We start from the raw sequence: 230686 nt of genomic DNA, 5'->3' as shown, positions 1-230686 counted from the left end.
AGGAAGAATGTAATATTAATTTTAGCATCGGTAGGAACATTTGTAGAGGCGTTGGATATTGCCATTATTAATTTAACCATTCCTTCTATTCAGCAGCAGTTTCAGATTGGAGCCGAGACCGTCCAATGGTTGCAGACCCTTTATGTATTATTTTTTGGAGGATTTCTGATCATTGGAGGAAAGCTTTCAGATCAGATCGGGAGAAAAAAAATGTTTTTACTGGGAGCTCTGATTTTTATGCTGACTTCATTAGGTGCAGGATTATCTCAAAACTTTGAGGTACTGGCCATCTTCCGTGCTTTACAGGGACTGGGAGCTGCGTTAGTGATGCCGTCAGCACTTTCTATTGTAACCAATACGTTCAGAGGAGAACAGGAGAGAAACCGGGCTATCGGAATCTTCAGTTCATTTGCTGCCATTGGTTCGGGAAGTGGTCTTTCCGTGGGAGGAATTATCAGTACTTACCTGAGCTGGCATTGGGTTTTCCTGATCAATGTTCCCGTTCTTTTAATAACCCTTGTGCTGTCTTATTATTATCTGCCTGCAGATGAGAAAAATGAAACCGCTCAGAAAACAGATGTGGTTTCAGGAATATTAATGGTACTTGGATTGTTAAGCCTTACATACGGAACCCATGAATTGGTTCATATTAAAGAACAGCCTTTTCTGGTAGCAGGATCTTTGGTTCTGTCATTAATACTGCTGGTGATGGTCTATTACCGATTAAAGTCCGTGGCAGAGCCGTTAGTGGATTTAAAACTGTTTAAACATCAGTCTTTAGTCGTTTCCAATGCTGTGTTTTTCACTTTGGGTGCGTTTTTTATCGGATTTTTATTCCTTATTTCACTGATGCTTCAGAAAGATATGGGATATAGCGCTGCCTCTGCAGGATTAATGCTTGTTCCATTCAGTATCATATCCGCTTTAACAGCTAAATTTATCCTGCCTCATGTATCAAAACGCCTGAATTCTTCTCAAATGGGTGTTTTAGGATGGTTGTTTATGCTGGCAGGAGGATTGTCACTGTTGATTTCTGTGTATGCAGGACACCCGTTAACATTGGTTTTGCTGGGAGCTGCATGTATTTCAGGAGTGGGAATGACGTTTTGCTTTACTGCGCTTTCTGTAATGGGAATTCAGGATGTGGAGCCGGAAAATTATGGATTGGCATCAAGTTTGAGCTCTACAAGTTACTTTCTGGGAGCAGGAATCGGACTGTCATTCATGACTTTAATGAGCCAGATTTTTCCCTCAGAATTTTCAGTAGGAAGCCTGAATCTGATGATATTGATCGGCTACGCTCTGCTGGCGCTCGGAATGTTATTCTATTTTATATTGAAAAGCTTAAAATTGAAACAGGCAGAAGTTGCTGTTTCGTAATAAGCAGTTTAAAAATACACAAACTATATGAGGAAAGAATCGGTGCTTAGGTGTCGGTTCTTTTTTTGTTCTTTTGCCATTCTGTTTCCCTTCACTACCTTTGTGCTTTACTATAACATCATGAAAATACAGGTCATCAGCGATCTTCATCAGGAATTTGGAAGTACGGAATTAGGTTTTGACCATTCGGATATTGTTGTGCTGGCAGGTGATGTCAATTTAGGAACCAAAGGGATTGAATGGATTAAAAAAGCAATTCCCAACAAACCAGTCATCTATGTTTTGGGCAATCATGAATACTATAAAGGTTCCTATCCGAAAACACTCCATAAAATCAGAGAAGCGGCTGTGAATTCCCATGTTCATGTGCTGGAAAATACATTTGTAGACATTGACGGAATTCGTTTTCATGGGGCCACCTTATGGACGGATTTTTCAATATTCGGAAATCCTGTTCAGTACGGAATGCTTTGTCAGTCTAAAATGAATGACTATAAAATGATCAGGAGAGATCCTTCCTATTCGAAAATGAGAACATTAGATACCTTTAAAATTCATCAGCTTTCACGACAATGGCTGCAGGAAAGTCTTGAAGATTCAAAAGGACTTAAAAATATAGTCGTTACCCATCATGCTCCCAGCCTCCAATCAGTGCCGGAGCATTATAAAGAAGATCCCGTTACCTCTGCTTATGCATCTGATCTGGAAGATGTAATCAAAGAATATCAACCTTTGTACTGGATTCATGGGCATATTCATACACCATGCAGATATAAAATTGAAAAAACAGAAGTTATCTGTAATCCTCATGGGTATATTGATGAAAAATATAACGGCTATGATAAAGAACTGATTATTATTGTTTAGCAAAAAAGCAATTTTGCCTACTGCCTACTGCCTACTGCCTACTGCCTATTGCTATTTTACCCTTTCTCCTTAATCACTATCTTCGTATTCTAATACCTTTTCAATGCCTAGAAAATCCCAGCCAAAACCTGATTTTGTTTCGCAGCTCGCTTTTGATGAAGTTCTTCAGCAGGTGGAATTTGATCTTAGAATCAAGGAATTTGTCGTGATGGAAATTGATAAGGTGAACTATATCATACAACCGAATATTCCTTACCGTGCAGATTATTTCTGCATTTTTATGATACAAAAGGGAGATGTCACGTTCAGGTTGGATGATAAGAGTTATGAAGTCTCTAAAGGGGATATTGTTTTTTGCCCCATGCTGGAAACCTTTTGGGTAGACGAAATTTCGGAAGATTACCATGCTAAATATATTTTCTTTTCATTGAATTTTATTTCTGACGCAGGCTTTAATTATAAGTCAAATAATGTCCTGAAAAGCCTTTCATCAGATCCTACCCACATCATCAGAAATGAACCCGATGTGTACAGAAAACTGAATTTTCATCTCGATGAACTTCAGGTTTTGAATGACAAGGAAAAAGACAATTATTATTTCAATGAAATGATCTGGCATCACTTTTCACTGGTGATCTACGAAATTGATAATTATTTCAAAAAAACGGAAAAACTACACGTTGTAACCAATAGGGAAGACGAGTTGACCACCAGCTTCTTTAAGCTTGTTCAGGAGCATTTCAAAGAAGAACATAATGTTCAGTTTTATGCCGATAAGCTTTTTATCAGCCGTAAATACCTTACAAAGGTGATTAATAAAACAGTGTTCAAATCCCCAAGAGATATTATTCATCAGGTTTTAGCGGTAGAAGCCAGGCTGTTATTGAGAAATCCCAACCTGAATGTCAATGAGGTAGCATCACAGCTAAGTTTTTCTGATCAGGCTTCATTTAGTAAGTTTTTCAAAAAACATACAGGAAGATCTCCTTTGGAATATAGGAAAGATGATTTGTATTGATAGTCAGTAGGTTGTGTTTTAAGATGTCTTTTTGCCAAAATTGAATACTATTTTGATTTAAAATATTGAATACTGTCATTTATATTGTCTATAAATGATATTTCTCATGTTTTTAAAAATAAGGAGTCTTTTTGACAAAACAAGGGGTTTTTCGAATAATCCTATTGAATTTTTTTCGTTCGATTTTTGTGCGGAAAATTTAAAAGGACTATTGTTATGCAAAGATTTTTTATTCAAAAATCGACTCTACTTTTTCTCTCGCTGATTGTATTGGCGGGTTGTAAGAAGAATAATCAAAACCAGGGCTATCAGCAGCAGGCACCGGAATTACCCGTGGCAAAAGTAACACAGGGAGACGCTTCTGTTTCCAGAGAATATGCAGCATCTATTGAAGGAGTTTCCAATGTGGAAATAAGACCTCAGGTAACAGGATATTTAAGCAAAATTTTTGTAGATGAAGGTGATTTTGTGAGAGCAGGCCAGCCATTATTCAAAATTGAAGATCAGGTTTTCCGTGAACAGCTGAAAAGTGCTCAGGCATCTTTGATTACGGCTCAGGCCAACCTTTCAACCTCTAAAATTGATCTGGACAGAAAAAAAGAACTCTTTAGAAACAAAATGGTTTCAGATATTCAGGTGAAAGAAGCTGAAGCGGCTTATAATGCGGCACGTGGAGCAGTAAGCCAATCCACTTCTACCATTGAATCGGCTAAAATCAATTTGAACTTCTCCACCATTAAAGCTCCGGTAAGCGGATTTATCGGAAGGTTCAACTATCGTCTGGGAAGTTTAATGACTCCGGGAAATCAGGAACCGATTACCTTATTATCAGATATTCACCAGGTATATACTTACTTCAGCCTGAGTGAAAATGATTTTAATAATTTCCAGAAACAATACACGGGAAGCAGTATTGATGAGGTCATTAAAAATACTCCGGCAGTATCATTATTGCTTTCGGGAGGTGAAAAATATGCTGAAACAGGAAAGATTGATGCTGTAGAAGGACAGTTCAATAAAACAACAGGATCCATTACTTTAAGAGCAAAATTCAACAATCCCAACAACCTTTTGAGAAGTGGGAATACAGGCAAAATTATACTAGATCAGTTCTACGGCAATGTTGTTTTACTTCCTATTGCCTCTACCAGAACCATTCAGGATAAAGTTTTTGTATTTACCATTCAGGGAGGAAAAGCCGCAATGCTTCCTATTGAAGTGAACGGAAAAGCAGGCGATAATTTTATTGTAGCGAAAGGGCTTAAAGCAGGAGATGAATATATCACCAGCGGTTTTGACCGATTGCAGCCGGGAACTCCTGTAGTGGCACAAAAGAAAAATGCTCAACAGAAAAAATCCTAAGAAGAAGTCATGTTAAAGAAAATTATAAAAAGACCCGTACTGGCAACGGTTATTTCCGTATTGCTTGTTATTCTGGGGATCGTCGGGATGGTAAGCCTTCCGATTACAAAATTTCCGGACATCGCACCTCCTACCGTTATGGTAACAGCTGCTTATCCGGGAGCTAATGCTGAAACAATTGCCAGGTCAGTAGCACCGCCATTGGAAAATGCCATCAATGGAGTGGAAAATATGGACTATATTACTTCTACAGCGAGTAATGACGGTACATTGAGTATTACTGTTATTTTTAAACTAGGAACAGATCCGGATCAGGCCGCCATTAACGTTCAGAACAGAGTGGCACAGGTGACCAATCAGCTTCCTGCAGAGGTAATCCAGGCGGGAATCACCACTGTGAAAAGACAGAACAGTATGATTGCCATGGTCTCTCTGACCAGTAAAGATGGTACGATGAGTGACCTTTTCCTTGAAAACTATGCGAAAATCAACATTGTTCCGGAACTGAAAAGAGTAAAAGGAGTAGGAGATGCCATGGTATATGGAAATAAAGATTACTCCATGCGTATCTGGCTGGATCCGAATAAACTGACTTCCTACAATCTTACACCCTCTGATGTTTCCCGTGCTATTCAGACCCAAAACCTTGAAGCAGCACCCGGAAGATTAGGAGAGAGAAGTAAAGAAGTGATGGAATATGTTCTTCGCTACAAAGGAAAATTTACAGAACCTGAGCAGTATGAAAACATTACCATCAAAGCATTGAATGATGGATCTGTATTAAAGTTAAAAGACATTGCCAAAGTAGAATTTGGAGCCTACAGTTATACGGTATCTTCTAATTATAATAAAAAAGCATCCGTAACGATGGCGATCTTCCAGATGGCAGGATCGAATGCGAATGAAGTACAAATTGCGCTTCAGGAAAGAATGAAAGAACTGGAAAAATCTTTTCCCGCCGGAATGGATTATGAAATTCCCTATGCTACAAAAGATGCACTGGATCAATCCATAGAGCAGGTTATTCATACTCTGATAGAAGCATTTATTCTGGTATTCATAGTGGTGTATATCTTCCTTCAGGATTTCCGCTCCACGTTGATTCCGGCTATTGCAGTTCCGGTATCTATTGTAGGAACATTCTTCTTTATGAAGGTTTTTGGGTTCTCTATTAATATTCTTACGTTGTTTGCTTTGGTGCTCGCCATTGGTATTGTAGTGGATGACGCTATTGTAGTGGTGGAAGCAGTTCATGCTAAAATGGAACATAAAAAGCTCAATCCGAGGGCTGCTACGATGTCAGCAATGAGTGAAATTACAGGAGCCATTGTTTCCATTACATTGATCATGTCTGCCGTATTCGTTCCGGTAGCCTTTATGAGTGGTTCCACGGGATTGTTCTACCAGCAGTTTGCTTTGACATTGGCTATCGCGATTGTGATTTCAGCGATCAATGCCTTGACATTGAGCCCGGCATTATGTGCTTTATTTTTAAAGCAACACCATCCGGGAACGCATGAAAAAATGAATTTCAAAGATCGTTTCTTTGCAGGTTTCAATGCCAGCTTTAATAAACTGACATTCCGCTATGGGAAAGCTGTGCTGTTCCTTTTGAAAAGAAAATGGGTGGCACTTGTTATGATTGTGGCTTTCGGAGGTTTGTTTGCATGGATGTCTATGACAACGCCTAAAGGATTTATTCCGGATGAAGACCAGAGTTTTATCATTGTAACTGCGAACCTTGCTCCGGGAGCATCAAAAGACAGAACCTCGAAAGTAGTCTCTGACACAGAAGATCTTCTGATGAAAAATCCTGCTGTGGATAAAGTGATTTCGGTAGACGGATTGAACTTATTCAGTGGTTCCATGTCATCTTCCGCTGCTTCTATTTTCGTTAAATTGAAAAAAGGAGGCGAGAGAGGACCTGTCAATAATATCAATGATATCATAGGACAAACTCAGGGAATGCTTTCTCAGGATAAAAGAGCCAATTTCCTTGTGATCAATACGCCTACGGTAGACGGTTTCGGAAATACGAGTGGAATGGAGCTTGTGCTTCAGGACCGTACCAACGGAGAACTTCAGAATTTAGGAAATATTTCTTACGGAATGATGGGCGCTTTGATGCAGCGACCTGAAGTAGCGGTAGCATTTACCACTTTCGATGTGACGTATCCGCAGTTTGAAGTGCTTGTAGATGAAGTGAAATCTGCTCAGTTGGGAGTTAATGTTTCTGACGTGTTAGGAGTAATGCAGGGCTATTACGGAAGTATTCAGGCGTCTGATTTCAATAGATTTGGAAAGTATTACAGAGTTTTGGTACAGTCTACACCAGAGACAAGACAAGATAAAGAATCCCTGAACGGAATTTTCGTTAAAAATAACTTAGGTCAGATGGTTCCTGTCAATACATTGGTAAGCCTGAAACAGGTAACAGGAGCTGAGGTGGTGGATCGTTTCAACCTGTTTAATTCATCCAATTTAACAGTAATGGCAGCTCCGGGATATAGTACCGGACAGGCTATGTCCGCCATTGAAGAAGTGAGTAAGCAGGTACTTCCTCCGGGATATACTTACGATTATAAAGGAATGAGCCGTGAAGAAGCAGGTTCAAGCTCACAATCTGTTATGATTTTCGGATTATGTATCGTGTTTGTATTCTTCCTTTTATCTGCTCAATATGAAAGTTATATTCTTCCATTGGCTGTATTGATTGCTATTCCGGTGGGACTTTCCGGAGTATTTGTGGGGATTACCTTCGCGGAATTATCCAATAATATTTATGTGCAGATTGCTTTGGTGATGCTGATTGGGTTGTTAGCAAAAAATGGGATTCTGATCGTGGAATTTGCGATTCAGAGACGTAGAGCAGGGAAAAGTCTTATCGCCTCTGCGGTGGAAGGAGCAAAAGCCCGTTTACGTCCTATTTTGATGACCTCTCTGGCATTTATTACCGGATTGATCCCATTGATCTTTGTGGTTGGACCTTCTGCAATGGGTAACCATTCTATTGGGTATGCCGCCATTTCAGGGATGCTTTTCGGAACGATCTTAGGAATTTTCGTAGTTCCTGTTCTTTTTGTGGTATTCCAGGCATTGCATGAGAGAATCAACGGAAAAGTAGTAACCGATGCAGATTGGGAATATTAATTCAAATGATTTTAACAATGAAAATTAAAAATATAGCATATATCGCATTCATTTCGGGAACCGCAATCTCCTGTAAAGTTCAGAAATATGAACAGCCTGAAGTAAAAATGCCTGAAGCTTTCCGAAGTGACAGCATTGCAGCGGATTCTCATGAAAATATTGCGAAGATCAGCTACAAAGACTTTTTTAAAGATCCTGTTCTTGTAGGATTGATAGATAAAGCGATGGTACAAAATAACGATCTTCAGGTCGCTTTAAAACAGATAGAATTTGCATCATTAGCTTACAATCAGAGTAAATGGGCAAATATTCCGACTGTTAGTGCTTCTGCCAATGCCAATATCAACCGTCCTTCAGACAACAGTATGAACGGAATGATGGCCGGACAGTTTATGGGAAAAAGGTATATGGAAGATTATACAACTTCCTTGAGTTTTTCCTGGGAAGCTGATATCTGGGGAAAGATTAAAGGAAGGAAGGAACAGGCTTTAGCAGAATATCTTAAAACACAGGAAGCGGCAAAAGCAGTGAAAACACAAGTTGTATCTGCTGTAGTACAAGGATATTATAACCTTTTGATGCTGGATACTCAGTTGGAAATTACAAAATCCAATCTTGCTTATGCGGATAATACGCTGAAGTTTCTGACCAAACAGCAGGAGCTTGGGCTTACTACAGCATTGGCTGTACAACAGCAGGAAATTGTGAAAGATCAGATTCTGAAATCAATTCCGGCTATTGAAAGTTCTGTAACAACCCAGGAAAATGCTTTGAGCCTGCTAACGGGTTCTATGCCGGGGAAAATTGAAAGAAGTGCAGGCCTGAATAATGTACAGTCTCCGGATCATATTGCTGCAGGAATTCCTTCAGAATTATTGAGTTACAGACCGGATATCAAAACAGCTGAACTTGAAGTAAGAAAAAGTGCAGCAGCCATTCATGTGGCGAAAATGAGCATGTATCCTTCACTGAATATTACGGCGCAGGGAGGCGTGAATGCCTTTCAGATCAGCAAATGGTTCAGTGTTCCGGGATCGCTTTTCGGAATGGTGGCAGGCGCTGTAGCACAGCCTATTTTGAATGGGAAACAGTTGAAAACACAGTATGAACAATCTAAAGTAGTTGCTGATCAGGCTGAACTCAATTTCAAGCAGTCAGTTTTAAAAGCAGTAGGAGAAGTTTCTGATGCGCTGATACAAATCCAAAAACTGGAAGAACAGCAGAAAATTGCAGAAGGACTGGCCGTGAAATCTGGAGAAGCAGTGAAGAAGGCTGATCTGTTATTTAAATATAATTCAGCAACTTATGTAGAAGTGATTATCGCACAAACGAATAAACTTCAGGCAGAATTGGAACTGGCTTCTCTGAAAACCCAGAGGCTGAATGCTATTACATCACTTTACCGTTCTGTAGGAGGCGGCTGGCAATAAAGTAAAATTGAATCTGCTTCGTCTGTAAGGATGAAGCAGGTTTTTAATCCATTATCATTATGAAGACAAATATACAAGAGGGGATCATTCTTATTCCGGATTTCAGCGGATTTACCGAATTTGTGTTCAATACAAAATTGTATACAGGCGAGTATATTGTAAGACAGTTATTGTCTACACTGATTGATGTGAACGATCAGTATTTTGAAATTTCCGAGATTGAGGGAGATGCCATTTTATTTTACCGTTATGATGAAAATCCGTCTTATCAGAGTATTTCAAAAATGCTGTGGAAGATGAGAAGTGCCTTCAACAGGAAAATAGAGGAGTTGAGTAAAAGTTTAAGCACTACCATTGATCTGGCTCTCAAATTTATTGTGCATTATGGATCCTTTTCACAATACAATATTGGAAATTTCAGAAAGCTATATGGAAAAACGATTGTGGAAGCCCATCAGCTTTTGAAAAATGGAATGGCAGAAAAGCCTTCTTATGCACTTTTCAGCAATTCTTTTCTGGAAAGCAGTAAAAACAGAGAGTCTGATTTTAATAAAGAACCCCTTCGTCTGCCTGAAGTGGGGGTTATCCATTATTTTGAAAATGTAAACTAGCCTATATTTTTTAATAGTATTCCTTGTAAATTTGCTATTGCTAGCGGCCCGGGTGAGATCCGGGCTTTTTTTATTGGTCAGCTTTTAGGAAATCTGCGGGTAAAAAATTTGTTTTTGTTATAGGGGTAGTAAAATATTTATGTAATATGCATTGGTTTTGCAATTTTTTTTAAGTGAAATTTAAATTACGTATAAAATATTTTTTTAAGATTATTTATTATGGAAGTGATTTGTATTTCGTTGGTTTATTGAAAAATGTGTATTGATTTTTAATTTATGTTTACATTAAATGTTGATATATTGCTGGGAATTAAATCTTTATTTAATTTTTTTTATTTTTTGATGTAACAAACTTGTGAAGATAGTGGTCTTATAGAAAAACTATAATTTCACATGAAGAGAATATTATTTCCTATAGCAATATTAACAGGCTCCTTAGTAATGGCCCAGCAGGCTCCAGCTCCGGCTGCCAACGATACTGTAAAAGGAAATGCAAAAGAAATAGAAGCGGTTACTCTGGTGGCCAGAAAACCAACCGTAGAATCTAAAGTAGACAGAACTGTATTCAATGTAGCAAATAGTGCAATTCTGGCAGGAAATACAACATGGGATGTTCTTAGAATGACTCCTTTGGTAAGTATTGATAACAATGATGAGGTAAAAGCCGAGGGACAAATGGTTACGGTATATATCAATGACAGGAAATCTGTTTTTACAGGGAAGGAACTAAAGGAATATCTTAAAACAATTCCTGCTGATAATCTTATGAAAATTGAAGTGATTACCAGTCCCTCTTCCCGTTATGAAACTTCCGGTTCGGTTATCAATATTGTCCTTAAAAAAAGGGATGATGAAGGACTAAAAGGAAGTATCTCTCTCAACAACAGACAAAGTACCAAAAACTCACAATACACGAATTTCAATCTGAACTATCATAAGAAAAAATTTACCCAAACCTTTATCGGAAGTTATAATAACGGAACTTATGTGCAGAAGAATCAAACATGGGATAACCGATATGCTGAAAATAAACTTACTCAGTTCAATCTGGAAAATGTAATGAGAAATGAAAGTCCATCTCTTTCTTCCACTTCAGAATTTGAAATCAATGATAAAAATAATTTCGGACTTGTATTGGAGTATTCCCAGAACAGGAATTTGCTTTCAGCAGAATCTGATGGGATGACTACAAAAGATGGAGATCCCGGTGAATCTTTTCATCAAATCCAAAATAACTGGGGATTCAGCCGTAATCTTGGTACTAATGCTTTCTATAAATATTATGATAAAGAAAAGAATAGGATTTTAGATATTAATTTAGGAACCAATTATTCCAGTAATGACAATGATAATTTGATTGACAAGCAAATTAATAAGCAGGGTTTGATAACCAATCAGCAGCTGGGGTCGATCAGTTCAAATCAGATGCGTAATTATTATCTGAAAATAGATTATACCCATCCTTTTGGTAAGACAGGCGGTACCATGGAAGCAGGAGGAAAAACCGAATTGAACAATCACGTTATTCCTAACAGTCTCTATGGGTTTAGTATTGATAATGGTACACCAGAATATGCTAATCTTTCCAAAAACGACAGATTCCATTACGAAGATCATCTGAGCTCTTTATATGCTAATTATAGCAAAACATTTTTTGAAAAACTGGAAACCAGAATCGGAATCCGATACGAATATATTGATTATAAAGTAAGACAGGATGTAGCAGGTACGGAAAGAAGAGATTCTTACGGTACTTTTCTTCCCAATTTATTGCTGAAATACAGCTTTTCAGAGAAGTTTGATCTGAGCCTTACCTATAACAGAAGTATCTGGAGGCCTTGGTATTCAGAGTTTAACCCTTTCGTGACGCCTGAAATTAACGGAACCTATTCCAGAGGAAACCTTTATTTGAATCCCAATCCGAATGACCGGCTTTATCTGAAATTGGGAATCCTGAAAAAATACTTTATCTCTGCAAGATATATGCACACGAATCAGGATTACTGGACTACCTATGTAACGGAAAATGGAAGAACAGTTTCATTACCAGGGAACTTCGATGGAAAGGTTGAAAAATATTACCTGTTTGCCAATACCAACCAGAACTTCCTGAAAAATAAACTGAATGTGAATGCAGGATTTGGATGGTATTACATTAATAATAAAGATTTTAATGAGAAAAATAAGCTGGGTGCCAAAGATTATATCAGTTATTGGGGAGCCTCTGCGAATGTTTCTTATACCAATCTGTTCAATAAAAATATTAACCTGAGTGCATGGATGGAGCTTGCCAATCAGAATAACGGAAATTCATATGCGAATAATACCAATGTCTTCCATAATATTTCAGTGACTAAAATATTCCCGAAAACCCAGATGGAACTAAGCATGCAGCTGATGAATATTTTTAAGAGACCTTATGGTGATAATACCACTTACAGCCCTGACGGAACTTTCAGAGAATATTCAAAATGGGACTGGTATGGTGTTTCTCTTACATTTGTAAAGCGTTTCGGAAACCAGAAGGTAAAAGAAAATACAAAAACCGACGTAGAGAAAAACGGTGGTGGCGGAAAGTAATTCAAGATTTGTTAGATAAAAATAAAAGCAGGTTTCAATTTGGAATCTGCTTTTTATTTTTGGCTAGAAGCTAGAAGCTAGAAGCTAGAAGCTAGAAGCTAGAAGCTAGAAGCTAGAAGCTAGAAGAGGGAAGTAGTGAGAGATGATCTTTATGTTTGTCTTAAAAATCTGTGCAATCACTGTAATCTGTGGGAGAAAAATAATTAGATTTTAACGCAAAGCTCTTATCTGAATTTCTTATTATTTTAAGACAGCAAAGTTTTGAAGTACATTGATTCTTTCTAAGCAAACGTACAATCATAATCCTTCTTAAGCAACAAAGTTGCTTTCTTAGCTTCCTTAAAAAATGTTACTTTTTTTATTTAAACTTTGCGTTAGAAAAACTCTGATAGGTTTAGCACGCATAAAAAAGGGAGGAATAAAAAAACAGATTCCAATCGGGAATCTGTTTGCATTCTATCAAATAATTATTAAATAGAGTTTAGTACTCTTAACTCTCGGTTTTATTTAAGGGTAAATTTCACTTTCGTCTTAATGGCATCGGAAGAATTTCCAATCAATGCTTCAAAGTCTCCCGGTTCAGCTAACCAGTCATGTTTTTGAGCATCAAAATAACTTAAAGCCGTTTTATCAATGGTGAAAGTAACTTCTTTCTGTTCTCCAGGATTCAAATATACTTTTTCAAAACCTTTCAGTTCTTTTGCAGGACGTGGAACGGATGATTTCAAATCACTGATATAAAGCTGGGCAACTTCAGCACCTGCTTTTTTACCTGTATTTTTAACCGTAACGGTAAAAGTAATGGTACCATCCTGTGATATCGTTGTCTGGTCAGCTTTTGCTTTTCCGAATTCAAACGTGGTATAGCTCAACCCATGCCCGAAACTGAACAGAGGCTTTATATTCTTAGTATCATGCCAACGGTAACCTACAAAAATACTCTCGTTGTAAGTAATATTGATAGGGTTTTTCTGATCTTTACCTTTTCCTGCTGCAAACTCATCCTTTTGCCCTGGATACTCTCCAAGCTGATGGGCTGAATTGTCATCAAGTTTTATTGGGAATGTAAACGGAAGCTTTCCTGATGGATTGGCATCTCCTGCTAAAACAGCTGCAATAGAGTTTCCTGCTTCAGAACCCAGATACCAGGACTGTAAAACTGTGGGAACTTCTTTAATCCATGGCATAGCTACGGCATTTCCGGAAACGAGAACCACAGCAAGATTTTTATTTGCTTTTGCAAGTGAAGAGATCACTTGATCCTGATTGTAAGGCAAGCCATAGCTTTTTCTGTCGTTCCCTTCACTGTCCTGAAAATCTGCTTTATTCAGTCCGCCAACGAAAATCACATAATCCGATTTTTTTGCCAATTCCACAGCTTCATTCAGTAATTCAGCGGCAGAACGGGTATCTTTTAAATCCTGTCCGGATTTTACTCCGTTGTATTCTCCTCCGATGTCACCTACATAACCTCTTGCATATTGTACATCTGCCTGTTTTCCAAATCTGGATTTGATTCCGTCTAAAGGAAGGGTTTCATATTTCACTTTTAAGGATGAAGAACCTCCGCCTACCGTCATTATTTTAATGGCATTTTCTCCGATAACGGCAATCTTTTTAGCCTTATTAATATCAATAGGAAGAACATTTCCCTGATTTTTTAATAAAACAATTCCTTCTTCTCCAATTTCTTTGGCAACCGCTTTATGCTCTTCAGAAGCAATATTTCCGAAAGGCTTGTTGCGGTTCATTGTAGTTTTATAGGCAAGACGGAGAAGTCTTGTTACCTTATCATCAAGTTCCTGGGTACCTACTTTTCCTGCTTTAATCAAATCAAGATAAGGCTTTGCCAGATAATAATTATCATAGGCATTTTTCGTTCCTGCGGAAAGTCCGTTGGTCCACGATCCGAATTCAAGATCAAGACCGTTATGAATAGCCTGTTCCGTATTGTTTACAGCACCCCAGTCAGAGACTACAACCCCTTTATAATTCCATTCTTTCTTTAAAATATCATTTAACAGATACTGATTCTGGCTGGCATACTGACCTTTGTACATGTCATAAGCACCCATAATTGTCCAGGAATCACCTTCTGTTACGGCTGCTTTGAAAGGTGGCAGATAAATTTCATAAAGAGCTCTGTCATCTACATTCACATTGCTTGTATGGCGGAACATTTCCTGGTTGTTCAGGGCGAAATGTTTCACAGAAGTTGCCACGCCGTTAGACTGTACTCCTTTAATGTAAGGCACTACCATCTTTGAAGTCAGATAAGGATCTTCACCCATATATTCAAAATTTCTTCCATTCAGCGGAGTTCTGTAAATATTAACTCCAGGTCCCAGAAGAATATCTTTTTTTCTGTAGCGGGCTTCTTCACCCAAAGCTTTACCATAATTCCATGACATTTTTTTATTCCATGTGGCGGATAAAGCAGTCAGGGCAGGGTAGGCGATAATAGAATCGTTCGTCCATCCGGCCTGATCCCATTCGTCCCACATTACCTCAGGACGTACTCCGTGAGGACCATCTGTTGTCCAGAATTCAGGAATTCCCAATCTTGGAACACCTGGTGAACTGAATTTCGACTGTGCATGCAGCATGGCCACTTTTTCTTCCAGTGTCATTCTCGATAATGCATCCTGAATACGCTGTTCTACAGGTTTGGATTCATCTAAATAAACGGGGATGGTAGTATTGGTCTGAGCCATATAAGAAGCAGAAATAAAGGTGAGTAAACTTATAATGACGGTTTTCTTTAACATAATGCCTTTCTATTTGATTAAAAACAAAAATAAAGAAAATTTTTTATTATCTCAAATTGAGAAAATAAAATTTTAGCAAATAAAAAAACTACCTGCTTAATGGCAGACAGCTTTTTATTAAATATTATATTGTTAAATGCGAAAAAATGAAGAGAAATTGATGGGGTGACATAAAAGTGAAAAGACTAAAGCGAAATTGCAAAATGGTAAAAGACGAATGAAGCTATTCTCGTATACTTTCATTCAACACCTCGAATCTTACAACGCTCTTAACACTGTGTATAGATTCCTACGGAATGACAAGGCGGACGTATAGGTATAGCGTGTAGTTTGTCCATTCCGAAGGAATCTACACTCAAACCCTCTTACTCTCCAACCCTCAAACTCATCAATCCCATCCTTTCACAGCTCCTCCTTTAAAAATTTCTTTGGCTTTCTTTTCTACTTCAGGAGACTGATAGGCTTTTACAAAGTTTTTTACTTTCTGGCTGTTTTTATTATCTGGTCTGGCAACTACCACATTCAAATACGGTGAGTCTTTATCTTCCACAAGAATTCCTTCTTTTTCCTGATTCAAACCTGCCTGAGCAGCAAAATTATTATTGATTATTCCAACCACAACATCTCTGTCCTCCAACACTCTTGGAATCTGTGCACCTTCAATCTCCATAATTTTCAGATTTTTAGGATTTTCTGTAATGTCAGTCACTTTAGGTAAAAGTCCGACACCCTCTTTTAATTTCAGCAGACCACTTTTCTGCAGAAGCAGTAAAGAGCGTCCTCCGTTGGTAGGATCGTTGGGAATTACAATGGTATTGCCTTCCTGTAACTGACTGATATTATTAATCTTTTTTGAATACGCTACAATAGGATAAACAAATGTATTGCCTACAGGTACAAGGTTGTAACCTCTCTGTTTTGACTGTTCTGTTAAATAAGGAATATGCTGAAAGGCATTGGCATCAATATCTCCGTTAGTCAATGCTTCATTGGGAACTACATAATCGTTGAAAGGGATAAGCTCCACTTCCAGGTTATACTTATCTTTAGCTACTTTTTTGGCAACTTCGGCAATTTCCTGTTCCGGGCCGTAAGTAATTCCTACGCGGATAAAGTTCGGATCATCTTTTCTTCCCGAACAAGCGTTGAACAGTAATATTCCAGCAGCCAATAAGCCAAAAATCTTTATTCTTTTCATTCTAATTAAATTTTATATATACTGATCACACATCACGCATCTAGTAACCCGAATCTCAACTCTCAAACCCTCCGACACTCTCACCCAATTACCTGTGATCAAATCTTTTTGACAATCTGTCGCCCATAAACTGGATGAAGAAAACCAAAAGTACAAGCAGAATCAATACCGTATTCATAATGACAATATCATATCCGATATATCCATACTGGTAGCCCACCTGTCCAAGTCCACCTGCACCTACGGCACCACCCATTGCTGAGTAACCTACAAGGGTAATCAAAGTGATGGTAGCATTATTGATTAATGAAGGAAGAGCTTCAGGAAGCAGTACTTTTCTGATAATCTGTAATGGAGAAGCTCCCAAGGCTCTTGCTGTTTCTATAAGACCATGAGGAACTTCAATAAGGCTGTTTTCTACAAGTCTTGCAATAAAAGGAGCTGCACCCACACTTAATGGAACCAAAGCAGCATTTACTCCAATGGAAGTTCCTGCCAGAATTCTGGTAAAAGGAATCATCCATACAATTAGAATAATGAAGGGAATTGCACGGAAAATATTAACCAAAATAGAAAGCCCTCTATGATAGGCTACATTTTCCAGCAGCTGGCCTTTTCTTGTTAAAAATAACAGAATTCCTACCGGAAGACCCAGTACAAATCCAAAAAATCCGGATAAAAATGTCATATAAACCGTTTCCCAGGTTCCTTTTGCCAAAAGGGCAATTACCGTATCACTAAGCATATCCTTTTACTGTATTTTGAATTTTATTTTGGTTGAAATAATAGATCGCCTGTTGGTTTTCTTCAGTTTCACCCTGAAGCTGCAGCAGCAATTTCCCGAAATTGGAATCTCCAAAATACTCTACATCTGCTTTTAACAATTTATAAGGGATTTTATATTGGTTGTACAGCGTTGAAAGAATTTGTTCAACACTGATGTTTTCGTTAAGTTCTATTTCGACCAGCGGAAATAAACCTTCTTTAGGTTCTTTCTGCAGTCTGCTAATGAATTCCTGTGGCAGGGTCATGATGTCTGAATTTATAAATTGGCGGATTATCGGGTTTTCTTTATCCGAAATAATCTCGCTTAATGTACCTTTTGTTAATAATTTTCCTTTGTCGATCACGGCTACATGGTTGCAGACCGCTTTGATCACTTCCATTTCGTGGGTAATTAAAAGGATGGTAATTCCCAGTCTCTGATTGATATCTCTTAAAAGCTGCAGAATAGACTGCGTGGTAGCAGGATCCAGTGCGCTGGTGGCTTCATCACAAAGCAGAAGGTGAGGATCATTGGCCAAAGCCCTTGCAATGGCAACTCTTTGTTTCTGCCCTCCGGAAAGGCTTTTAGGATAATCGTTGGCTTTATCTTCAAGTCCTACAATCTTCAGTAATTCATTAACTTTTCTGTTGATTTCGTCCTTGCTGGTATGGTCCAGTTCAAGAGGAAGCGCTACATTATCAAAAACAGTTCTCGAAGAAAGAAGATTGAAATGCTGGAAGATCATTCCGATTTTTTTACGCTCCTCAGCCAGTTGTTTAGAACTCAGTTGGGTAAAATCTTTTCCATTAATGATAATCTGTCCTTCATCCGGTCTTTCCAATAGATTTACCGTACGGATCAGGGTACTTTTTCCTGCACCCGAAAATCCTATAATTCCTACGATATCTCCTTTATCTATGGTAAGACTTACCTTATCCAGTGCTTTAAAAGACTGTTTTTTCTGATGAAATGTTTTTGATATGTTTCTGATTTCTATCATTCTGATTTTATATACTTTTTAAATAGGCTGATGGTCTGCCTGTTCTGTTAAAAAATCTCCTTACTCTTCTGATTTTGACCTTTGACCGTTTTGAAAGTCTGAAATACTTGGTGACATTCGTTAGAAGTACTCCCAGCAATATAACGAATAAACCGTACAGCTGACCTCCATTGATGCTTTGGTTGGCAATAATCCAACCTGCAATCACTGTTACAATAGGATTGATGTAGGTATGGGTGCTTACCAAGGCAGCGGGTTTTACGGACAGAAGCCAAATGTACGACAAATAAGCGACTATGGATCCAAAGAAGATCAAAAATAGAACCCCAAACCATGCCGATAACGGAACAGCAGAAACTGAAAAATCAGTCCATTCTTTTCTGAAAAAAGCAATGAGAAAGGAGGCTAATCCTGCTACGATAAGCTGTTGGGCAATATTCATAAATGTAGATTGAGAAGCCGGATTTTTCTTTGAATATAAAGAACCCAATACCCATGCGATGGAGCTTAATCCCAATACGACAAACGCAGTTATACGGAGATTTTCATTAGCAATAGCATGAGCAGCATTTGAGTTTACACTACCTTTTAAAAACATAATTAATCCTGCAAATCCAATGGCCAATCCTATAGGAATGAATTTATCCGAAAAATAATATTTCCAGTTTTTTCTGTCGATAGCAATAAACCAGAACGGGCCGGTGGCAATAGAAATAGCCGCCTCAGAAGCCGTTATATATTGTTCTCCCCAGGCTACAAGCCCGGTTCCTCCGGTAAGAATAAGAATACCGGTAATTGCATTTTTCTTCCAGTTGATCAAAGAATTTGCTTTTTCTCCTTTAGAAAGAAGATATCCTATCATCAGAATTCCGGCAACCAGAAATCTTAATCCTGAAAGAATGAATGGCGGAAAACCTTTTAGGCCAAATGAAATAGCTAAAAACGTAATTCCCCATATCACATAGATGTTTGTAAAAGCCAATGGAATCAACCATTTGTTTTTAGAATTGCTCATTTTTATTTTTTTGATGTTGTTGTGTTCAATAAAAAAGGCTCTACCACGTGGTAAAGCCTTTTTGAAAATATATCTATATAAAAGTAAGGTCAACCACAGTATTCTTGATGTATAGGCATACAGATATCCTTCATCATATTTTTGATGGTATGTTTCTTAATTGTATTATTGTTTGATTTTGTCTTCATTTTGTTTTATTTCCTGAATACGTTTGCAAATATATAATTTAATTTTTATTAGTCTACTAAAAAAGTAGGTATTTTAAATATTAATTTATTGTTAATGATTTAAATTGCTGTTTATTAGTATTTTATAATTTTAAATTCACTCATTTATTTTAATTTGAAAAATGTTTTTAATGCCTTTTATTTCAAAAAATAGAGAAAATATCATTTATTTCTAATTATTAAAAATGTAATATAAATTGAAATTTATAAGAATTAAATAATTTTTATATTGTCATGGATGAAATAGATAGAAATTTATTCTGGTGCATTTTTATTTTGTAGATTATTTATAAACCTTACTTTATGTATTGCTTGAATTTCCAACAAATCTGTGAATTTTAAATTAAATAATCATTGGACCTTTTTGATTTATTAAACTAGTTAAATGCACAGGATTTCTGTTCAGTGTAATTTAGCATCAAAATTAAAGACATGGACAATAGAATATTAGGTCTGCATCATATTACTGCAATAGCAGACAATGCCAAAAGAAATTTAGATTTTTATACAAAGGTTTTAGGAGTAAGACTTGTGAAAAAAACGGTGAATTTTGATGATCCGGGAACGTATCACTTCTATTTCGGAAATGAAGAAGGAACACCGGGAACCATTCTTACTTTCTTTCCGTGGGAAGGAATAGGAAAAGGAAATAATGGAAGCGGAATGGCTACTCATATTGGATATTCAGTACCTAAAGGAATTCTTGAATTCTGGAAAAATCATTTACAAAGCTTACATGTAGCTACAGAAGAGGGCGAAATCTTCGGAGAAAAAATGATTTCTTTTAAAGATCCGGACGGGCTTCAGTTACAGTTGATCGAACCGCTTAGTGAAGACAACAGAAAAGTATGGACAACAGATGATATCAAAGATGAAAATGCTTTGAAAGGTTTCCATAATGTTACTTTAACCTTAAAAAAAGCAGATCCTACCCTCAAAGTTCTGACGGATATTTTAGGATACGATTTGCAGAAACAAGAGGGAGAAAGATACAGATTGGCAACGGATGCAATTGATACTGCCAATCTTGTGGATATTATTGAAAATGATACCATTCCTGCCGGAAGAAATGCTGCCGGAACCAATCACCACATTGCATTCAGAGTGAAAGATGATACTGTTCTGATGGAATATCGTGAGAAAGCGTTATCAGCTGGTTTGAGCATTACTCCGAAGATCAACAGGGATTACTTCTATTCATTATATTTCCGTGAGCCTGGTGGTGTATTGTTTGAAATAGCAACCGATAATCCGGGATTCACCGTAGACGAACCTTTGAATGAATTGGGCACAAATCTGAAACTTCCCGTTCAATACGAAGGAATGCGTGACAAAATAGAAGGCGTACTTCCGAACTTATCATAGATCATCGGTCATTACTGATAAAGATGCTAATTTTGAATTAAGAAATTACACATACACAATTAAAGAAAGTAAGTTTATTATAGGTAATCATAACAGTACGCTTCATCGGATCAGTTTGCTGATTCTATTCTTAGCTCACTTAAAATATGCATTACTATTATTAAACCTTTGTGTTAAAATTTACTCACTATTGAATACAAAATAAAAATATAAAAAATGGAAAGAACAGAAATAGTTTTAGAAGGAAGAAAAGGAGAAATTCAACTTTTCTCAGACGACCATAAAGCAGGTAAAATGGATATATCAGTCATTGGAAAAAAGCTGACTGTTTACCATACCGAAGTAAATCAGGAATATGAAGGAAAAGGTTTCGCGAAAATTTTACTGGAAAGATTGGTTTCCTATGCAAGAGAAAATGATTTGAAAATTGTACCGTTGTGTCCGTATGTTCACGCACAGTTCAAACGCCACCCGGAAGAATATAACGATGTCTGGATGAAGGAAGAACTGTAGTGAGTTTGAGAGTCGGTGGGTAAGAGGGTTTGAGCGTCTTGAGCTAAAAAATAGAAGTGAAAGACAAACGATGCATAAAGCTACTCTCTAACTTATCAACCCGAATCCCGCATCCCGAAATCTCGCATCCTATCATCATAACCAATTAACAATTTCAACACAATGAAACTTATCACAGGACTGCACCATGTTACGGCAATTACCGGCAATGCACAGGAAAATATAGACTTTTACACGGGAGTTTTAGGACTTCGTTTAGTTAAAAAAACGGTTAATTTCGATTACTCAGATGTTTACCATTTTTATTTCGGTGATGAATACGGAACACCGGGAACGATCATGACTACTTTTCCGTATGGTAAGGATCTGATCAATGGCAGACATGGTAAAGGAATGCTCAATACAACAGCATTTTCAGTTTCTATAGATGCTCTGGATTATTGGATGAACCGTCTGGAACAGTTTAATATTCCTTTTAAACAGCCGCAGCAAAGGTTCTCTGATGAAGTTTTTATTTATCTTGAAGATTTTGACGGGTTGGGTCTGGAGTTGGTTTTTAATGATAAGGACGAAAGAAAAGGATATTACAATGGTTATATTCCTAAAGATTATGCTGTCAAAGGAATCCATCACGTAGAAATCTGGCAGGATGACTATCAAAGAACGGCGGCTCTTCTGACCACTCAGATGGATCATAAAATAATTAAGGAAACTCCTGACAGACTGAGATTGGGAACAGACAATATGCCGGGGAAATATGTAGATCTGCTTTCTACACCCAGCGCATTGAAAGGATTGGCAGGAAGAGGTACTGTTCATCATGTAGCTTTCGCCACTCCGGATGCAGCGTCTCAGCTTGAAATGGTGAAAAGATTAAATGCATACGGATTGGAACATACAGAAGTGAAGGACAGAAAATATTTTACATCCGTATATTTTAAAGAACCTGGCGGTTTGTTATTTGAAATTGCCACTTCCGGCCCTGGATTCGATGTAGATGAAGAAGCCGCATTTTTAGGAGAAGATCTGCAGTTGCCACAGCAGTTTGAAAAAAGAAGAGAACGTCTGGCAGAAGTTCTTCCCGTAATTAATTATCCAACAGAAAAATTCAGATAGAAATAATGAGTCATATTTTAAATATAAAAACAGCAGGAGTACCATTGAATCAGGCAGAAAAAGCTTTGATTATGATTCATGGGCGTGGAGGAAGTGCTCAGGATATTCTGAGTTTATCACAGCATTTAAATGTAAAAGATTATGCTCTGTTAGCGCCACAAGCTCTTAATCACACCTGGTATCCCTTCTCATTTATAGCACCCGTGGAACAAAATGAACCATGGTTGTCATCAGCCCTTGAAATGGTTGATGAAACAGTAAAAGCGGCAGTGAAAGCGGGAATTCAACCTGAAAATATATACTTTTTCGGATTTTCTCAGGGAGCCTGCCTTACCCTTGAATTTTTAGCCCGTAATGCGCAGAAATTCGGTGGAGCAGCAGCTATTATCGGTGGGGTGATAGGAGATAAAATTAATCGTGAAAACTATAAAGGCGACTTTGCCGGAACCCCAGTTTTTCTGGGAACCAGCAATCCGGATTTTCATGTACCTGTAGAAAGAGTATATGCTACAGCCAATATTTTACGAGAAATGAATGCGGAGGTAACAGAAAAAGTATATGCTAACTTTGGACATTCTATTAATGAGGAAGAAATTGAATTGTCCAACTCAATACTCTTTAAATAAGTATTTTAATTTTGAATATATTTATAATTTTTAATGATCCTTTAGGTGTTTAATTAAAGTGGAGATTCCTACGGAATGACAAAGTACACGGATAGATAAAACGTAATATTTGTCATTCCGTAGGAATCTATCCAATGCATAAATTAGCATTCAATAGCGGTGGGCTTTAGCCCGCCTTATAATAAATAATCAATCCACTGGCTTTAGCCAAAACCTAAATAACCAGAATCTAAAAACTAACCTCTAATTTCTAACTTCTAAAAAACATGCACGAACAACTCCTCTTAATATTAGGCCTTTTATTACTGGTCATGATGCTAGTCATGCTGGCGCAGCGGATTAAAATTGCCTATCCCATTTTTCTGGTTCTTGCCGGTTTGGGAATCAGCCTTATTCCCGGAGTTCCTGTTTTAAAACTGGATCCCGAAATTATATTTTTAATTTTTTTACCTCCTCTTTTATACGAAGCAGCCTGGTATACCTCATGGAATGATTTCTGGAAATGGAAACGCCCCATCAGCCTTTTGGCTTTTGGACTGGTATTTCTGACTTCTCTGGTCGTTGCTTATACTTCACAAATGCTGATCCCGGGTTTTACACTGGCATTAGGTTTTTTATTGGGAGGAATTGTTTCGCCGCCTGATGCAGTTGCCGCCACTACAGTTTTAAAGGGGTTAAAAGTTCCAAAACGTACAATCGCCATACTAGAAGGAGAAAGTTTGATTAATGATGCCTCTTCACTTATTGTTTTCAGATTTGCTCTGGCAGCAGTAATGACAGGTGCTTTTTCAATGCATGAAGCAACAGGACAATTTTTTCTGGTAGCAGGAATGGGCGTGGTCATAGGAATTGCAGGAGCTCATATTTTCTATGCCATTCACCGTTTTTTACCTACAACACCAGCCATTGATGCAGCCCTTACTGTAATGACTCCTTATATTTTGTTTCTCTCAGCAGAACATTTTCACTTTTCGGGAGTGATGGCGGTGGTAAGCGGAGGATTGTTTATGTCTTTCCGTGCTCATGAAATTTTTAAAACAGGAACCACAAGAATTAACATGACAGGAGTCTGGAACACCCTTATTTTTGTGATGAATGCTTTGGTTTTTGTATTAATAGGGCTCGAACTTCCGGATATCATCAATGGATTGGGGGAAATTTCTTTGATGGAAGGAATCAAATATGGTTTAATTATCAGTTTGATTGTCATTGTAGTACGTTTGTTGTGGATTTATCCTGTGGCTCATCTTCCAAGATGGTTCAGTGAAAAAGCCCGTCGTGATCCTAGTCCGGGATGGAAAAACCCTCTAATTATAGGCTGGGCAGGAATGAGAGGAGTTGTTTCTCTGGCAACAGCCCTTTCAATTCCGGTTATGATGAATACTCAGGCGGAATTCCCGATGAGAAACCTGATCATTTTTATCACATTCGTAGTCATTTTTGTGACACTGGTATTTCAGGGACTGACATTGCCTTTGGTAATTAAATTAACAAAGATTGGAGAGATTGATCCCATTCTTCCTTCCCACGAACAGCAGGCAGGAATTCAGATGAGGCTGGATAGGCTTGCCGTTCATAAACTTGACCATGAGTATAATGATGCAGTGAAAAGCAATAACCTGCTTGAAAATCTTAAAAAAGCATTGGAAAATGATATTAAACTCCATCAGAATCATTTAAGCTCTATTGAAATGTGTACGAACAGACAAAATGATATGGCAGAATATCACAAAGTAATGCTGGATATATTTGCCCTGCAGAGAAAGGAGCTGTTTAAAATGAAACGCGAAAAACTCTTCAGTGATGATGAAATCAGAAAAGCAGAATCCCAACTGGATCTTAATGAACTGAAAATTACGGGGAATAAGCACTTGTAGGAAGGATTCCGGATGGAAGATGTGAGTTTGAGGGTCGGAGGGTTTGAGAGGATCAGTAATTTCATCTATCTTTTACCCTTTATTCAAACAATATAAACACTCAACCTTAAACCCTAAACCTTGAACTTTAAACTTTAAACCTTGAACAAGATGAAAACATTACATTTTTTAGTTATTGGAAAGAATCAGGAAATTCTGGATACTTTAAAAAGAATTATAGAAAATAATGAAGGCTGGACGGCTGAAATACAAAGTGATGAAAATTTCTGCTATGAATATATAAAGGAAAGTACAGTGGATATTGTCCTTTTAAGCTCAGGTTTGGAGGATGATTTTGAGAAAAATATCAAAGCATTTTGCGCCGGATTAGATAAAGATGTTAAAGTGATCGATCATTATGGAGGAGGAAGTGGACTTTTAAAGAATGAAGTTTACAGTCTTTTTCCTAATTTGCAGGGGTAAATGTTACATCATGTTCGAAAATATCATCAAAAATATTACAAGATTTATCTCCATCACTCCCGAAGAAGAAAAAATATTTACAGATCTGCTTGCCTGCCAGTCGTTTCCCAAGAAAACGGTTTTACTCAGAGAAGGAGAAATCTGTCAGTTTGAAGGATATATTCACAAAGGATGTGTAAGAATGTACTGTTTGGATGATAACGGCTCCGAAGTTACGCTTCTGTTTGCCATTGAAGACTGGTGGATCAGTGATATTGCTTCATTTCAGGAGCAGAAGCCCTCTAAAGTTTATATTGAGACGCTGGAAGATTCGGAAATCTATATGCTGAATCCTGCAACCAAAGAAAAATTACTTCATGAGATCCCTAAATTTGAAAGAGTTTTCAGAATGCTGGTTCAAAGGAATCTCGCCACATTACAAAGCAGACTGGTCAATACGATCTCCAAAACTGCTTCAGACAGATACCTTGAATTTATCAAAGTATATCCTTCAATTCCACAAAGAGTAGCACAATATTACATCGCTTCTTATCTTGGCGTTTCAAAAGAATTTGTAAGTACCATCAGAAAACGCCTTGCCTCAAAAGAGAAATAAATCTTAGTTTTTTATACTTGCAGATTGCAGAGATTTGCATGGATTTTATAGGGGTGAATATTCCTGTGAAATTATAGTCACCCATTTTATCGGAGATAAAATCCTTGCGCCTTAAAAATATTTAGCTTAAAAAACAACTTGCGTCTTTGCGTTTTCCAACTATTTTTTTGCTTATCATTCATACAGAGATTCCTACGGAATGAAAAACTGTATGGATAAACTAAGTGTTGTATTTGTCATTCCGTAGGAATCTAAACAAATTTATCCTTTAGGTCTTAAGAGTAAAAAGACTTCTGTATTTTCTCAAAAAACAATCCAATATAATCATACTGCCGGATACAAAAGTATCCGGCATTTTTTTTTGCTGCAAAGTCATTTATTAAACTAGTTAAATGTGCAGGGTTTCCGGTCTCTCTAAATTTGTCCCATCAAACAAGAACAAATAACAACTGAGATATGGACAGAAAAGATTTTTTAAAAAAAGGATTACTAGGAACAGGAATGTTTGTCGCATCAGCTTCTCTGGCAAGCGCTATGAAAAATGATATCGATGAGATTGAACCATTAGAACCGATCGGATATAATCACCTTCCTAATACAGAATCAAAAATAAAGGAAAATTCTGTAATCCACAAAGCAGACTCAAGAGGCAAAGCAGACCACGGATGGCTGCTGAGCCAGCACACTTTCAGTTTTGCCAATTATCACAATCCTGAAAGAATGCATTTCGGAGTATTGAGAGTCCTGAACGACGACAAAGTGGAAGCAGGCAGAGGTTTCGGAACCCATCCTCACGACAATATGGAAATCATCAGTATTCCTTTAGAAGGTGATCTTGAACATAAAGACAGCATGGGAAATACGGCAGTGATCAGAAGTGGAGATATCCAGGTGATGAGCGCAGGAACGGGAATTATGCACAGTGAATTCAACAAAAACAGTGATAAGCTGGTAAAATTCCTTCAAATCTGGATTTATCCTAAAAAAAGAAATGTAACTCCAAGATATGATCAGATCACTTTAGATAAAACAAAAGGTCACAATACATTTCAACAGATTCTTTCTCCCAATGCAGACGATGAAGGAGTATGGATTCATCAGGATGCGTGGTTCCATCTGGGAATTTTTGATCAGAATAAAGAAACGCATTATAAGATCAGAAAAAATGGAAACGGCATTTATGTTTTCATTCTTAAAGGAAGTGCAGAAATCGGCGGAGAAATTTTGGAAGAACGCGATGGATTTGGAGTCTGGGATATTCAGGATATTAATATCAAAGCCATTAAAGAAGGTACCGAAATCCTTGTAATGGAGGTGCCAATGACCATGTAAAAGAAAATTAAACAGAAATAACAACCCTTAAATTTTAAATAATTATGAAAAAATTAATCCTATCATTTGCAGCTGGTTTATTATCATTCACAGCATCAGCTCAAAACCCTGGAAAATCATTATTAAACCCTACCAACCATGCCGTAGTATTGATTGATCATGAAGGTCAAATGGCTTTTGCAACAAAGAGCATCAGCATGGAAGAACTGAGAAATAATGTAGCACTGGTAGCCGGAGGATCAAAAATCTTTAATGTTCCTACAGTGGTAACAACGGTGGCTGAAAAATCATTCAGCGGACCTGTTTTCCCTGAAATTTCAGAAGTATATCCTGAAGCAACAAGCGGATATGTAGACAGAACCACAATGAATACCTGGGAAGATACTAACGCTCACAAAGCCATCACAGGAAAAAATAAAAAGAAACTGGTTTTTGCAGGATTATGGACAAGTGTATGTATCGTAGGCCCTGTATTATCAGCTATTGATGAAGGGTATGATGTATATGTGGTAACAGATGCTTCAGGGGATATTTCTAAAGAAGCTCATGATCAGTCAATCACCCGTATGGTTCAGGCAGGAGCTCACCCAATTACTTCTGTTCAGTATGTGTTGGAACTTCAGAGAGACTGGGCAAGAAAAGAAACGTACAAACCAGTCAATGATTTGATGAAAAAACACGGTGGAGCTTACGGTATTGGAATTCAGTATGCTCAGGAAATGTTAAAACATTAATGGTCTGTTTCGGCAGGCTGAAAGCCTGCCGAAACCTTCAAACTTAAATATTGAAATAATGAAATTACTGAATACACTTATCTTTTCTGCGGTTTTAGGAACAGGAATACTCCATGCTCAGAAAGCAGACATGATCATTACCAATGGGAAGATCACCACCATGGATGATAAAAATCCTGAAGTACAGGCTGTTGCCATCAAAGACCATGAAATCTTACAGGTGGGAACCAATGCCCAGATTTTAAAATTAAAAAACAGCAATACAAAAGTTATTGATGCCAAAGGAAACAGAGTGATTCCCGGTTTATTTGACAGCCATTTGCATGTGATCCGTGGAGGAAGATTTTACAATACAGAACTTCGGTGGGATGGGGTGAAATCTTTAAAAAGAGCACTGGAAATGTTGAAAGAACAGGCGCAGAGAACACCCAAAGGACAATGGGTAAGAGTGATTGGAGGCTGGAATGAATATCAGTTTGAAGAAAAACGACTTCCCACACTGGCTGAAATTAATGAGGCCACGGGAAATGTTCCCACATTCATCATGTATCTTTATGGAAAAGCATGGCTGAATAAAGCCGGATTACAAGAACTCAATATCAATGGAGAAACTCCTAATCCTGCACAAGGTTTAATCGAGAAAGACAACAATGGAGATCCCACAGGATTATTGGTTGCAGAGCCTAACGCATTCATCCTTTATTCAACATTGGCCAAATTACCGGAGTTGAAAGAAGAAGAAAAAATAAACTCAACCCTCCAGTATATGACGGAACTGAACAGATTAGGGGTAACGGCTGTAATGGATGCAGGAGGAGGATTCCAAAATTTTCCTGACGATTATGGAACAACAGATCAGCTGAACAAAGAAGGAAAAATTACCGTTCGCTTACCTTACTATTTATTTGCTCAAAAGAAAGGTTCTGAGCTTGCAGATTATACCAAATGGATAGGAATGGTAGAGATTGATGATCATGGCCACAATGATTTCAATGAAATAGATTACCATGTGAACGGAGGTGGGGAAAATCTGGTGTCTGATGGTGCCGATTTTGAAAATTTCCTTTTTCCAAGACCAGAACTTCCCGCTACCATGGAGAAAAATATGAAAGAGGTCGTAAGTCTTCTGGTAAAAAATAAATGGCCTTTCAGAATTCATGCTACCTATAATGAAAGTATCACAAGATTTTTAAATGTCATTGAGGAAGTCAACAAAGAAACTCCTTTGAACGGATTAGTCTGGTTTATTGATCACGCAGAAACCGTTACTGAAGACAATATGAAAAGAATAAAAGCTTTGGGTGGAGGAATTGCAGTACAGCACAGAATGGCGTATCAGGGAGAAAGTTTCATCCACAGATATGGTAAAAAGTCGGCTTTAGCTTCTCCTCCTGTGAAAAAAATGCTTGAAATGGGAATTCCCGTAGGATTGGGAACAGACGGAACAAGAGTCGCAAGCTACAATCCATGGGTTGCTTTATACTGGATCACAACAGGAAAAACCATCGGAGGAACTCAGGTGATGGGTAAAGGAAATACCCTGGACAGAAAAACAGCCTTATCCCTTTCTACTTATGGTGGCTATGAATTAATAAAAGACTATCAGAAAGGAAAAATACAAAAGGGATATTTTGCAGATCTTACCATTTTAGATAAAGACTATTTCGAGGTTAAGGATGAAGAAATTAAAAACATTACTTCAAAACTAACCATCGTAGACGGAAAAGTAGTGTACGGAGATGAAACCTACAAAACAGCTGCACCAGCACCGCTTCCAGTCATTCCGGAATGGTCACCCGTGAAATATTACGGAGGCTATCAAACAAAATAGTTTTTATACCACAAAATCCACAAACACTTCAACTGAAGGGGTAAAAATTCCCCTCCTCCGGAGGGGTGGCAAAAATTCAAAGAATTTTTGCCGGGGTGGTCTTACCCATAAAAGTCTTCAATAGTAAAACAGTTACAACAATCATGAAAAAGTTAATCCACATCATCACCAATACCAATCCGGGAGGAAAACTAATCAATATTGCACTTTTAGTTTTCAGAGTCTTACTTTCTATAGAATTAATCGTAGCCCACGGATTAAAAAAAATAGGAGTAGGTGTTTCAGAAGCAGAGCAGGTTCCGAACCCGTTGCACCTTCCGGAATCATTCAATAGCCTTTTTGCAGATGCTGCCAATCTCGTATTTCCGGTATTTGTAATCTTTGGATTTTTCACAAGAATTGCTGTATTGCCGATCTTGGCTGTAACCCTTACAGGATATTTTATTCTCCATTGGAATGATGCATTACTGGTAAAAGATACTCCATTTATGTACAGCTTGTGTTACCTGTTTTTATTATGTGTGGGTTCAGGAAAATATTCAGTGGATCATTATTTAACAAAGAAATAATTATGAAAAAACTGATTGCCATTGTACTGTTATTGCAGATTTTTATTCCAATTCAGCTCTCAGCTCAGTTTAAGCTGATGAGGTTTGATGAAGATTATGCGGCATACAAAGACTCTGCAAGAACTTTTTATAACTCCATAAAATACATCCCGATTACAGAAAACAATAACCAATATCTGTCATTGGGAGGAGAAGCAAGACTGGAATTTGTGGATTTTAATAATGAAGATTGGGGAAGAATGGGAATTGGAAGCAATCCTTTTCTGATTCAAAGATACACGATACATGGAGATCTGCATCTGGGCTCACGGGTAAGAATTTTCGGGCAGGTGAGAAGTGCATGGGAAAATGGAAGGAAAAATGGACCAAGACCAATTGATGAAGACCATCTGAATATTCAGAACCTCTTCATTGATGTCGATATTCTGAAAAATGATAAAGAAAAACTGACCGTACGTGCAGGAAGACAGGAATTGGACTATGGAAGCGGAAGACTGATCTCCGTAAGAGAAGGCCCGAATTTAAGACTCTATTTTGATGGATTAAAATTCATGTACAAAAGAGGAAATTTCAGATCAGATGCTTTTATGATGGCTGCCAGTGAAATCAACCCGGGAGCATTCGATAACAAATCTTCGAAATCAGTCAACCTTTGGGGAAGTTACAACACATGGATTATTCCCAGAAGTGGAAACCTGGAGCTGTATTATCTGGGGATTCACAGAAAAGATGTACGCTTTGAAGACGGACTTTCAGACGAAAACAGACATACTTTTGGAGGAAGATTCTGGAAATATGGCGGTGGCTTTATCTACAATTTTGAAGCAGCCTATCAGTTTGGCAACTTTAATAAAGGAAATATCAGCGCATGGACGGCTTCTGCAGACATCGGATATATGTTTGAAAATGTAAAAGGAAAACCAACCATCAATCTTAGAAATGATTATATCTCAGGCGACAGCAATAAAGGAGACGGAACATTAGGGACATTCAATCCTCTGTATCCGAAAGGTGGATATTTTGGATTTAATCCTCAGATCGGACCTGTAAACTTAATTGATATTCATCCCTATGCAACCATTGATTTAGGTAAAAAAATAACGGTGCAGGCAGATGTAGTTTTCAACTGGAGATATTCTACCCAGGACGGAATTTACAGACCCAGCGGAACATTAAACCTACCATCTTCAAACTCAAAAAAGAGATACATCGGAACGGCTTTCCTGGGAAGCTTTAATTATAAAATCAATTCATTTTTAACCTTTAATACAGGAATACAGTATTTTAATACAGGAGCTTTCATTAACGATGTCATCGATAACGACAAAGACGGACTCTTTATCAACTCCAGAATTGTATTTAAGTTTTAAAAAAATATAGGGAATTTGAAAATTTGAAAATGAGATAATTTGAAAATTAATTGAACAATTATCCCACATCAATGCACCTTTCCATCACAGAAACTACCTTTGAAAAAACAAAAATAGCCGGAGCGAAGCGACTTGCGCCTTAAAAATAAAACATCAACAAAAACCTCGCGCCTTTGCGTTATCCAATAAAACACTCGCAACCTGCACGTCTCAACAAATTATCCCACATCAATGCACCTTTGCATCACAGAAACTACCTTTGAAAAAACAAAAATAGCCGGAGCGAAGCGACTTGCGCCTAAAAAAATAAAACATCAGCAAAAACTTCGCGCCTTAGCGTTATCCAACAAAACACACACAACTAGCAACAAAAATAACCAGCAACTAACAACAAAAAATCTCATGAAAAATACACTAAAACAATCACTGGTAATTGCAACATTAGCATTCTCAATATTAAATTTTGCACAAACAACCACTGCAACCACTGCAAAAACAACAGCCATCGGAACCTCCAAAACCTGGGGAACCGTAGACGGTATCTCCATGGTAGGATTGGTACAAGGCCCATCTTCTGCCGATGCCCAGCTTCAGGTAGCCTGTGTTTTCGAATATACAGAAGGAGACATCTTCAATGCTCAGGCCTTACCTGCTAAATTGAACGGATTGGTTCACCTGGATGAAGCTTTAAAAGGAGAACTAACCAATATAAGAAAGGCTGGACAGTTCCAGGGACATTCTTTGGAAACGCTTTTAATTACACCTCCTGCAGGATCGATGTCTGCAAAGAAATTATTATTGATTGGCTTAGGTGACCGCAACAAGTTCACTGCTGATTTAATGACCTCCGTAGGTGAAGTAGCTGCCCGCGAAGCGATGAGATTAGGCGTTACCAATTTTGCCTTCGCCAGTGATCTGAAAGATGCAGGAATAGACTCTCCAACCGCTTTGGTAGCCGGAAACGTAGTAAGAGGAATCGTGCATGCCAACCGTTCAGAAAATTACCTGAAAGACCACAAATTATCCACTACAAAAAAATTAGAAAAAGTATATCTTCTGGCTGGCCCTGCCTTCTTTGAAACCGCAGGCGGAGGAATTGCTGATGCCATTTCAGAAGCTCAAAAGAAATAATGAACCTGGTTTCATTACATTGTTGATCCGGCCCTCTTTTTATAAGGGGGCTTTTTTATTGTGGAAACCCGTAATTTTTGTGTGTTAAATTTTATTATATTAGGCGATTAAAAACTAAAAAACAATTGAAAATTTATGAGTGATAAAGCCATTTTAGAAATTAATTTAAATGAAGAATACAAAATAAAAATTGAAAAAGGCAACAGTTTTAATGAGTCAATTTTTAAAAATGTTTATTTAGAAGCATTAAGAAATACTATTGGAATTGTACGACATTCTGAAGTTCATAAAGATTCCAAATATGATGACTTCAATAATATAATAGCATTTACAGGAGAGAGAGGAAAGGGTAAAACGTCATCGATGATTTCATTTAGAGATTCTTTAGTGAATAAAGAATGTAGGAATAATATAGAGTTTTTTAAGAATGATAACGAAAATTATTTAAAAGATAAAACTTTTGCAGAAATAGATGTTATAGATCCTTCTTTATTTAGAGGAGGTGAGAGTCTTTTTGAGATTATTTTAGCAAAAATGTTTCAAAAATTTCAAATTGAAATAAAAAAAGATAAATGTGAGTTAAATCAAGTATATAAAAGGGAGCTAATTGAGCATTTTCAAAAAACATTTCAGAATTTACAAATCATAATTTCTGATCGTAAGGATTTATATAAAAAAGAATCCATAGAAGCACTAAGTAAATTAGCAATTAGTAGTAATTTAAGAGAAGATTTTAACCATTTAGTTAAATATTATTTGGAGCATTTTGAGAAAAAAGAATTTCTAGTAATAGCAATAGATGATTTTGATGTCAATATTGAAGCTGCATATAAAATGCTTGAAGATATAAGACAATTCTTAATTCAACCTAAAGTAATATTACTGATATCATGTAAAATTGAACAATTGAATGAAGCAATTGCGATTCAATATAAAGATCTGAAGATTGAAAATCAGGTTAGCGATAAAGCTAAAAGATATATAGATAAATTAATTCCATTTAGCAGACGGATATTTTTACCTGACATTCAAAAGTTAGATAAAATAAGATTCAAAGTGCTTATTGATAAAGAAGTTATTTTCAATGGAGATGAAGGAAATTTTAATGAATTAATAATTAATCTAATTTTTGAAAAACTACATTTATTACAAACTAATAATCAACTAAATAGAAATTTTATTTTACCAAATACCATACGGGAAACTCAGAATTTCATTAATACTTTACTGAACTCTCAAAGTTTGGACAAATTAAGGAAATATACTATAAATGAAGTTTATAAGCTGGATGATAAATATAGAAATATTATAGATGAGTTAGAAAATGTTTCTGATGATCTCTTTTTAATTAGTGTTTTAAGAAAATTTTTAAGATTGAATTTTGAATACAGGCCAAGGGATAGAAAAACAGTAGCTTATACTAAATTATCTAATGCTAATATTAAAAGTAGTATTTCATTAGGTGATATATTTTTTTTAATAGAGGAATTTGAAAGTACAATTTCTATTGATGATTATGAAAGTTTTGAATTTTTAGATTTATTTAAATTATATTTTTCAATAAGATTATTAGACCTTGATAAAAATTTGGTTGAATTAGAATTTACTAGATATGGCTTTGTAAATAAATATATGTATATATTATCTAAGGAAAAAAATGGTAGATCTCGAGATTTTATTGAATTTGAGTATTCATTGGATTGGTGTTTTGAAGAATTGGAAGAAAATGAAGCTTTTATATTGGGATTGTTTGTTTTTTATTTGGGTGAGGGAAATGAAGATTATAGACATAAAATGGACAAAGATATTTTTGTTGAAAGATATACAAAGGGAGTTATTTCTCCATTCGCAATTTGGCATAATATGTATAATATTGAAATTTTATCTTCAATTTTAAACTTTGATATCAATAATGAATTTACTAAATTAAATAAAGAATGGTTTGAAAATTCCATTTTTATAAAACAACTATATAATCCATCTTTTACTTTAAAGTTGTTTGAATATATAAATGAATTTAGACTTAAGGAGGTTAAAGATTCTTTACCCAATAATTATTTTGATGATATTTGTTTACTATTTATATATGGTACAATTTACTCATTAAATAAACTTGAGAACCTATATAAGGTAAAAGGACTCGTTAATGACTACATTAAATATCCTGTTATAAATGAATTATTAAAGCATTTTAATAATTTAGATTATAGTAATAAGAAAGTTTCTGAATTGAATGAAATTTATGATATACATAAAATCTTTGAAGATGAAGACTTTGTTATGATTAATAACTTAAAAGATATAATAAATGATATATATGAATTATCTAGGGGAGTAGACCAATATAAATTGTCTTTAGTCACAAAAAATTACTTACTAACTTTTTTAAATGATTTAAATAAAGCAGAAAAGTTTACAAGTAGATTTATCACATATCGTATAGATAAATTGAGAGATTTTGATGATACAGAAGAGATCGTTAATTATCTTGAAGAAATAAAAAGTAAATTTAACGACCCAGATCCAGATTATTTTACAGAAAATAAAAATGATTTACAAAATTATTTAATAAACTTAATAAATGGATAATCTTCGCAAAGCAATTCGTTTATTATTTACAGATTATTGTTCAGATTTTATTTTATCAGTAAAAGATCAAGATAAATATATCAATGTAAATAGTTTCCTAGAGAAAGGCTTTAGAACTTTTTCAAGTTATTCCGTAGATGAAATTCAAAATGTTTACTATAAACTTGAGTCAGATTGGTTTCATGATGTTCATCAAGAAAAGAATAAGAACTATTTCCATATTCTAAATCACTTTACTTCTAAAGTTCTACTAGAACAAGATCTAGAACCATTTGTAGTGTATGAGCATCTTTTAAAATGGAGAGATTTATCTTATTATATTGGAGAGGATATACTTACCACGTCTTTTTATGCTTGTTTAGATAATCGATCTAGAAGGCAAAGAGACTTTTTTGCTTGGCGACCTACTGCATTTTCGGATAATAAAAGGCTTCATCAACTTCTAAAAAAGGGATTGGCAGAAAATCACTTTCATCTAAAAGGGTCAGGTCCTGTTTTTGATTTAAGTTGGATTAATATAATGAATCATCCAATCTCTTTTGAAAAAGCATTTGAAGATCTGAAAAAAGAAATAGGTCTATTAACAAAAACTACTAATGCATCTCAAAGTTCAAAAAAGGAATTAAAAATACTTGTTTATAAAGCAGCTTATATAAGATATGAGTTGTTTAGGCTGGTAAATAAAATAGATGAAAGTAAAGATTTTATTATCGATATTTCTAAAGAAAGTAATTCATCGGCATCTTTTGATCTGTTGATGAATATGTATGAGCTTTCAAAAAATATTGAAGTGTTAAGATATGATTTGGGGCATCAATTTGAATATAGAGGTAATATGGAAATAATAGATTATGCTATTCCTAAAAATATTCATATTCAAAATCTTGAGAAATCTTATGTGTTTTATGGAGAACGAAAACTATTATATGATTGCTTTAAGCTAATTTATTCAGGTGATAAACGGTTTCAATCATCTATTTATTTATTCCATGCCTATTTGTTAATTAAAGCTCAGTTTAGAGCAGAGCTTATTCAGGTGAATGATAAAGTTGGTTTTGGTAATTTCTCAATGTATCAGGATAGAAAAGAATTTTTTTTACCTGATGATTCTATTTATCATACAGCATTTATGAATTTGGCGGTACATGATACAAAATCACATAGTCAAATTAAATCTTTTGAATTAAGAGTTGCTCCAAAGGATAGTGTGTTAAAATTAAAATCAAGCTTAGAAGGATATAACAAAGCTTTAGATAATCAAGCAATATTATCAAAACAATTAAATCGATCATTATCTGATGATAATAGATTTGATTTAAAAAAACATAATATATTTTACACCATACATTATATAAAAAAAAGAGATAGTAGAAAATATTCTGATTTATCACAAGAAGTATTGTGCAGACATCATGATTTAAGGATAGAAATAAAGAATCAATCAATAGCCATAAGCCAGTTAAGAGAAGGATATTCTGAAATTTCAGATTTGATCAGAGGAATTGATGCTGCATCTAGTGAATTCAATGCAAGTCCGGAAGTTTTTGCGCAAGGGTTTCGTTATTTGAAGAATCACAAAATAAAAGGGTATTTTAACCATTTAAAAGATAAACTGGAAGAACCTAAAATATATGCAACTTATCATGCAGGAGAAGATTTTTATGATTTGGTAGATGGTTTACGTGCCATAGATGAAAGTATCAGATTTTTAAATCTTACACAAGGTGATAGAATTGGGCATGCATTAGCATTAGGAATTGATGTTAAAGAATATTATGATTTCAAGCAGTTTAAGTTGATGCTGCCAAAACAAATGGTTCTTGATAATATTGTTTGGTTATTAGCTAAAATTAGAAAATTTGGAATTGGAATTCATCGAAATGAAGTGAATCGACTTGAGAAACTGTATGAGAATTTATTTTATGAATTATATACAGCTAATTTTGATAAAGGAAGCTTGCTAGAACAAAAATACATTCATCATACTACTTATTTCGATGCCTGGAAACTTCGAGGCGATGATCCTTACTTGTATTTATCAGGTTTAGATGAAGATGTTTATTTAAAATCAAATTTGACTTATTGGGAAAGATGCCGAATCAATGAAGAATATCCCAAGAATAAAAATATTCGAAATAATATAGATATAAAATGTCTTTATCAACAGTATCATTTTAATACAAAAATTAAGAAAGCTGGCGCTCTGATTAAACAATTTGAAATATCTCATGCTTATATGGAATTGGTAGAAGCGGTTCAGTTTAAAATGATGCATGAATTGAAGAATAAAAATATTGCCATTGAAACTAATCCTACATCAAACTATCTTATTGGAACATTTAGAAGATATGCAAAACACCCAATTACTAAATTTTTTAATTTAGGACTAGAGCTAGATCATCAAAAAATAAGGAATTGTCCACAACTTTCAGTATCTATAAATACTGATGACCAAGGAATTTTTTCTACCTCTTTGGAAAATGAGTTTGCATTGATGGCAATTGCTTTAGAAAAAGAAAAAGATGAGAATGGAGATTTGAAATATAACTCTTCTATGATATATGAATGGTTGGAACGAGTGAGATTAATGGGTATAGGCCAGAGTTTCAATACTTAGAGCTAAATTAGCAAAATCCAAAAAAAATCCCGATTTTTGCACTCCTTCAATAAACCCGAGTTCATGAAATTATGTATTGCCGAGAAACCCAGTGTTGCCAGAGATATCGCCAAAGTATTGGGCGCTACCACGCCTAAACAAGGCTATATGGAAGGAAACGGCTATTGCGTGACATGGACGTTCGGACATCTTTGTACCCTGAAAGAACCTCACGACTACGGGCCACAATTCAAATCCTGGAACCTTTTTTCACTGCCGATTATTCCTAACAGTTTTGGAATCAAGCTGATCCCGAATAAAGGCGTTGAAAATCAGTTTAAAGTCATTGAAAAATTGGTCGAAGAATGTGATGAGGTCATCAACTGCGGGGATGCCGGGCAGGAGGGAGAACTCATCCAGCGTTGGGTATTGCAGAAAGCGAAATGCAACAAACCTATCCAGCGTTTATGGATTTCTTCATTGACGGAAGATGCTATTAAAGAAGGTTTTGCAAGCTTAAAACCTGCGGAAGATTATAAAAATCTGTATCTGGCCGGAAATGCCAGAGCTATCGGAGACTGGCTGTTGGGAATCAATGCGACCAGACTTTTTACCAAGAAATTCGGAGGAAACAAAGCCGTTCTTTCCATTGGAAGGGTACAAACTCCCACATTGGCCATGCTGGTGCAGCGTCAGAAAGAAATTGATGCCTTTACCACAGAAGAGTATTGGGAACTGAAAACCAAATATCGTGATGTTCTTTTCAATGCAGCAATTGACCGTTTAAAAACCTTGGAACGTGCAGAAAAAGGATTGGAATATCTTAAAGTCAATCCATTTGAGATTGTTTCTTTCGAAATTAAAGAAGGGAAAGAAAAAAATCCACGACTTTTCGACCTGACCGGACTTCAGGTAGAAGCCAATAAAAAATACGGTTATTCAGCAGAAAATACGTTGAATTATATCCAAAGTCTTTATGAAAAGAAGCACGTAACCTATCCGCGTGTTGATACCACTTATCTATCCGAGAGTTTATATCCGAAAATAACAGGTATTCTTCAGAAAATGTATCCTTATCAGGAGCTGATTGCTCCGTTACTGGAAGCTCCGATTCCAAAATCAAAGGCCGTTTTCGATGATACAAAAGTAACCGATCACCATGCGATCATTCCTACGGAAATTCCACCTTCTCAAAATCTGAGCAGGGAAGAAAAACTGATTTATGATCTGATTGCCAAACGTTTTATTGCCGTTTTCTATCCGGAATGTAAAATTTCAAATACATTGGTGGAAGGAAAAGTAGGAACAATTCCTTTCAAAACCAGCGGAAGACAGGTGCTTGAAGCAGGATGGAGAGCTGTTTATGCCAAAGAGCCTAAGGAAGAAACTACCGATAAGGAAAAAGAAAAAGAGGAAGAACAAACTATTCCTGAATTTATCGTAGGAGAAACCGGACCACACGATCCGATGATTCACCAGGGAAAAACAACACCTCCAAAGCCTTATACCGAAGCAACTCTGCTGAGAGCCATGGAAACTGCCGGAAAACAGGTAGAAGATGAAGAGTTGCGTGAAATGTTGAAGAACAACGGAATCGGAAGACCATCCACCCGTGCCAACATCATTGAAACCCTTTTCAAAAGAAAATACATCGAGAAAAAAAGAAAAAACCTCATCGCTACCCAAACCGGAATTCAGTTGATTGATACCATCGAAGATGAGCTGCTAAAAAGTCCGGAACTGACCGGTGAATGGGAATCCAAACTTCGTAAAATTGAAAAAGGAGAGTATGAAGCCAATCTTTTCAAAGAAGAACTGATTCAGATGGTTACCGAACTTACTGAAAAAGTGGTGTACGGAAAAGGAAAAGTGATTACCCTTCAGGAAGAAGAAAAAGAAGAAGTAAAGGAAAAGAAAAAAAGAGAACCTGCACAGAAAAAAGAACTTCAGTCCTGGGAAGAAACGAAATGTCCGAAATGCAAAGAACACAACCTAATCAAAGGAAAAACAGCTGTGGGATGTTCCGATTTTAAAAACTGCGGTTTCAAAATTACCTTTGAAATTTTCGGTAAAAAATTGTCTGATAAGCAGCTTTTAGACCTTGTGTTAAAGGGAAAAACCTCAAAATTGAAAGGCTTTACCACACATCCGGAAAATCTTGCAGAAGGTGTTTTAACTTTGAGTGATGACTTCCAGACACAGCTTAGCTAATTAAATATCATTATTGAGTGGAGAATACGGGATTCGAAACCGCAACCTGTTGACTGCCAGTCAAACGCGTTAAATTTTAATATACGCTATATGAGCATTGTCCTTGAAAGATAATAAAATAATGGCCAGCCAGAACTTCATAGATAGATGATACAATTTTGAACATTATCACATTTTATCGGAGATAAAATCTTTGCGCCTTAAAAACATACAGCTTAGGAAATAAGCTGCGTATTTGCGTTTTCCAACAATCTTCCTGCTTTTCATTTATACAGAGATTCCTACGGAATGGCAATTACAACGCTTAGTTTATCCATATAGTTTGTCATTCCGTAGGAATCCAGCCCTACCTGCTACAATTTCACCATCTTTAGCACAATACAAATGTCCTACTGAAGACGTGTAATCTCAACATTCTCTTTTTTCTGCTTCATAAACTGAAAGATTGATCCAATCACAAAAAGCAGGAAAATAACAAGAAGCGTCTGGCCAATTACCGGATCTTTGATATCCTTAGCCAAAGGATGCCCAATGGGAACCCTCGTAAAGGTCTCATTAATTGTGGGAACCAATGATAGGAAAAAACTGAATGACAGCAAAAAATTCTCAAAATATCTTGCTTTTCCGACATGCTTTTTATAGGAAAAAAGGAAATAAGCAATGGATATCAGAACAAAGATAAATAAGGAAAATACATGTCCTGCATTGAAACCTCCTGCCTTAGAAATTCCCAAAGCTGAAAGTGATGTAATGACGGTTGCATACAAGTATATTTTTCCGGACCGCTGAGCCAGATTGATTTTACCATATTTAATAAACCCTGTGATGGCCCCTGCAAGGGCTGCTATACCGATAATGGTATGAAAAATTCCTAAACCTGATAGATTCATATTGATCGTATTTTAAATTGATACATTTTCAGTTGTAATGACAGGTATATTTCTGTTCCCTGTAACTGATGGTACAAATTTGCGATAGATAGACAGAAATGATTTTGTGATTTAGTTCAAGAATTTGAGAGTTTGGTCCAGAAAGAAACATTCCTTATGGAAATAAGAAATAGCGGTGTCATTACCTAAAAATGCTCCTCAATTATTTCCCCTTTTGTTCCTGGCGGTAATTTGAAGGAGTGACACGATATTTATCACTGAAGTTTTTTGTAAAAGTAGCCAGATCATTGAATCCGCATTCAAATGCAATATCAGTAATCCGTTCATCTGATCGTAAAAGCAATTCGGCCGCTTTTTCCAGCTTTTTGTTTCTTATATAGTTGGCGGGCGTATCACTATATAATTTGGTGAATTCTCTTTTGAAGGATGACAGGCTCAGATTGCTTTGCGCTGCAAGTTGTTCAATGGTGAGCTGTGAAAATAAATTAGCCTCAATAATCTGCTTGAAAGAATAAGTTGTGGGAGAAAACAGTTGTGACAGGATCAGCTGAATAGTTTTAGCATTCTGGGATTGAGCCAGCAACAACATAATTTCTTTTAATTTAAGAATTAATATATCTTCATTAACGAGGGAAGGATTTTCAAAATAGAAGAGCAGTCCTTCAACATATTTTTGAATCAGAAAATCATTATTTATTTTCTCATTGGATTGGTTCGAGACCATTTTTGCCGGTTTTTGCAGCAATACAGGCAGTTCCCTGTCATAGATTCTTTTCAGAATATCCGGATAGAAAGTAACGATGACGATTTCACAATGCTCCTCCGATTCTGAGTTTTGAATATACTTTCCGGAGCTGATACAATTAAGAAACAGCGAATAATTAGCAGAAATAGTAAACTCCTGTTCTGCTGTTTTATATTGAAATTCTCCTTTAATAACATACAGAAAACAAGCCTGCTCAGAAACCGGGAAATCAGATCTGAATGGCGCTTTAAGATCAATCTTCTGTAATAAAGGTTTTCCAAACAGTTCGTGTTTTTTGTAATCATTCAGCATAATGAAGGAGTTTCTTTTTTGAATTCAATACTATGAAAAGGTAAACAATTTGCTCTGTAAAAAATGAGTCAACAACAAATATACACAGTCATTCTCTGAAAAGCTTAATTTATGCAGTTTAGATTCCTACGGAATGACAAACGATGTGGATAAACTAAGCGGTATACTTGTCATTCCGTAGGAATCCAGCCTTATGTTTTCACCATTTTTTTTATATAAATATTCCAGGAGAAGAAGTGAGAATTCATAGGTTACCGGAACAACCTCTCATACCAGCCCCCAACATCACTTTTAATCTCTTCATGATGCTTACATAAAATAACAGCCAGTTCCAGTTCTGATCTGTCAGATTTATAAGGATTCAAAGTAAGAAATCCAAAGAAATTTCCGTCCTGATCCAGAATTGCCGGAGGATAGGAAGCATAGGAATTCCATGGAGAATAGGCGCTGTAGGTACTCCCATAATTTCCATATGGATTCCATATGGATTTTGAACTGAAGACATTTCCGTAATCGCTGAACTTGTTCCAGATCGAATTTTTATCAAAATTATCACAGTTTAGGCATCCCAGATACTGATCCTGATCTGCACCGCCATACAAATGTAATGTTTGTGCCTGAAAACAGAATCCTGCCAATAAACCTAAAAATTGTAAAAACCTTTTTAAACCCATCATAAAGCTTTCCTGCAAATCTAACCTTTTGAACTGAAAAATTTTGATTATTGCTGAACAAAACGATACACAAAAAAACGTTACAGGTTTTCAATACCTATAAGATTTAAATATTCATATAGAGATCAAAGAGCAGCATAAGTTTATATCAGTTCCCTCAAAGCTTCCTGCCACTGGAAATTTTTAATCTTTAAATTCTTTAATCTTTAAATCAATTTCTACCTTTACATTCAAATTCAAAAGTAATGACACCAGAGAAAAGAAAACTCATCACAGACAGCTTCAACCGTTCGGAAACCTTGAAATTCTATAAAGCAGAACTGCTGGGAGTAGAAACCGATTTTATATCCATGAAGATTCCTAAAATGGAAATGATGACCAGAAAAGCAGGAATGTTTAACGGAGCGATGATCGCCTCTTTGGTTGATGTTTCTTCAGGATATGCCGCTGTGAGCCATTATCCGGAAGATTGCTATGTAGTGACCGTTGAGTTGAAAGTGAATTATCTTCGTCCTGCGATGGGTGATGCTTTGGTTTCAAAATCTTATGTTATCAAAGGTGGAGGTAAAATTGTTGTTGTGAGGACAGAAATTTATGTTCAGACTGAAGGTTCGGACTCAGAAAGTCATGTAGCGACCTCATTAGTCACCATGATGAAAATAAAATAAGACGTTACGGGAAATAAAAGACAAAATATTCCTTAAATAAAGGGTTTCACGGAATTCTTTTTTTTGAAATGGAATGGCTTTTGCTCCATATCCCCCATAAACATTAAAAAATATCACAATGAACTTAATTATCCGACTATTTATTACGGCAATTGTAGCTTATCTTTTAACAAAAATTTTACCGGGAGTACATTTTGAAGGATTTTCTTCAGCCATTATCTTTGCGATTGTGCTTGGGGTTCTTAACATATTTGTAAAGCCTATTTTAAGTCTGTTCGGCCTTCCGTTAACGATCCTTACCTTAGGATTCTTTGCCCTTGTGATTAATGCAGGGATTATCCTGATTGCAGATTATTTCATAGACAGTATGGTGGTAGATGGTTTCTGGTGGGCATTTATATTCAGTATATTATTGTCAATTGTAACCTCTTTGGCGAACTCAATGTTCTCAGATGGAGATTAATTAAAAACATTACAGATCAAAATATAAATCCGCTCATTGAGCGGATTTTTTTTATTTTTTAATGAACTTCAACAACACCAAATTTCCCTTTGAATCTTTCAGTTTTAGAAAGTAATTTCCTGCAATAAGTTGATGAATAGAAATTTCTTTTACAAACTGATTTTTTACCACCATTCTTCCATTTCCATCTATGATCTCATATTCCTGAAAGTTCCGGTCGGTATTTACTTTTAAAATATCTGAAACAGGATTCGGGTAAACTTTGATTAAAACATTGTTGTTTTTTTGCTGCGTTTCATGAGTCGCTAAAAATAAACATGAGGGTGGAGTTGTTATGATTCCGTCAGTAAAATCATAATACAAAGTACTTTCCATAGGAATCAAATTGGTACTGATGGTTGCAGGAATATTTTCAAAGAGAGTACAATTGTTAAATCGTACATTGGCACTTTCAAAATTTCTGGCAGCCTTATACCAGGATTCACATCCTGCCGGCTGCATTACAACCCCTGGCCAGAAGGTATCCATGGCAAATCCGTCAATGGAATTGGGACTCACCATATCAATCATTACACAGCTTCCGGTAGTCCATATAGAAGGAATTTTAAAGTAAATGTTGGCCGTAGGAATACTTCCTGTATAATATTTTTTACTGATGACAGCTGATGAACTTCCCTGTCCATCAACAAGAAATGCTTTGATTTCTTTATTCTGATCAATGGTAATCTGTACATTATTGACTGCTGAACTGGAACTCAATGTAGGGGTGCTCCCATCAGTAGTATAATAAATAGTTCCGTTTCCTGAAAGAGTTGCCTGATAAGCATTATAATAATGATTGGGAAAAGGGCTTATCATTAACTGTGAAAAAAAGAAAGAAGACACAAAGAGTGCAGAAAAAAGAAGAAATTTTTTCATGTAAAATGGATATTAGTTTAGTTTTTATAAAATTAATAAAAATTCAGCTGCATATTAACTATTTATTTTCAATATCGTAAAACTTAAATGTTAATTTTTTCGTCCATTTTTATTTTAAATATTAACTTTGGCAATCTTTGAATTTAATAAAAGGATATTATAAAATCACTGCGATTTCATAGATCCGTTAAAAAATGAATATCAACATATGAAACTTAAGTACAGTCTGCTGGCTTTGGCAGCTCCGCTTTTAATGAATGCACAACAAGTAATGACGCCTGAAATTCTTTGGACTTTGAAAAAAGTTGGGGTACAGGCAGTTTCACCAGATCAGGGTTCCCTTATCTATAAAGTAGGGCAGGTAGATCTGAAAACAGAGAAAACGAAAAACGAGAACTATTTTCTGAATGTTCTTAATCATCAGTCTTCTAAAATTGATTTCGGTAAAAAAGCCCTTATTCAATGGGATAAAAACGGAATTTATGCGCAGGAAGGTGATAAAATCTATCTTTCTAAAGATGCCGGAAAAACCTGGACAGAATTTTATACGATTGGTGAAGCTGATAACGTTGTAATTTCTCCGGACGGGAAGAAAATAGCTTTCAGCAAGCAGGTATTGGTAGAAAAAGTGATGGGGAAAGATAAATTCAGTGATACTCCTAAAACTACTGCTCAGGTTTACACAGATCTGAACCACAGACACTGGGATTATTTCAATGAAGGAAAATACAACCACGTATTTGTAGTGAATACTGCTGATAAAGTAGAAGGGGCAAAAGATCTTTTGGAAGGAAAAACCTGGGATTCTCCTCAGAGACCTTTTGGAGGTGCTGAAGATTTTATCTGGAGCCCGGATTCTGCACAGCTTTTATATGTTACAAAGCCTAAAAGCGGAAAAGAGTACGCTACAAGTACCAATACAGATATCTTTGCTTATGATTTAGCGTCAGGTACCACCAAAAACCTTACAGAATCAAACAAAGGATATGACATTAATCCAAAATTCAGCCCGGATGGAAAATCTTTGATCTGGCAGAGTATGGCCAGAGATGGATATGAAGCAGATAAAAATGATGTAAAAATCCTGGACTGGAAGTCGGGGAAAACCACTAATCTTACTTCTGGCTGGGACGAAAGTGTTTCCGGAGATGTACTTTGGGGAGCAGATTCAAAAACAATCTACTTTACGGCTGCATTCAGAGGAACAAAACAACTTTTCTCTCTGGATTCTAAATCAGCAAAAGTACAGCAGATTACCAAAGGAGATTTTGACGTTAATGAAATCTTTACAGATAATAAATCTTCACTTTTAGTAGGAAGAACAGATGTAAACCATGCCACGGAATTGTTCTCTGTAAACGTTAAAAACGGAGAAATGAAGCAGGTGACTGAAGCTAATAAAGATACTTATGCTAAGCTGGCTCAAGGGAAATCTGAACTTAAAATGGTGAAAACCTCAGACGGAAAGGAAATGGGAGTTTGGTTCCACTATCCACCGAACTTTGATCCTAATAAAAAATACCCAACATTGGTGTATTGCCAGGGAGGACCACAATCTGCATTGACGCAATATTTCAGCGTAAGATGGAACTTTGCCTTAATGACAGCCAATGATTATATCGTGGTAGCACCAAACAGAAGAGGAATGCCAGGATGGGGAACAAAATGGAATGAAGATATTTCAAAAGATTGGGGTGGACAGCCGATGAGAGATTATCTGGCAGCCACAGATTTTGCGAAAACGTTACCCTATGTAGACGGTGACAGAGTAGCGGCTGTAGGAGCAAGCTATGGAGGATACAGTGTATTTATGCTGGCAGGAATCCATGAAAACAGATTCAAAACCTTCATCGCTCATGACGGATTATTTGATATGAAGTCATGGTATCTGACGACGGAAGAACTTTGGTTTGCAAACTGGGATCTTGGTTCTCCATGGGAGAAACCGCTTCCAAAAGCGTATACAGAATTCAACCCAAGTAATTTTGTAGAAAAATGGAATAAGCCCATCATGATCGTTCAGGGAGGAATTGATTTCCGTGTTCCTTACGAGCAGGGTCAGGAAGCTTTCCAGGCAGCAAAATTAAGAGGATTAAAATCTAAACTGGTTTACTTCCCGAATGAAAACCACTGGGTACTTCATCCTCAAAACGGATTGGTATGGCAGAGAGAATTCTTTGATTGGCTGAAGGAAACTTTATAAGATCAATAAAAATAAATATCAATAGGAGCGGGCTTTAGCCCGCTTTTTTTATGAAAAATATCCAATGGCTTTAGCCAAAATCTAAATAATCTGAGTGGTTTAAGGGAGTTAAATTCAGGGTATTGGAAGCTGGGAGTAGCTGTTAATCTTAACATTGATAGAGGTTACCATACATTAATGATATCACTGTTTAGAAAGATGAAAATAGGGACAACCGTTTTTTGAAACCTCAATAACTTCCTTCTTCAAGCTTCCAGCTTCCAGCCAGATTAAAATAATTTAAATCTCTATATTTGAATATGCAAAACCGTATTTCTTCATTTCCACCAATCATTGATTATCAGTCTGACATTCTAATTTTAGGATCAATTCCCGGGGTGAAATCATTGGAAAAACAGCAATATTATGCTCATCCTCAAAACAAATTCTGGAAAATCATTTTTGAATTGCTGAACGAAGAATTTACTCATGATTATACTCAAAGAATTGAAACGATACAGAAACATCATATTGCCCTTTGGGATGTCATTGATTCCTGTGAGAGAAAAGGAAGTCTGGATTCCGAAATCAAAAATGAAGAAGCGAATCAGATTGCTGAGCTGTTGGAAGAACATCCAAATGTTAAAGCTATTTTTTGCAATGGAGGAAAATCCTACAAAAATTTACAGAAAGTGCTTGGGAAAAATTATAAGCGACCCATTTTTCTATTGCCTTCTACAAGTCCGCTCCACACTGTTTCCTTTGAAAAGAAACTGGAAGAATGGAAAAGAATTCTGGAGTTTTTGAGATGAGTTTAGTGATTCGGGGTTCGGGTTAGAGGGTTTGAGAGTGGGAGAGTTTGAGTTGTAAGAGCATAAATTCCTGTGGAATAACAAACGGAACGCTTTATCTAGCCGTACACTTTGTCACTCTGTAGGAGTCTCAGCGTTGTACGTGATTTTTTTGGTGACGAATCTTGGATTTTTAAGATAAGTTGCGGGATTCGGGATTCGGGTTTCGGGTTTGAGGGTTTGAGAGTGGGAGAGTTTGAGTTGTAAGAGCATAAATTCCTGTGGAATGACAAACGGAACGCTTTATCTATCCATGCACCTTGCCATTCCGTAGGAATCTCAGCATTGTACATATTTTTTCAGTGACGAATCTTGGATTTTAGGGTAAGTTTCGGGATCTGTGGTTCGGGTTTGAGAGTGGGAGAGTTTGAGTTGTGAGAGCATAGATTCCTACGGAATGACAAACGGAACGCTTTATCTAGCCGTACACTTTGTCATTCCGCAGGAACCTGTTTTTACTCTATTATTCTCAAACCCTCAAACTTTCTGACTCTCCCACTCTCAAACTCCCAAATATTCTCTCAATCCTTTCAACAGCTCCAGTTGGTTTTTAGTCCGGTCTAAATTATGCTCAGGGTATTTCGTAGAATAATAAACACTTCCATTCAGATAATCGGTTAAAAAACGAAGCTCCTGAATATAAATAGCGACTTGTGCAGCATAATCAAGATTGTCAGATTCTTTGGAAGTCAGTTTTTCCTTGAGATAGAATAAAAAGCCTTTTTTTACAGCCTCATACATTTCAGGATTGAAATTGTTTTGGGCACTTCCGTCATCTTCAGGTGTTGTATTGGTGTAGGACTGGATCATCGTTCCAAAATCATACAAAATAGTAGAAATCATCATGGTATCCAGATCAATTACTGCTAACGGACTGTGATTTTGATCAAAGAGAATGTTACTGATTTTTACATCTGCATGAATGATTCTTTTGGGGATCTGATTGTTTTTTTCCATCTCAATCCATTGATCAGGCAAGGACAGGAGCTGGTTGGTGATTTCTATTTCAGCCTTTGCTTTTTCTCTTAAATGAGGGGCCGCATTTTTTAGTGAGCTTTTATAATCTGCAACTCTCTTCTCAAAATTGAGGAAGTTAGGAAGAGTATCTTCAAGGGCGGGTAATTGTTCAGTATTAACGACGCTAAGGAAATAACTGAAGGTTTTAGCTGCTTCAAAAGCCGTTTGCAAAGAAGGAGCGATAAGAAAAGTAACACTGTTTTCTATGAAACTTAGCATGCGCCATGGCTGGCCATTTGCATCCTCTACCAGAAGTTTGTGGGTAAGAGAAGGGATAGGCTCAATAATTTGAAACTGATAATTATTCGATAGGAGAACCTCATTAACCATTAAATGATTATTGACGATCACATCAGGCTGTTTAAAGACATGATTGTTAATTTTTTGCAGGATAAACTTCTTCCCCTGATCCTTATCTTCCAGAAGGTAAGTTGTGTTGATCAATCCATCAGTAATAGGGAAGAGGTCATAATTATCCGTACCGATAAATTCAATAACAATATCATTTAGCTCCATAAATCTTCCGGGTATCTGTTGTTGTTGATCTCTGAAGTCAGAAAATTTATAATTTCCTTTTTATCATCAGCGTAGGTAACTCCCATCCATTGAGAAGGAGAGGCTTTTACCTTTACTTTTACTCTGTTTTCATCCATCATTTTCTGTACTGCAGAAGGAATATAAAACTCCTGATTCGGTAAGGGATCAGATTCTATGAAATCATAGAAATAAGCTTCCAGATAACAGAAAATATGAGGATGGAAAATAAAAAAGTTCATGGATACTAAGGTGTCAGGATCCAATTTTATATTTTCTCCGTTTTCAATGTAAACGATGGAGTTGTTTATTCTTTGAATAGATGTTTGCTCCACTACTTTGATCAGATTATTTTCTGAATCCAGCGTACATATTCCTCTGGCTACAGCTCCGTTTCCACTCAATGTAGTACCTACAGGATAAGCAATCATTCCCAACTGGGTATCTGAAATATGATGATGGTTAATTTCATGGGCAGCCAGCTGATAGGCTTCTTTCCCGTAAAAATCATCCGCATTGATCATCACGAAAGGCTCCTGTATCGAATATTTGGCACAAAGAACGGCATGAGCAGTTCCCCATGGTTTTTCTCGATCAGGATAATCAAAACCTTCCAATGAAATGGGAATACTGTCTATTTCCTGATATACCCAATGCAGTTCAAAATTTTTACTCTTTGAAATGGCATTGAGCCTTTCCATATAATTTTGAGGAATAAGCTTGTTGACGATAATGACTACTTTCTGGAAACCAGCTTCCAATGCGTCAAAGATAGAATACTCCAAAATCGGCGAACCGTTACCGAGTACTCCATCGATCTGTTTGAGACCTTTATATCTGCTGCCTAATCCGCCTGCTAATATGAGTAATGTTTTCTTAGAACTCATCGGTCATTCCAAATACAGGTTTACGGGTTTTCCATTTTCCATTGGTAAAATCAGGAATATCAACCACCTGACCACCTTTGGCAATAGACTCTTCACTCAATGGGGTAATTGAATACCATAAGGCAAGATCATACACATCCATCGGGAATTCAATATTTCGTTTGATACATTCAATAAACGTATTCATGACAAAAAAGTCCATTCCGCCATGTCCTGCTCCTGCAGCAACATTTTCAAACTTCTTCCACATCGGATGATCATATTCTTTCATCCATTTTTCCGTATTGTCCCAACGGTGGGTATGGTTCATTGTTTTTTCAAAATAGATATGTCCCTGGTTGAAATCTCCCCATCCGAAATCCTGCCACAATCCTTCGGTTCCCTGAACTCTGAAACCAAGATCATAAGGTCTCTGTAAGCTTGTATCATGCGTAAGAAGGATAGTTTCTCCGTTGGCACAGGCAATCTGTGTGGTTACCACATCTCCCTGATTGAATTTTACTTTCGCGCTAGGATGGTTTTCTCCACCTTTTGGATGTTCAACAACATATTTATGAAGTCCTACCGCTTTTGATGAGAATGATGACAGTCTTGTTAAACGGTTTCCTCTGTTGATATCCATCATCATGGCAACCGGACCTAATCCATGGGTAGGGTAGAGCTCGCCATTACGTTTTACATAATGTTCTGTTCTCCATTTGGCTTCACTGAATCCTTTTTCTCCAAATTCAGCACCGGAATTGTATGGATTAACTCCATCATTGAAAAGAACACCTCTCAGATCATGCTGATAGCCGCCTCTTCCGTGTACCAATTCCCCAAACATTCCTTTACGGACCATATTCAGAATGGCCATGATATCTCTGCGGTAACATACATTCTCCATCATGAAGATAGGAACTTTTGTTTCTTCATATACCTTTACAAACTCCCAGCAGTCCTGAAGTTTTATGGCTCCCGAAACTTCCATGCCCACAATTTTTTTAGCGCGCATAGCTTCCACACCTTGTGTAAGATGCCATTCCCAAGGGGTCGCAATAACCACAGCGTCTATTGATTTTAATTTTAAAAGATTTCGATAGTCATATTCCCCGTTGGAAAACTCCTGAGCAGCCGGTTTATTATTGTCTTTTAAGATTTTCTGAGAAGCAGCGAGCATCCTTTTTTCAGGATCTGCAAAGGCTACAATCTCTACATCGTTACGTTTTGCCAGTAATTTTACATGTTCCTGACCACGAAGACCGACACCGATAAACCCGACACGGACTTTTTTATCTGTTTTAAAATCATTTGAATAGGCAAATAAAGAATTGGGTAAAACCAGTGCCCCAAAGCTTGCTAAAGCTGCTGTCTTAAGAAAGTTCCTGCGGGAATTGCTATTGTCCATCTATTTTTTTCTTAAATATATTAAAACTTTTGTAAATCCCGATGGCGTGAGAGATATTAAGTGGGAGGGTTTATGAATTACGGGGTGCGGGGTGCGAGTTAGAAGGTTTTAGAGTAAGAGGGTTTTAGAGTAAAAGCGTTGAAATTGTAAGAGTATAGATTCCTACGGAATGGAGAACCTAAGCATTTTATGTATCCGCTCACTTTGTCATTCCGTAGGAAGCTAGATAGTATATATTTATTGCTTGGAAAAGAATTTTAGAGTTTTTGGGATGAAAAGGTTTGTGAGCAGGAGAGTATCTTCATTTACCTTTTGCCTCTTTGCCATTTTATCTAAAAATCTATTGATTGATCCAGGCTTTTCTTAGTGCCAGCTGCTTGGAATCCGGATTGGGGAAAGAGGTTACTTTTCCGGTGGTTTCATCATAATTAAAACCTGTTTTTTCCAGATATTCTTTCAACGGAATGGGTTGGGTGCCTTCTACAAAATCTCTGAAGAAAGTGCGTATTTCAGGATAAGTCATTTTGGTAATCTCATCAAAAAGATGGTCATCATCGAAATATTTACCTTCACCATATTTTTTCATAAGCATCTGCATCAGATCCTGAGTTCCCATTTTTCCATGAGAAAGTTCCCTTAGTCTTATATCCAGACACGCTCCGAGCAATGCTCCTTTCTGGTAGAAATTCATATACTGGTCTTGTCTTTCCATAGAGTTTTTACTCATTTCCGTAAAGGACAGTTTATTGTCAAACTCCTTCATGCCCTGTATTTTTTCTTCCAGACTTTTTTCAAAATCTTCCAGGCTGATCATTTTTTGTTTGATGGGCATGTGTATGGTAGCATATTCTGTCATCCCTTCATATAGCCACAAATGTTTAGACATGACAGGGTTCAGGAAATCATAATGCTGAATTTCCCCAGAATGAATATTGAGAGGAGTAACGATATGAAAAAACTCATGAGAGGCCACTCTGTTTAAAGCATGGGGAAGAAATTTCATACTTCCGGCACGGTACAGACACAGGGTAGAATGAGAATGCTCCAATCCGTCTCCTAAATATCCATTTTCATTTGAAGATTCATAATAGATCAGAAAAGCGTATTTATTGACCGGTAATGTTCCACCCAGATAGGCTTGCTGATTTTTCAAAATATTCTCAATTTCACGGGCTATTATTTTTGAATAATGGCGCTCTTTATCGTTATAAAATGATACGAGTACTTCGGTGTGGCCTATTTTGATCCATGTAGTATCGGGAACGCAGTATAAAACAGGGGAATCTACCAATTGGCGGTAATCTTTAGCCCAAACTATATCGGTGTTTTTATTTTTCTGTTGATAATTCAAAGCAGAAGAAGCATAGAAACCCTTGTTTTTTGTAACCTTAATCTGGTAGGGATTACCTTTCATTTCTTCAAAATATCCCACCAAAGAATTATAATTGATGACAAAGACACTGTCTTTTTTAAACATCGTGCCTGGAGACTTCGCTTCCTGATTATTCTTTTCCAAAGAATCCCATCCATCAGCGACCTGATATGATATTTTCTTTACATTCTTAAGATCATGAACCATCCAGCTGTTTTTATCCAAACGCTCGGTTAAGATTTTTTTTCCGTTTTTATCGGTGGCCGTAAAATCAGAAACATACTGTCCGAAATTCATAGCCTGGTAAAATCCGGGAACCAATTTGGGAATAATAAACTTACCTTGTTTAAGATTATTCTTTGGAGGTGAAAATGAAACCCGGACTTTATCATTAGACAGGTGAAGCAGATCTATATGGTATTCGTAATTTTTCTTTGTTTTTTGGGCAATCATTACATTAGGAAGTAGAATGATCACGAAAAATAGTTTTATAAGGGTATTCACTGGATGCAATTTTAATGATTACGAAAATTCTAAATCACTCCTTAAGGATTGTTTGTTTTATTTTTCCATATAATACACCTCTTCATAAGGCTGAATCAGTACCCATCCGTGTCCTGAAAACTTCATCTGGAATTCTTCTCCGCTTCCTCTGCCAATAAGACTTTTGAGAGAAACGTTGGTTTTCAGTTCCGGGCTTAGATTTCCGGACCATGCAACTGTAGCATTAGGATCTGTAAACACAGGAGTATCAGGAGTTACAAGTAAGGTTAAAGGATCTCCATAAGTGGTAATGGCAATATGTCCTGTACCTGAAAGCTTTACCTGGAAAAGACCTCCGGACATCATTCCTGCAATGCTTTTCAGCATGGTGATATCACTTTTTACGCTTTGTTCGTGGGCAAGAACGTCATTTCCGTTTACACAAACTGATTCATTATTCAGATAAAGAATACGGACTTTCTTTCCGGAATCGGCTACATATAATTTTCCGGTTCCTTCTGCTTTCATGAGTTTGCTTCCTTCACCACTGATTGCTTTTTTCAAAAGATTTCCAATTCCTCCAGCCAGCATTCCCTGTCTTTCAAAATTGATATTACCCACATAACTTACCATACTTCCTTTTTTTGTCCATACCGCCTGATTATTAAGGTTGATTTCAAGAAGGTGTTTTGTTTCCAGTTCAAAATAATCTCTTTGCTGCGGATTCTCTTTTGTCTCGTTGATAAATGCTTCTATTGAATATTTACTCATTATAATATTTTTAATGTGTTGTTTTACTATGTTATTATCTTAGTTTGTCGAGTTTATATTCCCGTTTGTTACTTTTAGGATTCAGATCTACAAATTCATAGTCTTCAAAACGGGCAAGCTTGGCATTAAATATTTCTGCCGCTTTTTCTAATGACCAGGTTTTGGGATAATGAAAACCTTCGAACTCAGCATTGAAGATTTGTGCTTTGAAATCATGAGAAAACTCCTCATCACCCGCGTAGGTCAATGCTATTTTACCTGTCCATGTGATATCATATTGATGGTCACCTGTTTTTAAGAACCGGATGTGATGACCTGCACAGCTGTCATGTCCCAGCAGATAAATATTGAAGGCAAGATTGTCGTCATCAAAATGTTTTTCAGACGGCAAATCATTGCTGAAAAGATCATTTTTAATAACAGTATCGAAATCCAGTTTTTCACCGGGTTTATCAATTCTGATTCCTTTCTCTTCACCCCAATAATTTGACGATAATATGCAGGCGTGATAATTTCCCCACACTATTTTGGAGTCCCAGTCAGACAAATCTTCATTTTCTTCCTCACTGTTTTCCTCATCATCGGCATAATAACTTTCAGTTTTTAGATGAAAATCAAACCAGATAGATCCATACTCATCAATCCTTCCGCTCCAGCTGAATGTTTCAATTTTATGACCATTAGGATACGGATTATCAATGAAGTATATTTTACTTACAGATTCCATATTGAATTTTAATTTTCTCAAAAATACTATTTTTAAGCCTTTAAAAACCCCGTAAAATCACGGTTTTATATTTGATTGTAAATAATACTTGACAAAGGGGTATTCAATGTCGTATATTTGCACTCCGAAAATTACACCTTGTAATTTCAATAATTTTTAAACCGTAATTTAAAAAATGAAAACATCAGATTTTAATTTTGATCTTCCTGCGGAATTATTAGCAGAACACCCATCAGAGCACAGAGACGAAGCTAGATTAATGGTACTTGATAGAAAAACACAAACTATCGAGCACAAATTATTCAAAGATGTAGTGGATTATTTTGATGAAGAAGATTTGTTCATCTTCAACAATACTAAAGTTTTCCCTGCACGTCTTTACGGAAATAAAGAAAAAACAGGTGCTAAAATTGAAGTTTTCTTATTAAGAGAACTTGATAAAGAAACCAGAGTTTGGGACGTTTTGGTAGATCCTGCGAGAAAAATCAGAATTGGTAACAAATTATTCTTCACAGAAGATGAGTCTTTGGTAGCTGAAGTTATTGATAACACGACTTCAAGAGGAAGAACATTAAGATTCTTATTCGACGGTTCTTACGACGAATTCAGAACGAAACTAAAAGAATTGGGAGAAACTCCGCTTCCAAAATATATCAAAAGAGCAGTAGAGCCGGAAGATGCAGAAAGATATCAGACGATCTATGCTAAAGTAGAAGGAGCGGTGGCTGCACCTACAGCTGGTCTTCACTTCTCTAAACATTTGATGAAGAGATTAGAGATCAAAGGAATCAATTTTGCTGAAGTTACCCTTCACGTAGGATTAGGAACATTCAACCCAATTGAGGTAGAAGATCTTTCTAAGCACAAAATGGAGTCTGAAGAGATCATCATTGATGAGAAAAATGCTGCGATTATCAACAAAGCAGTAGAAACTCACAGAAGAGTTTGTGCAGTAGGTACTACTACTATGAGAGCATTGGAAACTTCTGTTTCTTCAAACAAAAAAATCTCTGCTTTCAACGGATGGACTAATAAATTCATTTATCCACCTCACGATTTCGGAGTTGCGAACTCAATGATCACCAACTTCCACACACCGAAGTCTACTTTGATTATGATGATTGCTGCATTTGCAGGAAGAGATTTCATCATGCATGCTTATGAAGAAGCCGTAAAAGAAAAGTATAAATTCTATTCTTACGGTGATGCAATGTTAATTCTTTAAAAAAGATAATAGGTAAAAGGTGGCAGGTAGTAGTTATCTGCCACCTGCCACCTATAATCTACAACCTTACAATGAAAGATATCCGTATATTATCATTAGACCAGCTTAAAGACTATTTCGTATCTTTAGGAGAGAAACCGTTTCGTGCGAAACAGGTCTATGACTGGTTATGGAGTAAAAACCTCCATTCGATTGACGAAATGACGAATCTTTCCAAATCACTGCGTGAGAGAATTTCGGAAGAATATACCATTAATCCTGTTTCCGTAGACCTTCTTCAAAAAAGCTCTGACGGAACCATCAAAAACGGAGTGAAACTTCATGATGGGCTGATGGTGGAATCTGTTCTTATTCCTACAGAAACAAGAACAACAGCCTGTGTATCTTCTCAGGTAGGATGCTCATTAAACTGCGAATTCTGCGCTACAGCAAGACTGAAAAGGATGAGAAACCTTGAAGTAGCTGAGATTGTAGATCAGGTAGCCCTGATTGACAGCCAGAGCAGAATGTATTTCGACAGACCACTTTCCAATATCGTATTTATGGGTATGGGAGAGCCTATGATGAATTACAAAAACGTAGTGGAAGCTATCAAAAAAATTACCCAGCCGGAAGGATTGGGAATGTCTCCAAGAAGAATTACCGTTTCTACATCCGGTATTCCTAAAATGATCAAAATGCTTGCAGATGATGAATTACGTGTGAAGCTTGCTTTATCTCTTCACTCCGCTATTGAATCAAAGCGTAATGAGATCATGCCTTTCTCTGATAAATTCCCGTTAACGGATATTATAGAAGCGCTTCAGTACTGGTATCAAAAGACAGGTTCTGTCATTACTTTTGAATACTGTGTCTGGAAAGGAATCAATGATGGGGATGAAGATATCAAAGCTTTAATCAAATACTGCAAACAGGTACCTTCAAAAGTAAACCTTATTCAATACAATCCGATCGGGGATGGAAAATATGATCAGTGCAACAAACAGGCAGAAGAAAATTATATCCGACAGCTTGAAAATGCAGGGGTTACTGTAATGGTCAGAAGAAGCCGTGGAGGTGATATTGATGCAGCTTGCGGACAGTTGGCCAACAAAACAACAGATTAAAATTTCCTTAAAAAAAGCCTAAGGTTTTCTTAAAACATAGGCTAAAACCCTACCTTTGCACAAATTATTTTGTGATGATGGATTTTTTAATGAGCGAGGATGGGCTGGAAAATGTGTATGCATGGGCTATCCCGCTGCATGCTACTGTTATTTTAGCTGAAATGATTTACAGTCACGTTTCAGAAGCTAAGCTCTATAGTGGAAAAGATCTGGCTACCAATGTTTATCTGGCATTGATGAATTTTGGTCTTGACCTTATCATGAAGGCATTTGCCATGGGCGTAATGTTTTTCTTTTACAATCACAGACTTCTTTCATGGGATCTTAGTATATGGTATCTGCTGGCATGCTTTATCATCACAGATTTTGCCTATTATGTGCTGCATTATGTGGATCACCGTTCCAGAGCATTCTGGGCAGTTCATATTACGCACCACAGTTCAGAATATTTTAACCTTACCACAGGATTCAGAAGCCCTGTACTACAGCCGCTTTACAGATATTTGTATTTTTCACCACTCGCATTTTTAGGATTTAATCCATGGCATATTATGGTGGCATACGCTATTGGGCAGGTGTACGGGACGTGGGTGCATACACAGACCGTGAAGAAAATGGGATTTTTAGAATATATCCTGGTGACTCCTTCTCACCATCGTGTACATCATGCATGCAATGTAAAATACCTGGATAAAAATATGGGGATGTGTCTGATTATTTGGGATAAAATATTCGGAACCTTTCAGAAAGAAGATCCCAATATTCCTGTAAAATACGGAATATATCCTAAAATGCCCGATAACAGACCGGATACGGTTCTTTTTTATGAATGGAGAAAAATCTGGAAAGATCTGAAGCAGCCGGGATTAAAATTCACAGACAGAATTAATTATATTTTCAATTCACCGGGATGGAGACATGACGGAACCGGAAAAACAGTAAAGCAATACCAGAAAGAGTATTTTGCAAAACAGGCTAAAAAGAAAGAACAACAGCTAAATCAGAAAGAGCAGAAATCTGCTTAACTTTTGATTTAAAATCAATAGAAATCTAAGGGAAAAGCGGGCTATTTTAGTCCGCTTTTCTATTTTAGGAAGATGATGGCAATAGTTGAAAGTAACAGATAAAAGGTAAAAGAGCCAAGTAATTTGTAAATGAACCATTTCATCCTCAAAATCTCAAAATCACATCCCGAAATCTCTCATACTCACTCTCAAGCCCTCTAGCTCTCCAATTAACTAGCTCACAATAAAACCCTATTTTTGTCCTATGAAAAAATTTCTTCTGATTGTTGCTCTTTTTGTCTTCCAGTCTGCATTTTCACAGCGGACTGACTTTCTGAAAATAAAAAAATACAGAGTAGGTTATCTTGATGATAAAATTGAGGAAACCTCAGGACTGAATATTTTAAATGGAAAGCTGTACACATTCAATGATAGTGGAAATGCTGCTGAACTTTTTGAGATTGATAAAAAAAGTGGCGAAATTATCAGAACTCTGAAAACCAATGTAATCAATACAGACTGGGAGGCTTTGGCTAATGATGGGAGAAATTTTTATATCGGAGATTTCGGAAATAATGCGGGAACCAGGAAAGATCTGATGATCTATAAAGTTCCTTACGGACGTATTGATACAGCTAATACCATTAAAATTCCCGGTTCAGAAAGAGCTTTGGATGGAACAAGAATTCTTTTTTATTATCCGGAACAGACTGATTTTGCCTCTAAAAATACAAAAAATGACTTCGATGCAGAGGCCATGATCTATTTAAATGGAAAACTGCATGTATTTACCAAAGAATGGGCTTCAAAAGCAACCTCACACTATATCGTAGATCCTGAAATTTCAGAACTGCAAAAGGCAGAAAAAATAGAGGCCTATACTACAGGTTTTGTGGTTACAGATGTCTCTTATTTTGATAAAAAGCTTTATTTAATAGGATATACCAAGAAAACAGAAGTATTTTTAGATATCTTTACAGAGACAGAGCCCGGAATATTTTTTAAAGAAAAACCCAAACATTATTACCTTGGAACAGCACTTTCCCTGTCACAGATTGAAGGAATAAGTGTAGATGAAACAGGAATGTATATCTCCGGAGAAAAGTTCAGATCTCCGTTGGGAACTACAAAACCCTCTTTTTATTTTATTCCGAAAGATCAACTCAAAGATTAATTTTATCTTAAAATTGAGCGAAAAAAATTATCTTTGTGAGAATTAATAATTATTCACCCAGCATTCGCAGATTGTGGCAAATACAGTAGAAGAGATTAAACGACCGATCAATGATGAAATGAAACTTTTTGAACAGAAGTTTTATGAATCAATGCAGAGTAAAGTAGCTTTATTAGATAAAGTAACCCGTTTTATTGTTACCACCAAAGGAAAGCAGATGCGTCCTATGTTTGTGTTTCTTTGTGCCAAACTGGTGGGTGAAGTGACGGAAAAAACCTATCGTGGTGCTTCTATGATTGAGCTGATCCACACTGCTACTCTGGTACATGATGATGTGGTGGATGAAAGCTTTAAACGTCGTAATTTCTTTTCAATCAATGCACTGTGGAAAAATAAGATTGCGGTTTTGGTGGGAGATTATCTTTTATCAAAATCGGTTTTACTATCTACAGACCATAAAGATTATGACCTGCTTGGAGTAATTTCCAGAACGATCCGTGAAATGTCCGAAGGAGAACTTCTTCAGCTGGAAAAGGCCAGAAAGCTGGATATCACTGAAGATGTGTATTATGAAATTATCCGCCAGAAAACAGCGACTCTGATTGCAGCATGCTGTGAAATAGGTGTTCTTTCCAACAATGCAGATGAGGCTCTTGCCAAAAAAATGATGGATTTTGGAACCTTTACCGGGATGGCATTTCAGATCAAAGATGATCTTTTTGATTATTTAAGTTCAAACGTGATTGGTAAGCCGGTAGGAATTGATATTAAAGAACAGAAAATGACTCTTCCTTTAATTCATACCCTGAAGGCAGCCAGCGAAAAGGATAGAAAGTACTATTTCGATACCATAAAACGTTATAATAACAATCCCAAACGTGTAAAAGAGCTTATAGAATTTGTTAAAAGCTCCGGTGGGTTGGAATATGCCATTACGGTCATGAAAGATTTCCAGCAGAAAGCGAAAAACATTCTGAATGAATTTCCGGATTCTGAAGCAAGAAAGTCGTTACATATTATGCTGGATTATGTAATTGAGCGAAAATTTTAAATTAAATAATTTTTAGGGTTACAATAATAACAGCTAGAACTATACAAAATAAAGCGATTAAAAATAAATAATCCGCAATATTCTCAAACGTGTATTCCCGCTTTGTATTTCTTGTTCTGATCGCCAGAAAAGAAAAGAAGCAGCTGCATGCAAAAAGAATACAGGCAAATCCTGCAAATTCATCCAAATACGTACTCTGACTGATCTTAGAGATTTTCAATGAGGTAATAATAATCAACGAAAACCCTAAAAGATTGCTTGAAGCATTCAAAATGTGAGGTGACTTTTTCTCCATCATTTACAATTTTTTTCAAAATAAAGCACAATTTTTTTTATTATCAAATTTTTAAAAAAGATTATTAAAAATTAAAATTAATTTAAAAAGTGTATATTAGCAAAATACTTGAAGATTAAAAAACTTTTTTACTTAGCTATGCAAACAACCTATATTGAAACACAGCAAATATCCTTTCAAGATTTTAAAAATCAAATACTTGAAGACTACAGGTTAGGAAGGATCTCTCGTGAAATGTCTTATCTCGGAAGGAGAGAAGTTCTTACGGGAAAAGCTAAATTTGGAATTTTTGGGGATGGTAAAGAACTTCCTCAGCTTGCAATGGCGAAAGTTTTCAGAAATGGAGACTTCCGTTCAGGATATTACAGGGATCAGACTTTTGCATTGGCAATAGATGCCTTAACAGTAGAAAGTTTCTTTGCACAGATGTATGCAGATACAAGCGTGGAAAGAGAACCTGCTTCAGCTGGAAGACAGATGAACGGGCATTTTGCAACAAGAAGTTTAAATGAAGACGGTAGCTGGAAAGACTTAACAGCTCAGAAAAATATTTCTTCAGATATTTCTCCTACAGCCGGACAAATGCCAAGATTATTGGGATTGGCTCAGGCTTCTACAATTTATAAAAGCGTAAAATTTGAAGGTTCTGAAAAATTCTCAAGAGAAGGTAACGAAATTGCTTTCGGAACTATTGGGGATGCCTCTACGGCAGAAGGACATTTCTGGGAAACGCTGAATGCAGCGTGTGCTCTTCAGGTTCCTATGATTGTTTCAATCTGGGATGACGGATACGGAATTTCAGTACCTACTAAAAACCAGAGAGCAAAAGCTGATATCAGTGAAATGCTAAGCGGTTTCCAAAGAAAAGAAGGAGAAAATCAGGGATGTGAGATTATCCAGGTGAAAGCATGGGATTATCCTGCATTATTAGAGGCTTATGCTAAGGCAGAACATTTCGCAAGAACAGAAAGTGTACCGGTAGTAGTGCATGTAATTGATGTTACGCAGCCTCAGGGACACTCTACATCCGGATCTCATGAAAGATATAAAAACGAAGAGCGTCTGGCTTGGGAAGCTGAATATGACGGTCTGGCAAAATTCAAAGAGTGGATCCTGAACTATTCTATCGATATTGATGGAAAAGAAGAAGTGATTGCTACGGCTGAAGAATTAGACGCTATTGATGAGGAAGCGAAGAAGGCAGCAAAAACAGGACAGAAGGCAGCTTGGGAAAACTATCAGAAAGCAATTTCAGAGCTTATCCAGTCTATCTTACCTTTAGTAGAAAATCTTAAAGGTCAGAATGCTGAAGTGGAAACATATATTGCTAACTTCAATAAGTTAGTTTCAAAAGCTAAGAAAGATATCTTCCATTTGGTAAGAAAAGCATTACTGGCAACAAGAGGGACAGACTCTGCAGAAAGAAATCAACTGATGCAGAAGTACAATGAAGTTTCTGCTGTTGAAAAGGATAACTATTCTTCTCACTTATACTCTCAGTCTGAGTGGAAAGCAGAAAATATTCAGGAAATTAAGCCTGTCTATTCTGACAGTTCTGAAGATGTAGACGGAAGAGTCGTAATCAGAAACAACTTTGATAAAATATTTGAAAAATATCCTGAAACCTTAATCTTTGGAGAAGATACCGGAAATATCGGTGACGTAAACCAGGGATTGGAAGGAATGCAGGAGAAATACGGTGCTTTACGTATCGCTGATACAGGAATCCGTGAAGCAACGATCCTTGGACAGGGGATTGGTATGGCAATGAGAGGATTGAGACCTATCGCGGAAATCCAGTACTTAGACTATGTTCTTTACTGTCTGCAGGGAATGAGTGATGATCTTGCAACCGTACATTACAGAACAAAAGGTGGTCAGAAAGCTCCATTGATCATCAGAACAAGAGGTCACAGACTGGAAGGAATCTGGCATTCAGGTTCTCCAATGGCAGGTATTCTTAACCTTTCAAAAGGTATTTTGGTTCTTGTCCCTAGAAACCTTACGAAAGCTGCTGGATTCTACAATACAATGCTTCAGACGGACGAACCTGCAATCATCGTAGAATGTCTGAACGGATACAGATTAAAAGAAAAACAGCCTGATAACTTAGGAGAATTCACTGTGCCTGTAGGAAAGATTGAAGTAACAAAAGAAGGAAAAGATGTTACGTTGGTAACTTACGGTTCTACATGGAGAATTGTAACGGAAGCAGCTAACGAATTGGAAAAACTGGGAATTTCTGCAGAAGTGATTGATATCCAGTCATTGATTCCTTTCGATTTATCTCACGAAATTGCTGAAAGTGTTAAGAAAACCAACAGATTAGTAGTGATTGACGAAGATGTGGAAGGAGGTACTACAGGATTTATCTTACAGCAGATCCTTGAAAAACAAAAAGCATTCAGATACCTGGATTCAGATCCGTTGACGATTTCTGCCAATGATCACAGACCTGCCTATGCAAGTGATGGTGACTACTTCAGCAAGCCGTCTACAGATGATATGGTAGAAAAAATCTACGCAATGTTTAATGAAACAAATCCTCAGAAATATCCTGCGATATTCTAATTGGGATTTTAGATACATTTTAAAATCGCTTCCTTTTGGGAGCGGTTTTTTTGTTTATATTTACTTGAATCCTTCAGTGATAAACCATGAAAATTAGATTCTTATATTTGATCTTAATATTAATAATTATAGGTTGTAAGAAAGCGAATAAAAAAGAAGTTTTACTGGCAGACAGAGAAGCTCCTTTAGGCTGGATTTATTTGAAAATGTATGATGATAACAGTTTCGAATTCATTTCTCATGGAATGATGCGGGACAACGATGTGTACAGCGGAAGTTATAGCTTAAAAAATGATACCCTTTATTTTAAATACAAAGATTCAATTCCTACAGCAGGTTCAAAAGCTGTGATAGAGAAAGGATTTGTATATTATCTTAATGGCGATTACCATGAAAGTGTTCAAATAAAGCTTAATAAATTATCTATTCAAAAATAAAAACAGCCATAGATTTATAGCTCCTTCTTGATTAATCTCCCTCAGCCAAAGTAATCCTCAACTTATTCAACGTATTCATCAAGGTAATGCTTGCAGTAAGCTCTACAATTTCTCTTTCCGTAAATTGCTTCGTTAGTTTTGTTTTGATATGTTGCCAGCCATCTTTACTGTAAATAATAGCTTCAGCCCATTCTAAAACAAGCTTTTGTTCGTCAGTGAAGGCATTGGTATGTTTCCAGCCTGGAAGCCTGTTAATAACGTCTTGTTCAAAGCCGAAACTAGAAAGTTCTTTAGCATGATAACTGCAGCAATAGGCACAGCCATTGATTTGTGAGACACGTAACTCTACCAAAGCGATCAGTTTTTCATCAATACCGGATTTTCGGATGCTGTTGTGGGCTTTGTATAGGTTTCCAATGGTTTCTTTTGCAATTTCTTTGTAATTCATAGTGAAATATTTTCTGCAAATTTGCATCAGAAATGGCTTTGAACCTATATGCTTACCTTTTCGTTATATACTTACCTTTTTGAAAGTGCTTAATTATATTAAATAAAACATGAAAGAAATAACTTCATTTTTGAAGTCGAGAAAATGGGCGCTCATTATTTCGATATTATATGTAGGAACCGGAACATTGGCAGTATGTTCAGCTTATGGCAGTGATCTATTATATGGTGAATGGACTTTATATGCTTTAATAGTAACATTTCCTGTCTCAATTTTGAGTTTCGGATGTAGATATGCCGATCCAAGTATATGGCCTGTATTATTGATTCAGTTTATTATGTTTTTAATTACATTTTTTATTTTATCCTTATTTGTAAAAAGTAAGCCGGATAATTAATAAATAATGCTCAGAATTGTTTTAAAAAGCAAAAAGCTATCAAACATTGACAGCCTTTTTATTTTTTATATCTTCATTCAAAAAAGAACAATCTTTATCTTCATGCTGTCCTTTCACCTGATATTTTGCTTCCCACTCTTCCAGTAAATACAGAATAGGTAATAAAGCCAATCCTTTTTCTGTAAGAGAATATTCCACTCGTGGAGGCAGTTCTTTAAACTCTTCACGGATAACCAGTCCGTCCGTTTCCATCTCCCTCAATTGATCAGTCAAGACCTTTCTGGAAATGACATTAATGCGTACTGCCAGTTCCCCGAAACGTAACTTCCTGTCTTTAATAACAAGAACAATAATGGGCTTCCATTTGCTTCCCAAAGCGGCCATTGCCTTGCCCAGAGGGCAGCTGTATTGCATCAATTCATTCTTTTTCATAAGGAGATCTTTATTTTAAACAGCATATAAAACCAAAGTTTCATACGTTACTTTGATGTTACTAATGTAAGTTACTGCGAAGTTACCACTATTTTTTTAATAAAAGATACAAAAGTGAACTATTATTAGTTACTTTGTGTAACAATTATAAAATGTAAATTTAAATATGAGCACATCATCATTATTTAAACCGTTTCAATACAAGAATCTACAGCTTAAAAATAGAATAGTAATGGCTCCTATGACCAGAGCACAATCTGACAATGGAGTTCCTACTCAGAATATTGCAGACTATTACGGAAGGAGAGCTGCTTCAGAAGTAGGATTAATTCTTTCTGAAGGAACTGTGATTAACAGACCAGGATCAAAAAATCTGCAGAATATCCCGGATTTCTATGGAACAGAAGCTTTAAACGGCTGGAAAAATGTAATCGATACTGTACATCAGAATGGAGGTAAAATGGGTCCTCAGATCTGGCATGTAGGAGATACAAGAATGTCGGAAGACTATCCGTTAGTTCAAATGGAAAAAGCTTCAACAATGACGATTGAAGATATTCAGGATACCATTGCACAGTTTGCAGCTTCTGCAAAATCAGCAAAAGATCTTGGTTTCGATTGTATTGAAATCCATGGAGCACATGGTTATCTTATTGATCAGTTTTTCTGGGAAGTTACCAATACAAGGACTGACGAATACGGAGGTAAAACACTAAAGGAGAGAAGCAGATTTGCTGTAGAAGTTGTAAAAGCTATCAGAGCAGCAGTAGGAGAGGATTTCACCATTATTATCCGTCTTTCACAATGGAAACAACAGGATTATAAAACCAGACTGGCATTTACTCCTAATGAAATGGAAGACTGGTTATTACCCTTAAAAGAAGCTGGTGTAGATATTTTCCACTGTTCACAGCGTCGTTTCTGGGAACCGGAATTTGAAGGTTCTGATTTAAACTTTGCAGGATGGGCTAAAAAAATTACCGGACAGCCAACCATTACAGTAGGTTCTGTAGGCTTGAACGGAGATTTTCTTAATGCATTTGCTGGTGAGGGAACAGAAAAAACAGATCTTACAGAACTGATCAGAAGACTTGATAATGAAGAGTTTGATCTTGTTGCAGTAGGAAGAGCCATTTTACAGGATCACCAATGGGTACAGAAGATCAAAGAAGGAAACACTGAAGCTCTTCTGGATTTCTCAGCAGAAAGTATGGGCGTTTTATTTTAATATCAATAAGGAATGGTGAATTCACTTCCGCGGTCAATTTTTTAACAGCATAATTTATTGACTTGTGAAGCTGAATTGACAATTCTGTCTGGTATTAAATCAGCATAATTCACTTTATTTTATATTTAATTTTCACCTATTTATTAAAGAATCGGCTTTCAGGATTTCCTGAAAGCCGATTTTTATAAGTCTATGGACAGCCTATAGAATCCTGAACACATCTCCAGCGGGGAGGAATTCCGTTGCTGCCTGGAATATAGCAAGCTGTAGTTCCTTCCGGACATTCCGGAGCATTTCCTCCAATGATGCTCTTTAAATCTGACTTTAATAATTTTCTTAAATTTTTCATAGGTAATAATTTGTTGATTTATACAAATATAATATTTTTTGGAAGCCAGACAAGAGTTTATATTCCAATGTGAATTTATATAAATACCTCTCATGGAAAGAAATACTTCAGAATAAAAACAAACCCGCTCCGGAATTTCCGGGAGCGGGTTTTAACAGATTTAAATATCTAAAACTGCCCTTTAAAAATGGCAGAAATGATTTCTTTTCTTACAAACCAATGTTCTTCGTTGGTTTCAGTTGCTTTAAAATGTTTTTTGGGATGGCATTTTTGTGAACAAGAATTGCCGTTGATTTATATTCAACATAAGGTCTTGTTACATAAAGATATCCGGCAAAATCATTGGTTACACCCCATGAGTTTTTCACCATATAATATTCTTTACCCGTCTGGTCTTTTGCCAAACCTACAATGTGCATACCGTGGTCATCCGTTGTAGAAAGATTGTTAAGGGCTTTCTGACGCATGTCTTCAGTAATGGTTTTATCTTTTTTAGGCTCTGTGAACAAAGTCTGCTTATTCTCTGCTGTAATTTGATCAAGATCCATGTCCGGAACGTAAGCTACCCCATTTTTGTAAGAGAAATAAGGCTCGGAAACGTCAGTTGCCCAACCTACAGAATATCCTTTAGTTACCGCATTGTCGATGATCGCTGTAAGATCTTTCATCGGAATATTCCAGTCAGAATCGTGGCTCCAGTTATCAGGAATGGGAACTACAAATTTCTCATAATATGCATAATCTTTGTAAGAAGATAATTCTACATAATCTTCAGGGTTGATTCCTACTACTTCTTTAGCAAATGTTTTAGGAGTATAGTTTTTCCCTTCATACGTAAAGTTAGCAGGTATTTTTCCTAAATACTCATCAAGAATTGCATCTACAGAATCCATCCAGTTATCTGTAAGTTTCCCTTTTGAAGAAGCTTGAACAAGGCTGTCAAGAACCGGCTTCAGTTTCCCTTGCATTTCCTTGAAGTTGTTGGTAGTCTGTCCCGATTTTAATCCTGTATACGCATCCTGAGGAACTGCTCCGTACTTCTTGTACATATTAATAACATCGTGAAGCTCTCCTCCGTCACCCCAGCTGATTGCACCATTATTCAAAACATATAATTTTGCTTTATCATGGTAAGAATTTCTTGCTGTAAAGATTTCGGCAAGATCTACAGGTTTTTTGCCCATTCTCTGCATTTCAGATTCAAGGAAAGAATTTCCGGAGTAGCTCCAGCAAGTTCCTGATGAACCCTGGTTTTTTACAGAAGTTGCGCCAACGTCTTTTAACGTCGTGAACTGAAAATTAGCATTTTGAGATTGGTTGTTTTTCAACTTGTTAATCAAGTCATCTTGGGCAAACATCATACTTCCTGCAGACAAAACAAAAAGTAATGATGCAATTTTGGCATTTTTCATTACTATAAAAAGATTATTTGTATTAATAGTCGTTGATAATAGAGATTTGTTACAGATGGAAAAGTTAAATTTGAAATGAAAAAAATATCAAATGGCTGATCTGAAAATTGGCTTTTTCGATATTTTAATAAAAAAGTTGACCATGTTTCCAACCCCTGGAAAAGTTTATGCATCTATAATAGTATAACTCCTGACTATGGAACAAGAATTATTATTGGAATGCCAGCGTAGCGACCGCAATGCCCAGCGGAAGGTTTACGAAAAAATGGCGGGCAGGCTTTACGCAGTCTGCAGACGCTATTTGAAAAACGATGAAGATATAGAAGAAGTATTGGCTGATACGTTCTACAAAATTTTCACGAAAATTACTCAGCTTCAGAACCCCGAAACCTTTGAAGCCTGGGCTAGAAAAATAACAGTAAACGAATGCCTGCAGAAATTAAGAACCAATAAAGGACTCTTTATTTCCCTGGAAGAAAACTTCATTGATCATTCCGAGGGAACCACAGAAAATCTTTCTCTGGAAAAAGATATTCTCAGTTTACTGAATTTTCTCCCGGAAGGCTGCAGAGCCATCTTTAATCTTTTCGCTATTGAAGGATATCCCCATAAGGAAATTGCAACCATGCTTTCCATCAGCGAGGGTACATCAAAATCCCAGCTCAATTTTGCACGAAAAAAGCTGCAGGAACTTTTAGTGAATCAAAACATTTAAACTTTTACAACAATGGAAAATAATCATATAGATCAACAATTCAATGAAGCCTCTAAGCTTTCTGAAGAACCAACCGTTTTTCCTGGTTTTGAAAAAGTATGGGTTAAGATTGAAGAAAAATTAGATAAAAAAGAAGAAAAAAAGAGAATGATTCCTCTTTGGCTGCCGTATGGTATTGCTGCAAGCCTGGTGATTGGTTTAGGTGCCCTTTATTTTATGAATAAAAAAGAAACTGCAGAGCCTTTAAAACCTGTCATTGCAGAAAATACCACTTCAAGAGGTCCGATTACCCAAACGGATATTGCGAAAATAGATCGGAAAATAAAAGATAAAATCAGAAAAGAAGAGTTGTCTTTACCGAGTCCTATTGCTCACCAGCCTACACTTGTTGAACCCGTAGATCCCTATATATTAAGAGCTACTCATGGTATATCACAAGTAGAAGCTCCCGGTAAAATATTGATACCTTCACCATCGATATACAGTGATACTTTAAAAACAAAAGAAATTGAAGAAGTGGTGGTAATGGGATATTCAAAAAAAGTTAAAAGAAGTTCTGTGACAGCATCCAGTACAGTTACAAGCACCTCTGTCAGCAACTTACCCCAGGCTACGGTTTATCAATCGTTGCAGGGAAAAGTAGCAGGGATACAAATCAGTACATCTGGAGGAAATCTGGGGAGTAATATCACTCAGGGATATATTAATGACAATCAGCTGCGGATTAGAGGAACATCTTCTGTAACAGCAGGAAATAAAGCACTGGTTATTGTAAACGGAGTACTGACAAATGAGGAGATTTTCAGAAAATTAGATCCTAACAAAATTGAAAGCGTTATTCTTTTAAAAGAAAACACAGCTGCAGCACTTTATGGAAGCAGATCAGCAAATGGAGTTATTGTAGTAACTACCAAAGATCTTTCAAGAAGAGAAAGAAAAAAACTGAAAAAGCTGCAGGATGAAATTAATAGTCAACAGCAGATTACGCCGGTTACACAAAATAATGAAAGCTATGATGCTTTTATTGAAAATCCTTTTGAACTAACTCGCAGCCAGCCATTATCTACTTTCTCTATTGATGTTGATAATGCTTCTTATTCCAATGTAAGAAGAATGATTAATAATGGACAGGCAGTTGATAAAAATGCTGTAAGAATCGAAGAAATGGTTAATTACTTTAAATATGATTATCCTCAGCCTAAAAACGGAGAACCTTTCTCGATCAATACAGAATACAGCGACTCCCCATGGAATCCACTGCATAAATTGCTTAAAATAGGACTTCAGGGAAAAAATATCCCGATGGATCATCTGCCTGTATCCAATCTTGTTTTCCTTATCGATGTTTCAGGGTCAATGGATGAAGAAAACAAATTGCCATTGTTGAAGTCTTCCTTTAAAGTTTTGCTGAACCAGCTTAGACCTAAAGATAAAGTGGGAATTGTAGTATATGCAGGAAGCGCAGGGATGGTGCTGCCACCTACGTCAGCTGGAGAAAAAGATAAGATTATTGAAGCTTTGGATCACCTTCAGGCGGGAGGAAGTACTGCAGGAGGAGAAGGAATTGAGCTGGCCTATAAATTAGCACAGGAAAATTTTGTGAAAGAAGGTAACAACCGTGTTATTATTGCTACAGACGGAGATTTCAATGTTGGAATGTCTTCCACTTCAGATCTTCAAACGCTGATTGAAGATAAAAGAAAATCAGGAGTCTTTTTAACATGTTTAGGTTTTGGAATGGGAAATTATAAAGATAACACCTTGGAAACCCTTGCAGATAAAGGCAATGGAAATTATGCCTATATTGATAATATGCAGGAAGCCAATAAATTTTTAGGGAAAGAATTTGCAGGAAGTATGTATGCCATAGCCAAAGATGTAAAGATTCAGATTGAATTCAATCCTAAATTGGTAAAATCTTACCGTTTAATAGGATATGAAAACAGAAAACTGAGAAATGAAGACTTTATCAACGATAAAATTGATGCAGGAGAATTAGGAAGCGGGCATACAGTAACTGCTTTGTATGAGGTGATTCCAGCAGATGTAAAATCACACTTTATTCCCATGAACAATGATCTGAAATATACCCAGAACACCTCTTCGAAAGAATTTGGAGATGAACTGGCTACGATAAAATTCAGATATAAAAAGCCTGATGGAGATACCAGCCGTGAAATCAGTCAGGTTGTTAAAAATGCTGACAACAGATTATCTTCAGCAAGCCCTGATTTTAAATTTGCTTCTTCAGTAGCATGGTTCGGACTGGTACTAAGGAATTCTGAACTGATTACGAAAAAAGACCTTTCTGATATTGAAAACCTAGCCAAACAAGGCAAAAATAAAGATGAAGAAGGCTATCGAGCGGAATTTATAAGGTTGATAGAAAGTTATAAAACAGTTCAAAAGTGATTTTTAAGAAAAGAGATTTCTTTGGAAATTTCTTTTCTTACTGTAGAGAAATAAGCATGATAAAATATTTATTAACAGGTTTGAATTTATTTTAATAATTTCCTTCCGAAATTTGAACAAAATGAAAAAAACTCTAATAACCATGCTAGGGCTTGTATTATTGACAGGCTGTAAAACTCAAAAAAATACTGAAACAACCAACGAGCCAAAGGCTTACAGTGTCAGGAAAGATAAAGATCAGGATGGGATTCCTAATAAGTTAGATAAATGTCCTGATATTGCTGGTCCGATAGAAAATGAAGGATGTCCGTGGGTAGAATCAGATGGAGATGGGGTAATTGATAAAGATGATGCATGTCCTACAGTGGCGGGACCTCCTGAAAATAATGGCTGTCCATGGCCGGACACAGATGGAGATGGGATTTTGGATAAAGACGATGCCTGTCCTACAGTTCCGGGATTACCGGAATATAATGGCTGCCCAAAACCAAAGTCAGTTACTGCAATGGAAGTAGAAAGTTCCATAAGATTCCATGAACCAGGAAGAGTTTATGACCATCAGGTGGGTGACAAAAAAAATGTTAAAAAGACTACAACAAAAGCTGATCAGGATATTGATTATGACAATGAAGAATATGCAGCGTTAGTTGAAAATGCATTTGAATTAACCCGTAACCAACCTGTTTCTACATTCTCTATAGATGTAGACAATGCATCCTATTCCAATGTAAGAAGAATGATTAATTATGGAAATAAAGTTGATAAAAATTCAGTAAGGGTAGAGGAAATGATTAATTATTTTAAGTATGATTATCCTCAACCCGCCAATGGCGATCCTTTTTCAATTAATACAGAATACAGTGAATCTCCATGGAATCCAAAACATAAACTGCTCAAAATAGGACTTCAGGGAAAAAATATCCCGATGGATCATCTGCCTGCATCCAATATTGTTTTTCTTATTGATGTTTCAGGTTCTATGGATGCGGAAAACAAATTGCCATTGCTGAAGTCTTCTCTTAAAGTTTTACTGAACCAGCTCAGACCTAAGGATAAGGTTGGGATTGTAGTCTATGCGGGAAGTGCAGGAGTGGTTTTGTCCCCAACGTCAGCAGGTGAAAAAGAAAAAATTATTAAAGCGTTGGATAATCTTCAGGCAGGAGGAAGTACGGCAGGAGGAGCAGGAATTGAGCTTGCCTATAAACTGGCAAAGGAAAATTTTATCAAAGGAGGAAATAACAGAGTCGTTCTGGCGACAGATGGTGATTTTAATGTAGGCGCTTCTTCTACCACCGATATTGAAACGTTGATCACAGAAAAAAGGAAAACCGGAATCTTCCTTACCTGCCTTGGCTATGGAATGGGAAATTATAAAGATAATACCATGGAAACCCTTGCAGACAAAGGAAATGGAAATTACGCTTATATTGATAATATGCAGGAAGCCAATAAATTCTTGGGAAGAGAATTTGCAGGAAATATTTATACCATTGCCAAAGATGTAAAAGTGCAGATTGAATTTAATCCTAAATATGTAAAATCATACAGACTGATCGGGTATGAAAACAGAAAACTGAGAAATGAAGACTTTGTCAATGATAAGATTGATGCTGGAGAACTAGGAAGCGGACATACGGTAACTGCTTTATATGAAGTTATCCCGGCAAACGTAGATTCTAAATTTATTCCCAAAGAAACAAAACTGAAATATTCTGAAATTTCTAAGAAGAAGAATTTTGGAGATGAAATGGCAACGGTAAAGTTCAGATACAAAAAACCTGATGGAGACAAAAGCATTGAGATAACTAACGTGATTAAAAAAGAAAATAAATCTTCAGTAAGCCCGGATTTTAAATTTGCTTCTTCAGTGGCATGGTTCGGACTGGTACTAAGGAATTCTGAACTGATTACAAAGAAAGACCTTTCAGATATCGAAAACCTCGCCAAACAGGGCAAAAGTAAAGATGAAGAAGGCTATCGATCGGAATTTATAAGGTTGATAGAAAGTTATAAAACAGTTCAAAAATAATTTGTAAAAGAAATTTCCCCGGAAATTTCTTTTTTTATACTTTTAAACATACTAATTACCGATGAAAAAGAATTATTTGCTGTTATTACCGTTTACCATTAGCTTATTACAGGCACAAAACTCACAATTGTATTATTCCGGGAAATTTTTAACACCTAAAGATAAAGTACAGAACTTTTTAAAGATTCATAATAAAAACAGCGGCATTTATGAACTGACTGATGAGGAAGGATTTGCAATCATTGCTGCTAAACCTTATGATACTTTAGTGTGGAATCAGGGTAAAAACATTCACGTTATTTCTACCTATGAACTCAGAGAATTAAGAGCTATTCTGGAGAGTCAGACAGAAAAGAAAAATGTAGAAAATATTTACAGCAAAGCCTATGATACTTTGGTTTCAAAGGAAATTAGAGATGACTTTAGTATTGAAAAAACAAAGACCCGACTAAGTAAAAAATCACATTCTTATTTTAATCTGATAAGAAAATTAAAGCAAAAGAATGACAGTGTTTATACTGTTAAAAGACTTGATAGTAGGATGTTAATGTTTAACGGGAGCTTTACGACCTCTTTTGATATTAAAAACAGAAATGCGGTTCCGGCAACGCAGAGCAGATATGTTCAGGGAAGATCAGAAAACGGAAGCCTTGTCTGGAACGGACCTGAAACCCATGAGATGTTCAGTTTCGGACCCGATATTTCTACATTGGGATTTAATGGATTGCCTTACGAATATGATCAGAACGGAAAATTAATCCCCTGGGTTGATGGTCTTCAGCATGCACGGAAATATAAAAACGACATTTTTAAAACTACAGTAGGATACAACAATCAGTTGAACGTAAATGCTTTTATACAAGAAGGGAACAACGAAAAAATCCGGCTTTCCCTGAATCTGGGGCAGCAGAAAAATCAGATGTATTTTATCGATCAGTTTGATATCGCGAATAGTTTTAAAGCAAAACTGAATACAGAATTAGGAGGATATAACATCAATCTTGCTTTTAATTATGAAGAAGATAAAGCAACCAATACCAATAGAATTGGGCTGTTCAATAAGGCCTATCAGAATTCACTGCTAACACCGGTTTCCTTTTCCAATGAACAGAATACTTTTCTGAACAATGGCTCTCAGAGAAGCTACAGCCAATATGCAGACAACCCTTCATTTCTTTTTGAGCAGGACAGCAAATACCGTTATCAGAACCGTGAAAGATGGTTTAGTCTTAATGTAATAAAAAACTGGGATCATTTTAAAGTGAATATCAGCCAGTCCTACGAAAAAAATACCATCTGGAATCTTGATCAGTACAAACCTTCTGCGTATGGTTTTAGCAATGGAGTATTGAATGAAAGAACTCAGAACAGCAGTGCGTATCATTCCAATATATTAGGTTCCTATACATTGGGAGACTATGATTTTAAAAATATTTTCAGCCTGAATTTTATTTTAAATGATAGAAAATCTGATATTTATAACAGTTTTATCAACCAGCGATCTCTCTATCAGAGAACTTCACAGGACCATATTTTTAATTATAATATGGAGATTCGCAATTATGATTTTGAAGCAGGTGTTAATCTTGGGAATGCATTTTATATTTCCAATACCTCCCTTAAAAATAATTATTGGCTGCCAAAAGCGAATTTCTATTTAAAATTTAATGAGATTTTCGATTGGTATAATTATAATTTTAAGTTACTGGGAAGTTATACTCAATTGAGTTCAGAACCGGAAATTACAAGATCCTATGCTTCTTATGCCACAACTTTGCTGAATGCAGAAAACTATAATCAATACTTCCCGGTACAGGAAGTGGAAAGTTTCAAAGGATTATCCAACGTCAATTCCAAAGAATGGAAAGTAGGAGCCATGCTGAATATTGGTTATCATATAAATTTGGATGGAGAATATTTCAACAGAAAAAATACAGATGATCTGTTTCCTGTTTTTGAAAACAATCAGTTGAAGCTAAAGAATATTGCAGACCATACGTACAGCGGATATGAATTCAATTTTGCTTACAACCGATTGCGCCTTGGCTATCATATTTATACCAACCATAAAGTTTCATTTTTCAAATATAAAGACATTGTAGACCGCATCGCTCCCGGATATCAGAATCTGGCTGTTTCAGGATTTAAAGACATTTATAAAACATTGTCAGAAGGCCAGGCTTTGGGTGCAGTAATGGGAAGTTATTTTGAGAGAAATGCAGCTGGACAACTGATTATTGATGAGTTTGGATTCCCTAAAAAAGCCAATGGAATGAAAATTATTGCAGATCCTACACCAGATTTTGTAATGAAGTTCAATCATAGTTTTACCTATAAAAATCTATCCTTAGATATCAATTGGGAATGGAAAAAAGGCGGTCACCTCTGGAACGGAACACAGGCTGTTCTTGATTATTATGGACGTTCTTCCGATTCCGGAGACCAGAGAAATAGTAAAAATTATGTTTTCCAGGGTGTAGATGCCAATGGAAGCATCAACCAGATTCCTGTTGACTTCTATGATCCCAGCCGGAATGTTCAGGAAAACAGATGGTCGAGATATGGCTATCTGGGAGTAGCGGAAAACTATATTCAAAAGGCAGATTACATAAGAATCAACAATATTTCACTGTCTTCCAATTTTCCGATTAACTATGGAAATCAGAATCTTAAGCTGACTTTTTACGTGAATAATCTAATGCTTTGGCAAGCCAATAAAGGTGCAGATCCTAATCAGAATTTTTATGATATGGATAATGGGAGAGGATTGGATTTTTTCAACCTTCCGTCATTTAAAACATTTGGATGCATTGTTTCACTCAAATTTTAACCCATGAATTTCAAATTTATATCAAACTATATCATCTTGCTGAGCTTATTATTCTCAACTTTTTCTGTGAAAGCCCAGCAGTCATTTCAGGATTTTGAAAAAGAAAAAACTTACATTCAGACCAATCATGTTTTTTATAAACCTGGCGAGGAAATGTATTTTAAAATATATGTGGTAAAAGGAACTCATAATCTTCCGGTAGAACAAAGCAGAGTTGTCAATTTTGAAATTGTTGATCCGGCAGGAAGCATTTTGAAAAAAATGAAATATGAAATTACCAATGGCTATGCTCAGGGCTATTTCTATTTTGATGAAGATATGAAAGGCGGGATTTATAAAATCAGAGCTTTTACCAATTGGATGCAGAATGAAGTAGGGAAAAATACCTTTGAAAAAGAAATTACCCTCCAGAAAATAGTTTCTCCCAGGATTTTAATGAAACTCGATTTTCCTAAAAAAGGATATGGGCCGGGTGATGAGGTGACAGCCGATTTCTCAATGAGAAGTCTGAGTAACCTTCCCATTCCTTTTTATGAAGCAGATTATACCGTAATGCACAATGGGGAAACCGTTTCAGAAGGGAAACTGATTACTGATAAAGAAGGTAAGAAAATATTAACCTTTACACTTCCTGAAGTGTTGAAATCCTCTGATGCACTGTTGAATATTAAAGTGAATTTTGATGGATTTACAGAATCTATTTCCAGAAACATTCCGATTGTTCTGAATAATCTTGATGTGAAATTTTTACCTGAAGGAGGAACTTTTATCAATGGAATAGAACAAAATATAGCCTTTAAAATTCTCGATGAATTTGAAAAACCTGTAGATGCTGTCCTGGCTGTTTACAATCAGAATCATGAAAAGATAAAAGAAATTTCAGCCTACAATTTCGGGATGGGAAGCTTCCGTTTTACCCCTAAAAAGGGAGAATCTTACTATGCAAAAGTGAGTAAACCGGAAAATATAAACCAGACTTTTAATTTTCCTGAAGCAAAGAATGACGGATTGGTTTTAAATATTCAAAATGAAAATAAAAAGCTGAATTTTATCATCACTTCAACTCAGGAAAAAACGATTACTCTTCAGGGAAGTTTCCGCGGAAAAGAAATATATTCTAAAACTCTTACCTTAAAAAATGGGAGCAATTCATTTAAAATTGATGAGAAAAAATTTCCTGTGGGAATCTGCAGGTTTACGGTTCTTGACCATACTCTTCCTATTGCAGAACGTATTGTTTTTACCAATAAAGTGAACCAGCTGAATATAAAGGTTAACCCTGTAAAACAACATTATCTGCCCAGAGAAAAAGTGATCCTGAATATTGAAACAACCGATGAAAACAACAGCCCGATTCCGGCTAACCTTGGATTGAGTGTGGTGGATGATAAGTTATGGACCTATTCCGATGACAAACAGAATCACATTGTTTCCTGGCTTCTGATGGACTCTGAGTTGAGAGGGAAAATTGAAAAACCCCAGTTTTATTTTGATAAAAAAGAAGAAAAAGCCGATAAAAGCTTAGATCTGGTCATGCTTACAAATGGCTACAGATACTTTGAACTCATCCCGGAGGTTTTAAAAACCAATAAATACAAATTCCTTCCTGAAAAGAAAAACTCAATCTATGGAATTGTGGAAGATGAGAACAAAAAACCAGTAAAAGCAGAGGTTTTTCTGTTGGACACAAGTGGTAGAAAAATCCTTAAACAGACGGTCTCTGAAAATGGAAAGTTCTATTTTTCGGATCTTAATGCAGGTAATGAACATAAAATTATTGCCAAATCTTTTCAGCCTAAGCATCTGGTGAAAATCAGGATTTTGTCTTATAACTTGGATATTAACCCTTTAACAAAGCAAAATCTTTCCCATATAGATGTAGAAGAAATTGTAAAAGAAGCTGAAAAAAAAGAAAAAGCATTAAAAGAAAACAAGAACAACACCAGCCCGCTGAGTAATTCTGGTCATTCCAGAAAAGATACTGTTACGAATAAAAACATTGAAGAAGTTGTTGTATTAGGATATAGTTCAATGGCGAAGAAGAGTAATACCATGTCGTCCACTACAATAACATCTACTACGGAGATTCAAAATCCCAATGTAGCTTCTTTGTTGAATGGGAAAGTCGCAGGACTCGTCATCAGTACCGGACAGCCGGGAACGGGAGCACAGATCCATATCAGAGGATCAGTTTCTATGACCAATAAAAGTCCATTATTTATTATTGACGGTGCTCCTGTAGAAAATTTCAATACCACCATCAACCCGAATGACATCAATAGCATCACTGTTCTCAAAGATGCTGCAGCGACTGCTATTTATGGAAGCAGGGCTGCAAATGGAGTGGTGATTGTGAATTCATATAAAAACAGCAGCTCAAAAATCAGATTTGATATTACCCCGAAATCCTATCTTGCCATAAAAGCGCTGCCTTATGAACGACTTGTTTCGTATGCAGGATCAAGAGAATTTGTGTATCCTGAATATAAGACCACCAATACCTCTTACCGTTTTGATTATAGAGAAGCTCTTTACTGGAATCCTGTAGTAGAAACCGATAAAAACGGAAAGGCAAAAGTGGAATTTTATAATTCAGATGCCAATTCTACCTTTAGAATTATGACAGAAGGTATTGCTGCGTCAGGACTTGTAGGGAGAGATGAAACAACTTATGCTGCTCAGAGTCTCATTTCAATAGACAGCAAAATCCCACAATACCTGACGAGAACCGATCAGATGACCATTCCTGTTGTTATTAAAAATAATTCCTCTGAAATCAGGAAAATGACCATGGACGTGATTGTTCCCAATCATGTAAGGCTGCTGCAGTCTGACAGTTTGATTACCCTGAAACCACTGGAATCAGGAAGGTTATTTGTTAAAATACAGACCGATGAAATCATAGATTCCCATATTCAGTTTACCATAAGATCCGGACATTTCAGAGAAACAATGATCCTTCCGTTTAAAGTTGAAGAAAAAGGATTTCCCCATCAGTTTTCCATTATCAATAACAAAACAGAAGAGATAAAAATCAATATTCCGGAGTATATCAATGGAAGCTTATTTTCCTCATATTATGTATTTGAAAGCACTGCTTTGCAATTGTTTGATAACCTGGCACAATTGAAGAAAGAACCATACGGATGCTTTGAACAGCTTTCCTCAACGGTGTATCCTAATATTTTTATTCTGGATTATTTGAAATCAAGTAAAAAAATAAATACAGCAACAGAAAATGAAGTCATTAAAAATATGAAAAAAGGCTTCCAGAAAATGTTGAGCTATAAAAATAAAGACGGAGGATTCGGGTATTTCAACAGCGAAGAATCGGATGTGTCACTTTCAGCATTTGCATTATTGGAATTTACGGATTTAAAAAAGTATGTAAATCAAGATGCTAAACTTATTCATGGGCTTTCCTCATTTATCTTATCAAAGAAAAACGGAAATGGTCTGTTTGAGGTGAGAAGAGATTATGAATCCAAAAAAGAATTTTCCGAATATTCCTGGTCGAGAAATATGTACGTGGTCTATGCTTTATCCAAACTGGGTCTTAAAAATGAAATTGAAGATTCCTTTAAAGTGATGATGAAAAGAGCTTTAGTCACAAAAGACTCTTATCAGCTGGCGCTGCTTGCCAATGCAGCAGCTCATTTAGGTAAGCAGGCAGAATATGATGATTTGATGAAGATTCTTGATCAGCAATATGAATCAAAGAAAATAAAATCCCAAATCACTTTTACAGGCTCATGGGGAATATCAGCCGATGCCGAAACCCTTTCCCTGTATATCATGGCACTTCAGAAAGATGAAAACCTCAACCAGTTGAAAATAGCAGAAGCTGCAGATCAATTAATCAGTTTCAATGGATATTATGGATTCGGTTCTACTCAGGCAACAACATTAGCAGTACAGGCGCTGTCCGAATTTTTCTCTAAAAATGAGCAGTTATTTGGAGTTGAAAGACCGGTTATCACAATCAATAAGGCCAATACTTCACCCATAATAAGCCTTTCATCAGCATACAAAGCGGGTGAAAATAGAATCAATATTCATTATCCCACTAAAAATGGACTGCCTTATAAACTGGAATATCAATATTATACATTACAGGCACCTGAAAGTAAGGATATTCCTCTTATCATGGACACAAAGCTAAAACCCGGAGCGTCTAAAGTAGGAGAAACCAGGAGAATGACTGTTACCATTAAAAATAAAATAAATGGCCAGTTACCCATGACTATAGCAAAAATTGGCATTCCTGCAGGCTTGACTCTTCAAAATGCTTTATTGAAAGATCTGATAGATAAAAAGCAGGTTTCTTACTATGAAATCTTTGATAATTATCTGGTGCTGTACTGGGAACATTTCAATGCACAAGAAACGAAAACCATCAATCTTGATCTTAAAGTAGAGTTTGCAGGAACCTACACAGGAAAATCAAGCAATGTTTATCTCTATTACATGCCGGAAGCAAAATATTGGAATCAAGGAATTACAACGAGTATTGAACCATAATTTTTCTCCTTGTCAAGGTTTTAAACCTGGACAAGGAGAAAAAACTGGCTATAAGAAAGCAACATTTAAAAAGAGAAGTTAAGTTTAAAATGACTTCTGAAAGCTGGATACAACAGAATTCGATGACACCAAAACTGAAAAGAAGCAAACCTTTTAAAATTAATTTTCAAAAATTATTGAAAATTCGAAAAATATAATTACATTTGTTACAGAAATTAAAAGTGAAACACAATGCAACTTTCAGAAGCAAAAGAAAAATACATTCAGACCTGGGGAACCTTTGCTACCAATTGGGGAATCAACCGTACGATGGCGCAGGTGCATGCACTGCTTTTGGCTAGCGGCAAACCTCTTTCTACCGATGAAGTAATGGAGCAGCTGGAGATTTCAAGAGGAAATGCCAATATGAATCTTCGTGCCCTGATAGACTGGGGAATTGTGAAAAAGGAATTTGTGAAAGGAGACCGTAAAGAATATTTTGTTGCAGAAAAAGATGTCTGGTATCTTTTCAAACAGATAACCAAAGAACGCAGAAAGAGAGAAATTGAACCTGTAATTTCTTTTTTAGAAGAATTAAAAAATATTGAGGATAAAGACTCGGAAGAAGCTCAGGAATTTATCAAGCTGATGAATGACTTCAGTTCTGTAACCGGAAAAATCAACAATATTATGGATCTGGCAATAAAAAGTGATGACCACTGGCTGGTAGGGAAGATTACCAATCTGTTGAAATAGAAAACTGAAAGAGGATGAAAATCCTTTTTTATTTCAAACTAACTTTCAAAAATTACTGAAAATATAAAATTAACAATAAGTATGAAAAATTTAATCATTCATTTATTCCTGATTATTTATTTCAGAAGAAAAGGATCACTTTAAACAGTTATTACCATGAAAACATTTGCAAAATATGATTATTACATTCAGCTGTTTTTTATAATAATAGGACCTCAGGCTTTTTTATTTGGTGGTTTGTCGGGATTTGTTCTGTTTTATTTTATAGTAGGAATTCCGCAAATGTTAAGTTTCCTGATCAAACTGTTTTTTAAAACAAAAAAGTCAGCACTGTATATCGCGTATGGAATTGTAATAGCACCGGTCTGGATTATTGTAGCCATTTTGTTTACAGAGAAACATATCAATGACTTTTTTGGATATGTTTTAATGGCCGCTCTTTTATACAGCCCTGTGATGGCCGCGGCATATGTTTATGATTGCTACACTACTTATGAACCTTATAAATCACAATTATGAAAACGCTCAAAAATCACACATTAATCTACGACAATGAATGCCCAATGTGTAATCTCTATTCCAAAGGTTTTACAAAATGTGGAATGCTGGATGAAGATGGAAGAGAAGCATTTACAGAACTCTCAGGCAGAAATAAAAGCCTGATCGATTTCAATCGGGCGAAAAATGAAATTGCATTGGTAGACCATACCAAAAATGAAGTCGTGTATGGTTTAGACAGCCTGCTTCTCATCATTGGAAACTCTTTTCCATGGCTGGTAAAAATGGCTCGTATAAAACCTCTGTATTGGTTTTTTCAAAAACTGTACTCCTTTGTTTCTTATAACCGGAAACAGATTATTCCTTCCCCAAAAGATGATACAGAACAATCCTGCATTCCGGATTTTAACCTGAAATACAGAATAGCATACATCAGCTTTGTTGTTATTTTTTCAGCATATATCTTAAGCCTGTTTTCTGGTAAACTAAACTTGAATTTAGAAAGGAATTTCCTGAGAGAATTTGCAGTTTGCCTTGGCCAGATCGCTTGGCAGGCCTTCTTTTTAAAAACCTATCTCAAAGATAAAATCTGGGATTATATCGGAAATATGATGACTGTTTCCTTAATCGGGACTTTACTTTTAATTCCTGCTCTGATGACCAGTTTTACTCCTGTTTTTTACATAATATACTTTGGAATTGTAGTATTGATCATGTTTCTGGAACATATAAGAAGATGCAGAATACTTAAACTGAACTTTCTGCCTACGATCTCCTGGATATTGTTTAGAATAACGGCACTGGCCATCATTATTCTGACCACCATTGAATTTAAAATTTAAAAAAACTTAACACCTCTGAAAATGTCAACAATCTATTTAAATACAGTAATCAACGCAGATATTCACTATGTTTTTGATCTGGCAAGGAATATTGATCTACATCAGCAATCCACCTCAAAAACTCATGAAAAAGCAATCGCAGGACGTACTTCAGGACTGATTGAAGAAAATGAGACTGTTACCTGGCGGGCAAAACATCTGGGAGTGTATCAAAACCTTACCACAAAAATTACCAGCATGGAAAAACCCATTCAGTTCATAGATGTTATGCAGAAAGGAGCTTTCAAGTCTATGCGCCATCGGCATATTTTTAAATCTGTAAACGGAAAAACATTGATGACCGATATTTTTGAATTTGAATCTCCGCTCAGCATCATAGGAAAATTATTCAATGCCATTTTTCTCAGAGGATACCTTAAAAATTTCCTGCTCAAAAGAAATGAACTGATCAAAACCATTGCAGAATCTTCTACCTATGACGGAATAGCCATTTTTTAACCTAAAACATAGAATTATGAACTTTTTAAAAGCAGAATGGCGAAAACTGGCCATCATCAATTACGAAATTGATCCTGACCTCTTATTGCCATACCTTCCAAAAGGAACAGAACTCGATTTTTATAAAGGCAAATGTTACGTAAGTCTGGTCGGATTCATGTTTTTAAATACCAGACTCTTAGGATTTCCCATTCCTTTTCACCGGAATTTTGAAGAAGTGAACCTAAGATTTTATGTCAGAAAAAAAGAAAATGGAATCTGGAAAAGAGGAGTGGTATTCATCAAAGAAATTGTTCCCAAACCTGCATTGAGCCTGGTTGCAAATTCTATTTACAAAGAGAATTATCACACGATGCCCATGAAAAACCAGATCCATGAAAATAAAGATGAACTGCTGATCCGCTACTCGTGGAAAGATAAAAACTGGCATTCTATTCAGGTAATGGCGGAGAACACGGCAAAACCTATGGAAGAAAACTCTGAATTTGAATTTATCACAGAACATTATTTTGGATTTACCAAAAAAGAAAATACAACCTCCGAATACGAAGTATGCCATCCAAAATGGAAATGCTACACCATAAAAGAATACCAGTTGGAAGTTGATTTTCAAAAGATCTACGGAACTGATTTTGAATGCCTGAACCATCAACAGCCTGTTTCAGTAATGTTAGCCGAAGGCTCAGAAATCCAAGTCAAAACCAAAAAATATATCAGCTGAAAAAGCAAAAAATGCAAAACCTTCCTATCCACAAATATCCGTGAGAACATATTATATGGAACCACAAAAGTCACAAAAGATAAGCATTTAAGCGATATTAAGAACATATCTTACGCAGAAGAAGTACACATAAGTCTGTAAAAATTTTTGATTTTTTTCTTAAAAGTTTACAGCGTTTAAATAAGATATATCTCATCACAAGTATCTGTGAAAATCTGCGAAATCTGTGGGAAAACCTTAAACCTTGAACTTTAAACCTTGAACCTTAAACTTTAAAACAATGAAAATAATCATAGCCGGAGGCACCGGATTTCTTGGCGAAAACTTAGAAAAATTTTTTACAGAAAAGGGTGATCAGGTATACATTCTGACCCGTAATCCTCAACGTAAAAATGAAATCTATTGGGATGCACAAACAATAGGTGAATGGAAAAATAGCCTGGAAAAAGCAGATATTCTGATCAACCTTACAGGAAAATCTGTGGATTGCCGGTATCATGAGAAAAATAAACAGGAAATCTATTCCTCAAGAATTGACAGTACAAGGATATTACAGAAAGCTGTAGATCAATGTTCTGATCAACCGAAAATTTGGCTGAATGCCAGTTCTGCAACCATTTACGTTCATTCTGAAAAGCATCTCAATACAGAAGAAAACGGAATTATTGGGGATGACTTTTCCATGAATATCTGCAAAAGCTGGGAAAAAGAATTTTTTACAGTCAAAAATGGAGGAATACGAAAAGTAGCCCTTCGAACTTCTATTGTTCTTGGGAATGGCGGTGGTGCTTTTCCAAAACTGAAAATGATTACCAGGATGGGTTTAGGGGGAAAACAGGGAAGAGGATATCAAATGGTAAGCTGGATTCATATTGAGGATTTTTGCAAAGCTGTGGACTGGATTATTCAGCATGAGAATATTTCAGGAACTGTTAATATAACGGCTCCGGCTCCGGTTTCCAATGAAAATATGATGAGAAAACTGAGGAAAAAAATGAAAGTTCCTTTTGGGCTTAATGCTCCAGTCTGGCAATTGGAAATCGCGTCTGTATTTCTGAATACAGAAACCGAATTACTGTTGAAAAGCCGAAACGTTTACCCGGAGAGACTCCAAAAAAGTGGATTTCAGTTTTTATATCCGGAAATTGATGATGCTCTTCTTAATCTATTGGAATCCTAATGTTTGTAGGTTTCCCAAAGGATAATTAAATTAGCGGAAAACTATTCCATATGTTGGGTATATCCAAAATAAAACCTTTTTTCCTTTCATCCTTTTTTATCAGTTCAATCGTATTTTCGCAGGCCCACAATGTATCCGACGGCTATCAGAAACCTACAGACCCTTTGGTTGTTCAGAATCTGGACCAATGGCAGGATCTGAAATTTGGATTGTTTATGCATTGGGGAACCTACAGCCAGTGGGGAATTGTTGAAAGCTGGAGCTTATGTCCGGAAGACGAATCATGGACGCAGAGAAAACCTGAGCACGGAAAATCTTACTATGAATATGTAAAAAATTATGAAAATCTTCAAACGACTTTCAATCCCGCTCAGTTCAATCCTCAAAAATGGGCTGATGCAGTAAAAAAGGCCGGAATGAAATATGTGGTTTTTACCACCAAACATCACGATGGTTTTGCCATGTTTGATACCCAACAGTCGGAGTATAAGATCACTTCTTCCAAAACACTATTTTCAAAAAATCCAAAATCCGATGTAACGAAAGAGATTTTCAACACGTTCAGAAAAGAAGGATTTAAAATAGGGGCTTACTTTTCAAAACCGGACTGGCATTCCGATGATTACTGGTGGTCTTACTTTCCACCCAAAGACAGGAATGTCAACTATGATCCTAAGAAATATCCGGAAAGATGGGAAAGTTTTAAAAAGTTTACTTTCAATCAGCTCAATGAAATCACGTCCAATTATGGTAAAATTGATATTCTTTGGCTGGATGGCGGCTGGGTACGTCCTTTTCATACTATAGATCCAAAAGTAGAGTGGCAGCGTACCATCAAAGTAGAACAGGATATTGATATGGATAAAATAGGAACAATGGCAAGAAAAAATCAACCTGGGATTATCATTGTAGACCGTACTGTTCCCGGAAAATGGGAAAACTATATTACCCCTGAGCAGGCTGTTCCGGAACATGCTCTTTCCATTCCCTGGGAAAGCTGCATCACAATGGGAGATTCCTTTTCCTATGTTCCCAATGACAACTATAAAACCTCTCAAAAGATTATTGAAACTCTGGTGAAAATCATTTCAAGAGGTGGAAATTACCTCATGAATATTGCTCCGGGACCTAATGGTGATTATGATTCCATCGTTTATGAAAGATTACAGCAGATTTCCAGCTGGATGGAGAAAAACCAGACTGCTGTTTTTGCCACAAGAGCTATTGCTCCTTACCACGAAGGAAATTACTATTACACTCAAAGTAAAGATCATAAGACGGTAAATGTTTTCCATCTGGATGAACAATCAGAATATAAAGCTCCTTCAAAACTTACTTTTTCCCTTCCGGAAATTTTTAAACCAAAATCTTTGAAAATATTAGGTATTTCCTCAAAAATTCAATGGAAAAAAACACCTGAAAATACCATTGAAATTACATTACCCGAAGAAAGAAAAAATCTGAAATATGCAACTGTAGTTCAAATAATGCAATAGTTGAATTTGTGACTCATATTTATATTAGAGTTCCAAGTCTTGAACTTTTGGTTCTTTTGCTTCAAGGTAAAAGAACAGATTTTAAACTAAATTATTCTTGAGATGTATTTTAAACTTCGATGTAAAATTATAGGAATTTTCTTGTTGAGCTCAGTATTTATCTCTGCTCAAAAACCGTTATATAAAGATCCCAAACAATCCATTGAAACCAGAGTTCAGGATCTGCTGAAGAGAATGACCCCTGAGGAAAAATTCTGGCAGTGCTTTATGATTCCCGGAGATCTGGATCATGTTCCGAAAGGACAATATTTCCATGGGATTTTCGGATTACAGGTAAGCGCAGGAAATCAGGGCGGTGGTGCAGCGGGACAGCTATTGAAATATAATGCCAGTGAAGATGCAGAAAGATTGGTTAAAAAAATCAATGCCATTCAGAAATATTTCGTGGAAGAATCAAGATTGGGAATTCCCATTATTCCTTTTGACGAAGCTTTACATGGATTGGTTCGGGAAGGAGCTACAGCGTTTCCGCAGGCTATTGGATTAGCGGCCACTTTCAATCCGGAATTGATGACTCAGGTTTCATCAGCCATTGCAAAAGAATCAAAACTGAGAGGAATTCGTCAAATTCTGACACCGGTAGTCAACCTGGCCAATGATGTAAGATGGGGAAGAACAGAGGAAACCTATGGTGAAGATCCCTTTTTAACTTCTGTAATGGGAGTAAGCTTTGTCAGTTCATTTGAAAATCAGGGAATCATTACCACTCCCAAGCACTTTTTAGCGAATGTAGGAGAAGGAGGAAGAGATTCATACCCAATCCATTGGAGCAAAAGATATTTGGAAGAAACCCATTTGATCCCTTTTTACAATGCTTTTACACAAGGAAAAAGCCGTTCGGTGATGACTTCCTATAATCTGCTTGATGGAAGACCTTCAACGGCCAATCACTGGCTGCTAACAGAGAAATTGAAGAAGGACTGGAATTTTAAAGGTTTTGTGATCAGTGATGCCAGTGCGGTAGGAGGAGCGAATGTCTTACATTTTACAGCAAAAGATTATGATGATGCTTCTGCACAGGCAATAAATGCAGGGCTTGACGTGATTTTTCAGACAGAATATAAACACTACGAACTCTTTATACCTCCTTTTCTGGATGGAAGAATCTCAAAAGAAAGAATTGACGATGCTGTTTCAAGAGTATTGAGAGCCAAATTTGAACTTGGATTATTTGAAAATCCCTATGTTTCATCCAGGGATATTGAAGAATTAAAGAAACTTAATCACAAACCTTTGGCAGAAAAAACCGCTGCAGAATCCTTTGTTCTGCTTCAGAATAATAACCACACACTTCCAATTCCAGCAAATGTAAAAAAGCTTCTGATTGTGGGTACAGATGCTGTGGATGCAAGGTTAGGCGGTTACTCAGGGCCAGGGAACAAGAAAGTTAATATTCTGGATGGTCTTAAAAATTTTGCTAAAGCTAAGGATATTGAAATCATGTATTCAAAAGGGATTGACTGGAATGTAAAAGATTTTGCAACGGTTTCCCATGAATATTTATCTTTTGAAAACAAGAAGGGATTAAAAGGAATGTATTTCTCCAATACGGATGTAAAAGGAAATCCGGCATTTGAAAAACAGGATGAACAGGTTAATTTTAAATGGACCTTATACTCACCTGATCCTGAAAAACTCCAGCCTGATGAATATAGTGTTCGCTGGACAGGAAAACTGGAAGCTCCGGATTCGGGGAAATACCAATTGGGATTGCGTGGGAATGATGGTTTCAGGCTATATCTGGATGGGAAATTAGTTATTGATCAATGGGAAAAGTTGAGCTATTCTACAAAAACGGTTGATGTAGATTTTGTGAAAGGAAAAAAATATGATATTAAGATTGAATTTCATGAAAATCGTGGTGAAGCCAATCTGGAACTGATCTGGAATTACGGTTTGCATGATTATCAAAAAGATTGTAAAGAAGCTTTGAGCCTTGCCCAGAATGCAGATTACATTATTGTTACTGCCGGAATTCATGAAGGAGAATTTCAGGATCGTTCATCACTAAGTCTTCCCGGAAATCAGGAAACATTCATTCATGAAGTTTCAAAACTAAATAAACCCACCACAGTTGTTTTACTAGGTGGATCTGCCATCAAAACAACAGCCTGGAAGGATAAAGTAGGAGCTATCTTAGACATCTGGTATCCTGGGGAAGAAGGTGGAAATGCCGTTGCAAAAACACTTTTCGGAGCAGAGAACCCATCCGGGAAATTACCAATAACATTTCCTACTGAAGAAGGCCAGCTTCCTTTAACTTATAATCACCATCCTACAGGAAGAGGAAATGACTATTATGATCTGAGTGGTGAGCCATTGTATCCGTTTGGCTTTGGTTTAAGTTATACCACCTTTGAAATTTCCGGGTTACAGCTGGATAAAACCAAATATTCAGAAAATGAAACCATTATGGCTAAAGTCAATGTGAAAAATACAGGGTCAAAAGCGGGTAGCGAAGTCGTTCAGCTGTATGTGAAAGACGTATTGGCTTCTGTTTCCAGACCGGTTATTGAGCTCAAAGGATTTCAGAAAGTAGCATTGCAGCCCGGAGAATCCAAATCTGTTACCATTGAAGTTCCCATAAAACACTTACAGTTTCTGAATGAAAAAATGGAATGGACTGTAGAAAAAGGAACCTATAGGATTATGGTTGGAAACTCATCCAAAAGCCTTCCTTTAAAACAGAATATTGAAGTTTTATAAAGCAAAAAAGAGCAGAAATTTCTGCTCTTTTTATATATCTGTTATAGATGTTTAGTATTTTCTTGCCAGTAGAACGTTCAGCAAGAATGTTCCTGTCCAGTTACTGTTATTAGATCCGTTATTTCCGATAAAGTCTATACGGGCCACAGATACAGTAAGTCTTGTTCTTCCTGCAGTACCATTATTGGCAAGGCTTACAAAAGATGCTGTAAATACATCCGGGAAACTTGAATTATTTCCTGCAGTAAGGATGGGATACATATTGTTAACGTTGAACGGAGTGCCCTGATATTCATAAACCAAGGTCATTCTGCTGGCATTGGAATAGAGGGCAGTGTGAGCATTATCTACAGATGTTTTACTAATGATCCACCATCTGTCGTTTGCTGCTCCTGTATCATAACCTGCATTACCATGAGCGGTCCAGTCAGCAACAGGTGCGGTTCCAAGTCTATGAGGAGGAATGAGAACTTGTGTACCATAAATTTCTACGTTGCTCGGTTTTGGAAGAACGGTAAAAGATAAATCCCATGTTCCACCAGTTGTATTGCTGTTGTTTACCACCTCAGCATAGGCCCCTGTAGGAATCATAAAAGAAGCAACAGGAGTGTTGTCAATTCTTAAGGTATTTCCACTGGAAGCCTGTAGCGTAATCGCATTTGGCGAAATGTTTTTGATCTTATAAATTCTCCCTGTAAAACTTGTGGTTCCGGTTCCGATGACGGGAAGAGTAAATGTAGCATCGGCCGTTCCATTATAAGTAATATAATGATCGGTCGTCAGAATACTATAAGTAGTGGCTGTGACTTCGCTATATCCAGCCCTTAAGGAACCATTTACGGCAAGCGTACTGTTAGGGGTTGTGGTATTAATACCTACTTGTGCAGTTAAGGGAACAGCAGCGAATAAAAGAATCGAGATGTATTTTTTCATATTGTATAAAATTGGGTTTAAACAAAAATATAAAAAAAAATAGCTAAAAATCAACTGAAACTGAATATTTTAAATATTTTTATTTTAATTCCCTTTTAAGTGATAGGAGTTGTTTTATAAAAAAATCTAAATCAATCTGCAGGGAACCTCCAAATCTTCCGTGAGGTAATAGCTGGAGCAAAGGCGGTGATATCCATCCGCAATGATGAGTTCATTTTCCCCTCTCACCAATAATATCGGTGAAAGTTTTTTATTTTTTTCTACTTTTTTCAGGTTTTCCTTCACATGAATATTCGTTTCAGGAAGCAGAGAAAGTTTACTGGCTCTTAAGATGTCTTTCGATTTTTTAATGAGGGTAGGCGCAGCCTTTAATTTTTCAACCATTTTTTGTGCTTCACCGGGCAGGAAAAGAAGTTCAAGATAGTCCTGTGCTGCAGGAAAATCATGATCTTCCGGTTCCTTCATCCAGATATTGTCTTGGGTCAGATCATTTTTTTTCATAGTTTTTATAAGTACTTGTTTAAATTTAAAAGATAAATAAATGTATGAAAAATAGACCATTACCAGAGTCATTTATTTCAAATCAATCCTCAATTGGATATGCATTTTCTTTTCTTTGAAAAAAATATTGGTATGATATATGTAAGATTTATCATGAACCGGAATGAATTTAATTAATTGAAAATCATTCGAAAATAAGAATATTATGAAAAAGTTATTAATTTCAACAGTATTGTTACTAGGCTTATCAATGAATGTTTCAGCTCAAAAACATCCGCCAGTTCCTCCACATCCTTCAAAAAGTGAATTGGTGAATATTAAAATGCAGGAGCTTACCAAAAAATATAATACAGAGAAAAAACTCATTCTTAATCACCCTCTTGCTACCAAGCAGATGAAGAGAGATCAGATGAAAGCCTTAAACGAAAGATATGCGGCTGAAAAACGATTACTTAGACAGGCAAAATAATACAGAATTTTTGCGGTTATTAAAATAAGAAAATCCGTTTTTTATATTTTAAATTTTGAGAAGTTTTCAATGTAACAGAAAATTTATTGAAAGAGAATGCGTTTTGTGTTCTCTTTCTTTGTGTAAAATTGAATGAAAATAGCTTTATTGATGCATTTTAAGATCAGTTTACAGAAACATGAAACATCCAATATTTTTCCTTAAATTCGCATAAAAATTTTTAAAGTAATGAATTACGATATTATTGTCATTGGAAGTGGTCCTGGTGGATATGTTACTGCGATCAGAGCAGCGCAATTAGGTTTCAAAACCGCAATTATCGAGAAAGAAAATTTAGGAGGAATCTGCCTTAACTGGGGATGTATTCCCACTAAAGCTTTATTGAAATCTGCTCAGGTTTTTCATTATATCAACCATGCTGAAGATTATGGTTTAAATAAAGTGGAGGCAAGCTTTGAATTCCCGAATGTAATTCAGAGAAGCCGTGGTGTTGCCAGCAAAATGAGCAAAGGAATCGAATTCTTGATGAAAAAGAATAAGATTGACGTAATTCTTGGTACTGCAAAAGTACAGAAAGGTAAAAAAGTTTCTGTTACAGATAAAGAAGGAAAAGTAACTGAATATACAGGTACTCACATCATTATCGCTACAGGTGCTCGTTCAAGAGAATTACCAAACTTACCACAGGATGGTAAAAAAGTAATCGGATACAGACAGGCATTATCTCTTCCTGAGCAGCCGAAATCTATGATCGTTGTAGGTTCTGGAGCTATCGGGGTAGAATTTGCTGACTTCTATAACACAATGGGAACTAAAGTTACTGTTGTTGAATTTATGCCAAACATCGTACCTGTAGAAGATGAGGAAATCTCTAAACACTTAGAGAAATCTCTGAAAAAGACAGGAATTGAGATCATGACAAACGCTTCTGTAGAAAGTGTTGATACAACAGGGGAAGGTGTGAAAGCTACTGTGAAAACAGCTAACGGAACCATCACTCTTGAAGCTGATATCTTATTATCTGCTGTAGGTATTGCTGCTAATATCGAAAACATCGGATTAGAAGAAGTAGGAATCCAAACAGATAAAGGAAGAGTATTGGTAAACGAATGGTATGAAACTTCAGTACCTGGTTACTATGCCATCGGAGATATCATCCCAACTCAGGCATTGGCTCACGTTGCTTCTGCAGAAGGAATCACTTGTGTTGAGAAAATTAAAGGAATGCACGTTGAGAAAATCGACTATGGCAATATCCCTGGATGTACATACTGCCACCCTGAAGTAGCTTCTGTAGGTCTTACTGAAAAACAGGCTAAAGAAAAAGGATATGAAATCAAAGTAGGTAAATTCCCTCTTTCTGCAAGTGGTAAAGCTACTGCAAACGGAAACACAGATGGATTTATCAAAGTGATTTTCGATGCTAAATACGGTGAGTGGTTAGGATGCCACATGATTGGTGAAGGCGTAACTGATATGGTTGCTGAAGCTGTTGTTGCCAGAAAATTAGAAACTACAGGTCACGAGATCATCAAATCTATTCACCCGCACCCAACAGTTTCTGAAGCAATTATGGAAGCTGCTGCTGCTGCGTATGGTGAAGTGATTCACATTTAATTCTGAAATTAACAGAAATCTATAATATAAAAGCCCGGAGAAATCCGGGTTTTTTTGTTTAAATAAATCTATAAAACCATTGATTTTATTAAAATAATTTTAAAATTAGCATATTTATAAAAATTAACTTATTTATCTCAGGCTGTTTTCATACATTTATTCTATGAATTTTGAGAGAGTAGGACTTGTTTTATCAGGCGGCGGTACCAAAGGAATCGCTCATGCAGGAGTATTAAAATTCTTACAGGAAAAAGAAATTGAGGTTGACATCCTTTCCTGCTGTAGCGCAGGGTCTATTGTAGGCTGCCTTCATGCCATCGGAAAAACTCCGGAAGAAATTCTGGAATTCTTCAATTCCATATATTTTTTCAATTGGAAGCATTTTACATTCAATCAGCCGGGGCTTGTTTCTTCGGTGATCTTCAGAAACTATCTGAAACCGATCTTCCATGAAATGAAATTGGGAGATCTTGATATCGAAGTGAAAATTGTAGCAACCGAATTAGTAGCAGGAACCCAGAAAATTTTTGATAAAGATTTTGAAATTGTTGATGCAGTCATTGCTTCATGCTCTATTCCGGGAATTACGACCCCTTACATCATTGGTGAGGAAATGTACTGTGATGGAGGAGTTCTGAATAATTTTCCTGCAGATATCATCAGAGAAGATTGTGATAAACTGATTGGTGTATTCGTTTCTCCACCCAACGAAGCGAAGATTAAAGACCTGAACTCTATTAAAGCAATCGTTTCGCGTTCTTACGACCTTCTTTCCTACAGAATTGAAAAAGTGAAATTCGATTACTGTGACTGGTTCATTTCTTCTCAAAAATTATCTTCTTACGGAACTTTTGAACGCAGAAAAGACAGATTGGAGCAGATCTTCAATATCGGTTACCAGGCAGCAAAAGAAAGCTATGAAGAAAGTGCCTTTTTTACAGAATTGAGACAATCCGGAACATAAAAAAATCCTGTATCAATCAATACAGGATTTTTATTTTATAAGAGTGGAAAGTTCTTAAAGAGAAGTTATAGAAGGACGATAACAACTTCCAGCTTCTCACCTCCATCTTCCAGCTTTAATTTTTTACCACGTATCCGTCCTGACGTACAATCTCACGGTCGTTAGCATCATTTACAACCAAAGTATAAGGTGCTTTTTTCGCAGAATCTGTAAGATAATTTCTCCAAACCTGATAGCTGTGTCCCTCATTGTTGAAGTTGATATAATAATTTCCTCCAGTACCATCAGGGATCAGTTCGCCATCACTGATGATCATGCTTGGTTTAGCCGTAATCTTTGCATTGGCATTCCATGATTGATAAAGGTACTTGCCATTCGGCTGCTTGTCTATTCTGATTTTGAACTTTTTGGTTTTGATAATAACGGTCTTCGGTACCTGCTGAAGCACGGAAGAAGTTATAAAACGGTCTGTTTTCGGATTCGGAACCTCTTTAGCATACACAAATGAAAACTGAGCCAGGCAGAAAGTCCCTAATAAAATGTGCTTTATCATATTGAGTGGTTATTGGTTAACATTTCAGAGTCTATCAAATATAGCGCCATATTTCAATCAAAAAAAATAATACAGGATGTCGGAAAGAAATTTTTTAGATGGGCAGATGTCTGTTTATAGAAATAATTGTATTGATTTTCAATGTGTTATTATTTTGAATATGAAATATTGCCAATTTTTAAAACAACTGAATACTTTTCTTCTGTACATTTGTACCATCAAAGGATCTCGTTCCTTTATTATCAAAATGAAACTAATTAACTTTAAGTTTTTTTTATTAAAAGTATCAGAAATCATCTTCACGATTTTTAATACTTCCCCTCCAGTAATTTCTTAATTTTTTCGAAAGAATTATCATTTAATTCATACTCTGCTCATTCGTATTCTGAAGAGCCAGAGCACAATCCCTGTTTTAAAATTTAATCAAAAAACAAAAACAACAAACTATGGAATTAACTTTTCATGGCTGGATGATTCCGGCTGTAATTGCGCTTTTGTGTGTAATTTTTTACAAATTTATTTTAAGAATTTTCTTTGGATTAATCATTGTTCCTCAGGACAGAATTGGTTTGGTTACCAAAAAATTTGTGTTGATGGGCAAGCAGGAACTTCCTGAAGGAAGGATTATAGCAACCAACGGAGAGGCTGGCTTTCAGGCTCAGACATTGGCTCCCGGAGTGTATTTTAGAAAATGGATATGGCAATATTCTATCGATTTTCAACCCTTTACAGTGATTCCGACGGGTAAAATAGGATTATTACTGGCAAAAGATGGCGTAGAATTGGAAACCGGAAGGATTCTGGCCAGAAAAGTTGACTGTGATTCTTTTCAGGATGCTGAGGCCTTTTTAAAAAACGGTGGAAGAAAAGGCCGTCAGACTGCTATTGTTGCTCCAGGATCTTATAGAATCAATACGTTATTATTTGAAATAGAATTAACGGATATGACTCAGATTCCCGACAATGCAGTGGGAATTATCACAACAATGGAAGGAAGTCCTTTAGAAGAAGGTCAGATTGCAGGTAAAATTATCAATGACCATAATAAGTTTCAGGATGTTGATACTTTTTTAAATAGCGGAGGATATAAAGGTCTTCAGGAGCAGGTAATTCTGGCTGGGTCCTACTTTCTGAATCCCTGGTTTACAAAAGTGGAAATGGTGAAAATGACGGAAATTCCGATTGGCCATGTTGGGGTTATTATCAGTTATGTGGGAGAAGAAGGAAAAGATTTAAGCGGCGTTGATTTTAAACATGGAAATATCGTTGAAAAAGGTCATAAAGGAGTTTGGGCAGAGCCTATTGGTCCAGGAAAATATCCAATCAATCCTTATATCATGAAGGTTGAACTTGTTCCTACCACCAATTTGGTATTGAACTGGGCATATGAAAGAAGCGAATCTCACCAGCTGGATAAAAACCTTTCCACCATTACGGTGCGTAGTAAAGACGGTTTCCCTTTCAATCTGGATGTTTCCCAAATTATTCATATTCCGACCTATGAAGCCCCAAAAGTCATTGCCCGTTTTGGAAATATGATCAATCTTGTAAGTCAGGTTTTAGAGCCTACTATTGGAAATTATTTTAGAAATTCAGCGCAAGACAGTGATGTGATCGCATTTCTGGGAACGCGAAAAGAAAGACAGCAATCGGCCAAAGACCATATCAGCAGTGTTTTGGAACAATATAATGTAAATGCTGTTGATACTTTAATTGGTGCTATTGTTCCTCCGGAAAGTTTAATGAAAACATTAACAGACAGAAAACTGGCGGAAGAGCAGAAAATTACTTACGAAACCGAAATGTTGGCGCAGGAAACACGTCAGGCTCTGGAAAAAGAAACGGCCGTTGCCGATATGCAGAAGGAAATTGTAAAAGCAGATCAGGGGGTTGTAATTGCGGAAAGAATTGCTGATGCATCGGTGAAAAAGGCTACCGGAGATGCTAATTCTGTAAGACTGCAGGCAAATGCCGAAGGTGATCGATTGAAGCTTCTGGCAACCGGGGAAGCGGAAAAAACAAGACTTCTTGCAAAAGCCGAAGCAGAAAAGATAGAACTGCTGGCCAGAGCAAGTGCTGAACAGATTTCATTAACTGGTAATGCTGAAGCAGAAAAGATTCTGGCCATTGGTAAATCGAATGCGGAATCCTACAAATTATCTGTAGAAGCAATGGGCGGAAATAATTTTACCCAATTGAAAATCATGGAAAATATTGCCAGTCAGAATGTAAGAATTATGCCTGAAGTATTAATCGGAGGAAGCGGAGATTCAGCAAATGGAGGAATCAGCGGACTTTTAGGACTTCAGCTCCTGGAACAGGTGCAAAAGAAAAATGCTGAAACAGTTACTGTAATTGAAGAAAAAACGGATAACAATTCTTAACAGAAAGGCTTAAATGATTTTAAGGTAAGAGTTGCTTTGAAGACAAAAAGTAAAACAAAAAGCTCCAAAATATTTGGAGCTTTTTGTTATTTTTATGCGGTATAACTAGCAAAAGCCTCTTCCAGACTTTCAAATTTACCTTTAAATTCATCAATAGGGCAGTCCTGAAGAATATTTCCTTTATGAATCAGAATGACTCTGGAACAAAGCGCTTCCACTTCCTGCATGATGTGCGTAGAAAGTAAAACGGTTTTTTCCTGACCAATTTCTTTTACCACATTACGGATTTCAATAATCTGGTTGGGATCCAGACCATTGGTAGGTTCATCAAGAATCAGTAAATCAGGTTGATGAATAATAGCCTGAGCAAGGCCCACACGTTGTTTGTATCCTTTAGACAGCTGGCCAATCTTTTTAGATTTTTCAGGAGTAATTCCTACCAGTTCAATCACCTCATCTACCCGGGATTCCGGGATTCTGTGGATATTGGCAACAAACTGAAGGTATTCTTTTACATACATCTCCAGATAAAGCGGATTGTTTTCAGGAAGGAAACCTATTTTCTTTTTGCTTTCGATCTCACGGTCAGCAATATTCAAGCCGTTGAAAATGATTTCACCCTGATCAATTTTCAGTGCACCGACAATAGATTTCATCAGGGTAGATTTTCCGGCACCGTTTGGGCCAAGTAGACCGATGATTTCATTTTTATCAATAGAAATGTTGATGTTGTCAAGGGCAGTCTGTTCACCAAATTTTTTGGTTAAATTGATTATCTGAAGCGGCATAAGTTTTACGATCTTTCTGCAAAAATAAAATAAAAAAACTCATCCGATAGAATGAGTTTCGCAATATTTATAAAATATAATTATTTTCTTGATTTTTTCTTAGCACCACCTGAGGCAGGAGTTGCTGTAGAGGCTGTATTGGCAGCTCCTTTGGTTGCAGCAGGATTTATACTGGCAGGTTTGTCATACATGGTATATTTCCCATTGGTTCGTCCAAAGATTTTTTCCACCTGTTTTTGGTTTAAAAACTGAGATTTTCCAATGTATTTTCTGTTTTTGTTGATCACCTGGATAAACTGCATGGTTTGCTGACCATAGTTTTTTTCATAATGAAGTTCAATGATATCATTAGGAAGTTCCAATACAACATTCTCATCAGGAGTGGAGATGAAGCCATCCATAATAAGTTTATATAATCCGGCAACATCTCCATTAAGGTTTTGGAATGAAAAAGATCGGATTGTATTTAGGTTAGCAGTGTTCAGATCCTGGTAGTTGACTGTAAATTTATCTTCCTTTTTATATAGACCAACGGAATTATCTTTACCAATTTCCACCAAACTTTCATTTTTCAACACTTTGATCTGTGAGAAAACTGAAATACCGAACATACATGTAATAAGTAGAATTATTTTTCTCATGGAATGAATTTTAATGTTTTATAAACTTGGTGCACATAAATTTAATCATAAAAAAGCTAAAAAGCAATTTTATTCGTAAAGCAAAAGTAACATTTTTTTTTAATATTTATAAGGGATTATCTGCTGATGCTATGGATTTCATTGTTTATACAAAGAATTGTTAATCATGGGTTTGATCCTGTTTTCTGAAAATGTGGTGATTTCTATTTGTGACAGATTTATGCTCATTGATAGGATGTAATGCGTTGAAAAACAGATTGAAAATTACCCCAGTATGTTTGGGAGAAAAATTAATTTTAAATAATTATTAAAAAAGAGGTTTTGTGAATTAAAATTAAAGAAACTACAACAGTTTGTTTTTAGAAACGGCAGCTGTAAAGGCATCGAATTCTTGTTTATAGCTTCTGCCGACAGGGATTTGATATTTGTTGACAATCAATTCATTATTATTAAAAGCCGTAACAAAAGCAATATTAACGATAAAGGATCTGTGAATCCTTACAAAACCTTTACCCGATAAAGTTTTTTCCAGATCCGTAATTTTACTTTTTGAAATACAGCTTTCCTGGTTCGTTAGGACAATTTTAATATCGTTTCCCTGGCTTTCAAAATATACGATCTCAGATAGGAAAAGTTTGCGGTGCATTCCCTCTGTTTTAATGAGGATGAAATCTTCTTTATGGTCAACGGTATTTCTTAACAGGCGCTCTACAGCTTTGAAAAAACGTTCGAAGGTAATAGGTTTCAGGAGATAATCTACAGCTTCGAGTTCGAATCCTTCAATAGCAAAATCACGATAGGCTGTGGTGAAAATGGTTTTAGGCTTTTGAGGCAGTGATTTCAAAAAATCGATACCATTAAGATGAGGCATTTGTATGTCCAGAAACATAAGGTCAACAGATTGGTTTTGCAGTAATTTATAAGCCTGCATAGCATTTTCTGCTTTTCCCGTAAGTTTCAGATCGTCAATCTTGGAGATATGGTTTTCCAGTAATGATGCGGCTAAAGGCTCGTCATCTACAATAATGCAGTTAATCATAATGGGAAGGCGTTGTTATTTCAACTTTAAAAATATTATTTTCCTGTGAGATCTGAAAAGTAAAATGTTCCTGATAATGATAGTGAAGCTGTCTTTTTATATTTTGCAGTCCGATTCCTTTCTCATGAGATGTGGATGAATCTGAGAAGGTATTTTCAATTTTAAAAACAGAATGCTGAGGATTCGTTTCTATTTCAATCGTTATTTCCGTTGTTTCTGAACTTTTTCCTGCTCCATGTTTAAAAGCATTTTCTACCAGAGTGAGATAGAGGAGTGGCGGAATGGTATTCGCCGATTGTAAGACGGTGTTCAGGTTAATTTTTAATCTTTCATCATGATATCGAAGTTTTTCCAATGCAATGTAATGATTAATAATATCCAGTTCATCAGAAACCTGCACCCACTTTTTTTGTCCTTTGTATAAAATATAATCCAGAATATCCGAAAGCTGGCTGATGGATTGGGATGTTTTATCAGAATGGCTGATGGACAGAGAGTAGATATTATTCAAAGTATTAAAAAGAAAATGAGGGTTGAGCTGAGATTTGAGAGATTGCAGTTCCAGCTCTGTTTTTTCCTTCTGAAGTTTGATGGTACGTTCCTTTTCATCTTTATACCGTATGATAAACATGATTGAGATAAAGATAAATGCCCCGCTGATAATGGGAAAAGTGTAGTGAAGTAAAAGATAAGGAATATCTGTGAAAATATTGAAAATACTATCCTTAACTTCATTGGTGAAAAGAGGTTCTGCGAGATAAACAATAAAAAACCGGTTGATAACAGAAATAACATACAGACTAAGAAGAAGGGACAGTACAAATTCCAGGTACTTTTTCCGGTCAAAGAAATGACGGATCAGGATGAAATAAATAAAATTGGCTCCGGCAATCTGGAAAATCCAATGACAAAAATTGTAGATGATCACTTCTTTAAAAGCTCCTTCGTTATATTCTCCATACATTCTTGCGGTTCCAAACAAAAATAAGGCAGTCCAGAAAAACAGCTGGAAGTATAGGTTTTGTCTGATCAGATTTTCTGATGGGGTTTTCATCATCCTCAAAAATATAAAATCTTAAGTTACCTCAGAGAAATACGATGTTAATGGCTTTAAAATAATGACGGGTAACATCATTTACGGTGCAAAAGGAATATTTTACTGTTGATCCTGAATATTGTGCTGTCTGGATTCTATATAAAAAAGCAGTTTGAAATTTGTCAACATTTGTACAAAAAAATAATGACGGAACGTTCTGAAAGGCTTTATGGATTGGATCATCTGAGAGCTGCTGCTATTTTACTTGTATTCATGTACCATTACCGGGCATTTAAACATCCGGACTGGATTGACAGTATCGGAAGGTTTGGATGGACAGGAGTGGATCTCTTTTTTGTTTTGAGCGGTTTCCTGATCTCCGGCCAGCTGTTTCAAGAAATAAAAAATACGGGAGAAATCGGTTTGAAAACATTCTATATAAAACGGTTTTTCAGGATCTTTCCAGCCTATTTTTTTACCCTTTTTCTCTACTTTACTTTTCCTTTTTTCAGGGAACGGGAGGCTTTATCTCCTTTGTGGAAGTTTGTGAGTTTTACCCAAAATTACGGACTGGATGTTATCAATCGCGGAACATTTTCCCATGCGTGGTCCTTATGTATTGAAGAGCAGTTTTACCTCATTCTGCCTTTATTACTTTTAATCCTACTCCCAATAAAATGGTTCAAATATCTGCCTTATCTGATGATAGTCGTGATTGGATCATCTTGCATGGTAAGATGGATGGTGTGGAATCAATGGATTGCAGCAATGGATCCAAATTCTACAGACTTCTGGAAATTATGGTATATGAAAATATATTATCCTACTCATACAAGATTGGATGGACTTGGGGTAGGAGTCCTGATCGGGTATCTCATGCAGCATTCATCCCTGTTTAAAAGAATAGTGGAACACAATGGAAATAGACTTTTCTTTTTTGGAATCATACTGTTGGGAATTTCATTCTGGGTGTGTAACGAACAGGCTTCTCAAACAGCTTCTGTTTTTGGATTTACACTGGTGGCTGTAAGTTATGGATTGATTCTTATGGCAGCGGTTTCCCCATCCTCTTTTCTGTATCGCTCAAAGTCTTATCTTACTGCTCAGCTGGCTGCTTTATCCTATGCTGTTTATCTTTCACATAAAGGAATTATTCATATGGTACAGGAATGTTTTGATTATTTTAAACTTGAAATTTCAGATAATATAAGTCTTCTTGTGTGTCTTTTCGCTTGTCTTTTGGGTGGTTTGGTCTACAGGTTTATGATAGAAAAACCTTTCTCCATTATTAAATCCCGGGTTTTAAAAAGAACTATATAATAATTTGTAAAGAAAATTATTTTAACGCAAAGTTTATGTCCCTTTTTCATAATTTCTTAAGGAAGCAAAGTTAGAATCAATTGGATTGATTTTTCATTAAGCGGATGATTATTATTTAGCTTCATCGCGACTTTGTCGCTGCTTCTTTGCTTTCTTTAATTATGCTTTGAAGTGCTAAACTTTGCGTTTCAATTTTTATTAGATTAAAATATAAAAGCCAGTTCCTGTTTTGAAACTGGATCATCAATATTGAGTGAAATTATTACTTAGAGGTAATCCCTTTCAAAACGGCATTCTTTATTGCAGCTTCTTTGAAACTCCAGTATTGACTGTCCTTAGGCATCTGGTTTTCCAGAATGACCAATGTAGTATCTGTGGAAGGAAAATAGACATTAAGACAGGTAAACCCATCACCAAGCCCTGTTACTGCAAAATAATCCAGACCGGCTTCTTTGATAAACCTCACATTATAGCCAAATCCCATGCTTTCTTTTCCAAATACATTATGCTGAGAGGTCGTGGATGAGGTCATCATCTGTTTCTGGAATTCCGGAGAAAGCAGTTTTCCTTTAAATAGTGCCTGATCCCATTTTGCCAGATCCTGTACAGTGGAAATGATCCCTGCTGCAGAAGCATTATCATTGTTCAGAAATGACTGTTGTACTTTTTCAAACTGATTGTTCTCGTTTATATAACCAGGAACATGAGATTGAGTATTCTGGGCATTATACACAAAAGTTTGATCCATTTTTAGCTTTTTAAAGAGAGGATTTGCTAATTCGGCAAAGCTTTTTCCGGTTGTATTTTTAAGAATTTCTCCCAGCATTATGTAGGAAAGGTTGCCATATTTGAACTGGGAACCTGCCTTAAAAGCTGTGGGTTTCTCTGTATTTGTAATTCCATGAGTATGATTCAGGAGATGATGTATCGTAACTGTATCTGCCCAGGTCTGTGTAAGGGAAGGTAAGTATTTTTTAACAGGAGTATGAAGGTTCAGTTTTCCCTGTTCAGCAGACTGTAAAATCAACACAGCGGTGATTTGCTTTGAATTGGACATGATTTCAAACTGGTCATCCGTTTTCAACGAAATTTTTTTCTCAAAATCTTTATAACCATTGGATTTCAGATACTGTATTTTTCCTTTCTGAGCAACCAAGACAACGCCGTTGAATTGTATCGGACTGGATGCTGTGATAATACTGTCGATTTTATGAGCGTAGGTGTCTTTTTTCTGAGCTGTTGCGGTAATAGATAACAGGGTGGAAAACAAGCCTGTGAAGAATAGTTTTGCTGTGGTCATTATTGTTTTTTTGTTATTGGAAAAAAGTAAAGGGTAAAAAATAAATAGGATTCCAAATATATGTATTTCCTGTTTTTCTTTTATTCTAAATATTTTAATAATTTAGTTTCCATGAGAATTAAATCGATAAGCCTTTTTGTACTCTTTTTATCTTTTGTTTCCTGTAAAAAAGATAAGGAATATCCGAAATATGTTGAGCTGCAATCCGGAGGTGGAGTATATTCACTGTATATAAAAGACGGAACCTTCGAATTTTTAAAAACAGAATATATAAGCTATGATCAGATTTCAACAGCTCCATTTTCAGAAGGGAAATATGACATATCAGGAGATGAGCTTATTCTAAACAGCAATAAAGGAAAAAAGTATACTTTCAAAATAGGGAATGAAGCAGAACTGATTCCTGAAAAATTGGATTCTTTAAAAGATTTGAAAGGTTTGTTTCCCATCCAGATTCTTCACCATAACAAAATGCCGAAAGAAATGGGACGCCTGGATTCTTTAGGAAGAAAAAATGCTTTATGGCTTTATTTCAACGAAAAAGGAAAGATCATCAACCAGCGGTTGTATAAAAATGGTGAGCTTTTAAAAGATAATTATAAGTCTGATATTATTATAAAATAAATAATTTGCAAGAGACTTGGAAATAAGCAGTATTCAATTTTATCGAAGATAAAATCCTTGCGTCTTATAGTAACCTTCTTGATAGAATTTTGCGTCTTTGCGTTTTCCAATTATACCTTTCTTATTTATATTTTTTTGAAAACGCAAAGACGCAAAGCTTTTTTAATTCAATGTAAAATTTTAAGGCGCGAAAAAATCAAAGATTTTTAGCAAGTGAAAATGAACCTTACCTTAGTCAATAATAAAGGCGCCATTTACTTGTAAATGGCGCCTCGTCACTGAATATATTTGAATGTAAAATTGTTTCTTGTTTATCTACTCATTCTGCTTGATTTGTGGGTTATTATTAATCTCTTTATTAGGAATCTGGAATCTGAATTTATCCGGTGTCAGGTTAAATCTTCCAAAAGTGTGATTCGTTCCTGTGTAAACTCTTTCTAAAGGGGTGTTTAATCTTTTCATATCAAACCAGGCATAGCCTTCTCCCCAAAGTTCTATTCTCTTTTGCAGTACAATTTCATTAATCAGCGCACTACCTGATTTTACCGACAGCGTGTAGGCTTTATCTCTTTTTGAAGTTATTTCGAATAATACCTGTCTGGCTTCTGATTCTCTTCCCTGTCTGGCAAGGGCTTCGGCTTGTATATAATACAGTGAGGAAGCTCTGATATAAATATAATCTCCTTCAAAAAGGGTAGGATCTTTAAACTTCCAGCTTACATAAGGCGGATAATTTTTTGTTTTTCCATTAAAAGTATATGGTGCACTCTGGCTTCCATTAAATACTTTCTTACGATAATCCGTTGCGGGAATAGCTTCGTAAAGACGCTTGTCGATCAGCTTACGGATCTGTGCTGCTCCGGCATATCCTTCATTGGTATTATCAAACATTGAGAAGAAAGAGGCATAATAATTTCCGATACTCATCGTGGAAATCGTATTATGGAAACCCCATATTACCTCAGGATTATTGATGTTTGAAAATCCGGTCGTGGTATAATCGTCCTCCGTCATAAGAGCAACGCCCTGTTTACTTTCCTCAGCATATTGAGCGGCTTTTATGTAATCTCCTGTTTGTAAAAATACCTCAGCTGCAATTGCTTTCGCTGCTCTTTGATCTATCTGGGCTCTGGATGGGCGGGCATAGGTATCCAAAAGGCTAACAGATTCTTCTATATCTTTTTTGATTTGTACATACACCTCAGCAACTGTTGACCTCGGAAGCCCCTGGCTTGGATTATTGGCGGTAAGAACCAATGGAAGTCCTGCTTCAGACTGATGACCATTATAATCATTAGCATAAAAACGAACCAGATAAAAGTAAGAATAAGCTCTTAACGCCAGTAACTGCCCTGCAATTGCCCTGTTTTTTGCATTGGCATTTTTATCCAGGCTGTCAAGAAGTTTGTTGATCACAAATATTCTTGCATAAAAAGTGGTCCATACAATTTCTGAAGCGATGTTGCTGGCATTGGTGGCTTCATAATTATAAAACATTCCCAAATGCTGGTTGGTAGACTGGATGACATCATTGGACATCAGATCTGCACCTGCTTTGATCCCCATGATTCCGAAATCTGAGTGAACGGTAGTACCGCCGGCACCGCTGCTGCGAAGATCAAGATATACTCCGCCCAGGATTTTTTCCGGACTGTTAGAGTCATTATTCAGCTGTTCACCGGAAATATCTCCTTGCGGCAACGTATTGAGATCATTGGCACAGCTGGTCGCTATAAAACCTATGGTTACCGCTGATATAAAGTATTTTATTATTTTCATTCTGTTCTTTTAAAAATTGAGTTTAAAGCCTAAAGAAACACTTGACAGCAGAGAATATCTGTAGGAATCCGAAACTCCTGTTAGTGAAGCTCTTGGGTCATATCCTTTTCTCTTTGACCACAGATACAAATTGTTTCCTGTCAGATAGATTTTCAGACCTGACAACCCTGCCTGCTTTGCAAAATCCTCAGGAAGCTGATAAGAAAATGTTACATCCTGAAGGCTGATATAATCTGATTTGATCAGATAGAGTGTTGAATTTCCATTCTGGTTGGTAGCCGTAAGATCTACTCTTGGCAATGCCGCAGTTGGGTTTTCCGGTGTCCAGGTTTTATCCAGATCTGTTGAATAGTTAGACCCATAGCTGTCAGAATGGAATAAGCTTCTGTAAATATCATCATAGCCATATCCTCCGAACTGATACGCAAAATTCACTGCCAGATTGAATCTCTTAAAAGTAAAATCTGTTCCGAATCCACCATACACCTTTGGAATAGCGGATTTCCCTGTATTATAATCAGTAGCCTCTTTGTAATTATTGGTAACCGTTCTTTCTTCCTTTTGAGTGGTTGGGTTTATGGCAGTACGATACCATAAAGCGTCTCCATTTTCAGGATTTACTCCGGCAAATTCTTTAAGGAAATACGTATAACGGTCTCCACCTTCTGTAAGAATAAATAAACCGGTTACTAAACCTGTATTTCTCTGTTCGGCAGGCAATCGGGTAATCTTATTTTTATAATGGGTGGCATTGGCATAAAAGCTCCATTGGAATTCCTCACCGCGAAGAATATCCACACTAAGATTAGCCTGAACCCCTCTGTTGGTCATATCTCCGATATTTCCATACTTCACATAAGAACCTGCATTGGAAGGTGGGAGAGGAAGCGTGTAGATCATATCCGAAACTTTCCTTTCAAAATAATCAGCATTTAAATTTATTCTGTTTTTTAACAGGGAGATTTCAAAACCGGCATTCAGGTTTTTGGAAGTTTCCCATTTCAGATCTTTATTTCCTTGTTTTTTAAGGGAGAGAACAGGCTTGTCATCCCCGAAGTTATTAATTCCATAGATATCCTGGTAGGCATAATAATCTCTGTTGGAACCACTCAATAGAATGTTGTCATTTCCCTGCTGGCCGTAAGAAGCTTTTAATTTCAGGGAATTAATTACCCTGTTATCTTTAAGAAAATCTTCTTTTGCAATATTCCATGCCAGTCCTAGTCCATAGAAGTTTCCCCATCTGCTTTCAGGAGAAAAGACTGAAGAACCGTCTCTGCGTATATTGGCATTAAAGAAATATTTGCCGTCATAATTATACAATAACCTTGTAAAATAGCCTTCTACAGCATATTCATAACCGCTTCCTGACAAATCGGTAATTTTTACGGCATTGTCAAATGATTGTGAGTCAGGCAGTAGAAGCTGCTGTTTTGAACCGGAAAAACCATCATCTTTAATCTTGTTCAGCTCATGTCCTACAAGGAGATTGAAGCTGTGATTTCCCAGTTTTTTCTGATAAGTAAGCAATTGCTGATGGTTCAGCGTATATTTAAAATTAGAACCTTGTGAAATCGTTCCTCCTACAGAAGAAGAAGTTCCACCTTCCGTATTTCCGAACTGCAGGTTTCTTGTATTTTCAAGATAGGCCCCAAAGTTATAAGTAAAATCCAGTCCTTTGATGATTTCATAATTTAAACCAAGGTTGAGGTTAGTTATATTGCTGATGATCTGTGATTTATCTTTCTGAAGGTTTCCAACCGGGTTTTCAAAAACAGCATAAGATCTTGTTGCACCGTTGGGACCCTGGCCGTCGCCATAGTCGTATAAAGCATTTCCATAGCTGTCATAAAGTCTCTGGTAGTTGTTATCCCTAAGGAAAACCGGATAAAAAGGGGCAATATTTCTGGCAAACTGGAAAGGGTTGGAGAAACCACCAGTCTCCCCAAAATCCTGTTTACTATAAGTGTAAGACAAAGCACTGGTCAATTTCAGTTTTGAGGTGATAGCGTAGTCTACATTAGACCTGATTCCGAATCTTTCAAAACCTGAAGAAATCAAATATCCTTTATCATCCAGATAATTAAGGGATGTATATGATTTTACCTGGTCACTATTGGCATTGATGCCTACCGTAGCTTCTCTTCTTAACGAAGGTCTGAAGAGGAGTTTCTTCCAGTTATCCTGATACAATAATTTTGCCTCGGGATTGAAAGAACCATCCTTGGAAATCAGCTGACTGAAAGGGACACTGTATGCATTATATCCCAGTTTGCTTAGTGCAGCAAGTCCCACATCATGAGGAGAAGGGCCTGAAGGAACAGCTCCCGGTTGTTTCAGTCTTGCAATTTCACCAATTCTAGCTCTGTTATAATATGCGGTATAATAATCCTGCGGAGACGTATACACGGAATAATCTTCAATAGATCTGAAATTGACCCCTGTTTTTACATCAGCTTCAATACTCAATCCTTTGCTTTTCCCTCTTTTGGTATTCACAATAATCACTCCGTTGGCTCCTCGGGAACCATATAAGGCATTGGATGAAGCATCTTCAAGAAAAGAAATACTTTCAATATCCGATGCTGCAATACTGTTCAGGTTTCCGCTGTAAGGAATTCCATCCAGTACAATTAACGGATCACTGGAAGCATTGATAGAGCCTATTCCTCTCATTCTTATGGTAGGCTGGGAACCCGGCTGCCCTGAGGAAATTACCTGTACTCCCGCTACTTTTCCTCCAATTCCCTGAAGAATATTTCCGTTTTGAAGATTAGAGAGATCTTTAGCCTTCAGTGACTGTACAGATCCTGTAATTTCTTCTTTTTTCTGCTTTCCAAAAGCTACCACCACCACTTCTTTGATGGAGGTTTCCTTGGAAAGACTGTCTTTACTTTGTGCAAAACCATATTCCGCGAATAGGAGTAAGGCCAATACACCAAGTTTGCATTGTTTCTTTTTCATTATATTAATCTAGGTTTAAAACTGAATTGTGTATTACTGCTGATCTCTCTGTAAGAAATAATAATTCCCTGCCTCCTTTTTCAGGGAGGATATAAGAAGTAAAATGGTAAAATTTACAGGAGATGTACCCGGATGAAAGAAGCCTTAAACTCTTAGGCTTTAATTCCTACAGTAATGAATGTATCTCTTAGAAAGTTATGACATCATCATCTTGCACATCATCTCAAAGCACATGTCGTTAGAAATACAGTTGTGCTGTGAATAGGCAGGCTCTGCAGAACACTTTTGTGCAGAATCCGCTACCATAAGGGTGCATACGTAAGAATTAAAGGTATTCTTATTCATGAGAATAAAGTTTATTTTTTTTTAGCTGGGTCAAAATTATTTAATAATTCATGAACCTCGATAAAAAGGACGTATGAGATAAATCATATTAGTCTACTAATTTAGTAGATTAATAAAATAAAATCAGAATTATTTGATTTATTTGTTTGTTATTCAATTATTTATGTTATTGTTTGAAATGTTAAAAAATGATAAAAAAGTTAATTTCCAGAAAGTGAATTAAAATTAACATTATAAGTCTATCTGTTTTGTAGACTTATTGCTTATTTTATAGCATTGTTAATCATAAGATCAGGCATCAGGAGCTTGATCCTGCTATCCGCTCATACTCCTCGCTCCTGGTTGAAACCACTTCCTGCTGTGGGGTAACCGCTGCTATCAGAGCTAGAATAGAATTATGAATTATAAATTGTGAATTATGAATTGTGAATGTAAAAAATATACTCAAACATCTGTGTTGATCCGTGAAATCTGTGGGAAAAATGAAAATATTCAATAGGAACGGGCTTTAGCCCGTTTACCGAAGATTAAAAAATTCATCAGGCTTCAGCCAAAACCTAAAAAAAGAAGCCTGCCTCTCGGCAGACTCCTATAAAAACAAGATTGAAAAGAATTTATTGTTTACGAATGTCCGGGACTTCCAGAGAATTCTGATCCCAGCCACCACCAAGTGCTCTGTATACTGCAACGCTTGCTTTAAGTTGGTTCACTTTCTTTTCCACCAGCTCAAACCTTGATTCCAGCGCATCCCGCTGAGTCAGCAAAACTTCCATATAATCAGCTCTGGCATATTTGAACAGATCGTTAGAAATATCAATAGACTTTGTTAAAGCATTCACTTCCTTTGTTTTGATATTCACACTGCTTTCCAGATTATGAATTTTAGATAACTGATTGGCTACCTCAATATAAGCTCCCAAAACAGTCTGCTCATAATGATATACCGCCTGGATTTGCTTTGCGTTGGCATTATAATAAGCCGCCTTAATTGCTCTTCTGTTGATCAGTGGAGCCGTAAGCTCTCCGGCAAGAGAAAACAGAAACGACTGAGGCTTGATGACATACAGCGGATTAAAAGCCTGTAAACCGACTCCTGCAGAAAGATCAAGAGAAGGGTAGAATCTTGCTTTAGCCACTTTGATATCAAGTTTGGCTGCTGCCAGCTCATACTCAGCCTGTTTAATATCCGGGCGGTTTTCCAAAAGCTCAGAAGGTATTCCTCCGTAAACAGCTTGTGGAACAACAGAATCAAAAGAATTCTGACTTCTTTCCACAGATTGCGGAAACCTGCCCACCAGATAATTGATTTTATTTTCAGTTTCAACAATCTTTTGCTGGATGTCATACTGCATTCCCTGGGTTTTCAGAACCTGGGCTTCAAATCTCTGTACAGCCAGTTCGTTGGAACGGGCATTCTTCTTTAAATCTTTGATAATCTCCAGTGCATCATTCTGAATTTTGATATTCTGATTCAAAATGACCAGCTCGTTATCCAGTGCCAGCAACTCATAATAAGAATCTGCAATCTCTGAAATAAGATGAGTGGTCATAAAATTCTTTCCTTCAATGCTGGCAAGATACCGCTGTACCTGTGCTCTTGTAGCATTATGAAGTTTACCCCAGATATCCGTTTCCCACTGTGCCTGGGCACCTATTCCAAAATCAAACAAAGGCTCAGGCATTTCTCTGCCGGGTTCTATTTCTGTGTTGGCTTCCATCGCTCCGATATTGGTGTAGCGGCTTACTTTGTCTACACCTGCACCAGCTTTTAAACCTACAGATGGAAGATATTCACCTTTTCTGGCTTTGATTTCATTTTTAGATATTTCAATTTCCTGAAAGACAATATTCAGTTCCTGATTATTCTGAAGAGCCTGAGTAATCAGTTCCTGAAGATGCGGATCACTGAAATATTCATTCCACTTCATTTTTCCTGTATTGAGGGTATCATTTTCTGCTGAACCGTATTTTTCAGGGACGGTTTTATTTTCAGCACGCTGTTCTATTTCGATAGGTTTACAGGCAGTAAGACTTAATAAGACGACTGCCAGACCTGCATATTGATATATTTTTCTTTTATTCATAATGGATCATGTCTTCGCTTAATGGAGATTCATCTTCGTCTTTAATCATTTTTTTACCGTCAGACCACTTGGCAAATATGTAGTAGAGCCCCGGAATTACAATCACTCCGAATAGTGTTCCTATAAGCATTCCACCCAGTGAGGATGCTCCGATGGTGTGATTTCCAATGGCTCCGGCACCTCTTGCAAAAACAAGCGGAACCAATCCTGCAATAAAGGCGAAAGAAGTCATCAGAATCGGTCTGAAACGCGCTTTGGAACCTTCTACAGCGGCTTCAAGAATAGAATCTCCTGCCTGACGTCTTTTCACGGCAAATTCTACAATAAGTACCGCATTTTTACCCAGTAATCCGATAATCATAATCAATCCTACCTGTGCATAGATGTCATTTTCCAGTCCCATCGCTTTTAATAATAAGAAAGACCCGAAAACTCCCACCGGAAGTGAACAAAGTACTGCAAACGGAATCAGGAAACTTTCGTACTGAGCCGCCAGAACCAGATAAACGAATACCAAAACAACAAGGAAGACATAAATGGCTTCATTACCACGCTGTGCCTCATCATAAGACAATCCTTCCCATGCCACTTTGTATCCGTGAGGTAATGTTTTTGCTGCCGTTTCATTGATAGCCTGAATAGCATCTGCTGTTGTATAACCTGCTGCCGGAAGTCCACGGATTGCTGCTGAATTGTACATGTTATAACGGGTAATTTCGTTAGGTCCCTGAGTCTTTTTCATGGTCATAAATGCTGAATAAGGAACCATTTCATCACGGTCGTTTTTCACATACAGATTCATAATATCTGTAGGAAGTCTTCTGAATTCCGGAGATGATTGTACATATACTTTGAAGAACTGCCCAAAACGGATAAAACCCTGTTCATAGGTACTCCCGATCAGAATGTTGAGATTGTCCATCGCTTTCCCGATAGACACACCTTTCTGCATGGCTGCATTATTATCAAACACCAATTCATACTGGGGATAATTGGCTGCAAAGAAGGTGAACACTCCTGAAAGTTCCTTACGTTTTTTAAGCTGGGCGATGAAGTCTTTATTGGCTTTATCAAATTCCTGATAATCTGTAGTTCTGTTAAGGTCAAGAAGTCTCATAGAGAAACCTCCTGATGATCCGAATCCCGGAACAGCGGGTGGTTCGAAGAATTCAATGGTAGCTCCCAAATCTTTTGATTTTTTTTCCAGTTCTTCCATGATTTCCTTTACAGAATGCTCACGGTCGTTCCAGCTTTTAAGGTTAATCAGACAGGTTCCGGCATTGGAACCACGGCCTTCCGTCATGATTTCATATCCTGCCAGTGAGGATACAGATTCCACTCCGTCTACTCCCATACAGATTTTCTGTAATGTTCTGGAAACCTTATTGGTTTGTTCCAGGGTAGAACCCGGAGGAGTCTGGATAATGGCATAGATGGTTCCCTGGTCTTCATTCGGAATAAATCCACCCGGAAGTACTTTATTAATCATAACAATTCCGGCACAGAAAGCAATCAGGATTCCCCATGTTACCACCTTTCGGCTTACGATTTTTCTAAGGAATGAAGCGTATTTTCCTGTTACTTTATCAAATGCTCCGTTAAAAGAATCTAACGCTTTGGTGAAAATATTTACTTTTTTAGGCTTTCCATGATGGTTTTTCAATAACATTGCTGCCAAAACCGGAGTCAGTGTAAGCGCTACTACCGCTGAAATCACAATAGAACTTGCCATGGTAATAGAAAATTGACGGTAGAAAGTTCCCACAGGACCCGTCATAAAGGAAATAGGAATAAATACCGCAACCATTACGGCTGTAATCGCAATAATAGCACCTGCAATTTCACCCATCACTTCTTTTACGGCTTTATAAGGCGAGATATTACTGTCTTCCATCTTAGCGTGAACAGCTTCTATCACTACAATTGCGTTATCCACCACAATTCCGATTGCCAATACCAGTGCGAAAAGGGTAACAAGATTAATGGTTAATCCGAAGAACTGAATGACAAAGAAAGTTCCAATCAAAGAAACCGGTACGGCAATAATAGGAATCAACGTAGAACGCCAGTCGCCAAGGAAAATGAAAACCACAATAGCTACAAGGATAAATGCATCTCTCAAGGTATGCATTACCTGTTCAATAGAGGCATCCAGGAATTGCGACACGTCATAACTGATTTTATAATCAACACCCGGTGGGAAGTTTCCTTTCATTTCTGCAAGTTTGGCCTTTACATCTCTGATCACGTCATTGGCATTACTTCCGTAGTTTTGTTTTAAAACGATAGAAGCGGATGGATGTCCGTCAAGATTGGAATAAATATCAAAGAATTCACTTCCCAATTCTACTTTGGCAATATCTTTCAGTTTCACATTTTCTCCTTCTGCATTGGAACGTACAATGATATTTTCATACTCTTCCGGTTTGTTGTACTGCCCTTTATAGGTCAATACATATTCCAGGGATTGTGCTGCAATACCGGAACTCTGTCCGATTCTTCCCGGACGGCCAATGATACTTTGTTCACCAATAGCCTTCATCACCTCATCTACAGAAATAGAATACGCACGCATACGGTCAGGATTCAGCCAGATACGCATGGCATATCTTCGGCTACCCAGAATCTGAGACTTTGCAATCCCGTGGATACGGTTGATTTCCGGGATGATATTCACCATAGAGTAGTTGTACAGGAATTTTTCATCCATACTTTTATTCGTACTGTAGAGATTCACGTACATCAGCATACTTGGCTGAATAGGGTTTACAACCACTCCTTCTTTTTGTACAAGCTCCGGCAGTAGAGGCATTACCTGATCTACTCTCGTTTTTACCAGAACTACGGCCTCATTGGGATCGGTTCCCGGATCAAAGACAACATTTACAGTAGCTTCTCCGGCACTGGTAGCATCGGTGGTGATATAACGCATTCCCTGAACTCCGTTGATGGCATTTTCAATCGTAATCAGAGATGATTTTACCAATACATCTGCACTTGCACCTGGATAAGCAATGGAAACGGCTACTGTGGTAGGGGCAATTTTTGGAAACTGCTCTGTTGGAAGCTGCTTCATGGCGATACCTCCCATAAACAGGATAACAACCGATATTACGATAGCGAAAACCGGTCGGTGTATTACTTTTTTAAACATAATGCTGTTTTTGGGTTACTCGGCGTACAGATCCAGATTCGACATTACTTTTTCAGGTTTTTGGTATTTTGAACCAATCTTCTGGTTTTCCTGAACCATTCTAAGCCCTTCCAGCAAGATTCTGTCATCCTTTCCAAGCCCGGAAGAAACTACATAAATATGGGGCAGTTCAGCAGCTACTTTTATTTCTCTTGCATGTACTTTATCATCTTTACCAATTACATAGACATATTTCTTTTCCAGTTCTTCAAAAGTGGCTTTCTGAGGAATCATCATGGCATTGGCATAAGGTGAAGTAATGACAATATTCCCGGTTTCTCCGTATCTTAACAGCCCTTTAGGGTTGGGAAATGTAGCTCTGTAGGCAATATTCCCTGTTTCATTGTCAAAATCAGACTCTATGGTTTGTACCACACCGTCTTGAGTGAATTCTTTGCCATTGGCCATTCTCAGACGTACATGCATTGGGTTGTTATCCTTTTTAGCATCCATCTGGTTAAGATATTCTGCTTCCGGTACATTGAAATATACCCACATTTTGCTGTTGTCGGAAAGTTCCGTTACAAGTTCACCTTCGTCTACAAGGCTTCCTTTTCTTACATGTAATTTTCCTACAATTCCGGTAAAAGGAGCACGGATTTCGGTGAATCTCAAATGGGTATTCATTGAAGCAAGTTCAGCCTGGGCTTTTTCATATTTTGCTTTGGCCATTGCCATTTCCTGAGGAGCAACGATGTCTTTGTCAGAAAGGTTTTTGGTATTCTGATATTCTATCTGTGCATATTTAGACTCTGCTTTGGCGCGGTTTACATCCGATTCATATAGGTTAGGCATAATTTTGAACATCAGCTGCCCTTTTTGTACGAATTGCCCTTCATCTACATAAATAGACTGAATGTATCCTTTTTCCTGGGCACGAAGCTCAATATGATTAATAGAACGGATTTGTGCAACATAATCTTTGTTAACCAAAGTATCTTTTATAAGCGGGCTTGTAACGTTGAATGATGCTGCTTCTGCTTTTTCCTTTTTTTCAGATTGACAGCCTGCAAACAAGAAAATAAGGCACAAGTTGATATACATGAGACTTTTCTTGACCATGATAAATTTTGTTTTTATAATAATTTATAATTGAAAAAATAGAGTTACCTGCTCTCAAATAGGATTTGAAAGCATATAAGGTTTTCGAAAAAATTACTATAAAATCACAGTCTGATGACCCTGTACTGGATGTACAGATCATCATCTAAAGGCTTTAAGTGTTCGGATTGAGCGAGTGAAACAGCGATTTGTCTGTCGTGAAATGTAGTAACAAAACCTGAGATCAGATGCCAGAAACCATCTTTGAAAAGAGCGAGAAGCTCAGTAGAACCGGATGTTTCTACATTGTCGTCATTTTCGTTGTCGTTTTCAGAAAGATTAGCTCTGATTTTGTTGTAGCGGGGATGGCTGACATTGTAAGCATCATTGGCCTCATGATTTTTAAGAAAGGCAAAAGATGCTTTGAAGCTTTTATTCTGATGAACAAGAAGATCAGTGGTAAAATGAAGTTCGGAAGAAATATCTGTTGAAATATACTGCTGGATTTGCCCATAGTACCAACCTAAAACGGTAAGCAATGCAAATAACAAGCTGTACAAATATTGATGAAATCTTTTCCGCATCCCAGAGGCAAAGGTAGGTAAAGTTCAAAATAGGTGCAACCGTTATAGATTAAAAAAGTGTTAAAAAGTGTTCTGTTTACCGAAAAAATACATCTATTCATCAAGTTTCCTTTTTTGGCTAAGAAGAAGATAGATCCGGTGAAGTCATCTTTACAGGTATTTCAGAATTTTGCTCTAACAAAAAATTATAGAAATGAATATTGTTTTAACAGGTTCCATCGGGAACATCGGAAAACCCCTTACAGAAGAGCTTGTACAGAAAGGACACTCGGTAACAGTGATAAGCAGTACTGTAGAAAGAATGTCAGCTATAGAAGCATTGGGAGCAAAAGCGGCGATAGGCAGTATGTTTGATCCTGATTTTCTCACTGATGCATTTACAGGGGCAGATATTGTTTATTTAATGGAGACCATGGAAGCAGCAGGAGATTTTTTTGATAAAGATGTTGATTTTATTGGAAAGATCTGCGAAATTGGCCACCATTACAAAACAGCTGTGGAGCGCTCTGGAGTGAAGAAAATTATTCATCTCAGCAGTATTGGAGCTCACACGGATAAAGGGACGGGGATTATTGTGTTTCATCATCATGTAGAACAGATTCTGAAGCAGCTTCCGGATGAAGTTGCCATCAAATTTATTCGTCCGGTAGGTATTTATTTCAATATGTTTTCATTCATCAGTACGATTAAAAACAAAGGTGCTATTATTTCCAATTGGGGAGGAGATCAGAAAGAACCGTGGGTTTCTCCATTAGATATTGCGGCTGTTATTGCAGAAGAAACTGAAAAACCATTTGAAGGAAGAACAGTTCGTTACGTAGCAAGTGATGAAGTTTCTCCTAATGAAATTGCGAAAGCTTTGGGGAACTCAATCGGTAAGCCGGATCTTCAGTGGAAGGTGATCTCAGATCAGGAATTATTGAAAAGCTGGCTTGATATCGGCTTTAATGAGCAGGTGGCCAGAGGTTTTGTAGAAACTCAGGCCGCTCAGGGAAGCGGGATTCTGTATGAAGATTATGATCAGCATCAGCCTGTTTTGGGAAAAGTAAAACTGACCGACTTTGTAAAGGAATTTGCTGAGGTCTATCAAAATGATGAAGTGTAAATAGTGAACCACAAAAGTCACAAAAGTTTTTAAGCATTTTAGTAAGACGAAGAGCATATCTTACGCTGAAAAGTACACTTAAGAATAAAATAACGCACTGCTTTAACCACAACCATCTGTGAAAATCTGTGTCATCTGCGGGAAAAATAAACCACAAAAGTCACAAAAGAAGTAAATATTTAATTAAAAAAAAGAGAAAATTTTGACGTAGAGAAGTTCAAATAAGTTTTGAAAATAAAAGTATTAACGTAAATATTTGTGAAAATCTGTGCAATCTGCGGGAAAAATAAATCACAAAAGTCACAAAAGAAGTAAATATTTAATTAAAAAAAGAGAAAATTTGCCGTAGAGAAGTTCAAATAAGTTTTGAAAATAATAGTATTAACGTAAAAATTTGTGAAAATCTGTGCAATCTGCGGGAAAAATAAATCACAAAAGTCACAAAAGAAGTAAATATTTAATTAAAAAAAGAGAAAATTTTGCCGTAGAGAAGTTCAAATAAGTTTTGAAAATAATAGTATTAACGTAAATATTTGTGAAAATCTGTGTCATCTGTGCGAAAAACTCTACAACAAAAGTTTACTGCAAAAACAATTTGTAATTTTATAGATATGGAAAGACGGGCTATCAAAAGAATAAAAACCATTACGGAATTTCACCGTTCAAGAGGGCTGAATCCTCCTGAACATCCATTGATCAGTGTTATCGATTATAAGGATGTAAAGCGGCCTGCCGACATTGGTGAAGTTAATTGGATGCTGGGTTTTTACCAGATTTCTTTAAAAATAGGAATGAATGGCAAGCTGAAATATGGCCAGCAGGAATATGATTTTGATGAAGGAACCCTTTTCTTTATTTCTCCCAACCAGGTTTTCAGGATTGAAGCGGATTCCGGTCCGAAAGAAAAACAATCCGGCTGGATGCTGTTAATTCACCCTGATTTTCTGTGGCATACTTCACTTGCCAAAACCATAAAGCAGTATGATTTTTTTGATTATTCAGTGAATGAAGCTTTATTTCTTTCAAAAAAAGAAGAGCTTACCATCAATGGAATTATAGAAAATATTGAACAGGAGTATCATTCGGTGATCGATAAATTCAGTCAGAATATTATTATTTCACACATTGAAACATTGCTCAATTATTCAGAAAGGTTCTACGAACGGCAGTTTATCACCAGAAAAATAACCAACCATACTATTCTGAATCGTTTAGAAGTTATGCTGGATGATTATTTCAATGATAATGATCTTGTGTCAAAAAGATTACCTACCGTACAGTTTGTTGCAGATCATCTTGGAATTTCTCCCAATTATTTAAGTCGTATGTTAAGAACGCTTACCGGTCAGAGTACCCAGCAGTTTATTCATGATAAACTGATTGAAAAAGCAAAAGAAAAGCTTTCTACCACAGATTTGTCCGTAAGTGAGATTGCTTATGAGCTCGGTTTTGAACATCCACAGTCTTTTACCAAATTGTTTAAAAATAAAACCCGTCTTTCTCCATTGGAGTTCAGAACTTCTTTTCAGTAGAGAATTCGGAAATGGTTTCTTTATTTCTCATTATTGAATGTTGTCCTTAAAAATTCCGTCACAATTGGCGTACCTCACACCCTGTAAGTGAGACCGATCAGAAAACAATTAAAGCATAATAATTACCTGAGGATTTTAATAAAATTAATATTATTTTTGAAATAGCTTTATTTTGCACAATTTTTGCTGTAAAAAGCTACTTTTTAACGGTTAAAAATATAACCGATAGTACAAAAAACTCCTCCAATATTTATTATGATGAAAAAATACCTTATTTATATATCACTTTTAGGCTCACCTCTATTTTGGGGACAAACTAAAGTGGCGGAAAAATCTGTCTATCAACAGAAATGGGCATCGTCTGAGAAAGAAAATGAGGCGATGGCCTTTGATGCGGATATAAAATTATCGGATACGGAAATCGTTTTGGATAAGAAAATATTCCAGGTCCGCAAACAGTTTCTCAGTGATACGGAAAAGAAAAAAATATCTTTATATAACAGCTCTTTTAATGAAATTAAGCCGTTAATTGAAAGCAGCAAATTGTTTGAACTCCTTCAGACTATGCCGAAAGGAGGTTTGCTGCATACCCACAGTGGAGGAATAACAGATGTGAAATGGATCATTTCGGCCGCCAGAAAATATCAGGAATGTTATGTGTATGATCAGAAAGATAATGATCAGTTCATTTTCGGACAGCTGGCTTTTTTTGAAAAAGGAAAAGTTCCGAACGGATTTGTAAGTCTTGATAAAAAGTTGACCTCAACTCCTGATTTTGAAAAGGAACTCCAGGATCTTCTTACACTGAAACGTGACAATCTTTGCTCTTATACAGATTATTGGATTGAATTTGAAAAACGTTTTAAGAGGATCAGTCTGCTGCTTCCGTACCGTCCATTCTTTAAAGAATATTATCTGAAAGGATTTAAAGATCTGATAAAAGATAAAGTACAGCACGTAGAAATCAGGTATATCTTTGATGAACTTTATGATTTTCAGCATGGCAAATATCCTTTGAAAACTTCCATCACAGATCTGAAGGATATTCTTAAAGAAATACATCAGTCGGATCCGCAGTTCACCCTTAAACTGATCTATTCAAGCTTTAAATTCTTAGATAATGAAAGTATTGGAAAACAACTGGAAACAGCATTTGAACTGAAGAAAGAATTTCCGGATATGATCTCAGGATTTGATCTTGTGGCAGATGAAGCAGCAGGGCACAACATCAGTTTTTTTGAGAAAAGCTGGACAAAACTGGATGAACTTCATAAAAAGTATGGAGTAGAGCTTCCTCTCTACCTTCATGCCGGAGAAAGCAGCTCTATCCTGAATAAAAATGTTTTGGATGTAGCGCTGTTAAACAATAAAAGAATTGGGCACGGATTGAATCTGATTTATTTTCCCAAAACAATGGAACAAATCAGAAAACAGAATAAACTGGTTGAAGTAAGCCCGATCAGTAATCAGATCTTAGGATATGTAAGTGACCTGAGAAATCATCCTGCAAGGGTTTTACTGAGCAATGGAATACAATGCTCTATCAGCAGCGATGATCCTTCCGTCTATGGATATACAGGGCTCAGCTATGATTTCTGGGTAACGCAGGTATATTGGGATCTGGATTTAAAAGCCTTGAAGAAACTGGTTTTCAATTCCATTAATTATTCTTCTATGAATGACGGCGAGAAAAAGAAAGCACTCACTTACCTGAACCAGCAATGGGATGATTTTGTTCAGAAAACAAATCAGAAATTAAACTAATCGGGATTACCCTGATAAAAATAAAATCGCATTATTGAGCTCAATAATGCGATTTGTCTTTTAATAGAAACATTCAGATAAGCAGCTATTACTTTTTAAACTTTAATCCGGACAATTCTTTTTTCACGGGAGCATTCAGTTTTGATGGACTTACTTTTGTCAAAGTCAAAGATTCACAGCCATTAAAAACAGCAAAACGTTTTATAGTTTCTGCGAAAGGTTTTAGCCACAATTCAATATCCAAAGTATTGTTTTCAATATGTAAATGAATGAGCTCCAGTTTTTTTTCTTTTCTGTGAGCTTTGCAGTCAACTCTTCCTATGAATTGGTCACCATACAGAATGGGCAGACAGAAGTAACCGTATTGTCTTTTTTCTTTTGGCGTATAACATTCCAGCCGGAAATCAAAATCAAAAATCTGCCTGATTCTATCCCTATGGATAATAGAATTGTCAAACGGAGACAGCAGATGTATATTGGAATCTTTCAGGTCAAATGTCTTTTCAAAAACATCATTCTGAATAAAAGCAGAAGAGAGTCCTTCTATTTTGACCTGAGATATTTCCCCTTTATCCAGCATAGTTTTTAAAACGGTATTGACATTCTTTTTTAAGTCGTTTCCTTTCCGAAGGTGGGTAATCTGCTTTACCGTTGTCAATCCATAGGCACGCAGATTGGTTTTTACCAGATATTCTGCAAACTCAAGTGGAGTAGGTTCCGTGGTATCAATAAAAGAAGGCAGAACCCTTTCAGCGAGATCATATGTTTTCTGCATTCCGGAACGTCCGCTGATCATCAGATCTCCCTGCATGAAAAGTCTTTCCAGCGCTAATTTGGCAGGCTTCCAATTCCACCAGCTTCCGGCTTTATGGCTTTCATTTTCAAAATCTCTGGCTCTTTTAGGTCCTTCATTGCGGATAGTGTCCATGACATATTCCATCACTTTAGGATCTGCATTGTAGTAACGGGATTCTCCTCTTTTGATCGTCAGCATTTGGGGTAAAACATACCGGAAATCCTGCATGGGAAGATAGGAAGCAGCATGGAACCAATATTCAAATACTTTACGGTCTTCCACCAGTTCTTCCAGATAATCTGTCTGAAAATCGGGGATTCTTGTCCAAAGCGTATGATGATGGGCTCGTTCCACCATCGATAAAGTATCAATCTGAATATATCCAAGATGTTCCACTGCATTCAAAACTGCAGTTTTTCCAGTTCCGAACGGCGTACTATGTATTAATCCCTGACAGTCTAAAGTGGCAAGCTTTACATGTTCCGGAGTCAGCTTCTTTTCCATATTGTAATTCCAAGAAAACAGATTTTATGATGTTTCTTTCAAATATAATGATTTAGCAGAAAAGCAGTAAAGAGTATCTGTCTTAAGCATATTGGGGATGAAGTTCAAAAATCAGTTGTTTTGACGGTTATTTCTTTTCAATTCTCTTTCTACTTCATTTACATAAGGAAGGGGAGTAAGATAGCTGTCTTCAATGTATTTTCTGATACTTTCATCTGTTTTTTTGTTAACCTTTCTGATGAAAAGCTGATTGCCGGATTTTAATGATTGAATATAATTGAATGTATTCTGGGTATTTTGAAAAAAGGAGGTCTCAAGTACCGCTCTTTTATCATCATTGACAATAATATCATTGAATGATGTATTCATAAGAACAGTCTGGAAAAATGAATCTGCAGGTAAAAAAGTATGAAGATAATAGTCTTCAAAATCCATTACAGTTTTGTTGTTTGTTAAAAATAAGCAGGTTTCTCTTGTAAACATAAACCATTTGCCACCTATATAGGGTATTACATTTTTCATAAAAGATCTTTTGTAGATGAAAGATGAAATAACATAAGCCAATTCTGTAAAGTGATTTTGTATTCTTTGCAGCGTGTCTGGTCTGTAAAACTTCTGATCATAATAAAAAAGATAATTCCTGCCTTTATTGGTGGTAAGAAATTTACGGATAATATTTTGTGATTTCAGTGGATAATCTTCACCGCTCAGATTAATAAAATAATCCCATTCTTTGCTTACATTCAGGAGGAATTCCATAGCGTTCAATTCTGCCTGAACGATGTTGAAACCTCCCGAAACTATATTTATACTGTCCAGAATATAAACATTGGGAAAATGAACGATATAAAGCTGTATTTCTTCAATGAACTCTTGTTTTGCTTTTTTATCAATATGGATAAGATAAAACTGATCCCTGGTATAGATCTTCTGAAACATATTTTTAAATATTTCAGGTTTATGATGTATCATAATGAAATAAGCAATTCTTACATGAAGGCCTGTATGGGACTCTAATGTTCTGGGGGAAGGGCTGGGTAAGGGAAAAGAAGTTTGCATATTCCGGAGTTTAAAATCATCCGCGTCAGCAAACAATTCGTTTAATTTGCAGAAGGTACGAATAAATTTTTGATAATCAGTTAATTATATAAGGTGATGTTCGTTTTTTTTATTGTAGGTTTGCAGAACATTTATAAAAACAGGTCACTGCCTTTGCTATTCTGTCATAGTTTAAAATCACTTTTTTCTTTCAGTTTTGCTTTTTCAGCTACCAATTTATAGCCTTTGTTTTCATAATGGAAATAAGAGATTATAAAGTTCTATTGTAGATAAGAGCGACACGTTATTGCCGGGCCATCCGTAATATAGATAAAAATATTATTGTAGCTGAGGCAAGAGAAAGATGAACAGAAAAGAATACTCTTTTGTTTGTCATTATAATACACCGATTCAAATTCTGATCAACAGATTTGTTTTAAGATACCGGGAATGCCGGAATTTATAATGAATTTTAAAAATTTAAATCTAATTAATCCTATTATCCGTGCAGTGACAGAAGCCGGATATTCCAGACCTACTGAAATACAGTACTCTGCAATTCCGCATATTTTGGCAGGAAGGGATATTGTAGTGTCTGCACAGACAGGTGCTGGAAAAACAGCTGCATTTGCTATGCCTATTTTACAGTTGCTGAAAAGACAAACTCCGGATCATAAAGAAATACGAACTTTAATACTTACACCAACTCAGGAACTGGCCATACAGATAGAAGAGAATTTTAAAATCTATAGTAAATATTTACCATTGTCTCTGCTTTCTGTTTATGAAGGGGTTTCCATTGGTAGCCATCTTGCAGCACTAAGAAAAAGAGTAGATATTCTTGTGGCAACACCCGGAGGATTGCTTGATGTAGAAAATCAGAGACATATTGATCTTTCTAAAATTGAGCTGTTTGTTTTAGATGATACCGATAAAATGCTTGATATGGGACTCACTAATCATATAAAAAAAATATTGAATCTGGTTTCTCATAGAAGACAAAACCTGCTTTTTTCTGCTACAATGCCGGGAAGTTTAAAATATTTCGCCAAAACAATCCTGAACAATCCTGTAGAGATTATTGCAGGTCCTGCATCTTCAATACCACAAACGGTGAAGCTCCCGGATCTTAAAAATATTCAACCGCTGATAGGAAACACAATGCCTGTCAGTATATCATAAATAAAATCTGTAACGTTTACAGATTATAATACACAATTTTTAATAACAATTACAATGCAAGAAGGCACCGTAAAATTTTTTAATGAAGCAAAAGGCTTCGGTTTTATTACTCCGGCAGACGGAAGTAAAGACATATTTGTACATTCTTCAGGATTAAACACAAGAGTAATCCGCGAGAATGATAAAGTAGCTTTTGATGTACAAAAAAGTGATAAAGGTTTAAATGCTGTTAACGTAAAGTTAGCTTAATTTAAAATCTTAATTGCAGGTATATTAGAAAAATATTTTGCCATATCAAGTCTCATATTTTTATAAGTTCAAAATTTCATGGAACTTAGTATATCTGGATATATTGTTTGAAAGAACATTGATGTAATGTAAATTACTTTTTATTTTCATTATGTTCATTAGCCTCTTACTTTTACGTAAGAGGTTTTTAGAGATTTAAAAAAATAAGGAAGCAATTGGTCTGAATATTGACAGACTAAGGCCGGATGCCTGGAAAATAAATATGCAGAGTTGATATACACTCGGCTACGGTGATAATCATTGAGCTATACATATTGTAATCCCTCAAAAGGTTCAGAAAAAGATATGATTATTATTAATAATTTTAATGAATATAAGTCTCTTGAAGGGCAGGTATTGGGATATTCTGCCTGGCATTTGATAGATCAGGATCAGATCGATAGATTTGCAAATGCTACATTAGATAACCAGTGGATTCATACTGATCAGGAAAAAGCGGAAAGAGAAGGGCCATTTAAGTCAACAATTGCTCATGGTTATTTAACTTTATCATTGATCCCTTATCTCTGGAAACAGATTGCAGATGTAAGAAATGTAAAAATGGAGATCAACTACGGAATAGAAAATCTTAAATTCGGAGAAGCTGTGCTGGTAAATAGTGCTGTGAAGCTGAAGGCTACGGTAAAATCTGTGATTGATCTTAGGGGAACTATTAAAGTAATCGTAGAAGCTCAACTGCTAATTAAAGATCGTACAAAGCCCGCTTATATAGGTGATGTCATTTTCCTTTATCATTTTTTATAAAGATGAATCTCCTTTCAGAGAATATAAAAATTTGAAAGCATTATTGAATTCAATGATGCTTTCAAATTTTATGACCTTATTATAAATAATTACACGGTCAATACAATTTTTCCTAATAAAGGTCTGTCTCTTTTCGAATCCTCAATTCTTTGATGAGCTTTTTGGACATCTTCAAGTGAATATATGCTGTCTATAACAGGTTTTACATGTCCGGATTCAATTAATTCAGTGATATGGTGAAGTTCATCCCTGCTTTGTCGGGTAAAAACAAAATGATACGTCGCATTCTTTTCCCAGGCATTGATGAGGTTTTGAGGCTGTGGAATATCAACGAGTGTTACTACAGAACCGTAATCTGCTAATGCAAGCGGACTGTCTGAAAGGGTAGTTCCTCCCACAGTGTCGATGATTACATTAACACCCTTTCCATTCGTATGTGTTTTGATTTCCTCAATATAATTTTCCTTATGATGATCAATTACAACATCAGCTCCAAGATTTTTTAGTTTTTCATGTAAAATACTTTGCCCGGTGGTATAAACAAAAGCACCCAATGATTTAGCAACCTGTATGGCCAATGTTCCTACACCTCCGGCACCACCAAGGATAAGAATACGGTCGCCCTTTTTCAATTGAGCCCTTACCACAAGCATTTCCCAAACTGTCCCTCCAATAAGGGGAATAGAAGCGGCTTCCTCATAGCTGATAGTATCCGGCATTCTGGATAATGAAGACTCATCGGTAAGATGATACTCGGAATAGCTGCCCGAACTTCCAAAACGCGGGGAATAATACACCTTATCACCAGGTTTCCATTTTTTAACGGATTCACCTACAGCTATAATATCACCGGCAATATCATGCCCTGTTATTATAGGCAGATCGAAAAGTGATGCATAATCACCTCTTCTGATCTGATAATCCAGCGGGTTAATAGAGGTTGCTTTTACTTTTACCAGTACCTGAGACGGATCTTTTATAACAGGATCAGGCATTTCCGTAAGCTGCAGAACTTCCGGTCCGCCATAGTTTGTAATGAGAATTGTTTTCATAGTGAGATATTTCTCTTATTCTTTTTTTAAGGAAAATGATTTTCTGATTATAGATTTTATCGGGGTAATGTTCCCATAAATTCAAAGATTTCAGCACCTATTTCTGCTGCATTTGTTTCCAGGGCAAAATGTCCCGTATCATAAAACTTTAATTTCGCATCCGGTACATCTTTTTTATAGGTTTCAGCTCCGGCAGGAAGAAAATAAGGATCTTTGTTTCCCCACACCAATAATAATTTTGGCTGATATTTTCTGAAATATTCATGGAATTTGGGATATAAAGCCACATTGGTTTTGTAATCTTTTACCAAATCCAGCTGTATCTCTATATTGCCTGGTCTGTCAAGGAATTTCTGATCGAGGGTATACGCTTCCGGGGCAATTAATGAAGGATCAGAAACACCATGCTGATACTGAAACAGGGTAACTTCTTCAGACACAAAGTTTCTTAAGGCAAGACGGTTGGCCTGTGAAGGATCTTTCCAGTATTTCTGGATGGGATTCCATTGATCGCTTAAACCTTCTTCATACGCATTTCCGTTTTGTGAAACGATTCCCGTGATTTTCTCAGGATTATTCATCGCCAGACGTAACCCTACCGGAGCTCCGTAATCAAAGATATAAACGGCAAAACGTTTCATCTCCAGCTTGTCTACAAAGGCCTGTACCGTTCCAGCAAGATTGTCGAATGTATAAGAGAACCTATTATGATCCGGAGCATCAGAATAACCGAATCCCGGAAGATCCGGCGCAATTACATGGTATTTTTTGCTCAAAATCGGGATCAGATTTCTGAACATATGAGATGAGGTAGGATATCCGTGGAGAAGAAGGATCGTGGGAGCATCGGCTGGGCCGGCCTCTCTGTAAAACAGGTTAAGATCATTTACTTTGATGTTGCGATAATGAATAGGATAGTTTTCCATAATGTGATTGTTTGAATGTAATTTTTGATTGGACTGTGCCATGGTCATCGTACCTGTGAATAAGGCAACAGATAAACCTGCAATGAATTGTCTTGAAATTATTTTCATTTATTTTTTTTGATAGTTCAAAATTAATACGGATATTTGATTATTAAAAACGATTAATTATAATGATTTAAATCACTAATAATGATTAATTGAAATGAATATACACGATTTAAAAATATTTGAAGCCGTAGCAGAAACGGGAAGTTTTACAAAAGCAGCCTCTGTCATGTTTACCGTCCAGTCCAATGTTACAGCAAGAATAAAAAGTCTTGAAGATGAGTTTAATACCAAGCTTTTTTCACGTACCTCAAGAAAAGTAGAGCTTACATCTGAAGGCATGATCCTGATGCAGTATTCTAAACAGATTCAGCATTTGGTGGAAGAAGCAAAAAACAATATTCTGAGCGGTGACAACATCCGGGGATGCCTGAAAATAGGCTGTATAGAAACAACAATGGCATTAAAAGTTCCGGAAATCCTCAATACTTTTGATGAGAAATACCCTGGTATTGAGCTGGAGTTTAAGTCAGATACCAGAGATTCGGTACTGTCTGATGTTTTGGAATACAGGCTTGATGCAGCCTTTGTTTCTGCCCCTGTGAATGCCAAAGGACTGGAGAAAATCTGTATTAAGGAAGAACAGCTTGTGATTCTGGCTTCCTCAAAAGGCCCGAATCTGCAGACACTCATCGCCAATGAACCCCTGAAAATAGTGGTATTTGATGAAGGCTGTATTTTCAGGGAACGATTAGAATCCTGGCTGAGCCATAAAGGAATTCTTAATTATAAAAGTACGGTCCTGAATTCTATTGAAGGAGTCATTAACTTTGTGGAAGCAGGCCTGGGAGTCAGCATATTGCCGGAGGAAGTGGTTAATCAATATTATGCAGGAAGAGGCATTAAGACGTATGGACTGAACAAACAGCTGGGAACGATGAATACGATTCTTGTTTTCAGAAAAGACGGGCCACAGTCCAAGGCTCTGCAGTGTTTTATTGATATGCATTCTCAATTATTATAATTCTTCTCCAACTTGCTTTTTACCAAATGGTAAATATTCTACCCTAAGTATTGCTAACTTTGTCATAATGAAAGAGTTTATAGAATATATCCTGCAGTTCGGTCATTTAAACCAGCAACAAATAGACCTTATCACAAGCAAAGCCAAAGAAATTGAGCTGAGCAAAGATGAGTATTTTGCAGAAGCAGGGAAAGTCCTGAGACAGGTAGGTTTTCTTCTCGACGGAATTCTTCGTATCTGTTATTACAACAGCAAAGGAGAAGAAATTACCAAGATTTTTCTGGAAGAGAACCATCTACTTTTTAATCTGAAAAATGTGCCTTCCACAGAATATATACAGGCTGCAACCCATTGCCAGCTGCTTGTGTTTTCTAATCAGGACTGGAAAGATATTTCAGATACGATTATTGACTGGGAAAATATCATTCAGAAAATCACGAATAAAGCACTCGCTCAGAAATTAGAAAGAGTAAGCCCGTTAGTTGCTCAGGATGCTACCACCCGCTATCTGGAATTCATGGAAAAATATCCCACACTGGTTAACCGTATTCCTTTGTCATATATTGCTTCTTATCTTGGGATTACCCAGCAGTCACTCAGCAGAATCAGAAAAAATATCCGGTAAACTGCTTTTTACCAAATGGTAAACAGGTTCTTTTTTTATCGTTGCACATTTGTGATATCAATTTTAAAAAATAAAAAATGAACCCAACGATTTTTATTACAGGTACATCATCAGGATTAGGAAAGGCGGCTGCAAAGCTGTTTGCATCAAAAAACTGGACGGTAATTGCTGCTATGCGGTATCCGGAAAAAGAAACTGAGCTTACAGAGTTTCCCAATATCCATCTCCTGAAATTAGACATCAGCGATCCGAAACAGATTTCCGGAATTGCTTCAGAAGCAGAAAAGATAAGCCCTGTAGATATAGTGCTGAATAACGCCGCCTATGGACTTATGGGACCTTTTGAAGGAACTACCGACGAAGAATTGGCCCAACAGATCAATACTAATTTTTTAGGAACGATACTGGTTACAAAATCATTTCTTCCTTATTTAAGAGCCAGAAAAAAGGGAACAATAATTACGGTAACCTCATCCACAGCCAACATTCCATATCCTTTTGTTTCCGTATATGCTGCAACAAAATCAGCGCTTGAAAAATGGTCAGAAGGCATGAGTTATGAATTGAAAGAGTGGGGGATTAGTATCAAAACAGTGGTTCCTGCTTATATGCAGACTCATTTTGGAAGCAATGCCCAAATGGTTTCCCATCCGGATTACCAGAATGTTTTCAATCAATATATTAAATCGATGAGAGCAGATTCCACTGCGAAACGGGATACTCCTGAAACTATTGCCGATATCGTGTATGAAGCAGCAACAGACCACAAGCAGCAGGTTCATTATATCGCTGGTGATCTGGCAACCGCAGAATATGAATGGCTTAGAAAAGAGGGAATAGAAACTGTATTGGAAACAATGAGCCAGCGGTTTTTGGGCTGATGCATTATTTTCAAAACAATCTGTATTCTTAACGATCTTCATTTTACAACAGGCCTTTCAAACCTGAAAGGCCTGTTGATTTTAAATATGTTTTTTATTTCAACGCGTGAGTATGCTTAAGAGAAAAAGCGAAGATTTTTAAGAAGGTTATTTTTTATACGTAAAAATGCCTATGCGCTACAGTACAAATACTTGGCTTCAAAATCAGAGATTTATACCCTAAAATCCGGTCTTTTTTCATCGTTACTTTGGTATGTTCAAAAGAAGCTTCCAAACCCTGAACAACGGCAGTATCCGAAAAGCCAACAAAAGAGTAGGAACCATACCAAATATTATCATCATGAAAAATCCAGAAAATGTTGCTCCCTTTGTAGAAGCATCACAAATTATTACAGAACTGAAAGACAGAGCCAATGATATTCTTTCCAGTGTTTTAAGTACAGACCTGTCCGCAATCACCATCAATGGCAAAGGAAATTTCCCTTATTACTGGCAGGATCCGTCTAATCTGAAGTTTAATAAGAAAACTTACGATTGGATCTCTTCCAACCTTAGAGCCAATACGGAGCCGGTGCAGCTGGATCAGGTATTTACCAATTACTTTATTGATGCTTTCTCAAAAGTTAACTATTCTTTATCCGTAGAAGATACCGCTGTACTGAATGATGCCCATACAAGAGCTACAGATCAGCAAATGGCTTTACTTAATGCGTGGGTAGCTGCTTATAATACGCTTCCTCCTGCTACCGACACCATGCAGCCTATTGATATCATTATGGATAAAATTGCTACAGAATGGGCGAATCCTGCTACTACTTTGTATCAGATTCAGAAAAGTGATAACCTTGATGCTCTGCTGAACAAGACTCCGGCAAGCGGAAAACCGATTATTCCTGTGCTAGCTAATTATCTGGATGCGCTGGGTGCTACGATCTCTCTGCAGAACAATGTGACGATGAATAACGGCTACTTATCCAAAGCATTAAAGAATGTACAGAATCCTAAAAAAGAAAATGGCGGACTGCTGATGAATGACGACAGTATTTTACCAGCTTTTCAGGTGACAACACCGCTTAGCGATATTTTAAACGGTCTTAAAAATACCGCTCAGACCGCTCAGATTGATATGGAAGTCAGCCGTGAATCTGAAAGCAAGTTCCGGGTTTCCGTAGAGGGAAAAACGGGTTTTTCTATTCCTATCTTTGATTTCTTTACGTTGGGAATTGGTGGCAATGCCAATTATTTCAGTGAAGATATTGCGATAAGTAAAAACTCTATCAAAATATCAATGATGTTTACAGGAGTTACTCTTGTTAACTTTGGACCAACAGATTTTAATATAGCCAGTAATATGTACTGGGCATGGTTTGATCCGATCCGTAAAGCGCAGATCAACAGCAGAGACAAAGAGGAAGAAAAACATATCTCAGGATATAAATTTTCTCCGGATCCGGGTATGAAATTCAATGCCGAAGGACCTTTCGGTTTACTGAACGGGGTGGCGATTTCCAATTATCCTACGGTAGAGATCACTGTAACGGGTGAAGATTATAAGAGTATTCAGAAAACTTTTGAACAGTCTACTTCCGCTACGCTTTCTTTCTTAGGAATTCCTTTGGCGAGTGTTAAAGAATCTACCTATTCTTCTTCTTACTCTGTAGACCAATCAAAATCTACAATTAAGATCACACTCAGTCCTCCGCCAAGTCTGGTTGCGGGTAACAATAGAGATTCCATAGCATGGGTTCTGGGTGCTATTGTGGATTATCCGGCTGAGGTAGGTGATGATGTTGAACTTCTGGATAATGAAGAGTTAGTAGCGAAAGGTGCTTATCCTAACTACCAGCTGTATAAAGATAACTTCGGAACTACCTATTGTTCTATAAAAAAAGTGAAATCTCATGCTGTGGGTGCTACATGGGTAAGTGAATGTCTTGCTGCCCATCCGGGAACAAGCCCGGCAGGAAAACCATGGACAAGCCCTAAGCAATCCGGGGTAATCTGGCCATAAACCAACAAAAAATAATTCATAAAAATAGACTGTCTGAAAAGACAGTCTATTTTGTTAGGTACTATATCAAGATCTTCTTTTATCTGCCTGTGTTCAGTCTTTTTCTGGTCTGAAATAGAGAGACTTTGAAGAATAGTGAAGTTTAAAAAACTATTTGACAAGAAGATAGATTCCAACCCCAATGGCAGCATAAGCCGTAACAGTAAGAATATCAGCAATAGGCTGAGAAAAACGTTTTTCTGCAATTCTTTCGCTATTGATCTGGTTCTTATGGAATTTCAAACTTTTTTTAACATTACGAACAGGGTGTGCTACCAGACTGTCGCCTTCCCATCGGTCAACAATAACTTTATAACTCTTGTTATCCACTTCAATTTTAACATTTTTACCAGCAGCTAATTTCTCCTGAATATTAACCGGAGCAGGTGCCTGCTGGATGTCCAGGCTTTGAGGTGCAGCGGTAGTGTTCATTTGAGGAGCGGTATTATTGGCAATCGCTGTATTCTTTTTAGAGTCCTGCTTATTGCCGCCCGCCGGATCCACTGGCTTTTTTACCTGATAAGTATAGCAACTGGTAAGCGTACATAATATAATGATGAAATAAAGATTCTTTCGCATAAGCCAAATTTAAGAATTAAACGGAATATTTGAGAGTTTCTTTTAAAAGATGATGTTTTTTTGGAAAATTTCTGCTGTTTACAATAGAAAAAGTTTCCCGGTATCATTCTTTGAGGTTTTGGAAAGCTATTTGGGGGTTCTGAAATGCTCCTTTAAGGTCTTTATGTTCTGCCGATAGGTCCGTGATCCATAATTTCTGGTTGGTAAACCCCAAGGGAAGGGTTTTATATGTTTTCGGATGGGTTTAGAACCGCAAAAGAATATTCTGGAACCGTTACATAGGGCTAAAATAAAATAGCAGCGTACTGTTTTTGTCTTTAAAGTGTAAGTCTCATACAAAAGAACTTCGTTTGATATCCTTGTCAAGGTTTTAAACCTTGACAAGGATGAGTTTACCGTACAAAAGATTATTCGAATGAAAAGGATTTTTAGATCATATTATTTTTAGAATAGTGATGTGGCGATAAAATCATACGAAGGAATTTGGGCAATAGAAGGGAAGATCTTTTGAGGAAGAAAGGTTGTAACTACTGTAGTTTATATGTCATTATAAAACTTTTTTCTAAACCAAGTTTTTACATCTTTAAAAAGCTCTAAATGAATATTTTCTAATCTATATATATTTCTATCTAATTCACTGAGTAATTCAAATTGCTTGTTAATATACTCTTGGAAATTAATGTCTTTATGATCATAAAGTTTATTATTTTCCAGATGAGCTTTTCTAATTTCTTTATGTGTCATGCATTTTATAATGGGGTTATTTTTGTTTTTTTGTATAATCTCCTAAATACTTATAGTCGATTATTTTTCAATAGTTTTTATTAATATATATCAATTTAGTACAAGAAGCACGGTTTATATAAAAACAAAAATCCCAGTTTTGCTGGGAAAATTGATCATTTTGAATCTCCGGGTTTGTGCTTATGAGGTTTTAGTTCTGGATGTTTTGGTTTTGTTTCCGGTGTTACTCTTCTTCTTCTGTCTGGGGTTCCGTCAGACTTATCAGGTTTTGGACCAGGTTTAATTGCTTTAATTGTTTCCATAATAAATTTGTTTAACAGACTAAAGTTATCATAAGTTGAGAGTTTTACATTATGGTAATCCGTAATAAAGGTATTATTATCTCATGTATGTTTGTGATTAAAAAACGTATATGATACTAACCTTACTTAATATCTCATTTGGTGTTGGCGAATTTTTTTCAACAATATTTTTAATTTTAATTATTTTATCATTCTCCACATATCTCTACAGGATTTCTAAATATCAGAAGTATCACAAATCTAAATATGCTATTTCATGTCTTTCAATCATGTTAACATTGCATTTAGTTGTATTTCCTTTTTTGTATACCTTAATGCTCAAAAATAATCCGTCAAGTTTTGAATTTAAAACTGCTATTCATGATAATCGAAAACAAATAGTTTTGAATGAATGGACTGAAGACTCTAAGAATATTCCTTATGAGATTAAATATCTTGAAAATATTAAACTCTCAAATAATACAATCCTAAACAGACAATTAAATGAATTAAAGAAATTAACTTTTACAGAAGGTAGTATAATACATTCAGATATTAATTTAAATATTACTGGTAGAGATTTTATGGCGACTGTTTATGTATTTGACAAAAATGGTATTTTAAAAAAGAAGTTAGGTAGAAGTGGAAGCCATGTGGAATTAGACTCTATGAAATTTGGAAGTTTAATTAATAATGATATTAACTACCTTAAAAAGGAACTTAACTATTATAAAGTTAAAAAGACTGAATTAGACAGAAATAATTTTTGGACTTTTGCAACATTACTTCCGTACAGTATATCTTCAATATTTACAGGAAATATGTCTCCTTTAACACCAATCGCTAATATATTATACACTCTTCATTATATCATAATCTATTGTATTGGAATAGGAGTTTTCCTTCATTTTCTAATTGTAAATCTGGAATTAATTATAAGAAACCGAAAATCTTAATTTCGATCCTTTATATTGTGAGACTTCGGAGAGTTGGGGAGAAGTTACTTTAATTTACGATGATTAATACTCTCTATAAGCAAGGATTCAAAAGTATTATTGTCATATTTTGAAGAAGTAAAGATGAAACTAACGAAGTTGATTCTTTCATAAAAACAAACAAATATCTATTCTTTATAACCATCACCACTTCCTTCTTCCAGCTTCCAGCTTCAAAACTAAAAAGCCTTTCAGGAAAACTGAAAGGCTTTTTATTACTTCAAAATCTGCTGGTCATAAAGAATGTTGTCGTCTTCATCAAAGCTTATGATCAGTACTTTATATTGTTTGGCGCTGTCGTTGTTGAAGAATTTAATTCTTGGAGGGACGTAATCGCTGTCAAATAAATTCGGGTTCCAGTAAAGGGTTTCGCGGGTATCACTTTCAATTTTTTCCGGAGCATTATCATCGATCATTTCAATAGGAAATTCTGAAGGTTTATCATATCCTTTGATGATGGATGCATTGTTCTTTGGTGCTTCTTTTTCATTGCTTTTGGATTTCATATTTCCTTTCATGGTATAGACGGCTATGGCATCACCTACCAGTCCTGATCCTTTAATGATTTTTACCATCGCTATATTGCTGATAGGAAGGTTGGCAATCATGGTGGCATCTGTAGATATTTCATCCAAATACAATTTAGCCTGCTGGCCGCGGATAGAGGGAACATTGATTCCTGAACTGTTTCTTTGAAAGGTTAATCCGGCAGTAGCTCTTCCCTGCAGCCAGTCTAATACATTCATTGATCCTCCGGTATGCTGGTTTTCGTTCACAAAGTCAAATATGGTGGTATTGACAGAACTGAACATTCCGCTGGACAGTTGTTTATCCAGCTCTTCTGTGGGATCTTTCTTTTTTCCTACCAAAGCAACTTCCTGAATCTGTATTTCAGCACTTTCTTTCTTTTTAATATTTTTTTGGGTGTTGATGGCTCTGGAAATTTTGGGAGAAACCGTCTTATTTTTATCTGTCTTTACCAATGTGTATTTGGTAGCAGGGAAGTTACCTTTAAATGGTGTGGGCGTAACTAACGGCTCTATGGTGACAAACAAATCATCCTTCCCTGATTCTTTGTTTTCTGAATTTACAAAGAATGATACGTCTAAAGGTTCATCATTATTGAGATTATTTAAATAAATATATCCGTTTTGATCTGTTTTAAACTGATTAAAGCTAGGCGTATTTTTACCCAATCTCAATATTAAATTGACAGTGGTGTTCACCAGCATTGTATTGTTTTTAATAGGTTTTACCCTGTAGGAAAGATATTGCTCAGATTTGGTCTTAATAGAGGGTGCTGATCCACTGAGTGCAGAATTCCAGTCGAATCTTTTCCAGTTTTCAGAAATAAGCAGGGCATCAAGAGCCTCACTGTTGGCATTCCTGGAGAAATATTGTGCAGGGTTGTCTATTCTTGAGGTGAAATCTCCTGTCAACCAAAGTCCACTCAGGATATTTTCTTCTTCCGGAGTTTGAGTGCCATCATCTTCGCTTACGAGAACCGTATAATTTTTAAAATAAGACTCTGGAGAAAGGTCAATGCTGTTGAATGCTCTTGGCGTTGTTTTTAAGCTCTGGCCTATTATTTCCGCTTTCTCAATCTTTAAATTGCCGGGCTTGATAAAGCAAAGCCTTTTTGCTACAACGTTATCCTGTTCATCAAAAATAACCAACTGTAAAATACCGTTCGCTCCGTTACTTATTTTGGTAGGAATAAGACTGGATGCTTCATTGGTTAATTGATTGATATTCGCTCTGTAGGCAAGGTGGTTATTGATCATTCCGACAATTTTATAACCCTGAAGCTGTTGTTTCAGATTAACACCTTTAAGAGCATATTTTATCCCTTCTTTAGTACTGGAAACTTCAATATTAAGGCCGCTATCTGCAACCTGTGGCAGATCTATGGTTTGACTTTTCCCCGTATTGTCCTGAATAATGGCCTGGTATTTTTTTCCTGAGGCCGGAGTTATTTTAAAAGAGGCCACATTTTTATCAAAAGATTTAAATGTGGTGATTAGAGTATTGGGATTTTGAGAATCTATTATTTTTCCGGACCAGTTTTCCGGCAGTGATGAATTGGATGACAGCCTCACTGCAAATTTTGTAGGCATACCGCTAATGAAAGTTCCGCCTTCGGGAAATGCTTTTGCAGACCAATCGGAATTTTTTGCAATAACTAATGATTCCGCAGAGCCTGGATTATAAACCGGAATGGTTTTTACAATTTGGAAGTCTTCATTAAAATTAGTCATGTAAGGAGTATAAGCTCTTACAAAATAAACCTGTTCGGGAAGATCTTCTTTCAGCTGAAAATCTCCGCTGCCTTCCCCATTGGTCAACAGGATGGTTTTCCAGTCTATTAATTTTTTATCAGCATTGTACAGCTCAACAAATAGGGTAGTAGATAATGGAGAACGGTTATATCCGTCAAATACGAAACTTTTAAACCATATTTTGTCACCGGCAGCATATTGGGATTTGTCGGTAAGTACATATACTTTCTCCTGCTCGTAATTATCCTCAAGATTGGTAATTGCCTTTTCTAATTTGGTTTGTGCCAGTACAGGCTGTACCATTGAAATAAGCAATACACGGAATATATTTTTCATAAGAAATCTCAGCGCATTTTAATTCTTTGCTAATGTAGTCATTTAAAGACTTCGGTAATTGATATTTGACGGGTTATTTCACCAGAAAGAAGTAGGATTGATCCTATTTCAAGAGTGAAAATTTTGAGATACCATGCATGATTAACCATTTCAAGGATTCAGAATGGAATTGTGAATTAAGTAGCAACCTGCTGTAAATTAAAAATTTAGATGTGAATAATTAATCAATGTCAAGTGATAAAATAATTTTTGAACGGATATTTTTATTATTTTTATGAAATAAACTAAAACATGAAAACAAATGAAATTTATTCACATCCCAGTATTTACTTGAGTATAATATTCTAAGAACAATCCTTATTTATTCTCATTATATCATAAGCCTCATCCAATGACAGGCTTGTATTTCTATGTATATCACAATTAAAAATCGATACAAACAGAATTAAACTTACACACACTTTTAAACCCAATTATTCTTATGGAAAAATCACATTCACACACGCATGGCTGCACGCATTGCTCTTGCCACAATCCTGTTCTAGATGTTCTTAAAGAAGAACTCTTCAGTGCAGAAAATATGACCAAAATAAATCCGGGTTCCGGAAAAGCAACCCACGAAAAACCACAAACTCTGATGATCAGCGGAGGAACCATCCGTCCTATGATTGGAGGATCTACAGACACCGTTCCTTCTGTTGGGATTGCAGATGGAAAAGTTGTGGTAACCGGTACAAAAGATCAGGTAGAAGCATATATGAAAGAGAATTATCAGGAATTTCAAAGAAGAGAACTGACCGGTACCCAAACTTTACTTCCTGGTCTGATAGAACCCCATGTTCATATGGTTCCTACGGCAATGATGCATGGCTGGCTGGATCTGAGCCCTTTTGAAGGACAGAATTTAAAAGCTATATACGATTTGGCATCTGTGGGAACAATCATCAACAATCACATTCCTAAAATTCCCGGAGCTGTTATTTTAGGAAGAGGATTAGATCCTTCGCTAATGCCTTTTGAAGATAAAAATGGTAAAAAAGAGCTAATAACGATTGATAATGTAATACTCGATACGATTAATCATGATACCCCAATGATGCTGTTAAGTGCTTCTATGCATACTCTTTATCTGAATACCAAAGCACTGGAGTATGTGTTTAAACATAATTCTGATATCAGTGAAGAGTATAAAACTGTTGATAAATATATCAGTGAAACCAAAGGCCAATTGCAGGAAGGTTTACAGATGACTCCTGCATTGAAGACGGTAAAACTGCAGATCATTGCGATGAGCATAGAGATTAACAGGTATCTTACGAATCTTTTCAATACAGCCAATTCAAGAGGAGTTACTTTTATGTATGATGCGGGTCTGAATAAGGGTTCAGAAGTACTTTTAACCAAATATTTCGAGACTCACCCTGAATGGGTAAGAACAGGCGGGGCATATCTTTGTTCCAATCAGGCAGATGTAGATAATCTTGAGCCTTATCAAGAACCGGAATACTATAAACCTGTATACTACGGACATATTAAAGTGGTTTCAGATGGTTCCAACCAAGGACTCACAGGTTATCAGAGCGCTCCTTACCTGTGTGATCCCGCTAATAATACAGGGGTATTTAATTTTCCGCAGACAGGTATTCCTGCCCATACAATTCCGCCAAGCTATAATACATTAATCAATACGGTGGTGGCTGTAAAAGGCTGGCCGCTAATGGTTCACGCCAATGGAGATCAGGCCGTAACATTTGCTATCAATGCCTATCAGCGTAGTCTTGCTCAATATAAAGGTCGTGAGCTTCGTAACCGTATAGAACACTGTTCGCTGCTGACGGCCGATCAAATTACCAATATGCTTCAGATGGGAGTTTCTCCAAGCTTCCTTATCGGGCATGTAGGCTATTGGGGATATGCTTTTAAGGAAGTGATCTTTGGTGAGAAAGCGCAGATGCTTGACCTTTGCGGATCAACGCTTGCGGCTGGTATGAGAATTACCCTTCATAGCGATAATGAGGTAAGCCCGTTAGGTCCTTTAAGAATGATGGAACAGTCGATTACCAGAATCATGGAAAAGAATCCAACGGAGATTGAAGTGTTAAACAGCGCCGAGCGTCTTACTCCAGAACAGGCTTTGATTGCGGTTACTTATGATGCTGCCTGGCAGTGTTACGCGGATAAATGGGTAGGGTCGTTAAAGGAAGGATACTTTGCAGACTTCGTTATCCTGGATCAGGATCCTCTTTCATTAAATACCCCATCGTTACAATATATGAAAATGAGAGACATTCCGGTATTGGAAACTTGGGTAGGCGGTATCCCTGTGTATGTGAATGATAAGGCTGCAAAAACAGTAACTGAAAAAGATATGCTCTTTTCAGATAATTCATAATCTGTTCTGAAAAGAATTTAAATAATTGCTAATCAATACACGATCAGAGTAGATTATTTCTGCTCTGATTTTTTTGATAGGTCCTAATTTATCATGAAATATTTCGGAAATCATGGCCTGGGTTTTTTCAAAAAGAGGCTTAATATTTCGGTGCGGATCAAGAATATGAAGATAAGCTAAGATATCAATATATTAGTGAGGGCTTTAATCCTCCATTTATGATTAGAAAACCTTAATTTATGGCAATAGTATTTGAAAATATAACAAAATGTCCTTTGTGTAACGATATATTAAATAAAGAGAAGGAATATATTATGACTCCCAATTTAATAACTAATCAACTCGATGAATTTTCTTTGCTTAGTGATGTTGGAATTCATACAGAATGTCTGGATAGGTCTCCACTTAAGAGCAGGCTAATTAAATTTATTGATCAATATGAAAATTCATTAAAGGAGATGAGAAGATTGGCTGATAAATATAATCCGAGAGAGATCATCAATTTTAATTTATTAAGTTCAAATGAGTCTGAACCGCTATACAAATACAATTATTTTGTGATACCTAGACAAAATCTTACGGAATGGAATGAGTACGAAGATTTTATTGAGCATGCAAATGCCTTTTTAAGCGAAGGTAAGTGGAAGGGTGTCAATAGATTTAACTATTTAGAGTATTTTCTCAATACTGTTAAAAATATTTCCAATACATAATCTTTACCATAAAAAATCCGTTTCACCACTGAAACGGATTTTTTTAATCAGTAAGATTAAGACTGAGTAGGTTTTTCATTGTTAAAAGAAAACAGTAAAGTCAGATTCCAAATGATCATTATGGAACTAAAAAAATACAGATTTAATATAAATGCTATTCCCACATGCATCAAAATCGTTAAATATATCCAGTATTTTGAAATTTTTGGCTGCCATACAAAAAAAGGATAGGTAAGCTCTAAAATAACGGTTAACAGTCCAAAAACAGTTAATAAGATAGGAAAATGCCCTAGAAATGTAATGTCATATGTATTGGTAGCGAAAGGTAAATTAATGGCCTTCCATATGTTTTCTCCATTCCACCAGTTGGTGCCAATGATCTTATCAAAACCTGCAAAAAAGTATACGATTGATACATGAATTTGAAATAATCGTTTAAAAGGAGATAATGCGATTGATGACAAATCACGAGGAATGATGGCTAGATAAAAAAGAGACATGCTGGTGAAAAAATCCACGCCATAAGCATAATAAGAGTTACTCTTTACGAGAGCGATTTGTAAAAGAAGAACAACAAGTGCTGATAGGTTTTGTTTGTAGCCTAATAACAACGTACCTAAAGCAGCCAGGAAGAGTATTTTAAATGATAGAATTGTCGTATCAGGGGCAATCCCCATTGTATCAAAAAAAATAATGATTTTGGGTAAATTTATTAAGTAATCCGGAACAAAAATATCCGTTACATTATACCCGATTACCCCTTCATTTACTGAATATAGATTTTTGAAATCAGGTAATATGGATACAAAATGAATGATGATGAGTAAAGATACCGCAATTCTGAAAAAGGTAAGCCAAAAATTGTTATTTTGCTGGGTAAAGAAAAAAGTATAAATTCTGTCCATTATTTAGTATAGGTCATTTCATTAGTTAAAAATAATTCTGTCTTATTCTTGCCTTTTACATAGTCCTGTAATGTTGGGTAGTTGTAAAGATATACTTTGAGATGAACCCCATACTTACCATTATATTGATTATAAATATGCTTTGACATTTCTTTCAGTACGATGTCAATATATTTATTAAACATTTCATTTTTGTCTCCCGTCAGTTTATCAAGAAATAACCTGTTTAAAGAAGTAAAACGAACGCTGGCTTCTTTGGTATTCAATTTAAATTTCTTGCTGTCAACCTTGTTTCCTTGTTTATCCAGCAGGTCGTAAATGATCACAAAATCACTGGATACATTCGTCCCAAAAAAACCATAGCCGGTCTCAAAACCCGTGTAAGAATTAAAAACTCTTAAAGGCTTAATATTATAAACAGAGGTTAGAAAATTGTTTAAAGGAGTATTCTTATCATACTGATAATAATTGCACACACTGTCTACTGTTGTTTTTACAGACGATAACAGGATGATTGAAATTATGGTAAAGGTAATTGTTAAATAAATCTTTTTTCTAAAAGGAAATTCTTGTTTTTTCATAATTATATATAGAATATTCCCGAACAACAGTTTATTGGAAATTAATAAACTATTATTCGAGAATAGTAAAAAAAAACCTTATTGATAACTGATGAACAGCATAGGGTTCAAAAGCTTCAGGCTAACTACTATTTATAGTTATTAATTAAATTTTCAAGTTTTGTATTTTTTCCAGTCCCTAAACCTGTTCCAGTTCCGGTCCCAGGGCCTGATAGAATGATTCCTGTACTTGAATCTGCTGTAACCTGATTATCTAATGTTCCAGGAAAAGCTGTAGCGGATGAACCAATAACGATATTGTTTTTGTAGCCATTTAAATTCTGTATAGAAATTGAATGGTTCTTGTTTCCTGTTGTATTGTTTAGATCCTCAACTCTGCTGGAGTTTACCTGTGAAAATGAAGAGGCAACGATAACGACTAAAGCTGCTGAAAATAGGAATGTACTTTTTTTCATGTTTATTAAGTTTTAAAAATTATTTGTAATGATTAATTAAGTTTTCAAGTTTCGTGTTTTTTCCAGTCCCTAAACCAGTTCCTGTTCCTGTCCCAGGGCCTGATAGAAAATATCCTGTACTTAAATCTGTCGTAGCTAGATTATCTAATGTTCCAGGCATAGCTGTAGCAGATGTACCGGTTATTATATTGTTTTTGTAACCCCTTAGATCTTTTATTGAAATTGAATGGTTCTTGTTTCCTGTTGTATTGTTTAAATCCTCAACTCTGCTGGAGTTTACCTGTGAAAATGAAGAGGCAACGATTACGACTAAAGCTGCTGAAAACAGGAATGTACTTTTTTTCATGTTTATTAAATTTTAAAGGTTATTTATAATCATTGATCAGTTTAGCGAGTTTCGTGTTTTTTCCTGTACCGGTCCCAGTACCTGGTGAAGTGCCTACTACCGCATAATTTTGGGTAACGATAACATCTGTTGTATTAACCTGATTGGTTACAATAGATCCGTCTATGACAACATTTACAATTTGCTTATGGCCTCGTAAATCTTTAACATCAACGATATGTCCTTTTTTGATAGCATTTAAATCTAGATTTTGACCTTTACTAGAGTTAGCATGGGTAAATGAAGATCCCACAATTACTGCTAAAATTGCAGAAAAGAGAATGGTACTTTTTTTCATGTTAAATAGTTATTAGTTTTACTTACTTTCAAATTTTTTGTCGCTGTTTCAGTTTGTCCGACATGCTTGTTATTTTAGAATAAAATTTTTCAAATCCCTTAAAAATACCTCATCCACTTTCCCTTTTACGGTATAGTCTTTTGGAGAAGCGATGCCGGAACCTTTAATGTATAAATGACTTAATCCCGGATACCACTTAAATTCTGCAGAGGTATTATTTTTTAATGCAGTCTTCCAGAGCATAAAATCTTTTTCAGTTACCTGATAATCTCTGTCGCCCTGAGCAAAAAACATAGGCACTTTAATGTGCTTTACTTCTTCTAAAGGGTGGTAATTCTGCAGGTATTTCCAGTAAGCAGCCGGAATTCCCATTGGTAATTCTTCTTTAGGGGTATTTGCATTAAATGTACTGGAATTCAATAGTGAAATCCCTTTCTTCAGATTCTGAATGTTTTCATCTGACACCGCTGAAGCATCAATTTTATGAAGGTATTCAAACTGGTCTAATAATAAATCTTGCAGAGGTCTTGCATTTCCGGATAAGAAAATATATTTGGATACCTCTGCTTTAGAAGCTATTTTGGGCATCAGATAAGCTCCCAGGCTATGGCCTAAAATAATGATCTGGTATCCTTTAAAATCATTATTCTTCTTAAAATAGGCGGAAACATTGACTGCATCGTTGATGGTTTCCTGTTCAGCGGTTGACTGATCATCAAAGCTTGCAGGATAAGAATAGTTTCTTTTATCATATCGGTATGACGAAATTCCATTTTTTAACAGGTATTCCGCAATATCTTTAAAAGGACTGTTTTCTCCTACCGTTTCATTTCGGTCATTCGCTCCGGAACCATGAACAAAAATGACAAGTTTTTTCTTATTGTCTTCAGTCGGCTGCAATAATGTACCCTTTAGTTCTAATCCGTCACTCTTTATTTTTAACGTTGTTTTATCATCTTCCTTAATAAAATCTTTATGAGGCAATACATAAAAACCTATAATCTTATTATGATCAGTAAAAGTGATTTGAATATCAGGTTTTGATTTTTCAAATTCAGAATAATAGTAATAAGTATCTTGTTCATTATTGACTTCAATAACATTTTTAAATTTGCCAAACTGTCCTTCCAGTTGTCCCGGCAGAGATTTTAAAATGTCAATTGGAATTTGCTGGGCAACAGATTCATCAAAAAAATGATGCGTTTTTTCAGCATTTCCTTCAATAAATAAGGCTTGTATGAAATTACTTCCGATTTCCTTTCTACTTTGTGAATAAGTAAAAATAGAGAAGGTAAGAAGACATAAATTGAGATACTTTTTCATTCCTAAAAAATTAAAATACGGTATCTTTAAATAAGACACAAAATATTACCGTGATAATAACAGCGAGCACAACTAAAGATATCTGTATATTCTGGAAAACAGATTCTCTGTTATCATCATTAATCTCAATGGGCAGATTGAGATTTTGCGGAATCTTAATCAAAACCCAAATGAGTAATAATAACAGAACATTCAATCCAATCGTTAAAAATAAATAAATTTTATCTCCATATCCGTCCACATGATCACCATATCCATGAATGGGTATCATTTCGGGGATACGATCATACGTATAGAGCACATAGGCTGTATAAAGTAAAACCATAAGGCACGGAATGCAGAATAATAATTTTATTTTTTTTGAAACCATTTTAATGTGAAATTTTCGTTTGTTGGATACAAATACAGAATTAATGCTGCACTAATCGAGAAGAAGAACGAAAATATCCCATGGAAAATAATGATAAAGAAATGGAATACTAAAGCCACTACCAGAATAGATAATCTGTACTTTCTGCTAGCAAATAACGCTAAAAAAAGTAACAATTCTAAAATCAGTACACCATAGGTTAAACATGTAATAAATAAAGGGTTTCCTAAAAATGGATTTAAAAAATTAAAAGTATCAGGCATCCCAAAATTGGAATGATGAAGCCAATAATAAATAGCAGTTCCATTAGCCCATTCGGGATGTGCAAATTTTCCTACAGAGGCATGGAAGTAGATGATGGCCACCTGCAGACGGATCATATACAGAAAGCAAATCGAAATAAGATTTGTTGCACGATGCTCTTCTTTTTTAGCGTCCCAGTGATTTTTCCTATTATCCAATATACAAATAGGAATGAGAAGCAAAGTCAGAATGGTAGCAATCTGATCACCTCCGTCAATTACTGCTGCAGTATGCAAAAAGCTAAAAGAAATCCACCAATGTAATATGCAGGTTATCTTTTGGAAATAACCACTGATAACGAGGGCTAAAATAATAATTGCGCCCCATTTCATGAAGACCAGATCCTGATTGCCAAGCAAATAAAAAAAGTTGATTTTACTGGCAAACTCATTTTGCAAGGTGGGTATCATAAAGCTGCCAGAGACTTTACGTACAAAAATGGTATCAACCGGATTAATTAAAAGAGTTAATAGTGTTCCCAGTGCGATCAGGCTTCTTGATAAGCCCACAACATTGGTATAAGGTGCATGGGTGAAAGCGAATGCTCTCAGTTTATTTTCAATAGTGTTTAATTTTGACATGTTATTCTTACTTTAATAACTTTGGCGGGCATTCTTGTTTTATACGCTGAGTTACTCCATGCCCATGGAACGATACTATGGTAAACAATTAAATAATCTCCACACAAAATAGGTGATTTTATGAGATTCTTAATGGTAATAAACTGATCTGGAATTTTACCGTAAAGATTTTCATCATAATTCCATGTTGTTTTAGGGAATTTTTTTTTGTCCAGCATAGTGGCAATGATTTCCACTTCCATTGTCATTTTTGATACTTTACGGGATAACCCTATAAAGTTGCTTAGGTTCGCATGTTTCTGGCTAATTTTCTCAAGCTTATTATTTTCAATTTTATAAATATAAACCTGATCTTCTTTTGCCTCCCGGGTAAAAAATGCCCAACCTTGAGGAGCATAGGTGTAAACTTGACTTACATAGTTAAATTTATACTGAATAGGGTTAAAAGGAATACTTGAAATAAGAACAATAATAAATGAAATTATTGCAAATAAACCCAGACACACTGCTAAGGCAGTGTATCTAAGGTTTAAAAACAGGTTTTTAATTTTGTGAAGCATCAGCAATTTCTTGAACAAATAATTCAAATTTTAAATAATCCTCATTCATAACGCTTATTGATTTCCCTTTTCTAGGACTTGTTAGTTTAGGTCCCCACCAAGTAACCCCTAAGTAAATCGCAACAGCTCCCGCAACAGCAAGATTAGCTGTAACTGCAACTGTATTATGAATTGCTAAAGCTGCATAGTAAAAACATGCTACAGCCCACGAGCAAGGAATTGCTTCAACATCATAGTTCTGAGCTAAAAACTTCTGATATTTAACATTTAAATTTTTAAGATCTTCCGGACTGATTTCTCCGCCTTCTGCTACCATGTTCTGTAATTCCTCATCTTGCTCAAGCTTATCCATTATAGGCTGAAACTCAGGTAAGATAATAGCTACATTTTCATAAATATGGATAGATCCATTTTTAATCGCATTTTGGATATTTGAGTTATCACCACTCAATATCTCTTTTTTGAAGTTTTCAAAATAATCGGCATCCTTCGTTTTTACACTTTTAACGAAATTGCTGAATCTCTTGTTAAATAAATCTTTTTGATCAGCAGGCGCAGCATTTACTTTTTCAACGATCTCTTTGTGAGATTCAATGTTTTTGGCAAAATCCCCATACGCAAAGAATATTCCTTCAAATAATTCTTCCCCGGAATATTCTTGGGCCATTTTTGAAGAAAGACCGTTAAGGTTCTTTTCAGTTTTGGAGTTTTCGGGTGAATTCCCTAAAGCATCATCAATGCTGTTTGAGCATGAAGCTAAAAATACGTTTAGTGTAAGTAACACAGAAACCGTACGCAGATTTGTTCTGAATCTTTTCATGGTTAAATAAATTTATTAGTTTTTTGACTGAGCAAATATAAATATTTCAGTGAATATGCAAAAAGTTTATGGGAAAAATATAAGAATAGAGTATAAATTTATTTTTTGTGAACGAAATAAGTAAATGTTTTCAAGATAATAATTCCTATTTCGTATAGGATTTATTTTTGAAAGCAACGGGAATAATTTATTTTTTTGTGTTTTGATTATCAGTGAGATAATTGCTTGAATGAACAAAGGTTATATAATCTACAAATCCCAACTTTCGTCAGGATTTTATGTATTCTTCATTTCTTGTAATGTATCCACTGCATACAAAATTTCTGCTATCCTTTTTAGATATATTGGATATTAAAACCGATAGCCAATACTCAATCCAAGTTTTATAACCTGGTCATGATCTGTTTTATTGGCATTGAACATCAGTTTTCCATAAGCTGCATTGGCTTCAAAAACAAGTCCTTTTTTGGTAACCAGCTTCCAGCCAAGACCTGCACCCAGTGCAAGATCATAAACATCTTTATTTTCAGTGAATGTAATATTGTCTGCTGCGTATATTTTTTTTCCATCAATGGAGGTGAACATTCCAAATCCTTCGACAAAGAAACCGGAAGCATATTTTTTTCCAAAATAATATCTGTAATAGGGGGAGATGAAGTAATTCATGTCTTTCTCTTTTGTATTGTCATAGACGAAAAATGCAGAGATTCCCAGTGATGATTTTTTGTTGAGGTACCGTTCAAAACCTACTTCCGCAGCACCGGATAGCGGAGAGATAAGATTCAGTTTAATTTCATTTTTTTTCTGATAAGAATTTGGAGTGGTTTCACTTTCACTTTGAGCTTGGACAGTATAAAAAGCAAACAAAATGATGAGTAGTGAAAATTTTTTTTTCATAAAAAAGGTATTTGAATTATTTGAGTGCAAAACTCATATAATCAAAATTAAAGCAGGTTTCAAAAGCTTAAGACTGGATAAAATGGTACTTATTTGATGGTGTTTTTATATTCATTGGGAGTTTGACCGGTTACCTTTTTAAAGGAATTATAGAAAGTTGTTTTTGAAGTAAACCCGGCTTCTAATCCCATTGTCAGCAAAGTATAGTTTTCATATTCCGGGTCTGATATCATTTCCTTGACCGCTTCCACCCGATATTGGTTGATATAATGGGCAAAGTTATCTCCTGTTATGGTGTTTACAATTTGTGAAAGATACCCTGCGCTTATCCCTAGTTTTTCGGCAACTTTTTCTCTGTTTAATGTACTGTCGGTATAAATGTGCTCTTCTTTGCAAAGAAGTTCCAGTTTTTGAAAATACAGATTATCTGCTGTAATAGATTCCTTATACTCTTGCGGGATGCTATTATCTACCACTGGCAGATGGGTATACAAAACAGCGGTATCATTATTGAGTAAATTATAGATGGCATCTTTATTTTTGGCAAGTTTATATTTGTAAATACCTATATACGCTGTCCAATGAATGATGAATGTAGCAAATAAAGCTATGACACGCATTGTGGAAGAAATGTCATAGTCAAAAAATAAGCCGGATAGAGCGGTAATAAGCCAGATAAACAGCACAGAAGAAACAATTGTCAAAAAGGTAAGTATCCATTTTTTTTCCTGTGAATCTTTTAAATGTTTTATCATAAAATAAGAGTAAATGGGAAGGAATGGAATGAATGTAATGGCTAAAAAAATTTGAATCAGACTCAATATTTGGATGATAACCATGCCTGACTCAGACAAGGTATAAACTCCTGCAACATGATCAAGATCGTTGATAATATTAAGGACAGCGGAAAAGGCAAATGGGATAAAACACAAATATTTTTTTTGTTTGTATTTTCTGGTATGATCAATCCGGTTTATGATAAACAGGAATAAGAAAGCAGGCATTAGAAATACCCAATTGATATTGTCTGTAAAATGTAGAAGAGGATAGGAGGCAAATACATGATGAAGCTCAAAAACATAATTCAGTAAAATAATTGAAAGCGTAAATAGTAAATAGGCTAAATATTTATTGGAATTGCTATTGAACAGGGAAGACTTTAAAATAACTAAGCCTAAGATGAATCCCTGGAAAACTGCAATGTTTAAAAGTGTTGTATAAATCAATTTTTTATAAAAGGTGTTTTCAAGATTTGCTTTGGCATATCATGGTAATTATTTTTTAAATATAGCTCTTTCGTATGAATTGTTTGACTTTTTGTGAACTTGCTGGTTGGTGTATCGAACCAATTGTTAAGAGATTTTAAATCTATTTTTAATTATATGTGTTTCATAATTAATATTTTATCAATATCTGTTTTGTTTTGAATTCTGTTGAGCATTTTAGTTTGTATCTTTCCTTTTATAATCCAGGAAAAAAGATATTGGCTAATTGAGCTGGATTCCCATAAATTTAAAAGCCAAAAAGGATGACCATAAAAATCTATAGACCTGAAAACCCTGTACTCAAAAAATATATTGAATGCTTTTATATCCTTGAGCAAGCCTCTGAAGAACCCTCAGCTACTTATTTTACCTTTCCGAGCATCTATACCATTGTCACGGCTAGTGAGAACACGGAAACTCTGGTCACCAAAAACAAAATAACAACCAGATACTGCCAGTCCAACCCAATTGAAACCAATCTGGTAAGTGATTTTAATGAACCGGTATTGGTTAGCTATGAAGGCGTAATCAATGAAATTACGACCTATTTCAAGCCATTGGGGATCAATGCTTTTATACCGAATAATTTGAGAGATTATTCAGAGGGAAGTTTTCCGGATTTTAGTCCGTACGAGGATTATAAAGAAACCATGGCAAATATTCTTTCCTTAAAAGATCACACTGAAAAAATCAAGGCGATAGAATTGTACTGGCTTTCAAAATTTCGTCCGTTTAAAAATGTTTTGCTGGCTGAGGTACTGACTGAAATGTTCGATGCCAATAACATCAATCAATCTATGACGAAATTGTCTTATACAACGGGTCGGTCACGAACTACGATCAACAAGCATTTCGATCAGCATATTTGTAAAACACCTTCGCAGTTCAAAAAAATCATCAGATTCAGGGCAGCTATTCAAAGCCAGCTTGATGATAAAAATAGAGCAGGGTTGTCTTATAGTGTAGATTATTTTGATCAGTCACACATGATCAGGGATTTTAAAAAATTAACAGGTTTTACGCCAAAAGTTTTTTTTTCAAAAATAACAACACTTGAAAAAGATCTTATAAAATGGATGTTTATTTAGCAGGGTTTACAAAAATACAATGATGATGATTGATTATGTAGTAACATTGCAGCTTAATCATGTCATTCAATAGTTTATGAAGCCAATCCTAGTATTACTTTTATTCCCAATTCTTATTTTCGGACAGAAAAATGTATCAGAAAACCTTGCAAAATATATGCAGGCTCAGGTTGAAATAAATAATTTTAGCGGAACTGTTCTTGTGTCGAAAGATGGTCGTATTTTGCTAAAAAAAGCCTATGGTTTGGCTGATTACGAATGGAATATTAAAAACACGATAGATACTAAATTTCAGTTGGCCTCAGTAACAAAACAATTTACCGCCACCGCTATACTTCTATTGATTGAAAGAGGAAAACTGTCCCTTGATGATAAACTGAGTACATTTTTACCGGATTATCCCAAGGCCGATAGTGTTACGATCCATATGTTGTTATCACATACTTCAGGGCTGGCTATGGGTTTTAAAGAAATAGCCTTAAGCTCGATGGACAAGGATGCTGCCTATGCTGAAATAAAGAAAATCCCTTATGAGTTCTCTCCAGGAACTAAAAGCGGATACAGCAATATAGGCTATTATTTGTTGGCTAAGATCATTGAAAAAGTGTCAGGGGAGAAGTATGCTGTTTTCTTAAGGAAGAATATATTTGAAAAGGCAGGAATGAAGAATACGGGCGTTAGTAATAACGATTCGATCGTTGAAAAAAAAGCAAAGGCTTATTATCGTACAGAAAGCGGGCTTATTCATAATCCTCATATCAACTGGGAGATTAATGTAGGCCATGATGGTGTTTATTCTACTGTTGAAGATCTGGCATTGTGGGATAAGGCTTTATATGGAACTGAGATTCTTTCTGCTCAGATGAAAAAACTTATGTTTACGCCCTATGGTGATGAAAACTGGGGCTATGGCTTTATCATCAATCCGTTTTACAATCACGGGCATCAATTAATAGCTCATGATGGTGGCTTTTTCGGGACAATGACTTCCTTTAACCGCTTTACAGACGATAAGCTTTTTGTGACCGTACTTTCTAATAATGAATCATTTTCCTATATTATAAGTTATGGACTTTCCGCTATTGTATTGGGAAAAGAGGTTGAGCTTCCTTACAAACATCACCGGGTTGAAATAGATCCCAATTTATACGATCAATATATTGGTAAGTATGATAAAATAGACATATTGAAAATTGATGGTAAACTTTATTTTAACAATGCTGATATGGAACTCATCCCGGAATCTAAAACCAAATTTTTCAGAGCAGATAATAATGACAGAACCATTGAATTTATTCAGGACAACACAGGGCTTTACAATTCTATAATTCTGACAAAAGGTGGAGTGAAAGAAGTGGTAAGAAGGAGTAAATAGTCAAAATGGTCTTGATAAGTCAGGAATATAAGTAATCTGTGTTTTACAATAATCTCTGTTTTATGGGTATAAGAAGTAGAATTAACATTTTTATAAAATACAATCGGACCCATTCAGCTATATGATTTCATATTTTTTCTATATTTAGAGGAAGTATATTAAAGACAATGCCGATAAACCTAATACCTCCGGATGGAGGCATGTTATATAAAGAAACAGATATGACTCAGTTCTTCCCTGAGCCATTAAATGCAATAACTGCCCTATTATTTTTAGCCATAGCCATTTTCTGGACCCTTAAAATAAAGGATCATTTTAAAGAATATCCTTTTTTAACCTATTGTCTGGTTTTATTATATATTGGTGCTATTGGGGGAACTGTTTATCATTCATTCAGGCAATGGCCGGTATTTATCATGATGGATTGGCTGCCCATTATGGTATTATGTCTGTCAGCCGGATTTTATTTTGTAGCCCAGAGTACCCGATGGTATTATGCTGTTGTAATGGTTCTGGGATATGTAGCACTTATGTTTACTTTGAGAAACTGGATTTTGGTAGATAACCCTTCTCTCTTTATCAACGTCAATTATGCAATCATGGCCTCATTGGTAGTGTTCTCGGTCATAAGGTATTTGGTATATACCCATTGGAAAGCTGGTAAATGGGTAGGCTTTGCTGTACTATCATTTGTTTTTGCATTGACCTTCCGTATCGTTGATAAATGGGAATGGTTGAGTTTTGGAACGCACTTTTTATGGCATACTTTCGGGGCGATAGCAACGTTTTGCATGTTTAATTATATTTATCTTACGCGGAATGTAATTAGGAATGCGTAAGTTTTTTAGATCTTCATCAGATCATCACTGAAATTCTTTTTAACGCAAAGTTTATTGATAATTTCGTGGTATTGTAAGTGAGCTAAGGGCTTCGACTTCGTCGCTGATAAGCGATAAGCTTATCCATACGCTTCAGTGAATCAATAAAGTTGATTCTATACTTTGCTTTCTTAAAAATCATCAGTTTTAGAAATAAAAATCTTTGCGTCAAAATATCATCAGTATATTATCTTTTTATTCATTAAACTCCTTAAAATTAGGGATTTCCTATCCTAATTTATATTTGTAAGTTAGTGCCGCAAAAAATAGTACAGGATAAAAATATATAGAACGATTCTGATGAAGAAGGCTTCGTATTGTTTTATTCTTCACTGTTTTAAAAAAATTATACACCCAAAAACTAAATTTATTAAAATGAAGAAGACACTGATTATTCTATCAATGGGCGCTTTGCTTGCTGCCTGCAACAAAAAGGATGAACAGAAAACAGATGCAGCTAAGGACACTGTCGCCATAGGAAATACTACAGCCACAGAAAAATCTCCGGGAGAAGCTACTCAATTTGACATCAACTCAGTACCGGTTTCTACCACTGAAGTGGGTGATTTTCCCTTTTTCAGTTTTCCCAAAGGACTGGAATTCCAAAATAAACCGCTACAAAGAAGTTTTGACATGCTGTATTTTCCACTTAACGGCGTAATGACACCCATAGAAGGAAAAGTATGGAAAACATATGTAATCAATGGGAAAAGTAATAAGGAAGAATGGTCATTGCCCTATTTTTTGAAAAGCTATGATGATGCTATTGCAAAAGCGGGTGGTGTAAAAATATTTGATGGTAAAGTTTCTCAGCAAGAGCTGGACAGGATAAAAGAAGCTGCCAAATACTTTGGCGAAGAAGGTTCTATAGATTATTGGAATGAACCCGTAAAAGTATATGTCATCAGAAGAGCAAATGGCGATGATATTTATATTCAGCTCTATGGAAATACAGCTACCGGAGCCATACAGATTCTACAGAAAGCCCCGGTTGAGTAAGGCGCAAAATTGTAAAGTCAAGATGGTGAAAAAATAAGGTAGATCCTTTAAAAATTGAGACTTTCAGTTTGTTTTGTTTAAAAATCCCAACGAAAAGTTGGGATTTTTTTGTTTTAAATTCTGCAACGGAAAGCCTCCTGATTTTAAGATAATGAAATAAGGTTTTTTTTCTTTGAACTTGCCCCGAAGTCGGGAGACTTCGGAGAGCAGGGTAGATCATTTTCTACTCTGATCTTTTTGTTTTAATTAAGCGGTTTTCTGCCCGTAAAAATATTAATCAGAACGACAATAATGGCAACAACCAAAAGTGTGTGGATTAAACTGCCAGTGTCCATACCGGGAATTATACCAAGCATTCCCAGAAGCCAGACGGCGATGCAGATTACTGCTACAAGCCATAATAAATTTCTCATAATATTATTTTTGTGGTTAGTGTTGTGGTGTAGTGTGTATCCGGAGGCTTCGCTTTATTGATGCCTCAAACCTTTATGATGATATTGCGTGCTTTTATGATCGGTTTTATAGTTTGAATAAGCATTATCAGTGTGAGTACTGTAATTTTTATTGGAATACTGATCATTCTCTAACTGAGGCAGGGAATAATGAAACGCCTTGCCATTCTTATAAAGTTTATTATCGTAAGTACGGTAAATCTGATTCTCTTTATAAGTGTTTCCATCAGGAGAAAGATAAATGTTGTTTTTCTTGCTTTTTTTTCGCAGGCCCAGATAAAGCAAAGAACTTCCTGCTGCAAGAGCCAATGTAATTTTTACTATATTGTTCATACGATGGTGATTTGATGTTAATCATTACAATTTTTTTGCCATAGGATAGAAATGTGGTACTTTTTAAGCAGATGAGTACCTCTTATTTCTTTGATGAGAAGAAAAAAGTCTGGCAGGACCAGACTTTTTTGTTTTTACAGTGTTTGTTCTGTATGTTTTCCTTCCCTGATCTCTTCTACAAGTTTTGCATTAAAGGCAGGAAGATCTTTTGGAGTTCTGCTCGTAACGAGTCCGGCATCTACTACCACTTCGCTGTCTTCCCAGCGTGCACCAGCATTTTTTAAATCCTGGCTGATGGAGTTCACGGAAGTCAGATTTCTGCCTTCTACAACACCAGCGTTTATCAGTACCTGTGGTCCATGGCAAATAGCACCTACAGGTTTATGCTGAGCAAAGAAATCTTTCACAAAGGTGAGTGCTTTCTCATGGGTTCTCAGCTGATCCGGATTAATAACGCCTCCCGGCAATACCAAAGCATCATAATCTGAAGCAGCTGCATTTTCCAACGTTTGATCTACCGGATATTCCTTACCCCAGTCTTTTTCTGCCCATGCTTTAATACTTCCGGATTCAGGACTTACAATATGTGCGGTCCATCCCTGTTGTTCCAGATATTCTTTAGGCGAACTTAATTCACTTTCTTCAAAGCCATGTGTGGCCAGTATTGCGATTTTCTTTGACATAGTACTGTTTTTGTATTAAGTATCGGAGGTGATGACCTCCAATGACCCTGTTTGATTACTGTCTGATGATTAAATAAACTCTACCTCAGTAGAGAAAGGATGCTTACTTCTTTAAGTCTTCAAGAACTTCAAATTTATCATGAGAAGCTTTGATCTGATGAAGCTGATCCTGTACAACCCTGGAACTTTCCGGGCAGAGATCACCACTGTCTAAAGCATCCTGATAAGCATCAATAGCAGCATTTTCACCATACACTACATTTCCTAATGTAGAGCCGGCAGTATCTGTGGCAAAAGAATTTTTAACATCAATCCATGCTCTGTGAATGGCTCCTGCAGCTGATCCTGACTGATCCGGTGTGCCTCCTCTTTCTGTAATCAGATTGCTCAACTCGTTTTTCATGGTGTGAGATTGAGATACCATGATATCGTAATCTGTTCTCAGCTGTGGGTACTGATCCCATACTTTGTCTTCAACCTTTGAAAATCCCTGAATTCTGTCGTTGGTAATGTTCAGTAAATCATTCAATACTGAAACTGTTTTCTCGTTGTTCATATTTTTATATTTTTAAAATGGTATTATAAACTTTGCAAGCGGCGTGCCTTAAAGACGATATCTTCAAAGATGTGGTATTTAAAAAAAACTTAAAATTTTGAAAACAAATCTTAATTAAAATGCCTGCAGTGCTCCAAAAACAACACAATCAGAAGTAAATGGGTGTCTATGAAAATCTACCGCAAAGAAATATCGTGATGCCCTACATTCATACGGTTAAAATGCTGGATGCCGCACACCTTATTCTTCAGAGAAAAAGAGAAAAGAAGATCACTGAAACCAGTTAAGAATAAGAAGTTGGTTGTAAATAAAAGGTTGGAAATTTTTGATACAGTTGATTAATGTGCTGATGACCTATTTTTCTGACGCAAAGCTTTCATTTTTTAAACTGTTGATTGTAAGAGAGCAAAGGAAAGAATCAACTTCGTTGATTTGCTGAAGCATATGGATAAGCATGCCGCTTCATCAGCGACAAAGTCGCATCACTTTGCCCCACTTAAAATAAAACGGAATTATTAATGATCTTTGTGTTCATCTTTTTAATTCAGAAATAACTTCAAATATAATTCCCCTGAGCTAGTAAGGGTATAAGATTATTTCCTTTAAAATTGCTCCAAAGGTAGGAGGCTTCGGAGAGTAGGTGGTACGAATATCACTATCATTTTACATCGATATATACCGTAAACTTCGTACCTTAATAAGAAATGCCCCTTTATTCAGGGGCATTATATTATTGAGCTTTTACCTGCTCTATCTTTATGTAAATTTTAGTAAGGTTGGGTTGGGCACTGCCTGAAGTAGGGGCTCCAGCCATAATGGTTGCGGTATAAGCGGTTTTTGAAGAAGAATTACTGTCTATCCAGGTATATCTTCTATGCTCAGGTCCGCCGCTGGCTCCATCTATAATCCCTACGTTCCCCCAGTAAGCGTTTCCTATTGCTCCGGTGCCCTGAGGAAACCAGGTCGCAGATGAATCTGCCATACCGCCCCATACTCCTGAAGTAATATTGTTGGTGGTTACCGCTGAACCAATATAGCCGCCATATTCGGTATTATAATTCCAATATAGATTTACGGTAGCGCCTGTATTGTTATATAATTGTACGTTAGGAATTGCGGCGGTTGTACCACTGGTGGTATCAAATATTACCCTGATGGAATACTTACCATCCGGGGTAGCAAGAGGGAAGGTATACGCTTGTTTCCCGTTGGGATCGCTTGTTAGGGTAGGATATCCCATTGCAGCAACAGGTGCAATGTCTGCACGACTGGTATTTCCTACGGTAGCGGTACAGTTTTGTGCTGCTGTTAAGAAAGGAACAGCTGTACTGTTTAGGGAAAGAGTCATATCATTAGCAGTGGTAGGAGTTCCACTCACTGAGAATACCAATTCGCCATCCCCAAACTCCAGAGTGCCGGGTCTTAGCTGGAAGGTTAATCCGTTTACGGTAAAAGGAGCTCCTGAATTATACGAACCTCCGTTTCCTTGGCTGTAGGTAACTCTCAGATTCCCGCTGAAAGGAGTACCGGGAGTATAAGTAGAAGGATTTAAATAAGCTGTAGTACATTGTAATGCAGAAATTGCCGGAGCGACAGCATTGGTAGCTTGTGTAAGTCTTTGCCATACAGATCCATCAAAATAATAATAGCCCATCGCAGTAACGTTCACACGTTGTCCTGTAGCATCTCCGCCAGTAACATCTGTAATATAAATTAATGCTCCACTCTGATTGCTGCCATAGGTAGCCGTATTGGCTGTAAGCTCAGCTCTTGTAAGCCTCGGAGCCTGTAATCCGAATGTTTGTGTGTTATCCGTAATCAGTCCTGAAGTATCTCTTTTAGCAGATACATCCACTGTTGTTTTGGGTGATGTTGTATTAAACCCTACTTGGGCAAATGAGAATCCTGAAATAAGGATAGCACAGCATTGTGTAAATTTTGTTTTCATATTAAGGTGATTTATGTTGTATGTCAAATATAACTTTTTTTTATGGATAATAAAAAACATTGGCTTTATAATTAATGAAAATTAACTAATTGGTAATATTTTGTTTGATTTTGATATTTTATACTGGGTTAAAATTATTAATATCAAATTCTATTTTTATACAAATCATATTATTTAATTGGGGTTTAATCGAAAAAATAATATGTTGATGATGAGTTTCTGGTGCAAAACTTTCATTTTTGAAATTGTTGATTTTAGGAAAGCAAAGGATTGAATCTACTTCGTTGATTTTCCGAAGTGTAGGTATAAGCGTGCTGCTTCATCAGCGACAAAGTTGCATCATTTTGTTCACTTAAAATAAAGCAGAATTATTAATGAACTTTGCGTTTATCTTTTTAATCAAAAATAATTTTGAACATAATCTATTTTACAAAGCTTAATTTTTATCAGATCATTATCTTGTAGGTCAAGTGTATTGCAATTTAATTATAAGCATTAAAGACAATTAAAGTGACATCGTTGATTTTTAATTTTTTCAACTTTATGTAAATATTTTACGAAAAATATAATAGAATGTTTGGAATTTGCATGCGCTTTTTCTTTTAATGTTGAAAGAACGATGATTTACTTATATTTGCGTCGCAAAGCAAATTCACATGTTCAAAAAAGTAATTACTGTATGTATCCTTGGTTTTTATACGGTTTTTTGTTCGGCTCAGCAGGTTCGGCCTTCAAAATCATCTGAAATTTACCGTGAAATCAAAACGCTGAAACATCTTCCTAAAGTTTTATACCTTGCAGCTCATCCCGATGATGAGAATACAGGATTACTCTCCTGGTTAATCAATGACCAGAATGTAGAAACGGGTTATTTGTCTTTAACCAGAGGAGATGGTGGCCAGAATTTATTAGGAACGGAACAAGGTGCTGCATTGGGTTTAATCAGAACACATGAGCTTTTAGAGGCAAGAAAGTTAGACGGCGCCCAACAGTTTTTTACCCGTGCGATTGATTTCGGGTTCTCTAAAAATACGACCGATACTTTTAAACAATGGGATGCCGACAGTATTACAGCAGATGTAGTCTGGGTAATCCGTAAATTCCGTCCTGATGTTATCATCTGTCGTTTTCCTCCTACTGCTGCGGCAGGACACGGACAACACGCGGCTTCGGCTGTGGTTGCGGAAAAAGCTTTTAAGCTTGCAGGCGATAAGACGGCTTTCCCGGATCAACTGAAATATGTTAATGCATGGCAGCCAAAACGCGTATTGTGGAATACTTTTCGCTTTGGCGGGGTGAATACAACCGCAGAAAATCAACTGAAAGTTACCGTTGGGCAATATGATGCACAACTGGGAATGGGCTATGGTGAATTGGCCGGATTAAGCAGAAGTTTACATAAAAGCCAGGGGGCCGGAACACAGTCTGTAGCCGGAATCAGAACAGAATATTTTTCCCATGTTATCGGTGAACCGGCAAAAACAACACTTTTCGATGGAGTTGTTAAAACCTGGACTTCACAAGGAAATGCTGATATTGACCAATCATTAGATGCAATTATTTCCGCTTTCAATTTCAATAGTCCAGACCTCAGCTTACCTGCTTTGCTTGCTTTGCGAAAAAAGGTGATGGCATTAAAAGATGGAGACCTGAAAAAGGATAAAATGAAATCTCTCGACAATATTATTTTAAGCTGTGCCGGATTTATGGGTGAGGTGGTTACCAACCAGGCTGAAGCAGTTGCCGGAGATCATTACAACTTCAGGTTAAATTTGATCTCAAGAGCTACAAACCCTGTTGTTTTAGAAAATATTAAATGGTTAACTCAATCAGAAAGCTTCAACAGAAAACTATCAAAAGATTCTTTGATTACCATTCAGCATGATATTCAGATTCCTGCAGATGCAGCGCTCACAGAACCTTACTGGTTGGCAAAGCCAGCGGTGAATGCGGCAACGTTCTCTGTTCCCAATGATACTTTAGTCGGTTTGCCAGAGGCAGAATCACCACTGAATGTTTTGCTTGATGTAAAAATCGGTTCAGAAAAGTTTCAGGTCAAACTTCCTTTATCGTTCAAGAAATTAGATCCTGTGCTTGGTGATGTGGTTGAAGCCTTGCGCATTGTTCCCGCATTGGAACTGAAATTTACGCAACCTCTTTATTGGGTTAAAGAAAATGAAGATTTACCCTTGAGTTTAAATGTTAAAATTAATTCTAACAAACAGTACAGTAACGGTATTCTCAACCTGATGTATAACGGAGAGCGGTTAGGCAGTGCTGAGGTAAGTTCGCTCAATGGAAAAGATACTACCATCGATTATGTTATTCCAAAAGCTAAGCTTGCCGCAATACATTCGGCTCGTTTGCTATTGGATGCCAATTTTGTTGCAGATGGAGTAACATATAATAAAAAACAGGTATTAATTCAGTACCCGCATTTACCTTCCTTACAATATTTTGCGCCTGCCACTGTAACTGTAATGAAAAGTGATATTCAGGCGAATGTTAAAAAAGTGGGTTACATAGAAGGTGCGGGCGATTTCATTCCGGAGTTCCTACGCATTGCAGGGATTCAGGTAGATGTACTGAAGGATGAAGATTTTTATGGAAACATAGATGAATCCGGCAAAAACGGTAGTCAAAGCAAGCTGTCTCAATATGATGCCATCGTACTGGGTATTCGTGCCAATAACACTGAGAAAAAGCTGGGGCGATGGATGCCTTTTTTATGGTCTTATGTAAAAGGTGGAGGCAATTTGATGATGCAGTATAATACTAACCAGGATACCACCGTTGACAAATTGGGAATGTATAATTTCAGTATTGCCAATAAACGGGTTACTGAAGAAAATGCCAAGGTTACGTTGTTAAATCCCAATCATAAATTACTGAACTTTCCGAACAAAATTACGGTGGATGATTTTAAAGGCTGGGTACAGGAACGTGGCGCTTATTTCCCTGCTCAATGGGATGCCGCGTATGAACCGCTTTTTGAAATGCACGATACAGATGAAGAGCCTCTGCAGGGATCAACTTTATATGCCAAATATGGAAAGGGTAATTTTATTTATACCCCATTGGCATTTTTCAGACAGCTGCCTGCGGGAAATGTTGGAGCGGCACGTTTATTTTTAAACTTTTTATCTGCACAGAAAAACTGATGAACAAACAACTTAAAAACTGGAATATCTGGTACATACTATTAGCCGTTGCATTAGTAGTACAGATCGTATTTTATTATGGGTTTACTAAATTCTGGGCATGAGTAATATAGATTGGACAGTTCTTATTTTTACCCTTGTTGCAGTGGTAGTTTACGGCGTATTTATCGGTCGTGGGCAAAAAAGCAACGCATCCTACCTGAAAGCAGATAATAAAATGCCCTGGTACATTGTCCTTTTAGGGATTATGGCCACGCAGGCAAGTGCCATTACATTTCTTTCAGCACCGGGCCAGGCGTATACAGACGGTATGCGTTTCGTGCAGTATTACTTTGGTTTGCCTTTGGCGATGATTGTGATCTGCATTACTTTCATCCCGATTTTTCAACGCTTAAATGTTTACACCGCCTACGAATATTTAGAAAACCGTTTTGATAAAAAAACAAGGGTACTCACCTCCCTGCTTTTTCTCTTTTCCAGAGGCTTATCCACAGGAATCAGCATTTATGCTCCAAGTATCATCTTATCAAGTGTTTTAGACTGGAATATTTATTTAACCAATGTTCTGACAGGTGGTATTCTGTTGATTTATACCTATGTTGGCGGAGCAAAAGCAATTGCTCACACCCAAAAATTACAGTTTCTTATTATTCTGGGAACAATGGCCTTTGCAGGTTATTTGCTTATTCAAAATATGCCGAATGGAATTGGTTTTAAGGATGCACTTTATCTGGCAGGGAAATCCGGAAAGCTCAATGTCATCACTACAGAATTCGATTGGAAAGATAAATACAATATCTGGAGCGGGCTTATTGGTGGTTTCTTTCTGGCACTTTCTTATTTTGGTACAGACCAGAGCCAGGTTGGGAGGTATATTACTGCGAAAGACAATACCAACGCAAAAATGGGCTTGCTGTTGAACGGATTGGTTAAAATCCCTATGCAATTTGCTATTCTTCTGATTGGTGCTTTGCTTTTCGCATTCTTTTCTCTAAAACCGGCTCCGATTTATTTTAACGAACGCTCTTACCAATATTTAAAGGAAACAAAACCTGAACAGGCTGCCGTTTTTGAAAAAGAACATCAGGATTTACAAATAAAATTTAATGCAGAATCGAAAGAAATTCTAAAGCTGAAAGAAACTCAATCTCCCCAACTCAAAAAAACGATTCAGGATTTTAAAAATACTCAAACCCAGGTAAAAGAACTTCACGGCAGGGTAGAGGAAGCGATCAATCATTCAAACTATAATGCGGAGAAAACGGATACGAATTACATTTTCCTGTATTTCGTGAAAAATACCTTGCCTGTAGGAATGATCGGTTTACTGTTTGCTGTCATTTTTCTGGCCAGCTGGGGTTCCATTTCAGCTGCACTGAATTCCCTTGCTGCCTGCTCATTAAAAGATGTTCATTTGATATTTAGAAAAGATATTCCTGATGATGCCACCGAATTGAAGTACAGCCGACTGCATACTTTAGCCTGGGGTGTTTTTTCTATCGGTGTAGCCATGTTTGCCACGCAAATGGGTTCTCTTATTGAAGCGGTTAATGTATTGGGTTCCCTTTTTTACGGACCGATATTGGGGATTTTTCTGGTCGCATTTTACTATAAAAAAATTGACGGGCCGAATGTATTTATTGCTGCCATTTTATCAGAAATTACGGTCATCGCCATTTATCAGTTTGATATTGTTTCTTTCCTTTGGCTTAATGTAATCGGGGCAGCAGCGGTGATTATATTTTCAGCAATCGGATTGCTGTTTTATAAGCAGAAAACAGTAAATTCGTAAGCAAATAATAATAAAAACAAACAAATAAAATATTATGAAAACAATGATTAAATCTGCTACAGTACTTTTTGCAGCAGTGACGCTTTCAGTAAACGCTTTTGCACAGGAAACTAAAAAACCTGCCAGTCCTCCGGCTACTGCTACGGGAAAAATTAAAGATGCAAACATTACAATTGCCTATAGCAGTCCTTCTGTAAAAGGGCGTACCATCTGGGGCGGATTAGAAGCTTATGATAAAGTTTGGCGTGCGGGTGCCAATGAAGCTACTACTTTCGAAACAGATAAAGACATTACCGTTCAGGGTAAAAAACTGCCTGCAGGTAAATACAGCTTTTTCTTAATCCCTAAACAAAGCGGAACCTGGACTGCAATTTTTAACAAAGAGCCAAAACAATGGGGCGCTTATAAATACGAACAAGCTAAAGATGCTTTACGTGTGGATGTAAAAACAAAAGCTTTACCAGCAACACAGGAAGCTTTAGTGTATAAAGTAAACAATAATGGATTTACAATGGATTGGGATAAAATCTCAGTTCCTGTAGAGATTAAATAAATCATTTTGTCTTGTATAAAAAAAGGGAATCATTTTCGATTCCCTTTTTTTTTATATTATTTGTTTATTAAGCTTCAATAAACTCCAAAAGATCTTTATTAATGGTTTCGTGCTCCGTAGTAGGCATTCCGTGAGGGAAACCTGGGTACGTAATCAGTTTTCCGTTTTTCAATAGTTTTGCAGATTTAATGGCGGAGTTTTCAATGGGAACAATTTGGTCATCTTCTCCGTGAAGAACCAAAACAGGAATATCCACAGCTTTTAAATCTTCAGTAAAGTCAGTCTCGGAAAATGCTTTGATCCCGTCATAATGTGCCACAATTCCACCCATCATTCCTTGTCTCCACCAGTTTCTTTGTACTCCGTCTTTTACATTGGCGCCTTCTCGGTTGTATCCGTAGAAAGGGAAAGTCAAATCAAAATAAAACTGGTTTCTGTTATTCAAAGTCTGTTCTCTGATTCCATCAAAAACTTCCATAGGAACACCGTCAGGATTGTTTTCACTTTTTACCATTACCGGTGGAACGGCGCTGATTAAAACTGCTTTTTTTGCTCTTCCGTTAGAATATTTGTTAACGTAACGGATCACTTCACCACCTCCTGTAGAGTGACCAATGTGAACAACATCTTTCAAGTCAAGGAATTCAACCAATTCTGCAGCGTCAGAAGCATATTGCTCGATGGTGTGATTGTAAATATTCTGGCTGGAATGCCCATGGCCTCTTCTGTCGTGAGAAATCACTCTGTAACCTCTCTGAAGGAAGAAAATTACCTGTGCATCCCAATCGTCCGATGATAATGGCCATCCGTGGTGAAACATTAATACAGGTCCTTCTCCCTGATCTTTATAAAAAATTTCTGTTCCGTCTTTTAATTGTAATGTGCTCATTGTTTTGAATTTTTAATGTTTGGTTAATTTATTTGATAAGTTTTTGTTTTCTTATTTCTTCAGCAAATGTATGGTGGATAAAGCAGGTAGAAATTAATCTAGTTTAATTTCGTACATTTTGCTAAATTTTTTTTATTCTGATAGCTATTTCAATCTTACTTTCTCTTCCAAACTCACCCATCCGCCTAATTTTTTATGATTTATAAAAAAACATGAAATTATAAAAAAATCATCGAAAATAATGGAGGTTGGAAAGTGGAAATCCAGGATGATGAAAGAGTTTTCCTCGATATGTTAAAGAAAATGAAGCAGATATTATTTTATTGGGTTCAATATGGGATGAGAAATTTGAAAATGAGATTAAAAAAATGGTAAAAATCTAAATCAAAATTTAAAGATAATTGTTCATTACAGCTGTGGAAGCGGGCTTCCGGAGATTGAAGTTTACACACTTTTTTCTAATTTGCAGCGGTAAAATAAATTTATGTTTCAAAATATTATCAAAAACATCTCAAGATTTGTTACTTTAACACAGGAAGAGGAAAAGATTTATGAAGGTTTGTTAACACTTCAGAAGTACCCGAAGAAAACACACCTTCTGCGCGAAGGAGAAATTTGTCAGTTTGAAGGTTTTATAAAGCAGGGTTGTACACGAACTTATTATCTTGATGAAAACGGTTTTGAAGTGACCCTTCTGTTTGCTGTTGAAGATTGGTGGATTACGGATATTGATTCTTTTAATAGTAAAACCCCTTCGAAGATTTTTATAGAAGCCCTGGAAGATACCGAAATTTATATTTTGAATCCGGAAACCAAGGAAGAATTACTGCAAAAGGTTCCCAAGTTTGAAAGAGCATTCCGGCTGATGATGCAGCGTTATGTGGTAACCCTTCAAAACCGCCTTATTAATACAATTTCTCAACCTGCGACAGACCGTTATCTGGAATTTATCAGGGTTTATCCTACCATCCCGCAGCGTGTGGCGCAGTATTATATTGCATCATATCTTGGAGTTTCTAAAGAGTTTGTGAGTACAATCAGAAAACGTTTAGCTATTAAAGAAAAACAAAAATAATAAGCAGAAAATTTCCCTTTCTTGAAGTGAAAGCGAAAAATTCGAAGAGTTCTTAGGGTGGTTTATACAGAATGTGTAAATCACCTTTTTATTTAGAATGAAAAAAAAAGTCATTTATTAAACCAGTTCAATTTTTAAGGTTTTTATCAGTTCTATATTTGCTTTATTAATTTAAACAATAAGAAAATGTTACAGGAAAACAAAACAGCAGAAGGCTTTGGAATGCCTTGGGAAGATATCTACGGATACGCACAGGCGGTAAAAAAAGGAAATACGGTTTGGATTTCCGGTCAGTTGGGTCACAACAAGAAAGGCGAATTGGCAAAAGGAATGGAAGCACAAATGAAACAAACGTATGCAAATATCAAAGAACTATTGTCAAGATATGATATGACGATGGAAAATGTGGTGGAAGAAGTTATCTATGCAATGGATATGACGACGGCCTTTGAGGCGAGAAAAAATTTCAAAGCAGAATTTTACGATAACCCTAAAGCTGTTGCCAGCACAATGGTTGGAGTAAGCGGGCTTGCATTACCTGAACAGCTTGTCGAAATTAAAATTGTGGCGACTGTATGAGTTTGTAGTCTTGAAGAGAAAAGGAAGATGAAAACGGGCAGTAAAAATATCTACTCAATATAATCCAGAAAACGCAGCAAAGATAGGACGTAAATGTACCTTCAATTTCAAAAACATAAATTCAATAAGACAAAGGAAAGTGCAAATAGCAAGCTTTGGTGCGGATTGATAAAACTAATTTATTGTAATATTGATGGGGTTTTCAGATAAGAAATCAGAGCAGAAATAATCTGCTCTGATTGTATTTTTTGTTTAATGATAAATGCCTTCTAAAAATAGCATATACCTTCCGGGCTGAAATTCTCCATAGGAAAACAGGTAGATCACATCATTCTTTTTCAGATAATGAACTTCTAATCCCTCTTCAGATACATATTTTTCAATGAAAGTGTTTTTTACATTCAATTCACTTTCTCTGACGATGGTTTCAAAACTTTCACTATCTATTTCTTTTTTTAAGTCTCTTAAGGGACTGTTGTAAAAATCAATCAGTTTGATTTTCTGATTTTCAATTTCAAAAATTTCTTTTAAACATTCCTGTTCATCGCCATCAAATAATTTTTGCCTGGTTATTTCGTTTTTTTTAATCATATCCGATTAGTTATAAGTTTAATACATTCTTAATGATAAACTTTGTTTTAAAAAGCTTATCTAACATGTTTTGAGTTTTTTAGATCAATTTTTTACCCTTCAATCATAGTCGGATATAGTGATATTCCCCAGACGATATCTTTCAGCATATTGGCATAATCTGTATTGGCTTCTTCTGCAACAAAATTTCTTGCTATCATTACTGCCATTGGATATTTTTGATAAGCTTCGTCTTTTGTATAAACTTCATTATTGTCAATGACTGTTTTTTTTATATCCAGTAATTGATTATAAAAAGAAACATTCATTGGATTATCAGGAGATCTTTCGTATTCTTCTTTTGCCTGCAATAAGGCTTTTCCAACTATTTCACGATAATAATTTTTCGTTAACTTGTCTTCTAAATCTGTATACATTTATCTATTTTGTTTAATTAAATTGAGTTTTTGGTATATATAGCTGGCTTCCACCACCTTCTGTATGAACTGAGATAGGGTTGCCTTCTGAGTCAATTCTTGACCATGTGTCATCAATTTTAGCTGAAGTACTCCTTAGGCCTTCTGCATCTTTTGGTAATTTAGTTATTTCTTTATTAACATTTCTTAGCTCTTGCGTTTGTTTCCAGCCATTATTAGGATCTCTGACATTATATTTATCTGAAACTCCAAGTTCATTCGGTGTATTGAGCGGATTATCAGTATAATAGTCTCCTCTTAATACCGTTCCTTCCGTATTTACCTTTGTGTATTGTATTAATTCTGTTCCTTTTGACAGTTTAACGATTTCGATTGGGCTGCTAAAATCAATCCCTGCAATATGAGATTCAATATCTCTCATTTTCATATCAGGATTATGTTTAAGATAAAACTCAATAGCTTGTTTTTTTCTTAATTCAATAATGGCATCTATTTCATCTATTGCAGCTTTGCTTACGATGGTAGTTTTATCGTCTTTTACTAAATTTTCTTCCTCATTTTTATTATTTCTAATTTTTTTCCCTTTAATGGATCTTGCTTTAGCTAAATTAGTATTTTTTGATGTTTTACCGATAGGTTTTATATATCCTTCTTTTATTAAATCATTGATAGATGCCGGCAGTTCATACTGAATACCACCACCTTTTTCTCCAAACCAAGGGATGATTTCTCCTTCACTGACTTGGTTGATATCTTTCAATACTTTATACCTTGTATAAGTTTTACTATCTGTTCCTTTAGGTAAAGCTCTGTCTGTGTAAGGAGTGCCATCTTTTCCTGCAAAGGTTCCTCTGTCCTGGAAAACTCCGTTTTCATCGATCCATCCGCCATATCTGTCAAAAACGCTTCCTTCTTTTAAGGTAACCTCCAGGGTGCTTGTTGCTCCACGGTTTGGAGGCCAGTTTCCATTGAGATTTTTATCCGTAAACAATTTTTCTAATTGTTTCCAGTTTTTATTTTTAAATAAATCATAAGCCTGTTTTGCTATTTCATCAGATGGAAAACCAGTTTCAACGGATTTTAGGAACTTATTAAAATCGGGTTGTTTATAAGTATTCTCCAGAGCGTGTACTGCTGGTTTATTGCTGACTGTGTTTTTAGGTAGTTTTCCGCCCATTAAATTTTCTGGCGTATCAATAAATTCGCTATGCTGCTCCGGGTTGTAAGGTTTTTTTGAGGTTTGCTTCGATGTTTGTCTTTTTATCTTTGGCAGTTTCTCTAATTCTGCTCCTTTTAAGTTTTTACTGCTTAGCATCACCAATCCTGCAGTTAATGTCAATTGTCCTAAAATTTTAACGATAGCATCTATTTTTTCTGCTGTTGTTAAGTTTTTATTATCATGGATATCCTGTATACTTTCTAAACCATCAGCTGTAATCATCACAGCAGCAGTACCATTAAGGGCAAAATCAGTTAGAATGATATACTGCATCCCTGTTGATGATATTTTTATAATAGAGGATGCCTTAGCGATGCTGGATAATGAGCCTGCCATCCCTAAAAAGCTGGAAGCTATCATAATGACATCCAAAGTAAGGGTTTCGTTGGTCAATGTTCCTTTTTGTACTTTATCAATAATGCTGGAGGCTCCGGAAGTGACACCTGTGGCCCCTGCAGCTATAAATAAGTAAGGAGCAATAGGTGCTGCCGGTGTAAATGTGGCTACCAGTCCTGCAACTGCGAAACCTAAAGAAGCCCACCCGGCTCCGGTGGAAAGTGATTCCCAAAGCGATGCTCCATTAGTACTGAAATTACCTTTTAGGGTAGGATAACCGAATGTATTAGACGGAATTTCATAAGCCAGAATACCATTCGGATAGGTGTTTTTGCTGTCAAATTCTTCAAATAAATCTTTTAAATTATTCCCTTCATAAGTATGCTGATGTTGTACGCCTGGAGTAAGATCTGTGAGTACATAATTGGCTGGATTTTTTTTGCTTTTTCCTATAAATACATTGAGTGACAAGGTTTCTGTTGTTTCCTCGTTGATGGCTACGGCATTAATGGCTAATGCTGTTTTGGGAGCAATCGTATTAAAGCTTTTATCAATATTTTTCTTATATTCTTGTACGTTTTTTAGAGCCTGATAATCATCTTTTGGTAAGATAACCTGTCGGTAAGATGCTTCCTGGCCTGTTGGATTATTATTTTTGTCTAATACCAGACAATGGATTATAAAGACTCCTGTAAGTGAGCCCACAAAAGTAGCTGTTGCCTGCGCCGAATTCATATTCCAGCCATCCCGCCCAAAGTATTCTCCTCTTTTATAACCGAAGACATTGGCATTTTTAGCATATTCTACTCCCATTTCTTTTGGAGTATTGATTTCTGCAAACCAGAAATAATGATGATCTTTAGGAATGGGTTGCCCTTTAATTGAATAATACAAATGTGGAATATGGTTAGGATAAACATTTCCAGCTTCTTCAGGGTTTTTAGATTCGGATTTAATAAAGAAATTTGGATTGCTTTTTTGCTCTTCAGCTGCTCCTTTTGAAAGATTGAACTCAATAAAGGCTACCTGCTGTCTGAAATCTGAATAATTTTGGATTTTATTCTTTTTTAAATCACCAGCTGCCGCCTCTTCAAGGGTCTTAACCTGATATTCTTTGGTTAAAGCCCTGAATTCCTTTGTTATGGTATTTTCTATGATGAATATAAATGTATAGTTCCCTGATTTATGGGTGTTAATAGAAAATTGACTGATTGCAGTTCCATCCTGTCCGAATGTTTTAGTATCCTTTCTAAAAGGGTATTCAAACAAGTTGTATACTCTGCCGTCATTCTGGATCAATACTTTCCGGACAACTTCCGGCATTTTAGGGTTGCTTCCTTTGGCGCTAATAACAGGTGTTTCATATTGATAGATACAATCAAACTCTATAGGTTGTCCTTCTATGGCATACTTTGTCTTTGGCTTAATCCATGATCCTTTACCTGTGACAACAACTTCCTGCAACAGCTCACCTTCGGGGTGTGGTGGCTCTGGCTCCAGTGCTGGTTGTGGCTCTTCATAGTTTGCATATAATAGCCGTATCGCTTTAAATAAGTCTTTGTTGCCTAATTCTTCATATAAATCCTGTACTAACCCTACTTTTCTTTTAGGTTTGTATGTTGCGTCATAATATTGAATAAGCTCGTATCTTTCTTCATAGGAAAGTTTTTCTAAAGCCCTGAAGACTTTATCTTCATCAGTTCCTCCAAAAATCCCTAGTGTTCTGTGTTCAAAAGCTTCGTACAGCATTTTCGCACGTTCAGAAACAGGAAGCCCAACTTCTTTCCGACTGTTTAAGACATTCAATGCTTCATTCATTTTCAGCAAGGTTTCCCTATTAAGAGTGCCGGAAGTATTAATATTATTCTTACGTTGAAAATTGATGATCCCGGTCTTTGTTTCATTCCAGAAAAGATTCTTATTTTCAGAGGTTTTATGTCCTAATGTATTAAGGGCGTTATGAAGTGCTGAAACATGCTGCCCTTTGTCAAATAATTGAATAACAGATATATTTTTTTCTACTTTTCTAAATGCTCTGTTTTTAAAAGGGTCGTGTGTTATTTGGGTAGATTCTGTTTTTGCAAGGGATATTTTGCTGTCCTGATCGGTGATTTGCTCATGCTTATCTTTATCCTCTTTACTATGGGTATTTTGCTTATCGGACCTGCCGGCCCTGGGGGCAAATGTTTTTTTGTGTCTGCTCATGGTATTGGTTATTAGATGAGTTTTTATTATGCCGTGCTAAGGGTGTTATTCTGTTTTTTGTACAAATGGGCTGAGGCGGGATTGGTTTTTTCCGAAAGCCTTTTCGTTTTCTATCATTAAATAAGTGCTTATTAATGAATAGGTAATACGGGTTTCATTACGGTCATGTAATGCCATTGCTACATTTTTCATAATGTTTCTGATATTAGCACCGGTATAGGTATACTCTTTGGTTAAATGTTGTAAAAGATCATTACTCTCAAAAGCTATGTTTTTAGGCAAATAATGCTCCCAAAGAGCTTTTCTGATTGTTTCTGTGGGGCGTATTACATTGACAGATACATCAATACGGCGTTTGAAAGCATCATCCATATTGTTTTCAAAATTGGAAGCCAGAATTGTTAATCCGTCAAATTTTTCTATTCGCTGCAATAAATAGGAGACCTCCTGGTTGGCGTAGCGGTCATGAGCATCTTTTACATCAGAACGTTTCCCAAACAAAGCGTCAGCTTCATCAAAAAACAGCATACAGTTTTTCCCCTGCAGCCTGTTGAATAACACTTCAAGATTTTTCTCAGTTTCACCAATGTATTTGCTCACTACCTGTGAAAGATCTACATGGTACATATCAATACCATACGAATTAGCAAGAATTCCGGCAAGCATCGTTTTCCCTGTTCCCGGTGCACCGTAGAATAAAGCAATGAAGCCTGGTTTAAAGCTATGCTCATCGGTTTTGAAAAAGCCGTTTTCCAATGCTTTTATATAATGTCCAATAGGTTTTATCTGATCTCGCACATTATCTTCCAGAATAATATCTTCCATGGTGAGATCAGATTTGTAAAGCCTGCCCGGAAAGTAAGAACCATGATCCAGCTGTGGTTTCTGCCCTGATAAAAAATAATTGAGATAAGCGGTATCCAGTTCAATTTTTCCATGAATAAATTCTGTTGAAGAACGGTTGTAAATAAGATCATTTTTCAACAATACACTGCCATTGATGAGCTGGGCACCATACTTTGACCACAGTGATAAATCTTTACCTGCCAGCAAAAAAAGTGCAGTTTGAAAAGTCGGTTTAAAGCTGCGGCTGATTTTATCATATTCACCACCTGCTTCAATAGCAAATGCATTGCTGCTTTCTTCTATCTGGACAAAGGTTTTCAGGATAGACGGATAATGAGCCGAAGCAATGCCCAGCGCTAAGATGATTCTGTCCAGAACAGTAAGCTGGTGGGTGTTTATGGTAATGGAATAAGGAGATTGGTCATCTGATTTTGGAGGTTCAGGTATTTCATAATCCCCATTCAATTCTATACCCTCTTCCAGAAATAACTCTTTGCATCGCTTTTCAATAAGTGATTGCAGCCATTTCATTTCTTCATTTAAAGAGTTATGATTTACAGTATTGGAATGGAGTAAGGGATTGATTATTTCTGTTTTTTCATTAATAGGTGTTTTTATTAATGATGAGGGTTCATGGTTAATAGGAGATTTCATAATCTTATTTTGAATTAATAGGGTTGCAGTGAGGGTATTGCTGATGTAAAATCAGCAACTTCAGAGATTGGAAAGCTTCAGAGTATTTAGAAAATGTAACCTGTTATTACCAGTTTACGAATATGAATTTTTTCTGCCAGGGGAGTTTTACGAGACCAATTCCCCACGAGAGTTTTTCAAGGAGAATATCCTGTGTTTTTCGTTCTACGGTAAGGGTGTAATCAGAGTCGGTGATGACTAATTTCCCTGGTCGCTGGAAAAACTCGTTTTGCAATAAGGCAGCAGATGATTTTTTCATGGGAGCCCAGTTGTGCTGTACACTCTCTATTACATTTTTAGCCTGTTTTTTATGCTTACGTGAAAGTTTAATATGCCTGTTAATCGTTTGATGCATTGGGATATTACACAGGAATTTTTCAAAAATCATGTCGTATTCAGGAGCATTTATTTTTCCGGTGGCGATATAATGTAAGAGATGAGCGCACAATTCCGGATCAGTAAGCTGCTGGGTTTTTGGATCAAGAAGCTCACAGTGTTCAAATAGAGTTTTGATGAATGGATGGATCAAAATAAGCCCTGCATTTTGAATATATTGTCCCTCGTTCTGATTGGTATCTTCCTGAATTTCAGCATTTTTTTTCTGAATGGTTTCTTGTGAAGTTATTACATTTTCAGGTTGATCTGCTACATCTGTTTTGAAGCTTTCAGAAATTTCATTTTCTGTAATAAAAGGGAATATCTTAACTACTGTTTTCCTGTTCTGATGATTGCTTTTTGTTTGTGATAAGCCCATCTGTTCTATTGTTGAAATTTCCCGTAAAAGATACTCCCGGAGATGAGGATTGGATGTAGTCAAATACTCTGATATTACATTGAAGATCAAACGCCAGATGGCAATTCTATCCGTATGATTCAGTTTCGATAGATGATGTATTGTATCCGTTTCCAGGTTGATCTTCAACTCCTTATTTTTCAAAATTGCCAGGCATAATTGGGCAATTTGTTCATTGGAAAGCTGATTGATAAGCCGGTTTCGGACATTTTCTTTTGACAAAACAGATACTATGTTCTTTTGAAAATTATTGGCCGAAATTAGAAGGTTAAAAACCTTTGGTTCCAATATAGCCATAGTATTGCTCTCAGAATTCCACCAGGGCATAGCTCCTTTTTCTAAAAAATAGATCAATGCTTTGAGCATCTTTTCCTGATTGTCTACCAGATAGGCTTTAGTATTATTTTCTGTTTCCTGATGAGAAGTTTCAGTGGGTTGAGTAATTTCTGACAGTTCATCTTTAAAGAGTTCAGCTATCTGATCTTTTAACTCCATATTTAATGCGCTGCTTTTTACCTCCACATTTAATTCTAAACGGGGAATCTGCAACGTATGACCAGCCAACTTATATTCTAAAGCCCTGATATGCTTTTCTATTTCCGGAAAAACATCAATAGATAAAAAGCTGTTGATATCATCTTTTATACGCAATGCCTTTTCTTTGTTGTTGACAGTAATTTCAAGAAAAACTTTCTGAATGATATGATTTTGCTTCACATTAAAGAGGTTTAAATGATACAATATTGGGAATCGTCAGACCGTTACTTTTTGTCGAACTCTCCACCCCAGAAACTTGCAGGACAAAGGCTGAGTTTAGATCTCTGCTTGGCACTCAGTCTGCATCCACAGCCTCTGACAAATCCGTCTTTTGGACCATCTATCACTTCCAGGGTCTCTGGATTGAGCCATTTCATTGCGTTACAATTGTTGCCGTTTTTTAAAGGACATGCATTACAAATTTCTTCCCTTAAAGAGAAAATAGCTTCTTCATTTTGGTCTGCCACACCCAATTTTGACCGTAGCTCATTAAAATGGCCGCCAATGATTTCATTGCGCTTACTGAAAAGATTTTTAATGTTCATATGATTAATGTTTTTTAAATTATTGGGTCAAAATTAGAAAGAAGAGCTCCTATTTTTCGAATGATAAGGCCGCTCTATTCTGTCTTTGCAGTAAAAGACAAAATCATTTCCTAATGATGCAGATTCATATTTTCTGTAAACAGCCGGATGCAAAAAAGCTGATCTTTCTCATCAGGAAAGCATATGTTTTTTTGGGGAACTTTATACTTTGAGACACTCAATCAACCTATTCGATTATTTACCATCCAAAAAATGCTGAACTCATAAAAACAGCTATTTGATTTAGGGATAATCATCTGTTGAAATACAATATTTTTTTAAGCAGAATAAGGCTCAGTTAACAGACTGAAATTTGACCCCCATGAGAGCAATAAAATCTTCGGGTTAAAATTTGATTTTTCACTATCGTTTTTAACGTATTTATCCTCAGTATATTAATGGTGCTGTTTTTAGTTTTCTTCTATGAGAATTAAAATCCGATTTACTGCAAAGACTGTATTGAGCGCCCAAAATATTTGTCTTTTGAGGGGGCGTGATTGTATGTTTGCACCATAATAATTAAGAACAGAAATTATGATTAATAAAGTATTAACAGTTTTAAAAAATCAGCTAAATGCTCCGGATGGTTTATGGGATCCTAACGTTCCTAACGAAATTGAAATTGCTGTTGTTGATGACATCGCCAAACATGATGACAACACGGAAGGCCTTAGTAACAAAGTAGTAATTAGTCTGCTCAATATTGAGGAAGAATCAACATTGAAAAACAGATCAAGGTATCAACCGGTTGTGGTAGAAAACAATCCGGTACGATATGATAAAGAAAGTACTCCTGCTTACTTAAATCTATATGTAATGATCTCTGCCAACAGAAGTACATACAGCAAATCTTTACTAAGTATTTCAAAAGTTATCGAAGTATTTCAGGCCAAGAATGTATTGGAGTATGTTGACCTTGAGCCTCAAAACAATTTCAGTTTCAGAATAGAACTGCATTCCATTCCCTTTGAACAGCTAAGTTACGTCTGGGGTTTATTAGGCGGAAAAATAATGCCTTCTGCTTTATATAAAATCAGTGTGATCAAGATTTCAGCGAAGGAGGTAGTTCCTGTTAAATTAATTAATGACATTCATATACAAAGTATTAAAGTTGATTAATCATAAAAACTAAAAACTAAACTAAAAACTAATAACCCTTTAAACTTTTAAACATGTTAAATCCAGCAACACCAGGTGTTTCTGTTGAAGAAATTACAAGACTTCCATACTCGGTTGCCTACATAGAAACAGCTATGCCAGCATTTATTGGGTATACCGAACTACTCCCTGTTGGGTATAATGAGCCTTTCATTATCAGTTCTCTTTTAGAATATGAGCAATATTTTGGAAAAGCAAAAGAAGAAAATATTCAGCTACAGGATGTAGAAGGCAAAGGAGTAACTATTGTAGCTCCTCAGGTACAATTTTTAATGCATTATTCGCTGCAAATGTATTTTGCCAATGGCGGCGGACCTTGTTATATCATTTCTGTAGGGGATTATACATCAGCAGAAGTACAATTATCCTCATTGGAAGCAGGACTGGCTAAAATCGATCATAAAAACATTAAAGAACCGATTCTTATTATTTTCCCTGATGCTATTTCACTCACCAATGAATCCGAATTTTATAGCATTTATAATCAGGCTATTGATAAAGCTAAAGATGAGAAGAAAAACAGATTTGTTATACTGGATACCTATTACGGAAATTCTGTTATCCAATCAAACAATCTTACCACGATTGAATCTTTTAGAAATAAAGTAAACCCGACTAATCATGCGGCAGCTTACTTTCCTCACTTAAAAACTATTTTGAATTATACTTTTGATGAGACTAAGACTCCTATAGTACATACCGGTTTACAAAAAGCAGGACAAGGAAGTGCTCTTTTTTATGCGGGTGAGATTGCTGCTTTAGATGAATTAAAAAGTTTAGCGAATGCCGAAATCTCAACCGGTTCTGCGGATGCTTACGTTCTTGCCGACTTATTAGATCAGGCTATTGCAATAGCAGAAGAAGTGAATGAAACAGCTGATGCAGGCGATCAAAAAAGTACTTTAACAGAAGTAATTGATGAGGCAAAAGTTGTATTGGAAGCGATATATGACGGAATAATAGATGATTTTATGATTCCCGATGGTTTAGACGAAAATGCACCGGCTTTCAGTGAAGAGTTTGATGCATTAAAAACTGCAATTCTTGAAGTAAAAGACGAAAAAGGAGATGCTAACGGGATTACACTTAAAAATCTGGAATCATCCAATTCGGCACTATACAATCAGGTGAAAAAAGAAATGCAGTCATTAAAAGTTGTTTTACCGCCATCATCAGCAATAGCAGGAGCATATGGCAGAATAGACAGCACAAGAGGAGTATGGAAAGCTCCGGCCAATATCAATATTAACCATGTCATTACTCCGACAGAAAAAATTTCCGATCATGAACAGGCTGCATTACATATGGATGTTTTAGGGAAATCAATCAATGCGATCAGAACTTTTACAGGAAAAGGTACCTTAATCTGGGGAGCCAGAACCCTTGAAGGGAAAGATAAAAATAATGAGGGGAAAGATAACGAATGGAAGTATGTGCATGTACGCCGCTATTATAATATGATCCGGCAATCGATCAATGATGCGCTCAACAAGTTTATGAATGAGCCTAATATCCCTCACACATGGTTACGGGCAAAAACAATGCTGGAAAATTTTCTTCACCAGCAATGGATGGAGGGTGCATTAGCGGGAAGTACTCCGAAAGAGGCTTATGAAGTAACCGTAAAAGGAGTAGAAGGAACTACTATAATGAATGTAGACCTTAAAATAGCATTAGTGCGCCCGGCAGAGTTTATTGTACTCAATTTTTCGCACAAATTGCAACAGTTCTAAAAAGAGAAAATCAATCACGAATAAATATCCGAAGTTTTACTTCGATGAATAATTAATATTAACGTAAAATTTTTTAAAATGAATTACAAAACCCCTGGAGTTTACGTGGAGGAACAAGGAAAATTTCCCCCTTCCGTAGCGCAAGTTGAAACGGCTATCCCTGCTTTTATTGGGTATACAGCGGATGGACCGAAAAATAAACCAACGAGAATTGCTTCGATGTTGGAGTATGAAGAAATTTTTGGAAAAGCAAATCCGGAAATCTTCGCTGTGGCTTTCAAAGATGGTGTTGCAACAGCAATTCCAACCAAGGTAAGCGACTTTAAAATGTATTATGCCATGCAGATGTATTTTGCCAATGGTGGTGGCCCTTGTTATATTGTTTCTGCAGGAGATTATAAAAGCCAGGAGGCTGTAGGTGCTCCTACACCGGCGGAAGCTTTTTTATCCGGTCTTGAATTATTAAAAAAAGAAGACGAACCTACCTTGATCGTTTTTCCGGATCTTCAAAGTTTAGCTCCTTCTGCTGCTGATATTGCGGCTGCTTCTGCTGTTGTTACGTCTGCAGTATATGCTAAGAATGTTGCTTCTGCCGCTAAAAGTATTGCAGGCGTTGTTGCAGACGCTGTTGCAGGGGCTAATGTAGATGCTGCTGTTGCTGCTGCCGTTGCTAAGGCAGCTGAGTTTAATGTTGCTAATCCTAATGATTTACAGATTGCTGGTGCTAAGGGTGGTCAGGCTGTTGTAGTTGCGGTTAAGGAGGCTGCTGCGGTTGCTAATGCTACTGTGGCTACTGTTAAGGCTGCTGCTCAGGCTGTTGTTACTGCTCTTGAAACAGATTTTACTACAGCTTCTACGATGGAGACTGATGCTCTTGCTGCCAGCAGTCTTGTTACTTCCAGAGCAGGTGATCCTGTTGCTATTGGGAAAATCTATGCTTTGTACAATAAAGCTTTAGACCAGGCAGAATTATTAAAAGACAGGTTCGTCATTATGGATATTCTTCAAGACGTTGCTGCTTTTAGAGATAAAGTAACTTCTAAAGGTTTGAAATATGGTGCGGCTTATTATCCAAGATTGAAGACTGTTTTAAGCTATGATTTCAAAGATGCTGATGTTTTAGTTACCGGTGCATCTGGGATTACAACTTTAGCCGCATTGAAGATTGCTAATTCTGAAATGTATAATCAGGCTAAACAAGCAATCGGGTCTGCATCAGTAGTGCTGGCACCATCCTCTGCAATTGCCGGAGTTTATGCCAAAGTAGACAGTACTTCCGGAGTATGGAAAGCGCCTGCTAATGTAGGGCTTAGTTTAGTAGATGTTCCTGCCGTAAAAATTTCTACTAAAGAGCAGGATCTGCTTAATGTAGATGCTGCATCAGGAAAATCAATCAACGCGATCAGAACTTTTGCTGGAAAAGGAACATTAGTCTGGGGAGCCAGAACATTGGACGGAAACAATAACGAATGGAAATATGTACCTGTACGTAGATTTTTCAACATGGTAGAAGAATCTGTGAAGAAAGCTACAGAGCGTTTCGTATTTGAACCGAATACTGCCAATACATGGACCCGTGTACAGGCTATGATCGAGAATTTCCTTGATCAGCAATGGAGAGATGGAGCATTAGCAGGAAGCAAGCCGGAAGAAGCATATTACGTAAGCGTTGGTTTGTACAAAACAATGTCGGCTCAGGATATTTTAGAAGGAAGAATGAATATCGAGATCGGTATGGCTGCAGTTCGTCCGGCTGAATTTATCGTACTCAATTTTTCACACAAATTACAGGAAGCATAAAATCAATTAAATAACAATTAAAATTAAAAATAAATTATGAGTACATATCCATTAGTAAAGTTTGCCTTTGAAGTAGATTGGGGCGGAACAAAAGTAGGATTTCAGGAAGTCAGCGGTTTAAATGTTGAAGCAGCTTTAATTGAATACAGACATGGCGCAAGTCCTGATTTCAGTAAGATTAAAATGCCTGGAATGAAAAGTTTCAGTAACATCACCCTAAAAAGAGGAACTTTCAAAACTGATAACGAATATTTCGACTGGTTCCAAAGCATTCAGCTAAGTACAGTAGAACGCAGATCTATCACGATCTCCCTTTTAGATGAAACAGGAGCTCCTGCAGTAACATGGAAAGTGAAAAATGCATTCCCGCTTAAATTACAATCAACAGATCTGAAAGCTGAAGGTAACGAGGTGGCTATTGAAACCCTGGAAATTGCACACGAAGGATTAACTATTGAAAATAACTAATATTAACTTTAAATTTTTAACAAATGAATTACAAAACACCTGGAGTTTACGTAGAAGAAATTGCGAAATTCCCACCATCTGTAGCACAAGTAGAAACGGCGATCCCTGCTTTTATCGGACATACAGATAAAGGACCAAGAAATGAGCCGACAAGAATCTCTTCTATGTTGGAATACGAAACAATTTTCGGAGGAGCAAAAGATGAAAAAACAGCGTTCTCCGTTACGATTGAAGATACTGTTGTAACGGCAAAAGTAGACAACGCCAAACTAAGTCCTTATAAAATGCATTATGCTATGCAAATGTATTTTGCTAATGGTGGCGGACCATGCTATATTGTTTCAGTAGCAGACTATGAAAAAACTCCTGCCTTAGGAACAGAAACACTTGCCGGCGGTTTATGGTTCGGATTAAAATCATTAGAAAAAGAAGACGAACCTACACTTATTGTTTTCCCGGATGCTGAAGCTTTAGGAGCGGATGCTTACAAGTTATACAATAAAGCTTTAGATCAGGCAGAAGATTTGAAAGACAGGTTCGTTATTATGGATGTTTTTGCAGATGCTGCTGCTTTCAGAGCCGGAGTAGATGCTGCTGGTTTAAAATATGGAGCTGCCTATTATCCAAAATTGGAGACTGTTTTAAGCTATAGCTTTGATGATAAAGATGTTAAAATCGAGAGCTACAAAGAAGTAAATGATGCTGGAGTTCTTGTGGATGTTGTAATGCCTCAAAATGGAAATACTTTAGCATGGTTGAAATCAAGAAGTTCAGCGCTGTATAACCAGGCTAAAAAAGAAATTGAATCTAAAAGATTGGTACTGGCTCCATCTTCATCAATTGCCGGAATTTATGCTAAAGTAGACAGCACTTCCGGAGTATGGAAAGCACCAGCCAACGTGGCAATCAGCAATGTACTGGCACCTGTTGTAAAAATTTCTAATGAAACGCAAGACGGTCTTAACGTAGATGCAGTAGCAGGAAAATCAATCAACGCAATCAGAACTTTTACAGGAAAAGGAACATTAGTCTGGGGAGCAAGAACATTAGACGGAAACAGTAACGAATGGAAATATGTACCTGTACGTAGATTTTTCAACATGGTGGAAGAATCTGTGAAGAAAGCTACAGAGCGTTTCGTATTTGAACCGAATACTGCCAATACATGGGTTCGTGTACAGGCTATGATCGAGAATTTCCTTGATCAGCAATGGAGAGATGGAGCATTGGCAGGAAGCAAGCCGGAAGAAGCGTATTACGTAAGCGTTGGTCTGCACAAAACAATGTCGGCTCAGGATATTTTAGAAGGAAGAATGAACATCGAGATCGGTATGGCTGCAGTACGCCCGGCTGAATTTATCGTGTTACGTTTTTCACATAAATTACAGGAAGCATAAAATACAATTAAATAACAATTAAATATAAAAACATTATGAGTACATATCCATTAGTAAAGTTTGCCTTTGAAGTAGATTGGGGAGGAACAAAAGTAGGATTTCAGGAAGTCAGCGGTTTAAATGTCGAAGCAGCTTTAATTGAATACAGACATGGCGCAAGTCCTGACTTTAGTAAGATTAAAATGCCTGGAATGAAAAGTTTCAGTAACATCACCTTAAAAAGAGGAACTTTTAAAACTGATAACGAATATTTCGACTGGTTCCAAAGCATTCAGCTAAGTACAGTAGAACGCAGATCTATCACGATCTCTCTTTTAGATGAAACAGGAGCTCCTGCAGTAACATGGAAAGTGAAAAATGCATTCCCACTTAAATTACAATCCACAGATCTGAAAGCTGAAGGTAACGAGGTGGCTATTGAAACCCTGGAAATTGCACACGAAGGATTAACTATTGAAAATAACTAATCATGGCAGTTTTATATCCTCCAACCAGTTTCTCTTTTATTGTTAATGGGATTTCAACAACAGAGGGTATTGACTCCAGATTTCAATCTATATCTGGTTTATCAACAGAAATTGGAACTGAAGAATATGCCGAAGGAGGCGAAAACAGATTTACACACCAACTTCCTTTGAGACCCAAATATCCTAATTTAGTTCTTAAACGTGGGTTAATCGTAAGTTCCGGATTGATAAGCTGGTGTAGAAATGCGATGGAAAACTTCCAGTTTGAACCCAGAGACCTCATCATTTCTCTTTCAGGCGGGATTCAGTCTACAGCACCCCTAATGGTTTGGAATGTAGTAGGAGCATACCCCGTAAGATGGGAAGTATCCGAATTCAACGCAGAAGAAAGCAAACTTGCTATTGAAACAATAGAACTGAAATATAGATATTTCACAATACCCTCATCGTTAGCAAGCTTAGGCTTGTAATTTCTAAATCAAATCTAAGCACCTGAACGTGTGTTAGTTTAAAGATAAATTTTACCCAAATCTTTTTTCATAAAAAAACAACAGATTGGTCTATAACAGAGACTGAACACACCCTTCATGTGCTTGGATTTTTTTAAATAAACATGTTAAATCATTGGTTATTAGTGTTTTGAATATTAATGATCATTAAAAAACAAACGAAATGCCAATAGAAATAAAAGAGCTTCACATTAAAATAAATGTGGACGAAAAAGCAGCAGTAACAACCACTGCCACATCGGTAGATGAAGCACAGCTCATGCGCGCCATCAGCGAAAGTGTAGAACAGGCAGCAAAGATAGAACACCGTAAAAAAGAAAGATAATGAGAGGTGAAATAAAAAAAATAAAGATAGGAACGTACGAAGATTCTACATATGGGAGAATGATTAGTAGTACTGCTTTTGTGGCTCTTATTAATCCGACAGGTTTCTCTTTTACACGTAAAAATGAATATAATACGACACAGGAACCTGGAGCCAGTGCTACAGACCCAAAATACATCAATGCAGCTCCTCAATCCTTACAACTGGAATTTTTATTTGACGGTACAGGCGTAACAGAAGCCAATTCCGGTAATAAGCTTATCAATAAAATAAAGGAAGGCTTGGGAAAAAGAAATCCTTTCAGTAAAAAAGCAGTAGAAGATCAATTAGCTGAATTTTATGTAGCTACCGGAAATTATAATGGCTCGATTCATAAACCGTATAATGTTATAATTATTTGGGGAGAATTTGAATTTAAAGGGGTTTTGACCGAATTTACAATAGATTACAAATTATTTAATAATGATGGTACTCCTCTGAGAGCTGTAGGAAAAGCAACATTTGCAGGAGCGGTGAGTAAGGAACTTGCAGCAAGAACTGTAAAAACTTCTTCTCCGGATCTTACCCACAAAAGAACAGTACAAGCCGGCGATACACTGCCCTTAATGACCGAAAGAATTTACGGAGATTCCAAATACTATCTGGAAGTAGCTAAAGTAAATAATCTTGTCAATTTCAGACAGCTAAAACCAGGGCAGGAATTATTCTTTCCGCCGTTAGAAAAAGTTTCATAATATGAATAATAGCGGATACATACAAACAGCAAAAAATCCAGATTTAGTTACCTATAAGGTTATGTCTGGAGGCACAGAACTGCCGGGGAAGTACGGAGTGAAAAACATTATTGTGGAAAAAGAATTCAACAGAATTCCTTATGCCCGCATTGTTATTTTAGACGGAAGTGTACCGGAACAGGATTTCAAGCTCAGTAATGAAGATCTGTTAATTCCCGGAAAAGAAATTGAAATCACCGCTGGCTACCATTCTGAAGAAGAAACCATTTTTAAAGGAGTTGTCGTAAAGCACAATATCAAAATCAGAAACGGTTCTTCTTATCTGATTGTAGAATGCAGAGATAAGGCTGTAAAAATGACCTTGGGAAGAAAAAGCAAATATTTCTACGAAAGTACAGACAGTGATGTTATTGAAGAATTGGTGGGTAATAACGGACTTACTGCCGATGTTGAAACGACTTCAAATTCACATAAGGAATTGGTTCAATACCAGTCTTCTGATTGGGATTTTATGCTTACCAGAGCACAGGCGAACGGTAAACTTTGCTCCGTTGAAGACGGAACCATCAAAATTGCTAAACCCGATTTTAGTGGTGAAGCCGTAGAAACAGTAGTTTTCGGATCATCTGTACATGAATTTGACGGAGAAATTGACGCCAGAGACCAATTCAATAAAATTACAGCCAAAACATGGAGTTATACCGATCAGGAACTCACTGAAGTGGAAGCTCAGGATCCTGCCATTACCCTCAACGGGAATCTTTCATCAGGTGATTTGGCAGATGTTTTCGGAATTGAAGATCTGCAGCTTAAGCATGGGGGAAATCTTACTCAGGGGGAACTGCAGGAATGGGGAGATGCCAAAGCCACCTTCCAGCAATTAGCCAAAACAAGAGGAAGAGTAAAATTCCAGGGAATTCCATCGGTAAAGCCGGGAGTTTCATTGACGCTTCAAGGAGTTGGAAACCGATTCAATGGGAAAATATACGTAACCGGTGTCCGTCATGAAATTGATGAAGGAAATTGGCTGGTAGACGCTCAGTTCGGACTTTCTCCCACATGGTTCTCTGAAACCTATGATGTAAGTGAAATGCCGGGTTCAGGAATTATTCCTGCCATAAGCGGATTACATGTAGGAGTCGTATCACAATTGGAATCAGATCCGGACGGAGAAGATAGAATTTTAGTGCAGATCCCTATCATCAATAACGAGGAAGAAGGGATTTGGGCAAGAATAGCCACCCTTGATGCCGGAGAAAACAGAGGATCATTCTTCAGACCCGAAATCGGAGATGAAGTCATCATCGGATTTATTAATGATGATCCCAATGATGCTGTGGTACTTGGAATGCTGAACAGCAGTGCAAAACCGGCTCCTCTTGTAGCTTCTGACGATAACCATGAAAAAGGATTTGTGACCCGAAGTGAAATGAAAATGATCTTTAATGATGATAAAATCTCATATACGCTTGAAACTCCAAAAGGCAAAAAAGTAATCGTAGATGAAGATGCAGATGTTATTAAAATCGAAGACGAACACTCTAATATTCTTACCCTTAACAAAGATGGTATTAGTATGGAAAGCGGGAAAGACATCAAGATCAAAGCAAAGGGTGATATCAACATGGAGGGAACGAACATTAATGTAAAAGCGAGCGCTCAGTTCACAGCAGAAGGAAGTTCCGGTTCAGAGCTTAAATCAGGAGCAGTAACCGTAGTAAAAGGATCTCAAGTTAAAATTAATTAATAATCATGAAACCGGCAGCAAGAATTACAGATATGCATACCTGCCCTATGGTAACGGGAACAGTTCCCCATGTAGGAGGTCCTATCATTCCGGCAGGAGAACCCACGGTACTTATCGGCGGAATGCCTGCAGCAAGACAAGGAGATAAAGCAGTATGTACAGGGCCACCGGACACCATTGCGTCAGGATCCTCAAGTGTTTTGATAGGCGGAAAACCTGCCGCAAGAATGGGAGATTCTACCGCTCATGGAGGGGTAATAACCGCAGGTGACGCTACTGTTTTAATAGGCGGATAATAGGGAAGGCAGCTTTTAAGACCATCATAAGCTCCCGTATACATAGAATCTGACTAAACATAAAAATGTAAAACATCAATAATAAAAACGGTTAGAATAACAAAAAACTCTATGCTACAGATGCAGGATGTGAACATTCAATATAACAAATAACGTATGAAAATAAATACAGATTTTTTAGGAACAGGCTGGAGTTTTCCGCCTGAGTTTAATGAGACTGAAGGAAAACTGGCCATGACCACAGATGTAGAAGACATCAATAACAGCCTTAAGATTTTATTGTCAACACGCCCTGGTGAACGGGTCATGTTCCCAAACTATGGGTGTGACTTGCAGGAAATGCTCTTTAAACCTCTGGACTTAACGCTGATTACCCAAATGAAAGGAATCGTTGAGCGTGCTATTTTATATCATGAGCCCAGAATCAATATTCTAAGTATTGAAATTGATACTCAGGAAGAACTTCAGGGTGAAGTTTTAATACAAGTTGACTACGAAGTAAGAAATACTAATACAAGAAGCAATATGGTTTTCCCTTTTTACAAAGGAGAAGCTACCGAAATATAATGAATTACGGGATGTCTGTAGCCATTTTGAATACTACCAAACACTACAATAAGTATTGCATCTGACCATAGAAAGATAAATATAAACAAATGAAAAAAACAGATACATTTTCACATTATCGTGAAGGAAAATCACAAATGCAGCGCTTTTTAGCAGAACTAGATCCTGGGAATCTTGAGTTACACGATTTCGATTTGTTTGACTGGCTATTATTCGCAAACAATTTTGCTCAACATGTAAACTATTTTGACAAAGATGATAATACAAAACCAAAAGGAAAGTGGGGAAACTTCTTCCTGGGTGATGATGCCGACGCTATCCCTCGTAGAGAAAGCGTTGAGTATAAAAGTATGAAAAAACAGGTTACAGATCTTATGTCCCAGTTTGAACAGGATAGCAGCCTGACGCCTCACCTGACATTATTTGTTTGCTTTTTAAAATTATTGGATTTCTCAAAAAAAGCATTCAATAATCTGACGAAAAGGCACCTGGACTTCTATTATAACGAAATTCTTCAAATTGAGAAAAATGATGCCAAATCAGACAAAGTCTATGTGATTTTTGAACTCGCCAAAAAAGCGATTCAGGAAAGAATTCCAGTGGGTACATTGCTGGATGGGAATAAAGACGCTAATGGCAAAAAACGAATCTACAAAACAGGTGATGAACTTGTTGCCAATCAGGCCAAAGTAGTGGAGATCAAAAGCTTTTTAAACGATGTTGAAAAAAGAGAACTGAAAATGGCTCCGGTAGCCAACTCCGCAGACGGTTTGGGTGATAAATTGCCGGCAGACGGTAACTATTGGTGGCCGTTTGGATATAATTCTGATGAGACCAATTCAAATAAATCCATTTATAAAGAACTTCCAAAAGCTAAACTTGGCTTTTCAATTGCCTCCTCACTTTTTGATTTAAAAGAAGGAGACCGTACCATCACCCTTAAGATTGATTTTAATAAAAATTCAACCCAAAAATTACAAAATCTTTCAAAAACAGATATTAAAAATAATATCAAAGTGCTTTGCAGCGGAGAGAAAGAATGGTTGTCAGGTGCTGTTTTAACATGTATTAAAAACGAAGAAGAAAGATTAGAACTTTCTATAGCATTACAAAAAGAGTTCCCGGCCGTTGTAAAATACAATAAAGAAGTGCTGGCAGAAACATTTCAAACCAGTTTCCCTGTGGTAAGATTGATGATTGAAGGAGAAAAATACTATGATCTATATGAAGCTCTTTCAGAAAAATCAATAAAGAACATCGAAATAGCGGTTGATGTAAAAGGAGTAAAATCAATTCAGATAGAAAATGACAATGGGGTCTTAAATTCAGAAAAGCCTTATTATCCTTTCACCGCACAACCTGTTAAAGGATCTAATTTCTATATCAAATGTCCTGAAATGTTTTCCAAAAAATGGCAGAATGCAGACATTACGATCAACTGGAAGAATGCTCCGGATTCTATAAAAGATTTATACAGCGGATATGTTATTCAGCCTAATCAAAATATAAGTTTAACCGATTTTGAGGGCTTAAAAAATTCTTCAATCGTAGGTTCTGATGCTTACTTCAAAGCGGATGTTGCCTTACTGGATAAGGAAATCTGGTACGAAAAGGCCAATGATATTGATGTATTCACGAAAGGAAAGGACGCTTATAACATTCAGTTTTCTGTAAATAATGCAAGTAATAAGGCTGGAACAAGCGAGACCATCAGGGTAACACTGAATCAGTCGTCATTACAGGATGTGTATCCTAAACTGTATACATTGGCATTATCAAGTAATCCGACCTTTAAAAAGCTTATTCCCAACGAGCCGTATATTCCTTTTGCTGAAGATATAGAGCTGAATTACAGTGCGAAAGAAAATGTGTATTCGTACCTGGAAAGAGAATCTGCCGGAGAAGTTTCAAAAAATAAAGAAGTACAGCTGTATCATGAAGACGTATTCGGTCAATACGAAAAAGAAGTAGAAACCAACAGCATTGTACCGGTACACCAAAATGGAGGTGAATTGTACATTGGCCTGGAAGCAATGCCTCAGACTACAGTATCACTATTAATTCAAATGCTGGAAGGAAGTGAAAATCCTTTAGCAGATCCTTTCCTGGAAAAAGAATTTATAGAATGGCATATTCTTTCAAACAATTCATGGATGAGTTTGTCGGATTATATGCTGCAGAACGACACCAGAAAGTTCCTGGAATCAGGGATTGTCAAGTTTAAAGTGCCAAAAGATGTCGACAAAAGCCACACAAGATTTACCGACGGATTAGTCTGGATCAGAGCCAAATCACAAAGAAGCTATGATGCCGTATGCAAAATCCAGGGAATCTATACTCAGGCGGTTTTAGCAACATTCCAGAATCAGGATAATGACCTGTCTCATCTCAATAACGGATTGGAAGCAAAAACCATTGCTAAACTGATCTCCAGAGTTCCTCAGGTAAAATCTGTCAGCCAGCCTTATAACTCGTTTGATGGTAAATACAAAGAAACAGATACCGAGTTTTACAGACGTGTAAGTGAACGGTTAAGACATAAGCACAGAGCCATCACACAATGGGATTACGAACATTTGGTATTACAGGAATTCCCGGAAGTTTTTAAAGTAAAATGTTTAAATCATACTTCCGAAAAATCCTATATGGATCCTGGACACGTTACCCTGATGGTAGTTCCGAATATTAAAAATAAAAATGCTTTTGATGTCTATCAGCCGAGAGTAAGCAGAGCCTCTTTGAATAAAATTCAGAATTATGTAAATGAATTAAATACAATGCACGTGAAAGCTCAGGTAATCAATCCTAATTATAAAGAAGCAAAAGTAGAAACAAAAGTAAAGTTCTTTGAACAGTATGATGAAACATTTTATACCAAACAGCTGGACGAAGATATTAAAAAATATATATCGCCATGGGCTTTTACAGATTCTGAAAATATTGATTTTAATGTAGAGCTGAATGTGAATCAGTTGGTTAATTATCTGGAGCAGCTGTATTATGTGGATTACATTGATGAGATTAAAATACTGGTGAACAATATCCCGCAAAGGCAGTCTTTAATTGAAGTAGATCCAAAATCAATTCTGGTATCTGCCAAGCAGCACAATGTCACTATTACAGAACAGGTATGTATTTAATAATAAACAAGAAGAAACATAATCATGTCAGAAAATAAACATATTAGTATATCAAAAAATATAGAAACCGGAGATCAGACAGATTTTCATTTTCTACGCAAAACAGGGATTGAATACATAGAAAAGTTAGGAGGAAAACTCTGGACCGATTATAACTCTCATGATCCTGGGATCACCACGCTGGAAGTGTTAAGCTATGCTATCACGGATCTTGGGATGAGGATGAACCTGAATATGGAAGATATCTTAGCATCTGATGATGTAAAAAATGACATTCATACCCAGTTTTTAAAGGCTGCAGAAATTTTACCTTCAAGACCTTTAAATGAACTGGATTACAGAAAGTTGTTTATAGACATCAACACGACTGGAAGCCTTAAAAGACCGATCCGTAACTGTTGGTTAGTTCCTAAAAATGAAACATTATATGTCGATTGTAAAACCGGAGATATAGACTTTAAACCGATCGGAGAAAAGACAGAACATTTTAACGTAAAAGGATTGTACGACCTTTATGTAGATTATGCCGAAGATATTGATGGGGATGGTATCGGATGTGAAAGATCTAATGTCAATATCAAAATATTAGACAGTTACCATGCCAACAGAGGACTTTGCGAAGATCTGGCAGAAATTAAAGAAGTTGAAATTCAGAAAGTTGCAGTGTGTGCCCGTATCGGACTTGTCAGTAAAGCAGACGAAGAACTGGTGCATGCTAAAGTCATCAGAACAATCAATAATTATCTGTCTCCAGAGGTTCATTTTTATTCACTGAAACAAATGCTGGATAAAGGTCTTACTACAGATCAGATTTTTGAAGGTCCGCTTCTGGATAATGGCTTTATCGATACGGAAGAGCTTAAAAACAGCCAGTTAAGAACAGAAGTTCGTCTTTCTGATATCATCAGTGAAATCATGAAAGTTGAGGGTGTTAAAGAAATTCATGACGTGTCTATTGCAGGTTGTGATAGTGTGATCAAACAAAATAATGATTGGCTGATCTGCATTGAAAAAGGCAGAAAACCGGAACTGTGTGAACTGAGTTCATTCAGTTACAGTAAAGGATCTCTTCCGTTAAATATCAATAACAAAAAAGTTCAGGATTACCTAGAAACTCTTAAAAGGGAAGAAGAAGTACTTAGAGACGATGCAAGGCAGAATAAAGAGTTGGTATTGCCTCAGGGAACTTCATATGATATTGCAGACTATGCTACGATTCTTAATGAATTTCCGGACACCTATGGAGTAGGAGAATCTGGAATTATTGGGAATTCATCCCCGGAGAGAGAAGCATTGGCCAAACAAATGAAAGGGTATTTGTTATTTTTTGATCAAATCCTTGCCGGCTACTTCAAACACCTTGAAAAAGTAAAAGAAGTATTAAGCATTAATGGTAAGTTAAAAAGAACCTTTTTTACACAGGCTCTTAAGAATATTAAAGGCTTTGATGAATTGGTTTCTGACTATGATACCGAAAGTGATGATCAACTTACAGATTCGTTATATGAAGAGCTGGATAACAGTGTGGAACGACGAAACGAAGTATTGGACCATCTGATCTCCCGTTTTGCGGAAACATTTAGTGACTATACGTTCTTAATGAAATCATTGTATGGGAAATCTACCGATGAAATTGTCTTATACAACAAAGAAAATTTCTTAAAAGAATATTCATCACTAAGTAAAGACAGAGGGTTGGGATATAATTATACCTTAATCGGAGATTCAGATCTTTGGAATACCAGCAATATTTCCGGTGTTCAGAAAAGAATTGCCCGTTTGCTGGGGATTAAAGATTATACCCAGAGAAACTTATCTCAGTCGCCGGTATCCATTATTGAAACAACAGATAATACCGGTAAAAAAACGTATACCTGGAAAATAAAAGATGCCGGCGGCAATATTATTTTATCCTCTGTAAACAGCTATACGACTGAGCATATTGCAATCAAAAATCTGAATGAAGCCATTTATCAAACCATTCAGATTGATCAGGAAGATCTTGAAAATGCATTAGCCAAATTAGATGAGAAACACCCTGAAGTTACATTAGAAAAACTGAAAAATTGTGAAAAGGATTACTGTATAATTGGAAATATAAAAATCCGTGTTTCATTAGGAGGTAATTATTATTTTGAAATTCTGGATGACCAGAAAAATGTCATTGCTGTTCACAAAAAAACCAATCCTTATTCAGATTTGATAGAATTGAAAGACGGAATTAAGGCAACGGTGAAGTATTTCAAATATGAATTTACAGAAGAGGGTATTTTCCTTGTTGAGCATTTATTATTAAAGCCAACCACTAAAGATTATAAGCTTATGGGAGGTATTGGCTGTATGTCTATCGGAGGTACTTTCAAAATAATGTATGACCTGCAGGAAGAAAACCCTACAACAGATCCGATAGAATATTCGGAAGCCTTTATGTCTTCGTGTGAAGAAGGTTGCGAAGCGGATGTTTTTGACCCTTATTCTTATAGGGTGAGTGTTGTTCTTCCCGGCTTTGCTTATCGTTTTCAGGATCCGGATTTCAGGCGTTATGCGGAAACCGTGATCAGGCAGGAAATTCCTGCTCATATTTTAGCAAAAATTTGCTGGGTGGGAGATCGTTTGAGTGAAAAACAAACCGCTCAGAATGATTTGGCTGAGTTTGAAGTAGCATTTAAAAAATACCTCTCAGATAAATCGAGGAATAATATTATGAATCTTGGAAACAGCATTACGGATTTATTGACTGCTCTCAGCCATTTAAACAATATTTATCGACCGGGAAGGCTTTTAGACTGCGATGCCAATGATAACGACAGTCTGGACGGAAAAATCATATTAGGACAATCGAACTTATCAAAAAAAATGAAAAATAATGAACACTAAATTAGACAATGTAACAACCCAATATAGAAAGTTCAACGACAATCAGGCGTTAACAGAAGGGCAATTAAACGAATTTATAGACTATTTTGAAGATCAGGACAGACTATCAAGAACCCGTCTGAGTGGTGTGGGAGTAGTGTGTGGTTTTCAATCGGAATACATAGAGCTTGAAATCTTACCTACTTTAGCAGAAAAAACAGCCGGATCCGTAGATAGAGATCTTGAGATTCCTTTTGATACCATTGCCATTACACAAGGAGCCGGGGTAACTACGGATGGAGACTTAATAACACTGCGTCAGGTAGAAGACAAAAAATCAGAAGCTGTCATAGATTTTCAGGCTAAAAATTACAGATACTATAGAAATTATGTTGATGTCGTAGGATATGAGCATTTTCGTATCGGAGGACAGCAAATCCCTCTTTTAGAATTATTTACAACACAAGAGTATAAACAGTTATTGAGAGAAGGGGCTAATGCCGGAGATTTTAAAAAGGTAGTAGATATTCGTAGTTCATTAAGTGATAAAATTGTAATTCTGTATCTGGAAAGTTATTCTAATGACGAAACCCCATGTAAGGATGCAGATTGTGACAATAACGGTGCAGAGCAAGTGTCTGATCTTAAAGTGCTTCTGGCAGATTCAGCATCTGTTTCAGAGCTTATTGCCAGGGGAGATGCAAAAGATACCATCTATAAACAACATGATGTTTATGAAAAGCTTTTTGACAGTTTACCCAATATTGAAGCCAAAAGAGTTATTCTGGATACGCTTGTTAAAACAGCACCGCAGTTAAAAACAAAATTTAAAGGAGCCATCAGTACGGTTGCAGAATTAAGTGAAGGATTTACTTCTATTGCAGGAACTTTTAATATCAATATGAATCTGGGAGGTCAGACATTATTTGACAAATTGAACCCTTTACTGTCAGGCACTTCTTCAGGCTTAGAAGATTATCAATACCGATATGATTTACTAAAGGATCTGATGGATACCTACAATGAAATAAAAGGTTTGATCCTGCATCTGAATGTTGAATGCTGTCCGGATATTGCTTCATTCCCTAAACACCTTTTGTTAGGTCATGTGGGAGCAAAGCAGGAATTAGGAGCATATACTCCTTTCCGTCACGGTTTTTATAATTCACCGGTTACTACCCATGATGATGAGAATTATGAAAGAGTCATCATGCTTGCCAATCGTTTTGTGCAGAAAGTTAATGGATTTCAATCCTATATCGGACGTATTAAAATCACACCTTCCAATCTGAATGTAAGATTGGGTCATAAAGCAATCCCGTATTACTATAATGTAGATAAATCTTTATTGGCTCAATGGAACTTTGAAAAAACAAAAACCGATAGGTCAGCTTATAACCTAAGTTATCATACGGCCAATTTAGCAGGAGAAGACTTTATTCAGAATCCGCTGAATTATAACATTGACAACAATGACTTCTACAGAATTGAAGGTCACATCGGAATGCCTTATAAGACAGCATTACAAAATATCAATGACCTTAAAACACAATACGGCTTAGCCTTTGATGTCATTGCATTGGTCTTGGATAAAGGTGAAAAACCTGGCAGCGAGCCGCCAGTCAGAGAGAAAACAGTATCTATAGAAGAACTTAGAAAGCAGTTGGTATCCATTTCCACTGATGTCAGCAACAGAACCGGCAATTCACAGAATACTTTACTGAACATTTCTAAACTTGATGAACAGTTAAGATTACTGAACCAGGCTGAATTCTCAAAAGAAGGATCACCTGAAGGAATTACCGTTGTAAAACAAGATCCTAAAAAAGACGTTGTAAGCGAGCTTTTAAGCGAGTTCGTAGAGCGAAAACCAGGTCTTGAACATATGGCGGGTGTAGAACCGGGTGGAACCTTTGCTTTGATTTATAACTCAGAATCTGATAACCAGGTTCTTGCGGATTTTTCATTACCTTACTTGTGTTGCTCTAAAAAAGAGCCTGTATTTTTGGTATTGCCTGCGAACAAGCTATGTCAAAGAGATAATCCGGTTGCGCTTACACTCGTTCCGCTAGACGCTCAGGTAAAAGCATTTGTAAATGGTACTCAGATTCCTGTCGTTACACAGTCCGGAGGTCAGAAATTATTTGATCCAGGTTTGATTAGCCCCACTTATTTTGGGCAGACAATCACGTTTACCGTTAATGATGAACCTGTAGAATCTACGATGGTAGTGTATGCAGAACCTGTTATTAACGTTACTGTAGGAGAAGTTGTCTATGGTGAAGATGTTAATGATCCAAAAGCAACCGTTACATTTAATGTGAGCGGTCATCAGGCAGGATATTCTTATAACTGGAATTTTGGTGATAATTCATCAGGAAGCCAGGTGCCGGATACCAATGGGAATGTTACGCATACCTATTCATTAGGAGTAGCCAATCAGGAAGATATTTTCAGGCCTACTTTAACGGTCAAAAATCCGAATGGATGTAGCACAACATTTACCATTACTCCGGTTACGTTAAAACTGGTGATTAACAAAAATACCAGAATATTTATTTATTTCGATTCTTCAGGTTCTATGAACTCAACTTTAAGACCATTGGAAACGATGAAAGCAACCTTACTTAAAAACAGATTGTTGCCTTTATATGGAAATGATTCTGTAGCATACGATGAGAAAGTACAGGTGGTATCCAGAAGTTCAGAAAGAACATTCGACTTCCTGAATATGGAAGGTGGACAGGCAGCGGTAGGTAATGTAATTGTTATGGTCTTCCAGGATGAAGCAGACTCTATCTATCACAGCTATCAGTCTATTACTCCTAGAACAAATGGTTTCTCAAATGATATTCAGGCTTTAAAAACCAGAATTGCAAACAATTTTGGTACAAATAATCCTAATTATTATCGAGGAATAGTGTTCCAGGTAGATGGAGATGCCAGATTCCAGGAGCTTATGAAAGCAGTAGAAAATGGTTCTAATGCTTCTTATCCTTCACAATTCAACCTTCAATCCGAAGTGGCAGCAGGAAAAGTAAAATTCAAATATAATATTCCTGATGGAGATACTCCTGAAAACTACTTGAGTAAAGTTGTTGGTGCGCTTCAAGAGCTGGGTTATAACATTCCTTAATAATAACAATAACTTCTTAGGCGGGTTTCTGCCTGAGAAGTTATTTACCAGCTTAATACAATCATAAAAAATGAATTACAATGAAGAATCAATTAAGTAATATATCAGTTCAATATCGAAAATTCAGTAAAGGACAGTATATAGAAGATCCGGATCAGTTCAATGAGTTTCTGGATTTTTTTGAAGATCAGGACCGTTTGTCCAGAGTGCTGCTGCAGGGAGTAGGTATTGTATGCGGCCTCAAACCAACACTTATTTATAAAAACAGGCTGCTGAACAGCATACAGCTTTCACAGGGAGCGGCAATTACCACCGACGGAGATTTACTCACCCTGAATACTACCAGCAAGACGAGTGAAGATCTGTATATGAGTGATCTGAAAACGGTAGATCTGGAAAATAAAAAATTTACCCACTTTAAAGTATATGATAATTTTAAAGTAAAATATCCGTCCTTTTATGAAGGAAGCGAGCAGATTGAACTATGGGAATTGGCAACAGCTCAGGAAGCAAGAACTGATTTTCAGTCTATCAATAACCTTACAAATTTAGAAGACAAATACCTGCTGCTGTATTTGGAGGATTATGAAAAAGAAGTTAAACCTTGTAGAGGTGTTGACTGTGATAATCATGGAATACAACAAATCAGAAACCTTAAGGTATTAGTTACTACAGCAAGTGGTATTACTCATATTCTTGGAGAAGAAGGTTTTTCTCTGCCTGACCCCATAACAGGTGTCGTTACACCCAAAAGAAAAGATCGTCTTCAGCCTCATCCTTTGTTTATAGAAGATATCATGGAGCCTGTAAAACAAAACCGTATTATTTTAGAACGTTTTGTTTCAACAAACAAGGTGGAAGTCTCTGATTTAAAAAAGATGTATATCAAAGCCGTAGATAAAGCTGATTATGGGAAGAGTATTTTTGAAAAAATCTCAGCAATTGCTAAAATTTTAAGAATTCCAGGTGCCAGCTATGAATCTTTCAAAGTATCACTAGACAGAGTTATTAATCAGGAAACAGGCTTTCAGTATATTTATGATGTGATAAAGGATTTGATGGATACCTATTCTGAAATCATAGAATTACTTCCTAAAGCATTTACCAAATGTCTTCCCGATTTTGCCTCTTTTCCTAAACACATCATGCTTGGGAAACTAATAACAGATGTCCAGCTGGATTCCTCAAGACATCAGTTTTATAATTCGCCTGCTTTAGACGATGAAAAAGCGACCCAAAAAGTTAAAACTTTAATCAATCGTTTTAATCAACAAGCGGGAAATTTTGATCCTGATAATATTATTAAAAATAAAGTGCGGGTTAAAATTACCCCGTCGCAAAAATTAAATCCTCTGAGCAATAAGGCGGTTCCTTTTTACTACCAGGCTACAGAAGAATTTTTAAAAACATGGAATTTTGATAAGACCAGCAACCGGTCATCTGGAAATAATTTGACATTTGATACGGAGTGGGTGCCAGTAGGGCTGTTTGAAAAAGAAAACCCTTTAAATCTCAATATAGATAACTATTCGTTTTATAATATAGAAGGCCATCAGGGGATGGATCACCGAATTGCTTTTGAACAGATAAAAGAAATCAGGGATAAGCAGCAGCTGGGATTTGACATTATGCTTTTGTCTTTAGAAGAATTGGTAGGCAATAAAGATCTGTCAAAGGCTTATTTCAATGAATATATAGAAAAGAACTCAGGGTTAGAACACAAACGGGGCGTTGAAAGAAGAGGGACTTTTATAATGGTTTACGATTCCATGAAAAATCCAAAAGTTATCGCAGACTTTTCACTTCCATACATCTGTTGTACGCCAAAAGCAATCGTTAAATTAAGTTTGCCGACTGCTGTTATTTGTGCTGAAGCCAGTCCTATACCTTTTACAGTATTCCCTTTGAATGGAGTTGTAAAAGCAAGTGTTGGCGGTGGAGTAAAACAATCCGGCAATGGACAGTATATCTTTGATCCGAAGTCAGTAGGTGAAGAGTTCCATGGTCAGGAAATTACTTTTACAGTGAATGGGAAACCTACGAACTGCAGTATCAAAGTTATTTCACAGCCGGAAATAAATATAGCGGTTGGCGATGTCTTCTATCCGGAAGGTGAGTCTATCATAACGGAGGTAAACTTTAAAGTTTCAGGACCAGACTTTGCAGACTACACTTATAATTGGGATTTCCTGAATAATGGACATGTCATTAACAAGCAACCGGATGAAAACGGAAATGTACGCTATGAGTTCTATAATCTGGATCCTAAAAATATTCCATTGATAAAAGTGGAGGTGAGCGGTCACGGTTGTACTGAAAACATAGCGATAGGAGATTGGTATAATGGGCCGGTTTCGTTAAGTCTGCCAAGTACTGTTATTTGCTCTAGAGCCGATTCTATACCTTTTACAATGTTCCCTGAGAATGGTATTATTAGGGCTTATGTGGGTGCTGAGGAAGTTAAGTATGTTATTGTATCCTCGGGTAACGGGTATTCCTTCAATCCAGGTCAGGTGGGTTCAGCTTTGTATGGGCAATATATTACCTTTACTTTGGATGATAAAGCAACTAGTTGCCGTATTAAAGTTATTCCACCACCTTCAGTTAACGTTAATTATACTGTTGATTATCCAGCAAATGGTTCAACAGAAACCATAATAAACATTGACGTTTCCGGACCTTACTTTACAGACTATATGTACGAATGGGATTTCCTGGGGAATGGACAGTATACTCAACCACAACCTATAAATGGTAAGATAAGTTACAAATACACCAATCTGAATCCAAATAATATTCCGGTAATAGGGGTGAAAGTGACTGGCGGCGGATGTTTTCAAAGTATATCTGTAAGAGATTGGTATACCTCATTACGTTTGCTGCAAAATGTTATTTGCTCTGAAGCCAAACCTATAGATTTTGTTGATGTAATCCCTCAGAATGGATCTATAAAGGCGTATGTTGGTAGTGTTTCTGTTGGGGGTGTTGTATCTGGTTCCTTCAATCCGCAATTAGTGGATCCTGCATTCCATGGTCAGACCATTACTTTTACGATGAACGGAAAACAAACCAATTGCAGTATCAAGGTTATTAAGCAGCCGAATATTGCAATATCTGTTAAATCTGTTGATTATCCTGTAAGTGGTTCAAATGAGACAAAAGTATACCTTGAAGTTACCGGACCAAACTTTGGAGACTATACCTACAGTGCTGATGGTAGCCCGCTTCCTAAACCGGATATCAATGGAATTACGATTCATAGATTGTATAATCTGAATCCGGAAGGAAATCCGACCATAATGGTGACGGTGAGTAACGGAGAATGTACTCAGACCATGAGGTTAACCAATTGGTACAAGCCTGCATCTGTTGTAATAAACAATATCGACTTCTCAAAAGGAGAACATGTACAGTGCTGTGAAAGCATTAAGCCTATTGTTATCGTTGAACCACGCGATACAAAAGCCCTTGTGAAAGATAGATTTTTTATATTGGAAGGAGCCGCAAATGCTGGTGAATTATCAATGCTTCTTTATTCTTGGTTTCAGGTAAGTGGCCCATCCGTAGCTATACTTACCTATGATATTGAAAAACCATTCCTGAAGGTTACTAATTTAGTCGCTGGGGACTATAAATTCCGATTTATGGTTTTTGATGCAAACAGTAATGCATTTGATTTCAAAGACGTGAATGTAAATCTGGCGTAATAATCAGACTTCTGTATCTGATCATAAACGAAGAGTTCAAGATATAGATTTTATGTATTACACTATACTATAAGAGGGTGTTCATGCAGTTCTTTAGACTCAAACCACCCTCTTAAATATAAATGAAACATAATAATAACAATTAAAACATAAAATAATGGAAGCAGCAGAAGATTGCAAAATTTCATTTAATATCGATTATACATCTTCCTTGTCTGTAGATTATGCATTTGCATACTATAAAAAGCAGGGACCAGGGCAGCAAGATGTAAAGCAAGAGTTAAATCCAGTGCCTGCGAGTGGTGAATTGGTAAAACTTCCCATCATTCAGGCTCCTGGTACTTACGACTTGAGAATAGAATTATTATCAGGGAATGTCAGTGCCGAAAGTAAAAGTTTTTTTAAAATAGGCATGTGTGCTTCTTGTGAAAAACCCTCTATTAATAAAGTCGCAGCAGAGAATGATGGTCAGTTAGTAATGTCATATATACTGGATAATTATTCAAATTTTGTTGCAGTAGAATATCAAATAGCAACGGATGCTGAATTTACAGATATTATTTATTCACAAAGGGGTGTTAATTACTACTCTCCTGAATATATAGATATGAATAGGGCAAAGATTCTTAAAGGCATTTATTATATGAGAGTAAGAAAATATTGTTCAGCTGGGTCTGAAACCGGAGTCTCAGATTGGTCGGATGTATCTGTGTTTGAAGCTGGAGAATGGACTATTCAAAAAACAGTACAAGCCTTTTGTATACCAGATAACTATGGTAGAGATAATGAAATTATTTGTAAAAGAGAGGATGATTGGAAAAGGTATGTGATGTTGAATACCCCTGAACCCAAAATAGGAAGTTTAATTTATTTAAAGGATGGTATAACCTTGGCAGTTCCGGGAAATCTGGAAGAGTTTGATATGGATCCTTTTATTGGATTTAATAAGAATGGGATTAGGTGGATAAGATTTCCGGATTTTGATATGAGTGTGGTGTATGAAGTAAATTCCAACACAGCAAGGATAGAAGGTATTTCAGGCCTTACCTGTTAAAAAAAATCGCCAAAATACCCCAATAAAATCCTCAAGAAACTGAGGATTTTATTTCCCTGGGCAATTATCTTCTGTTGTTTTTACGTCTTGTACTTATAATATTGAAAAGTTTGGCAACATCCTTCAGATGGATCTCGAAATCCTCATAATATTCGTTCAGAGAATGAAGGGTGATAATGCCTTTCTCAACATCATGGTTAACAATTCGCTTTACTAAAATTCCTTTCTCTTTGTGAACGATTACAAAATCCCACTTATCATAATGCAGTTTACTCATCCAGTAATCCTGTCTGATGTTTCTGCATAAGATAATATCGCCTTCCAGATAGCTTTCGTATGATCCGTTATCCATACTGTCTCCTTTCACTTCAAAACACATATATTCGCCTCTGTGCTCTATATCGTCCGTAAAAGGAATAGTGGGTAAGCTTTCTATATATTCTTCATCAGCAAAATTACTCAGATATCCCGCTTGTGCATATTGATTCGCTAATGGAACGTGCATGATCTTTAAATCTGAAAAAACCACTGGAGACGCACTGTCATCATTGAGTTCCTGTTGTTTTAATAGTAAGTTGGTGACAAAGTAAGCTGTTGTTTCCGGTATTTTTCGTTCGCCTTTTTCCCAATATTGCACGGCTCTGGTGCCTACTCCTATAGATTTTGCTATATCAGCCTGCTTCATGTTTAGTTTCTTTCTAATTTCTTTGAATTCTAAATAGTTCATTTTGATATGTTTATAGTTATTTGTAAAAAAAAATGAACAAAATGTTCGTTTTTATTTTGAAAAACGAACAATGTTCGTATATTTGTTTCATCATTAAGATGGAACAGTACAAATGTACAAAATTATATTTAAAATTTAATATTTTTTTAATATTTTAAAATGTTACTTTTTGTTTGTAATTAAATGTAAATAAGTGAGTTGAAAATTTATTTTATAGATAATATATTTAAAATACAGATATTTTCTTTTTTTGTTTTGTCCGGAGCAAGTAGGAATTAGGAAAATTTTAAATCGTTTGTAAAATGTAAAAAGTGCGTTTTTTATATTTCTTTGTTTGAGTTTTGTTCGTTTTTGTATTGTTTTATTGATGATAAAAATGCGTTTATTTTTGATAAATTTCTGAATAAAGCAATCATTTTGCTCTTTGTTTTTCCTGAAAATAAAAAACAAACCCAAAATGTAGAATAACACTACTGTCCAACATATAAAATATCGATTAATTATAGTTGTCAGTAAAGTTGATAATACATCCTGAAAGGGCAAATGAAATGTAAAATAAAGAAGTCAGGGTAAGATTTTTATTGGAAATACCCGGTACCGGCTTCTAAAAAACAAAATTAATTGAATTAGACATCTTTTAGAAGGCGGAATATTCGTCTTTAGGGATTCTAATGACTTTATCAAACGGTCAACAGGTAAGAAGAGGAAGCCTGTCTGATTCGGAAAAAACTATTTAACCAAAAAAAACTTTTAACCATAGAATATGAAACGTAGTAAAGAATTAGTCGAAAAAAGAAAAGATTTTGTCATTGATTATGTAAAACGTAATCAGGATAAACAGATGAAAGTGATTGTCAACGAGCTGATGGAAATGTTGTTTTTGTCTGAAAGAACAATTTATAACATCATTCTTCAGCCATAGATATGGTCACGGAAGAAAGCTCAATCCTTACCATTTAATATAATGTTGTAATTTGAATATCAGTAAGATAGTGTTTGTAGATAGTGTGTATTCATAATTCATGTCTTGAAATTATTCATTCTAAAAAGATAAAAAAGGATTCAAAGTTATTGCTAAATCCTCAACAGCCCCAAACATGAGATTAAAAGGAGGCTCTGATATCTTTCTCAAATTTAAATTATAGGTAAAATATTAAGGTGAAAAACGGTTTTTGCTTGGTCGTTCTGTTGTTTTAATGAAACATGAATGGTAAAAAGAAACCGTTTGGCCTTAGTGTATTGGAAGAGAAATCAATTAAAAAAAACTAAAAAATCAATCATTCATTTAATAAAATTCTAGTAGCCATGAAAAAAAAAGAAAAGAAAAAAAAGAAAAAAGATAAGGAAAAACTGAAGAAACCAGGGAGAGATATCAGTGATATTATTGACGAGTTAGCGTATGCGGATGAGAGCGAAAATATCCGGAAAATCAGAAAGTTTTTAGATGATATGTACATCCTGTCTCAGGAATAATTAAACATCTGAAAGTGGTTTGAAAATTAAAATTTTTAATAAATAATAGAGAAGAAAAAGAATGAATTTGGATAGTATAAAAGCCCTGTTAATCGGAACTGCAATAGCATTTTCAGGAGGATTACTGAGGGTACTGGTCTCCATACAAAATAAAGAGAAAAAACAGCCATGGGAGCATTTTATCACATTGGTAATCGTAGTAATCGTAGGCTTTACGATGAGTTATTTAATGAACAGAGCCGAATTGCATGACAAATGGTATTCAACAGGAGTATTGTTTGTATTGGGATATGGTTATGATAAATTCCTGAAAATGATCACTAATAATCTGCCTAACTGGATTGATAAAGCAGTGAATCTTTTTATTGAAAACAGATGTGGTGTCAATACAAACAGACCATCTGATGAAGAAGAAGAAAAAAAAGATGATATGAAATCATAAAAAGATTCTGAAACAGTCTTTACTGTAATGACAGAATCAATCACTCCAAAGGAGATATTCTCCCGGAAAAGAGTGGATTTAAAACTTAAAAAACCTGAAAATTTAAAAGCAAGAGAACAAACAAGGAAATGGTTCAGTGTTGCCTGTTTCTCAAAGTCAAATACCATTTCTATTTACTTACATTCTTAAAGAATCTACCTCACCCGGTATGATTTTTCCAACCCGGCAGGCACCCTATAAGGCACAATATCTTAGTTGTGCCTATAGGTCTTTTAAAACAATATGAAATTAAAAAACTAAGTCAATGAAAGCAGCAAAACCTGTAGAAAAAGACAATAAGGCCCATAAAAACCAGAGCAAAAAGCAAAAGCCGAAAGATCCGGCAGTTGTGCCTATAGCTGAGGTAGATAGGGTCAGTATACAAACACAAAAATCCGGAAATCGGGGCATTACTGCGGGATCAGGAGGTCCCAATGATAGCCTGCTCAACCTCAATGGTACTATTGCGGGGGTTCATGATTCACAAGACATTTATGGCCAGGGATCAGAAAAAAATTATGGAAAACTCCAGGAGAGTCTGGCGAAAACCGGAGATATCAACCATCCCGACACCAGGAAAATGGAAAAAGGCTATATGTCTACTTTGAATGATAATCAAATACAAGATTATCATAAACTCAAATCCGGAACCTATCTGCCCAAAACAGTACAGGAACAAGCTGTAGTGTATCAGGAAAGTAAGAGCATTCAGGAAGCAAAACCGGATACAAAGACGGCAGGAAAAGCCGTTTCCAAGAAACAGGAAGTTGCTGCTGTAGAAAAACCACAGTCAGTCACTGCAGATAAAACGGTAGAGGCTGATGCGGAAACTAAAACCTCTGCAAATGCCACAGACAATCCTGGATTTATAGAATTGAGCGGAAGGATAAGTATCACAGCTAAGTTACAGAAACAGCACGAACCATCAGGCAAAGCGACCAATGATGCACAAGCTGCAGCACCATCGCCTGCCAACGAACGTCAGAGTATGGCGCAAGCAAGCCAAGTGAACACCATGGATGAACAAAAACCTGGGTTGTTCAAGAAAGAAGATTTTAAAGCTTTGCTAAGTGAAAAAATACATAATATCAAGCTTCCGAAAAATGAAGAGCAGGCAGATGAGTTTGAGAAACATAATAATATACAGGAAGTCAATCAAAAGGCAGTAGGTGATGTTAAAAAAGAGAAGAATGTAGCCTCTAATGATATTGCTTCTGCAACAGCTGCACAACCTAATACAGCTGCACAACCTGTTCGTGCCGTTGCAAAAATGCCAACACAAAATGTAGGGAATGCTCCGGGTACACCAAATGCAGCGAAAGCGATGCCGGTGAAAAGAAATGCAGCAAGCGTAGAACAGCCAATTAAGGAGCAAACAGCAAGTATCGACAGTGAAATGAAAGCCAATGGAGTCACCGATACGATGTTGGCAAAATCTAATGAGCCTACATTTACAGATGCTTTGGCCCAAAAGAACAAAGCCAAAACCCAAAGTGTTGCAGCAACTCAACAGTTCAGAACCAACGAAAATAAAGAGCTGTCTAAAACCCGTAACGAAGCCCAAGCCCAGGCGGAGCATCATATTAGTGGCATGCATGGTGCAAGAAAAGGCGGACTAGGCAATGTACATGGTGAACAAAAGCAAACCTCAGGCAAAGACAGCCAAAAACGAAAAGAAATTGCCGATCATATTAATGGTATTTACCTTACTTCCAAAACCGATGTGGATGGTATTTTAAATAACCTGGACAAATCGGTGGCCGAAAAATTTGATAATGGCAGCAAAGAAGCTAAAAAAGCATTTGAAGCCCATGTCGATAAAGAAATGAAGGCTTATAAAAAGAAACGTTATGGGGATGCCTATGCAAAATACGGAGCCTTGGTGGCAGCAGGGAAATGGTTATGGGACAAAGCTACAGGTCTACCTAAAGAGGTCAACAAATTTTTTGACAGTGGTAAGGACTTGTACATTAAAGTCATGGATAAATTTATTGACCAAATCGCAACCCATGTTACCACGCAGCTTAATGCAGCCAAAACCAGAATTGCTAAAGGCAAAAAAGAGGTACAGACTTATGTCAACAGTTTATCGCCAAGTTTAAGAAAAATAGGAAAAGATGCTATTGCAGAGATCCAAAGCAAATTCAATGCATTGGAAGACAGCGTAAATAGCAAAAAGGATGCATTAATTGATGTGTTGGCTAAAAAATACGCAGACAATATAACAAGCATTGATGCCAGAATTGCAGACTTAAAAACACAAAATAGCGGATGGGTGAATCAGGCTCTTGATGCTCTTAGAACCAGTGTTTTTGCCATTATTATTGAAATTAAAAATACGCTTACCAATTTATTGTCCGGTGTTATGAGTGCCATTCAGGCGATTATCATGGATCCGATAGGGTTTTTCAAAAATCTTATTGCCGGAGTTTCACAAGGATTTACCAATTTCGGGAATAACATCTGGACACACCTTAAAACCGGTTTCTTCGGATGGCTAACCGGAGCGATGAAAGGTATTTCTATTACGATGCCGGAAGATGTATTCTCATTAAAAGGAATTTTCTCCATCACAACACAGGTGCTTGGTTTAACATGGAGTGGTATCAGAGCTATCGGATCCAAAGTAATAGGAGAACCTGTAATGAAAGTTCTTGAAACAAGCTTTGAAATGGTACAAATTGTTCGTAAAGAAGGTGTTGCCGGACTTTGGGAGCATTTGAAAGATCAGTTTGCTGACCTCAAAGCTACGGTAATGGATGCTATTATGGACATTATCCAGACACAGGTCATCCAGGCAGGTATTAAATGGGTGATGGGATTGCTTACTCCGGTAGGAGCATTTATAAAAGCAGCAATGGCCATTATACATGTGGTGAAATTCTTCATCCAGCGGGCTGCACAAATCATGGAACTGGTAAAAGCCTTTACTGATAGTATAAAAGCAATTGCAAGTGGAAATGTAGGCGCAGTAGCCAAATCAATAGAAAATGCATTAGGTAAAGCTGTTCCTGTATTGATTGGTTTCTTAGCTTCATTATTGGGAATTGGAGGCTTAGCAGATAAAGTTGTTGGGGTAATACGTAAAATACGTGAGCGTATTGTGAAGGCAATTACTAAGTTCTGGACGTTTGTGAAGAGTAAAGCCAAAGGTTTGCTTGGAAAAATTGGAATTGGTGGCAAGAAAGATAAAGATAATAAAGGTAAAGCAAAAAATAAAGTAGATGATAAAGAGATTGATTTAACTACCTTAAGAATTCCAGTACCAACTAAAACTGATGGTACTCATACATTATATTTAAGAAAAGAGAAGAAAGGTTATAAGCTGATAATGGAAAGTACTCCTACTTTTTATTCTGACTTTATCAATCAAATTGAAACAACGGAAGAAAATAAATATGATAAAGATAAGGCCTTAATTATTGCAAAAAGATTGGATATATTATTGGATCCAACCAATGATGAAAAAGATGCACAAGAGATTAATGAAAAGCTAATAGAATTATCTAAATTTACAGTAAAGATTATTGATTTATTTAATCTTAAACCATTGAAACCTGAAGCTGCATATCTAAGAGGTCAAGAACATGGCATAAAATGGCAGAAAAGTGATGCAATTAGAAGAGGAAATAATCAAAAACCTCCAAAACCACAAGGTAAGTGGGGGAACAAAAAGGATTTGGAGTACGCAGGTAAAATTGCAGCAACATTTAAGGATTATAAAATGCATGATGCTCCTATCCATTCAGATCATTCCTGCGTTGTGTTTAACTTAGATGGCTCTGAATCAATACCTGATAGAATGAGAATAAGAAGAAATGATGATAATAAAACTTTCCATGGCTTTCCAATAGATAGCAAGACAGCAGAAGATCTATATTAAAAAAAACTATATAATATGTTTAAAATAGAATTTAATAAAACAAAAGAAATAGGAGTAATTGACACTGAAGATATGTCGGTAAGCGAAGCTATATGGTCTACATATCTTGCTTATGAAGAAGATATAATTATAACCTTTGGAAATTATTTAATTTATTTAAATAGAAAAGGGGATATAAGTGTTATGTATAATGATATAATTTCTATGCTTAAAAAAATGAAAGAAAATGAGGATGAGTTTGAGATAAGTTTTTTAAGTAGTGCTTTTACTTTATATTGGAATTTTAAAAAAGAAAATAAATCAGTCATAATTACCCCTAAATGGATTTCTGTTGGGCTGGAAAATAGAGAAACCGGTTTATTTGTAGAAAATCTTAGAGATGCTAATTTTCCCATAACTGTTAAGACGGAAGATTTTATATTTGAATGGAATAATCTTTTAAAAGATATAAAGGAAGATTTATTAAAAGTAGGATATACTGAAGATTTGGAAAACTTTGAATATTTGAAAACTTTAAAATAAAAAATTATCTAAGGCCACAGGATCTAATCGTGTGGCTTTTATTTTCAATCATTTATCTACAAGTTTTTATCTTTATAAAAGAATAATCAATACTTTTGAATACATCAAATAACCCAAATTAATAACTCATTAAAATATTGATTATGAAAAAAACACTATTCTTTTGCTCCCTTCTCTTCGGTCTTTCTGTAAGCGCCCAAACTATAGAATCCGGAAGCCATAGTACCACAGGATATATTAAAGATGACGGAACTATCGAAAACAGCAGTCATTCCACCGTGGGATATATTAAAAACGATGGGACTATTGAAAATAAAAGTCACGGCACAATTGGCTATATTAAAAGTGACGGAACTATTGAAAACAAAAGCCGTTCTACGGTCGGTTATGTAAAAAAAGACGGAACCGTAGAAAACAGCAGTCATTCCACTATGGGGTACATCAAAGATGATGGAACGGTTGAAAACAGCAGCCACAGTACTATCGGGTATGCCAGGGGAATCAAAAAAGAATGGGCAGCGGTAGTATATTTCTTCTTTAAATTGGATTGATAATCGGTTCATAAAAGGAGCTACACCTTTTAAGGATATACATTAAAAAGCAAGGCTTGGATTTTTATAATCCGAGCCTTTTTTATTATCAATACAGAACGGGTTTACTAAACAGAAATGCAGAAACTGTTATTTAATTATTCGGAAAAAAAGGATACTGCAACTACAGAACCGAAAGGGCAAAAAACTTTCACAGGAATAAAAAAAGGATGAATTTTGAGCTTTGAAATTTAAGAAGCAGGCCATTCAGTTTTACAAAAATAACAGTGCTGCAACTACAGAATCGGAAGGTCCAAAAGCTTTCACAATAATCAAAAAAAGATGAATTTTGGACTTGAAATCAATGATACTAACTGGTATCTCTAAAAACAATCATACAAATAATATAAATAGTAAAGAATAGTGAAATATTATGAAAAAAGATGAATTAACTCCAAGGCAAGAATTAAAAACCTATTTTGAAACCGGTAAACATCCAACGCAAGGCCAATTTTCGGAACTGATAGATTCTTTAAGACACAGAGAAGATACATTGACCAATAAAGAAAGGGCAATCCTTGCCAATAGTCTGGCACTTATTGAGAATGCATTTATTTACTATTCTACAAACATTATTGGAAATTTAAAATTCCGGGTTGTTGTTAGCTCACAGGATGAAGAAGATCAGGTGGTAACCGTAAGACAAACTGACAACGCTGTGGAAAAGCAATTCTTATTAGGCAGCGCACCTTATACCTTTAAAGTAAAGGAAATATTAGGAGAAACCTTAAAAGAAACTGAATATTATCTTTTGAGATATGAATTAAGCCCAAGCTATACCATTTTAAAAATGTTTGGAAATGAGCTGAATATTTCTGAAGGTTTTGATTTAGGGTTGCTGGAGGGCAAAAGGTTACCCATACAAATTTATAAACAGGATTACGGAAGAAAGGTAAATGTTATAAATACAAATATTAAGTTTGTTAATAAAACAGAAGTACCTATACAATACAGGGTAATTGGAAGTAACTGGAGTTCGAGATTCACAGCTGAAGACTCTGTTACTGATCATTATGATATAGCTGATAATTTAAGCTTTAATTATAAGGCAGACCTTACGGAATTGAATCGATCTATACAATGCACCATTTTTGACGAGGATACCAATAGTCTTTTAGCTACCAACTACTTATCTGCCGGACTCAACCAGGATATCTGGTATGGTGGTGACATAAGTGAAATCAGAAATGTAAGGATCGAATGTAATTATTCTATTAATGAAAAATAGTCAGATGGGAATCTGAGCAATTCATATTACAGAATATTTATACTCCTGAAATAATCATATTGGCATAATCAAATTTGCCAGAGTGATCTTTTAAAAACATAACAAAATAATCATTGTACCCAAAGGCAATTAAGCTGTAAAGAATAATAAAAAATCATGGAAGAAAATAAACCGATAACAAGAGCCCAGTTAAAAACCTATTTTGAAACAGGTAAACATCCTACACAAAATCAATTCTCGGATCTGATTGATTCTTTAAGACATAAAGAAGATGTTTTAAACAAAAAAGAAATGCTAATCTTTGCTAATAATCTGGCAACTATTGATAGTGCATTTATTTACTATTTCGCCAATAGTGTTGGAGATTTAGAAATCCAGGTTGCGGTAACCTCACCGGATGAAGAAGATCAGCTGATCACCCTAAGAGATTCTACAAAAGTAGGTGTAGTGAGACAATACTTATTGGGAAGCGCACCTTATACGATTAAAATAAAAAAAATATCAGAAGGTAATTTAGGAGAAACCGAATACTATAGTTTTGGCTATCAGTTAAGTGAAAGCTATTATATCCGTAGATTATTCGGAAACAATCTGAATACTATTCCTGATGGTTTTGATTTTGGAGAATTGAAGAATAGCAGACTACCCATTGAAATTTCTAAAATTGATAATTATGCAAGAATCAATATTGTAAATACAAGTATTAAGTTTACAAACAGAACTGAAGTGCCTATCCAATACAGAGCATACTCACAATACTGGGGTAATGAACATGGAGATAAAGATACCGTTACCGATCATTATGATGCATGGGACTTTTTGTACATTGCTTATAATGCCGACCTTCAGGCAGTCACTCAGAACGTACAGTGCGATTTGTATGATGCGGATACTGACACTCTTGTAGCCTCAGGATATTTGTATGCCGGGCAAAGTCAGGAAAATTGGTGGGGTGGCCAGGTAGATAAAGTCAGAAATATTAGGATCGAATGTAACTATGCTTCTAAATAATAATGAATGATTTTAAAACAAAGTTACTGCAGCTACAGACAAGCAGGGGCAAAAAACTTTGATAAGAACAGAAAAGTGATTAATTTTGAACTGTAAACAAAACATAGCAATTGCTATTATATAAAACAATAAGCCGTAATTCTATCAATATAAAAGACCTTGAGATCACAGGACGGCAGAGAAGTAATCCATTATATTCTCATTACTAAAAATACAATCTCAATCGGGTAAGATATCCTGTAAAAGGAAGCTTTTTCCATTGGAACATCATCCGGAAAACGGAATGAAGGGTTGTCACATCTATTTTTTGAAAGTAAATAATAAATTCTGTGAAAACGGAAGGTGGAAATGCATTGCATGAAATTAAGAAACAAGAGTCATTGATTTTAGGTGTAATAAATTGTTTATGAGTAAGATGTGAGTTGCTGCAGCTACAGGATGAAGAGAGCGAAAAACTTTTATAAGAACAAAAAAAGTATCAATTTTGAACTTTACATCACAACCGGGAATCAGCTCCAGAAAGCAGTTATAGTAAGAACATAAGCCAACAAAGAAAACTAAAATATCATGGAAGAAAACAATATATTAATCCCAAGAGAGGAGCTGAAAACCTACTTTGAAACCGGTAAATATCCTACAGAAAGCCAGTTTGGCCGATTCATAGATAACTACCTCCATTTAAATGAACTTAATTTCGGACTGGATGTAAAGGCATCAGCAGAATGGACCTCAAAATACTATCATTTCTATCAGGCCGGAAACGTTGAAAAATCGGGACGAGGACACATTAATCTGGAAGCAGAATCCGGAAGTGAGCCACAGAAAATAGATCATTATGTACATGCTTTCAGCAGAAGTGTAAGTTATAAATACTTAAAGGTAAAATTATCAAATGAATTAGATATTGATAAGTACAAGCCTAAGATTATTATAAAACGTTACAAACAGAAAAAAAAGGTCAGGAATGGATTCAAAGATGCAGGTTATTACAGGGAACAGCAATTAGATGCAATATCCCTGGGCAGAATGTCCGAATACCCTGTAACATCTAAAGAAATGATTCTGGATATCAATCCTATTAATTATTTCAGACCTGGATCACAGTTCAATGAGTTTTATCCATCAGGAACACTTACCAGACCTGGTTCATTCAGACATACGGTTCATCATAGAAAACCATTTTCTCTTATTCAGATGCTTTTGGAAATTGAGATCAATGGCAAAAAATATACATCGTATCCCGTTAATATAAAAATTATTTTGGGACGGGACTTTTACGATTTGGTTAATTATATTATTGATTAATCCCAAACATACCTCAATCGGAGAGATTCTCCTTGGCAGGACACCTTTTAGCGCATGAAATCCAGGAATTTTCTGATGTATAAACATGAGAATCTCCTCCTGGAAGCAGAATGGCTGGTCTTCGGATCTATTGTTCTCTTTCAAACGTAGATTAATTCTTTAAAAAGAAGGACTCCAATGAAGGAGCGACTTTCCAAAAACAGCTGCTGTACCGGCTGTGGAGAGACACTCAAATGCGAGCAACTTTCCGGTTGAGATTTCTAGAAATCAACTACGAAATACCATGTAATCATCCTTGAGATGCTGCATGATATTTAAAAAACATATACAACATACCTCAATCGGAGAGATTCTCTTTGGCAGGACACCTTTTAGCGTTTGAAATCCCGGAATTTTCTGATGTATAAACATGAGAATCTCCTCCTGGAAGCAGAATGGCTGGTCTTCAGATCTGTTGTTCTCTTTCAAACGCAGATTCATTCTTTAAAAAGAAGGACTCCAATGAAGGAGCTACTTTCCAAAAACAGCTGCTGTGCCGGCTGTGGAGAGATACTCGAATGTGAGCAACTTTCCGGTTGAGGTTTCTTGAAATCAACGACAAGATAAGGGGAAGCATCTTAAAAGTAAAAATGATGCTGTACACCGGATCTTAAAAAAGATAAAAACCCATGGAGTCAGAACAATTACAAAAATTATTTACTCATTTAGAAAAGGTTATTACATGGCGTATCAACAATCCTTCAGAGGATTTTAATGGAGGAGCCCCTGAATTTAATACCAGTAACCATGAAAATTTTCAATTAGGAGATTATATTTCAGGGAAAGAGCTTGCCCATCAGGAAGTTGTGATTCTTTTAATGGCTTTATTGCCCCGATTGGATACCGCATTGCTGAAACGCATTTACTTGGAGCTTCCGGGGAGTGCGCTGTTTGACTTTTGTTCAACCAACGATAGCGGCAGGCTCTTTTATCCTACCATTCAGGCTGTTCAATACGTTTTGGGAGGAGACAGTATTTCAGAACGATTGAAAGCTCTGGATTATTTCGGTCCGGATTCGGTTTTGAGTAAAGAAGAACTCATCGTTTTTGCAGGTTCAGCCCATGAAAACAGACAGATCAATGTTCATGAAGAAGCTTTTAACAAAATCATGTTTGGCTCGGAATTATTGCCGAAAATGAGCAATGATTTTCCGGCAGAACAGATACTCACCCGCCGATCATGGGAAGATTTAATACTTCCTCAAACTACGCTGCAGGAGCTTAAAAGTATTGAAGCCTGGTACAATAGCAGCCGGATTCTTATGGAAGATTGGAACATGCAGACCAAACTTAAACCAGGGTTCAGAGTGTTGTTTCATGGAGAACCGGGAACAGGAAAGACTCTTGCTGCCAGCCTTTTAGGGAAATATACCCAACGTCCTGTTTTCAGAGTAGATGTTTCTATGCTGGTCTCAAAGTATATCGGAGAAACAGAAAAGCAGTTAGCTAAACTGTTTAACAAAGCAGAAAATAAAAACTGGATTTTATTTTTTGATGAAGCGGATGCTATTTTCGGAAAACGAACCTCTGTAAAAGATGCCCATGACAAATATGCCAATCAGGAAGTTTCTTATTTGCTGCAACGTATTGAAACATTTTCAGGGCTTATTATTCTGGCATCCAACTTTAAAAATAATATGGATAAAGCCTTTACACGACGCTTTCACAGCTGCATACAATTCAATAATCCAAAGCATGAAGAGCGTCTGCGTATCTGGCAGCAAAATTTACCCGAACCATTACAACTTGAAGATATTGATCTGGAACAAATTGCCCAGCGATATGAATTAACCGGCTCTAATATTATGAATGTCATACAGGATGTAAGTTTAAAAACAATTGCATTAAAAGAACCTGGTTATAAAGTAAGTTTAGATATGTTGCTGGATAGCATCAAAAAAGAATATGTAAAAGAAGATAAAATCTTTATGTAAGGATTTGAATATCAATTGAATTTCCTGAGACTGAAAAATTCAAAATAGGCCTCAATTTTTAAAACTAAAACTCATGAAAACAAAGATTCTGTTATTGCTCATATTGAGCAGTCTCATGCTGGGCTGCCGGAGTAAACACAAAATTACAGCTACTTATAAAGAAAATACAAAAAATACAGAAAAAATAAAAGCTGATTCTTTAACCCTTCAAAGCTCACAATCAACTCAAAGTATATCAGATGAGGTGTTGCTGAAGGAAGAGAGAAATGAAGTATCGGGAGATCTGTTGATTAAAGGAAAATCTGATGCATCTAATCCCTTTGTTTTCCATAACGTGATAGGGCGTGATACCATTCAACGTATTTCCATTGTGGGGAATGCAGAATATTCCATCAGCAGCTATTATGCAAAAGTCAACCATGAAAAATCAGAGGTTAAAAAAGAAGAAATTACCCATGCTGCTCAGGATGTAACCCAGAAAACAATTTCAAAAGAAACAGTCAAAGAAGTGGCTTCAAATGTCTCTGAAGAAACAAAGGAAATTCAATCAGATGGATTGGAACTCCTGGCCTGGATTTTCATTACGATTATTGGAATCACTTTAGTACTCATCTTTTTCACCTACAAATATTTTAAGATATGAAAACATCACAAAAGGGAATCAATCTGATTGTGTCATTTGAAGGCTTCAGTTCAAAACCTTATCTGGATTCTGCCGGAATTCCCACAATAGGATATGGCAACACTTACTATCCGGGAGGAAAAAAAGTTACCATGAAAGATCCTGCCATCACTAAAGAAAAAGGAATAGAGCTGTTTTCATCTGTTTTACCAACTTATGAAAAAATCGTCAACAGTAAAATTAAACTGAATCTTACTCAAAATCAATTTGATGCTCTCGTATCGCACACTTACAATACCGGAGGATCAGATGGACTATTTTCTTTGATTAATAAAAAAGCAGAAGAGCAGGCCATCAGAAATTGGTTTACCACGAAATATATTACGGCCACCGGAAAAACCTTAAACGGGCTCATCCGCAGAAGAAAGGCTGAAGCTGATCTGTTCTTTTCTAAATAAACAATTTCTACCTAATAGTGGGAACTTTAAACCATCTATTATCATTGGTAAATCTCCAAAGTCAGGTGTGGCCTGCTTTGTTCCGGCTTCAAACTGCTCATACAGTTCAAATTTCAAACAAAGATGTTATAGCATCATTGTAATATTTTGAGATCACAAAAGTGGAATCAGCTTCATGGATTCTTTCTAAGTGAATGCATAGCCCTATAGCTTCATCTGCAAGTATATGGACTTCTTCGCTCCTTTAAAATGTAACGGATAGAAATAATCTTTAAGCCTTTCCCAATTATCAATTTTATCAAAACTAATTATCAATTATCAAATGAGTACACCATTACATACAATTTTCAGTTGGTTTGAAACGGGAGATTTTCCAACAGAAACCCAGTTTAAAGACACGTTTTTATCTTTTTATCACAAAGATGACTTAATCCCTATGAAAGGTATTGAAGGATTTGAAGAAATTTTTCAATTATTTGCCAGCGCAGAAGCATTTCAGGAACACTTAAAAGACCCAAAGGCTCATTCGGAATATCTGGCTTTATTGAATGCCGGTAACCTGACTGCAGCGCATGTGGACAGCTGGAAAAGCAAACTTGGAATCAGCAATATTGCTACGATCGACAGTTCTGATCAATTGGGGAATGCGTACACGAAAATACAGGTAAATAGTTTTGTGGATGCATTGAAAGGTGCTGATAAAGACTTGGCTCTTGAGATAGAAAATATTAGAAACATATTATTATCTAATGATTTGTCTTTAGATGAGCTTCAGGAAATAGTAGACTTCATCAAAAAAAACCGTGAAGATATTGAAGCTTTAAAAGCTCTTCCCATAGGAGAATCAAGTGAAGATAAAGTAAAGCTGTTATTGGACTACGGTTGGCTGGACAGCCCGAAAAATCAGCAGGAATTTAATAAGCAGATCTATGATAAGGTTTTGCTGATCTCACAAACAGCTGAAAGTACCGTAGTGCAGGTTACCGGAAGTGCAGTATTTCCCAATACCCTTGAAACGGAAAATGTGATCATTCAGGCCCGGGACAGTGTTACCGGAAAAAAAATAAATATTGACGATTATGCAACCAATCAAACCATCGAGATTAAGATGTTGGGCGACCTTGCTAATCCGATTAACATTCTCATTTTAAAAGTTAAACCATAAAAAAATAAAAACTATGAACAATAACGCAGTAATCAGTAATAACGCAAATCAGGATAATTTTTTCGGGGAATTACAACGTACCCGTTTTCAACAATTTACTTCATTTCCCAGTACGGATGGTGTTCCTGCAGGTTGGGTAATTGATTATAATGGACAATTGCATCAATGGAATGGAACCGAATGGATTAATTTGGCCGAAAATTATGTACATCCGGAATATCCGCTGACTAATAATCCATTTCAGACCAATCAGACAAGTGGACTTCTATTGCTAAGTCAGCTCCTGACCAATAGTTCAGGGCATGTTATTAAAGTAGCAGGCCGAAATCTTACCAATGCAGATATTGTTTCTATTGTTGTGAATGACGCTATTCAGTCAGGTACCTTTACATGGTCATCCTATAAGATTAAAACTTATGTTGAAAATTTCATAGGACAAAGCCTTACAGGAGCACTGATCTATCAGCCGGGAGGTTATACTCCTTCTACTGTTGAAGGTTCAATGACGATGCCATCACCTGCTACAGCAGCGGTAATTAAAACAGGAATGGTATGGGTGATTACAGCAAATGGATGGGTGGGCAATGAACCTGTATCTGTGGGGGACCATCTTATTGCCAATACCGATGATGCTTACAATATCCCTAAAAATTATCAGATTATAGAAAAAGGTATTCCTGATATTGTAGACGCTACAGATACGGTAAAAGGAGTGATCCAGATCGCTACAGATATTGAAGCTATTGAGGGAATCAATATTACTAAAGCAATGACTCCAAAATCTACGAAAGCTGTTTTGGATGCAAAAATTAAATCCCAAACATGGCATATCGGAGATGGAGCGTCCGTTTCTTTCCCCATCACCCATGGCTGGAATACCGTGAATGTTGATTATATCTGTTATCGTAATGCTGATAATAGAAAAATAAATGTAAGCTGTGTGGTTATATCAGAAAATGATGTACAAATAGATGTTTTAGCACCTCTTACCCCGAATGAATATAGAATTACTTTAACTGCAAGACTAGACTAATGATTGCTCCTGAATATTTTAACAATCATATCGCCGTAGAAGGTGAAATAATTGTGAAAAGTGTTCCAAACGATGCAGGTTCTGTAATGGTTTGGAATTCTGTAACGAAAAAAATTAGCACAAGAACCCATGCGGAAATAGTTTCTGATTTAAATTTAGTAACAACTAATACCTTTCAGGATATATCGGCAAGAAAAACATTCTCAGGAGCTACCGGGAATGCTTATAATGCAGTTGCTTTAGAAGTAAGAGGTAATGGTACATCTGATACAATTTATCCTGCAATTTCTTTCCATCAGCCAGGCCTTTATGCCGGTACATTGCAGTATAGGTCAAACGGTTACCATTTTATGAATATCAATGGCAATGCTTTTGATAACGTGAGATCTGCCGGGTATTATAAAGACGGGTCAGATAACGGAAGATTCCTTACGGGAGGTGGTGGGGATTATGATTCCCGAAGAAAAGAAGACTCCTGGTATCATTCCGGAAGAAACTTCCCGCAGGGTACATTCATTGAAACTGATGTAGATTATTCTGTAGACCATGGAGATCAGTTTCTTTTAGAGATTAAAGGGAATATGTACGGCACTGATCAGCCTTTAGATTGTAAGATTCAGGGCTATATCGATAACGGGACTATTATTTCTCATAGCGGCTATTCTACATTACATTACTGGAATTCGATTACTGCCTTAAACTTAAATGGTAAACTTTGTTTTTGGTTTACTCAATTATCTTACTGGCAGGGGTTTGATGTAAAGGTAACAGTTGGATATGGAGGTTTAGACCAAGGTAAAAACAGAGTTACTTCAGTGTCGGATCATCCGGATCCGGGAGGTACAAAAAGGGTTCAGATCAATCTTAAACATTTACTTACTAAAGAAGAATTAGTTGCTGGTAATACATTTTGGGAGAAGAAAGATACAGGCGGCTATTGGGCATTAGATTCAGATAGACCTATAGCGGGTTTAAACGGTAATAATTCTCAAGTTATTTTATCTGGTGGTTTATTGGCTTCTTCTGCTTATACGGACTCTCAGTTTATTCCTGCATATGGTATCCACTCAAAAGGTTTTGTGCAAACAGATGAAGGTTTTCAAAACAGGTTTTACAAAGTAGATGAAAGAAATAGAATCTGGTCATTTGCAAACGCAGATACTTACGGACTTTCTTATTATCAGGGAAGTGCCAATAGTTTGAATGAGGGTATAGGTTTCCATTTTGGAGATCCGGATCAGCCTACCCATTTTCTGGGACGATCAGGCCAGATTTATTCTAAAGTAGGTATTTATTCTAATTCATTTACTACAGGTAATAACCAGGTTTTAAATTATAGTGGTCCGTCTACATTATATATAGGAAATCCTACCATTAATACGATTATTGAATCTAGTAACAATGATATAATACACTCTAAAAATGGAGTAAATGGAGTGGTTTGGGATGCCCATAACTTAGATCCTTCAACTTTTGTTAATGCATCTGCTCTAAATAATTATGTTCCCTATAATGGTGCAGCACAGGATGTAAATCTTGGGGCAAAAGATTTAGAATTTGATGGCGGAGGATCTATAAGTAAACACCAGAATAATGTAAGGATATTTAATAAAGTTTATCAAGGGAATTATGGTGATGGAGGGCACACAGGTATTTTAGCGATTAAAATGCCACAAGCCTCAACAGAGCATGCTATGTTTAGTGTTGATATTAATATTTATGGATATGAAAATCAGTACTTAGGAAAAGTTAATGTCGCTTTCTATAAATATGTATCAGGAACTTTGGTTTCTAATGGTTCAAAAGCCTTATGGGAAGTCACAGATAATTTCCCTACTACTACCGCAAGAATAGGGATTGGAACTGATGGATATGTTAGTATTTTATTAGGAGAATCAAACACATTCTGGAATGGATACTTTTCATTTGAAGTAGCTAAAGTAGAAATTAAATATGGGAACTATAATCTTGACTGGAATGTAGGATGGTCTCATGCAATAGAACCTAACTTTGATTTATATCCTTCCAATATCATTGTGTTACCTTCTGATGTAGTTGCTACAAGAAGTTGGTTAACAAATTTTGCAGACAGCAGCTATATTCCAAAAGCGGTTCAGCTTAATGATAACTTCAATAGTCTTGGAGGGTATTCCAGTTCCGGAGTTTATAGAGCGAACAGTAATGCAGGAGGCGTTCAGCATTTGTACAGTCCTATGTTGCATATGGGTGCCCAGGATACCACAGCACAGTTGCAGGTAAAATATAATGATACGAATGCAGACGCAGGAGAATTAGTCTATAGAAGTGGGTATAATGGTAATTGGACGCTATGGAGAAGAGCCTGGGATAATGTAAACTTCAAACCAGGAGATTATCAGACAAGAAATACAGATGAAATTATCTCCGCAGCGAAATCCTATTATAACAGAATACCTTTCAAACTAAAAAATAGTTCATATAAATCCTGGTCAATTCAGAAACCTACCAATAACAATTTAATATTGGCACCTTCTGTTACCAATAATGCAGAAGATTGGGATTTGGGCAATAGGATAGAATTCACTGATGCTGGTCAGGTTTTATCAAAAGGTTTTAATAAAATCGGGTATAATGATAACTATATCTTAACAGCAGGTGGTGGGCAAAGATTAGCCTCAGACTTTGTATCATCTTCAGACTTAGGAAACTATCTCAGAAAAGATGGCGGTACTATGACAGGAGCTTTCAATATAGAGACTCCAGCTATGTTAGGTAGATGGAAAAGTACTGCACAAACAGGGAATTATCTGACCTGGCAAAAGTATGATGGATCTAAAGATATAGCTTATATTGGAGCTGATGGAGATTCGGCCTCAGGAGGTGGAGCAGGAGATAGTTTTGCAATGAGAGCTATAAATGGGGGTGACTTATTATTAAGTTCAGATAATGGTGTTGTTAAAATTCAAGGGGGTATTCCTTGGACGACTAACAATTTAAATCCTGCAGAATACTTAGCGAAAAGAGGCTTACATCAAGATGCAGCCGCAGTAAAAACTGATTATCCTTTAAGTGTTACAGATTGGGCGACAGGTACCGGATTCCCCACTACTTATGGTAACTCTTTACATATTGCAGGAAATAATACATGGTATCATAGAATAGATTTTCCTTTATTCAGCAATCACTTAGAATATTGGCAGGCGATCAATACAACAACCATGACGAAAAAAGGAAATATTCCTTTATTGTCAGATGGAGAAGCACTTTGGACTAATAATAATTTTAATCCAGATGCTAAAGTTAATTCTGCGGAAAATGCTCAAACATTAGGATTCTCAAGTGGTTTATCAGCAGGTGCACCTTACATCTATCATAGAACAGATGGTTATGTATTCCTGGCTACTCAATCCTGGGTATCGTCTAATTTTACGAGTCAGACTCTGTCTATTCAACCTGAAGGAGAAGATGGTCAATGGATAAATCTGACCAATTCAAATGGAGTTTTAGCTTCCAATTATTTTATTACATCCAGAGATGGTTCAAGAGACCCGAATACAGTTGTTGCCCCAAATGGCAATTCCCGTAGAGTTAGATTTGATTTTATTAATGCTGGATCTGTTGGAGGCTCCGGAAATTATGCGGGTGTAATGACTTACGCTCCATGGGATGGCACATCTGCATCCACTGGGGATTCTTCATACCAATTGGTTTTTGCCAATCAAACCGGTATAAATGGAGAAGGAGTACCAATGCTTAAAATCAGAAAAGGTATTGATGATAAGTGGTCTAAGGCATGGTATAAATTATGGAGTGACGCAGATTTTTCTCAAGGTAATATCAATAGTTGGAATTATATGTCTAATAACGGTGTTATTGTAAACCAGCAATTTACTAGTCATACAGGTAATGGATTAATGGTTGCTGATGAGTATAATGGTGGAGAATCCGGTATATATAATGAACAGGATGGTTTCTATTTAACTGTATTGGAAGGTGAGTATTATAAATATTCAAGTAAATATAAGAGTTGGGAAGGTATTAATTTCCATAGAAAGAGTTATAATATTGGTATAGGTACAGATGCTAATGATGCTGATAAAGTAACTGTTTCAGGCTCAGTAAAGGCTACTGAAAACTTTAAATCAAAAGATGAAAAGCCTAATACTTTATTTATTCCGGACGGAAGTCTTTCTTATCTTGATGATGAGATTATCAATGAAGACTCAAGAATGAGATTGTCTCATGGCATGATTGAGCAGCAGCCAGGAGTTCAATATTATGATTCTGATAATAGAATGCTGGTCATCAGATGTGTATATGGTGAGCAATTTACATTAGGAAAAGTTTTCCGAGGTCAGAGAATACTCGTATTAAATGCCAGTGATAGTTATGGACAGGGATTCGACATAAAAAGCGCAGGGTATTCATACAAAATACCACCGTATAGCTCTATCCAATTATTTGTCTGGGATGAAAAGACCGTTTATAAATATGCAGAAAATAAGATGTATTAAAACTGGAAAATTCCGAAAGTAAGGAATATATAACTCAAATAAAAAGGCGCCACTTGTTTTAAAGTGGCGTCTTTTGACTTTTTGGTGACCAAGACGAGCATATCTTCAAACACTTTTGTCACTGATTGGGTTCGTTTGAGTCAAATTAAGCAAGAATTGTAAAGCTCATTTTTTATCAAATAACTGCCTTTAGTTTATGATATTATAAACCTTTATTATACTTCAAATTTCAATTATATTAATTTGTTTAGATACTTATCTAAAAGAATACTTCTTTCTTTTTAATTTCTTCATTGTAAAGTAATAAAATACGACAAGATTTGTCGTTTCTGCAGTCTGTTTTCGTGAAATAAATTTGAATTTACAGTTTATATAGTATTGCTAGTTGTAATAAATATATTTAATTATTTATTTTTCAAAAAAATGTTAAATTAGCTGCGTTTTTATAAAAACTAATTAATAACTCGAAAAGCGACAATAAGAGAATGAAGAAACTCTCTCTCAGTGCATTTACTCTATGCACCGTCCTAAGCATATCTGCCCAGGACGTGATATGGCAGAAAGATATCAAATCCTCTACCCAGGATTTCTTGAGCCAGGTTACTACAACCATCAATCAGCAATACCTTATTACAGGAAGTTGCATTCAGGTCAAAAACCAACCACCGGCAGCCGTCAGCCAAAAGCAAAATACTGGTTATGATTTCCACCTGGTAAAACTGAATCAGCAGGGAGAAGAAGTGTGGGAAAAATATTTCTCAGGACAAAACCATGATTATCTATCTGCAACCGTCACCACTCAAGATGGAGGATTTCTTTTGGCAGGAACATCTTATTCCGGAAAGGGATTAGACAAAAAGGAGGACTCCAAAGGAGGCTCAGATATTTGGCTGGTCAGAATCAATGAATTTGGTGATGAATTATGGCAGAAAACCTTAGGGAGTTCTTCCGATGAAGAAGCAAGAGCTGTCATTCAGACTACGGATCTAGGATTTTTTGTTGCCGGAAACGTACAAAACGCTACTAAGGGCTATGGATCCAAAGATGTTTGGATCACGAGAATTGATAAAGACGGAAAAGAACTTTCCCAATTAATCTTAGGTGGAAAAGGTTTAGACGAAATAGAGAGAATGATTCCAACGAGAGATGGAGGAGCGTTATTGGGAATTTATTCAAGGAGTTCCGGGGTCCGTGTTTCGGGATCTGAAGCTAAAACGAGCGAAACCTTCTCGAACCCTGTATCGAGAAACTCGAAACAAACTGAAAACTTTGGTGAGGGTGACTACTGGATTGTCAAGTTAAACAAGAACGGAAGAGTAGAATGGGAAAAAAACTTTGGAGGAAAAGGAGATGATCATTTGAGAACCCTTGCTATAACTTCAACTGGCTTTATCATTGGTGGAGAATCCAGATCAGAAAGATCGGGAAATAAAACTGTAGCCCTTGAAGAAGGATCTGACCTTTGGTTGATTTCTTTAAATGATAACGGTGATGAGCAATGGCAGAAATCTTACAATGTTAAAAACAGAGACATCCTGATGGGAATGAGTGTGGTAAGCGGGAAGATGGAAGATGGAAGCGAGAAGTCTAAAGGCATTCTGCTGGGAGGCTATACCCAGGCTGAAGGAAGAATACAGACAGATGATGAAACGTTCTGGATGCTGTATCTGGATCAGAATGGGAATGAACAGTGGAGAAAACATATAACTGGAGAAACCAGACAAAAAGCAGAAAGGCTTTCTGATCTGAAATTAAATAGAGACGGCTCCATTATTCTTGCCGGAACCAGTGCAGAAGAACTTGGAAAAGAGAACTGGAAGATTGTGAAGCTGGGAGATAAGCAGGTTGATCAGCTGATTGAAAAATACGATATCAAGATCTATCCGAATCCAGTATCTGATTATGCATATGTAGAAATCGGATTTGATTTTAAGGAGGCTGATATTCTGTTGTATGATATGAGCGGAAGACAGCTCCAAAACCTTAAGACGAAGAATAAAGTGACTAAGATTAATACCCAGGCTTTGGTTCAGGGAGCTTATCTGGTAACGATAAAAACTGATACCAATAAAACGGCGAATGCCAAGCTGATTAAGAAATAAACAAATGAGAAAAATAACAACAACCATACTAGTAATAGCTTCTTTAAACAATATATTTGGACAAGGTAATCAGAGTCAATATGACGCCAGTTTAAAAAATGTACCAACTTCCCCGGAGATTGCCTTACTTGGAAGATTTGGAGATGTACCTGTGGGGCATTATACAGGAACGGCAGAAGTTTCAGTACCTATATATAATGTAAAGGTTGATAATATAGAAATTCCGTTAGCTTTAAGTTATCATACTTCAGGAATTAAGGTGGCAGACGAAGCTACTTGGGTAGGTTTAGGGTGGAATTTTATGCCGGAAGGAACTATTACACAGGAAATCCGAGGGAAAGAAGATTATTGGCTCAATGGAGGAGATGGTTTTGCTAATAATTCAGGATATAATATATTCAAAAGCCATTTTCCAACCCTTTATGCACAAAGCCAAATTTATCGATTCCAGTTTGGAAACCAAGGTTATAATACCGGAGGTATGATTAGTGTAAACCCTTCAGTTGATGATTCTGAGTATATTATTAATGACTTAAATCAAGGAAAGGGTCAACCTGATATTTTTACCTACAATTTTTATGGATATTCAGGTAAATTCTTTTTTAATCCGGAAAACAGCAATGAAATCCTTTTCATGGAAAGCAATGATGATTTAAAATTTTCTAAAGATTCTCAGGGTTGGATTGCCACGACCAATAAAGGTGATAAATTTTATTTTTATGCCATAGAAAAATCAAGATCTGGAGGTGCGGGCCTTTCAGTTGATGTTGGGTATACATTTAAGATATCAAAAATTGAATTGGTTAGTGGTAAAACTGTTGTATTCACGTATCAAGATGAAAGTATAAGTCAAGTATCCCCCGTGCGTGTTGCACATATCACAAACTTTACAAATTCAAGTGTAATAACAAACAATAATATTGTTAACAGTGAAAAAAAGACGTTAATAGGAATTGAGACTAATGATACCAAGATAGAATTTAATCTAAATAACAGAGAAGATATTCGTCCACAATCTTCTACAGCAATAAAGAGATTAGAATCTATTGATATCAAATCAAAATATTCTAATAAAAAGATCAAAAGTTATGTGTTGGGAACGTCATATTTTAATCCTTCTACAAGTGGTGCAGAGGAAGGATATAAAAATAAAAGATTAAAGTTAAATAGTGTTCAGGTAATTACTTATAGTGAGAGTGGTGTTCCCATTCAAAGTACCCCACCATATACATTTGAATATGACATGACAAATGTGATGCCTTCTAAAGTTTCAAGTTCAGATTTTTATGGATATAATAATGGCACAAATAGTACAGGTGAGCTTCTACCTGATTTGAGCTTTTTTGATTACTTAAATAAGGCTCCTTATAAAAATTATGGATTGAATGTTAATTATCCATACTATGGTGTTATGAGATACACAGTTCCTAATTATGTGACAACTTATATACTTAAGAAAATATCCTACCCTACCGGAGGACGTACTGAATTCGAGTACGAATCTAATACATTTTCCAATCAGTTTATTCCTACACCTTATCAGGCATCGTTAGCGAATAAAGATGTTAGTTTATCACACAGAGGAACAGAACCTGGCAATTCCCAATTTATGGTAAGTGCTCCTTTTAAGCTTACAAAACCAGAGAATATAAAATTTTATAATACTATTTATGATGGATATATGGGACCGCAATATCCTGAAGTACATTATGAACCTTATGCAATGTGGGATTGTAAAATAAAATTTATTAAAAGAAAGATGGTCAACGGACAGCCGGTTGAAAGTATTTTTAAACAATGGGCAATTGATGTTGGTGGACCCACTTTCGAGCAAACCCATTCACGTATTTGGGACGAAGAAGTGTCTGTTCCATACGATGATGATCCAACAGTAGAATATTACGTACGCGTTGAAAATCCACTTCAATATCGTAGTAATGATGGAATGCATCGGGCTATTGTATCAACTCGTTTTAGATATTATGATGATACAAATATTGATAAGTCTGTTTCATATGGAAATGGTGTAAGAATAAGGTCTATTAAAAACTATGAGAACAATGCCCTTCTATCTCATAAAGAATACAGTTACAATGGAGGGAAATTGATTTATAAATTTGAACCCTTGAACCTTATAAAGGGTGCCACATATAAAAGTCAACCAATGTATGTTTCGGGAGGGTGTTTCATTGAAAATGTATCTGTTTTTAATGATCTTTCAGTTAATTCCAGTGATTTTGGAATTGGTGGAAATAAGCCATTTGGTTATAGTGAAGTTATAGAGAAAGATATCAGTGTTACCGATGGAACATTCAAAGGCTTTACAAAATATTATTTTAAGAATACACCTTCTGAAACCTCTTTTATTAAAGGAACTCCAAAGATTGATATCCCTACCAATGGAGAGAATACTCTGATAGAGAAGTATGATCAGAATCAAAATATGCTCTCTTCTGCATTAATGGTTTATGATGATTTGCCTAATACTTATGGAGTATTTCCCTCCTTTAGTATAATAAATACTTCGACAGGTGTATATGATCCTAATAGCAATTCCTATCCATATTCTATCAATGGATGTGGTACAAATGGAACAGTCTATACAGGGAATTCAAGTATAAATCCCATAGCAACAACAAAATATCAATTTGTTTTCAATCCATTAGTTACAGGTAAAAGAAGATTAAAAACCACAATTAATACTTCTTATTTCGGTACTAAATCATTAGTTGAAAAAACTGAAATGTTATATACCGCTTCTGGTAATTTGAAGAATAAAGTTACCACAACAAGTGATGGTAAGATTATGACGACCAACTATGATTATGCAGGAGATTTGAGTAATACCCGATTAGTAAATAATGGAATGACGGGTATTCCTTTAAGGGTTTCTGTCAATTTGGATGGAACCTTTATTAATAAACTAGAAACTAAGTATGACAGTCTTTTGAACTTATTTCCCAGTTCTGTAGTCTCTACAGATTTACAAAGTACCCAATCCGTAGAAGTTACTTATGATTTATATGATTCTAAAGGTAATTTACAACAATACACTACAAAGAACGGACTTTCCACAGTAATTATCTGGGGATACAATCAAAGTAAACCTATTGCTAAAGTAGAAGGAGCAACATATGCTCAGATTGAGAATTACATTCCAGATATTATTAATGCTTCTAATATTGATGCTGCAGCTGTTGCAAACAATGATGAAACATCATTCCTATCTGTGTTGAATACTTTCAGAAACAATTTGACCAATTATCAAATTACTACTTACACTTATGATCCACTGGTTGGGGTAAGAAGCATCACTCCTCCATCAGGTATCAGAGAGCGTTATATTTATGATGCAGCCGGCCGACTTGAAAAAGTCATTGATATGGATGGAAAAGTGTTAAAAGAAATGAAATACAACTATAAAAACTAATACCGTTGAAGAAACTCATAATTCCAATCGGTGCTTTGATGATATCAGGTTTTGTACAAGCCCAATTAAGCACAACAGAAAACTATACATACAGTAAAACATATCTTGATTATGATTCCAATAACCAGCCTACCAAGACTGCAGAAACCGTTCAGTATTTTGACGGATTGGGCAGGCCTAAACAAGTTGTTAATATAAAAGCATCTCCTACAGGAAAAGATCTGGTAACAACAATTCCTTATGATGGATTCGGAAGGCAAGTGGATACCTGGCTTCCCGCGCCCATGAATACATTAAATGGCGGAATTCAATCAGGAACAGAGGGAGCAGCTCAAACTTATTATGGTGATAATACTCCTTTTACGCACAAAAACTTAGAAAATTCACCTCTGGATAGGATTTTCGAACAAAAACAAGTAGGAACAGCATGGAGCTCAAAGCCTGTGAAGTTTGACTATAATACAAATGCAGATGGTGAGGTGAAGAAGTATAATGCCGTTTTCAACTATAATACTTTTGAAACACTCATTACAGTTTCTACACCTTATGCAGCTAATCAATTGTATAAAAGAACAGTAACGGATGAGGATGGAAATAAAACTATAGAATTTAAAAATGGTAAGGATCAGATTGTGCTGGTAAGAAAAATGCTGAGTGCAACTGAAAGCACAGACACTTACTATGTTTATAATAATTATGATCAATTAGCATATGTTTTATCTCCCAAAGCAGCAGATCTTATTAAAAATCTGACTCCCGGAGTATCAGTTCCGGATACAGTGCTGAATAATCTTTGCTATCAGTATAAATATGATGGGAGAGGAAGACTGGTAGAAAAAAAGCTTCCTGGCAAAGGCAAGGAATTTATGATATATGACAAGCAAGACAGAATTGTAGGAACTCAGGATGCCGAACTAAATAAAAAAGGGCAATGGCTATATACTCAGTATGATAAGTTTGGAAGAGTTGTTATTACTGGAATAGCTACCGGAGGAGACCGGAATGCAGAGCAACTATTAGCTGATGGTTCTGGAAATATGTTAAGGAATAGTTCAGTTGTTTTTAACAGGCAGGGAATGGATGTTTTTTACGATCCGGATATTACCTATCCTCATGCTTCTAAATGGGTTACTTTATTATCAGTAAATTATTATGATTCATATCCTCAATATAGCTTTAATCCATCTGTTTTATCTGTTTTGGGAGAACCGGTACTTACCGAAATTCTTACTGCAGATGGAAGAAGCACTAAAGGGTTTCCCGTTATGAGCTTTGTAAAGAATATTGAAGATGATAACTGGACTAAGAATTACACGTATTATGATACTAAAGGACGAGTAATTGGAAAACATTCTATCAACCACCTGGGAGGTTACACCCGAACAGAATCTAAACTGGATTTTGCAGGACTCCCCAAGCAAACTATTACCAGACATAAGAGATTAGAAACAGATACTGAAAGAATTATCACAGAAAACTTTGAGTATGATAATCAGAACAGACTTGTGGTACACAAGCACCAGGTTGACAGTAACCCTGTAGAATATCTGGTTCAAAACACCTATAACGAAATTTCCCAGTTAGAATCAAAAAAAGTGGGAGGAATTGCTGCCGGGGCTCCACTTCAGCAGATGGATTATAAGTATAACATCAGAGGTTGGTTGACAAAGATCAATGATCCTGCAAATCTGAACGGAAAGCTGTTTGGTTATGAAATAAAATATCAAAATCCATCAAATTCTCAGAGCACAGGTAGGTTCAATGGTAATATTGCTGAAATTGACTGGAACAACGGATCGGAAAATCTTTTAAAGCGTTATAATTATGAATATGACGGTCTGAACAGATTAACCAATGCGTTTTATAAAGAACCATCTACAGGAAATACTGGTTATTTTGATGAGTATCTCAGCTATGATCTAAACGGTAATATCAACACACTAAAAAGAAATGCCGCTCCTATATCACAGGGGACTACTTTTGTACAGGTGGATGATCTTAGCTATCAATATACGGGAAACCGTTTAGATAAAGTAATAGAATCAGCAATGAATGACACGGGATATGAAGGTGGAAATAATATGATTGACTATGATCTGAACGGAAATATGAATACTATGCTTGATAAAGGGATTCATGGTATAGTTTATAATTATCTTAATTTGCCGGATAACTTTTCAATTACTCAGACCAATGCTGTGGGTGAAATTAATAATTTTGGATTGAATTATCTTTATAAAGCAGATGGTACAAAAATCCGTAAGACTTACACAAGCGGAGGAGGGAGAGGAAGTACAACAATTACAACAAATATAACGGATTATTTAGATGGTTTTCAATATGGCTTTTCAGAGACTACCATTTGTCTTTGGTGCAGAACAAGTGTCGCTTATGAGCAGGCAGCTTTTAAAAATGAAAATGAGGTGAATGGCATAAAGCCGATTAAACCTCAGTGGATACTTGATTTTGTATCTACGGCAGAAGGTTTTTATAGTTTTACAGAAAACCGCTATATTTATCAGTATAAGGATCACCTTGGAAACAGCAGGGTAAGTTTTGCCAAAGGCAATACAGGAACTGTTGAAATAACCGATACCAATAATTATTATGCATTTGGAATGAACCATATTGGAACGAATAAAGGATTATTGGGAGGTTATAAAAATTACAAATACAACGGTAAGGAACTACAAGAAACTGGGATGTACGATTATGGAGCAAGGTTTTATATGGCAGATCTTGGCAGATGGGGAGTTGTTGATCCTTTGTCGGAAAAACATAGAAGGCATAGCCCATATAACTACGCTGTCAATAATCCAATTTTGTTTATCGATCCTGATGGTAGGGATATTAGATTTGGTAATAATATTTACTCCTATCAAAAAGATAGAGATTATAGTAAAATTGAAAATGAGTTTGATCGAAATGTGTATAAGGCACTAGATTATTTATATTCTCAGGAAGCTCTCAATATTACTATTGGAGAAGGAAAAGATGCTACAACTGTTAATGTTATGGATTTTATGATCAATGATAAAAAAAATACCTTTACAATTTTAGAACAAACAGAGAACGGTAAAAAAAATGAATATGATCCCAATACCAAATCTGTGAAATTTAACCCATTAGAAGGTATCAGATTCAGGAAAGATGGTACCAAATCAACTTTAGAAGAAGGAAATATAGGTTATAATAGTCCATCTTCAAGATTAGGGCATGAAATACTACATGGATTTAATCATCTTTCAAATCCAAATAAATATCGAGAGCGAAATCAAAATAAATACGAAGGAAAGGCTGAAAAGTCAATTTGGACACCGGACAAAAGAAATATTGGATTTACAGATGAAGAAGAAGAGTACAATACTGTAAATTTAGGGAATCAAATGAATCAGAAACTGAATGAGGATAAAAGAACTAATTATGGAATAATAATTTACCAAGTAGAAAGTGTTACATCAACAAAAATTAAACCACCAACAGAACCAAAACCATGATCAAAGTTAAATATTCCATACTATTGATATTATTAGCAATTACTACATCTTGCAGAAATCAAAAAATGGTATTAATATATTCTAAAAATATCGTTCATAATAGTAAATATGTCATAGCTTCCGATTTAAAATATTTTTTTTCAAATAAAAGTGATATAAATAGGGTTTGTCTTAGGAATGAAAAACTAAACCTTAAGGTAGAAGAAATTAAACAAAAGATTATAACAAAAAATCAAATTATTACTCCTGATGATAGTTATTACGTGTTTGCATTTATTATTAAAAAAGATACATTATTTGCAGACGACAGATTAGAATTTTGGAGGTATGGAGATAGGGGTGTTTATTTTAAACTCGATGATTTTGAGAAAAAAAAAATACTAAAGCATTATAAAATTCATCCTGATCAATGGTAGATTGTACAGGTGAATTTTTTCTTTTCTTAGAAGTGCGTGAGCTGCTTTATAAATCTTACTGCCGCACGAAATATAAAGATTACTATCTTCTAAGAAAGTCCTCAATATTCTATTTCTCAGAGCTGTTGTTAGTACCTTGAAGTTAATATAAAAATCATGCTTTATCGGGTTATTATTTATAGCAAGTCTTATTAGTCTGTGGTATTTACTTTTAATTTTAAATAAAGAAATAAGTATGAGAAAATTAGTTTCATTTTGCCTATTGTTTTTTTTATTATCATGTCATATTAAAAATATTGACTCAGATTTTTCAAAACCCGTAAAAATAGTAAGATTTATGGGAGTTGATAGTTATTCTTCTAATATTAATCCCCAAATATTTTGGAGCCAAAATGATGAACATATGTATTTATTTATGAATAAGGCTGCTTTTCTCTCTGAGATAGAATCTTATAAAGAATTACCGAAAAGCACACTGCAAGAGTATATCTATGCATTTATAACTGCAAAAAGAGATACAATATATTCTGACTACAATTTAAAATCATGGATATTAATTAGAAACAAAAGAGAAAAGTATTACTATGACGAACAAGGTAAAACTGCTGAATTTTTAAAAAGCACCTATCCTTTTTTTAGAGAATGTTCATATATACCTAATAAATAAGTATTGCTTACATTTATATGATCTTCAGGCTTATCGTTTCTAAAACAATAGATATAAGAATAAGTTATTTAATAACATTTTTATTTCCATTCGTTTTTATTGGTTGTTCCACAGTTAAAACCTCCGAGAAATATGGTGCAGAGATAGATGTTGTTGATAATGTGCGCTCAAGAGTACTAATTGAAAAATTTAATGCATATGATAAAAATAAATCATTTTTAATTTTTACATCCGAATTTAAGAATGTAATAACAGTTAAAAACGGAGACAGTTTAGTTATTAATAAAAAGGCTGAAACCGCATCAATGTTAGGGTTTACGACTGCTTGTATAATTTTTAATAATAAAGATGTTATAATTATTATTGATAATAAGAAGGAGATCAAATTAAATGAAGTACAATTGCCAAAATATAAGTTTATTTATGTGGGAAAGGATAAAAATCATTATACAATTGAATATACAAACCATGCCAAATCCTTTCTATAAAACTAATTCATAATTAAGTTCTCTGTTTTATGCAGTTAAGCGGTGAGGTAGGTATAATAAACTAATTTCTTATCAAAGTAAAATAAAAAAGAGGCGCTACTTGTATTAAAGTGGCACCTTTTGGCTTTTTGTGACCTTGACGAATTTTCAAACACTTTTATAGATGATTGGGTTCGTTTAAGTCAAATTAAAAAAGAATTGCAAAGTTCATTTTTTAATATTCGATTAAGAATTAAGAATAAATTTTAGGCGTTAAAAAGTAGTATCCCAGCCATGAGTAATGACATCAGTTACCGGGCGGTCAACAATTTCCTTAAGTATTACGTTGCTGGTAACAGTAAAAGATCGTAATAAGAATTAATGCTATCAGATTGATTATCTGTGAACTGTATGGTGGTAATACTTAATCAATGATGAAAAAGTCTTTGGTAATGTCAGATAATGTTATTAAATTTATAAATAGTTCTGAATTTTGGATTCTGAATGACAATAGTATTACACCTCACTAAATTTATTAATCATGAAAAAGCAAATCTTTATCATTGCGCTGTCTCTGGGAGCAATTGCCTTAGGAACCAACCAGGTTAGGGCACAAAATTCAGAGCAGGTGAGTACATCAGTAAATATTATTTTATCGGACGTTATTGCAATGGACGTTGGCTCTGTTGCTTCAGAAGGTGCTGTAGATTTTAATTATGGGAGCACTAAAGACTATAATTCATCAAAAAATGTGACCGTTCCCAACAGTTTAGTCATTATTTCCTCTAAAAACTTTGATGTAAAAGTAAAATCTGAAGGCGCCCACTTTGTAAGTGGTGCCAACGTAATTCCTGTAAATGTATTACAGGTAAAGGCAATACCGGGCGGAAGTTTGGTGGGCACCCTGAATGAGGTCACTTTATCTACAACTGATCAGGTGCTGGTGAGTAATGCAAGTTTAGGAACCAAACAGTCTTTAAATATTGCATACTCTATTTCGGCAGAAAATGCCTCTAAGGTCCTGCTGGGAAAACCACAGGGAACCTACACACAAAAAATAACTTATACTGCCACTGCATTGTAAGTAAATACCAATTCTTAAATGGAAAAGCCCTCAATACTTTTGTA

General features: G+C 36.2%; 186 protein-coding genes (1 of these 186 cut by a window edge). 118 read left to right on the top strand and 68 right to left on the bottom strand.

The features are described from left to right. From ODR02_RS10975 to ODR02_RS10940, 8 genes are all read left to right on the top strand, one after another. Positions 1-1380: the 3' portion of an MFS transporter gene (locus ODR02_RS10975; protein ID WP_209788887.1), read on the top strand. 9 nt of this gene lie to the left of the window's left edge; only the last 1380 of its 1389 coding nucleotides appear in the window; the start codon falls outside the window, past its left edge; its stop codon occupies positions 1378-1380. A 120-nt stretch (positions 1381-1500) separates the two neighbouring features. Continuing rightward, on the top strand, positions 1501-2247 hold the full coding sequence (locus tag ODR02_RS10970) for a metallophosphoesterase (protein WP_309512463.1): 747 nt from the start codon (positions 1501-1503) through the stop codon (positions 2245-2247). Between the two features lie 103 nt (positions 2248-2350). Beyond that, entirely contained in the window at positions 2351-3265 is a 915-nt protein-coding gene (locus ODR02_RS10965; protein WP_309512462.1) for an AraC family transcriptional regulator, read from the top strand. A gap of 216 nt (positions 3266-3481) precedes the next feature. Beyond that, positions 3482-4627, top strand: a complete 1146-nt coding sequence (locus ODR02_RS10960; RefSeq protein ID WP_105680865.1) for an efflux RND transporter periplasmic adaptor subunit — start codon at positions 3482-3484, stop codon at positions 4625-4627. Between the two features lie 9 nt (positions 4628-4636). Next, entirely contained in the window at positions 4637-7777 is a 3141-nt protein-coding gene (locus ODR02_RS10955) for an efflux RND transporter permease subunit (RefSeq protein WP_209788895.1), read from the top strand. Between the two features lie 17 nt (positions 7778-7794). Further along, positions 7795-9207, top strand: a complete 1413-nt coding sequence (locus tag ODR02_RS10950; RefSeq protein WP_309512461.1) for a TolC family protein — start codon at positions 7795-7797, stop codon at positions 9205-9207. Between the two features lie 59 nt (positions 9208-9266). Next, positions 9267-9818 (top strand): DUF2652 domain-containing protein, encoded by a 552-nt coding sequence (locus tag ODR02_RS10945; protein ID WP_105680862.1) that lies wholly within the window; start codon positions 9267-9269, stop codon positions 9816-9818. Positions 9819-10211: 393 nt separating this feature from the next. Then, on the top strand, positions 10212-12398 hold the full coding sequence (locus ODR02_RS10940) for an outer membrane beta-barrel family protein (protein ID WP_309512460.1): 2187 nt from the start codon (positions 10212-10214) through the stop codon (positions 12396-12398). Positions 12399-12901: 503 nt separating this feature from the next. Here ODR02_RS10940 and ODR02_RS10935 read toward each other — a convergent pair. From ODR02_RS10935 to ODR02_RS10915, 5 genes are all read right to left on the bottom strand, one after another. Continuing rightward, entirely contained in the window at positions 12902-15112 is a 2211-nt protein-coding gene (locus tag ODR02_RS10935; RefSeq protein WP_408915524.1) for a glycoside hydrolase family 3 C-terminal domain-containing protein, read from the bottom strand. Between the two features lie 442 nt (positions 15113-15554). Then, the gene (metQ, locus tag ODR02_RS10930; protein ID WP_309512458.1) at positions 15555-16364 is read right to left on the bottom strand and encodes a methionine ABC transporter substrate-binding lipoprotein MetQ; all 810 of its coding nucleotides are present in this window, start codon (positions 16362-16364) and stop codon (positions 15555-15557) included. A gap of 88 nt (positions 16365-16452) precedes the next feature. Continuing rightward, positions 16453-17109 carry a methionine ABC transporter permease MetI gene (metI, locus tag ODR02_RS10925; protein WP_209788909.1) on the bottom strand — a complete coding sequence of 219 codons (657 nt, stop codon included), beginning with the start codon at positions 17107-17109 and terminating at the stop codon, positions 16453-16455. Then, a complete protein-coding gene (locus tag ODR02_RS10920) occupies positions 17102-18130 on the bottom strand; it encodes a methionine ABC transporter ATP-binding protein (protein WP_209788912.1) in 1029 nt (342 codons plus the stop codon). The genes metI and ODR02_RS10920 overlap by 8 nt, the downstream gene beginning before the upstream one ends. A 7-nt stretch (positions 18131-18137) precedes the next feature. Next, entirely contained in the window at positions 18138-19145 is a 1008-nt protein-coding gene (locus ODR02_RS10915; protein ID WP_309512457.1) for an EamA family transporter, read from the bottom strand. 659 nt (positions 19146-19804) lie between these two features. Between ODR02_RS10915 and ODR02_RS10910 the strand changes: the two genes are divergently transcribed. The 16 genes from ODR02_RS10910 (at position 19805) to ODR02_RS10835 (ending at position 40289) form a co-directional block, all read left to right on the top strand. Further along, a complete protein-coding gene (locus ODR02_RS10910; protein WP_309512456.1) occupies positions 19805-20737 on the top strand; it encodes a ring-cleaving dioxygenase in 933 nt (310 codons plus the stop codon). A 216-nt stretch (positions 20738-20953) separates the two neighbouring features. Further along, a complete protein-coding gene (locus ODR02_RS10905) occupies positions 20954-21250 on the top strand; it encodes a GNAT family N-acetyltransferase (protein ID WP_209788920.1) in 297 nt (98 codons plus the stop codon). Between the two features lie 162 nt (positions 21251-21412). Beyond that, entirely contained in the window at positions 21413-22366 is a 954-nt protein-coding gene (locus ODR02_RS10900; RefSeq protein WP_309512455.1) for a VOC family protein, read from the top strand. 5 nt (positions 22367-22371) lie between these two features. Further along, positions 22372-22992 (top strand): alpha/beta hydrolase, encoded by a 621-nt coding sequence (locus tag ODR02_RS10895; RefSeq protein WP_309512454.1) that lies wholly within the window; start codon positions 22372-22374, stop codon positions 22990-22992. A 266-nt stretch (positions 22993-23258) separates the two neighbouring features. Further along, positions 23259-24869, top strand: a complete 1611-nt coding sequence (locus ODR02_RS10890) for a Na+/H+ antiporter (protein ID WP_309512453.1) — start codon at positions 23259-23261, stop codon at positions 24867-24869. A 150-nt stretch (positions 24870-25019) separates the two neighbouring features. Next, the gene (locus tag ODR02_RS10885) at positions 25020-25331 is read left to right on the top strand and encodes a hypothetical protein (RefSeq protein WP_309512452.1); all 312 of its coding nucleotides are present in this window, start codon (positions 25020-25022) and stop codon (positions 25329-25331) included. 10 nt (positions 25332-25341) lie between these two features. After that, the gene (locus ODR02_RS10880) at positions 25342-25926 is read left to right on the top strand and encodes a Crp/Fnr family transcriptional regulator (protein ID WP_209788934.1); all 585 of its coding nucleotides are present in this window, start codon (positions 25342-25344) and stop codon (positions 25924-25926) included. Positions 25927-26382: 456 nt separating this feature from the next. After that, positions 26383-27258, top strand: coding sequence for a pirin family protein (locus tag ODR02_RS10875; protein WP_309512451.1), 876 nt, complete (start codon positions 26383-26385; stop codon positions 27256-27258). Positions 27259-27302: 44 nt separating this feature from the next. Next, complete coding sequence (locus ODR02_RS10870; RefSeq protein WP_309512450.1) at positions 27303-27992, top strand: hydrolase; 690 nt, start codon at positions 27303-27305, stop codon at positions 27990-27992. Between the two features lie 58 nt (positions 27993-28050). Continuing rightward, the gene (locus ODR02_RS10865) at positions 28051-29823 is read left to right on the top strand and encodes an amidohydrolase (protein ID WP_309512449.1); all 1773 of its coding nucleotides are present in this window, start codon (positions 28051-28053) and stop codon (positions 29821-29823) included. Positions 29824-29966: 143 nt separating this feature from the next. Then, complete coding sequence (locus ODR02_RS10860) at positions 29967-30392, top strand: DoxX family protein (protein WP_309512448.1); 426 nt, start codon at positions 29967-29969, stop codon at positions 30390-30392. Between the two features lie 2 nt (positions 30393-30394). Then, a complete protein-coding gene (locus tag ODR02_RS10855; RefSeq protein ID WP_309512447.1) occupies positions 30395-31762 on the top strand; it encodes an alginate export family protein in 1368 nt (455 codons plus the stop codon). Positions 31763-32164: 402 nt separating this feature from the next. After that, entirely contained in the window at positions 32165-32893 is a 729-nt protein-coding gene (locus ODR02_RS10850) for a M17 family peptidase N-terminal domain-containing protein (protein WP_309512446.1), read from the top strand. Positions 32894-33028: 135 nt separating this feature from the next. Further along, the gene (locus ODR02_RS10845; protein ID WP_309512445.1) at positions 33029-35482 is read left to right on the top strand and encodes a hypothetical protein; all 2454 of its coding nucleotides are present in this window, start codon (positions 33029-33031) and stop codon (positions 35480-35482) included. Next, positions 35475-38099 (top strand): hypothetical protein, encoded by a 2625-nt coding sequence (locus tag ODR02_RS10840; RefSeq protein ID WP_309512444.1) that lies wholly within the window; start codon positions 35475-35477, stop codon positions 38097-38099. Before ODR02_RS10845 ends, ODR02_RS10840 begins: the two co-directional genes overlap by 8 nt. Before the next feature lie 63 nt (positions 38100-38162). Further along, positions 38163-40289, top strand: a complete 2127-nt coding sequence (locus tag ODR02_RS10835) for a type IA DNA topoisomerase (protein ID WP_309512443.1) — start codon at positions 38163-38165, stop codon at positions 40287-40289. A gap of 389 nt (positions 40290-40678) precedes the next feature. On the opposite strand, the gene ODR02_RS10830 is transcribed toward ODR02_RS10835, so the two are convergent. From ODR02_RS10830 to ODR02_RS10820, 3 genes are all read right to left on the bottom strand, one after another. Continuing rightward, positions 40679-41179, bottom strand: a complete 501-nt coding sequence (locus ODR02_RS10830; RefSeq protein ID WP_309512442.1) for a hypothetical protein — start codon at positions 41177-41179, stop codon at positions 40679-40681. A 202-nt stretch (positions 41180-41381) separates the two neighbouring features. Then, the gene (locus ODR02_RS10825; protein ID WP_209788956.1) at positions 41382-42236 is read right to left on the bottom strand and encodes a helix-turn-helix domain-containing protein; all 855 of its coding nucleotides are present in this window, start codon (positions 42234-42236) and stop codon (positions 41382-41384) included. Between the two features lie 251 nt (positions 42237-42487). Beyond that, positions 42488-42913 carry a hypothetical protein gene (locus ODR02_RS10820; RefSeq protein WP_209788959.1) on the bottom strand — a complete coding sequence of 142 codons (426 nt, stop codon included), beginning with the start codon at positions 42911-42913 and terminating at the stop codon, positions 42488-42490. 242 nt (positions 42914-43155) lie between these two features. Here ODR02_RS10820 and ODR02_RS10815 point away from each other — a divergent pair, with 242 nt between their 5' ends. Together ODR02_RS10815 and ODR02_RS10810 are read left to right on the top strand one after the other, a co-directional pair. Continuing rightward, complete coding sequence (locus tag ODR02_RS10815) at positions 43156-43578, top strand: PaaI family thioesterase (RefSeq protein ID WP_079242415.1); 423 nt, start codon at positions 43156-43158, stop codon at positions 43576-43578. 118 nt (positions 43579-43696) lie between these two features. Then, the gene (locus ODR02_RS10810; RefSeq protein ID WP_047388083.1) at positions 43697-44041 is read left to right on the top strand and encodes a phage holin family protein; all 345 of its coding nucleotides are present in this window, start codon (positions 43697-43699) and stop codon (positions 44039-44041) included. Positions 44042-44092: 51 nt separating this feature from the next. On the opposite strand, the gene ODR02_RS10805 is transcribed toward ODR02_RS10810, so the two are convergent. Continuing rightward, the gene (locus ODR02_RS10805; protein WP_309512441.1) at positions 44093-44959 is read right to left on the bottom strand and encodes a chitobiase/beta-hexosaminidase C-terminal domain-containing protein; all 867 of its coding nucleotides are present in this window, start codon (positions 44957-44959) and stop codon (positions 44093-44095) included. Between the two features lie 208 nt (positions 44960-45167). Here ODR02_RS10805 and ODR02_RS10800 point away from each other — a divergent pair, with 208 nt between their 5' ends. Together ODR02_RS10800 and ODR02_RS10795 are read left to right on the top strand one after the other, a co-directional pair. Continuing rightward, positions 45168-47162, top strand: coding sequence for a S9 family peptidase (locus ODR02_RS10800; RefSeq protein ID WP_309512440.1), 1995 nt, complete (start codon positions 45168-45170; stop codon positions 47160-47162). Positions 47163-47461: 299 nt separating this feature from the next. Then, on the top strand, positions 47462-47953 hold the full coding sequence (locus ODR02_RS10795) for a DNA-deoxyinosine glycosylase (protein WP_209788968.1): 492 nt from the start codon (positions 47462-47464) through the stop codon (positions 47951-47953). 540 nt (positions 47954-48493) lie between these two features. Here ODR02_RS10795 and ODR02_RS10790 read toward each other — a convergent pair. The 6 genes from ODR02_RS10790 to ODR02_RS10765 all read right to left on the bottom strand — a co-directional run bounded on the left by ODR02_RS10790 (position 48494) and on the right by ODR02_RS10765 (position 55191). Further along, entirely contained in the window at positions 48494-49525 is a 1032-nt protein-coding gene (locus ODR02_RS10790) for a phosphotransferase enzyme family protein (RefSeq protein ID WP_309512439.1), read from the bottom strand. Then, on the bottom strand, positions 49516-50430 hold the full coding sequence (locus tag ODR02_RS10785; RefSeq protein WP_309512438.1) for a sugar phosphate nucleotidyltransferase: 915 nt from the start codon (positions 50428-50430) through the stop codon (positions 49516-49518). Before ODR02_RS10785 ends, ODR02_RS10790 begins: the two co-directional genes overlap by 10 nt. Continuing rightward, positions 50420-51817 (bottom strand): Gfo/Idh/MocA family protein, encoded by a 1398-nt coding sequence (locus ODR02_RS10780; RefSeq protein ID WP_309512437.1) that lies wholly within the window; start codon positions 51815-51817, stop codon positions 50420-50422. Before ODR02_RS10780 ends, ODR02_RS10785 begins: the two co-directional genes overlap by 11 nt. A gap of 340 nt (positions 51818-52157) precedes the next feature. Then, positions 52158-53693: a M61 family metallopeptidase gene (locus ODR02_RS10775; protein WP_309512436.1), complete on the bottom strand. Its 1536-nt coding sequence runs from the start codon at positions 53691-53693 to the stop codon at positions 52158-52160. A 57-nt stretch (positions 53694-53750) separates the two neighbouring features. Continuing rightward, on the bottom strand, positions 53751-54443 hold the full coding sequence (locus ODR02_RS10770; RefSeq protein WP_309512435.1) for an AIM24 family protein: 693 nt from the start codon (positions 54441-54443) through the stop codon (positions 53751-53753). A gap of 34 nt (positions 54444-54477) precedes the next feature. Continuing rightward, entirely contained in the window at positions 54478-55191 is a 714-nt protein-coding gene (locus ODR02_RS10765; protein WP_309512434.1) for a hypothetical protein, read from the bottom strand. Between the two features lie 154 nt (positions 55192-55345). On the opposite strand from ODR02_RS10765, the gene queA reads away from it, so the two are divergent. The 5 genes from queA to ODR02_RS10740 all read left to right on the top strand — a co-directional run bounded on the left by queA (position 55346) and on the right by ODR02_RS10740 (position 60730). After that, positions 55346-56395, top strand: a complete 1050-nt coding sequence (gene queA / locus ODR02_RS10760) for a tRNA preQ1(34) S-adenosylmethionine ribosyltransferase-isomerase QueA (RefSeq protein WP_079242405.1) — start codon at positions 55346-55348, stop codon at positions 56393-56395. Between the two features lie 71 nt (positions 56396-56466). Continuing rightward, entirely contained in the window at positions 56467-57501 is a 1035-nt protein-coding gene (rlmN, locus tag ODR02_RS10755) for a 23S rRNA (adenine(2503)-C(2))-methyltransferase RlmN (protein ID WP_309512433.1), read from the top strand. Positions 57502-57575: 74 nt separating this feature from the next. Next, a complete protein-coding gene (locus ODR02_RS10750; protein ID WP_209788985.1) occupies positions 57576-58526 on the top strand; it encodes a sterol desaturase family protein in 951 nt (316 codons plus the stop codon). A 244-nt stretch (positions 58527-58770) separates the two neighbouring features. Next, a complete protein-coding gene (locus ODR02_RS10745) occupies positions 58771-59679 on the top strand; it encodes a hypothetical protein (RefSeq protein WP_309512432.1) in 909 nt (302 codons plus the stop codon). A 73-nt stretch (positions 59680-59752) separates the two neighbouring features. Next, positions 59753-60730 (top strand): polyprenyl synthetase family protein, encoded by a 978-nt coding sequence (locus ODR02_RS10740; RefSeq protein WP_309512431.1) that lies wholly within the window; start codon positions 59753-59755, stop codon positions 60728-60730. A gap of 1 nt (position 60731) precedes the next feature. On the opposite strand, the gene ODR02_RS10735 is transcribed toward ODR02_RS10740, so the two are convergent. After that, on the bottom strand, positions 60732-61028 hold the full coding sequence (locus tag ODR02_RS10735; RefSeq protein WP_245169862.1) for a hypothetical protein: 297 nt from the start codon (positions 61026-61028) through the stop codon (positions 60732-60734). A gap of 135 nt (positions 61029-61163) precedes the next feature. On the opposite strand from ODR02_RS10735, the gene ODR02_RS10730 reads away from it, so the two are divergent. Continuing rightward, positions 61164-63596, top strand: coding sequence for an alpha-ketoacid dehydrogenase subunit alpha/beta (locus ODR02_RS10730; protein ID WP_309512430.1), 2433 nt, complete (start codon positions 61164-61166; stop codon positions 63594-63596). A gap of 86 nt (positions 63597-63682) precedes the next feature. After that, a complete protein-coding gene (locus tag ODR02_RS10725; RefSeq protein ID WP_209788993.1) occupies positions 63683-64033 on the top strand; it encodes a hypothetical protein in 351 nt (116 codons plus the stop codon). 31 nt (positions 64034-64064) lie between these two features. Here the strand turns inward: ODR02_RS10725 and ODR02_RS10720 are convergent, their stop codons facing one another. After that, the gene (locus ODR02_RS10720) at positions 64065-64481 is read right to left on the bottom strand and encodes a carboxymuconolactone decarboxylase family protein (protein WP_309512429.1); all 417 of its coding nucleotides are present in this window, start codon (positions 64479-64481) and stop codon (positions 64065-64067) included. Between the two features lie 109 nt (positions 64482-64590). Here ODR02_RS10720 and ODR02_RS10715 point away from each other — a divergent pair, with 109 nt between their 5' ends. Further along, positions 64591-64878: a hypothetical protein gene (locus ODR02_RS10715; protein ID WP_309512428.1), complete on the top strand. Its 288-nt coding sequence runs from the start codon at positions 64591-64593 to the stop codon at positions 64876-64878. Positions 64879-64917: 39 nt separating this feature from the next. On the opposite strand, the gene ODR02_RS10710 is transcribed toward ODR02_RS10715, so the two are convergent. Continuing rightward, positions 64918-65310 (bottom strand): winged helix-turn-helix transcriptional regulator, encoded by a 393-nt coding sequence (locus tag ODR02_RS10710; RefSeq protein ID WP_079242396.1) that lies wholly within the window; start codon positions 65308-65310, stop codon positions 64918-64920. A gap of 166 nt (positions 65311-65476) precedes the next feature. Between ODR02_RS10710 and ODR02_RS10705 the strand changes: the two genes are divergently transcribed. Further along, entirely contained in the window at positions 65477-66538 is a 1062-nt protein-coding gene (locus ODR02_RS10705; protein WP_209788998.1) for an NADH:flavin oxidoreductase, read from the top strand. A gap of 190 nt (positions 66539-66728) precedes the next feature. Here ODR02_RS10705 and ODR02_RS10700 read toward each other — a convergent pair whose 3' ends face one another. Then, positions 66729-66887, bottom strand: coding sequence for a hypothetical protein (locus ODR02_RS10700; protein WP_209789000.1), 159 nt, complete (start codon positions 66885-66887; stop codon positions 66729-66731). A gap of 209 nt (positions 66888-67096) precedes the next feature. Further along, entirely contained in the window at positions 67097-68299 is a 1203-nt protein-coding gene (locus ODR02_RS10695; protein WP_309512427.1) for an aminopeptidase C, read from the bottom strand. A gap of 196 nt (positions 68300-68495) precedes the next feature. Between ODR02_RS10695 and ODR02_RS10690 the strand changes: the two genes are divergently transcribed. The 13 genes from ODR02_RS10690 (at position 68496) to ODR02_RS10630 (ending at position 89542) form a co-directional block, all read left to right on the top strand. Then, positions 68496-69014: an RNA polymerase sigma factor gene (locus ODR02_RS10690; protein ID WP_105680822.1), complete on the top strand. Its 519-nt coding sequence runs from the start codon at positions 68496-68498 to the stop codon at positions 69012-69014. 12 nt (positions 69015-69026) lie between these two features. Beyond that, positions 69027-71426: a vWA domain-containing protein gene (locus ODR02_RS10685; RefSeq protein ID WP_309512426.1), complete on the top strand. Its 2400-nt coding sequence runs from the start codon at positions 69027-69029 to the stop codon at positions 71424-71426. 121 nt (positions 71427-71547) lie between these two features. Continuing rightward, positions 71548-73455, top strand: a complete 1908-nt coding sequence (locus ODR02_RS10680; RefSeq protein ID WP_309512425.1) for a vWA domain-containing protein — start codon at positions 71548-71550, stop codon at positions 73453-73455. A gap of 61 nt (positions 73456-73516) precedes the next feature. After that, positions 73517-76285: a hypothetical protein gene (locus ODR02_RS10675; protein ID WP_309512424.1), complete on the top strand. Its 2769-nt coding sequence runs from the start codon at positions 73517-73519 to the stop codon at positions 76283-76285. A gap of 3 nt (positions 76286-76288) precedes the next feature. Next, entirely contained in the window at positions 76289-80806 is a 4518-nt protein-coding gene (locus ODR02_RS10670) for a TonB-dependent receptor plug domain-containing protein (protein ID WP_309512423.1), read from the top strand. 231 nt (positions 80807-81037) lie between these two features. Then, on the top strand, positions 81038-81541 hold the full coding sequence (locus tag ODR02_RS10665) for a GbsR/MarR family transcriptional regulator (protein WP_034696386.1): 504 nt from the start codon (positions 81038-81040) through the stop codon (positions 81539-81541). 156 nt (positions 81542-81697) lie between these two features. Further along, entirely contained in the window at positions 81698-82060 is a 363-nt protein-coding gene (locus ODR02_RS10660) for a hypothetical protein (protein WP_309512422.1), read from the top strand. Continuing rightward, the gene (locus ODR02_RS10655) at positions 82057-82881 is read left to right on the top strand and encodes a DCC1-like thiol-disulfide oxidoreductase family protein (protein ID WP_309512421.1); all 825 of its coding nucleotides are present in this window, start codon (positions 82057-82059) and stop codon (positions 82879-82881) included. Before ODR02_RS10660 ends, ODR02_RS10655 begins: the two co-directional genes overlap by 4 nt. Before the next feature lie 21 nt (positions 82882-82902). Continuing rightward, positions 82903-83379: an SRPBCC family protein gene (locus ODR02_RS10650; protein WP_309512420.1), complete on the top strand. Its 477-nt coding sequence runs from the start codon at positions 82903-82905 to the stop codon at positions 83377-83379. Between the two features lie 16 nt (positions 83380-83395). After that, complete coding sequence (locus ODR02_RS10645) at positions 83396-84100, top strand: YqjF family protein (protein ID WP_309512419.1); 705 nt, start codon at positions 83396-83398, stop codon at positions 84098-84100. Positions 84101-84380: 280 nt separating this feature from the next. Further along, positions 84381-85280 carry a TIGR01777 family oxidoreductase gene (locus ODR02_RS10640; RefSeq protein WP_309512418.1) on the top strand — a complete coding sequence of 300 codons (900 nt, stop codon included), beginning with the start codon at positions 84381-84383 and terminating at the stop codon, positions 85278-85280. Positions 85281-85330: 50 nt separating this feature from the next. After that, complete coding sequence (locus ODR02_RS10635) at positions 85331-86776, top strand: alpha-L-fucosidase (protein WP_309512417.1); 1446 nt, start codon at positions 85331-85333, stop codon at positions 86774-86776. A 102-nt stretch (positions 86777-86878) separates the two neighbouring features. Further along, positions 86879-89542 (top strand): beta-glucosidase, encoded by a 2664-nt coding sequence (locus tag ODR02_RS10630; protein ID WP_309512416.1) that lies wholly within the window; start codon positions 86879-86881, stop codon positions 89540-89542. A 51-nt stretch (positions 89543-89593) separates the two neighbouring features. Here ODR02_RS10630 and ODR02_RS10625 read toward each other — a convergent pair whose 3' ends face one another. After that, the gene (locus ODR02_RS10625) at positions 89594-90475 is read right to left on the bottom strand and encodes a hypothetical protein (RefSeq protein WP_209783778.1); all 882 of its coding nucleotides are present in this window, start codon (positions 90473-90475) and stop codon (positions 89594-89596) included. Positions 90476-90601: 126 nt separating this feature from the next. Next, entirely contained in the window at positions 90602-90976 is a 375-nt protein-coding gene (locus ODR02_RS10620; RefSeq protein WP_209783779.1) for a hypothetical protein, read from the bottom strand. A 205-nt stretch (positions 90977-91181) separates the two neighbouring features. Between ODR02_RS10620 and ODR02_RS10615 the strand changes: the two genes are divergently transcribed. From ODR02_RS10615 to ODR02_RS10605, 3 genes are all read left to right on the top strand, one after another. Further along, positions 91182-91445: a hypothetical protein gene (locus ODR02_RS10615; RefSeq protein WP_209783780.1), complete on the top strand. Its 264-nt coding sequence runs from the start codon at positions 91182-91184 to the stop codon at positions 91443-91445. A 228-nt stretch (positions 91446-91673) separates the two neighbouring features. Next, positions 91674-93062, top strand: a complete 1389-nt coding sequence (gene lpdA / locus ODR02_RS10610; RefSeq protein ID WP_105680808.1) for a dihydrolipoyl dehydrogenase — start codon at positions 91674-91676, stop codon at positions 93060-93062. Positions 93063-93225: 163 nt separating this feature from the next. Then, complete coding sequence (locus tag ODR02_RS10605) at positions 93226-94026, top strand: patatin-like phospholipase family protein (RefSeq protein ID WP_209783781.1); 801 nt, start codon at positions 93226-93228, stop codon at positions 94024-94026. Positions 94027-94141: 115 nt separating this feature from the next. Here the strand turns inward: ODR02_RS10605 and ODR02_RS10600 are convergent, their stop codons facing one another. Next, a complete protein-coding gene (locus tag ODR02_RS10600) occupies positions 94142-94579 on the bottom strand; it encodes a hypothetical protein (protein WP_209783782.1) in 438 nt (145 codons plus the stop codon). Between the two features lie 446 nt (positions 94580-95025). Here ODR02_RS10600 and ODR02_RS10595 point away from each other — a divergent pair, with 446 nt between their 5' ends. Beyond that, positions 95026-96963, top strand: a complete 1938-nt coding sequence (locus tag ODR02_RS10595) for an SPFH domain-containing protein (protein ID WP_209783783.1) — start codon at positions 95026-95028, stop codon at positions 96961-96963. A 92-nt stretch (positions 96964-97055) separates the two neighbouring features. Here the strand turns inward: ODR02_RS10595 and ODR02_RS10590 are convergent, their stop codons facing one another. The 4 genes from ODR02_RS10590 to ODR02_RS10575 form a co-directional block, all read right to left on the bottom strand. Continuing rightward, positions 97056-97751, bottom strand: coding sequence for an ABC transporter ATP-binding protein (locus ODR02_RS10590; protein WP_209783784.1), 696 nt, complete (start codon positions 97749-97751; stop codon positions 97056-97058). Positions 97752-97831: 80 nt separating this feature from the next. Next, positions 97832-98392 carry a hypothetical protein gene (locus ODR02_RS10585; protein WP_105680800.1) on the bottom strand — a complete coding sequence of 187 codons (561 nt, stop codon included), beginning with the start codon at positions 98390-98392 and terminating at the stop codon, positions 97832-97834. A gap of 343 nt (positions 98393-98735) precedes the next feature. Beyond that, positions 98736-99431, bottom strand: coding sequence for a LytR/AlgR family response regulator transcription factor (locus ODR02_RS10580; protein ID WP_209783785.1), 696 nt, complete (start codon positions 99429-99431; stop codon positions 98736-98738). Then, positions 99424-100488: a sensor histidine kinase gene (locus ODR02_RS10575; RefSeq protein WP_209783786.1), complete on the bottom strand. Its 1065-nt coding sequence runs from the start codon at positions 100486-100488 to the stop codon at positions 99424-99426. The genes ODR02_RS10580 and ODR02_RS10575 overlap by 8 nt, the downstream gene beginning before the upstream one ends. A 183-nt stretch (positions 100489-100671) precedes the next feature. Here ODR02_RS10575 and ODR02_RS10570 point away from each other — a divergent pair, with 183 nt between their 5' ends. Next, a complete protein-coding gene (locus tag ODR02_RS10570) occupies positions 100672-101787 on the top strand; it encodes an acyltransferase family protein (protein ID WP_309512415.1) in 1116 nt (371 codons plus the stop codon). Between the two features lie 262 nt (positions 101788-102049). On the opposite strand, the gene ODR02_RS10565 is transcribed toward ODR02_RS10570, so the two are convergent. Further along, complete coding sequence (locus ODR02_RS10565; RefSeq protein ID WP_309512414.1) at positions 102050-103087, bottom strand: serine hydrolase domain-containing protein; 1038 nt, start codon at positions 103085-103087, stop codon at positions 102050-102052. A 111-nt stretch (positions 103088-103198) separates the two neighbouring features. On the opposite strand from ODR02_RS10565, the gene ODR02_RS10560 reads away from it, so the two are divergent. After that, a complete protein-coding gene (locus ODR02_RS10560) occupies positions 103199-103711 on the top strand; it encodes a hypothetical protein (RefSeq protein WP_209783789.1) in 513 nt (170 codons plus the stop codon). A gap of 315 nt (positions 103712-104026) precedes the next feature. Here ODR02_RS10560 and ODR02_RS10555 read toward each other — a convergent pair whose 3' ends face one another. The 7 genes from ODR02_RS10555 to ODR02_RS10525 form a co-directional block, all read right to left on the bottom strand. Continuing rightward, the gene (locus ODR02_RS10555; protein ID WP_309512413.1) at positions 104027-105490 is read right to left on the bottom strand and encodes a RagB/SusD family nutrient uptake outer membrane protein; all 1464 of its coding nucleotides are present in this window, start codon (positions 105488-105490) and stop codon (positions 104027-104029) included. 9 nt (positions 105491-105499) lie between these two features. Continuing rightward, positions 105500-108454, bottom strand: a complete 2955-nt coding sequence (locus tag ODR02_RS10550) for a SusC/RagA family TonB-linked outer membrane protein (protein ID WP_209783791.1) — start codon at positions 108452-108454, stop codon at positions 105500-105502. 195 nt (positions 108455-108649) lie between these two features. Next, positions 108650-108799: a hypothetical protein gene (locus tag ODR02_RS10545; RefSeq protein WP_209783792.1), complete on the bottom strand. Its 150-nt coding sequence runs from the start codon at positions 108797-108799 to the stop codon at positions 108650-108652. Positions 108800-109413: 614 nt separating this feature from the next. Beyond that, on the bottom strand, positions 109414-110883 hold the full coding sequence (locus ODR02_RS10540; RefSeq protein ID WP_309512412.1) for a TolC family protein: 1470 nt from the start codon (positions 110881-110883) through the stop codon (positions 109414-109416). Further along, entirely contained in the window at positions 110876-114037 is a 3162-nt protein-coding gene (locus ODR02_RS10535; RefSeq protein WP_309512411.1) for an efflux RND transporter permease subunit, read from the bottom strand. The genes ODR02_RS10540 and ODR02_RS10535 overlap by 8 nt, the downstream gene beginning before the upstream one ends. A 15-nt stretch (positions 114038-114052) precedes the next feature. Continuing rightward, entirely contained in the window at positions 114053-115138 is a 1086-nt protein-coding gene (locus ODR02_RS10530; protein ID WP_309512410.1) for an efflux RND transporter periplasmic adaptor subunit, read from the bottom strand. Positions 115139-115242: 104 nt separating this feature from the next. Beyond that, positions 115243-115701 (bottom strand): hypothetical protein, encoded by a 459-nt coding sequence (locus ODR02_RS10525; RefSeq protein WP_309512409.1) that lies wholly within the window; start codon positions 115699-115701, stop codon positions 115243-115245. Between the two features lie 193 nt (positions 115702-115894). Here ODR02_RS10525 and ODR02_RS10520 point away from each other — a divergent pair, with 193 nt between their 5' ends. The 3 genes from ODR02_RS10520 (at position 115895) to ODR02_RS10510 (ending at position 120102) form a co-directional block, all read left to right on the top strand. Then, a complete protein-coding gene (locus ODR02_RS10520; protein WP_309512408.1) occupies positions 115895-116806 on the top strand; it encodes an SDR family oxidoreductase in 912 nt (303 codons plus the stop codon). Between the two features lie 611 nt (positions 116807-117417). After that, positions 117418-118338, top strand: coding sequence for an AraC family transcriptional regulator (locus ODR02_RS10515; RefSeq protein ID WP_209783798.1), 921 nt, complete (start codon positions 117418-117420; stop codon positions 118336-118338). A 255-nt stretch (positions 118339-118593) separates the two neighbouring features. After that, positions 118594-120102 (top strand): adenosine kinase, encoded by a 1509-nt coding sequence (locus ODR02_RS10510; protein WP_309512407.1) that lies wholly within the window; start codon positions 118594-118596, stop codon positions 120100-120102. A gap of 88 nt (positions 120103-120190) precedes the next feature. Here ODR02_RS10510 and ODR02_RS10505 read toward each other — a convergent pair whose 3' ends face one another. Continuing rightward, a complete protein-coding gene (locus ODR02_RS10505; protein ID WP_309512406.1) occupies positions 120191-121402 on the bottom strand; it encodes a winged helix-turn-helix domain-containing protein in 1212 nt (403 codons plus the stop codon). Positions 121403-121513: 111 nt separating this feature from the next. After that, positions 121514-122461 carry a beta-1,6-N-acetylglucosaminyltransferase gene (locus tag ODR02_RS10500; protein WP_209783801.1) on the bottom strand — a complete coding sequence of 316 codons (948 nt, stop codon included), beginning with the start codon at positions 122459-122461 and terminating at the stop codon, positions 121514-121516. A gap of 429 nt (positions 122462-122890) precedes the next feature. Between ODR02_RS10500 and ODR02_RS10495 the strand changes: the two genes are divergently transcribed. The 3 genes from ODR02_RS10495 to ODR02_RS10485 all read left to right on the top strand — a co-directional run bounded on the left by ODR02_RS10495 (position 122891) and on the right by ODR02_RS10485 (position 124675). After that, complete coding sequence (locus ODR02_RS10495) at positions 122891-123622, top strand: DEAD/DEAH box helicase (protein WP_309512405.1); 732 nt, start codon at positions 122891-122893, stop codon at positions 123620-123622. 54 nt (positions 123623-123676) lie between these two features. Beyond that, on the top strand, positions 123677-123871 hold the full coding sequence (locus tag ODR02_RS10490; protein WP_209783802.1) for a cold-shock protein: 195 nt from the start codon (positions 123677-123679) through the stop codon (positions 123869-123871). 345 nt (positions 123872-124216) lie between these two features. Next, positions 124217-124675: a MaoC family dehydratase gene (locus tag ODR02_RS10485; protein ID WP_309512404.1), complete on the top strand. Its 459-nt coding sequence runs from the start codon at positions 124217-124219 to the stop codon at positions 124673-124675. 89 nt (positions 124676-124764) lie between these two features. On the opposite strand, the gene ODR02_RS10480 is transcribed toward ODR02_RS10485, so the two are convergent. Together ODR02_RS10480 and ODR02_RS10475 are read right to left on the bottom strand one after the other, a co-directional pair. Then, the gene (locus tag ODR02_RS10480; RefSeq protein WP_309512403.1) at positions 124765-125727 is read right to left on the bottom strand and encodes a zinc-binding dehydrogenase; all 963 of its coding nucleotides are present in this window, start codon (positions 125725-125727) and stop codon (positions 124765-124767) included. 56 nt (positions 125728-125783) lie between these two features. After that, positions 125784-126761, bottom strand: a complete 978-nt coding sequence (locus ODR02_RS10475; RefSeq protein ID WP_309512402.1) for an alpha/beta fold hydrolase — start codon at positions 126759-126761, stop codon at positions 125784-125786. 94 nt (positions 126762-126855) lie between these two features. Between ODR02_RS10475 and ODR02_RS10470 the strand changes: the two genes are divergently transcribed. The 4 genes from ODR02_RS10470 (at position 126856) to ODR02_RS10455 (ending at position 131239) form a co-directional block, all read left to right on the top strand. Continuing rightward, positions 126856-127722, top strand: coding sequence for a LysR family transcriptional regulator (locus tag ODR02_RS10470; protein ID WP_209783806.1), 867 nt, complete (start codon positions 126856-126858; stop codon positions 127720-127722). 67 nt (positions 127723-127789) lie between these two features. Then, entirely contained in the window at positions 127790-128347 is a 558-nt protein-coding gene (locus tag ODR02_RS10465) for a Crp/Fnr family transcriptional regulator (RefSeq protein WP_209783807.1), read from the top strand. Positions 128348-128424: 77 nt separating this feature from the next. After that, positions 128425-129228, top strand: a complete 804-nt coding sequence (locus ODR02_RS10460; RefSeq protein WP_309512401.1) for an SDR family oxidoreductase — start codon at positions 128425-128427, stop codon at positions 129226-129228. Positions 129229-129568: 340 nt separating this feature from the next. Beyond that, positions 129569-131239: a lamin tail domain-containing protein gene (locus ODR02_RS10455; RefSeq protein WP_309512400.1), complete on the top strand. Its 1671-nt coding sequence runs from the start codon at positions 129569-129571 to the stop codon at positions 131237-131239. 150 nt (positions 131240-131389) lie between these two features. Here the strand turns inward: ODR02_RS10455 and ODR02_RS10450 are convergent, their stop codons facing one another. The 3 genes from ODR02_RS10450 to ODR02_RS10440 form a co-directional block, all read right to left on the bottom strand. After that, entirely contained in the window at positions 131390-131857 is a 468-nt protein-coding gene (locus ODR02_RS10450; protein WP_309512399.1) for a hypothetical protein, read from the bottom strand. Between the two features lie 537 nt (positions 131858-132394). After that, complete coding sequence (locus ODR02_RS10445; RefSeq protein WP_309512398.1) at positions 132395-132601, bottom strand: hypothetical protein; 207 nt, start codon at positions 132599-132601, stop codon at positions 132395-132397. 155 nt (positions 132602-132756) lie between these two features. Continuing rightward, positions 132757-132903 (bottom strand): hypothetical protein, encoded by a 147-nt coding sequence (locus ODR02_RS10440; RefSeq protein WP_223599557.1) that lies wholly within the window; start codon positions 132901-132903, stop codon positions 132757-132759. A gap of 110 nt (positions 132904-133013) precedes the next feature. Between ODR02_RS10440 and ODR02_RS10435 the strand changes: the two genes are divergently transcribed. Next, positions 133014-133838 carry a hypothetical protein gene (locus ODR02_RS10435; RefSeq protein WP_309512397.1) on the top strand — a complete coding sequence of 275 codons (825 nt, stop codon included), beginning with the start codon at positions 133014-133016 and terminating at the stop codon, positions 133836-133838. A gap of 254 nt (positions 133839-134092) precedes the next feature. On the opposite strand, the gene ODR02_RS10430 is transcribed toward ODR02_RS10435, so the two are convergent. Beyond that, positions 134093-136492 (bottom strand): hypothetical protein, encoded by a 2400-nt coding sequence (locus ODR02_RS10430; RefSeq protein ID WP_309512396.1) that lies wholly within the window; start codon positions 136490-136492, stop codon positions 134093-134095. Positions 136493-136973: 481 nt separating this feature from the next. Here ODR02_RS10430 and ODR02_RS10425 point away from each other — a divergent pair, with 481 nt between their 5' ends. Together ODR02_RS10425 and ODR02_RS10420 are read left to right on the top strand one after the other, a co-directional pair. After that, positions 136974-138884 carry an amidohydrolase gene (locus ODR02_RS10425; RefSeq protein WP_309512395.1) on the top strand — a complete coding sequence of 637 codons (1911 nt, stop codon included), beginning with the start codon at positions 136974-136976 and terminating at the stop codon, positions 138882-138884. Between the two features lie 239 nt (positions 138885-139123). Continuing rightward, positions 139124-139597, top strand: coding sequence for a hypothetical protein (locus ODR02_RS10420; protein ID WP_309512394.1), 474 nt, complete (start codon positions 139124-139126; stop codon positions 139595-139597). Positions 139598-139653: 56 nt separating this feature from the next. Here the strand turns inward: ODR02_RS10420 and ODR02_RS10415 are convergent, their stop codons facing one another. From ODR02_RS10415 to ODR02_RS10360, 12 genes are all read right to left on the bottom strand, one after another. After that, positions 139654-140502, bottom strand: a complete 849-nt coding sequence (locus ODR02_RS10415) for a hypothetical protein (protein WP_209783817.1) — start codon at positions 140500-140502, stop codon at positions 139654-139656. Further along, on the bottom strand, positions 140502-141083 hold the full coding sequence (locus ODR02_RS10410; protein ID WP_209783818.1) for a hypothetical protein: 582 nt from the start codon (positions 141081-141083) through the stop codon (positions 140502-140504). The genes ODR02_RS10415 and ODR02_RS10410 overlap by 1 nt, the downstream gene beginning before the upstream one ends. A 128-nt stretch (positions 141084-141211) precedes the next feature. Continuing rightward, entirely contained in the window at positions 141212-141538 is a 327-nt protein-coding gene (locus ODR02_RS10405; protein ID WP_309512393.1) for a hypothetical protein, read from the bottom strand. Positions 141539-141557: 19 nt separating this feature from the next. Continuing rightward, positions 141558-141884: a hypothetical protein gene (locus ODR02_RS10400; protein ID WP_309512392.1), complete on the bottom strand. Its 327-nt coding sequence runs from the start codon at positions 141882-141884 to the stop codon at positions 141558-141560. 19 nt (positions 141885-141903) lie between these two features. Then, on the bottom strand, positions 141904-142221 hold the full coding sequence (locus ODR02_RS10395) for a hypothetical protein (protein WP_309512391.1): 318 nt from the start codon (positions 142219-142221) through the stop codon (positions 141904-141906). Between the two features lie 69 nt (positions 142222-142290). Continuing rightward, entirely contained in the window at positions 142291-143544 is a 1254-nt protein-coding gene (locus ODR02_RS10390; RefSeq protein WP_309512390.1) for an alpha/beta hydrolase, read from the bottom strand. Between the two features lie 10 nt (positions 143545-143554). After that, a complete protein-coding gene (locus ODR02_RS10385; protein ID WP_209783823.1) occupies positions 143555-143869 on the bottom strand; it encodes a DUF1648 domain-containing protein in 315 nt (104 codons plus the stop codon). Positions 143870-143895: 26 nt separating this feature from the next. Then, positions 143896-144798: a sporulation-delaying protein SdpB family protein gene (locus ODR02_RS10380; protein WP_209783824.1), complete on the bottom strand. Its 903-nt coding sequence runs from the start codon at positions 144796-144798 to the stop codon at positions 143896-143898. After that, the gene (locus ODR02_RS10375) at positions 144786-145358 is read right to left on the bottom strand and encodes an SdpA family antimicrobial peptide system protein (RefSeq protein WP_209783825.1); all 573 of its coding nucleotides are present in this window, start codon (positions 145356-145358) and stop codon (positions 144786-144788) included. The genes ODR02_RS10380 and ODR02_RS10375 overlap by 13 nt, the downstream gene beginning before the upstream one ends. Further along, positions 145342-146178, bottom strand: a complete 837-nt coding sequence (locus ODR02_RS10370; RefSeq protein WP_209783826.1) for a hypothetical protein — start codon at positions 146176-146178, stop codon at positions 145342-145344. Before ODR02_RS10370 ends, ODR02_RS10375 begins: the two co-directional genes overlap by 17 nt. 351 nt (positions 146179-146529) lie before the next feature. Beyond that, positions 146530-147075 carry a DUF3575 domain-containing protein gene (locus tag ODR02_RS10365; protein WP_309512388.1) on the bottom strand — a complete coding sequence of 182 codons (546 nt, stop codon included), beginning with the start codon at positions 147073-147075 and terminating at the stop codon, positions 146530-146532. Positions 147076-147164: 89 nt separating this feature from the next. Then, complete coding sequence (locus ODR02_RS10360; RefSeq protein WP_309512387.1) at positions 147165-147830, bottom strand: helix-turn-helix domain-containing protein; 666 nt, start codon at positions 147828-147830, stop codon at positions 147165-147167. A 773-nt stretch (positions 147831-148603) separates the two neighbouring features. Here ODR02_RS10360 and ODR02_RS10355 point away from each other — a divergent pair. The 4 genes from ODR02_RS10355 (at position 148604) to ODR02_RS10340 (ending at position 152680) form a co-directional block, all read left to right on the top strand. Then, entirely contained in the window at positions 148604-149428 is an 825-nt protein-coding gene (locus ODR02_RS10355) for a helix-turn-helix domain-containing protein (RefSeq protein ID WP_309512386.1), read from the top strand. Positions 149429-149504: 76 nt separating this feature from the next. Further along, on the top strand, positions 149505-150803 hold the full coding sequence (locus tag ODR02_RS10350) for a serine hydrolase domain-containing protein (RefSeq protein ID WP_309512385.1): 1299 nt from the start codon (positions 149505-149507) through the stop codon (positions 150801-150803). A gap of 167 nt (positions 150804-150970) precedes the next feature. After that, a complete protein-coding gene (locus ODR02_RS10345; protein ID WP_309512384.1) occupies positions 150971-151642 on the top strand; it encodes a hypothetical protein in 672 nt (223 codons plus the stop codon). A gap of 414 nt (positions 151643-152056) precedes the next feature. Further along, positions 152057-152680 (top strand): hypothetical protein, encoded by a 624-nt coding sequence (locus ODR02_RS10340; RefSeq protein WP_309512383.1) that lies wholly within the window; start codon positions 152057-152059, stop codon positions 152678-152680. 242 nt (positions 152681-152922) lie between these two features. Here ODR02_RS10340 and ODR02_RS10335 read toward each other — a convergent pair whose 3' ends face one another. From ODR02_RS10335 to ODR02_RS10320, 4 genes are all read right to left on the bottom strand, one after another. Next, positions 152923-153093 carry a lmo0937 family membrane protein gene (locus ODR02_RS10335; RefSeq protein WP_047433678.1) on the bottom strand — a complete coding sequence of 57 codons (171 nt, stop codon included), beginning with the start codon at positions 153091-153093 and terminating at the stop codon, positions 152923-152925. 54 nt (positions 153094-153147) lie between these two features. Beyond that, positions 153148-153465, bottom strand: a complete 318-nt coding sequence (locus tag ODR02_RS10330; protein WP_309512382.1) for a hypothetical protein — start codon at positions 153463-153465, stop codon at positions 153148-153150. 134 nt (positions 153466-153599) lie between these two features. Continuing rightward, positions 153600-154148 carry a type 1 glutamine amidotransferase domain-containing protein gene (locus ODR02_RS10325; protein ID WP_309512381.1) on the bottom strand — a complete coding sequence of 183 codons (549 nt, stop codon included), beginning with the start codon at positions 154146-154148 and terminating at the stop codon, positions 153600-153602. Between the two features lie 103 nt (positions 154149-154251). Further along, on the bottom strand, positions 154252-154704 hold the full coding sequence (locus tag ODR02_RS10320) for a PA2169 family four-helix-bundle protein (protein WP_209783836.1): 453 nt from the start codon (positions 154702-154704) through the stop codon (positions 154252-154254). A 158-nt stretch (positions 154705-154862) separates the two neighbouring features. Between ODR02_RS10320 and ODR02_RS10315 the strand changes: the two genes are divergently transcribed. Beyond that, positions 154863-154991 carry a hypothetical protein gene (locus ODR02_RS10315; protein WP_280893113.1) on the top strand — a complete coding sequence of 43 codons (129 nt, stop codon included), beginning with the start codon at positions 154863-154865 and terminating at the stop codon, positions 154989-154991. Positions 154992-155434: 443 nt separating this feature from the next. Here ODR02_RS10315 and ODR02_RS10310 read toward each other — a convergent pair whose 3' ends face one another. Next, positions 155435-156652, bottom strand: coding sequence for a hypothetical protein (locus ODR02_RS10310; protein ID WP_209783837.1), 1218 nt, complete (start codon positions 156650-156652; stop codon positions 155435-155437). A 656-nt stretch (positions 156653-157308) separates the two neighbouring features. Between ODR02_RS10310 and ODR02_RS10305 the strand changes: the two genes are divergently transcribed. From ODR02_RS10305 to ODR02_RS10295, 3 genes are all read left to right on the top strand, one after another. Continuing rightward, positions 157309-159813 (top strand): PIG-L family deacetylase, encoded by a 2505-nt coding sequence (locus ODR02_RS10305; RefSeq protein ID WP_309512380.1) that lies wholly within the window; start codon positions 157309-157311, stop codon positions 159811-159813. Positions 159814-159913: 100 nt separating this feature from the next. After that, positions 159914-161605, top strand: a complete 1692-nt coding sequence (locus tag ODR02_RS10300; protein ID WP_209783839.1) for a sodium:solute symporter — start codon at positions 159914-159916, stop codon at positions 161603-161605. Positions 161606-161639: 34 nt separating this feature from the next. Beyond that, a complete protein-coding gene (locus ODR02_RS10295) occupies positions 161640-162158 on the top strand; it encodes a DUF2911 domain-containing protein (RefSeq protein WP_034697549.1) in 519 nt (172 codons plus the stop codon). Positions 162159-162225: 67 nt separating this feature from the next. Here the strand turns inward: ODR02_RS10295 and ODR02_RS10290 are convergent, their stop codons facing one another. Then, positions 162226-163047 (bottom strand): alpha/beta fold hydrolase, encoded by an 822-nt coding sequence (locus ODR02_RS10290; RefSeq protein ID WP_309512379.1) that lies wholly within the window; start codon positions 163045-163047, stop codon positions 162226-162228. A gap of 484 nt (positions 163048-163531) precedes the next feature. Between ODR02_RS10290 and ODR02_RS10285 the strand changes: the two genes are divergently transcribed. After that, complete coding sequence (locus ODR02_RS10285; protein WP_309512378.1) at positions 163532-164122, top strand: Crp/Fnr family transcriptional regulator; 591 nt, start codon at positions 163532-163534, stop codon at positions 164120-164122. Between the two features lie 186 nt (positions 164123-164308). Then, on the top strand, positions 164309-164701 hold the full coding sequence (locus ODR02_RS10280; protein WP_309512377.1) for a Rid family hydrolase: 393 nt from the start codon (positions 164309-164311) through the stop codon (positions 164699-164701). A gap of 252 nt (positions 164702-164953) precedes the next feature. Here the strand turns inward: ODR02_RS10280 and ODR02_RS10275 are convergent, their stop codons facing one another. The 6 genes from ODR02_RS10275 to ODR02_RS10250 form a co-directional block, all read right to left on the bottom strand. Beyond that, positions 164954-165292 carry a hypothetical protein gene (locus ODR02_RS10275; RefSeq protein WP_309512376.1) on the bottom strand — a complete coding sequence of 113 codons (339 nt, stop codon included), beginning with the start codon at positions 165290-165292 and terminating at the stop codon, positions 164954-164956. Positions 165293-165384: 92 nt separating this feature from the next. After that, positions 165385-165708: a hypothetical protein gene (locus tag ODR02_RS10270; protein ID WP_105680752.1), complete on the bottom strand. Its 324-nt coding sequence runs from the start codon at positions 165706-165708 to the stop codon at positions 165385-165387. A gap of 13 nt (positions 165709-165721) precedes the next feature. Then, positions 165722-169468, bottom strand: coding sequence for a glycohydrolase toxin TNT-related protein (locus ODR02_RS10265; protein ID WP_309512375.1), 3747 nt, complete (start codon positions 169466-169468; stop codon positions 165722-165724). A gap of 45 nt (positions 169469-169513) precedes the next feature. Further along, a complete protein-coding gene (locus ODR02_RS10260; RefSeq protein WP_309512374.1) occupies positions 169514-170968 on the bottom strand; it encodes an ATP-binding protein in 1455 nt (484 codons plus the stop codon). 106 nt (positions 170969-171074) lie between these two features. Continuing rightward, on the bottom strand, positions 171075-172517 hold the full coding sequence (locus ODR02_RS10255; protein ID WP_309512373.1) for a contractile injection system tape measure protein: 1443 nt from the start codon (positions 172515-172517) through the stop codon (positions 171075-171077). Between the two features lie 44 nt (positions 172518-172561). After that, on the bottom strand, positions 172562-172804 hold the full coding sequence (locus ODR02_RS10250) for a hypothetical protein (RefSeq protein ID WP_309512372.1): 243 nt from the start codon (positions 172802-172804) through the stop codon (positions 172562-172564). Positions 172805-173455: 651 nt separating this feature from the next. Between ODR02_RS10250 and ODR02_RS10245 the strand changes: the two genes are divergently transcribed. The 17 genes from ODR02_RS10245 (at position 173456) to ODR02_RS10165 (ending at position 198015) form a co-directional block, all read left to right on the top strand. Beyond that, entirely contained in the window at positions 173456-174040 is a 585-nt protein-coding gene (locus ODR02_RS10245) for a DUF4255 domain-containing protein (RefSeq protein WP_309512371.1), read from the top strand. Between the two features lie 53 nt (positions 174041-174093). Beyond that, positions 174094-175812 carry a phage tail sheath family protein gene (locus ODR02_RS10240; protein WP_309512370.1) on the top strand — a complete coding sequence of 573 codons (1719 nt, stop codon included), beginning with the start codon at positions 174094-174096 and terminating at the stop codon, positions 175810-175812. 78 nt (positions 175813-175890) lie between these two features. Continuing rightward, entirely contained in the window at positions 175891-177612 is a 1722-nt protein-coding gene (locus tag ODR02_RS10235; protein ID WP_309512369.1) for a phage tail sheath family protein, read from the top strand. A 36-nt stretch (positions 177613-177648) separates the two neighbouring features. After that, positions 177649-178080, top strand: coding sequence for a phage tail protein (locus ODR02_RS10230; protein WP_047378138.1), 432 nt, complete (start codon positions 177649-177651; stop codon positions 178078-178080). Positions 178081-178103: 23 nt separating this feature from the next. After that, complete coding sequence (locus tag ODR02_RS10225; RefSeq protein ID WP_309512368.1) at positions 178104-179477, top strand: phage tail sheath family protein; 1374 nt, start codon at positions 178104-178106, stop codon at positions 179475-179477. Positions 179478-179512: 35 nt separating this feature from the next. After that, positions 179513-179944, top strand: coding sequence for a phage tail protein (locus ODR02_RS10220; RefSeq protein WP_047378138.1), 432 nt, complete (start codon positions 179513-179515; stop codon positions 179942-179944). A 2-nt stretch (positions 179945-179946) separates the two neighbouring features. After that, positions 179947-180414 carry a phage tail protein gene (locus tag ODR02_RS10215; protein ID WP_047378137.1) on the top strand — a complete coding sequence of 156 codons (468 nt, stop codon included), beginning with the start codon at positions 179947-179949 and terminating at the stop codon, positions 180412-180414. A 202-nt stretch (positions 180415-180616) separates the two neighbouring features. Continuing rightward, positions 180617-180778, top strand: coding sequence for a DUF5908 family protein (locus tag ODR02_RS10210; protein ID WP_309512367.1), 162 nt, complete (start codon positions 180617-180619; stop codon positions 180776-180778). Further along, positions 180778-181512 carry a CIS tube protein gene (locus tag ODR02_RS10205; protein ID WP_309512366.1) on the top strand — a complete coding sequence of 245 codons (735 nt, stop codon included), beginning with the start codon at positions 180778-180780 and terminating at the stop codon, positions 181510-181512. The genes ODR02_RS10210 and ODR02_RS10205 overlap by 1 nt, the downstream gene beginning before the upstream one ends. 1 nt (position 181513) lies before the next feature. After that, on the top strand, positions 181514-183259 hold the full coding sequence (gene vgrG / locus ODR02_RS10200) for a type VI secretion system tip protein VgrG (protein ID WP_309512365.1): 1746 nt from the start codon (positions 181514-181516) through the stop codon (positions 183257-183259). A gap of 5 nt (positions 183260-183264) precedes the next feature. Further along, positions 183265-183555 carry a PAAR domain-containing protein gene (locus tag ODR02_RS10195; protein ID WP_034699500.1) on the top strand — a complete coding sequence of 97 codons (291 nt, stop codon included), beginning with the start codon at positions 183265-183267 and terminating at the stop codon, positions 183553-183555. Between the two features lie 156 nt (positions 183556-183711). Then, entirely contained in the window at positions 183712-184122 is a 411-nt protein-coding gene (locus ODR02_RS10190) for a GPW/gp25 family protein (protein WP_047378134.1), read from the top strand. A gap of 89 nt (positions 184123-184211) precedes the next feature. After that, positions 184212-187262 (top strand): baseplate J/gp47 family protein, encoded by a 3051-nt coding sequence (locus ODR02_RS10185; RefSeq protein ID WP_309512364.1) that lies wholly within the window; start codon positions 184212-184214, stop codon positions 187260-187262. A 24-nt stretch (positions 187263-187286) separates the two neighbouring features. After that, the gene (locus ODR02_RS10180; protein ID WP_309512363.1) at positions 187287-190139 is read left to right on the top strand and encodes a hypothetical protein; all 2853 of its coding nucleotides are present in this window, start codon (positions 187287-187289) and stop codon (positions 190137-190139) included. Beyond that, positions 190129-193254, top strand: coding sequence for a PKD domain-containing protein (locus tag ODR02_RS10175; RefSeq protein WP_309512362.1), 3126 nt, complete (start codon positions 190129-190131; stop codon positions 193252-193254). Before ODR02_RS10180 ends, ODR02_RS10175 begins: the two co-directional genes overlap by 11 nt. A gap of 80 nt (positions 193255-193334) precedes the next feature. Next, on the top strand, positions 193335-196961 hold the full coding sequence (locus ODR02_RS10170) for a hypothetical protein (protein ID WP_309512361.1): 3627 nt from the start codon (positions 193335-193337) through the stop codon (positions 196959-196961). 157 nt (positions 196962-197118) lie between these two features. After that, complete coding sequence (locus ODR02_RS10165; RefSeq protein WP_309512360.1) at positions 197119-198015, top strand: hypothetical protein; 897 nt, start codon at positions 197119-197121, stop codon at positions 198013-198015. Between the two features lie 64 nt (positions 198016-198079). Here ODR02_RS10165 and ODR02_RS10160 read toward each other — a convergent pair whose 3' ends face one another. Beyond that, positions 198080-198742, bottom strand: coding sequence for a S24 family peptidase (locus ODR02_RS10160; protein ID WP_105680736.1), 663 nt, complete (start codon positions 198740-198742; stop codon positions 198080-198082). Positions 198743-199505: 763 nt separating this feature from the next. On the opposite strand from ODR02_RS10160, the gene ODR02_RS10155 reads away from it, so the two are divergent. The 22 genes from ODR02_RS10155 to ODR02_RS10050 all read left to right on the top strand — a co-directional run bounded on the left by ODR02_RS10155 (position 199506) and on the right by ODR02_RS10050 (position 230642). After that, positions 199506-199664, top strand: coding sequence for a hypothetical protein (locus ODR02_RS10155; RefSeq protein WP_156106583.1), 159 nt, complete (start codon positions 199506-199508; stop codon positions 199662-199664). Between the two features lie 383 nt (positions 199665-200047). Further along, positions 200048-200215: a hypothetical protein gene (locus ODR02_RS10150; RefSeq protein WP_156118455.1), complete on the top strand. Its 168-nt coding sequence runs from the start codon at positions 200048-200050 to the stop codon at positions 200213-200215. Positions 200216-200282: 67 nt separating this feature from the next. After that, positions 200283-200657, top strand: a complete 375-nt coding sequence (locus ODR02_RS10145; protein WP_309512359.1) for a hypothetical protein — start codon at positions 200283-200285, stop codon at positions 200655-200657. Between the two features lie 304 nt (positions 200658-200961). Further along, entirely contained in the window at positions 200962-204579 is a 3618-nt protein-coding gene (locus ODR02_RS10140; RefSeq protein WP_309512358.1) for a phage tail protein, read from the top strand. 15 nt (positions 204580-204594) lie between these two features. Beyond that, the gene (locus ODR02_RS10135) at positions 204595-205101 is read left to right on the top strand and encodes a hypothetical protein (RefSeq protein WP_309512357.1); all 507 of its coding nucleotides are present in this window, start codon (positions 204595-204597) and stop codon (positions 205099-205101) included. A gap of 143 nt (positions 205102-205244) precedes the next feature. Then, positions 205245-205652 carry a 5-fold beta-flower protein gene (locus ODR02_RS10130; RefSeq protein ID WP_309512356.1) on the top strand — a complete coding sequence of 136 codons (408 nt, stop codon included), beginning with the start codon at positions 205245-205247 and terminating at the stop codon, positions 205650-205652. 412 nt (positions 205653-206064) lie between these two features. Then, on the top strand, positions 206065-206919 hold the full coding sequence (locus ODR02_RS10125) for a hypothetical protein (protein WP_309512355.1): 855 nt from the start codon (positions 206065-206067) through the stop codon (positions 206917-206919). 156 nt (positions 206920-207075) lie between these two features. Beyond that, positions 207076-207930 carry a hypothetical protein gene (locus tag ODR02_RS10120; RefSeq protein ID WP_309512354.1) on the top strand — a complete coding sequence of 285 codons (855 nt, stop codon included), beginning with the start codon at positions 207076-207078 and terminating at the stop codon, positions 207928-207930. Between the two features lie 567 nt (positions 207931-208497). Beyond that, complete coding sequence (locus tag ODR02_RS10115; protein ID WP_309512353.1) at positions 208498-209235, top strand: hypothetical protein; 738 nt, start codon at positions 208498-208500, stop codon at positions 209233-209235. A 668-nt stretch (positions 209236-209903) separates the two neighbouring features. Continuing rightward, positions 209904-211208, top strand: coding sequence for an ATP-binding protein (locus tag ODR02_RS10110; protein ID WP_309512352.1), 1305 nt, complete (start codon positions 209904-209906; stop codon positions 211206-211208). A 73-nt stretch (positions 211209-211281) separates the two neighbouring features. Continuing rightward, a complete protein-coding gene (locus tag ODR02_RS10105) occupies positions 211282-211851 on the top strand; it encodes a hypothetical protein (protein ID WP_309512351.1) in 570 nt (189 codons plus the stop codon). Then, complete coding sequence (locus tag ODR02_RS10100) at positions 211848-212288, top strand: lysozyme (RefSeq protein ID WP_209783869.1); 441 nt, start codon at positions 211848-211850, stop codon at positions 212286-212288. Before ODR02_RS10105 ends, ODR02_RS10100 begins: the two co-directional genes overlap by 4 nt. Before the next feature lie 322 nt (positions 212289-212610). Continuing rightward, positions 212611-213453: a hypothetical protein gene (locus tag ODR02_RS10095; RefSeq protein WP_209783870.1), complete on the top strand. Its 843-nt coding sequence runs from the start codon at positions 212611-212613 to the stop codon at positions 213451-213453. A gap of 13 nt (positions 213454-213466) precedes the next feature. Further along, on the top strand, positions 213467-214486 hold the full coding sequence (locus ODR02_RS10090; RefSeq protein WP_209783871.1) for a hypothetical protein: 1020 nt from the start codon (positions 213467-213469) through the stop codon (positions 214484-214486). After that, positions 214486-218979, top strand: coding sequence for a hypothetical protein (locus ODR02_RS10085; RefSeq protein ID WP_309512350.1), 4494 nt, complete (start codon positions 214486-214488; stop codon positions 218977-218979). The genes ODR02_RS10090 and ODR02_RS10085 overlap by 1 nt, the downstream gene beginning before the upstream one ends. A gap of 485 nt (positions 218980-219464) precedes the next feature. Next, a complete protein-coding gene (locus ODR02_RS10080; protein WP_209783873.1) occupies positions 219465-221081 on the top strand; it encodes a T9SS type A sorting domain-containing protein in 1617 nt (538 codons plus the stop codon). A 4-nt stretch (positions 221082-221085) separates the two neighbouring features. Continuing rightward, the gene (locus ODR02_RS10075; protein WP_209783874.1) at positions 221086-224511 is read left to right on the top strand and encodes an RHS repeat domain-containing protein; all 3426 of its coding nucleotides are present in this window, start codon (positions 221086-221088) and stop codon (positions 224509-224511) included. A 5-nt stretch (positions 224512-224516) separates the two neighbouring features. Next, on the top strand, positions 224517-228008 hold the full coding sequence (locus tag ODR02_RS10070; protein ID WP_309512349.1) for a DUF6443 domain-containing protein: 3492 nt from the start codon (positions 224517-224519) through the stop codon (positions 228006-228008). Beyond that, complete coding sequence (locus ODR02_RS10065; protein WP_209783876.1) at positions 228005-228424, top strand: hypothetical protein; 420 nt, start codon at positions 228005-228007, stop codon at positions 228422-228424. Before ODR02_RS10070 ends, ODR02_RS10065 begins: the two co-directional genes overlap by 4 nt. Before the next feature lie 235 nt (positions 228425-228659). Beyond that, positions 228660-229091, top strand: a complete 432-nt coding sequence (locus tag ODR02_RS10060) for a hypothetical protein (RefSeq protein ID WP_309512348.1) — start codon at positions 228660-228662, stop codon at positions 229089-229091. Positions 229092-229108: 17 nt separating this feature from the next. Next, positions 229109-229579, top strand: coding sequence for a hypothetical protein (locus ODR02_RS10055; protein ID WP_309512347.1), 471 nt, complete (start codon positions 229109-229111; stop codon positions 229577-229579). Positions 229580-230099: 520 nt separating this feature from the next. Beyond that, positions 230100-230642, top strand: a complete 543-nt coding sequence (locus ODR02_RS10050; protein ID WP_309512346.1) for a peptidoglycan-binding protein LysM — start codon at positions 230100-230102, stop codon at positions 230640-230642. The last annotated feature ends 44 nt before the right edge of the window (positions 230643-230686 follow it).

This window comes from Chryseobacterium sp. CFS2 (assembly GCF_036543225.1).
Taxonomy (GTDB): domain Bacteria; phylum Bacteroidota; class Bacteroidia; order Flavobacteriales; family Weeksellaceae; genus Chryseobacterium; species Chryseobacterium culicis_A.
This window is presented reverse-complemented; position numbering and strand designations above follow the sequence as displayed.

What these genes read in the sequence shown, in the direction of transcription:
- ODR02_RS10970 (WP_309512463.1), top strand. Translation starts at nt 1,501, where the DNA reads ATGAAAATACAGGTCATCAGCGATCTTCATCAGGAATTTGGAAGTACG.
- ODR02_RS10965 (WP_309512462.1), top strand. Translation starts at nt 2,351, where the DNA reads ATGCCTAGAAAATCCCAGCCAAAACCTGATTTTGTTTCGCAGCTCGCT.
- ODR02_RS10960 (WP_105680865.1), top strand. Translation starts at nt 3,482, where the DNA reads ATGCAAAGATTTTTTATTCAAAAATCGACTCTACTTTTTCTCTCGCTG.
- ODR02_RS10955 (WP_209788895.1), top strand. Translation starts at nt 4,637, where the DNA reads ATGTTAAAGAAAATTATAAAAAGACCCGTACTGGCAACGGTTATTTCC.
- ODR02_RS10950 (WP_309512461.1), top strand. Translation starts at nt 7,795, where the DNA reads ATGAAAATTAAAAATATAGCATATATCGCATTCATTTCGGGAACCGCA.
- ODR02_RS10945 (WP_105680862.1), top strand. Translation starts at nt 9,267, where the DNA reads ATGAAGACAAATATACAAGAGGGGATCATTCTTATTCCGGATTTCAGC.
- ODR02_RS10940 (WP_309512460.1), top strand. Translation starts at nt 10,212, where the DNA reads ATGAAGAGAATATTATTTCCTATAGCAATATTAACAGGCTCCTTAGTA.
- ODR02_RS10935 (WP_408915524.1), bottom strand. Translation starts at nt 15,112, where the DNA reads ATGGCTCAGACCAATACTACCATCCCCGTTTATTTAGATGAATCCAAA.
- metQ (WP_309512458.1), bottom strand. Translation starts at nt 16,364, where the DNA reads ATGAAAAGAATAAAGATTTTTGGCTTATTGGCTGCTGGAATATTACTG.
- metI (WP_209788909.1), bottom strand. Translation starts at nt 17,109, where the DNA reads ATGCTTAGTGATACGGTAATTGCCCTTTTGGCAAAAGGAACCTGGGAA.
- ODR02_RS10920 (WP_209788912.1), bottom strand. Translation starts at nt 18,130, where the DNA reads ATGATAGAAATCAGAAACATATCAAAAACATTTCATCAGAAAAAACAG.
- ODR02_RS10915 (WP_309512457.1), bottom strand. Translation starts at nt 19,145, where the DNA reads ATGAGCAATTCTAAAAACAAATGGTTGATTCCATTGGCTTTTACAAAC.
- ODR02_RS10910 (WP_309512456.1), top strand. Translation starts at nt 19,805, where the DNA reads ATGGACAATAGAATATTAGGTCTGCATCATATTACTGCAATAGCAGAC.
- ODR02_RS10905 (WP_209788920.1), top strand. Translation starts at nt 20,954, where the DNA reads ATGGAAAGAACAGAAATAGTTTTAGAAGGAAGAAAAGGAGAAATTCAA.
- ODR02_RS10900 (WP_309512455.1), top strand. Translation starts at nt 21,413, where the DNA reads ATGAAACTTATCACAGGACTGCACCATGTTACGGCAATTACCGGCAAT.
- ODR02_RS10895 (WP_309512454.1), top strand. Translation starts at nt 22,372, where the DNA reads ATGAGTCATATTTTAAATATAAAAACAGCAGGAGTACCATTGAATCAG.
- ODR02_RS10890 (WP_309512453.1), top strand. Translation starts at nt 23,259, where the DNA reads ATGCACGAACAACTCCTCTTAATATTAGGCCTTTTATTACTGGTCATG.
- ODR02_RS10885 (WP_309512452.1), top strand. Translation starts at nt 25,020, where the DNA reads ATGAAAACATTACATTTTTTAGTTATTGGAAAGAATCAGGAAATTCTG.
- ODR02_RS10880 (WP_209788934.1), top strand. Translation starts at nt 25,342, where the DNA reads ATGTTCGAAAATATCATCAAAAATATTACAAGATTTATCTCCATCACT.
- ODR02_RS10875 (WP_309512451.1), top strand. Translation starts at nt 26,383, where the DNA reads ATGGACAGAAAAGATTTTTTAAAAAAAGGATTACTAGGAACAGGAATG.
- ODR02_RS10870 (WP_309512450.1), top strand. Translation starts at nt 27,303, where the DNA reads ATGAAAAAATTAATCCTATCATTTGCAGCTGGTTTATTATCATTCACA.
- ODR02_RS10865 (WP_309512449.1), top strand. Translation starts at nt 28,051, where the DNA reads ATGAAATTACTGAATACACTTATCTTTTCTGCGGTTTTAGGAACAGGA.
- ODR02_RS10860 (WP_309512448.1), top strand. Translation starts at nt 29,967, where the DNA reads ATGAAAAAGTTAATCCACATCATCACCAATACCAATCCGGGAGGAAAA.
- ODR02_RS10855 (WP_309512447.1), top strand. Translation starts at nt 30,395, where the DNA reads ATGAAAAAACTGATTGCCATTGTACTGTTATTGCAGATTTTTATTCCA.
- ODR02_RS10850 (WP_309512446.1), top strand. Translation starts at nt 32,165, where the DNA reads ATGAAAAATACACTAAAACAATCACTGGTAATTGCAACATTAGCATTC.
- ODR02_RS10845 (WP_309512445.1), top strand. Translation starts at nt 33,029, where the DNA reads ATGAGTGATAAAGCCATTTTAGAAATTAATTTAAATGAAGAATACAAA.
- ODR02_RS10840 (WP_309512444.1), top strand. Translation starts at nt 35,475, where the DNA reads ATGGATAATCTTCGCAAAGCAATTCGTTTATTATTTACAGATTATTGT.
- ODR02_RS10835 (WP_309512443.1), top strand. Translation starts at nt 38,163, where the DNA reads ATGAAATTATGTATTGCCGAGAAACCCAGTGTTGCCAGAGATATCGCC.
- ODR02_RS10830 (WP_309512442.1), bottom strand. Translation starts at nt 41,179, where the DNA reads ATGAATCTATCAGGTTTAGGAATTTTTCATACCATTATCGGTATAGCA.
- ODR02_RS10825 (WP_209788956.1), bottom strand. Translation starts at nt 42,236, where the DNA reads ATGCTGAATGATTACAAAAAACACGAACTGTTTGGAAAACCTTTATTA.
- ODR02_RS10820 (WP_209788959.1), bottom strand. Translation starts at nt 42,913, where the DNA reads ATGATGGGTTTAAAAAGGTTTTTACAATTTTTAGGTTTATTGGCAGGA.
- ODR02_RS10815 (WP_079242415.1), top strand. Translation starts at nt 43,156, where the DNA reads ATGACACCAGAGAAAAGAAAACTCATCACAGACAGCTTCAACCGTTCG.
- ODR02_RS10810 (WP_047388083.1), top strand. Translation starts at nt 43,697, where the DNA reads ATGAACTTAATTATCCGACTATTTATTACGGCAATTGTAGCTTATCTT.
- ODR02_RS10805 (WP_309512441.1), bottom strand. Translation starts at nt 44,959, where the DNA reads ATGAAAAAATTTCTTCTTTTTTCTGCACTCTTTGTGTCTTCTTTCTTT.
- ODR02_RS10800 (WP_309512440.1), top strand. Translation starts at nt 45,168, where the DNA reads ATGAAACTTAAGTACAGTCTGCTGGCTTTGGCAGCTCCGCTTTTAATG.
- ODR02_RS10795 (WP_209788968.1), top strand. Translation starts at nt 47,462, where the DNA reads ATGCAAAACCGTATTTCTTCATTTCCACCAATCATTGATTATCAGTCT.
- ODR02_RS10790 (WP_309512439.1), bottom strand. Translation starts at nt 49,525, where the DNA reads ATGGAGCTAAATGATATTGTTATTGAATTTATCGGTACGGATAATTAT.
- ODR02_RS10785 (WP_309512438.1), bottom strand. Translation starts at nt 50,430, where the DNA reads ATGAGTTCTAAGAAAACATTACTCATATTAGCAGGCGGATTAGGCAGC.
- ODR02_RS10780 (WP_309512437.1), bottom strand. Translation starts at nt 51,817, where the DNA reads ATGGACAATAGCAATTCCCGCAGGAACTTTCTTAAGACAGCAGCTTTA.
- ODR02_RS10770 (WP_309512435.1), bottom strand. Translation starts at nt 54,443, where the DNA reads ATGAGTAAATATTCAATAGAAGCATTTATCAACGAGACAAAAGAGAAT.
- queA (WP_079242405.1), top strand. Translation starts at nt 55,346, where the DNA reads ATGAAAACATCAGATTTTAATTTTGATCTTCCTGCGGAATTATTAGCA.
- rlmN (WP_309512433.1), top strand. Translation starts at nt 56,467, where the DNA reads ATGAAAGATATCCGTATATTATCATTAGACCAGCTTAAAGACTATTTC.
- ODR02_RS10750 (WP_209788985.1), top strand. Translation starts at nt 57,576, where the DNA reads ATGATGGATTTTTTAATGAGCGAGGATGGGCTGGAAAATGTGTATGCA.
- ODR02_RS10745 (WP_309512432.1), top strand. Translation starts at nt 58,771, where the DNA reads ATGAAAAAATTTCTTCTGATTGTTGCTCTTTTTGTCTTCCAGTCTGCA.
- ODR02_RS10735 (WP_245169862.1), bottom strand. Translation starts at nt 61,028, where the DNA reads ATGATGGAGAAAAAGTCACCTCACATTTTGAATGCTTCAAGCAATCTT.
- ODR02_RS10730 (WP_309512430.1), top strand. Translation starts at nt 61,164, where the DNA reads ATGCAAACAACCTATATTGAAACACAGCAAATATCCTTTCAAGATTTT.
- ODR02_RS10725 (WP_209788993.1), top strand. Translation starts at nt 63,683, where the DNA reads ATGAAAATTAGATTCTTATATTTGATCTTAATATTAATAATTATAGGT.
- ODR02_RS10720 (WP_309512429.1), bottom strand. Translation starts at nt 64,481, where the DNA reads ATGAATTACAAAGAAATTGCAAAAGAAACCATTGGAAACCTATACAAA.
- ODR02_RS10715 (WP_309512428.1), top strand. Translation starts at nt 64,591, where the DNA reads ATGAAAGAAATAACTTCATTTTTGAAGTCGAGAAAATGGGCGCTCATT.
- ODR02_RS10710 (WP_079242396.1), bottom strand. Translation starts at nt 65,310, where the DNA reads ATGAAAAAGAATGAATTGATGCAATACAGCTGCCCTCTGGGCAAGGCA.
- ODR02_RS10705 (WP_209788998.1), top strand. Translation starts at nt 65,477, where the DNA reads ATGAGCACATCATCATTATTTAAACCGTTTCAATACAAGAATCTACAG.
- ODR02_RS10700 (WP_209789000.1), bottom strand. Translation starts at nt 66,887, where the DNA reads ATGAAAAATTTAAGAAAATTATTAAAGTCAGATTTAAAGAGCATCATT.
- ODR02_RS10695 (WP_309512427.1), bottom strand. Translation starts at nt 68,299, where the DNA reads ATGAAAAATGCCAAAATTGCATCATTACTTTTTGTTTTGTCTGCAGGA.
- ODR02_RS10690 (WP_105680822.1), top strand. Translation starts at nt 68,496, where the DNA reads ATGGAACAAGAATTATTATTGGAATGCCAGCGTAGCGACCGCAATGCC.
- ODR02_RS10685 (WP_309512426.1), top strand. Translation starts at nt 69,027, where the DNA reads ATGGAAAATAATCATATAGATCAACAATTCAATGAAGCCTCTAAGCTT.
- ODR02_RS10680 (WP_309512425.1), top strand. Translation starts at nt 71,548, where the DNA reads ATGAAAAAAACTCTAATAACCATGCTAGGGCTTGTATTATTGACAGGC.
- ODR02_RS10675 (WP_309512424.1), top strand. Translation starts at nt 73,517, where the DNA reads ATGAAAAAGAATTATTTGCTGTTATTACCGTTTACCATTAGCTTATTA.
- ODR02_RS10670 (WP_309512423.1), top strand. Translation starts at nt 76,289, where the DNA reads ATGAATTTCAAATTTATATCAAACTATATCATCTTGCTGAGCTTATTA.
- ODR02_RS10665 (WP_034696386.1), top strand. Translation starts at nt 81,038, where the DNA reads ATGCAACTTTCAGAAGCAAAAGAAAAATACATTCAGACCTGGGGAACC.
- ODR02_RS10660 (WP_309512422.1), top strand. Translation starts at nt 81,698, where the DNA reads ATGAAAACATTTGCAAAATATGATTATTACATTCAGCTGTTTTTTATA.
- ODR02_RS10655 (WP_309512421.1), top strand. Translation starts at nt 82,057, where the DNA reads ATGAAAACGCTCAAAAATCACACATTAATCTACGACAATGAATGCCCA.
- ODR02_RS10650 (WP_309512420.1), top strand. Translation starts at nt 82,903, where the DNA reads ATGTCAACAATCTATTTAAATACAGTAATCAACGCAGATATTCACTAT.
- ODR02_RS10645 (WP_309512419.1), top strand. Translation starts at nt 83,396, where the DNA reads ATGAACTTTTTAAAAGCAGAATGGCGAAAACTGGCCATCATCAATTAC.
- ODR02_RS10640 (WP_309512418.1), top strand. Translation starts at nt 84,381, where the DNA reads ATGAAAATAATCATAGCCGGAGGCACCGGATTTCTTGGCGAAAACTTA.
- ODR02_RS10635 (WP_309512417.1), top strand. Translation starts at nt 85,331, where the DNA reads ATGTTGGGTATATCCAAAATAAAACCTTTTTTCCTTTCATCCTTTTTT.
- ODR02_RS10630 (WP_309512416.1), top strand. Translation starts at nt 86,879, where the DNA reads ATGTATTTTAAACTTCGATGTAAAATTATAGGAATTTTCTTGTTGAGC.
- ODR02_RS10625 (WP_209783778.1), bottom strand. Translation starts at nt 90,475, where the DNA reads ATGAAAAAATACATCTCGATTCTTTTATTCGCTGCTGTTCCCTTAACT.
- ODR02_RS10620 (WP_209783779.1), bottom strand. Translation starts at nt 90,976, where the DNA reads ATGAAAAAAAATGATCTGACCCAAGACAATATCTGGATGAAGGAACCG.
- ODR02_RS10615 (WP_209783780.1), top strand. Translation starts at nt 91,182, where the DNA reads ATGAAAAAGTTATTAATTTCAACAGTATTGTTACTAGGCTTATCAATG.
- lpdA (WP_105680808.1), top strand. Translation starts at nt 91,674, where the DNA reads ATGAATTACGATATTATTGTCATTGGAAGTGGTCCTGGTGGATATGTT.
- ODR02_RS10605 (WP_209783781.1), top strand. Translation starts at nt 93,226, where the DNA reads ATGAATTTTGAGAGAGTAGGACTTGTTTTATCAGGCGGCGGTACCAAA.
- ODR02_RS10600 (WP_209783782.1), bottom strand. Translation starts at nt 94,579, where the DNA reads ATGATAAAGCACATTTTATTAGGGACTTTCTGCCTGGCTCAGTTTTCA.
- ODR02_RS10595 (WP_209783783.1), top strand. Translation starts at nt 95,026, where the DNA reads ATGGAATTAACTTTTCATGGCTGGATGATTCCGGCTGTAATTGCGCTT.
- ODR02_RS10590 (WP_209783784.1), bottom strand. Translation starts at nt 97,751, where the DNA reads ATGCCGCTTCAGATAATCAATTTAACCAAAAAATTTGGTGAACAGACT.
- ODR02_RS10585 (WP_105680800.1), bottom strand. Translation starts at nt 98,392, where the DNA reads ATGAGAAAAATAATTCTACTTATTACATGTATGTTCGGTATTTCAGTT.
- ODR02_RS10580 (WP_209783785.1), bottom strand. Translation starts at nt 99,431, where the DNA reads ATGATTAACTGCATTATTGTAGATGACGAGCCTTTAGCCGCATCATTA.
- ODR02_RS10575 (WP_209783786.1), bottom strand. Translation starts at nt 100,488, where the DNA reads ATGATGAAAACCCCATCAGAAAATCTGATCAGACAAAACCTATACTTC.
- ODR02_RS10570 (WP_309512415.1), top strand. Translation starts at nt 100,672, where the DNA reads ATGACGGAACGTTCTGAAAGGCTTTATGGATTGGATCATCTGAGAGCT.
- ODR02_RS10565 (WP_309512414.1), bottom strand. Translation starts at nt 103,087, where the DNA reads ATGACCACAGCAAAACTATTCTTCACAGGCTTGTTTTCCACCCTGTTA.
- ODR02_RS10560 (WP_209783789.1), top strand. Translation starts at nt 103,199, where the DNA reads ATGAGAATTAAATCGATAAGCCTTTTTGTACTCTTTTTATCTTTTGTT.
- ODR02_RS10555 (WP_309512413.1), bottom strand. Translation starts at nt 105,490, where the DNA reads ATGAAAATAATAAAATACTTTATATCAGCGGTAACCATAGGTTTTATA.
- ODR02_RS10550 (WP_209783791.1), bottom strand. Translation starts at nt 108,454, where the DNA reads ATGAAAAAGAAACAATGCAAACTTGGTGTATTGGCCTTACTCCTATTC.
- ODR02_RS10545 (WP_209783792.1), bottom strand. Translation starts at nt 108,799, where the DNA reads ATGAATAAGAATACCTTTAATTCTTACGTATGCACCCTTATGGTAGCG.
- ODR02_RS10540 (WP_309512412.1), bottom strand. Translation starts at nt 110,883, where the DNA reads ATGAATAAAAGAAAAATATATCAATATGCAGGTCTGGCAGTCGTCTTA.
- ODR02_RS10535 (WP_309512411.1), bottom strand. Translation starts at nt 114,037, where the DNA reads ATGTTTAAAAAAGTAATACACCGACCGGTTTTCGCTATCGTAATATCG.
- ODR02_RS10530 (WP_309512410.1), bottom strand. Translation starts at nt 115,138, where the DNA reads ATGGTCAAGAAAAGTCTCATGTATATCAACTTGTGCCTTATTTTCTTG.
- ODR02_RS10525 (WP_309512409.1), bottom strand. Translation starts at nt 115,701, where the DNA reads ATGCGGAAAAGATTTCATCAATATTTGTACAGCTTGTTATTTGCATTG.
- ODR02_RS10520 (WP_309512408.1), top strand. Translation starts at nt 115,895, where the DNA reads ATGAATATTGTTTTAACAGGTTCCATCGGGAACATCGGAAAACCCCTT.
- ODR02_RS10515 (WP_209783798.1), top strand. Translation starts at nt 117,418, where the DNA reads ATGGAAAGACGGGCTATCAAAAGAATAAAAACCATTACGGAATTTCAC.
- ODR02_RS10510 (WP_309512407.1), top strand. Translation starts at nt 118,594, where the DNA reads ATGATGAAAAAATACCTTATTTATATATCACTTTTAGGCTCACCTCTA.
- ODR02_RS10505 (WP_309512406.1), bottom strand. Translation starts at nt 121,402, where the DNA reads ATGGAAAAGAAGCTGACTCCGGAACATGTAAAGCTTGCCACTTTAGAC.
- ODR02_RS10500 (WP_209783801.1), bottom strand. Translation starts at nt 122,461, where the DNA reads ATGCAAACTTCTTTTCCCTTACCCAGCCCTTCCCCCAGAACATTAGAG.
- ODR02_RS10495 (WP_309512405.1), top strand. Translation starts at nt 122,891, where the DNA reads ATGCCGGAATTTATAATGAATTTTAAAAATTTAAATCTAATTAATCCT.
- ODR02_RS10490 (WP_209783802.1), top strand. Translation starts at nt 123,677, where the DNA reads ATGCAAGAAGGCACCGTAAAATTTTTTAATGAAGCAAAAGGCTTCGGT.
- ODR02_RS10485 (WP_309512404.1), top strand. Translation starts at nt 124,217, where the DNA reads ATGATTATTATTAATAATTTTAATGAATATAAGTCTCTTGAAGGGCAG.
- ODR02_RS10480 (WP_309512403.1), bottom strand. Translation starts at nt 125,727, where the DNA reads ATGAAAACAATTCTCATTACAAACTATGGCGGACCGGAAGTTCTGCAG.
- ODR02_RS10475 (WP_309512402.1), bottom strand. Translation starts at nt 126,761, where the DNA reads ATGAAAATAATTTCAAGACAATTCATTGCAGGTTTATCTGTTGCCTTA.
- ODR02_RS10470 (WP_209783806.1), top strand. Translation starts at nt 126,856, where the DNA reads ATGAATATACACGATTTAAAAATATTTGAAGCCGTAGCAGAAACGGGA.
- ODR02_RS10465 (WP_209783807.1), top strand. Translation starts at nt 127,790, where the DNA reads ATGAAAGAGTTTATAGAATATATCCTGCAGTTCGGTCATTTAAACCAG.
- ODR02_RS10460 (WP_309512401.1), top strand. Translation starts at nt 128,425, where the DNA reads ATGAACCCAACGATTTTTATTACAGGTACATCATCAGGATTAGGAAAG.
- ODR02_RS10455 (WP_309512400.1), top strand. Translation starts at nt 129,569, where the DNA reads ATGAAAAATCCAGAAAATGTTGCTCCCTTTGTAGAAGCATCACAAATT.
- ODR02_RS10450 (WP_309512399.1), bottom strand. Translation starts at nt 131,857, where the DNA reads ATGCGAAAGAATCTTTATTTCATCATTATATTATGTACGCTTACCAGT.
- ODR02_RS10445 (WP_309512398.1), bottom strand. Translation starts at nt 132,601, where the DNA reads ATGACACATAAAGAAATTAGAAAAGCTCATCTGGAAAATAATAAACTT.
- ODR02_RS10440 (WP_223599557.1), bottom strand. Translation starts at nt 132,903, where the DNA reads ATGGAAACAATTAAAGCAATTAAACCTGGTCCAAAACCTGATAAGTCT.
- ODR02_RS10435 (WP_309512397.1), top strand. Translation starts at nt 133,014, where the DNA reads ATGATACTAACCTTACTTAATATCTCATTTGGTGTTGGCGAATTTTTT.
- ODR02_RS10430 (WP_309512396.1), bottom strand. Translation starts at nt 136,492, where the DNA reads ATGAAAAATATATTCCGTGTATTGCTTATTTCAATGGTACAGCCTGTA.
- ODR02_RS10425 (WP_309512395.1), top strand. Translation starts at nt 136,974, where the DNA reads ATGGAAAAATCACATTCACACACGCATGGCTGCACGCATTGCTCTTGC.
- ODR02_RS10420 (WP_309512394.1), top strand. Translation starts at nt 139,124, where the DNA reads ATGGCAATAGTATTTGAAAATATAACAAAATGTCCTTTGTGTAACGAT.
- ODR02_RS10415 (WP_209783817.1), bottom strand. Translation starts at nt 140,502, where the DNA reads ATGGACAGAATTTATACTTTTTTCTTTACCCAGCAAAATAACAATTTT.
- ODR02_RS10410 (WP_209783818.1), bottom strand. Translation starts at nt 141,083, where the DNA reads ATGAAAAAACAAGAATTTCCTTTTAGAAAAAAGATTTATTTAACAATT.
- ODR02_RS10405 (WP_309512393.1), bottom strand. Translation starts at nt 141,538, where the DNA reads ATGAAAAAAAGTACATTCCTATTTTCAGCAGCTTTAGTCGTTATCGTT.
- ODR02_RS10400 (WP_309512392.1), bottom strand. Translation starts at nt 141,884, where the DNA reads ATGAAAAAAAGTACATTCCTGTTTTCAGCAGCTTTAGTCGTAATCGTT.
- ODR02_RS10395 (WP_309512391.1), bottom strand. Translation starts at nt 142,221, where the DNA reads ATGAAAAAAAGTACCATTCTCTTTTCTGCAATTTTAGCAGTAATTGTG.
- ODR02_RS10390 (WP_309512390.1), bottom strand. Translation starts at nt 143,544, where the DNA reads ATGAAAAAGTATCTCAATTTATGTCTTCTTACCTTCTCTATTTTTACT.
- ODR02_RS10385 (WP_209783823.1), bottom strand. Translation starts at nt 143,869, where the DNA reads ATGGTTTTACTTTATACAGCCTATGTGCTCTATACGTATGATCGTATC.
- ODR02_RS10380 (WP_209783824.1), bottom strand. Translation starts at nt 144,798, where the DNA reads ATGTCAAAATTAAACACTATTGAAAATAAACTGAGAGCATTCGCTTTC.
- ODR02_RS10375 (WP_209783825.1), bottom strand. Translation starts at nt 145,358, where the DNA reads ATGCTTCACAAAATTAAAAACCTGTTTTTAAACCTTAGATACACTGCC.
- ODR02_RS10370 (WP_209783826.1), bottom strand. Translation starts at nt 146,178, where the DNA reads ATGAAAAGATTCAGAACAAATCTGCGTACGGTTTCTGTGTTACTTACA.
- ODR02_RS10365 (WP_309512388.1), bottom strand. Translation starts at nt 147,075, where the DNA reads ATGAAAAAAAAATTTTCACTACTCATCATTTTGTTTGCTTTTTATACT.
- ODR02_RS10360 (WP_309512387.1), bottom strand. Translation starts at nt 147,830, where the DNA reads ATGATAAAACATTTAAAAGATTCACAGGAAAAAAAATGGATACTTACC.
- ODR02_RS10355 (WP_309512386.1), top strand. Translation starts at nt 148,604, where the DNA reads ATGACCATAAAAATCTATAGACCTGAAAACCCTGTACTCAAAAAATAT.
- ODR02_RS10350 (WP_309512385.1), top strand. Translation starts at nt 149,505, where the DNA reads ATGAAGCCAATCCTAGTATTACTTTTATTCCCAATTCTTATTTTCGGA.
- ODR02_RS10345 (WP_309512384.1), top strand. Translation starts at nt 150,971, where the DNA reads ATGCCGATAAACCTAATACCTCCGGATGGAGGCATGTTATATAAAGAA.
- ODR02_RS10340 (WP_309512383.1), top strand. Translation starts at nt 152,057, where the DNA reads ATGAAGAAGACACTGATTATTCTATCAATGGGCGCTTTGCTTGCTGCC.
- ODR02_RS10335 (WP_047433678.1), bottom strand. Translation starts at nt 153,093, where the DNA reads ATGAGAAATTTATTATGGCTTGTAGCAGTAATCTGCATCGCCGTCTGG.
- ODR02_RS10330 (WP_309512382.1), bottom strand. Translation starts at nt 153,465, where the DNA reads ATGAACAATATAGTAAAAATTACATTGGCTCTTGCAGCAGGAAGTTCT.
- ODR02_RS10325 (WP_309512381.1), bottom strand. Translation starts at nt 154,148, where the DNA reads ATGTCAAAGAAAATCGCAATACTGGCCACACATGGCTTTGAAGAAAGT.
- ODR02_RS10320 (WP_209783836.1), bottom strand. Translation starts at nt 154,704, where the DNA reads ATGAACAACGAGAAAACAGTTTCAGTATTGAATGATTTACTGAACATT.
- ODR02_RS10315 (WP_280893113.1), top strand. Translation starts at nt 154,863, where the DNA reads ATGGGTGTCTATGAAAATCTACCGCAAAGAAATATCGTGATGCCCTAC.
- ODR02_RS10310 (WP_209783837.1), bottom strand. Translation starts at nt 156,652, where the DNA reads ATGAAAACAAAATTTACACAATGCTGTGCTATCCTTATTTCAGGATTC.
- ODR02_RS10305 (WP_309512380.1), top strand. Translation starts at nt 157,309, where the DNA reads ATGTTCAAAAAAGTAATTACTGTATGTATCCTTGGTTTTTATACGGTT.
- ODR02_RS10300 (WP_209783839.1), top strand. Translation starts at nt 159,914, where the DNA reads ATGAGTAATATAGATTGGACAGTTCTTATTTTTACCCTTGTTGCAGTG.
- ODR02_RS10295 (WP_034697549.1), top strand. Translation starts at nt 161,640, where the DNA reads ATGAAAACAATGATTAAATCTGCTACAGTACTTTTTGCAGCAGTGACG.
- ODR02_RS10290 (WP_309512379.1), bottom strand. Translation starts at nt 163,047, where the DNA reads ATGAGCACATTACAATTAAAAGACGGAACAGAAATTTTTTATAAAGAT.
- ODR02_RS10285 (WP_309512378.1), top strand. Translation starts at nt 163,532, where the DNA reads ATGTTTCAAAATATTATCAAAAACATCTCAAGATTTGTTACTTTAACA.
- ODR02_RS10280 (WP_309512377.1), top strand. Translation starts at nt 164,309, where the DNA reads ATGTTACAGGAAAACAAAACAGCAGAAGGCTTTGGAATGCCTTGGGAA.
- ODR02_RS10275 (WP_309512376.1), bottom strand. Translation starts at nt 165,292, where the DNA reads ATGATTAAAAAAAACGAAATAACCAGGCAAAAATTATTTGATGGCGAT.
- ODR02_RS10270 (WP_105680752.1), bottom strand. Translation starts at nt 165,708, where the DNA reads ATGTATACAGATTTAGAAGACAAGTTAACGAAAAATTATTATCGTGAA.
- ODR02_RS10265 (WP_309512375.1), bottom strand. Translation starts at nt 169,468, where the DNA reads ATGAGCAGACACAAAAAAACATTTGCCCCCAGGGCCGGCAGGTCCGAT.
- ODR02_RS10260 (WP_309512374.1), bottom strand. Translation starts at nt 170,968, where the DNA reads ATGAAATCTCCTATTAACCATGAACCCTCATCATTAATAAAAACACCT.
- ODR02_RS10245 (WP_309512371.1), top strand. Translation starts at nt 173,456, where the DNA reads ATGATTAATAAAGTATTAACAGTTTTAAAAAATCAGCTAAATGCTCCG.
- ODR02_RS10240 (WP_309512370.1), top strand. Translation starts at nt 174,094, where the DNA reads ATGTTAAATCCAGCAACACCAGGTGTTTCTGTTGAAGAAATTACAAGA.
- ODR02_RS10235 (WP_309512369.1), top strand. Translation starts at nt 175,891, where the DNA reads ATGAATTACAAAACCCCTGGAGTTTACGTGGAGGAACAAGGAAAATTT.
- ODR02_RS10230 (WP_047378138.1), top strand. Translation starts at nt 177,649, where the DNA reads ATGAGTACATATCCATTAGTAAAGTTTGCCTTTGAAGTAGATTGGGGC.
- ODR02_RS10225 (WP_309512368.1), top strand. Translation starts at nt 178,104, where the DNA reads ATGAATTACAAAACACCTGGAGTTTACGTAGAAGAAATTGCGAAATTC.
- ODR02_RS10220 (WP_047378138.1), top strand. Translation starts at nt 179,513, where the DNA reads ATGAGTACATATCCATTAGTAAAGTTTGCCTTTGAAGTAGATTGGGGA.
- ODR02_RS10215 (WP_047378137.1), top strand. Translation starts at nt 179,947, where the DNA reads ATGGCAGTTTTATATCCTCCAACCAGTTTCTCTTTTATTGTTAATGGG.
- ODR02_RS10210 (WP_309512367.1), top strand. Translation starts at nt 180,617, where the DNA reads ATGCCAATAGAAATAAAAGAGCTTCACATTAAAATAAATGTGGACGAA.
- ODR02_RS10205 (WP_309512366.1), top strand. Translation starts at nt 180,778, where the DNA reads ATGAGAGGTGAAATAAAAAAAATAAAGATAGGAACGTACGAAGATTCT.
- vgrG (WP_309512365.1), top strand. Translation starts at nt 181,514, where the DNA reads ATGAATAATAGCGGATACATACAAACAGCAAAAAATCCAGATTTAGTT.
- ODR02_RS10195 (WP_034699500.1), top strand. Translation starts at nt 183,265, where the DNA reads ATGAAACCGGCAGCAAGAATTACAGATATGCATACCTGCCCTATGGTA.
- ODR02_RS10190 (WP_047378134.1), top strand. Translation starts at nt 183,712, where the DNA reads ATGAAAATAAATACAGATTTTTTAGGAACAGGCTGGAGTTTTCCGCCT.
- ODR02_RS10185 (WP_309512364.1), top strand. Translation starts at nt 184,212, where the DNA reads ATGAAAAAAACAGATACATTTTCACATTATCGTGAAGGAAAATCACAA.
- ODR02_RS10180 (WP_309512363.1), top strand. Translation starts at nt 187,287, where the DNA reads ATGTCAGAAAATAAACATATTAGTATATCAAAAAATATAGAAACCGGA.
- ODR02_RS10175 (WP_309512362.1), top strand. Translation starts at nt 190,129, where the DNA reads ATGAACACTAAATTAGACAATGTAACAACCCAATATAGAAAGTTCAAC.
- ODR02_RS10170 (WP_309512361.1), top strand. Translation starts at nt 193,335, where the DNA reads ATGAAGAATCAATTAAGTAATATATCAGTTCAATATCGAAAATTCAGT.
- ODR02_RS10165 (WP_309512360.1), top strand. Translation starts at nt 197,119, where the DNA reads ATGGAAGCAGCAGAAGATTGCAAAATTTCATTTAATATCGATTATACA.
- ODR02_RS10160 (WP_105680736.1), bottom strand. Translation starts at nt 198,742, where the DNA reads ATGAACTATTTAGAATTCAAAGAAATTAGAAAGAAACTAAACATGAAG.
- ODR02_RS10155 (WP_156106583.1), top strand. Translation starts at nt 199,506, where the DNA reads ATGAAACGTAGTAAAGAATTAGTCGAAAAAAGAAAAGATTTTGTCATT.
- ODR02_RS10150 (WP_156118455.1), top strand. Translation starts at nt 200,048, where the DNA reads ATGAAAAAAAAAGAAAAGAAAAAAAAGAAAAAAGATAAGGAAAAACTG.
- ODR02_RS10140 (WP_309512358.1), top strand. Translation starts at nt 200,962, where the DNA reads ATGAAAGCAGCAAAACCTGTAGAAAAAGACAATAAGGCCCATAAAAAC.
- ODR02_RS10135 (WP_309512357.1), top strand. Translation starts at nt 204,595, where the DNA reads ATGTTTAAAATAGAATTTAATAAAACAAAAGAAATAGGAGTAATTGAC.
- ODR02_RS10130 (WP_309512356.1), top strand. Translation starts at nt 205,245, where the DNA reads ATGAAAAAAACACTATTCTTTTGCTCCCTTCTCTTCGGTCTTTCTGTA.
- ODR02_RS10125 (WP_309512355.1), top strand. Translation starts at nt 206,065, where the DNA reads ATGAAAAAAGATGAATTAACTCCAAGGCAAGAATTAAAAACCTATTTT.
- ODR02_RS10120 (WP_309512354.1), top strand. Translation starts at nt 207,076, where the DNA reads ATGGAAGAAAATAAACCGATAACAAGAGCCCAGTTAAAAACCTATTTT.
- ODR02_RS10115 (WP_309512353.1), top strand. Translation starts at nt 208,498, where the DNA reads ATGGAAGAAAACAATATATTAATCCCAAGAGAGGAGCTGAAAACCTAC.
- ODR02_RS10110 (WP_309512352.1), top strand. Translation starts at nt 209,904, where the DNA reads ATGGAGTCAGAACAATTACAAAAATTATTTACTCATTTAGAAAAGGTT.
- ODR02_RS10105 (WP_309512351.1), top strand. Translation starts at nt 211,282, where the DNA reads ATGAAAACAAAGATTCTGTTATTGCTCATATTGAGCAGTCTCATGCTG.
- ODR02_RS10100 (WP_209783869.1), top strand. Translation starts at nt 211,848, where the DNA reads ATGAAAACATCACAAAAGGGAATCAATCTGATTGTGTCATTTGAAGGC.
- ODR02_RS10095 (WP_209783870.1), top strand. Translation starts at nt 212,611, where the DNA reads ATGAGTACACCATTACATACAATTTTCAGTTGGTTTGAAACGGGAGAT.
- ODR02_RS10090 (WP_209783871.1), top strand. Translation starts at nt 213,467, where the DNA reads ATGAACAATAACGCAGTAATCAGTAATAACGCAAATCAGGATAATTTT.
- ODR02_RS10085 (WP_309512350.1), top strand. Translation starts at nt 214,486, where the DNA reads ATGATTGCTCCTGAATATTTTAACAATCATATCGCCGTAGAAGGTGAA.
- ODR02_RS10080 (WP_209783873.1), top strand. Translation starts at nt 219,465, where the DNA reads ATGAAGAAACTCTCTCTCAGTGCATTTACTCTATGCACCGTCCTAAGC.
- ODR02_RS10075 (WP_209783874.1), top strand. Translation starts at nt 221,086, where the DNA reads ATGAGAAAAATAACAACAACCATACTAGTAATAGCTTCTTTAAACAAT.
- ODR02_RS10065 (WP_209783876.1), top strand. Translation starts at nt 228,005, where the DNA reads ATGATCAAAGTTAAATATTCCATACTATTGATATTATTAGCAATTACT.
- ODR02_RS10060 (WP_309512348.1), top strand. Translation starts at nt 228,660, where the DNA reads ATGAGAAAATTAGTTTCATTTTGCCTATTGTTTTTTTTATTATCATGT.
- ODR02_RS10055 (WP_309512347.1), top strand. Translation starts at nt 229,109, where the DNA reads ATGATCTTCAGGCTTATCGTTTCTAAAACAATAGATATAAGAATAAGT.
- ODR02_RS10050 (WP_309512346.1), top strand. Translation starts at nt 230,100, where the DNA reads ATGAAAAAGCAAATCTTTATCATTGCGCTGTCTCTGGGAGCAATTGCC.